General features: G+C 51.2%; 190 protein-coding genes and 3 tRNA genes (2 of these 193 running past the window's edge). 86 read left to right on the forward strand and 107 right to left on the reverse strand.

What is annotated here, in order from left to right; translation table 11 throughout:
- Positions 1-837, reverse strand: the beginning of a protein-coding gene (locus AB8516_RS05740; protein WP_369158908.1) for a hypothetical protein. It extends 2,595 nt beyond the left edge of the window; the window shows 837 of its 3,432 coding nt (coding positions 1-837); the start codon lies at positions 835-837; the stop codon falls past the left edge of the window.
- Between the two features lie 380 nt (positions 838-1,217).
- Positions 1,218-1,748: a TlpA family protein disulfide reductase gene (locus tag AB8516_RS05745; protein ID WP_369158910.1), complete on the reverse strand. Its 531-nt coding sequence runs from the start codon at positions 1,746-1,748 to the stop codon at positions 1,218-1,220.
- A 378-nt stretch (positions 1,749-2,126) separates the two neighbouring features.
- Between AB8516_RS05745 and AB8516_RS05750 the strand changes: the two genes are divergently transcribed.
- Positions 2,127-4,508 carry a methyl-accepting chemotaxis protein gene (locus AB8516_RS05750; protein WP_369158912.1) on the forward strand — a complete coding sequence of 794 codons (2,382 nt, stop codon included), beginning with the start codon at positions 2,127-2,129 and terminating at the stop codon, positions 4,506-4,508.
- A 31-nt stretch (positions 4,509-4,539) separates the two neighbouring features.
- On the opposite strand, the gene AB8516_RS05755 is transcribed toward AB8516_RS05750, so the two are convergent.
- Positions 4,540-4,728: a hypothetical protein gene (locus AB8516_RS05755; RefSeq protein ID WP_369158914.1), complete on the reverse strand. Its 189-nt coding sequence runs from the start codon at positions 4,726-4,728 to the stop codon at positions 4,540-4,542.
- 147 nt (positions 4,729-4,875) lie between these two features.
- Between AB8516_RS05755 and AB8516_RS05760 the strand changes: the two genes are divergently transcribed.
- Together AB8516_RS05760 and AB8516_RS05765 are read left to right on the forward strand one after the other, a co-directional pair.
- A complete protein-coding gene (locus AB8516_RS05760; protein ID WP_369158916.1) occupies positions 4,876-5,502 on the forward strand; it encodes a DsbA family protein in 627 nt (208 codons plus the stop codon).
- A 46-nt stretch (positions 5,503-5,548) separates the two neighbouring features.
- Positions 5,549-6,139, forward strand: coding sequence for a class I SAM-dependent methyltransferase (locus AB8516_RS05765; RefSeq protein ID WP_369158918.1), 591 nt, complete (start codon positions 5,549-5,551; stop codon positions 6,137-6,139).
- Between the two features lie 62 nt (positions 6,140-6,201).
- Here AB8516_RS05765 and tcdA read toward each other — a convergent pair whose 3' ends face one another.
- The 3 genes from tcdA to AB8516_RS05780 are packed head-to-tail and all read right to left on the reverse strand — an operon-like array spanning position 6,202 to position 11,059.
- Positions 6,202-6,996: a tRNA cyclic N6-threonylcarbamoyladenosine(37) synthase TcdA gene (tcdA, locus tag AB8516_RS05770; protein ID WP_369158920.1), complete on the reverse strand. Its 795-nt coding sequence runs from the start codon at positions 6,994-6,996 to the stop codon at positions 6,202-6,204.
- Positions 6,997-7,046: 50 nt separating this feature from the next.
- Positions 7,047-9,983, reverse strand: coding sequence for an EAL domain-containing protein (locus AB8516_RS05775; protein ID WP_369158922.1), 2,937 nt, complete (start codon positions 9,981-9,983; stop codon positions 7,047-7,049).
- 35 nt (positions 9,984-10,018) lie between these two features.
- The gene (locus AB8516_RS05780; RefSeq protein ID WP_369158924.1) at positions 10,019-11,059 is read right to left on the reverse strand and encodes an ABC transporter substrate-binding protein; all 1,041 of its coding nucleotides are present in this window, start codon (positions 11,057-11,059) and stop codon (positions 10,019-10,021) included.
- A 454-nt stretch (positions 11,060-11,513) separates the two neighbouring features.
- Between AB8516_RS05780 and AB8516_RS05785 the strand changes: the two genes are divergently transcribed.
- From AB8516_RS05785 to AB8516_RS05795, 3 genes are all read left to right on the forward strand, one after another.
- Positions 11,514-11,993 (forward strand): Spy/CpxP family protein refolding chaperone, encoded by a 480-nt coding sequence (locus tag AB8516_RS05785; protein ID WP_108295484.1) that lies wholly within the window; start codon positions 11,514-11,516, stop codon positions 11,991-11,993.
- A 125-nt stretch (positions 11,994-12,118) separates the two neighbouring features.
- Entirely contained in the window at positions 12,119-12,793 is a 675-nt protein-coding gene (locus AB8516_RS05790) for a response regulator transcription factor (protein ID WP_369158927.1), read from the forward strand.
- Complete coding sequence (locus AB8516_RS05795; RefSeq protein WP_369158929.1) at positions 12,790-14,121, forward strand: sensor histidine kinase; 1,332 nt, start codon at positions 12,790-12,792, stop codon at positions 14,119-14,121. The genes AB8516_RS05790 and AB8516_RS05795 overlap by 4 nt, the downstream gene beginning before the upstream one ends.
- 21 nt (positions 14,122-14,142) lie before the next feature.
- On the opposite strand, the gene AB8516_RS05800 is transcribed toward AB8516_RS05795, so the two are convergent.
- Entirely contained in the window at positions 14,143-15,504 is a 1,362-nt protein-coding gene (locus AB8516_RS05800) for a deoxyguanosinetriphosphate triphosphohydrolase (protein ID WP_369158931.1), read from the reverse strand.
- A gap of 249 nt (positions 15,505-15,753) precedes the next feature.
- The gene (locus AB8516_RS05805) at positions 15,754-16,641 is read right to left on the reverse strand and encodes a DMT family transporter (RefSeq protein WP_369158933.1); all 888 of its coding nucleotides are present in this window, start codon (positions 16,639-16,641) and stop codon (positions 15,754-15,756) included.
- A 248-nt stretch (positions 16,642-16,889) separates the two neighbouring features.
- Between AB8516_RS05805 and AB8516_RS05810 the strand changes: the two genes are divergently transcribed.
- The 3 genes from AB8516_RS05810 to AB8516_RS05820 all read left to right on the forward strand — a co-directional run bounded on the left by AB8516_RS05810 (position 16,890) and on the right by AB8516_RS05820 (position 21,797).
- Positions 16,890-17,537 (forward strand): DUF2959 domain-containing protein, encoded by a 648-nt coding sequence (locus AB8516_RS05810; RefSeq protein WP_369158935.1) that lies wholly within the window; start codon positions 16,890-16,892, stop codon positions 17,535-17,537.
- A gap of 38 nt (positions 17,538-17,575) precedes the next feature.
- Positions 17,576-19,099 (forward strand): inorganic phosphate transporter, encoded by a 1,524-nt coding sequence (locus AB8516_RS05815; protein WP_369158937.1) that lies wholly within the window; start codon positions 17,576-17,578, stop codon positions 19,097-19,099.
- A gap of 697 nt (positions 19,100-19,796) precedes the next feature.
- A complete protein-coding gene (locus tag AB8516_RS05820; protein ID WP_369158939.1) occupies positions 19,797-21,797 on the forward strand; it encodes an EAL domain-containing protein in 2,001 nt (666 codons plus the stop codon).
- Positions 21,798-21,857: 60 nt separating this feature from the next.
- On the opposite strand, the gene AB8516_RS05825 is transcribed toward AB8516_RS05820, so the two are convergent.
- Positions 21,858-22,382, reverse strand: a complete 525-nt coding sequence (locus AB8516_RS05825) for a hypothetical protein (RefSeq protein WP_369158941.1) — start codon at positions 22,380-22,382, stop codon at positions 21,858-21,860.
- Between the two features lie 108 nt (positions 22,383-22,490).
- Here AB8516_RS05825 and AB8516_RS05830 point away from each other — a divergent pair, with 108 nt between their 5' ends.
- The 4 genes from AB8516_RS05830 (at position 22,491) to AB8516_RS05845 (ending at position 28,362) form a co-directional block, all read left to right on the forward strand.
- Positions 22,491-23,297 carry an inositol monophosphatase gene (locus AB8516_RS05830; protein WP_369158944.1) on the forward strand — a complete coding sequence of 269 codons (807 nt, stop codon included), beginning with the start codon at positions 22,491-22,493 and terminating at the stop codon, positions 23,295-23,297.
- Positions 23,298-23,338: 41 nt separating this feature from the next.
- Positions 23,339-23,415: transfer RNA gene (locus AB8516_RS05835), tRNA-Asp, on the forward strand.
- Positions 23,416-23,861: 446 nt separating this feature from the next.
- Positions 23,862-26,690 (forward strand): DUF1800 family protein, encoded by a 2,829-nt coding sequence (locus AB8516_RS05840; RefSeq protein ID WP_369158946.1) that lies wholly within the window; start codon positions 23,862-23,864, stop codon positions 26,688-26,690.
- Positions 26,691-26,718: 28 nt separating this feature from the next.
- Positions 26,719-28,362 carry a DUF1501 domain-containing protein gene (locus AB8516_RS05845; RefSeq protein ID WP_369158948.1) on the forward strand — a complete coding sequence of 548 codons (1,644 nt, stop codon included), beginning with the start codon at positions 26,719-26,721 and terminating at the stop codon, positions 28,360-28,362.
- A gap of 6 nt (positions 28,363-28,368) precedes the next feature.
- On the opposite strand, the gene AB8516_RS05850 is transcribed toward AB8516_RS05845, so the two are convergent.
- Positions 28,369-29,442, reverse strand: a complete 1,074-nt coding sequence (locus AB8516_RS05850; protein ID WP_369158950.1) for a homoserine O-succinyltransferase — start codon at positions 29,440-29,442, stop codon at positions 28,369-28,371.
- 13 nt (positions 29,443-29,455) lie between these two features.
- Positions 29,456-30,322, reverse strand: a complete 867-nt coding sequence (locus AB8516_RS05855; RefSeq protein ID WP_108295425.1) for an ATPase — start codon at positions 30,320-30,322, stop codon at positions 29,456-29,458.
- Positions 30,323-30,632: 310 nt separating this feature from the next.
- Between AB8516_RS05855 and AB8516_RS05860 the strand changes: the two genes are divergently transcribed.
- The 3 genes from AB8516_RS05860 to AB8516_RS05870 all read left to right on the forward strand — a co-directional run bounded on the left by AB8516_RS05860 (position 30,633) and on the right by AB8516_RS05870 (position 34,793).
- Positions 30,633-31,424, forward strand: coding sequence for a response regulator (locus AB8516_RS05860; RefSeq protein ID WP_369158953.1), 792 nt, complete (start codon positions 30,633-30,635; stop codon positions 31,422-31,424).
- A gap of 403 nt (positions 31,425-31,827) precedes the next feature.
- Positions 31,828-32,886, forward strand: coding sequence for an HD domain-containing phosphohydrolase (locus AB8516_RS05865; RefSeq protein ID WP_369158955.1), 1,059 nt, complete (start codon positions 31,828-31,830; stop codon positions 32,884-32,886).
- Positions 32,883-34,793 (forward strand): response regulator, encoded by a 1,911-nt coding sequence (locus tag AB8516_RS05870; protein WP_369158957.1) that lies wholly within the window; start codon positions 32,883-32,885, stop codon positions 34,791-34,793. Before AB8516_RS05865 ends, AB8516_RS05870 begins: the two co-directional genes overlap by 4 nt.
- A gap of 27 nt (positions 34,794-34,820) precedes the next feature.
- Here the strand turns inward: AB8516_RS05870 and AB8516_RS05875 are convergent, their stop codons facing one another.
- From AB8516_RS05875 to AB8516_RS05885, 3 genes are all read right to left on the reverse strand, one after another.
- Positions 34,821-37,322 carry an ATP-binding protein gene (locus tag AB8516_RS05875; protein ID WP_369158959.1) on the reverse strand — a complete coding sequence of 834 codons (2,502 nt, stop codon included), beginning with the start codon at positions 37,320-37,322 and terminating at the stop codon, positions 34,821-34,823.
- Positions 37,323-37,984: 662 nt separating this feature from the next.
- Positions 37,985-38,455: an aminoacyl-tRNA deacylase gene (locus tag AB8516_RS05880; RefSeq protein WP_369158961.1), complete on the reverse strand. Its 471-nt coding sequence runs from the start codon at positions 38,453-38,455 to the stop codon at positions 37,985-37,987.
- A gap of 312 nt (positions 38,456-38,767) precedes the next feature.
- Entirely contained in the window at positions 38,768-41,062 is a 2,295-nt protein-coding gene (locus AB8516_RS05885; protein ID WP_369158963.1) for a toll/interleukin-1 receptor domain-containing protein, read from the reverse strand.
- Positions 41,063-41,427: 365 nt separating this feature from the next.
- Here AB8516_RS05885 and AB8516_RS05890 point away from each other — a divergent pair, with 365 nt between their 5' ends.
- Entirely contained in the window at positions 41,428-42,171 is a 744-nt protein-coding gene (locus AB8516_RS05890; RefSeq protein ID WP_369158965.1) for an N-acetyltransferase family protein, read from the forward strand.
- A gap of 145 nt (positions 42,172-42,316) precedes the next feature.
- Here the strand turns inward: AB8516_RS05890 and AB8516_RS05895 are convergent, their stop codons facing one another.
- The gene (locus AB8516_RS05895) at positions 42,317-43,222 is read right to left on the reverse strand and encodes an efflux RND transporter periplasmic adaptor subunit (protein ID WP_369158967.1); all 906 of its coding nucleotides are present in this window, start codon (positions 43,220-43,222) and stop codon (positions 42,317-42,319) included.
- A gap of 469 nt (positions 43,223-43,691) precedes the next feature.
- Here AB8516_RS05895 and AB8516_RS05900 point away from each other — a divergent pair, with 469 nt between their 5' ends.
- Positions 43,692-43,967, forward strand: coding sequence for a hypothetical protein (locus AB8516_RS05900; RefSeq protein ID WP_369158969.1), 276 nt, complete (start codon positions 43,692-43,694; stop codon positions 43,965-43,967).
- A complete protein-coding gene (locus AB8516_RS05905; protein ID WP_069128163.1) occupies positions 43,967-44,152 on the forward strand; it encodes a hypothetical protein in 186 nt (61 codons plus the stop codon). Before AB8516_RS05900 ends, AB8516_RS05905 begins: the two co-directional genes overlap by 1 nt.
- 31 nt (positions 44,153-44,183) lie before the next feature.
- Here AB8516_RS05905 and AB8516_RS05910 read toward each other — a convergent pair whose 3' ends face one another.
- Positions 44,184-44,579 (reverse strand): hypothetical protein, encoded by a 396-nt coding sequence (locus tag AB8516_RS05910; protein ID WP_108291529.1) that lies wholly within the window; start codon positions 44,577-44,579, stop codon positions 44,184-44,186.
- 460 nt (positions 44,580-45,039) lie between these two features.
- On the opposite strand from AB8516_RS05910, the gene AB8516_RS05915 reads away from it, so the two are divergent.
- The gene (locus AB8516_RS05915; protein ID WP_369158972.1) at positions 45,040-45,927 is read left to right on the forward strand and encodes an alpha/beta fold hydrolase; all 888 of its coding nucleotides are present in this window, start codon (positions 45,040-45,042) and stop codon (positions 45,925-45,927) included.
- A 107-nt stretch (positions 45,928-46,034) separates the two neighbouring features.
- Here the strand turns inward: AB8516_RS05915 and AB8516_RS05920 are convergent, their stop codons facing one another.
- Positions 46,035-46,943, reverse strand: a complete 909-nt coding sequence (locus AB8516_RS05920; RefSeq protein ID WP_369158974.1) for a bile acid:sodium symporter family protein — start codon at positions 46,941-46,943, stop codon at positions 46,035-46,037.
- A gap of 184 nt (positions 46,944-47,127) precedes the next feature.
- Positions 47,128-50,427 carry an EAL domain-containing protein gene (locus AB8516_RS05925; RefSeq protein ID WP_369158976.1) on the reverse strand — a complete coding sequence of 1,100 codons (3,300 nt, stop codon included), beginning with the start codon at positions 50,425-50,427 and terminating at the stop codon, positions 47,128-47,130.
- Between the two features lie 491 nt (positions 50,428-50,918).
- On the opposite strand from AB8516_RS05925, the gene AB8516_RS05930 reads away from it, so the two are divergent.
- Complete coding sequence (locus AB8516_RS05930) at positions 50,919-52,013, forward strand: hypothetical protein (protein ID WP_369158978.1); 1,095 nt, start codon at positions 50,919-50,921, stop codon at positions 52,011-52,013.
- 69 nt (positions 52,014-52,082) lie between these two features.
- Here AB8516_RS05930 and AB8516_RS05935 read toward each other — a convergent pair whose 3' ends face one another.
- Positions 52,083-52,928 carry an NmrA family transcriptional regulator gene (locus AB8516_RS05935; protein ID WP_369158980.1) on the reverse strand — a complete coding sequence of 282 codons (846 nt, stop codon included), beginning with the start codon at positions 52,926-52,928 and terminating at the stop codon, positions 52,083-52,085.
- Between the two features lie 170 nt (positions 52,929-53,098).
- On the opposite strand from AB8516_RS05935, the gene AB8516_RS05940 reads away from it, so the two are divergent.
- Positions 53,099-54,085 (forward strand): AraC family transcriptional regulator, encoded by a 987-nt coding sequence (locus tag AB8516_RS05940; protein ID WP_369158982.1) that lies wholly within the window; start codon positions 53,099-53,101, stop codon positions 54,083-54,085.
- Here the strand turns inward: AB8516_RS05940 and AB8516_RS05945 are convergent.
- The 3 genes from AB8516_RS05945 to AB8516_RS05955 form a co-directional block, all read right to left on the reverse strand.
- Positions 54,082-54,801, reverse strand: a complete 720-nt coding sequence (locus AB8516_RS05945) for a type 1 glutamine amidotransferase (RefSeq protein ID WP_369158984.1) — start codon at positions 54,799-54,801, stop codon at positions 54,082-54,084. The two genes, AB8516_RS05940 and AB8516_RS05945, sit on opposite strands and share 4 nt — an antisense overlap.
- 21 nt (positions 54,802-54,822) lie before the next feature.
- Positions 54,823-55,149 carry a quaternary ammonium compound efflux SMR transporter SugE gene (gene sugE, locus AB8516_RS05950; protein ID WP_369158986.1) on the reverse strand — a complete coding sequence of 109 codons (327 nt, stop codon included), beginning with the start codon at positions 55,147-55,149 and terminating at the stop codon, positions 54,823-54,825.
- Positions 55,150-55,268: 119 nt separating this feature from the next.
- Positions 55,269-55,631: an EthD domain-containing protein gene (locus tag AB8516_RS05955; RefSeq protein ID WP_369158988.1), complete on the reverse strand. Its 363-nt coding sequence runs from the start codon at positions 55,629-55,631 to the stop codon at positions 55,269-55,271.
- 126 nt (positions 55,632-55,757) lie between these two features.
- Here AB8516_RS05955 and tsaA point away from each other — a divergent pair, with 126 nt between their 5' ends.
- The 3 genes from tsaA to AB8516_RS05970 all read left to right on the forward strand — a co-directional run bounded on the left by tsaA (position 55,758) and on the right by AB8516_RS05970 (position 60,912).
- The gene (gene tsaA / locus AB8516_RS05960) at positions 55,758-56,210 is read left to right on the forward strand and encodes a tRNA (N6-threonylcarbamoyladenosine(37)-N6)-methyltransferase TrmO (RefSeq protein WP_369158990.1); all 453 of its coding nucleotides are present in this window, start codon (positions 55,758-55,760) and stop codon (positions 56,208-56,210) included.
- Positions 56,211-56,558: 348 nt separating this feature from the next.
- Positions 56,559-57,683 (forward strand): efflux RND transporter periplasmic adaptor subunit, encoded by a 1,125-nt coding sequence (locus tag AB8516_RS05965; protein ID WP_369158992.1) that lies wholly within the window; start codon positions 56,559-56,561, stop codon positions 57,681-57,683.
- A gap of 55 nt (positions 57,684-57,738) precedes the next feature.
- Complete coding sequence (locus AB8516_RS05970; RefSeq protein WP_369158995.1) at positions 57,739-60,912, forward strand: efflux RND transporter permease subunit; 3,174 nt, start codon at positions 57,739-57,741, stop codon at positions 60,910-60,912.
- Between the two features lie 113 nt (positions 60,913-61,025).
- Here the strand turns inward: AB8516_RS05970 and AB8516_RS05975 are convergent, their stop codons facing one another.
- Positions 61,026-61,766, reverse strand: coding sequence for an SDR family oxidoreductase (locus tag AB8516_RS05975; protein ID WP_369158997.1), 741 nt, complete (start codon positions 61,764-61,766; stop codon positions 61,026-61,028).
- A gap of 108 nt (positions 61,767-61,874) precedes the next feature.
- Between AB8516_RS05975 and AB8516_RS05980 the strand changes: the two genes are divergently transcribed.
- The gene (locus AB8516_RS05980; protein ID WP_369158999.1) at positions 61,875-62,486 is read left to right on the forward strand and encodes a TetR/AcrR family transcriptional regulator; all 612 of its coding nucleotides are present in this window, start codon (positions 61,875-61,877) and stop codon (positions 62,484-62,486) included.
- Positions 62,487-62,583: 97 nt separating this feature from the next.
- Here AB8516_RS05980 and AB8516_RS05985 read toward each other — a convergent pair whose 3' ends face one another.
- From AB8516_RS05985 to AB8516_RS06035, 11 genes are all read right to left on the reverse strand, one after another.
- On the reverse strand, positions 62,584-64,176 hold the full coding sequence (locus tag AB8516_RS05985) for a thioredoxin-like domain-containing protein (RefSeq protein ID WP_369159001.1): 1,593 nt from the start codon (positions 64,174-64,176) through the stop codon (positions 62,584-62,586).
- 136 nt (positions 64,177-64,312) lie between these two features.
- Positions 64,313-65,389, reverse strand: a complete 1,077-nt coding sequence (locus tag AB8516_RS05990; protein WP_369159003.1) for a 4Fe-4S binding protein — start codon at positions 65,387-65,389, stop codon at positions 64,313-64,315.
- 30 nt (positions 65,390-65,419) lie between these two features.
- On the reverse strand, positions 65,420-65,806 hold the full coding sequence (locus tag AB8516_RS05995; protein WP_369159005.1) for a c-type cytochrome: 387 nt from the start codon (positions 65,804-65,806) through the stop codon (positions 65,420-65,422).
- 41 nt (positions 65,807-65,847) lie between these two features.
- On the reverse strand, positions 65,848-66,621 hold the full coding sequence (locus AB8516_RS06000; RefSeq protein ID WP_369159007.1) for a molecular chaperone: 774 nt from the start codon (positions 66,619-66,621) through the stop codon (positions 65,848-65,850).
- A complete protein-coding gene (locus tag AB8516_RS06005; RefSeq protein ID WP_108291566.1) occupies positions 66,621-67,286 on the reverse strand; it encodes a 4Fe-4S dicluster domain-containing protein in 666 nt (221 codons plus the stop codon). The genes AB8516_RS06000 and AB8516_RS06005 overlap by 1 nt, the downstream gene beginning before the upstream one ends.
- A gap of 17 nt (positions 67,287-67,303) precedes the next feature.
- Positions 67,304-69,868 carry a molybdopterin-dependent oxidoreductase gene (locus AB8516_RS06010; protein ID WP_369159010.1) on the reverse strand — a complete coding sequence of 855 codons (2,565 nt, stop codon included), beginning with the start codon at positions 69,866-69,868 and terminating at the stop codon, positions 67,304-67,306.
- Positions 69,869-69,892: 24 nt separating this feature from the next.
- Entirely contained in the window at positions 69,893-70,687 is a 795-nt protein-coding gene (locus AB8516_RS06015) for a hypothetical protein (protein ID WP_369159012.1), read from the reverse strand.
- A 126-nt stretch (positions 70,688-70,813) separates the two neighbouring features.
- Positions 70,814-71,170: a hypothetical protein gene (locus AB8516_RS06020; RefSeq protein ID WP_369159014.1), complete on the reverse strand. Its 357-nt coding sequence runs from the start codon at positions 71,168-71,170 to the stop codon at positions 70,814-70,816.
- Complete coding sequence (locus tag AB8516_RS06025; protein ID WP_369159016.1) at positions 71,158-71,877, reverse strand: hypothetical protein; 720 nt, start codon at positions 71,875-71,877, stop codon at positions 71,158-71,160. Before AB8516_RS06025 ends, AB8516_RS06020 begins: the two co-directional genes overlap by 13 nt.
- 106 nt (positions 71,878-71,983) lie before the next feature.
- Positions 71,984-72,268: a hypothetical protein gene (locus tag AB8516_RS06030; RefSeq protein ID WP_108291572.1), complete on the reverse strand. Its 285-nt coding sequence runs from the start codon at positions 72,266-72,268 to the stop codon at positions 71,984-71,986.
- A 419-nt stretch (positions 72,269-72,687) separates the two neighbouring features.
- On the reverse strand, positions 72,688-73,446 hold the full coding sequence (locus AB8516_RS06035; RefSeq protein ID WP_369159018.1) for a hypothetical protein: 759 nt from the start codon (positions 73,444-73,446) through the stop codon (positions 72,688-72,690).
- Positions 73,447-73,644: 198 nt separating this feature from the next.
- Between AB8516_RS06035 and AB8516_RS06040 the strand changes: the two genes are divergently transcribed.
- The 5 genes from AB8516_RS06040 (at position 73,645) to AB8516_RS06060 (ending at position 79,573) form a co-directional block, all read left to right on the forward strand.
- Positions 73,645-75,504, forward strand: coding sequence for an ATP-binding protein (locus AB8516_RS06040; protein WP_369159020.1), 1,860 nt, complete (start codon positions 73,645-73,647; stop codon positions 75,502-75,504).
- Positions 75,501-76,868, forward strand: a complete 1,368-nt coding sequence (locus tag AB8516_RS06045) for a sigma-54-dependent transcriptional regulator (RefSeq protein WP_369159022.1) — start codon at positions 75,501-75,503, stop codon at positions 76,866-76,868. The genes AB8516_RS06040 and AB8516_RS06045 overlap by 4 nt, the downstream gene beginning before the upstream one ends.
- A gap of 222 nt (positions 76,869-77,090) precedes the next feature.
- A complete protein-coding gene (locus AB8516_RS06050; protein WP_369159024.1) occupies positions 77,091-77,516 on the forward strand; it encodes a thioredoxin family protein in 426 nt (141 codons plus the stop codon).
- A complete protein-coding gene (locus AB8516_RS06055; RefSeq protein WP_369159026.1) occupies positions 77,513-78,754 on the forward strand; it encodes a hypothetical protein in 1,242 nt (413 codons plus the stop codon). The genes AB8516_RS06050 and AB8516_RS06055 overlap by 4 nt, the downstream gene beginning before the upstream one ends.
- 42 nt (positions 78,755-78,796) lie before the next feature.
- The gene (locus AB8516_RS06060) at positions 78,797-79,573 is read left to right on the forward strand and encodes a TSUP family transporter (RefSeq protein ID WP_369159028.1); all 777 of its coding nucleotides are present in this window, start codon (positions 78,797-78,799) and stop codon (positions 79,571-79,573) included.
- A 140-nt stretch (positions 79,574-79,713) separates the two neighbouring features.
- Here AB8516_RS06060 and hrpB read toward each other — a convergent pair whose 3' ends face one another.
- The 3 genes from hrpB to AB8516_RS06075 form a co-directional block, all read right to left on the reverse strand.
- Positions 79,714-82,239, reverse strand: coding sequence for an ATP-dependent helicase HrpB (gene hrpB, locus AB8516_RS06065; protein ID WP_369159030.1), 2,526 nt, complete (start codon positions 82,237-82,239; stop codon positions 79,714-79,716).
- Positions 82,240-82,367: 128 nt separating this feature from the next.
- Positions 82,368-84,287, reverse strand: coding sequence for an ATP-binding protein (locus tag AB8516_RS06070; RefSeq protein ID WP_369159032.1), 1,920 nt, complete (start codon positions 84,285-84,287; stop codon positions 82,368-82,370).
- Positions 84,284-84,481 carry a nodulation protein E gene (locus AB8516_RS06075; RefSeq protein ID WP_108291588.1) on the reverse strand — a complete coding sequence of 66 codons (198 nt, stop codon included), beginning with the start codon at positions 84,479-84,481 and terminating at the stop codon, positions 84,284-84,286. The genes AB8516_RS06070 and AB8516_RS06075 overlap by 4 nt, the downstream gene beginning before the upstream one ends.
- A gap of 491 nt (positions 84,482-84,972) precedes the next feature.
- Between AB8516_RS06075 and AB8516_RS06080 the strand changes: the two genes are divergently transcribed.
- From AB8516_RS06080 to AB8516_RS06100, 5 genes are all read left to right on the forward strand, one after another.
- Positions 84,973-85,284 carry a hypothetical protein gene (locus AB8516_RS06080; protein WP_108291590.1) on the forward strand — a complete coding sequence of 104 codons (312 nt, stop codon included), beginning with the start codon at positions 84,973-84,975 and terminating at the stop codon, positions 85,282-85,284.
- Between the two features lie 408 nt (positions 85,285-85,692).
- On the forward strand, positions 85,693-86,310 hold the full coding sequence (locus AB8516_RS06085) for a TetR family transcriptional regulator C-terminal domain-containing protein (RefSeq protein WP_369159035.1): 618 nt from the start codon (positions 85,693-85,695) through the stop codon (positions 86,308-86,310).
- A 91-nt stretch (positions 86,311-86,401) separates the two neighbouring features.
- A complete protein-coding gene (locus AB8516_RS06090; RefSeq protein WP_369159037.1) occupies positions 86,402-88,684 on the forward strand; it encodes an RND family transporter in 2,283 nt (760 codons plus the stop codon).
- A complete protein-coding gene (locus AB8516_RS06095; protein ID WP_369159039.1) occupies positions 88,681-89,460 on the forward strand; it encodes an outer membrane lipoprotein-sorting protein in 780 nt (259 codons plus the stop codon). Before AB8516_RS06090 ends, AB8516_RS06095 begins: the two co-directional genes overlap by 4 nt.
- A gap of 30 nt (positions 89,461-89,490) precedes the next feature.
- Positions 89,491-90,705 (forward strand): hypothetical protein, encoded by a 1,215-nt coding sequence (locus tag AB8516_RS06100; protein WP_369159041.1) that lies wholly within the window; start codon positions 89,491-89,493, stop codon positions 90,703-90,705.
- Between the two features lie 35 nt (positions 90,706-90,740).
- On the opposite strand, the gene AB8516_RS06105 is transcribed toward AB8516_RS06100, so the two are convergent.
- The 3 genes from AB8516_RS06105 to AB8516_RS06115 form a co-directional block, all read right to left on the reverse strand.
- Positions 90,741-91,268 carry a hypothetical protein gene (locus AB8516_RS06105; protein ID WP_369159043.1) on the reverse strand — a complete coding sequence of 176 codons (528 nt, stop codon included), beginning with the start codon at positions 91,266-91,268 and terminating at the stop codon, positions 90,741-90,743.
- 152 nt (positions 91,269-91,420) lie between these two features.
- Positions 91,421-92,413 carry a TIR domain-containing protein gene (locus tag AB8516_RS06110; RefSeq protein ID WP_369159045.1) on the reverse strand — a complete coding sequence of 331 codons (993 nt, stop codon included), beginning with the start codon at positions 92,411-92,413 and terminating at the stop codon, positions 91,421-91,423.
- Positions 92,414-92,435: 22 nt separating this feature from the next.
- Positions 92,436-92,765, reverse strand: coding sequence for a zinc-ribbon domain-containing protein (locus AB8516_RS06115; protein WP_369159047.1), 330 nt, complete (start codon positions 92,763-92,765; stop codon positions 92,436-92,438).
- Here AB8516_RS06115 and AB8516_RS06120 point away from each other — a divergent pair.
- Positions 92,764-93,114, forward strand: a complete 351-nt coding sequence (locus AB8516_RS06120; RefSeq protein WP_369159049.1) for a hypothetical protein — start codon at positions 92,764-92,766, stop codon at positions 93,112-93,114. The two genes, AB8516_RS06115 and AB8516_RS06120, sit on opposite strands and share 2 nt — an antisense overlap.
- Here AB8516_RS06120 and AB8516_RS06125 read toward each other — a convergent pair.
- The 3 genes from AB8516_RS06125 to AB8516_RS06135 form a co-directional block, all read right to left on the reverse strand.
- Positions 93,103-95,547, reverse strand: a complete 2,445-nt coding sequence (locus AB8516_RS06125) for a putative bifunctional diguanylate cyclase/phosphodiesterase (protein WP_369159051.1) — start codon at positions 95,545-95,547, stop codon at positions 93,103-93,105. The genes AB8516_RS06120 and AB8516_RS06125 overlap by 12 nt on opposite strands.
- Positions 95,548-96,355: 808 nt before the next feature.
- On the reverse strand, positions 96,356-96,892 hold the full coding sequence (locus AB8516_RS06130; RefSeq protein ID WP_369159053.1) for a hypothetical protein: 537 nt from the start codon (positions 96,890-96,892) through the stop codon (positions 96,356-96,358).
- A 47-nt stretch (positions 96,893-96,939) separates the two neighbouring features.
- On the reverse strand, positions 96,940-98,751 hold the full coding sequence (locus AB8516_RS06135; RefSeq protein ID WP_369159055.1) for an RNB domain-containing ribonuclease: 1,812 nt from the start codon (positions 98,749-98,751) through the stop codon (positions 96,940-96,942).
- Positions 98,752-98,863: 112 nt separating this feature from the next.
- Here AB8516_RS06135 and AB8516_RS06140 point away from each other — a divergent pair, with 112 nt between their 5' ends.
- From AB8516_RS06140 to nadE, 9 genes are all read left to right on the forward strand, one after another.
- Positions 98,864-99,862, forward strand: a complete 999-nt coding sequence (locus AB8516_RS06140) for a folate-binding protein YgfZ (protein ID WP_369159057.1) — start codon at positions 98,864-98,866, stop codon at positions 99,860-99,862.
- Between the two features lie 84 nt (positions 99,863-99,946).
- Positions 99,947-100,786 carry an HDOD domain-containing protein gene (locus AB8516_RS06145; protein ID WP_369159059.1) on the forward strand — a complete coding sequence of 280 codons (840 nt, stop codon included), beginning with the start codon at positions 99,947-99,949 and terminating at the stop codon, positions 100,784-100,786.
- Positions 100,787-100,810: 24 nt separating this feature from the next.
- A complete protein-coding gene (locus AB8516_RS06150) occupies positions 100,811-101,689 on the forward strand; it encodes an ABC transporter ATP-binding protein (RefSeq protein ID WP_369159061.1) in 879 nt (292 codons plus the stop codon).
- 13 nt (positions 101,690-101,702) lie between these two features.
- Positions 101,703-102,701 (forward strand): ABC transporter permease, encoded by a 999-nt coding sequence (locus AB8516_RS06155; RefSeq protein WP_369159063.1) that lies wholly within the window; start codon positions 101,703-101,705, stop codon positions 102,699-102,701.
- 5 nt (positions 102,702-102,706) lie between these two features.
- Positions 102,707-103,183: a nucleoside deaminase gene (locus tag AB8516_RS06160; protein ID WP_369159065.1), complete on the forward strand. Its 477-nt coding sequence runs from the start codon at positions 102,707-102,709 to the stop codon at positions 103,181-103,183.
- A 75-nt stretch (positions 103,184-103,258) separates the two neighbouring features.
- Positions 103,259-105,193 carry an asparagine synthase (glutamine-hydrolyzing) gene (asnB, locus tag AB8516_RS06165; protein WP_369159067.1) on the forward strand — a complete coding sequence of 645 codons (1,935 nt, stop codon included), beginning with the start codon at positions 103,259-103,261 and terminating at the stop codon, positions 105,191-105,193.
- Between the two features lie 233 nt (positions 105,194-105,426).
- On the forward strand, positions 105,427-105,672 hold the full coding sequence (locus AB8516_RS06170; protein WP_108291784.1) for an acyl carrier protein: 246 nt from the start codon (positions 105,427-105,429) through the stop codon (positions 105,670-105,672).
- Between the two features lie 10 nt (positions 105,673-105,682).
- On the forward strand, positions 105,683-107,197 hold the full coding sequence (locus tag AB8516_RS06175; RefSeq protein ID WP_369159070.1) for a class I adenylate-forming enzyme family protein: 1,515 nt from the start codon (positions 105,683-105,685) through the stop codon (positions 107,195-107,197).
- A 124-nt stretch (positions 107,198-107,321) separates the two neighbouring features.
- Entirely contained in the window at positions 107,322-108,317 is a 996-nt protein-coding gene (gene nadE / locus AB8516_RS06180) for an NAD(+) synthase (protein WP_369159072.1), read from the forward strand.
- 219 nt (positions 108,318-108,536) lie between these two features.
- Here the strand turns inward: nadE and AB8516_RS06185 are convergent, their stop codons facing one another.
- The 7 genes from AB8516_RS06185 to AB8516_RS06215 form a co-directional block, all read right to left on the reverse strand.
- Positions 108,537-109,745 (reverse strand): putative bifunctional diguanylate cyclase/phosphodiesterase, encoded by a 1,209-nt coding sequence (locus AB8516_RS06185; RefSeq protein WP_369159074.1) that lies wholly within the window; start codon positions 109,743-109,745, stop codon positions 108,537-108,539.
- A gap of 10 nt (positions 109,746-109,755) precedes the next feature.
- Positions 109,756-110,793, reverse strand: a complete 1,038-nt coding sequence (locus AB8516_RS06190) for a PDC sensor domain-containing protein (RefSeq protein WP_369159076.1) — start codon at positions 110,791-110,793, stop codon at positions 109,756-109,758.
- A 212-nt stretch (positions 110,794-111,005) separates the two neighbouring features.
- Complete coding sequence (locus tag AB8516_RS06195) at positions 111,006-111,485, reverse strand: GFA family protein (protein ID WP_369159078.1); 480 nt, start codon at positions 111,483-111,485, stop codon at positions 111,006-111,008.
- A gap of 326 nt (positions 111,486-111,811) precedes the next feature.
- Complete coding sequence (locus AB8516_RS06200; protein ID WP_369159080.1) at positions 111,812-112,402, reverse strand: GNAT family N-acetyltransferase; 591 nt, start codon at positions 112,400-112,402, stop codon at positions 111,812-111,814.
- Between the two features lie 72 nt (positions 112,403-112,474).
- On the reverse strand, positions 112,475-113,368 hold the full coding sequence (locus AB8516_RS06205) for a polysaccharide deacetylase family protein (protein WP_369159082.1): 894 nt from the start codon (positions 113,366-113,368) through the stop codon (positions 112,475-112,477).
- A gap of 15 nt (positions 113,369-113,383) precedes the next feature.
- On the reverse strand, positions 113,384-114,688 hold the full coding sequence (yegQ, locus tag AB8516_RS06210) for a tRNA 5-hydroxyuridine modification protein YegQ (protein ID WP_369159084.1): 1,305 nt from the start codon (positions 114,686-114,688) through the stop codon (positions 113,384-113,386).
- 16 nt (positions 114,689-114,704) lie between these two features.
- Positions 114,705-115,820, reverse strand: coding sequence for a ChaN family lipoprotein (locus AB8516_RS06215; RefSeq protein ID WP_369159086.1), 1,116 nt, complete (start codon positions 115,818-115,820; stop codon positions 114,705-114,707).
- A gap of 26 nt (positions 115,821-115,846) precedes the next feature.
- On the opposite strand from AB8516_RS06215, the gene AB8516_RS06220 reads away from it, so the two are divergent.
- Entirely contained in the window at positions 115,847-118,030 is a 2,184-nt protein-coding gene (locus AB8516_RS06220; protein ID WP_369159088.1) for a M1 family metallopeptidase, read from the forward strand.
- A 369-nt stretch (positions 118,031-118,399) separates the two neighbouring features.
- Here AB8516_RS06220 and AB8516_RS06225 read toward each other — a convergent pair whose 3' ends face one another.
- Positions 118,400-119,338 carry a glycosyltransferase family 2 protein gene (locus AB8516_RS06225; RefSeq protein ID WP_369159090.1) on the reverse strand — a complete coding sequence of 313 codons (939 nt, stop codon included), beginning with the start codon at positions 119,336-119,338 and terminating at the stop codon, positions 118,400-118,402.
- Between the two features lie 230 nt (positions 119,339-119,568).
- Here AB8516_RS06225 and AB8516_RS06230 point away from each other — a divergent pair, with 230 nt between their 5' ends.
- Positions 119,569-120,435 carry an FAD-binding oxidoreductase gene (locus tag AB8516_RS06230; protein ID WP_369159092.1) on the forward strand — a complete coding sequence of 289 codons (867 nt, stop codon included), beginning with the start codon at positions 119,569-119,571 and terminating at the stop codon, positions 120,433-120,435.
- A gap of 29 nt (positions 120,436-120,464) precedes the next feature.
- Here the strand turns inward: AB8516_RS06230 and AB8516_RS06235 are convergent, their stop codons facing one another.
- From AB8516_RS06235 to AB8516_RS06300, 14 genes are all read right to left on the reverse strand, one after another.
- Positions 120,465-121,271, reverse strand: coding sequence for a class I SAM-dependent methyltransferase (locus tag AB8516_RS06235; RefSeq protein ID WP_369159094.1), 807 nt, complete (start codon positions 121,269-121,271; stop codon positions 120,465-120,467).
- Positions 121,272-121,334: 63 nt separating this feature from the next.
- Complete coding sequence (queC, locus tag AB8516_RS06240; protein ID WP_369159096.1) at positions 121,335-122,021, reverse strand: 7-cyano-7-deazaguanine synthase QueC; 687 nt, start codon at positions 122,019-122,021, stop codon at positions 121,335-121,337.
- The gene (queE, locus tag AB8516_RS06245; protein WP_369159098.1) at positions 122,018-122,659 is read right to left on the reverse strand and encodes a 7-carboxy-7-deazaguanine synthase QueE; all 642 of its coding nucleotides are present in this window, start codon (positions 122,657-122,659) and stop codon (positions 122,018-122,020) included. The genes queC and queE overlap by 4 nt, the downstream gene beginning before the upstream one ends.
- Before the next feature lie 33 nt (positions 122,660-122,692).
- Entirely contained in the window at positions 122,693-123,532 is an 840-nt protein-coding gene (gene ybgF / locus AB8516_RS06250; RefSeq protein WP_369159100.1) for a tol-pal system protein YbgF, read from the reverse strand.
- Positions 123,533-123,546: 14 nt separating this feature from the next.
- Entirely contained in the window at positions 123,547-124,092 is a 546-nt protein-coding gene (pal, locus tag AB8516_RS06255; protein ID WP_369159102.1) for a peptidoglycan-associated lipoprotein Pal, read from the reverse strand.
- Between the two features lie 26 nt (positions 124,093-124,118).
- On the reverse strand, positions 124,119-125,414 hold the full coding sequence (gene tolB, locus AB8516_RS06260) for a Tol-Pal system beta propeller repeat protein TolB (protein ID WP_108291788.1): 1,296 nt from the start codon (positions 125,412-125,414) through the stop codon (positions 124,119-124,121).
- A 9-nt stretch (positions 125,415-125,423) separates the two neighbouring features.
- The gene (tolA, locus tag AB8516_RS06265; RefSeq protein ID WP_369159105.1) at positions 125,424-126,305 is read right to left on the reverse strand and encodes a cell envelope integrity protein TolA; all 882 of its coding nucleotides are present in this window, start codon (positions 126,303-126,305) and stop codon (positions 125,424-125,426) included.
- Positions 126,306-126,307: 2 nt separating this feature from the next.
- Entirely contained in the window at positions 126,308-126,733 is a 426-nt protein-coding gene (gene tolR / locus AB8516_RS06270; RefSeq protein ID WP_369159107.1) for a protein TolR, read from the reverse strand.
- A gap of 14 nt (positions 126,734-126,747) precedes the next feature.
- The gene (tolQ, locus tag AB8516_RS06275; RefSeq protein ID WP_108291684.1) at positions 126,748-127,422 is read right to left on the reverse strand and encodes a protein TolQ; all 675 of its coding nucleotides are present in this window, start codon (positions 127,420-127,422) and stop codon (positions 126,748-126,750) included.
- Positions 127,412-127,834 (reverse strand): tol-pal system-associated acyl-CoA thioesterase, encoded by a 423-nt coding sequence (gene ybgC, locus AB8516_RS06280; RefSeq protein WP_108291686.1) that lies wholly within the window; start codon positions 127,832-127,834, stop codon positions 127,412-127,414. The genes tolQ and ybgC overlap by 11 nt, the downstream gene beginning before the upstream one ends.
- A gap of 290 nt (positions 127,835-128,124) precedes the next feature.
- Complete coding sequence (gene ruvB, locus AB8516_RS06285; protein ID WP_369159110.1) at positions 128,125-129,171, reverse strand: Holliday junction branch migration DNA helicase RuvB; 1,047 nt, start codon at positions 129,169-129,171, stop codon at positions 128,125-128,127.
- 60 nt (positions 129,172-129,231) lie between these two features.
- Positions 129,232-129,840, reverse strand: a complete 609-nt coding sequence (gene ruvA, locus AB8516_RS06290; protein ID WP_369159112.1) for a Holliday junction branch migration protein RuvA — start codon at positions 129,838-129,840, stop codon at positions 129,232-129,234.
- Positions 129,841-129,904: 64 nt separating this feature from the next.
- Positions 129,905-130,402 carry a crossover junction endodeoxyribonuclease RuvC gene (ruvC, locus tag AB8516_RS06295; protein ID WP_108340891.1) on the reverse strand — a complete coding sequence of 166 codons (498 nt, stop codon included), beginning with the start codon at positions 130,400-130,402 and terminating at the stop codon, positions 129,905-129,907.
- Positions 130,403-131,149: a YebC/PmpR family DNA-binding transcriptional regulator gene (locus AB8516_RS06300; protein ID WP_369159114.1), complete on the reverse strand. Its 747-nt coding sequence runs from the start codon at positions 131,147-131,149 to the stop codon at positions 130,403-130,405.
- 294 nt (positions 131,150-131,443) lie between these two features.
- Here AB8516_RS06300 and AB8516_RS06305 point away from each other — a divergent pair, with 294 nt between their 5' ends.
- The 7 genes from AB8516_RS06305 (at position 131,444) to AB8516_RS06335 (ending at position 140,229) form a co-directional block, all read left to right on the forward strand.
- Positions 131,444-132,874, forward strand: coding sequence for an HDOD domain-containing protein (locus AB8516_RS06305; RefSeq protein WP_369159116.1), 1,431 nt, complete (start codon positions 131,444-131,446; stop codon positions 132,872-132,874).
- A 190-nt stretch (positions 132,875-133,064) separates the two neighbouring features.
- Positions 133,065-133,664: a TatD family nuclease-associated radical SAM protein gene (locus AB8516_RS06310; RefSeq protein ID WP_369159118.1), complete on the forward strand. Its 600-nt coding sequence runs from the start codon at positions 133,065-133,067 to the stop codon at positions 133,662-133,664.
- Between the two features lie 14 nt (positions 133,665-133,678).
- The gene (locus AB8516_RS06315) at positions 133,679-134,596 is read left to right on the forward strand and encodes a TIGR01212 family radical SAM protein (protein ID WP_108291698.1); all 918 of its coding nucleotides are present in this window, start codon (positions 133,679-133,681) and stop codon (positions 134,594-134,596) included.
- A 16-nt stretch (positions 134,597-134,612) separates the two neighbouring features.
- Positions 134,613-135,608 carry a peptidase U32 family protein gene (locus tag AB8516_RS06320; RefSeq protein ID WP_369159120.1) on the forward strand — a complete coding sequence of 332 codons (996 nt, stop codon included), beginning with the start codon at positions 134,613-134,615 and terminating at the stop codon, positions 135,606-135,608.
- A gap of 2 nt (positions 135,609-135,610) precedes the next feature.
- The gene (locus tag AB8516_RS06325) at positions 135,611-136,510 is read left to right on the forward strand and encodes a U32 family peptidase (RefSeq protein WP_369159122.1); all 900 of its coding nucleotides are present in this window, start codon (positions 135,611-135,613) and stop codon (positions 136,508-136,510) included.
- 464 nt (positions 136,511-136,974) lie between these two features.
- The gene (locus tag AB8516_RS06330; RefSeq protein ID WP_369159124.1) at positions 136,975-139,152 is read left to right on the forward strand and encodes a TonB-dependent receptor plug domain-containing protein; all 2,178 of its coding nucleotides are present in this window, start codon (positions 136,975-136,977) and stop codon (positions 139,150-139,152) included.
- A 12-nt stretch (positions 139,153-139,164) separates the two neighbouring features.
- Entirely contained in the window at positions 139,165-140,229 is a 1,065-nt protein-coding gene (locus tag AB8516_RS06335; RefSeq protein WP_369159126.1) for an ABC transporter substrate-binding protein, read from the forward strand.
- Between the two features lie 372 nt (positions 140,230-140,601).
- Here the strand turns inward: AB8516_RS06335 and AB8516_RS06340 are convergent, their stop codons facing one another.
- A complete protein-coding gene (locus tag AB8516_RS06340; RefSeq protein ID WP_369163347.1) occupies positions 140,602-140,907 on the reverse strand; it encodes a hypothetical protein in 306 nt (101 codons plus the stop codon).
- Here AB8516_RS06340 and AB8516_RS06345 point away from each other — a divergent pair.
- Both AB8516_RS06345 and murI read left to right on the forward strand, forming a co-directional pair.
- Entirely contained in the window at positions 140,825-142,963 is a 2,139-nt protein-coding gene (locus AB8516_RS06345; RefSeq protein WP_369163237.1) for an ATP-binding protein, read from the forward strand. The two genes, AB8516_RS06340 and AB8516_RS06345, sit on opposite strands and share 83 nt — an antisense overlap.
- A complete protein-coding gene (murI, locus tag AB8516_RS06350) occupies positions 142,950-143,753 on the forward strand; it encodes a glutamate racemase (RefSeq protein ID WP_369159128.1) in 804 nt (267 codons plus the stop codon). The genes AB8516_RS06345 and murI overlap by 14 nt, the downstream gene beginning before the upstream one ends.
- A 370-nt stretch (positions 143,754-144,123) precedes the next feature.
- Here murI and AB8516_RS06355 read toward each other — a convergent pair whose 3' ends face one another.
- Entirely contained in the window at positions 144,124-144,618 is a 495-nt protein-coding gene (locus AB8516_RS06355; protein WP_369159130.1) for an SCP2 domain-containing protein, read from the reverse strand.
- Positions 144,619-144,759: 141 nt separating this feature from the next.
- On the opposite strand from AB8516_RS06355, the gene AB8516_RS06360 reads away from it, so the two are divergent.
- Complete coding sequence (locus AB8516_RS06360) at positions 144,760-145,641, forward strand: TauD/TfdA family dioxygenase (protein WP_369159132.1); 882 nt, start codon at positions 144,760-144,762, stop codon at positions 145,639-145,641.
- A gap of 6 nt (positions 145,642-145,647) precedes the next feature.
- Here the strand turns inward: AB8516_RS06360 and purF are convergent, their stop codons facing one another.
- From purF to gltX, 5 genes are all read right to left on the reverse strand, one after another.
- Positions 145,648-147,162, reverse strand: a complete 1,515-nt coding sequence (gene purF / locus AB8516_RS06365; RefSeq protein WP_369159134.1) for an amidophosphoribosyltransferase — start codon at positions 147,160-147,162, stop codon at positions 145,648-145,650.
- A gap of 16 nt (positions 147,163-147,178) precedes the next feature.
- Positions 147,179-147,667, reverse strand: coding sequence for a CvpA family protein (locus AB8516_RS06370; RefSeq protein WP_369159136.1), 489 nt, complete (start codon positions 147,665-147,667; stop codon positions 147,179-147,181).
- A gap of 99 nt (positions 147,668-147,766) precedes the next feature.
- Positions 147,767-147,842 (reverse strand) — tRNA-Ala (locus AB8516_RS06375).
- A gap of 231 nt (positions 147,843-148,073) precedes the next feature.
- Positions 148,074-149,768 (reverse strand): glutamine--tRNA ligase/YqeY domain fusion protein, encoded by a 1,695-nt coding sequence (locus tag AB8516_RS06380; RefSeq protein WP_369159138.1) that lies wholly within the window; start codon positions 149,766-149,768, stop codon positions 148,074-148,076.
- A 50-nt stretch (positions 149,769-149,818) separates the two neighbouring features.
- Entirely contained in the window at positions 149,819-151,231 is a 1,413-nt protein-coding gene (gene gltX / locus AB8516_RS06385; RefSeq protein ID WP_369159140.1) for a glutamate--tRNA ligase, read from the reverse strand.
- Positions 151,232-151,477: 246 nt separating this feature from the next.
- On the opposite strand from gltX, the gene AB8516_RS06390 reads away from it, so the two are divergent.
- A tRNA-Val gene (locus tag AB8516_RS06390) sits at positions 151,478-151,553 on the forward strand.
- A 28-nt stretch (positions 151,554-151,581) separates the two neighbouring features.
- Here the strand turns inward: AB8516_RS06390 and AB8516_RS06395 are convergent.
- From AB8516_RS06395 to AB8516_RS06420, 6 genes are all read right to left on the reverse strand, one after another.
- On the reverse strand, positions 151,582-152,328 hold the full coding sequence (locus tag AB8516_RS06395; protein WP_369159142.1) for an esterase/lipase family protein: 747 nt from the start codon (positions 152,326-152,328) through the stop codon (positions 151,582-151,584).
- Between the two features lie 20 nt (positions 152,329-152,348).
- On the reverse strand, positions 152,349-153,716 hold the full coding sequence (locus tag AB8516_RS06400) for a lysophospholipid acyltransferase family protein (protein ID WP_369159144.1): 1,368 nt from the start codon (positions 153,714-153,716) through the stop codon (positions 152,349-152,351).
- 196 nt (positions 153,717-153,912) lie between these two features.
- Positions 153,913-154,824 (reverse strand): OmpA family protein, encoded by a 912-nt coding sequence (locus AB8516_RS06405; protein WP_369159146.1) that lies wholly within the window; start codon positions 154,822-154,824, stop codon positions 153,913-153,915.
- A 158-nt stretch (positions 154,825-154,982) separates the two neighbouring features.
- Positions 154,983-155,540: a hemerythrin domain-containing protein gene (locus tag AB8516_RS06410; protein ID WP_369159148.1), complete on the reverse strand. Its 558-nt coding sequence runs from the start codon at positions 155,538-155,540 to the stop codon at positions 154,983-154,985.
- Positions 155,537-157,240 (reverse strand): TrkA family potassium uptake protein, encoded by a 1,704-nt coding sequence (locus tag AB8516_RS06415; RefSeq protein WP_369159150.1) that lies wholly within the window; start codon positions 157,238-157,240, stop codon positions 155,537-155,539. The genes AB8516_RS06410 and AB8516_RS06415 overlap by 4 nt, the downstream gene beginning before the upstream one ends.
- Before the next feature lie 28 nt (positions 157,241-157,268).
- On the reverse strand, positions 157,269-157,652 hold the full coding sequence (locus AB8516_RS06420) for a DUF6394 family protein (protein WP_369159152.1): 384 nt from the start codon (positions 157,650-157,652) through the stop codon (positions 157,269-157,271).
- Positions 157,653-157,970: 318 nt separating this feature from the next.
- Between AB8516_RS06420 and AB8516_RS06425 the strand changes: the two genes are divergently transcribed.
- The 5 genes from AB8516_RS06425 (at position 157,971) to AB8516_RS06445 (ending at position 164,912) form a co-directional block, all read left to right on the forward strand.
- Positions 157,971-158,939: a chemotaxis protein gene (locus AB8516_RS06425; RefSeq protein WP_369159154.1), complete on the forward strand. Its 969-nt coding sequence runs from the start codon at positions 157,971-157,973 to the stop codon at positions 158,937-158,939.
- A gap of 108 nt (positions 158,940-159,047) precedes the next feature.
- Entirely contained in the window at positions 159,048-159,242 is a 195-nt protein-coding gene (locus AB8516_RS06430) for a UTP--glucose-1-phosphate uridylyltransferase (protein ID WP_369159156.1), read from the forward strand.
- Entirely contained in the window at positions 159,232-162,192 is a 2,961-nt protein-coding gene (locus AB8516_RS06435) for an ATP-binding protein (protein ID WP_369159158.1), read from the forward strand. Before AB8516_RS06430 ends, AB8516_RS06435 begins: the two co-directional genes overlap by 11 nt.
- The gene (locus AB8516_RS06440; RefSeq protein ID WP_108291740.1) at positions 162,189-163,526 is read left to right on the forward strand and encodes a sigma-54 dependent transcriptional regulator; all 1,338 of its coding nucleotides are present in this window, start codon (positions 162,189-162,191) and stop codon (positions 163,524-163,526) included. The genes AB8516_RS06435 and AB8516_RS06440 overlap by 4 nt, the downstream gene beginning before the upstream one ends.
- A 399-nt stretch (positions 163,527-163,925) precedes the next feature.
- The gene (locus AB8516_RS06445; RefSeq protein ID WP_369159161.1) at positions 163,926-164,912 is read left to right on the forward strand and encodes an IS110 family transposase; all 987 of its coding nucleotides are present in this window, start codon (positions 163,926-163,928) and stop codon (positions 164,910-164,912) included.
- 63 nt (positions 164,913-164,975) lie between these two features.
- Here the strand turns inward: AB8516_RS06445 and AB8516_RS06450 are convergent, their stop codons facing one another.
- Both AB8516_RS06450 and AB8516_RS06455 read right to left on the reverse strand, forming a co-directional pair.
- Positions 164,976-166,364 (reverse strand): diguanylate cyclase domain-containing protein, encoded by a 1,389-nt coding sequence (locus tag AB8516_RS06450; protein ID WP_369159163.1) that lies wholly within the window; start codon positions 166,362-166,364, stop codon positions 164,976-164,978.
- A 115-nt stretch (positions 166,365-166,479) separates the two neighbouring features.
- Entirely contained in the window at positions 166,480-166,938 is a 459-nt protein-coding gene (locus AB8516_RS06455; protein WP_369159164.1) for a TerB family tellurite resistance protein, read from the reverse strand.
- Positions 166,939-167,493: 555 nt separating this feature from the next.
- Between AB8516_RS06455 and AB8516_RS06460 the strand changes: the two genes are divergently transcribed.
- From AB8516_RS06460 to AB8516_RS06485, 6 genes are all read left to right on the forward strand, one after another.
- Entirely contained in the window at positions 167,494-167,748 is a 255-nt protein-coding gene (locus AB8516_RS06460; RefSeq protein ID WP_108291746.1) for a DUF4212 domain-containing protein, read from the forward strand.
- Positions 167,749-167,764: 16 nt separating this feature from the next.
- The gene (locus AB8516_RS06465) at positions 167,765-169,549 is read left to right on the forward strand and encodes a sodium:solute symporter family protein (protein ID WP_369159167.1); all 1,785 of its coding nucleotides are present in this window, start codon (positions 167,765-167,767) and stop codon (positions 169,547-169,549) included.
- A 167-nt stretch (positions 169,550-169,716) separates the two neighbouring features.
- Complete coding sequence (locus tag AB8516_RS06470; protein ID WP_369159169.1) at positions 169,717-171,603, forward strand: putative nucleotidyltransferase substrate binding domain-containing protein; 1,887 nt, start codon at positions 169,717-169,719, stop codon at positions 171,601-171,603.
- A 2-nt stretch (positions 171,604-171,605) separates the two neighbouring features.
- On the forward strand, positions 171,606-172,298 hold the full coding sequence (locus AB8516_RS06475; protein ID WP_108291752.1) for an exonuclease domain-containing protein: 693 nt from the start codon (positions 171,606-171,608) through the stop codon (positions 172,296-172,298).
- Between the two features lie 154 nt (positions 172,299-172,452).
- Entirely contained in the window at positions 172,453-174,399 is a 1,947-nt protein-coding gene (acs, locus tag AB8516_RS06480) for an acetate--CoA ligase (protein WP_369159172.1), read from the forward strand.
- A 187-nt stretch (positions 174,400-174,586) separates the two neighbouring features.
- Positions 174,587-175,153, forward strand: coding sequence for a hypothetical protein (locus tag AB8516_RS06485; protein ID WP_369159174.1), 567 nt, complete (start codon positions 174,587-174,589; stop codon positions 175,151-175,153).
- A 12-nt stretch (positions 175,154-175,165) separates the two neighbouring features.
- Here AB8516_RS06485 and AB8516_RS06490 read toward each other — a convergent pair whose 3' ends face one another.
- The 3 genes from AB8516_RS06490 to AB8516_RS06500 all read right to left on the reverse strand — a co-directional run bounded on the left by AB8516_RS06490 (position 175,166) and on the right by AB8516_RS06500 (position 179,000).
- Positions 175,166-175,537, reverse strand: a complete 372-nt coding sequence (locus AB8516_RS06490; RefSeq protein ID WP_369159176.1) for a hypothetical protein — start codon at positions 175,535-175,537, stop codon at positions 175,166-175,168.
- A gap of 331 nt (positions 175,538-175,868) precedes the next feature.
- Positions 175,869-176,375, reverse strand: coding sequence for a protease complex subunit PrcB family protein (locus AB8516_RS06495; protein ID WP_369159178.1), 507 nt, complete (start codon positions 176,373-176,375; stop codon positions 175,869-175,871).
- A 63-nt stretch (positions 176,376-176,438) separates the two neighbouring features.
- Entirely contained in the window at positions 176,439-179,000 is a 2,562-nt protein-coding gene (locus tag AB8516_RS06500) for a S8 family peptidase (RefSeq protein ID WP_369159180.1), read from the reverse strand.
- A 281-nt stretch (positions 179,001-179,281) separates the two neighbouring features.
- On the opposite strand from AB8516_RS06500, the gene greB reads away from it, so the two are divergent.
- The gene (gene greB / locus AB8516_RS06505) at positions 179,282-179,782 is read left to right on the forward strand and encodes a transcription elongation factor GreB (protein ID WP_369159182.1); all 501 of its coding nucleotides are present in this window, start codon (positions 179,282-179,284) and stop codon (positions 179,780-179,782) included.
- A 58-nt stretch (positions 179,783-179,840) separates the two neighbouring features.
- On the opposite strand, the gene AB8516_RS06510 is transcribed toward greB, so the two are convergent.
- Positions 179,841-180,833 (reverse strand): serine/threonine protein kinase, encoded by a 993-nt coding sequence (locus tag AB8516_RS06510; protein ID WP_369159184.1) that lies wholly within the window; start codon positions 180,831-180,833, stop codon positions 179,841-179,843.
- Positions 180,834-181,036: 203 nt separating this feature from the next.
- On the opposite strand from AB8516_RS06510, the gene AB8516_RS06515 reads away from it, so the two are divergent.
- Complete coding sequence (locus tag AB8516_RS06515; RefSeq protein ID WP_369159186.1) at positions 181,037-181,714, forward strand: thiopurine S-methyltransferase; 678 nt, start codon at positions 181,037-181,039, stop codon at positions 181,712-181,714.
- Positions 181,715-181,721: 7 nt separating this feature from the next.
- On the opposite strand, the gene AB8516_RS06520 is transcribed toward AB8516_RS06515, so the two are convergent.
- The 3 genes from AB8516_RS06520 to arfB form a co-directional block, all read right to left on the reverse strand.
- Positions 181,722-182,261: a YaeQ family protein gene (locus AB8516_RS06520; protein WP_369159188.1), complete on the reverse strand. Its 540-nt coding sequence runs from the start codon at positions 182,259-182,261 to the stop codon at positions 181,722-181,724.
- Positions 182,262-182,301: 40 nt separating this feature from the next.
- Complete coding sequence (locus tag AB8516_RS06525; protein WP_369159190.1) at positions 182,302-183,600, reverse strand: citrate synthase; 1,299 nt, start codon at positions 183,598-183,600, stop codon at positions 182,302-182,304.
- A 213-nt stretch (positions 183,601-183,813) separates the two neighbouring features.
- Positions 183,814-184,230: an alternative ribosome rescue aminoacyl-tRNA hydrolase ArfB gene (gene arfB, locus AB8516_RS06530; protein WP_369159192.1), complete on the reverse strand. Its 417-nt coding sequence runs from the start codon at positions 184,228-184,230 to the stop codon at positions 183,814-183,816.
- Between the two features lie 263 nt (positions 184,231-184,493).
- Here arfB and AB8516_RS06535 point away from each other — a divergent pair, with 263 nt between their 5' ends.
- Together AB8516_RS06535 and AB8516_RS06540 are read left to right on the forward strand one after the other, a co-directional pair.
- The gene (locus tag AB8516_RS06535; RefSeq protein WP_369159194.1) at positions 184,494-185,624 is read left to right on the forward strand and encodes a PQQ-dependent sugar dehydrogenase; all 1,131 of its coding nucleotides are present in this window, start codon (positions 184,494-184,496) and stop codon (positions 185,622-185,624) included.
- A 512-nt stretch (positions 185,625-186,136) separates the two neighbouring features.
- The gene (locus AB8516_RS06540; protein WP_369159196.1) at positions 186,137-187,954 is read left to right on the forward strand and encodes an ATP-binding protein; all 1,818 of its coding nucleotides are present in this window, start codon (positions 186,137-186,139) and stop codon (positions 187,952-187,954) included.
- Between the two features lie 336 nt (positions 187,955-188,290).
- On the opposite strand, the gene AB8516_RS06545 is transcribed toward AB8516_RS06540, so the two are convergent.
- The 3 genes from AB8516_RS06545 to AB8516_RS06555 all read right to left on the reverse strand — a co-directional run bounded on the left by AB8516_RS06545 (position 188,291) and on the right by AB8516_RS06555 (position 191,669).
- Positions 188,291-188,764, reverse strand: coding sequence for a GNAT family N-acetyltransferase (locus AB8516_RS06545; protein ID WP_369159198.1), 474 nt, complete (start codon positions 188,762-188,764; stop codon positions 188,291-188,293).
- A gap of 73 nt (positions 188,765-188,837) precedes the next feature.
- Entirely contained in the window at positions 188,838-189,470 is a 633-nt protein-coding gene (locus tag AB8516_RS06550) for a YdbL family protein (protein ID WP_108292314.1), read from the reverse strand.
- A 111-nt stretch (positions 189,471-189,581) separates the two neighbouring features.
- Positions 189,582-191,669 carry a hypothetical protein gene (locus AB8516_RS06555; protein ID WP_369159201.1) on the reverse strand — a complete coding sequence of 696 codons (2,088 nt, stop codon included), beginning with the start codon at positions 191,667-191,669 and terminating at the stop codon, positions 189,582-189,584.
- 61 nt (positions 191,670-191,730) lie between these two features.
- Here AB8516_RS06555 and AB8516_RS06560 point away from each other — a divergent pair, with 61 nt between their 5' ends.
- From AB8516_RS06560 to AB8516_RS06570, 3 genes are all read left to right on the forward strand, one after another.
- On the forward strand, positions 191,731-191,925 hold the full coding sequence (locus AB8516_RS06560; RefSeq protein WP_369159203.1) for a hypothetical protein: 195 nt from the start codon (positions 191,731-191,733) through the stop codon (positions 191,923-191,925).
- 260 nt (positions 191,926-192,185) lie between these two features.
- Positions 192,186-193,727 carry an SPOR domain-containing protein gene (locus AB8516_RS06565; protein WP_369159205.1) on the forward strand — a complete coding sequence of 514 codons (1,542 nt, stop codon included), beginning with the start codon at positions 192,186-192,188 and terminating at the stop codon, positions 193,725-193,727.
- Positions 193,728-193,945: 218 nt separating this feature from the next.
- Positions 193,946-194,368 (forward strand): hypothetical protein, encoded by a 423-nt coding sequence (locus AB8516_RS06570; RefSeq protein ID WP_369159207.1) that lies wholly within the window; start codon positions 193,946-193,948, stop codon positions 194,366-194,368.
- A gap of 83 nt (positions 194,369-194,451) precedes the next feature.
- Here the strand turns inward: AB8516_RS06570 and AB8516_RS06575 are convergent, their stop codons facing one another.
- Together AB8516_RS06575 and AB8516_RS06580 are read right to left on the reverse strand one after the other, a co-directional pair.
- A complete protein-coding gene (locus AB8516_RS06575; RefSeq protein ID WP_369159209.1) occupies positions 194,452-194,769 on the reverse strand; it encodes a group II truncated hemoglobin in 318 nt (105 codons plus the stop codon).
- A gap of 240 nt (positions 194,770-195,009) precedes the next feature.
- On the reverse strand, positions 195,010-195,156 hold the full coding sequence (locus AB8516_RS06580; protein WP_108295314.1) for a hypothetical protein: 147 nt from the start codon (positions 195,154-195,156) through the stop codon (positions 195,010-195,012).
- A 212-nt stretch (positions 195,157-195,368) separates the two neighbouring features.
- On the opposite strand from AB8516_RS06580, the gene AB8516_RS06585 reads away from it, so the two are divergent.
- Entirely contained in the window at positions 195,369-196,337 is a 969-nt protein-coding gene (locus AB8516_RS06585; protein ID WP_369159211.1) for a YbgA family protein, read from the forward strand.
- A 145-nt stretch (positions 196,338-196,482) separates the two neighbouring features.
- Here the strand turns inward: AB8516_RS06585 and AB8516_RS06590 are convergent, their stop codons facing one another.
- A complete protein-coding gene (locus AB8516_RS06590) occupies positions 196,483-196,953 on the reverse strand; it encodes a Crp/Fnr family transcriptional regulator (RefSeq protein ID WP_108295316.1) in 471 nt (156 codons plus the stop codon).
- 267 nt (positions 196,954-197,220) lie between these two features.
- Here AB8516_RS06590 and AB8516_RS06595 point away from each other — a divergent pair, with 267 nt between their 5' ends.
- Positions 197,221-197,949, forward strand: coding sequence for a competence/damage-inducible protein A (locus AB8516_RS06595; RefSeq protein ID WP_369159214.1), 729 nt, complete (start codon positions 197,221-197,223; stop codon positions 197,947-197,949).
- A 31-nt stretch (positions 197,950-197,980) separates the two neighbouring features.
- Here AB8516_RS06595 and AB8516_RS06600 read toward each other — a convergent pair whose 3' ends face one another.
- Positions 197,981-198,499: a peroxiredoxin gene (locus AB8516_RS06600; protein ID WP_369159216.1), complete on the reverse strand. Its 519-nt coding sequence runs from the start codon at positions 198,497-198,499 to the stop codon at positions 197,981-197,983.
- A 272-nt stretch (positions 198,500-198,771) separates the two neighbouring features.
- Here AB8516_RS06600 and AB8516_RS06605 point away from each other — a divergent pair, with 272 nt between their 5' ends.
- Positions 198,772-199,710 (forward strand): NAD(P)H-binding protein, encoded by a 939-nt coding sequence (locus tag AB8516_RS06605; protein WP_369159218.1) that lies wholly within the window; start codon positions 198,772-198,774, stop codon positions 199,708-199,710.
- 26 nt (positions 199,711-199,736) lie between these two features.
- Here the strand turns inward: AB8516_RS06605 and nhaA are convergent, their stop codons facing one another.
- The 3 genes from nhaA to phaE form a co-directional block, all read right to left on the reverse strand.
- Positions 199,737-200,954, reverse strand: a complete 1,218-nt coding sequence (gene nhaA / locus AB8516_RS06610; RefSeq protein ID WP_369159220.1) for a Na+/H+ antiporter NhaA — start codon at positions 200,952-200,954, stop codon at positions 199,737-199,739.
- A 367-nt stretch (positions 200,955-201,321) separates the two neighbouring features.
- Positions 201,322-202,389, reverse strand: coding sequence for a class III poly(R)-hydroxyalkanoic acid synthase subunit PhaC (locus AB8516_RS06615; RefSeq protein ID WP_108295321.1), 1,068 nt, complete (start codon positions 202,387-202,389; stop codon positions 201,322-201,324).
- A gap of 107 nt (positions 202,390-202,496) precedes the next feature.
- On the reverse strand, positions 202,497-203,573 hold the full coding sequence (gene phaE / locus AB8516_RS06620; RefSeq protein WP_369159222.1) for a class III poly(R)-hydroxyalkanoic acid synthase subunit PhaE: 1,077 nt from the start codon (positions 203,571-203,573) through the stop codon (positions 202,497-202,499).
- Positions 203,574-203,872: 299 nt separating this feature from the next.
- On the opposite strand from phaE, the gene AB8516_RS06625 reads away from it, so the two are divergent.
- Complete coding sequence (locus AB8516_RS06625; RefSeq protein ID WP_108295323.1) at positions 203,873-205,057, forward strand: acetyl-CoA C-acetyltransferase; 1,185 nt, start codon at positions 203,873-203,875, stop codon at positions 205,055-205,057.
- A gap of 42 nt (positions 205,058-205,099) precedes the next feature.
- On the opposite strand, the gene AB8516_RS06630 is transcribed toward AB8516_RS06625, so the two are convergent.
- Complete coding sequence (locus tag AB8516_RS06630; protein WP_369159225.1) at positions 205,100-205,306, reverse strand: hypothetical protein; 207 nt, start codon at positions 205,304-205,306, stop codon at positions 205,100-205,102.
- On the opposite strand from AB8516_RS06630, the gene phaR reads away from it, so the two are divergent.
- The 4 genes from phaR (at position 205,290) to AB8516_RS06650 (ending at position 208,178) form a co-directional block, all read left to right on the forward strand.
- Entirely contained in the window at positions 205,290-205,745 is a 456-nt protein-coding gene (gene phaR, locus AB8516_RS06635; protein WP_108295325.1) for a polyhydroxyalkanoate synthesis repressor PhaR, read from the forward strand. The genes AB8516_RS06630 and phaR overlap by 17 nt on opposite strands.
- Positions 205,746-205,939: 194 nt before the next feature.
- Positions 205,940-206,311 carry a phasin family protein gene (locus AB8516_RS06640; RefSeq protein WP_369159228.1) on the forward strand — a complete coding sequence of 124 codons (372 nt, stop codon included), beginning with the start codon at positions 205,940-205,942 and terminating at the stop codon, positions 206,309-206,311.
- A gap of 248 nt (positions 206,312-206,559) precedes the next feature.
- On the forward strand, positions 206,560-207,309 hold the full coding sequence (gene phbB, locus AB8516_RS06645) for an acetoacetyl-CoA reductase (protein WP_069127487.1): 750 nt from the start codon (positions 206,560-206,562) through the stop codon (positions 207,307-207,309).
- 668 nt (positions 207,310-207,977) lie between these two features.
- Positions 207,978-208,178: a DUF2905 domain-containing protein gene (locus AB8516_RS06650; RefSeq protein ID WP_108295327.1), complete on the forward strand. Its 201-nt coding sequence runs from the start codon at positions 207,978-207,980 to the stop codon at positions 208,176-208,178.
- A gap of 42 nt (positions 208,179-208,220) precedes the next feature.
- On the opposite strand, the gene AB8516_RS06655 is transcribed toward AB8516_RS06650, so the two are convergent.
- The 7 genes from AB8516_RS06655 to AB8516_RS06685 form a co-directional block, all read right to left on the reverse strand.
- On the reverse strand, positions 208,221-208,919 hold the full coding sequence (locus tag AB8516_RS06655; RefSeq protein WP_369159230.1) for a hypothetical protein: 699 nt from the start codon (positions 208,917-208,919) through the stop codon (positions 208,221-208,223).
- Positions 208,920-209,004: 85 nt separating this feature from the next.
- Positions 209,005-211,140 (reverse strand): dihydrolipoyl dehydrogenase, encoded by a 2,136-nt coding sequence (gene lpdA, locus AB8516_RS06660; RefSeq protein WP_369159232.1) that lies wholly within the window; start codon positions 211,138-211,140, stop codon positions 209,005-209,007.
- Between the two features lie 385 nt (positions 211,141-211,525).
- The gene (locus tag AB8516_RS06665; RefSeq protein ID WP_369159234.1) at positions 211,526-213,010 is read right to left on the reverse strand and encodes a TolC family outer membrane protein; all 1,485 of its coding nucleotides are present in this window, start codon (positions 213,008-213,010) and stop codon (positions 211,526-211,528) included.
- A 329-nt stretch (positions 213,011-213,339) separates the two neighbouring features.
- A complete protein-coding gene (locus AB8516_RS06670) occupies positions 213,340-223,140 on the reverse strand; it encodes a retention module-containing protein (protein ID WP_369159236.1) in 9,801 nt (3,266 codons plus the stop codon).
- Positions 223,141-223,315: 175 nt separating this feature from the next.
- Positions 223,316-224,074: a LuxR C-terminal-related transcriptional regulator gene (locus AB8516_RS06675; protein ID WP_369159238.1), complete on the reverse strand. Its 759-nt coding sequence runs from the start codon at positions 224,072-224,074 to the stop codon at positions 223,316-223,318.
- 4 nt (positions 224,075-224,078) lie between these two features.
- Positions 224,079-225,371 (reverse strand): HlyD family type I secretion periplasmic adaptor subunit, encoded by a 1,293-nt coding sequence (locus AB8516_RS06680; protein ID WP_369159240.1) that lies wholly within the window; start codon positions 225,369-225,371, stop codon positions 224,079-224,081.
- A gap of 132 nt (positions 225,372-225,503) precedes the next feature.
- Positions 225,504-227,714 carry a type I secretion system permease/ATPase gene (locus tag AB8516_RS06685; protein ID WP_369159242.1) on the reverse strand — a complete coding sequence of 737 codons (2,211 nt, stop codon included), beginning with the start codon at positions 227,712-227,714 and terminating at the stop codon, positions 225,504-225,506.
- A 73-nt stretch (positions 227,715-227,787) separates the two neighbouring features.
- Here AB8516_RS06685 and AB8516_RS06690 point away from each other — a divergent pair, with 73 nt between their 5' ends.
- On the forward strand, positions 227,788-228,126 hold the full coding sequence (locus AB8516_RS06690) for a hypothetical protein (protein ID WP_369159244.1): 339 nt from the start codon (positions 227,788-227,790) through the stop codon (positions 228,124-228,126).
- A 79-nt stretch (positions 228,127-228,205) separates the two neighbouring features.
- Here AB8516_RS06690 and AB8516_RS06695 read toward each other — a convergent pair whose 3' ends face one another.
- Together AB8516_RS06695 and AB8516_RS06700 are read right to left on the reverse strand one after the other, a co-directional pair.
- Positions 228,206-230,164, reverse strand: coding sequence for an EAL domain-containing protein (locus AB8516_RS06695; protein ID WP_369159246.1), 1,959 nt, complete (start codon positions 230,162-230,164; stop codon positions 228,206-228,208).
- A gap of 95 nt (positions 230,165-230,259) precedes the next feature.
- Positions 230,260-230,686: the 3' portion of a transglutaminase-like cysteine peptidase gene (locus AB8516_RS06700; protein ID WP_369159248.1), read on the reverse strand. It continues 350 nt past the right edge of the window; only the last 427 of its 777 coding nucleotides appear in the window; its start codon lies off the right edge, out of view; its stop codon occupies positions 230,260-230,262.

A 230,686-nucleotide genomic window follows, 5' to 3' on the forward strand; every position in this document is an offset into this window, starting at 1 on the left:
TACGCCGAGTCGAATCTTATCGCTCTCCGCGGTTGAATTGTTGGGATTGGCCCCCTCCAGGTCGGCATAGATATAGAGATGATTCCAGACTGCATTCCAGTAGTTGTCGGTCGGATCATCGAAATCGCCATCACCCACCATAGCGCCGCTGACACCGTTCCAGGTCGGATTGCCATTACCGGAGGTCTTGAGCGAACCGTCCGGATTGACCACTGCCGAATCGGCAAGGGTATTCCACATCAGCAGTGAATTGCCCTCTGTCGCACTGATCAGCGTTGAGGTCTGAGGCACAACCTGCGGGCGGGTTTCACGGGGCTGAGCATCATGCCAATATTCAAGCACATACTTTTGGAAATCCCCATTCGCATCGAGATCGGGATCACGCAAAACAGTCTGGCGTCCCAAAGCATCCAGGCCTACCGAGGGATCTCCCTCCAGAAGGCGCGCGAAGGCCGTCTGCCCTTCGTCACTCTGCTGCGTCTTCACAACCTGGGCAAGGATAGAGTTGTAAGGAGGCAATACACAACAGTAGGCGAACTCAAACCCGGTACAGTGCATACCGAGTTCGTAGTTCATCATGATATTGAAACTGTTCTTTGGGCGCAGTGCCAAGCCGTTATCGCCGTCACCCTCACCTTCGGAATGTCTCTCTTCCTCTTCCTCGTCCTTCCTGCGCTCATCCTCTTCGCTACTGTATTTGTCTTCCTCGTGATTTTCCTCTTCTTCATCACTGCTCGCCCAGCCATTGTCCATGGTGAAAATCAGCATAAAGATAAACGAAATCGCGAGTGTTACGAAGCGATGGGATTTATTACGTCGTGATTGATTGAACTTCATAATCGAACCCCTCCATGAAGCTGTACGATTTTTATGTGGGACGAGTACTCCGGCGGCGTTATACGTCCACGATTAGCTCACATTGAATGTGATGATCCTCCTGTCCAATAGCTACCAAATAAATGAGCAACCAACAATAACCACTTGTATTAATTTGTTTTTTTATCCAGCACTCATTACTAATACATTGGCCGTTTTGGGCAGGTTGTCCCAAAATTAGCAAAACAAGATTAAAAGAAACTTAAAAAGTTGAGGATTTGGGAAAAGAAATACTAGGCTGGGTTTAAAGATGTGACCCAGTTCATGCTCTAAAATCTGACAGGACGGCGCTTACGCTTCGCTCAGTTGACAGTCCCCGATGCATATTCACCGCAGGCACCCTACTTCTGCATGACCTGGTGAACAATCGAAGTGGCTTCGTCACTATCCCACTCGATAGGACCAATCGCCTTATAACGCAAGCGCCCCTGTCCATCAACGAGAAAACTGCTCGGGAAGACCTTGACCTCCCAGGCGTTGGCTGCGACCCGGCTTGGATCAAGTAGAACGGGAAACGTAAGTTTCAGGCGTGCCGCCATTTTACTTACACGACGTTCGCTCTCCTCGACATTGATGGCCAGAATGACAAAATCGGACTGGTTCATCGCCTCTTTCAACCTGATCAGGGACGGCATCTCCTCAATACAGGGAGGGCACCAGGTTGTCCAGAAGTTGAGTAAAACCGTTTTGCCCTTGAGATCGCTGATTTTGACTTGATTGCCTTTTAAGTCTTGAAGCACCAGGGAGGGGGCAGGATGATTCGGCAATACAACCTCAAGCCAGCCACCATGCGTCAGGCCGCTTACTGAAAATGAAAACAGGATCAGCGCCTGTATGAGATTGATCAAATATGATCTTTTGAGCAGATTCATGGTGTTTTTTTCTTAAGTCAGTATCAATTGATCGCCCGCCTGATGCAGAGTATTACGGAATAGCATTCCTGCCGTTAACTTTAAATAATACATAAAAACTGGTCTCTAGCTTAATGATAAAAAAGTAGATTTTTAAACTTCACTCTATATCCGCATGAGAGTTTGGATGGGTCAAAATGTAACTAAAGTTTTACAAATCGAAGACGATATGTCTTGCAACCATGGAGTATATGGTTACGGCAAAGCAAAACAATAAGCTTATTTGCCGTAATGAATCGTCCACAGGCGGCTTGTGGGCAAGGTTATACGGCGTATACGAATTATAAAATACCAGCGCCAGGAATTGGGATATGGATCATCCATATCAGGGAAACGATCATGTCAGTTCTTCATAATATTTCGATTCGCACAAAGCAGTGGTTCGGTTTCGGGCTCATTCTCTGTGTGCTTGCAACCTCATCCATTATCACACTCATCAGTCTGGGTAATGTTGAACAAAGCGTGAACCAGGTGGTGCGCGAGAGTCAGCCACGTTTAATCCTGACGAAAGACCTCGCAAAAAGCCTGAAACAATCTACAGAATCCTTGGCTTTTTATCTTCTTACGAAGGATGAGTCCCAGCTACAGGACTTCTCAAGTCAAAGGGACCAAACGAAATATATACTTCAATCATTGATAACCAAGAGCATAGAGGCGGAGGATACCACTTCATCCCAACTACTCAAGCAGCTGGACGATAAACTGAAGCAGTATGAACAAACAGCTGCGGCGTTACTCAATCAGACAGCCACGCATGAAGGTAACTTTCCAGGTATTGCCTATGCCAACACGCACATTAATCCTATCAGCCGGGAACAGATGCAACTGACATCCCAAATGATTCTTTCCGAAATGGAAGAATACGCGGACGAAGAACGGAAACAGATCCTGCATCATCTTACCGAGCTGCGGTATGCCTGGAGCAATATCATGAACGGCATCCGCGGCTATCTCGCTTTTCGCAGTGATTCGAATATTAATGACTTGAACCTTTACCTGGACAGGACAAAAAAACTGGTCCGGCTAATCAGTGCAAAGAGTGATCAACTGACATTGGATCAAGCTGATTCCATTGAGCAATTTATGGATAACATGGTCCGTTTCGATGAACACTACAAGAGGCTTCTTGAGATACACGGGAGTAATCAATGGCGCAGTGATGCATGGCTCGTACGTAGCCAGATCACACCACTATTGATGACAACGGATCAACATCTCGAGCAGTTGGTTGCTCATCATGAGTCGACTATCTCACACACCAGCCAACGCCTGATCAAGGATGCCAGTTCAACCACAACACTTGTAATCAGTCTGTTGCTGTTTGGACTTGTGATCGGATTATCGATAAGTTGGCTGACCACGCGTCTTATCTACAATCCGATCCTGGACGCGGTCAAGACCATGCAAGACATCGCCAATGGCGATGGTGATCTGATGAAGCGATTGGAAAAGAAAGGTAATGATGAACTTGGACTGCTTGCTGAAAGCTTTAACCAGTTTGTTGACAAAATCCGCAAACTGATACAACAGACCGCGCAATCCACTGAGTCGGTAATCAATGCTGTTGCGCAAACATCAGACAATACCAGTCAGATCAGTCGTCGCATCCAACAGCAGGAAAATGAAACTGACCAGGTCGCTACGGCTATGACCCAAATGACTGCCTGCGTAGCCAACATAGCACAAAATGCAACTACCGCCGAAGAAGCCACCAAGGCAGCCACTGCTGAAGCACATACAGGCTGCAAAGTAATCAAGCAGACAGCAGATGCCGTGCAGGCGTTGGCGGATGAAGTGGAACTTGCAGAAAATTCGATTCTGGGTGTGGAGCAGGAGAGCGCTCGTATCGGATCGGTCCTGGATGTCATAAAAAGCATTGCCGAGCAGACCAACCTACTCGCCCTTAACGCCGCCATCGAAGCTGCAAGAGCGGGAGAGCAAGGGCGTGGTTTTGCTGTTGTAGCCGACGAAGTGCGTGGGCTTGCCAATCGCACGCATCAATCGACAGGCGAGATCGAGTCAATGATACAAGCGCTGCAGAGTGGCACACAGCGGGCAGTATCCGTGATGGCATCCGGCAGGGAGAAAGTGGACAGCAGAGTTCTGCAGGCAACAGAGGCACTTCATTCGCTGAGCGAGATAAATAAGGCTATCGAGACAATCAACGACATGAACACCCAGATCGCCACCGCGGCAGAGGAGCAGTGCTCGGTGGTGGAAGAGATCAACAAGAACATAATCAATATCAGCGAAAACGGCAAGCAGACCTCGCAACGGGCAAAAGATACCTCTGATACTGCCAATGACCTGGGGACATTAGCCTCCGATCTGCAAAGGATTGTCCAGCAGTTTAAATTTTCCGGCGATAGAGGGTTTGATTTCAGCTCTGCAAAATCGGCCCACCTGGCATGGAAAACAAGAGTACGTTCCTTTCTCGATGGCAAGCAATCCCTTTCCCATGAAGAAGCAGTCTCGCACCATGATTGCGCCCTCGGAAAATGGTACTACTCAGAAGCGCTTAATCGATATGGCGATGTTGCTGAAATACATGCGATAGAACAACCCCATCAGCAGTTACATTCACTGATAAGAGAAATTATCAAGCATATGGAAAGTGGGGATACTGACAGAGCGGAGGATCTTTATAGTGAAATCGAGCCTCTGTCAGGCGAAATCATTGGCCTATTGAATAGGGTCGAACGGAAAATAGCGGCCGGTTGACGGGGACCGTTCAAGGCATAGTGTTTCCCTGTCACTTCTTGCTGCTGCGACCACGCTTCTGCCACAGCAGTACACCGAGTGTGGTCGCGCCCAACGCAATACCGGCAGACAATATCATACGCGCCAACCACTCGGGCCAGGCGGGTTGCGGTGTCAGAAGTGCCGCGCTGCCGACGACTATCAACCAGAATGAGATTTTTCCAAGGAGTGCGGATTTCAAACTATTATCACCCTGACAGACGACAACCATAGCGTGGCCAAGCCTGATGGATCATGAAATGCCAATAATATATATCGGCAAATGTATTACCTGAATCGGATATACTCTTATATCACAACCGATATAGCTGCGAAACAAATCCTGAACATGGCTCACCTCTACTACATCCATGATCCAATGTGCAGTTGGTGCTGGGGATTTCGCCCGGTACTCGAGGTACTTATGTCACGGCTCCCCGACAACATCACAAGCAGCCGCCTGTTAGGCGGGCTGGCGGCGGATTCATCGCAACCGATGCCGGATGATCTGCGGATAAGGTTGCAGAGCACATGGCGGAAGATTGGGAAGCGTATACCGTCGACCCGCTTCAATTTTGATTTTTGGGTTCGGAATACGCCCAGAAGGTCCACCTACCCTGCCTGCCGCGCGGTCATCGCCGCCAGGTCGATTGATCCAGAAATGGAAGATAGCATGATAGTGGCTATTCAGCAGGCCTACTACCTGCAGGCAAGAAATCCTTCGGATGACACTACTCTCATCGAACTTGCGATGGAGATAGGTCTGAACGAACAGCAATTCTCCAAACTGTTGAACCATTCCTCCACACAGCAAAAGCTCGACTCTGAGATTGCACAGTCACTCCTTTTGGGTGTGCGCAGCTTCCCCTCGCTTGTGCTTCAGCATGAAGAGAGCTACTGGCCGGTGGCCATTGATTATTTGAATGCGGAGCCGATGCTGGAACTCATTCACAATCTCATTGATACTGATTTTTAACCCGGGGGATTGACTTGAAAACTCTCACGGGTAACACTCAGCCATCATGCTGACTAAAGATAATCTAGATAAACTCCGCAAAGATATCGTGTTCACAGAAGAGCTGTCCGGTGAGCGTCTGCAATTTCATTCCACCTGGGGCATCTTTTCACCACGCGAGATCGACGAAGGGACCAGGCTTCTGGTGGATCGTTTACGGATCGCTCCCACAGACGACTGCCTAGACCTGGGCTGTGGCTACGGTCCAATAGGCCTCTATATGGCCCGACGGGCTCCGCAGGGACAAACCCTGATGGTCGACAAGGATTTCATGGCGGTCAACTACAGCAATGACAATGCCGAACGTAACCGATTGACAAACGCCAAAGCCATCCTCAGCAACGCTTTTGATCACATAGATTCTAGCTTGCGCTTCAATGTCATCGCATCCAATATCCCTGCCAAAGTGGGCAAAGAGATGCTCAGTCTGATTTTGCATGATGCCAGGCAACGTCTCAAACCGGGCGGCAGACTCTATGTCGTAACCATCAATGGCCTAAGACAGTACATGAAACGCAATCTCAACGAGATTTTCGGTAACTATGAAAAGCTTAAACAAGGTAAAAGTTATACCGTAGCGTTGGCGGTCAACAAGTGATCCCTGTGATATTGAAACTGCCACACAGGCATCGTTAGTCAATAGTCTGCAAATGCAACACTCTATTCACTGGAAAGACGCTTCAATACATGAGATACCGCAACCAAACCAAAGCTGGCAGTGACGGTCACTACAGAACCATATCCACCACAGTTCAATGAACCTTCCATGTTCGTCGGCCTTTTCAGGCAAACTGCCCCATTGTCATCAGGATAGCGCTGCTGCTCTGTTGAGTAGACACAGGGTACATCGAATCGACGTTTGACATTGGTTGGAAAACCGTACTGCCTGCGAAGCAATTTGCGGCACTTGGAAAGCAGTGGGTCCTGTTCACTGCGGCTCAGGTCAGCCAGTTTGATCTTTGTAGGATCGCTTTGCCCCCCTGCACCACCTACCGTAATGATGGCGATCCTGTCTCTGCGGCAGCAGGTTATCAAAGCAGCCTTGATGCGATAGCTGTCGATGCAATCGATCACGTAATCAAACCCACCGGCAGTAAATGTTTGCAGTGACTCCAACTCGATAAATTGCTCCACAGCATTAACCCGACAGCTGGAGTTGATGGCCAAGACCCGCTCTGCGAGTGCCGATACCTTGGCTTTACCGAAATCACCCTCAACCGCATGCAGTTGGCGGTTAACATTCGATTCAGCTATATGATCCATATCATAGAGAGTAATCGCACCTATGCCACTGCGCGCAAGGGCTTCCACAACCCATGAGCCGACCCCACCCACGCCAACCACGGCGACATGAGAATGAGAAAAACGCTCCAATGCCCGACTGCCATAGAGACGCGCTATACCGCCAAATCGCCTTTCATTGTACAAATTAGACAATTCCTTGGATGTTTGCACCAGAAATGTATTTCATTAAAAATAAAAAAACACTAATTATATATAATTGATTATGAAATAGCTGCTTGATCTTTGTTTAGTTCCTTCATGAGTTCTGCGAAATGGGCACTTAACGCCTCCAACTCGTTAATTCTTTTCTGTGCATACTCTGTGTTCCCCATATTATTAATGCTGATTATTTTATATCCGAGTGCATGTATCTGCTCATGCAGCCTGTTGAGTTCAGTGTATTGTGGCAAACTGCCATACTGAATAAAACCAATACCATTGAACCAATAACTGAAGTTGCAGTGTTTGCTATCCAACTGGCTATGGTTTATTGCCTCATCACGATTCACATACCCAATCAGGTTGTCCACCCATCGTTGATGACTGGTTAGCGCCACTTCAATATCGACATGATGACTCTGAGTCACTCTGTTTTTAAGGCTCCGCCACAGTTGATTGCCTTGCCATTGCTTCAACCATGCTGGGATCTCATTTGCCGGCATCGGTCTGGCAATGCCATAACCCTGACCTAATCGACAACCCAATTGGAGTAGTGCAACGGCATGTTCCATGGATTCCACACCTTCCGCAATGACCGGATGCTGAAAAGCATGCGCAAGGCGAACCACGCTATCAACGATGGTTAGATCCTGAGGATCATCCAGCATGTCCCGCACAAAATTCTGATCTATTTTGAGTATATCGACAGGAAGACGATGAAAATAGGCGAGGGAAGAGTAACCCGTACCGAAATCATCCAAAGAGATCTTAACCCCCAACTCACGGCACTCCGACAGGGTGTGATAGATAACATTCGTATCATCTATAGAGGCGGTTTCGAGAATTTCCAGTTCAAGCATATCGGGAGTTACATCAGCATACTTTGCAAACCGCTCCCGAATATACTCGGTGAAACCGGGATACTGCAGATGGTGTGGACTTATATTTATACTGACCGGCAGCTGAAGCCCCATTTTTCGCCATTGACTCATCTGTTGCAATGCATGATCGAAAACCCATTGACCCAGCTCGATCTCCAAGTCTGTTTTAGTAATAATTGATAAAAAATCACCTGGCGGGGTAATGCCCGCTTCCGGATGCAGCCACCGGATCAAGGCCTCGACGCCTATAACGTCACAACTGTACATATCAACCTTTGGTTGAAAGTAAAGCGTGAATTCCTGCTTCGACAATGCGTTCCTGAGCAGCTTGATATTTTTACGATTGGCCTTTATCTTCTTGTCATGCAGTGGATCAAACAGATGGTAGCAGTTCTTGCCCGCCTCCTTTGCCCAATACATCGCCTGATCAGCGTGCCGTAGCAGGATGTCCGCGTCCACATCGTCCTCCGGGTATACGGTCAGGCCAATACTTGCACTGACTTCCAGAGCTGTATCATCCAAGTGTATGGGTTCTGCTATAACCTCCAATACCCTATCCAAAACCAAAATGCACTCATCCATACTCGTCAGATTAGTCAGTATCAATACGAACTCGTCTCCACCGATGCGCGATACCGTGTCCTCCTCACGCAATACACCTTCTAACCGACTTGCTATTTCAATCAATATCTTATCGCCTGAGTCATGGCCAAACCGGTCATTAATCGGCTTGAAACCATCGAGGTCCAGATAACAAACCCCCACACTGGTTGCGTTTCGTTTACTGTATGCAATCGCCTGGCGTAGCCTGTCGGTTTTCAGACGCCGATTGGGTAAGCCGGTCAATGGATCGTAATGTGCGATATGTTCAAGTTCCGCTTCAGCCTTTTTTCTGTCAGTTATATCGTGAATGATCGAATAGAGCACCTGCTTGCCATCCGAGATGAAGGGACCAGAGTGTACCTCGACATCCCTGACCTCCCCTGACGCCAGGGCGTGACGAAAAATGAAGTGGTTGCGTTCTTCTTTTCTAGCCCTGCTCATCTCCTGAGCAACTTCCTCTTCGCTGAGCGTATTGATGTCATTGATACTCATTTTCAGGAGCTGTTCAATGGTATAGCCGTAATACTCAGCTGCGGCCCTGTTCGCTGTGAGAATAGAGCCTGAGTCGGGGTCGATCGTAAGCATCACCGCCTTGTTAGCCTCGAATAACATTCTGGAGCGTTCTTCACTCATACGCAGCGCTTCAGACAAACCTTTCTCCCGTTCAAGCGCCTCCAGCAGATCATGATTACTTGCCTGCAGCGTCTGATTTGCCGTCTCAAGCTGTCGTGTACGCGCTTCTACTTTCTCTTCCAACTCAATACCTGAACGCCTGAGGGCATCGATCTGTCCTTTGATTGTACTTCCCATTTCCTGCAATGCACGGGAGAGAGTACCGATCTCATCTTCACTATGTATCTTAACCGGTTGTTCGAATCTGCCATTTGTTATGGATGCCGCATACTCGGACAGCTGCTTAACAGGCTCTACAAACTGTTTACGCATAAAGAAATTGAGAAGTATTGCGATAGCGATGAATGTAAGCAAAAAATTGAAAACAACCTGCCTGACTGCCTGCATGACCTTGTCGTCGATGACTTTGGTAGAAAAACCGAGCCGGATAACGCCTACTGTTTGAGCTTCGTCAATGATGGGTATGGAAACATCATAATAGCTCTTGCCATCGGACCGTTCGTGGATCTGCCACAAAGGCTGGTCGGCAGACAAGGTATTGACTGTCACAGTATCGTTATATTTCTGCCCGATCTGTGCATTATCACTGTGAAAAAGCACCAGGCCCGATTGGTCAGTAACGCTTGCATACTCAATGTGTGGATTTTTATCGACTACTTCCTTAAGCTTTCCATCCATCCCGGAGAGTGACTCGAGCGGCAATCCCAAAGCCAGCAGTTCATCAAGTACACTTTCAATGCTATGACCAATACCAAAACTACCCGTCAACAGAGCATCGGTATAATTTGTGCGAAAACTGTTTATATTCACTACAGAGCTGAGCAGTAACGAGAGCACGAGGGTACCGATAGTCACCAGCAGTATCTTCTGGTTAAGTCTCATTAACTACTGCCTCGGCAATGTGTTAAGCAGGATATTCATTTACGAATATTTTCTCCCGCCAATTGCAACAGGCCTACCGGTACAGCGATACCAAACTGTCTTGCCTTGCGCAGATCGACCGCATAACCATATCGTGCCGGCCATTGGGGAAAAATCCGCTTGATTGGCTTGCCTTCGAAAAGATCACGGATCATAACAGCTGCTTGTTGTCCCATACTGCGATGAGAGGGAAATACAACCGCCATTGCTCCCCACTCCTGCATAACATCGTTCTTGACGAGACCGATCAGCGGCTTACTTGAATATGCATGGACCATTTCTGCAAACTGGCGTCGGGCACCCAGCTGATCATTGGGTTTTATGAACAGATCCACTTGAGAATCGAGCTCCTTGATGAGAGGCAGCGCCATCTCTGCCATACGCCTGTCACCCTCCTCCCCCTTTACCAAAGGCACTCTGCGGAAAATCACTTCCAGATCCTTAAACTGGGGATCATCTTCCAGCATTGCTTTAATCCAGGCATTATAACTGTGGGACTGTGGCATATCGGCATAGATCAACCCGATGCGTTTCGCTTGGGGCATCAATTCCCGGATAAAGCGGAATCTTGATTTTACAGGTACAGGATAGCTGACACCGGTAAAATTACTCTTCGGTGGAATATCGAAACCATCTATCACACCTATACCCACCGGGTCGGTTGGAGAAGCGAATACAACCGATTGAGTTCCGCCGTACAGCACCTGCTTGGCGGCTACGGTTGCTGTGGTGCCGCCCATGTAATAAACATCATAGTCTTTGGCAGCTTCCGTTTTCAGGATCGCCGCACCCCTGTTGATGTCATTGCCCGCTGTATGAAAATAGAGCTGAAGGTTTTCTCCCTCTACATAGCCGTATTGCTCGAGGGATTCCAACATTGCGAGGCGGACATCCATATAGGGGCTGCCTTGCTGGGAATCAAGAATGAACAGGCGATAGAGCCTACCGGTTTGTGGAGCGGATAACAGTTCGCCAGCTCCAACCAGCAGCAGCAAAACAAGGCAGTAACGGGACAGAGTTGCTACTGATGATAACAAGTACACCTCCGGATGAACGCAGTCAAATAGAACCGGTGCTTCCTGCATCGATCAGGCAAATATCAAACAGGCCTTACCAAGATACCTGGGCTAGACACAGATGCCTCTACGGAAATCGCAACCCATTTCTGAGGCAACTGTATTGTAATGCCTAATAAGTATATTGTCGGCAAAATAGCGCCACTCTGAAATAGCCATGATCCAATAAGTGGCAGAAGCACTATACAATCCAAATATTAAACATTAATAAATCAATGTATCTTATTGTTTATTAAGATAAATAATAACAATCATTGGACTCGCTTTGAAGCATGGGCTTTTTCACAGCCCAGCTGCGGTTACATCTTGTTACAAGTGGATACACCCGTGAGAGGATCTTCTTTACCCGGCGGTGCACACTCGATCTCAAGGACAACCCGTCCGACAACACTATCGTTCATACAAGGAGATCATCATGGGAAAGACTCTAATTATCACACTTGTCGTATTGGTTGCGCTGCTGATCAGCGGTGTGGCAATTGCACGTTATAAAGGTTATTGCGCCGGACCTGAAGGGCGTATCGGTTGGATGACGGACCGTATCGGCAGGCAACTCGATCTCGACGACTCTCAGCAGCAATATCTTGCTCAACTCAAAGATCAGATAGTAGTCAGCGCAAATGAATTGAGGAGGGATAGATCGACCTATGTGGATCAAGCCATCGACCTGCTTGAAAGCTCAGAATTTGATCGCGAAAAGGCCCGCACTCTGCTGATGCAAAAACAGGCTCAACTGGCCAGTCTCAGTTCCGACGTCATAGATGCCTTCGCCGATTTCAGTAATAATCTCAATCAAAGCCAACGGGATAAACTACAATCGATGATCATGCATCACCGTGAACGTCGTCATTGCAAGTTCGCCTGCGGCGATAGTAAGCAATTGACACAGGAGTGAATAGCCATGCCCCCTCCTCTCACAGGGGGGGAGGCAGACTGAATCTTGATTGATCATCACACATAGCAGAATCCTGAAATCAATCTCAAATTTTTTAAACAATCAACCGAGTACTGGAATTAGTGATGCCCCGCATCTTGCTGATCGATGATGACCAGGCACTGGCCACACCGCTGAAAGAGTACTTCTCCCTGTATGACTTGGAGCTGGAAGCGGTTACGCTCCCATCCGAAGGCTTGAAACGCATTGAGCATTCAAATCCGGATCTGGTGATTCTCGACATCATGTTGCCGGAGATGGATGGTTTTGAAGTATGCCGCACCATCCGCAGACAGAGCAGCCTGCCCATTCTTATGCTTACCGCGCGGGGAGAAGTGATGGATCGGGTTGTCGGTCTGGAACTGGGGGCGGATGATTACCTGGCTAAACCGTTCGAACCCAGAGAGTTGGTTGCCAGAATACAGAACATCCTTAAACGCAGCCGGTCACAACCGAATGAGGAGCAAGAGATCGTGCTTGGCGCACTAAAACTCGATTTGGTGCGACAGGATGCCTTTATCGAGGAGCGAAGCCTGAATCTCACAACCCTCGAATATCGATTGCTGGCCTTGCTGGCGCAACATCCGGGCCGGGTATACAGCCGTGACGAAATACTGACTGCCGTAAAAGGGATAGAGGCCGATCTCTATACCCGTTCCGTTGATATCCTGGTAAGCCGTCTGCGGCAAAAACTAAAACCGCTTGACTATATCAAGACAGTATGGGGAACCGGATACCGCCTGGTGGGCCCTGAAACATGAACAGACGACATAGTCTCAGCGGCCGCCTGATCTTACTGTTTATCTGTGTCAGTATCCTGGTCGCGCTGACGGTGCGAACAGGATTCCGATACGGCATCCAGGGAGAGTTTCGTTCCCTGGCAGAACCCCATCTGTCGGAATATATCGAACACCTGGTAAAAGAGATCGGTTCCCCACCCGATCCCATAGCCGCGGAAAAACTGGCGGAACGCCTGCAAATCGATATTCAGATCCAGGCCAAGGGTCAGACCTGGTCCAACAACGGTGGCATCGTCAATACAGAGAGATTGGTGTTTCATTCCCACTCTCTCAGCACCGGCCGATTGGTCGAAATCAACCATGACGAGCATCGATTTATGCTGCGTCTGCAGGATAACGACAGTACCATTCTGCTGATGACCCGGAAGCGTCTGGATAATGGCTCCTTGGCACTGGTGATCGGAGTGACAATTATTACCGTATTGCTCCTCATTGCCCTCACCTACCATCTGGTAAAGCGTCTGTTTCAACCATTACAGGACATAGGCCGGAGTGTAGCCAGATTCGGCTCCGGTGAACTCGACCACCGTATCGCCATAAAACGCCGGGATGAGCTGGGAGATCTGGCCAACAGCATCAATACCATGGCGGACGATATCGAGGCGATGATGGAGGCAAAGCGTCAACTGCTATTGGCCATCAGCCATGAACTTCGCTCCCCGCTGACCCGTGCACGCCTGAATGCTGAATTGATACAGGCCGGTGAACCCCGCGACAGGATTATTGCAGATCTGCAGCTGCTGGAGCAGGAACTCGCTGAATTGTTGGAGACTGAACGCCTCGGCAGCAGGCATGCCAAACTCGATCTACAGCCGGTCAATCCCGGACAGATCATCGATTCCGTCATTCAGCAGTACTTCTCCACCGCAACCATTCGCTGTAAACATGAAAACGACAGTGTATCGATTCAATTGGACCCGGTACGTATTCGTCTGCTGATAAAAAATCTGCTGGAGAATGCGCTGAGACATACACCTGAATCCGGTGAACCGGTGCGGATCGACAGCCGGATTAGCGACCGGATTTGGCGAGTCAGTGTTAAGGACCAGGGTGAAGGTATCCCGAAGGAACACCTGCCACATCTCACAGAGCCCTTTTACCGGGTCGATAAGGCACGCCAAAGAGAGACCGGTGGGTATGGCCTGGGCCTCTATCTCTGTCGTGTCATCGCCGAGGCGCATCGAGGAGGCTTGCATATTGAGAGCGAACCGAACATGGGAACCCGGGTTCTCATCACCCTGCCTTTAGACGAGGCAATTACCGGATCACCATCAAAGCCCGGGGTATAAGATACAAGACAGCTATAAGTATCAACCCGGCAGTGAGATGCCTGTTACCTTCTTATACAGTGAAACCGCATAGGAATCAGTCATTCCGGAGACAAAATCGGTCAAACGCAACAAACGTGTGTAGTGATCCTTGGCCGGTTGACCATGGGGCCCGACGAACTGTTCCGGAATCAGTCGAATCATCATCTGGCTGCGCGGGCTGGCGCGCTCACCTTGGGCCGCCACATCATCAATGATAGGGATAAAACGCTCCAGCAGTTCACTGATTACCTGAAAACCGGCAGTCTCTATCTCGATCACTTCCGGAGCGATATAAATCTTTTCATGCGCAACCTCTATCAGACGGTCCATCTCGGCACGGTGTGGAATCTGGCTCATTAACGGCAGATCGAACTGGCCCGCCAGCATCGCCTCTTCATGATCGAGAAAGCAGTGCAGAATCTCACTGATCGCCTGGCTGATCACCTTGGCCCGTAAAAACTCGATCTTCTCTTTATCCCCCGTTATGCGGTTCAGGCGTTTATGTCGTGACGACGAATCAGGCAATACAGCACTGAACAGCTCCATCGCCTCGTGATAACTGAGATGTCCCAGGCGATAGCCATCTTCGATATCGATGACCCGATAACAGATATCGTCGGCCGCCTCCACCAGAAACGCCAGTGGATGTCGATGCCAGATAGCCAACACCGGATCCCGGCGCAACAACCCCACTGTCTCGGAGACCTCGCTGAAGAGGTCCTGGTCCTCCGCTGTGAAACCCGGTTTTTTCGCACCGACACCCTGGAAACGCCCGTTTCCGATACACGATTCGCGGGGATACTTGGTAAATGCCGCAAGTGTGGCGCAAGTCAGTTGCAGTCCTCCGTGATTATCCCTGTTCTGCAGCCGGGTCAAGACACGAAAGCCTTGCGAGTTACCCTCAAAATTGAGGAAGTCCTCGCGCTGGCTGCCCTGTAATACGGCAACACGCTGTTTACCGTATTCACCATTCTCCGCCCAGTGCCGGATTGCATCTTCACCGGAATGGCCGAACGGAGGATTACCGATATCATGGGCCAGACATGCAGCTGCACAGATATCGCCAAAATCCGAGGCCTCATTCTCTTTGAGCTTGTGGCGGGCGATGATCTGTTCCCCGACCAGGGTACCCAGTGACCGGCCAACACTGGAAGACTCGAGACTGTGGGTCAAACGGGTACGGACATAGTCGACTTTCGAGAGGGGAAAGATCTGCGTCTTATCCTGCATCCGCCTGAATGCCGAGGAAAAGACGATCCTGTCCAGATCACGCTGAAAATCAGTACGCGTGGAGCTGGCAGTCGAGTGATCGCTCGAACCCAGGCGTTTGTGAGAAAGTAATTGAGTCCAGTTCATCGACATGCGGCCATTCTAACCTAGTGTCCGTTGGGATACAGCCTTAAAGCAGCAAGCCGCGAATGAACACCAATCACCGCAAACGAACGCAAATGGATATCACTCCGGTTGAATCGTAAACATCTCATTCCTGCATGGGAATGCAGGCGATTACCTCTCAATCACTCATACTATTTCGTGCTAATTGTGCGGTGATTGGCGTTCATTCGCGGCTAACTCATACAAAGGCCTGGAACGCGAGTGTAGTGTCCTATACTAGGGCCGGGTCGGGTCACTCACCAGGGTGTCATCGATACGCTCACGAAAACCTATTGCCAGGAGGCCTGCCGCGGCGATCAGCAACGCCCCTGCAATGAACTGCCCGGTCAAGGTCTCCTGCCAGAAGAGATACCCATATCCGGCACCGAATAATACGGATGTGTAGGTCATGGGGCTTACCGTGGCCGCGGATGCGATGGCATAACCGCGAGTCAGCATCAACTGACCCAGGGTGCCCAATAGACCGATCAAGGCCAACCAGCCCCATTCGGCCGCGGTCGGCTGCCGCCAGCCCCAGAACATGGGGATCGATGAAATCAGGCTGCTTAGCAGCGCAAAATAGAATACCACTCGTACTGAGGGTTCACTGCGTCCAAGACGCCTGAGCGTCACTTTGGCCAGGGATGCAAAACCGCCTCCCAGCAAACCGATCAGTGCTATACGGTTGAACTCCCCTTCCGGATTAAGCACCAGAATCACGCCGATAAAACCGATGCCGATGGCCAGCAGTATCCTTTGACGCAGAGGTTCGCTGAGCCAGAACCAGGCGATAAGCGGCATAAAGAGCGGCGATGTCATCTTCAATAACATACCGTCCGCCAGCGGCAGGTTGGCCAAGGCATAGAAAAAACAGTACATCGCTGAAACACCGGCGACCGATCGCAACAGATGCAGGTGGATGATCTCGGTGCGTAAACTGACCCAGCCGTTACTCCAGACCAATGGCATCAACAAGGCCAGCCCGAACAGATTGCGCATAAAGACCGCCATATCACTGGGCAATGTTTGTGTCACATATTTTACAGACGCCCCCATCGAGGCGAACATTAATTCAGACAACAGTATGAACAGTGCTCCCAACAGGAGATTTTGCCTATACAGCACTGCCTTGATCCCCGCTGTTAACGACTCTGCTCTGCATACAAGCCAATCCAACCCATATCAACCATTGAGACACCTGAATCTTCGTATTGCCGATGCATCCCCCCTATTGTTATCTGCCCGGGATTCAGTAGTACAGGAGGATCTTGCCGGTTACCGGCAATAAATGTTGACATATCAAAATATCGCAATCGCCGATCACTCTATGGCAGAATTGAACAATCTAACAGATTATGCGGAGAATTGTTCACATGCTCTCAATACGCCTTTACACTTTATTAGGCCTGGTAACGCTTATTTCCGGTTGCTCGAGCGTCTACTACGACACCATGGAAAAGGTCGGCATTCACAAACGCGACATCATGGTCGACCGGGTGGAATCCGCACGTGACGCCCAGGCTGAGGCACAGGAGCAGTTTCAATCGGCACTGGATCAATTCGCTTCTGTCATCAATCTTGAGGAGAGTGATCTGAAGCGTGCCTACGATAGCCTCAATCATGAATTTGAAGCCAGTGAAGCGGCGGCGGCAGAGGTTACGGAACGCATCAGCAAGGTGGAATCGGTGGCCGAAGACCTGTTTGAAGAGTGGCAGGAAGAGTTGGACCTGTATGAGAACAAGAGTCTGAAAGCCACCAGCGCCAGGAAACTCAAACAGACCAAACAGCGCTATCAGACCATGCTCAGCTCAATGAAGAAGGCAGAACGGAGTATGCAGCCCGTAATCAATACTTTCCGTGATAATGTGCTGTTTCTGAAGCATAACCTCAATGCCCAGGCAATCGGATCCCTGCGCGGTGAATTCGGTAATCTCAAGGCCGATATCAATAACCTGATCAACCGAATGAACCAGTCGATCAAACAATCAGATGAATTTATTCGTGGTATGCAGAGCTCCTAGCGTTTGGAGAACCGCATAGACTTCAGACAAATCAACGCATGTCGTCAAAGGTACACAACGCTGCTGTCTACAGAGCGAATCACGCGCTCGCATTACTCTTTCTGATCGCCATCGGCGTCAGTTATTATTTCATTTACAGCACCATCGACAACAGCTTGATAATGATACTGGCCGCCATTCTCGGCGGTTATCTGGCCCTGAATATCGGCGCCAACGATGCAGGCAACAATATCGGGCCCTTGGTGGGTTCCGCAGTCATCGGCATGACCGGAGCGATGTTGTTCGCCGCACTGTTTGAAGCTGCCGGCGCATTTCTTTCAGGCGGCGAGGTGATCAGCACCATAAAGCAAGGCATAATAGATCCTAATCAACTGAGTGATGCGGAAACGATAACACGTGTTATGTTTTCCGCCATGATAGCCACAGTTGTTTGGCTTAATTTAGCCACGTTCACAGGCACGCCTGTTTCCACAACACATACCATCGTGGGTGGTGTCCTGGGAGCGGGAATAACCGTTGGCGGAGTTTCCGCCGTCAATTGGCACACCTTGGCCTCTATTACCGTCAGCTGGTTTTTATCACCGATACTGGGTGGAATCATCGCCGCACTCCTGTTGTACCTGATCAAGCGTACGATCACCTATCAGGAAAAGATGTCACGGGCCGCCGGAAAAGTGTTGCCGCTGCTGGTCGGTTTCATGGCCTGGAGTTTCACCACTTACCTGATGGTCAAAGGCGTCAAAGCGAGTTGGCGGGTCGATTTTTTTACGGCGCTGATATGTGGTTTTGCCATAGGCCTGGGTGTCTACATGGTGATAAAACCCCATATCGTGCAGCGTACCGACATACTTCCCAATACCAAATCCGCCGTCAACCGACTGTTCAATATCCCGCTATTGTTCGGTGCCGGTCTTCTGAGTTTCGCCCACGGATCAAATGATGTTGCAAACGCCATTGGTCCCGTTATTGCGATCAAAGAGGCGCTGATAGACAGCCAGACCGCACTGCCTGACCTCTCACTGTGGGAATTGTCGATCGGGGCGGTTGGCATACCCCTGGGATTGATTTTGTATGGAAGGCGCCTTATCGAGACGATTGGCAGCGAAATTACTGAACTCGATCAAGTGAGGGCATTCTGCATTGTCACTTCTGTCACTATTACAGTGTTGTTTGCAAGCCAGTTCGGCCTTCCCGTGAGCAGTACACATACCGCTGTCGGTGCAGTCTTCGGTATCGGCTTTTTACGCGAAATATTAAAGACAAATTATGCCATTCTCCTGGAAACCCTCAGGCAGCAGCACCAAAGCCGGGATAAAGCTCAGATTGAGGCCTTTATCCAACGATTCGATCGGGCAAGTTTCAGTGAAAAAGGTCGTCTTTTGGCGGAATTGGATTCAGACAAACAGTTAAAACTCAGTAAAAAGAAACGCTCCTCACTACAAAAACTCTACCGCTATGAAATCGTCAAACGTTCCACCTTCATACGCATCATTTTGGCGTGGATTATCACCCTCCCGATAGCAGGCCTCTTCGCCTCTTTGATCTATTTGCTGATCGATTGATCAGTTACCGCCTCAACCCCCCTATTTATCTCCAGTAATTTACTTGGTTATTATCGGGCAACAAGGGTCCCGTTTCGATACTATGATGTGATCAAAAATCCCATAAAACTCATTGATTTGTAAAAAAGTGGCAGACATAGTAAAAAGCGCGATATCCAGGCGGAACTAACCAAAGCCAAAAGGAATTATGTCTCCAACCAGCCGTCATTGCGCAAATTCAGTTTTATTGCGATCATGGCTCTATGATCGGCAAAGCAATACGCGCACAGCCTATCCTCAGAACCCGATAATCAAGGCTTGGCTCACAGGAAACTCATCCAGAGTCGCTCCGCAACTCTTCCATTTGGAACAGGGCAAAACTCATGTTTTGCCGGATGCAGTAAAACGTGAACTACGTCACATTCCCCTTCCTCACCTCATGGATGGATAAGTTGTATCAGCCTGGTTGTTTCCTAATATGAAAAGAGGTCAGCACCTGAGAGTTCATCTTGATATGCTGGCCCGCAGCCATCTGCTTGCAGTCATATTCATAGCCTTGGCAATCCTCTTAAATCTTTTGATCACAGCCTATTGGCAATTCAGTCTGGAGCCCAGATTAACTGCACAAACCAATACACTTGCACAAGCCCAGGCTGGAATCCTGGCTAGATTTTTGAGCAACAAAACACCATCCGACTCGCAGGAATTGGAGCAGGCAATGGATACAATACTCCAACTGCAAGACCCTGCAACGCAAAAGCCGATAGTGCAACGCATAGAGGTCAGCACCAGACTTGTAACTGCTGCCAAGGAATTCGATACGCTGGAACTGGCTCGAGGTTTGTCTAACTGCGAGAACTGTCTTGTTTCAGAAGTCGCACTGTTGAATGAACAGACAGGTAAACCGGTTGGCAGCGCCCGAATCCATGTCAATCGGAACTTTCTTACCGCATTGAAGGATGATTTCCGGGAAAAGCTCTGGTGGTCCGGTGTTATCGTAACTTTGATTGTGCTATCTGCTTGGTTATTGATCGAAAATTTCCTACGAAAATTACGTAAGAATGAGTCGAATCTGCAATCAATCATCGATGGCGTCGCAGACCCCCTGTATGTCTATACCACAGACAGAAAAATGGTTTTACACAACCAGGCTGCACATAAACTTGCTTTATCCAATCATGGCATGGATGAGGCGGAGTTTCAGAAATATATTCTTCCCCCGATATCATTGATACGTGATGTGATTACCAACAACAGACCGGTAAAAAGCATCCACAAAATACCGCAGGGTAGGAATAAACTGTTGCGCATGGAACTTCAGGCAAGCCCGTTATCAGATGGCAGCAATAACAACACGGGGATTATCATCACCTACAGGGACCTCACTGATCATCTGGTGTTGTTGGATGAATTGCAAAGTAATAAACATCAACTGCAACAACTTGCCGAAAAAGACACTCTGACGCAATTACCCAACAGGTTCATGTTCAATCGGCTGTTGGATCAGGCGGTCTCCCGAGCCGCCAGAACCCACTCCATGCTCGCCCTGCTGTTTCTTGACCTGGATCGTTTTAAAGAAGTGAATGACAGTCTGGGTCATGATGCAGGCGATACACTCCTCGAGATCGTTGCACAACGTTTGCTGAAGGCTGTCCGTAAGGGGGATGTGGTTTCCCGCATCAGTGGAGACGAATTTGTGATCCTGCTGGCGGATATCAAGCGTCCGGACGATGCCACATTAGTGGCTGATCATATCGTTGAATCCGTACGCCAGAGGGTAATCATTCAGGGTAACCGCCTCCACCCTTCCGTCAGCATCGGTATCAGCCTTTTTCCCAATGATGGCCGGACCGGCAAACTATTGTTGCAGAGCGCCGATACTGCCATGTACCGCGCGAAACGGGAATCACAGAACAGTTATCAACTATACGATCCCAGCATGACACTGATGATACAAGAACGGTTGAATACGATTACAGCACTACAAAGCGCGGTCAATGATGATGATTTCGTCTTGCTGTATCAACCGCAGTATGAGCTGCACACAAAAAAACTGATCGGTGTGGAAGCCTTGCTGCGCTGGAACAAAGAGGGCCGGGAACTGGTATCGCCCACCCATTTTTTGGAATTGGCTGAGGATGTGGGACTGGTATTCCCAATCGGACAGTGGGTATTGCGGAATGTCTGCAGACAAATACAGTCCTGGCGCAGCATGGATCTGATACCGCCGCCGATGGCGGTGAACATTTCCGCCAGTGAATTACTGCACAAGGATTTCGTCGACTCGATTCAGAAGATGCTCAATGAGACAAATTGCAAGGGAGAGTGGTTGACAATCGAAATTACAGAAAGCTCCTACTCCGGTCAAATCGAACTTGCCGCCGAAATCCTGCAGCAACTGAAGGAACTTGGAATTGCCATCGCGATCGATGATTTCGGTATCGAACACTCTTCCCTGGCACGTTTGAAGCAGTTGCCGATAGACAGATTGAAGTTAGACAAGATTTTTTTGCAGAACCTTACCACTGACTCGGCAAATCAGGCGATCATTCAAACCGTCCAGGATCTCGGGCATCGCTTGGGAATCGAAGTGCTTGCGGAAGGTGTCGAAACTCCCGAACAGGAAACCTATTTGATTCTATCAGATTATCGTATGGCTCAGGGTTTTCGCTATGGAAGACCGATGTCTGCGGATAACTGTGCAAAGCGGTTCCACTGAAAGGGAATCGATATCGGATAATTTATATGAGGCAATGGTTATAGCCGTTTTTCAACGACTTTAACTCTGACCCACGGCACGCTCCGAAACGGAAAGTGTTTCAGGCGGTGGCATGCGCTTGACGATGCCGTCAGGCACCTCTCCTCTCCCTGCCTGATAGATGGAGCCCGACTCCAGCACAAAGCAGATCATGACTGTGATCAGTGTCGGCACAACAGCGACACGCGTAATGGCGACCATCATGATATCGCCTTTCGAGCTGCCGCTGGTGGCAAGCATTGCCATTCCCAGTATGACGGCGCTGATGGTATATCCGATTATCAGGATACGGGTACGATTGGCGGAGAGTCGCCAATGGGCGGCGGCGAACCAGTCTCCAGGTGCTGTTTCCACGCTTGCACGATACCAGATAAAGCCGATGACGGAGAATGAAAGCAGCAACGGTATCAGAAATCCCAAGAAACCGATATCGAGCACGATTGCCGCGGGTGCCGCAATCAGATGACAACCCACCAGGTTCACCATGGACAGCTCATGAGGCGTCTTGGCCCGCTTGCGAACCGACTCTTCGACATCGAAAATCATTGTATGCTCTCTCCCGCACATCCGATCATCTTGTGATCGACTATGACACGATTATCCAACCTTGGCGTTGATATTACGCAAACCGGATATTGAAGGTAAACTAAAGCCATGACCATTGACATCGAGATATTAGGTGAATTGCTTGTTGAAAGCGCTCAATCGGAACTGATACCTCGATTCAATCGCTGCGAAGGCCGGATCAAGACAGACGGGAGCCTTGTAACCCAGGCGGATCTGGCAATGCAGCAGCGTATAATGACCCAGTTGAAACATCTCTACCCTGATATTCCGCTGTTGGGCGAGGAGATGCCGGCTGACCTGCAGGCAGCCGTATTAAGTGACGAAAACAGGGGTTTTTGGTGTCTTGACCCACTGGATGGCACTGCAAATTATCTATCCGGTATGCCCTGCTTTGCCGTATCTCTGGCCTATCTGGTCAATGGAGAAGTACAAATCGGAATCATCTACGACCCACTGAGGGATGAGCTTTTTCATGCCACAAAGGGTTCTGGAGCCTGGCTGAATCAGGACAGGCTGACAATCAACTGTGCGTTGGATCAATTGCAAGAGTGTGTGGCAATGATCGATTTCAAGCGACTCGCACCTGCACTTGCCAGTCAATTGGCAACCGATCCTCCCTACCGCTCCCAACGCAGTATAGGCAGTGTGGCCCTCGACTGGTGCTGGCTTGCGGCGGGACGTCTGCAACTCTATCTGCATGGCGGTGCCAGAATTTGGGACTATGCTGCTGGCACGCTTATCTTTCGCGAAGCCGGCGGCCACTTCTGGCTGGGCGAATCAACAGCCATGGCGCAGAGTCAGGTAAATCCCGAAATACAGCCGCAGATGGCGGTCGGTGCGGCCAACCAACAACTGTTTGAAGCCTGGCGCGCCTGGTTGCAAGGTTTTAGTTGACCTGAGCACGAAATACCTTAAACTATCGCGCTCTCGACTCTGGAGCGGTAGTTCAGTTGGTTAGAATACCGGCCTGTCACGCCGGGGGTCGCGGGTTCGAGTCCCGTCCGCTCCGCCATTTTTCAACACAAGACTCAATCGGTCCGATCGGTTGCAGACCCCAAAGACCCGCATACCTTACCCAGAGGGATCGTCTGAAAAACACTGAATTATCCCCGCTCTAGGGCCTGTGTAAAAAAATAGATTACATTTCAGGAAGATTATTCGCCTCACTGGACAGGCTTACTCCCTTATCAATACCGGGCAGGCGGAGTGTGTCTTCAACAGCCGGATAGCCCCAGCAGATTAATCTGTCTATCAGCCAGCGAAACAAACAGTGTCATATTTTTTGTGGCCTTCGCAGAACCACTCTCTACTCGCCATGGAGTCAGATAAAACAGAAAAATTTGAAGCACTACTCAAATTCCCTGGTCACAACCTCCTATTCTTGGCGCTAACGAACAATCAAGTACACGATTCCCGGTTGCCATTGCAACCGCTGCATATTCTACCAAGCAGAGAGAAATGGAAGTGTCGAAATCTGTCAAACTGTTACTGACTATTCTGTTAATCCTCATTCTGACAGGATGTCTAGATAAAAATAGCGCACCGGTGGCAGCTGACGACAGCACCATCCTCAATCAGGGCAGAAGCACAACTATCGATGTATTGCAGAACGACCGGGACAAGGATCATGATCCACTTGTCGTAGTCGCCGGCAAACCACCTTCTCATGGTACTTTAATCATCCAAGATGGCGGTCTGATCGTTTACCAGCATGACGGCTCAACAGCCGGATCAGACAGTTTCACCTATCTTACCTATGATGGCGCTGCCTATTCCGCACCTGCCCAGGTACAGGTAACGATTTTAGTTCCTCCCTATTCCACCGATGACAATACAACAGCCCCAACTACCAACCAACCACCGGTTGCGGTCGATGATCAGGCCGCGGTGCCAACAGGCGGTGCTGTTTCCCTCGATCTGCTGGTCAACGATTCTGACGCAGAGAATGACCCACTCAGCATCGAAACCCTGGGTACTCCCGGGAACGGTGAAGTGGCATTGGAACCTGATGGCACTGTCACCTATCGGCACGACGGTTCGAATACAACCGCTGACAGTTTCAGCTATATCATCAGTGACGGGGATGCCCTTTCCGCCAGCGCAGATGTCTCTATCACCATCACACACGTAAACCAACCGCCCGGTTTCACCCGCCAAGGTAACGATATCCATCTGCCCATCGACACACGCTACGAGTTATCCGTTGAAGCTGTGGATCCTGACGGCGATGAGTTGAGCTATTCGGTCTCCCATCTTCCTCATTGGTTACATTTCTCAACCGATACACATATCTTGTCCGGGCAGCCCTCTTGGGCCGACCTGGGAAATTCATACCCTGTAACGATCACTGTCAATGACGATGAAGTGAGTATTGAAAACCGATTCGTCATCACTGTCGTGGAAAGGTGGCCTGTCACAGACAGCATGGCCCATCGCCTATTGGTACAAGCCACTTTCGGCCCGACACTGAATGAAATCGAAAGCGTCAAGCAGCTGGGAGTGGCGGGTTGGATTGATCATCAGCTCTCCATGCGATCGGCATATACCAATTCTGGCGATGGCTGGCTGAGCCATCTGCAACGTACCCGCGAAATCGCACTACAGGCGGAACCCACCAACAATTGGCTCGCCACCGGTATTTTCAATGAATCGACCGGCGACCGATCAGCCTTGGATTATCAAATGGCCGCATGGTGGGAGAATACCCTGGGTTCACCTTCGATCCCGGGTAACGAGACCGGCTCAGATCAACTGCGTCAACGCGTTGCTTATGCACTGAGTCAGTTGCTGGTTACCTCCGACAGTGTACCGGTCCTGAAATCCCGCGGTGAAGCCTTGGCCGCCTACTATGATCTGTTGGCGGAGCATGCATTCGGTAACTACAGGACATTGCTGGGAGAAATTGCCCGAAGTCCGGCCATGGGTGTCTACCTATCGCACCAGGGTAACAGCAAGAGCAACCCCGCGACAGGTTCGCGACCCGATGAAAACTTCGCCCGTGAAGTCATCCAGTTATTCTCTATCGGACTTTATGAATTGAACCTGGACGGCAGTCCCAATCGGGACGGTGACAGTAGCAGTTATCCGGATCCCGGTCACAACCTGGCAGCCACATACACCCAATACGATATTGAAGAATTAGCCAAGGTAATGACAGGCTGGGATCTGGCAAGTAACAGCAGGTTTGGCAGAGTGAGCAGTAGAGATGGCGACTACACGCACCAGATGGTGTTTCATGCCGAGCAACATGAAAACGAGTCAGCCACTGGCGGAGACGGCTATGTCACTGTACTGGGACAGACATTCTCCCTCAATTCGGGGAATGATCAGAGTGGACTCGATAGTGCTTTGGATGTTCTGTTCAGCCACCCGAATGTTGCCCCCTATGTCAGCAGACACCTCATCCAGCGGCTTGTCACATCCAATCCATCCCCAGCCTACCTGGCCCGAGTGGCACAGGTTTTCGAGAATAACGGTAATGGCGTAAAAGGTGACCTTAAGGCGGTAGTGCGCGCCATCCTTCTAGACCCTGAAGCACGGGATGATCGTTACTTGATCGATCCATCCTTTGGCAAGGCAAAGGAGCCCCTGCTGGCGATAACCCAACTGCTTCGAGCTGTCCATACCTCGCCGTTAAACGGGTGGAGCAGCCAAAGCGGCGTGACAATGAACGGTGTCTATTGGTTCAGGGCACCCCAGACTATATTAGGACAAGGGCCACTGCGTTCCCCATCCGTGTTCAACTTTTACAGCCCCGGCCACATCCCGAGAGACAACCGCTTTATTGTGCATAATCTGGTGGCGCCGGAGCTGCAGATACAGACAGATCAAATGCTGATCGAATACAACAACCTGGTTTTCAGTCTGCTCAACAGTTTCGAAAAAAATCATATCATCCACTTTACGGGTGAAACCCTGGCGGCATTCGGCGCTTCATTCAACAGCCATTCAGAAAAGATATTATTAACCAGTTTCGATACCGAAATATCTCTCTTTGAACAAGCTCTCGAGGGGGACAATGACAGGGACTTTGCATCGATCAATGACACATCTACGGATATAGAGGGTGACACACCCAAGGCGAATGCCATTGACGCCCTGCTCGACCACCTCGATCTATTGTTGCTGGGTGGACAAATGTCCCCTGAGTTCAGATCCGCACTCAAGCATTATCTCGTGGCAAGTGCTGGCACCAACCACAGTAGACCATTCATGGAGGCGCGCTCTGTGATTCGTGATGCAATCACAATGATAGCCACCTCCAGCAGCTACATGATTCAAAAATAACCCGGTAATCCAAGGAAGCGATCAGGCTATGGTGATGCATCGAAGGGATTTTCTAAAACAAGCAACGGTTATGGGAGGTCTCGGTCTGTTAGCTCCCCTCGGCCAACTGTCATATACCAGCCCATGCCTGGCCGCTGCACCGGACTTTTCAGACTACAAGGCACTGGTCTGCATCTTTCTCTATGGCGGTAATGACACATTCAATATGTTGATTCCCTATGGCGGCGCGCCGGGAAAAGGCTATATGGAATATGCCTCCGCTCGAAGAGATCTGGCAGTCGCTGACAGAGACCTTGACCTCAGCTCAGTGACCACCGGCAACACAGATCTGAACCGGGGCAATCTAGGATCGGACAGTGCCAATCCCTACAATGTGAACCAAACTCAAAGCTCTGCTTATACACGAGGCCTCTATCCACTGACCGGTAAGGGCATCGATCTCGCTGTGAGTGGTGTAATGCCGGAACTGGCCCAATTGATTGTCGATAATCGGGTCAGTATCGTGGCAAATACCGGCACCCTGGTCGAACCCGTGAGCCGTGCAGATATTATCGCGGGTGGCGCTGAACTGCCAAAATTCCTTTTTGCACACGACCACCAGCAAAGAGAGCTGCAAACCGGGCGGGCCGATGATCTTGGACATATTGGCTGGGCAGGGCGAATCGCGGATGCCTGGAATGACATCAACGCCGGAAATCCGGTGGGTCTCAACCTGTCCTATTTCAACAATGATCGCATGATGGTCGGTCGAAACAGCTCCCCCCTGGTATTGAAGGCCAACAACCCACCCAACATTGGCCACCTGAGAACAGGAGTCAATCGTTACCGGGATGATCGTCGTGCACTTTTCAAGGCGCTTGCCGGTGTGCAAGGCAACACCAGCCGACTCGATTTCAACACTGCGAATACGGCGAGTACGGGGGACTATTTCAAAAGCCTCTACAATCGCCTGTTATTGAAATCACTCTCTACATTTGACTTTTTAAGCAGCAGTTGGCAGGCGATTCACATGGACTTTGCAACCCCCGATTCTTATGGCCGGGAGCTGTTTTCCATTCCCACCAATCAACAACTGGGCTTTACCAAAAATATCAGCGGAGAACTGATCAGGCAGCTTGCCTCAGTGACAAAGATGATCCATATGGGTGCCTCGGGCATCCTGGGACCAGGATACAACAGGCAGATTTTCCTTGTCCGATTGGGTGGATTTGACACACATGCCGGCCAGGCAGAACACCACCCCCTGCTTTTGCGGGAGCTGAGCCTTGCCCTGTGGAAATTTCAGATGGCGATGGAGGAGCTTGGTTATTCACAGCAGGTCACTACATTCACGATGTCCGATTTCGGCCGGACCCTGACAAATAACGGCGATGGCACCGATCATGCCTGGGCATCGAACCAGCTGGTAATGGGCGGTCTTGGTGATCATTCGCCAGGCAGTCTGGATGGTGGAAAGCTGTTCGGCACCCCTCCTGACCTGCGACTCGGCGGTAGCGATGATTACGGTGAAAAGGGGCGCTACATTCCCACTACCGCTCAGGATCAGGTGAATGCCGCCATTGCCCAATGGTTCGGTGTGGATGATTTCCTGATGCGGTCACTGTTCCCCAATCTGGTGAATTTCCAGACTGGGACCGATTACGAATCAGCCTATACCGGGCTTTTTGTCTAGGTCCGGTTAACCCTGTGTCAAACCGAGCGGATCATTGGGATCCACGCCTTCCATAAAGGGGATATTGCGGTCACGGTGGGTAATTTGATAGACCAAACCTATCCAGTTTCCGATAACCGCTTCAGCCGTATCATGCCAGGTATTATCCAGCGTATCGGTGACCAACGCCTCCGGAAAGGCCGGCATGGGTTGCTGTTTCGACATGGCCTGTTCGAGATGTTCACGATACTCGTTGAAAATCGCCTGATTACGCAGGGTGAAATAGTTGTCCGGAAAGGGTGGATAATCTTCGCGCATGCGGTTGAAATAGAGGGTAACCTCTCTTTTGTACTCCTTGAGAAGACTGATGGTGTCATATTCAGGATGCCCCTGAAAGTAGACAACCCTCAGGCCATCCTGACTGACAGCCAGATGGACCCCCCCCTCTTCACTCTCCACCAGGACCTTGAGTCCAGCCCGTTGGAATTGCTCCCGGGTAATCTGGTTGAAACGGGAGTGCGGCACATCGAAGCGGGTATTGACATCATTCACCAGAGGATGTTTCGGATCCATGACCCGGTGGCTGTAGACACCCCATAGCTTATCCCCCATATGGGTACGTTTCTGACCATGATGTGATTGAACAACAGCATGGGTCGCCAGACAGGAGCAGAGTACGGAGGTTACATTGTCATAGGCCCAGTCGACCACTTCGGTCAAGGGCTGCCAGAATGCCTCCTGGGCCAGATCCGGGTGTGTGACATTGGCGCCGGTGATGATCAGCGCATCCAGGCCATCCTGTTTGATCTGGCCGAAGGTCTCGTAGTAGGCCTCGATATGAGTCCTGGCCTTTTCACTACGCGGTAATTCATCAAGGGTGAATGGGTGGACGAAGAACTGCGCGATGGGATTGGCCTCTCCCACCAAGCGGAAAAATTGTCGTTCAGTCGCCTCAATCGCGCTGTCGGGCATCATATTCAACAGCCCGATATGCAGCTCGCGTATATGTTGATGTGTCGCCCTGTCCGGTGAGAGGACGTTCTGCCCCTCCTGTCGCAGGCGATTGAAGGTAGGCAGTTCAGTGTGTGCAACCAACGGCATGACGATCCCCCATTCAAAGCGCTACGGACTGAGTACTGGATTCCCTGTCGATGACCTCTTCCAGCAGCTGCAGAAAATCGGATTCACTGTTGACCATGGATAGCTCCTGAGTCGTCACTGTATAGCCGTAATCACGGGCGATTGCCTGATAACGCGGTATCCGGGCGCGAAACAGGCGCGGAAAAACCCAGCGCGTGAAATCAAACGGATCGATTAGCGAAACATATTCCAACTCATTGATTTGCATATATTCGGCCAGGTGGTCGTCAAGAAACGCCTCACGATAATAGAGTGGTTTTGGATGTGACACGGAGCGTGCGATCAGTGCCGTTTCATCCTCCTCGGAAGCCTTGATGTAGAGAATCAGCGAGTACTCGGCGAGAAACTCCAGCAGACCAGGTTCATCCAGTTCGCACAGGCTGCCACCCACATCATTGATGAAATGTGAATAGCCGTAGATCATGCGCGATTTACGTATGAAGCTTGGCACATCGTACATGGCGGCGATCTCGGCCTGGCGATGCAGACTCTGACGCCGCTTGAATTCGGTCAGCGGCATCCCTCCCAACTCCGGATTGCCCAGCATTCCGAGAAAGGTGGAGACCGGTTTAAGGTTATGGAAGGTGATATTGTTGCGGATGAATATAGAATCCGAGCGCAACAGATCACGCAGCAAAGGCACACTCATGGCCTGATCTTTGATGCTGTCGAGAATGGGTTCGTCCAGATAGCGGGTACCGATGCGGTAGTCTCCCGAATAGTGAAACCACTCCTTCCGTCTCAGTAGATTCGACAGGCGGGTCTTACCCACACCGGACATACCCAGCAGGGTCACACATTTCCGATCCCAGGCACGAAATTGTTCAACACTCAATCTCACGATATCTACGCTCCAATTCACTGAGAGGCCAATTCTACGGGCTAGGGCCTGTTAACACTAATCCAATCAGCCCTGCTGGGCTATTTTTTCGTCCGGCAAGGCAGAATGAACGAATGATAACGCCGCTGGGCGGAAAAATAGCCCCAGCCCTTTGGGTTGGGCAACAAAGGAAGTGCCCTTGGGGTGCGCCCAGAAGGAAGTGCCCTTGGGGTACGCCTGAAATAGCTCCAGCTACAATCGGACCGGCTTGCTTGCTATGATGACTTTGACACAACAATAAAGGCATCAGCCAGTATTTGATTACAAGCAGATGAATATCAAAGACCTCTCAGTCATCCTGGTGGAACCCTCGCAGACCCAGCGAAAACTCATCGCCAAGCAACTCGCAGCACTGGGAATCAGCCATATCGAATTATTCAGCAACGGTAGCGACACGCTGCAGGCCCTGCCTACAAGTAAACCGGACGTAGTTATCAGCAGCCTCTATTTGCCGGACATGACCGGGACCGACCTTGTATTTGAGATGCGTGACGATGAGGAACTCATGCAAACCGCATTTATGTTGATCTCCAGTGAAACCAGCCTTTCCTACCTGGATCCGATCCGCCAGGCCGGCGCCGTGGCAATACTGCCAAAGCCCTTCACCCACGACGACCTCTATCTGGCCATGCAGGCCACCCTGGACTATGTAGAGACGCCCGATCTGGAACTGCACGACATCGACACCGAAAACCTACGAATTCTGATAGTCGATGACAGCGGTATGTCCCGCAAACATATACGCCGCATTCTGGAGGCTATGGAGATTGAGAGCATTACCGAGGCAGGCAATGGCGCCGAAGCCGCCAGCCTGATCGACCAACATTATTACGACCTGGTCATTTCGGATTACAACATGCCTGAAATGAATGGTCAGGAATTGGTCGATCATATCCGTGATCAAAGCGGGCAACCCGGCCTCCCTATCCTCATGGTAACCAGTGAGTCCAATGAAAACCGACTGGCGGCAGTACAGAAATCCGGTGTTTCAGCAATTTGTGACAAACCCTTCACAACAGAGTCCATACAGAGTCTGCTACAGCAGATTCTGTTGGATCTATAAACTTAAACACTCGCATTAAGAGATAAATTCATTTAACATTTCAGGAAGTTAATTCACCCCACACATAGATATACCATAATGAATATCGTATGCAGCCATCCCACAACCTTAGATCAGCTGCCATAGAGCATATACAGCGGCATGGAAAGCGTGCCGAAACCGAAGTGGATACCTGATACTGTCCAATTGGCAATAGGGGTTGGCATGTCGACAAATCAAGGAAGAGTCAAGCATTGAACATCGATGCCGTTAATGAGCTAGGAAAGTGACCATCAGAAATACCCAACATTAGGTGTGGCGGCCGGGAATCGCGCCGAATCCGCCTGCAACCTCTACCGATGGTCACAGATGTGGTGTCGATGATCCTGGGACCAAAGCGAAAATCGGGCGAAACCTTGTCATTATGTCAAACGTACTTATCATTGATGATCAATCAATAACCAGAATGATTTTACAGGAATTGGTTGGTTCCATAGATAAGGATATCACTTCAACCTGCTTTGCCGACCCCACCCAGGCGCTCGAATGGGCAAAATCCCATGAAATCGATCTGGTTATCACGGATTACAAAATGCCGCAGATGGATGGCATTGAATTTATCAAGTGGATCAGGCGAATACCTCGCTGCAATGATGTTCCGGTGATGATCGTCACCTGTGTGGAGGATCAATCGATTCGCTATCTTGCACTGGAATCCGGTGCCAACGACTTTATCACCAAACCCATTGATCATACGGAGTGCCGCGCCCGTTGCCATAATATGCTCACCATGAGTCTGCAGCGAAAACTGATAAAGGACCGGGCGTTGTTGTTGGAGCGGGAGATCCGTAAAACCACTCAGGAGCTGCATGACCGGGAGCAGGAGACCTTGATGAGGCTGGCGAAGGCCGGGGAGTACCGGGATGAAGACACCGGGAACCATATCCTGCGCATATCCCGCTACTCAAAGCTGATTGCCCATCGCCTTGGTCTATCTCACGAACGATGTGATTTGATCGCCCAGTCCGCACCCATGCATGATATAGGCAAAATCGGCATACCTGACGCCATTCTTCTGAAACCAGGGCGATTAACCCTGGAAGAGTACAAAATCATGCAACGCCACACGCTTGTAGGCTATGAGATTCTTAAAGACAGCCTCTCAAAATATATTCAGATTGGAGCAGTTATTGCGCTCAATCACCACGAAAAATTCAATGGTGAGGGCTACCCACACGGCCTGAAGGGCGATAGCATTCCTCTGGAAGCTCGTATCGTGGCCATCGCCGATGTGTTTGACGCCCTGGTAACCGACAGGCCATACAAAAAGAGCTGGCCTATGGAGAAGGCGATTGAGTATATTAATGAGGAGCGAGGCAAACACTTCGATCCGGACTGTGCCGAAGCCTTTCTCAGTGAACTACAGGAGGTAGAATTGATTCACCATGCATTAAAAGCCGCCCCCAGAAGGACCGATGCGTGAGCATACCTGCGGAGAACCGCCTGCCATCCCCGGCTGATCCATCCATCACGGGACGCCGATACCACGGTACGGCTTTTATCATTAGCAGCATTGTGGTCTGCTATATGGTGAGTCAGTTTCTCTGGCTGGAACCGTCTGCAGACCAACTGGCAACCGTCACCCTGGCTGCTTATTACGCCATGATACGGATGATCCAGCTCATCACAATTCGTAAACCGTATCATCTCCCGCTGCATTTACATGGTCCGCTGGTCGTTTTCGATCAAATATACCTGGGTGTTATGACACTGTCCGGACTACCCGTCTACTTGACATTGCCACTGAGTGGACTATTGCTCTTTATGACGAGATCACTGGGTGTGAGTTATGTATTAATCGCCATACCCGTAACTTTTGCCATTGTGCTCTATTCACTGATCGGCTTTTCTGGTTTTCAGCTGAATGCGCCGACTGCCATCATCATATCACTGGCGATGGTTTTCACTGCCAGCCTCAATATACTGCTGCCACTATTCATCGCGGCAATACGCAAATCCAGCCCATCGGAAAAACGCAATTCACAGGAGAACGAATCTCAGGAATCTGAGCAAGCACCACAACAGAATACACGTTTTTTCTCTCCTATCATGGAGAAATCAGGGCCGCGTATCCTGATAATATCAAATAACGATAATCGGCTGACATCAATAACCGACCACTTCAACGACTGGGGCTATGACTACACAATCAGCAGGAATTGTGTTCAGGCGTTCAGGCACATGCTGTCACGTTATCAGCTCAATAAATTCGTTTCCTACACAACTGTGATAGTTGATCAGCAGGGGCTGGATCTCGACCCGATATCACTGGCGCAACTGATACAAAATGAACCCAGGCTGGCAGGTACAAGACTGATCTGCTACAAGGCTCCCTCTGTTCTTCATCAGCAATCACATCAGTTATACCAAGCGGGCTATGCCGCACTCCTCGAAAGCCCCCTGAATAAAGCCCGACTGTTCAGTGCGCTTCACGGGGAGCAACAGCAATACCTGGATTCCACCAACATTATCTGCCTCTCAGAACACAGAGCACACAAAAAGAGCAAACAAAAACAGGGAATTATCCTGCTTGCAGATTCCGCGTCTTCTGAAAGAACCACTCTCAGTAAAGCACTTATTCAGGCAGGCTATAAAGTGCATATGGTGGATGATGGCGATCAGGCACTTGATGCGCTTGAAGAAGAATCCGTTGACCTTGCGATTGTCAATATCAACCTCTCAATTATGAGCGGCACCCAAGTACTCAAACTCCATCGCTTTACCACACCCTATAAACAGTGGGTGCCATTTGTATTTTTGAGTAATGAAAACAATGCGGATACGTTACGGCTCTGCCGTTCAATCGGAGTACAGGCCTGCTTCTTCAAACCTGTGGTTGCGACCGATTTGCTGGAGATGATTTCTACATTGCTCACCCAGCATCAATCAATAGATACCGACCTCAACCACTACCACATATTACCTGAAGAGAACAATCTAACGCATTTTCAAAACGCCAGCCTGCTGGATCATATGACACTTTTACGTCTGGAACGGCTGGATAGCGGCATCACATTCATTAATGACTTGATCAAAATTTTTGAGGCGGAAGGGTCAGTAATACTACGCACCATGCGGCAAGCTGTGGATAGGAAACAATTTGGGCTATTTCTCGATCAAGCGCAAATACTACTGGACAGTGCCGGCCAACTTGGCGCATTTGCCCTGTATGAGCTGAACCGTAATGCGACCAGGTTACGAGCATATGAATTCGAATATAGAGGTTATGAAGTATTGGAAGAAATAGAAAAGACCTTCAACCTCACCTTACAAGCCTACTCCCATTATCTCTCTCAGCGTGCCGCAGCGCTGAAAAAGGACCGAATTTAGATTTTGCAACGTCGCTGCGGTATATAGCTAAGGTTGCCTCTTTTGAAGATAGTGGTTCAGTGCCTGACAGGTTACGGAATAGGTCGAGGATATTTTTGCCAACATCTTTACTCCGCGGCTATGTAAATCCGACTGTTCGATACCTGACACGGCAGAGCACACCGTCTTGAGAGAGAAGGCTCCCATACCCGAGGCATTGTCTGCGATGGCATGGGCACTATCCCGATATTGATTAAGATCCCCCTCCTCCAATGACTTTTGCATATTTATCAGCTGGGCATCACTGTCGCGTAAAAAGCTATCAGCCATACTCTGCAAAAAATTTGGGTCTTTACTCAGTTTTTCCAAATCCATCAGTGTCTTGTGATCGAGCACCTGAAGATGCCTCACCGAATTGGCCTCTCGTAGAGGCTGATCCATCAATGTACCCGGTGGAATGTCCATCATTTCTATACCCAATACACGATTCACCATTTCAAGCAGGTGAGATGAACGGACCGGTTTAGTCAAATAGGCGCTGACACCAATCTCATCACACTGTTTAACAGCTTCCGTCGTTGCATTCGCTGTAAGAATCATGAATGGCATCTGCGCTTCATCCACATGCATGGTGCGGTAGTGTTTTATGACATCAATACCACCGACATCTGGCATTTGCAGGTCCACTATCGCCAGATCATAGGGTTTTGTATCCAATAGCGCTATCGCCTCCTCTCCATTGGAAGCCACATCAACGGTATGACCCTGCATTTCCAATATTTTCTTTACAACCTTCTGGTTGATCAGATTATCTTCCGCCAACAATATACAAGAGTGTGTGGATTCTCTCGGAGGTAACCCCTTAAACACCATAGACCCGGCATCTACTCCTTGTCGTGTCTTGTGAAGTACATACATGAATGCATGGTGGAGCTTTTTATGAGTGACGGGAGGTGACACGATGGCGGAACATCCATCACTATCACCTGCCTTGATATCATCCCTTACACAGACTATAGAAAGTCTGTCCAGACTTTTTTCCGCCCTGATCGCGCTTATCAACTCATCAACAGCGAGACCTGTGTAGTTTTCGTCAATAATTGCCATATCAAACGGAGAGTCCATTTTCTCCGCATTCAATAACTCAAGAAAGCCATCGGCAACACTGGTGCACACTTTTGTTATCATCTGCCGTTCCTGCAGATAATCGAGTACATGGTTTTCATTTGACAGCAAATCAGTAAACAGAAGCACTTTGACTTCATCGAGACATATCTCATCATCTAACAGCTTCCCTGGCAGCGCGGGTAATACGAACCAGAAACGACTGCCTTCGCCAGGCCGGCTTTCAACTCCGATTTCCCCTCCCAACAGCTCAACCAACTGTTTTGTAATCGTTGTCCCAAGTCCGCTGCCGGTTTGTTGATGAATTGTTGTCTCATCACATTGAGAGAAACGGTCAAATATCCGCTGTTGCTGGGATTCCGAAATACCAATACCGGTATCGATCACCTCAAACAGCAGCCAGGAATCTTCTCCTTTAAGGTGCTCTCCCGCGGTTGGAGAGAGCCGCAGTGTTACACTCCCTTGTTCGGTAAACTTGATAGCATTATTTAGAAGATTGATCAGTATCTGTCGCACCAGTTGCGGATCTGTCCGAACCACAGGCGTTACGGCCATATCGATCCAACTGTTCAACTTAATCGATTTTGCATCCGCGCTAGGCTGCATCATCGCCAGGACATCCTGAATAAGTCGTAAGATGTCGTGATCTTTGAGTAACACTTCCACCTTACCTGCTTCGATTTTCGAAAAATCAAGAATATCCTCTATCAGATTCAACAATGTCTCAGCTGATGCCTGAATTGTGCGCATAATCTCCCGTTGCTCGATTCCCATTGGCGTGCTCGCCAACAAATCGGTCATCCCGACAACACCGTTCAGAGGAGTACGAATTTCATGACTCATATTCGCCAGAAAACGGCTCTTTGCCGTGCTGGCGGCTTCAGCCCGTAACTTTTCTTTTTCCAGGCGTCTCAACAGTAGTGTTACATACAGGGTGGTTATCAAAAGCCCGATTAACAGGCCGGTACTCATAAGCTTGTGCTGAAACCAGAATTCATTGTTCATTATCACAATGCTGAATCCGATCAGACTAAGCCCGCTGGTCAGGACGAGTGCAGTGGTACCAAAACGAAAACCATTGCCCAAACTGATCCAGAGATAGAAGACATAGAGCATTGCCGCATATTCTCCGCCTATCCACATTGACCAGGTGATCATCCCCACATCGAACAGCATGGTCATTTGACGGCGTAAAAGATAGCGCTTTGGATCGATGGTAATCGCAATGAGAATACAAATTGCGACGAAGAAATATAGCGAAGCAATATAACGAAGCTGATGAAAGAGGTCATCCGGTGGCGTGAAGAGTTGCAATGCGAAGCAATAGATTAGCATCAGTATTGCCATCACGACGCGCACAATCGACTGCTCCCACTCCCGGTCTGGGGCGGACTTCAGTCGATCAATGATTGTTTTGAGTTGCATGACTATTACTGCGTCCTGCTTAATTGTTCTTCAAGCCCCGTGACAGTTATTCATCACACCCCGAGAGAGAATCACGGGCATTAACCATATTTGCATCATGGTTGATTACGTTTTCGAGCTGAGTTCCGTAGTAACCATGCGATAATCAGTTAACATTACCATATCAATCTATCGCATAGGCGACAGATTCCCCGGCTATCGGGTATTAGGGTCTGTTAACACTGCAAATAGTATAGTTACTTAAGCGAGGAATAGTGTATGGGATTATAATTCAACGTTTACAGAACTAATGTTTACGACTTGCTCGAATATAACCCAATGCTGCGGGCCTTCCATGTCTGCTTTCGGTCCCCTGCACCCGCACCCCGTTCGACGGATCTTCTTGCAACGATAGTCAAAGCATCCGGAATAAGTTCCACCTTTATCTCTTCGAATTCGAAAAGCTACTGATATTGTCTGAGGAGTGCATTATCACATCGCTTTCTGTGAACCTACTGGAATGATGCTCAATTGTAAACCATCACCTGTACTGGTGGTTTATACAGATGAAAACTGATCTGCTTTGTTAAATAAACACCTAAGATATTTCGATATATCAAATTATCGATCGGTGATCAGGTAGATTCAATTGAGCGGCTCCCATCGGAGCCGCTGATTGTGTTTCAGTGATGGCGACTTATATCCACCGGTTCAGCATCACCCAGCAGGTGGGCGAACTGTTCACCTGAAACCTTGATCAAGTGTTCGTGATCACCCGACTCGAAATAGACCTCGGGTTGATTCAACAATGTTCTGTCAACCAGAGTGATCAGCTTGTACGCAGTACCGAGGGGTGGTATGGCGCCCCGTTCGCAGTCGGGAAAGAGCTGTATCAACTCATTCTCGGTGGCAAGGCCTACCTCTCTATCGAGCAAGCGATGCAGTTTTCCCAGGTGGACATGGTAATCGCAGGGCACAACCACCATCATGTACTCATCCCCCTCCTTGACGATGACTGCCTTGGCTAGATGGTCACTCTCCACATGGGCGGCGCCGGCACTCTCCATACTGGATTGGGTATGTTTATGGGCGATCAGCTCATAGGGTATGGCTTGTCCCTCCAAATAGGATCGGACGGTATTGGAAACACTCATGGCTTACCTCCAAATGGCTAGTCAGATGAAAGGCCACTTCGCATAGGGTTATTTACGGTATACCACAAAAAAATGACAGCGTTTTGAATCGATGAAGGACTCTATATCAATTTTAGCCGATCCTCAGCATTGTGTTGGGAACGAATTTGCAGGTACCGACAAATAATACGAGGTCATGGCGTCATCAGATCGTGCTGGATTAATTATTTCATTTGCATTGTTGGGTGACGATAAACATTGGTCACTGATTTTGTCGGCTACAGAGAATACAAGTGAGGTAATCGGATTAGTGTTATCAGGTCCTAGGGCATTTCAAAAATCCGAAAACGTTTGTTGATGAACTTCATCAACACCTGTACTAGCGATATATTCACTCCATTCGGCCCGGGTAAGATTTCTCCCGGCAACCTGCCTCGCCAGACTCAGGAGCTCAACATCGCTGAGTTGCGCATAACGATTGTTAATTCCTGAGCCTGCAGCAGGTTTCTCGAACATCCATAACCAAGGCGGACCATCTTCATCCAGTGTAACCAGCCAGTCTTTGTCTGGTGCGAAAATGATCTCTTCAGTCTCTATCTGCCTGCCAAAGAATGTGAAGGGCTGTTGTGCCGGATTACTCATGTCGAAATCCCATACCATCGGTTCCGCCGCCAACACCAAGAGAGCATTTCTGTTTTTGAAAAACCCCAGTGAAGATACCCCGCGTCCCTTGACATCAAATTCACGCATCATGCGCAGCTCCCTGTTGTCGCGTTTCGATTCGGCATAGTCGTTCAAATCCCAGATGCGCACCTTGGAATCGTATCGGCTTGCCGCGGCGATCCAGCGATCGTCACTGCTGAATGTAATATGATTCACCTCTTCCGGCAGTGTCAAATAGGCCCGATACGACTCATCTCCCAAGTGCCACAGTGTCACACCCCTGTCGTTGTCACCGCTATCGCCAACCTTCCATCCGACAACCGCAAGCCAATTCCCATGGGTACTGACATCCAGCATGGAGATGGCCCTGGACTGTAGAAAGTCTTTCTTATCGATGGCAATCCGCCATGCGTTATTGTCAAGGCGCCATAAGTCAATCTTGCTGCCGCTTACCGCCAGGCTGTTATCAGTATCGGCAGCGGCAAGCCATCGACTGTTCGCGCTGAAACGCAAAAGGCGTATACCGGCACTTCCTGCCAGCTTTTGTGACATACCGGCTCCACCTTCATCAAGGTTGCGCAGATCGATCAGATTCGGTGTGAGATCGCGATCGAGTATAGCCAACCAGTTTCCATCGTCGGTAAACACCATATCGTCCAAATCGCCCCAGTGTTCACCAATCTTTGATAGAGGCAATTCAGTACGGATGTTTTGTGTATCCATGAGGCGGACCGTATATTTGCCTTCAACTACGATCAACCAACGCCCATCCAGCGTGAGCGCTACTGGTTGAGCATCGACCTCCACTACCTCTTTGCTCTCCAGGTTCACGAGATATTGAGTTGGCTTGTTTTCATCGTCGGATTCAGCCTGCACCATAAACCAGTTGCCTACGGGTCCATAGGTACGCTGTACCTTGCCTTTTGACCAGGGAATCAAGTGATACGATTTGGATAGTCCATATGCATCAAGTTCGATAAAATGCAGTCCGTTGCTGCTTGCAAATACGATTGAATCACTGTCGACAGAAAATGATGAGTAATAGGAACCAGCCAGTCCTTTGGCCATCGGCCTTGCCATGTAAGTCGTTAGCAGTTTTGCCAAAGTCTTGCGCACTTCCTGTACCGTTTGTTCGCCTGCCCGCTGGGTAATACGCATACCCTCCGCCGCGAGAAGGATCGCTAACTGAGGATTGGCACTCACCAGATTTTCCGCTTCCGATGCCAGGTTAAGGGCAACAGTTCGGCGATGATTGACTTGGGCTTGTTCGAAATTATCTGCCGTTTTTGTACGTTGTATGAGGAAGAGCACTGCAAGAGACAGTACAATGAAGAGCCCGATCGAGCCGACTACAATGGTTCTTCGACGTATTCGCGTCGCGAACGTCCGGCTCTCTTCAATATATTCTTTTTGCAGTTCGGTTGAGGCCGGCTCTTTGCCTAAAATGGATTGTTTCAACCACTCCTCCGCCGAGATGAGATCATCGCCGCGAAGCACATAACTCGAATTCCGCTCCTTTATATCCCACTCGCGTGCGCGTATGTGTAAGCGTGTATGGCGGCGCACCCAATCATGGTCTGTCTCAATGGTTTCAATCAGTTTTTCCAGACCATCGGTATAGGCTTCACCTTGATCGAATGGCAGCCAATTCAGTTTTCTCAACTGTTGTGGTACCTGTGCGGGATCGACAGGACGGTAAACTATCGGAATCAATCGCTTATAGTTTGACAACGCATAGTTTATCTCTTTCTCACATTCAGCGGATGCTGCCGATTCAGGGCTGATCACAAAGATCACGGCCTGGGCTGAATCAATTGCCTGTTGGATTTCCGGACGCCATTCAACCGCATAAGGAATGCTGTCTTGATCGACCCAGACTTGATAATCTCTCTGTGTAAGGCTTTCTCGTAGTTTAACTACGAAATCCGTATCCACCCTGGAATATGAGATAAAGATATCATCCATCGCAAATAATCACTGTCCATCATAATTCATTGGAGTATGGCCGCATGCTAAGCAGTCAGATCATTCAATTATATCTGATTACATCTGACATACCGGGACATACTGGATCAGCAATACACGACAACATTGTTCCTGGTACTACGCAGCTCTTCGCTAAATATTGAATCAGATTCATACGCATAGGCTTTCACATGGCGTGCAGATCTTTGTAAAAGTTCCATAACTGCTTTTATAGAAGTAACTTTTGCGACTTACATTCAGCTTTCGATCTTGTATCTCATATTTTTAACCCCGCCACTATGTTGCACCGCACAATTTTCACCTATACTATGCACTATATGCAATTGCTCCGCGGAGGTATGGCGATGAGCAAACAACTGAAAATCGATGCAGAGTACTGCGAACGAATCATCCTGGATTCCGGTGATTGCGTCTGTCTGCGGATGGTCCGGCCTACCGATAAGGCGACAATGCAGCGCGCCTTTACTGAGCTTTCCGGACCTTCCCGCCATAAACGATTCTTCGGTGCAAAACAGTCCCTCACCAAGGAGGATCTGCGTTATTTCACCGAGACTGACGGCTGGGACCATTTTGCTCTGGGGGCGGTAGTCATCGGTGAAGACGGCCGTGAAGGGGATGGGCTGGGAGTGGCCCGTTACATCCGGTTGCAGGAAGACTACGAGTGCGCGGAAGTCGCCATTACCGTCATCGACCGAATGCAGGGCAAGGGAATCGGCCGCATGTTACTGGAACGCCTGACCACTGCTGCTATCGAGCGGGGCATTCTGAGATTTCGTTTCGAGTGTCTGGCCTATAACCAGGAGATGCAAAACCTGGTAAAGAAGGTCTGCCGTGTTGTTGAGACCCGTTCTGACGGTGAGATCATGATTGCCGAAACCGACCTTCCCCGCCAGGATCCGGAGACTACCCCGATCACTCAGGAGCAAGTGTTCCTTTTTTATGATCTATTTCGTGCCATGGCGATCCACTCTGTGGATCTACAGATGAGCCTGAACCGGGCGGCTGTTAATCGGACCATGAAGACAACTTTCATAGGCGCCGACCTACTGAAGCGGATCAAGCGCCCTGACCTCTTCATGTCGCGCTGAGACCCAGGTCGGGAAGAAAGCTGGTTAAGTATAAAAAGTAAGGCCATGTAAGCCCGGCATTGACCTGCGCCGATATCGTCCTGAGGATAGTCCTTAGAGACTTTCCGCTGATTAAGCGGTAGATGAAAGCGCCCGTACTGAAATTTTACTCGTCGAAAACCTGGAACCGGTCACCCGGTTTGATCTCGGGTGACACCACTCTTACCCATCCCTTCTGCGGACCATTGGAGCGCCCCAGGTAGACCACTGAAATCTCGTTTCCATCCGGACGCTTCAACCAGTATTGCTCGTAACGTTGCTGAAGCGCACGCTCGGGTATCAGCACGGCGCCGGAACGCATCGGAATATCAAGTGCCAGGTCGACCCTCAATCCCCCCCTGTATGCAGGCAGGCCGGTGGAGAGTTCGAGTTCAAGATGTATCTTGCGTGACTGCTCGTCGAATGCAGGTGATATCCTGATTATCCTGGCCGGCAATTCCTCTTTAAGTTCCGGCAGATAGACTATGAGTCCCGCCTCCGCTTGTGTCTGCAAGGCCTGATACTCCACCACACTGAGCGCAAATGGCGCCACCAGACGACTGTAATCGCCAATCTCGACCACCGGTTCTCCGGCGCTGACCCACTTGCCCGGTTCGACATGGCGCGCGATTACCCGCCAACCGGCCGGTGCCTCAATGCAAAGCCGCTCCTTGCGCTCTTTCAATATCTCGGCCGCAATAATTAACGCTTCGATCTGGGTTTGGGTCTTGTCCAGATTGCGCTGTGCCGTATCCATTTGGCTTTGGGTCGAGCTGTTTTTTTTCAACAATTTGCTGTAACGGGCCACCTCCTTTCGAAAATAGGCTTTATCAACCTTCAATGCCTTGCGTTCTGCTTCATTTGCACGCAATTCAAGATCCAGATAGGTATCATCAAGACAAGCAAACGGCACTCCCTCCTCGATACGGTCGCCAATATCAGCATTTACGGATATGATACGCCCCGCTTGTTCCGCGGAGAGGGTTAGCTTTGAGTGGGCCCGGGTAAAACCAGACTGTATCTCTCTTTGCACTGCGGCCTTCACCTGCACTAAATTTTCCGCTGCAAAGAGCCCGGAGACAGAAATCACTGAGATGAGTAAAGACAATAAAACGCGCAATCTCATAGTGCGGTACATCCTATAACTCAGGCATAGACTGAGACTGTATATGCAAGGCTAAAATATATGATGTTCGGATCGAGTTAACTGTAGTTACCCTGTTGATTAATGCAACGGGTATCAGGTCACTGATTTTTAATGGATATCCGATCATTATCACATTTTTGCCGATGGCTTGCGAATCTTATAGAAACCTTTCTGTTGGGTGTATGCAGTGTATGGCCAGAGAGGGGGAGAATGCCGCTACGGTTTTTCTTACGGAATGATATGCGGTTCACCTATTGATCCATGCCTATTCAACAATCCGCCACTCAATATGACTTGTGTATAAATGTGTGTATGTGTATAATTAAATCATTGTATCAGCGGAGTCTTCAATATCATGGCCACTGCCGAAAATCTGGTCCGCAAACAGATCATGCTGTCTACCGACAACATTGAAAAACTCGACAAACTGTCCAAGCAACGCGGCACTTCTGCTGCGGAGATCGTAAGACTGTCGATAGAATCCTATGATCCCGATTCAGCGGACATAGAGGAAAATGAATTGCTGGAACTAGTTTCCGAACGCTTGAAAGAAGCGATCAAGGAGACAGCCAGCACCAGGAGACGTCTCAATAAAGCGCTCAAAAAACTGGAATCACAGGAAACGAAATAGTGTCAGGTTTTAAAGAGATGCTGTTGGATGTACTGCGTCTGACAGACGAAGTAAAGCGCATGAATAAGGACATCGAACGGGTTGAATCGATCATGCTCGATGTAGACAAACGGGTGGTTCGCCTGGAAACCATCGTCGAGATTGCGAAGTCACAAGGCGGCCAACCAAAACTGCCAAAGAAGTAGCGAAAAGTGAAATCGTGGCGGCTTTAAAAGGCTATGCTGCAGTCTCCGGGGGCCGTTCGGTCATGGGATGCAATCTTGCTTCCGCCTCGATCCGCTTACCATTGCCCCACGCCCTTACCGCTTCCACAAACCAACCCTGACGCGTCGGATGCGGACGGATGATATCCTGTTCTACAACGAAACTGCCATCGCTGTAAAAACGGAGCTGCCCGAATTTCACACCCTTTTTGTCATGCCAGTCACCGACCAGTTCATATTCACTGCTTGATGGATCGCGCTCAAGCCGGTAGTTGGCTTCGATCGGTTTTTTCAAGTCAATATCCTTCTGATCAAACCCCAGCCTGGCAGTCTCTTCATACATTCGATCGATGATCTTATTGGCGAGTACTCTGATCTTGTAATAACGGATTGCGATTATCTCATCCATCACAGCCTCCACTTTGATTGTATTCAACTACCGGAACGATACAGTCGCGATATTGACTCAATTCTGTTTCATTAGGGTGACTATTTCCTGAGGGATTTTTTACAATCAACCAGATTCTCTTAGGCCTACGCAAGCAGTAAATAAAGACAAAAAACCGGGACATGCCGGCTAGAATGGATACACCGGATCACCTTCTGACACTATGAATCTGAGAGTGACAGGCTGGTCATTGAAGGTGAGGGAGTTTTTGTACGGCACAGTAGAGATCTGTGTATCATATCAACAATAAGCAGATCGACCACATAACCGGACCGGTATCTTATGATTAATCAGTCAAAGAATTGAAGTACATTAAATGATAAGTATGTAATCGACTCTCATCTTGATTTCACGCAGCTGTCATGCCTGATAATGATCATCACGCAATCCATACAGCAAAAATCGGGTCAAACACAAAACGATGGCTCATGAAACAAAACTGGTGAAGCTCCCGGACAACAGGCATCTGGCGTATGCCGAATATGGAGATCCTGAGGGGGTGCCGGCCATCTACTTACACGGCTTTCCCGGCTCCCGCCTTGAGGCTCGCCTGTTTGACCTGCCGGCGCGTCAACACGGACTGCGGGTAATAGCGCCGGACCGTAATGGTCTGGGGCTGTCGGACCCAAAACCCGGAAGACGGCTCATTGACTGGGCGGTGGATGTGGAGGATTTGGCCGATAACCTGAAGCTAGAGCGGTTCTTTCTGATAGGCATCTCAGGTGGCGGGCCCTACGCCCTGGCCTGTGCGCACAAATGTGCTGAACGCTTGGATGGGCTGACCCTGGTCTGTCCACTTGGCCCCCTGGATCAACCCGCTTTGCTCGAATCCATGCGCTGGCCCGCCAGGATCAATTTCAGGTCAATTCGAGACACCCCTTGGCTTTCGAATATCAGTTTCCGGATTACGATCGTACCGCTGACACAACTCTGGCCTCAGTGGATATATCAGATAATGCTTGGCATGGCAGTACCACCTGATGTTGCCGTCCTCAACCGCTCTACCGTACGCAAGGCGATAACCGCCTCTATCCGTGAAGCGGTACGTCAAGGGGCAGATGGAGTGCTGCAAGAGATGTCCCTGTATACCCAACCCTGGGGATTCGACCCGGCAGAGATCACCATACCGATACAACTCTGGCACGGTACAGCCGATAAAACAGTGCCTATTCTACATGGCCTCACACTTGCCGAAAGATTGCCTGAGTGTGAGATGCACATCGTGGATGGTGAAGGACACTTCTCCCTGCCGATTGACAGTATGGAAAAAATTCAACGGCAACTCATCGGCAACCGGTTCAATGTATAAAACAAGCGGAGGTCAATATACGGTAGTGGTCAGGTGTGACGTGTCGGAGGACAACATACTGGCACTCAAGTATCAAGGAGATACTATTTCTGAACATGCCGCATCCATCAGGGATTGCGACGCGACCAATAGCCCGCCAGCATCGAACCGGTAAGATTATGCCAGATGGAAAACAACGCGCCGGGTAAGGCCGCAGCTACAGAGAAATATTTTACTGCAAGCGCCACACCAAGACCTGAATTCTGCATGCCTACCTCGATCGCCAGAGTACGGCACACCCGCTCGTCCCAGCCCAATAATTTCGGTAACCAATACCCACCCACCAGACCGAGCAGGTTGTGCATAATAACCGCCAAAGCAATAGCCATACCCATATTGGCCAGGTTGCTCCGGTTGAGTGCCACAATAATCGCGATAATCACTACGATCGCCAACACCGAGAGCAAGGGAAAGATGTGCTTGAAAGCACCAAGCTTACGACCGAAAAGAGTGTTTACCAGTACACCCAATGTTACCGGTAACAGCACAATCTTGAAGATGGACCAGAGCATGCTGGTTACCGGTACAGGTACTTTCTGTCCCACATAGAGCCAGGTGAGAATCGGCGTGGCAATTATCGCGAGTAGTGTAGAGGCCGTTGTCAGGGTAATGGATAACGCAACATCTCCACGAGCCAGAAAACAGACAACATTGGATGCCGTGCCGCCGGGACAGGCCCCCACCAAAACCAGTCCTGCCATCAGGTAGGGCGGCAATCCCGATAATACAGCTATCAACCAGGCTGCAAAGGGCATCACCATATACTGCATCAAAACACCAAATCCGATAACAACGGGCTTTTTCAATATATCAGTGAAGTTCTTCCAGGTAAGGGTCATACCCATGCCGAACATCACCACGCCAAGCAGTGGCACGATCGCAGGTTTCATATCGACGAAGAGATCGGGCTCACCGTAGGCAACCAGAGAAAACAGCAATGCCCAGACAGGAAACAGTCGTGTGATATAATTAATCATTATCAATCAAAGCTGCCAAGAAGCAGGTATCAGGGAGAGCACCCCCCCTTTTCCACTCTTTTTCATTACTCTGAGTAATTTGTACAATCCTGCTCGATCTGTCTCGTAAATTTCAGTCGATTGCAAGTATACCGGAGTGCTTGAGAGTATTATGGAATATGTTCGGATGTTTGCTGATTCAAGTTTAGCGGACGACTGGAAGCCAACGGCGTGTACCACCACTCAAACGGTCAGGCTCCATTTCAAGGAGTTGCGCGAATTTCACGGTATCAATTGGTGGGCTGATGAGATACCCCTGAAAAAAGTCACAGCCCTGCCGCCTTAGAAACTGATACTGCGCATCGGTTTCAACACCTTCTGCAAGTACAATCAGGCCCAGGTTTTTTGCCATTGCGATGATGGTGGAGGTGATCTCCATATCCTCTCGTTTGTGTGGTATTTCATCGATAAAGGTTTTGTCGATTTTCAGTTCGTCCAATGGCATACGTTGCAGATGAGCAAGAGAGGAATAGCCGGTACCGAAGTCATCTATTGAGAGGTGAAACCCCATCCTGCGCAACTGATTCAATACCTCAAGTGATTCAGTCTCCCGCTCCATAATGGCGCTTTCCGTCACTTCGAACGAAAGCTGCCCAGTTAGATACCCGGTATCCTCTACTATTTGACCGACCTTCTCCACAAAATCTCCCTGACGCAGTTGGTGCACGGAGAGATTGACAGCCAGAGATAAAGGGGGATGCCCTTGCTCCAGCCACTTTTTACCCTGTGTACAGACTTCACGCAGCACCCATTCACCGATACGATTGATCAACCCCGTTTCTTCAGCAACAGGTATAAACAGCTCGGGCGAGATATCACCCAGCTCTGGGTCGCGCCAACGCAATAGCGCTTCGGCGCCTACGATGTTGCCACTCTCAAATTCGATCTGCGGCTGATAGGATATCGTCAGGCTATTCTCTGCAAGGGCGTGCCTCAGGTTGTTGTGGATCTCTATGCGCTGGCGAGCAGCCCGGGTCAACTCTTCAGAGAAATAACAGAAACGACCACGACCCTCCTTTTTCGCCTGATAGAGTGCGGAATCCGCATGCTGCAGAAGCGTTTCCGCAGTGACACCATGCTCGGGAAACAGACTGATACCGATACTGGTGCCAATCTGCAGCTCGAGTCCCTCCTGAAGTTGGCAGGGTTCACTCAAAGTCTGGATGATATCGGTGGCGAGTATGGCAGCATCCTCAAGATGATCGATCCCCTGCATCAATACCGCAAACTCGTCTCCACCGAGGCGCGTCACCAGATCACTTTCGCGCAAGCGGTGGTTGAGTCGACCCGCGACCAGTTGCAGCAATTCGTCACCAATCAGATGCCCATAACTGTCGTTAATATCCTTGAAACGCTCAAGGTCCATGACCAGGAGCGCCACCCGCTCCTGTTTGCGGTGGGCTGCCTTCAGGCCATATTCCAATTGGGACATGAGAAGGCGTCGGTTGGCCAGACGGGTCAACGGATCGTGATGGGCCAGATACTCCAGTTCGGCCTCAGTCTGCTTTAGTTGACTGATATCGGAAAAAACCCCCACGTAATATTTCAACTTGTCCTGATCGTCGTAGACACTGCTGATACTCAGTAACTCGGGAAAGATTTCTCCATTCTTTCGCCGATTCCAGATCTCACCCTGCCAATGGCCGTTGGATTGCAGTTCGCCCCACAGTTTTTTATAAAATTTCAGTTCGTGTTTACCCGATTTCAGAATATTTGGGCGCATTCCGAGGGTTTCCGATTCTGTGTAACCGGTTAATTTTGTAAATGCCTGATTCACCATACGGATGAATCCATCCCCATCGGTTACCATCACCCCTTCATGAGTATTCTCAAACAGTGTTGCGTAGAGGCGCAGGCGGGTCAGCTGTTTGTGGCGCTCGGTAATATCTTCGATTACCGCAATATAGTGAGTAACCTCCTGCTGGTTATCGATGACCGGTGTCAAAGTATAAGCGGCCTGATAATCGGTACCATCTATTCGGGTGTTGGAAATCTCACCGCGCCAGGTCCTGTTTGAGTTCAACGCTTGCCAAAATTCACTCAGAACCATTCTGTCCTGTAAATCAGGATCCACAATATCATCAATCGTGAGACCATTGATTTCACCATGCTGATAACCCGTCAGCTTATAAAATGCCGGATTTGCCCATAATATCGATGCATTGATGTCTATGATCGCTATAGCGTTGGGCGTCGCTTCCAACGCCTCCCTCAAGAGTAACAGTTTTTCTTCTTGCCGATTTACATTTGTCAGATCCCTCGCAACATCGAGGGAATAATCCGATTCCTCATGCCTTAGGTATTTCGAGTTCACTTCCACCGGCACGAGTCCACCATCCATTTTGCGATAGAAGGTGGTTGTGGTCAGGCTGCCCTGTATCTTCAGGTTTGCCTGTAATCGCCTCCAGCTGCTCTCATTCTCAATAGTATTACTGACCTCCCATGCCATCTTGTTACAGAGTTCATCCCGACTGTACTTCAGCATGTTGCAGGCTTTATCATTGACCTCGATGATACGCCCCGATTCGGACTCGATGATATAGATGGCATCGTCGATCTGTTCCATAAGATTCAACAGAAAGGCCTTTTGCTGGGCTTCACGCAAGTTACTCAGTGTTGTCTGCAGATCACGGCTGGTGCGGGCAAGGGTTTCGTGCAGATACTCCACATATCGTCCCTGCAGGGCCTTGACGATATCGTGACGCGTTATAAGGCCGCATAACTGACCATCTGTACGGACAACTGTGAGACGACGGATATGCCTGCCTTCCATCATTCGTGCGGCTTCCTGCATGGGTATGCTGGCATGGCAGGAAACCACCGGAGCTTGCATCACCTGGCCTACAGTTACCTCATCATTTTGATCCAGTGTCTGGGCCAAATGGACGATGTCACGCTCAGTCAATATGCCTTCCGGTTTTCCCTCTTCGCAGACTACCACGCAGCTGATATGGCGTTCAGCCATCAGGCGTACAGCCTTTACCAGTGTCTCAGTCGGATTCAGTGTCACAACATGACGTGTCATGGCGGATTCGACAGTTTTCAGTTCGACCAGATACTCCATCCCCATGTGGTGGAGAAAATCGGCTTCACTGACCAGCCCGACCAGACAGCCTTGAGAATCGACAACCAGCAGGTGCCGAAAGTGCTTTTCGGTCATGATGCGGTATGCATCATGGAAGTCAGTGTTCTCTTCGGCCGTAAGGGGGGTAAGACTCATCACATCGCCCATCGAGATATCATTGATGGACAGATTCTCTGCCATGAGTCTGATTGCATCCTGCTCCGTGAAGATACCGACGGGACGTCGATCCTTATCAATCGCCACAATACAACTGATCTGTTTTTCTTCCATTCGCAACAGGACTTCGCCAATGGGGGAATCGGCAGAGACAGTCTCGACCTCGGTGGTCTGAATTTGTTTCAGATTAAGGGCTGACATCATTTGTGGCAATTTACCCCAAGGCAGCGAGATCATTATGAATATTCCATTTCAAAAGATGCACCAAAACCCCTCAGCTTATTAAAGCGTAAGTAGCGGCTACACAAACAAATATTTGAACCATATCCAGACGAAATTCAATTGAATAACCCGGCGTTTCTGCTCTACCCAGAGACATGTATCTCTTCCCATATTGGATATCAGATGTAAAGTGTCCCCGTTGCAGGGTTCATTGTATGACAGGAGAGCAGAAATCAGCCACACCACCTTGGAACAGGATTTTAAATCTGGCAACTATAGGCAAAGTTGGTGATTATTTATATCAGCAGTCGAACAGCAAGCCTGACTGGTTGCATGACAAGTGCGTCTTATCCCCGCACCTGGTGCGTCTATACTACAACATAGAGCAGGAACCAAGTACAGGCAGATGTTCAAAGTACGATTTTGCACACCCTTCAATAAGCCAAATGCTTTATCGATCCACTGCTACAGGGTTGTGCCTCATTTTACTTATCGGCTGCGGTGGCGGTGGTGGTGGCAACGCCAGTAGTGGTGACGGCAACAGCGATAATGACACGACACCAGACATCAACAATCAGCCGACAAGCTTCAACTATCCTCCGGTAGGCCTGTCCAAGGTCGAGTTCATATTGCCCCTCGGCGGGATGATCGGCAATCATGTTACCCCGATCGATCACCAATACTATGTGGCGCCCGATTTCGGCGCTGCGGAAACCATACAGATCGATGTCTATTCACCTGCTGATGGCACCGTAAGCAGTCTGCAGCACATGGGAAACTTCAATAACGATGACTATCGATTGGTTGTCGATCATAGTGACACTGTGCAATCGATCTATATTCACGTCGATAATCTGTCGGAAAAATTGGCGGCTCATGCACCGATGAACGGCCAGTATGTCAATACCGACATCGCCGTATCAGCGGGTGAAATCCTGGGCAACTATGCTGGCTCGGTGGATTACAACCTGGTTGACTACGATATAACCCTTGCAGGATTCATCAATCCCGACAGTTACACAGCAGAGCCTTGGAAAATCCATACCCCTGATCCATTTGGTTATTTCAACGACACCATACGCCAGACCCTGGTTGCAAAATCCCTGCGCACCGCTGAACCGATTGGCGGGAAAATCGATCACGACATCGACGGCCACCTGGTCGGCAACTGGTTCCTTGAAAACACCAACGGTTATGCCGGTCTGGATTCCGGCAATTATTGGCTGGGACATCTATCATTTGCCTACGACTACATAGTCCCCAACCACATCATCGCCTCATTCGGAGATTATGCAGGGGAACAGAGGCAGTTCGGCGTGCTTGGCAACAGCCCGGACCCCGCTGAGGTCACCGTCTCAAATGGTCTGGTCATGTACGACCTGGTCAGCTATGAATACTACGAAGGCGATCTACCCTGGGACCGACTGAGTTTCACACCCGGCCTAACCATGGACAACTATGCGTTCATCGATGCCGTGGTACTCGTACAACTTATCGAAGCGAGACGGCTGAAGGTCGAGATTTTTTTATGGGCAAACCTCCTCCGATGTTACCGGTTTTACCGATGACGCAAAAAACTATGTCAGGTAGTTCCAGGATAACAGGCAGGCTCTGTCGCAGTATATGTAGGGTGATCTTTACGCCATCTCCTTCACCCTATCGACAGACCAGACCTCCGCATCGATTGTCATCTCAATATAACGCTTAAAGTCCGTTGCCGGACGTCCCAATGCCTCTTCAACCCCGGAGACCGTATTGCTGTTTCTGCCATCCAGGACAACCGTGAATAGTTCCCGCAACAGCCACTGCGTCTCCTCCGGAACACCCTGTTGTTCCAAACCCTCGATATAGTCATCCACTGGTATGCGGGTGTATTTCACCTGATGTCCCAGGGCATCGGAGAGTTCAGCCATGCATTGGGCAAAGGTCATCGCGCGGGGCCCGGAGACTTCAAAGACCCGGTTACGAAGCTTGGGCTCGGTCAATACCGCAACCGTAACGTCTGCAATGTCATCCGCGTCGACAAAGGGCTCAAGCGTATCGCCCGCAGGCAATAACAGATTACCAGTCAATATTCCGTCCAGCATAAAGCTCTCACTGAAATTCTGGAAAAACCAGCTGGATCTGACAATGTTCCATGGGAGGCCGCTTGACATGAGGATCTCTTCAGCCCGTTGCGCGCCGGCTTCTCCCCGCCCTGAGAGCAGCACGATATGTTCCAGACCGGTTTCGCGCGCGACCTCCACAAAGGCGCTGATGTCCGCCTCTGATTGTTGCACCGCAAGGTCGGGTTGATAGGCCACATAGGCGGCACAAGTCCCAGCCATGGCGGACCGCCACGTTTCAGGTCTCTTCCAGTCGAATGGCGGGTTTGTGGACCTGGATACACCCCGGGTGGCAAATCCCCGGGTCAGCAGTCGCTCATCGACCCGGCGGCCGACCTTACCATTTTGACCGATGATGAGAATAGGTGAAGGGATCATGTTATCAGTCTCCTGTGTCGAAAAAAGATTGGGTCAGTGCAAGCAAACAACTTACATGGATTTAGGCTAGGTAAGGAAATACAGACTCACAATCACACTTTGTCTATATTTATATGCAGATTGTCCATTTCTTTGGACAAAAAATCAGCGCCTATGGCAGACTGGCAATCATGAATCAACGAACCAATACAAGGATACCGGACCTCACCGATCCCCTCGGCGAGGCCCTGCATCTGCTTAGACTGAACGGCACCTTCTACTGCCGCTCCGAGCTGACGGCACCCTGGGGCATAGAGCTGCCCCCATTTGAAGGCCGTATGATGTTTCATGTGGTTACCGCAGGCGAATGCCGGCTGGAGGTTGAAGGCGAAGCACCCCATCAGCTTCGGCAAGGCAGTCTTGCGCTGGTCCCCCACGGTAATGGCCATGTCATCCGCAGTCAGCCTAGCGACAAGACGATGCCCCTTTTCGATATACCCGTTGAACGGGTCAGCGATCGCTACGAGATTATGCGTCACGGTGGCGATGGCGAACTGACCCACCTCACTTGTGGTGTGGTACGTTTCGACCATGTCGCCGGTCAACAGCTCATCGAACACCTACCGAAGGTTTTGATGATCGATAGCTGGGCCGACGAAGAGGAGAGCTGGCTTCACAGCACCCTGCGCTTCATCGCCCAGGAAGCCCGAGCGTTGCGACCGGGAGGAGAGACCGTCATCACTCACCTGGCCGATATCCTGATCATTCAGGTAATCCGATCCTGGCTGGACGCTTCGCCCGAAGCCAACCGTGGTTGGCTTGCCGCCTTGCGCGATAAACAGGTGGGAAAGGCACTCGCCGCGATCCATCGAGAACCCGACCGACACTGGACCGTCGCCTCGCTGGCCAAAGAGGTCGGCATGTCACGTTCGGGATTTTCCGCAAGATTCACCGACCTGGTGGGAGACTCGGCGATGCGCTATCTCACCCAGTGGCGCATGCAAATGGCCAGAGCGCAACTGCTGGAAAATACAGAACCGCTTTCGCTACTCGCCAAAAGGCTCGGCTATCAATCGGAAGCAGCCTTCTGCCGGGCATTCAAACGGGTATTTGGTGTATCACCGGGGAGTGTGCGCAACAGTGCGGACGTCGCGAATGAACCGGTCATGAATAGTTAGTCAAATTCGACTTGCCTCCCTGGGCGATCATTCCTGGTAATATACTCAAGCACATCCTCCATTAAGCTATTTATCGATCCGTATTGCGCTTGTGGCACGGACAGTATCTCCGTTGCCGTTTGAATATACTCACCTTCAACCAATTCATCACGGCAATTCTCAACAATTGCCTGAGCTGAAGCTGGGGTTGTTTCCAGATGAAACTGGAGTCCGATAACATGCTTTCCTATCTGGTACGCCTGATTTTTACAGGCCGCGCTTTCTGCGATTCGGGTCGCCCCCATGGGCAAATTGAATGTTTCTCCATGCCAGTGAAAAACATCTGTTTCTTCCGGAAAAAGAAATACTGACTGGCTGTTTGAATCTGCCGCACGGATTGGAATCCAGCCTATTTCCTTCACTGAATTTGAAAACACTTCTGCACCCAATGAACACGCGATCAGTTGCGCCCCCAGGCAAATACCCAATACAGGCTTACCGGACTCAATAACTTTTTTTATGAACTCCTTTTCTTCGACCAACCAGGGAAAGTTCTGATCATCATTGACACTCATCGGCCCACCCATAATCACGAGCAAGTCAATACTCTCAATCCCGGGTAATTCTTCTGATTCATATAACCTGGTACTGGTAATCTCATAGCCGGAGTGTTTTAACCAGTTTTCGATACTGCCTAGATCTTCAAATGGCACATGTTGTAAATAGTGGGCACGCATTAATGTTCCTTGCTTATATGGTTATACCTTGTATGGCGAGATCAATTTGAGCCCCACTATGCCCGATACGATGAGAAGCAATGAGACTATTCTCAGCATGTCTCTCGACTCGCCAAACATAACCATACCCAATACCGCCACGCCAACCGCACCAATTCCCGTCCAGACTGCATAGGCCGTACCCACTGGAATTGTTTTCATGGCTACCGACAGTAACCAAAAACTTATCGCCATTGCTGAGATTGTAAACAGTGAGGGGACAGGTTTTGTAAATCCTTCTGTATACTTGAGACCTATTGCCCATCCGCATTCAAACAATCCAGCTACAACCAGATATATCCACGCCATATTATCATCCCCATTACTATTTGTTTATACTCATAATGCCTTTTCGAAAAAAGAAACAAATCAATCAGAACCTGTTTTGACCGTTAAATCGTTATGTAGATTATTTTGTTCCTAAAAAATCAAAACTCATACTCCTCAACAATGAATGCTGTAGAGTTTGAATGATCGATGAAATTTCTCTCATCATCCAGCAATGCAGCTCCTAATTTTTGCCCTTCGGGTGAACTCATTCCTTCGATGAGCGCCTTTTCTGATTCAAACCACACTTCAGCAATGCCGTCATATTCAGGCATCATCCCTCTTGATGTTCTTAGAACTTCATTCAATGGTGTATCCAATGTGTGCGATTGCACATATTTTTTTGCGCCCATTGCATCAGTATTACTCATAAAGAATGGCCCATGCTTATTCATCCAATAATCCTTGAAATCTTCTCGCGTCATATCGGGATGCCGTGTTAAACACATAACAAATTTAATCATCTTTCTTCACTCCTCGGATAGGGTTCAGTGTGTTGCCCGGGCCTCGTTTTACTGTTAAAAATATGCGATGCGTTTTTTGATTCTGCACCACACTTATTAAGTGCCATCCATTTACTGTTCTGATCAATGACACACTTACGACTTCTGATCTTTATTCTGTCCATTTTCTCGATCTGTCCGGCAGGAAAAAACGCCTTCGCTGATACCTTGGACCATGTCCTCCCCCCTACCTATGAAGTATGGCCTATCGGTTGGGTCCGCAAGGTTGGAGGCACAACGGCGATCGAAGTGGATGAGGCTTACATACCGGCACTGCTGGGTCTTGACCAGTTCGACGCCATCTGGGTGCTCTACTGGTTCGATCGCAACGACACGCCCAGGCAGCGCAAGATTCTGCAGGTACATCCCAGAGGCGACCCGGACAACCCGTTGCGTGGCGTGTTCGCCACCCGGGCACCGGTCAGGCCTAACCTGATTGCTTTGAGCCGATGCCGCATCCTATCAATCCAGGGTAACCGGATCGAGATCGATGGTATCGACGCCTTTCCGGATACCCCGGTGCTCGACATCAAGCCATAATCGTAGAATATTCCGGACAAAACCAACAAATGTCATTGCGCGATCAAAGGGAAATCTGGTCTATTGCGGGGTGATGCTGTAAGGTATTGTCTGGCATAGTGACTTTCGTCATTGTAAATAGCCTGGATTGTTATTTTTTGATCCGCACCTATGCCATACCCTTATGCATTACTTTCACTAATCACATCTGAATAGTGTGATTATTGAATTATTTCATACTGGGTGGAACTTGACTCTGAAATCAAAGTCATCTCTCATGTCGCCGGTCAAATCCCGGGCAGACTTTAAGAGATTTATACTCACATTTATGTATTGGGCACCCAGTGAATCGCGCATGGATGTAACCTTATGTTAAAGAAACTGGTTTTCACGTTGATAGGTCTGGCTATCCTGATAGGCGTACCGACCCTTATCAAGTTGAAACAATTCGAAACCATGGGTGCGGCACAGATGGAGATGCCCCCCGAGACAGTAACCTCAGATCAGGTCCGCAGCCAGCGTTGGCCTAACACAGTGAGCGCAACCGGTTCGCTGGTCGCTGTTCAGGGGGTAATCGTCAGCGCCGAACTGGGCGGCAAGATCGAAGAGATTGCCTTTGAATCAGGTGATCGAGTCAAGCAGGACGATCTACTGGTTCGTATCGACGTCTCCGCTGAGCAGGCGCAGCTCCGCTCAGCTGAGGCCGCGGCCAAACTGGCGCGTATCAACCTGGATCGCAACCGGGATCTGCGCGCCAACAAGACCGTCTCTCAGGCCGATCTCGACACCGCCGAGGCCAACTTCAAGCAGGCCACCGCCCAGGTGGACAATGTGCGCGCCACCATTGCCAAAAAGACGCTGCGCGCCCCCTTTGCCGGTCAGCTGGGACTGCGCCAGGTCAATCTGGGACAGATTGTCGAGCAGGGCACGCCTGTTGTGACCTTGCAGACCATCGATCCGATCTATGTTGACTTCTCATTGCCTCAGCAGCAATTCTCCATCCTGGAACCCGGCACCGAGGTGCAGGTGACAACCGATGCGGCCCCCGAAAAGGCCTTCAGCGGCAGGATCATCGCCGTGAATCCCGAGATCGATCAGATGACACGCAGCGTGCGCGTCAGGGCAACCCTGTCCAATCAGAGCGAACTGCTGCGTCCCGGCATGTTTGCCAATGTGGAGGTGATGCTGTCGGATGATGAGGAAGTGCTCGCCATCCCCGCCACCGCGGTGCTCTATGCGCCCTACGGCGATACCGTATTTGTTATCGACCAGGTCGAGGATGAAAAGAGCGGTGAAAAACAGCTCGTGCTGCGTCAGCAGGTGATCCGCCTTGGCGCCACCCGGGGCGATTTCGTTGCCGTGGTGACGGGGCTCGAGGAGGAGGAAAAGGTGGTCACCAGCGGTGTCTTCAAACTGCGGCCGAAGATGGCGGTAATCGTCGACAACACCCTGGCACCCGAAGCGGAGATGGAGCCCACCCCCGAGAATGAGTAAATCCATCCAACGCTATGACGATGCGCTGTAAGAACTTTGAGCAAGGGACTTTGATATGGCAAGGATGAAAGCCTTTACCGATCTGTTCATCCAGCGGCCGGTGGTTGCGATCGTGCTCAATCTGTTGATTGTCATAGCCGGTTTTCAGGCCTGGAACAGTCTCAACATCCGGCAATATCCGCGTAGCGACAACGCCACTGTCAATATCTCCACCGTCTATGTGGGCGCCAGCGCGGAGCTGGTGCGCGGTTTCATTACCACGCCGCTGGAGCAGGCCATCGCTTCGGCCGACGGTATCGACTATATCGAATCGAAGAGCCTTCAGGGCTTCTCCATGATCAACGCCCGCCTGAAGCTCAACTACGAGCCTACCAAGGCCCTGGCGGAGATTACCGCCAAGGTGAACCAGGTGCGCAACGAGCTGCCTGCCGAGGCCCAGGTGCCGGCGATCTCAGTGCAGTCGGCCGATTCGGAATTCGCCGCAGCCTATATCAGCTTCGCTTCCGATATCCTTTCCCAGGCCGAGATCACCGACTACCTGATCCGTGTCATACAGCCGCGCCTGGCCGCCGTTGCGGGAGTTCAGCGGGCCGAGATATTCGGCGCCCGCACCTTCGCCATGCGCATCTGGCTGAAGCCGGACAAGATGGCCGCCTACCACGTCAGTCCGGCACAGGTGCGCCAGGCACTGGCCGCCAACAACTTTCTCGCCGCCGTCGGCAGCACAAAGGGTTCTCTTGTCCAGGTCACCCTGACGGCCAATACGGATCTTCACACGGTGGAGGAGTTCGAGCGCCTGGTGATCCGGCAGCAGGACGACGCTATCGTGCGCCTGAAGGATATCGCCGAGGTTACCCTCGGTGCCGAGGATTACGACACTACGGTCAGCTACCTGGGCCAGACAGCTGTCTTCATGGGCATCTTTCCCCTGCCCACCGCCAACACCATCGATGTCATCAAACGGGTGCGCACGGAGATCGATGCCATATCCCGCGACCTGCCGACCGGCCTCGAGGTGGAGCTCGGCTACGACGCCTCTGAATATATCGCCAATGCCATCACCGAGGTCACCAAGACCCTGGGCGACACCCTGATGATCGTCATCGTCGTCATCTTCCTCTTCATGGGCTCGATGCGTTCCGCCCTGGTGCCGATGTTCGCGATACCGGTTTCGCTGATCGGCAGCATCTTTCTGATGCAGATTTTCGGCTTCTCCCTCAACCTGCTCACCCTGCTGGCCATCGTACTCTCCGTCGGCCTGGTGGTGGACGACGCCATTGTCATGGTGGAAAACATCGAGCGCCATCTAAGGGAGGGTCGCAGCAAACGGGAGGCTGCCCTGCTCGGCGCACGCGAGCTGGTGGGACCGGTCATCGCCATGACCATCACCCTGGCGGCGGTCTATATACCTATCGCCATGCAGGGGGGGCTCACCGGCGCCCTGTTTCGCGAGTTCGCCCTTACCCTGGCCGGCACCGTCACCATCTCCGGCTTTGTCGCACTGACCCTTTCGCCGATGATGTCCTCCCACATGCTGCGCAGTGCCGCGGACGAGGAGAAGGGCTTTACCGGCTGGGTCAATCACCACTTCGATCGCATGCGACTGGCCTACGGCCGCCTGATCGATAACACCCTGGACGCTCGCCCCTTCGTCTATGTGATATGGCTCGCTGTCGCCGCGGCGGCCTTTCCCCTCTACAACATGTCGCCCAAGGAGCTGGCGCCCGGCGAGGATCAGAGTGTTATCTTCGGCGTGATCAACGCATCGGCCAACGCCACAGCCAATCAGAAGGAGTATTACGGCAAGGCCGTCGAGCAGGCTTTCCTGAGTACGGAGGAGGTGGATCTCACCTTTCAGATTCTGCTCGCCCCCTCCGTCGGCGCCCTCTACGATACCGACGGCTTCTCCGGCATGGTGGTCAAGCCATGGCACAATCCACGTGAGCGCACTGTCTTTGAGATCATACCCGAGATTCAGGCCAAGCTGTCGCAGATCCCGGGCTTCCAGATCTTCGCCACCACGCCACCCGCCCTACCTGGCGGCAGCAACTTCCCCGTCGAGTTCATCATCGCCTCCACCGGGGACGCCAAGCGGTTGCTCGACTTCGCCCAACAGATACAGGGCAAGGCTGCGGAAAGCGGCATGTTCCACTTTCCACCCCTGATCGACCTCAAATACGATCAGCCCCAGGCTCAGGTGGTATTGGACCGGGATAAGATCGGCGCCCTCGGGCTCGATCTGAATCAGGTCGGCAACGACATGGCTGCCGCCCTGGGTGGCGACTACGTCAACCGTTTCAATATCGCGGGGCGCAGTTATAAGGTGATTCCGCAGATCGAGCGCGCCCAGCGGCTCAATCCGGAGCAGCTTACCGAGATCTATATCAACGGCCCGCAAGGCGAACTGATCCCGCTGAGCAGCGTGGCACGCATCGAAAACAGCACGGTGCCCCGCTCCCTCAACCGCTTCCAGCAGCTCAACTCGGTAAAGCTCTCGGGCATGACCAATCGTACTCTCGACGAAGCCCTCACCGTGCTGGAAGATGCGGCGCGGGAGATCCTGCCACCCGGCTACACCATCGACTACACCGGTGAGTCGCGCCAGCTGCGCCATGAGGGCAACAAGTTCCTGCCCGCCTTTTCCCTGGCCATCGTGATGATCTTCATGGCGCTGGCGGTGCAGTTCAACTCATTCCGCGACCCGCTGATCATCCTCCTGGGATCAGTGCCGCTGGCGATGTTCGGTGCCCTGATCTTCACCTTCCTGAAGATGCCCAATCCCAACATGCCCTTCTGGACCAGCGGCTGGACCACCACCCTCAACATCTATGCCCAGGTGGGACTGGTGACCCTGGTCGGCCTGATCGCGAAAAACGGCATCCTCATCGTCGAGTTCGCCAACAAACTGCAGGAACAGGGATTATCAAAGATCGACGCCGTGCGCGAGGCGGCCATGACCCGTCTGCGCCCGGTATTGATGACGACCGTGGCGACGGTCGCCGGTCACTTTCCCCTGATCCTGGTAACCGGCGCCGGCGCCGCAGCACGCAACTCCATCGGCCTGGTACTGGTCGGCGGCATGGCCATCGGTACGCTATTCACCCTCTTCGTGCTGCCGTCGATCTATGTCCTGTTGGCAAAGGAGCACACTCACGAGGAACCTGAAGAGGCTGCCGGCATCGCGGTGTCCGCCAATGCCGAGCCGGCGTTGAACAGTGATCGAGCCTGATACGCAACCTCCCTTTGTTAGGGCCTGTTACCACTCATCCAATCGGCCCAAACTGAATTTGAAAGCGTCAAGCTCACCACGCAGGCATGCCCGGTTGTTCTTAAAATATCGCTTCAACCCTCCATTAGATCCGCTTCTACTATATTGCTGGCAAAGTCATGATAGACGGCACCGACCTGCTTGGCCATGGAATCCGGAAACGCATGAAATTCATCTAATTCCAGGGCATTGATGATCGCCTGGGGAACGAGCTCCGCCGGCTCTGCGATTTCACCCAGCCCGGCATGCGCGGCCATTTCCGTCGCTATCGGACCCGGGTGTACGCTGACCACCTGAGTACCCTGCTCCTTGAGAACGTCGCGCAGGCCCTGGGTCATGGAGTAGGATGCCGCCTTTGACGCCGAGTAGGTGGCGAAATCCGCAAAGTTCTTCATGGAAGCGACGGAGTTGAGCTGTACCAGCGCACCACCGCCGTTTACCTTCAAAATGGGTGCGAAGGCCTGTGCCATCCGCATCAATCCATATACATTCACTTCCATCTCGTCCTGCAGCGCAGCAACCGCGTTGCTGGCCATGGGATTTGCAATATTCAACATGCCCGCATTGTTGATTACTATCTCCACATCGCCGGCCAGGCTCGCGGCGGTGGTGATACTACCCGGATCGTTGAGGTCGATGCGCAATGCAACGACGCGTTCACCATAGGCATCGGTCAAGGGTTTGAGAGACTCGGGATTACGCGCCGCGGCGTATATCTTGCTCGCACCGGCAAGTAAAAACTCCTCCACTATGCTCTTGCCTATACCGCGGTTGGCGCCTGTTACCAGAACAATTCGACCTTTCACTGATTGCATGGGATAGCTCCTTTGGTTGATCAATATTGTGTACCGTTCGGTACATATTTGAATTATTATACCGATCGGTACATAATGTCAACATGAAACATGGTGAAGAGGCGAACGATGAGTGCAGGCAGGAAACGAACGTTTGATAAGTCGGATGCATTGGACAAAGCGATGCGTGTTTTCTGGGAACATGGCTATGCCGGCACATCCGTGAGTGATCTGACTGAGGTGCTGGGGATCAACAAACCCAGCCTCTATTCAGCCTTTGGCAACAAAGAGCAGCTGTTCGCGACAGCGCTGGAACACTACATGTCGCACTATGGTGCACCGCTCCTGGAACGACTCACACAACCCACAGACATACCCTTCGCAGACCGGGTTCGAGCCTATATGCTTGGCATTATCGACTTGATCAACAGCGATGATTCACCCAAAGGGTGTCTGTTTGTGAAAAGCTGTTGCGAGGCCGGTAGCTCCGCAATGCCTGATGACGTTTCCCTGTCATTGCAGGAAATGAGACAGGTTAACGCCCAGTTGCTGACTAAGGCAGTGCAAGCCGAGCAGAAAAGAGGCCTTCTGCTTCAAGCAGCCAAGCCAAGGGATATCGCTGAATATCTGCTGTCCGTGTTGTATGGCCTCTCTGTACTGGCAAGACAGGGTAAATCCCGCAAAGAACTTGTCAGGATCGTCAATGTAGCTATTACTGCACTGCCGATGTCTCAAGCGTGACTGTTGAATTTCGCCTCATTGGTATCCATGGGATAGCAATCACATACCACCCAGAGTATGTACTGGTAAAATCCTAATCCGGCACATACTGTCATTTTTACTGCTTTTTTATTTCCAGGACAGATACACTCTTGCCACCAAGTTCATGAACAACAATGCGGTTATTGTTTGTATCTGCAATAAACAATGTCTTGTCATGCAGTGCCAGGCCACCTGGCTCATTCAACTGAAACTGGCCGTTTACGGTACTGAGAAAACCCGGCCTGCCATCGCCTATTATCGATTTAATCACATCCTTCCCGAGATCAACGATTTTGATTTTATGATTATATGTGTCCGCCAGGATAACCGAATGTTCACCGGCCACTGCAATGCCCAACACGTGTTGTAGTTTCGCTTCGTGCAATGTTCCATCCACATCACCGAAATCGAACAACCCCCTGCCCACCAATGTCTCCACGACTTCGTCTTTCAGGTGAATGCGCCTAATCGCCGAGGCTTCTGAATCAGCAATATATAACCAGTCTCCGAAAAGACTCAAGCCACTTGGCTGGCTGAATGTGGCTTTTTCGATATCTCCATCAGCAATACCTTCACGTCCCGATCCCGCAAAATGAATGAGTTGTTTTGATGCGGTATTGTAAACCCAGATCTGGTGGCTGCCCGCCATTGCGATGAAGAGTCGATCATTCCTGAGCGCCAGCGCCCAAGGTGACGCCATACCAATCGATGTGGCCTTATAATAGCCTTCACGTTTTCTTTCCAGGACACCATTACCTGCAACGGTAGTCACTGTTTTATCTATCAGGTCAATGTATCGTATGGTGTGATTCCCCGTGTCGGCCACATAGATTCCATTGCTGTCAAAGACAAGACCTTGAGGCATGTTGAATCTTGCCCGGTTGAAACCGCCGTCCTCGTTTCCTGGCTCTTCCATCCCAATGACATGCTGTGTTTGTCCCTGATGATCTGTCACAAGAATCCGATTATGTAGCGTATCGCTTATCGCCAGATGGGTGTCGGAAACCGCAATCTTACCCGGTGCAGCCAAGGGGGTTGGTTTACTGTTTTCACGTTCCAGTCGTAAAGGGATTGGAGTGAGGTTAAGGATACTCTTGTGCTGTTCGAGCAGTTCAGTGATTTTGTTATCTATCGGCTGGTATTTTCCTTCACCTGTCACCCGTCCCAGCACTTCTCCGGCAGGATCGATAAATACCCGGGTGGGCCAAGCACGCATACCATAATAGCCTGCCAACAGAGAGTCGACATCGTTGACGACCGGATGGTCGACACCATACCTGATTACAATACTCCTGAGTGTATCGAGATTCTTTTCATTATCGAATTTCGGTGTGTGCACACCAATAACCAAAAGCTGATCCCCATACTTTTTTTCCAGCTTCTTCAAGTCAGCCAGCACATGGATGCAGTTGATACACCCGTAAGTCCAAAAGTCCAGAATAACGACCTTTCCCAGCATGTCGTCAAATGTCAGAGGCCTCTCAACGTTCAACCATGGCATGCCTGGCGCAAACTCCGCGCTGGTATCGACAAGATCTCTCTGAAATTCATCACTCTGCCCGTGATCCGCAGTCTCTGAAGAGCAGCCGTTAAAGCTCAAGAGCACTAATAGAAACAGCGACCATTGCAACCTGCGATATATTGATAACGGATTGCCACTGTCAATCATTTACTTTATTGCCCTGATAGCCATTCCTGACTACAAGTAGAGCATAGGGAGCCTGATATGTCTTTAGCTGCTTATAAGATGTTATGAATTCTTTATATTTTGAGAAGACCCCATAATTACCTGTAAAAACGGGGCCCTATTCCATGACTTGAAAAAGGTTATTATGATGGTTGACTTGAGCGCAAATTCTGCAATGTGTTTGCGATCGCGTGCCACTTTCTACCGGCATATGCGCCTGGTTGCCACAGCATGAACATTTTATCGGCGCTAAGATCAGATCCCGTTGATCCAACTGCGACCACTGAATGACCGATATGGCTTGTGCATTGCATATATCCTGACAGATGCCACAGCCGGTACATGCCTGCGGCTCCATTCGGTAAAACATCTGTTCACTGTTTTCAGTGAGTATTATTGCACCATGAGGACAGATCCTGATACAGGCATCGCAGCCATTGCATTTAAAGGCGTCAATTTGCGGCACATACGGCCAAATTGAAGACCCGCCTCTCTCCGGCAACAACTCTCCTGGTGCTGGAAATTCATCAGCTTCCGTTTCATACAGCTTGAATATGGCTGATGCGGCCTGAACGTTGCCATCGATCATTCCCCTTAAAAATCCTCTACGACTAAGCTTGGATGCCGCGTCATTTGCAACCAGGAGAGAACTGATACGCAGCCACTTATTGCCACTCAATAGGCGATAACCGATTGGTGCATTCAAATCATCGGAAAGTGCCGGATTGATCCGATCGACTCTTTCAAAGAACGTTTCCCCACTGTTGCGTTGACACTCTGAACAACTACCCGTTGCCACTAGCCACTCGGAATATCCCAGCCGATACAACTTAAGAATATCGTGTATGCCGATGAGATGGATACAGGGGATGGTGCCTTTCTGCCGGGTAAATCCCACCTCTTCACAGGCACACAACGCGATCTTCCCCTGTTTCCATTCACCAATAAGAATCTCATATTGAAATGAGATCGCCCCTTCAGGACAAACAGGCGCACACAAACCGCACCCGTCACACAGTGTGGTATCGAGTTGCAACGCATCATCATCCAAAGACCATGCACGCTGTGGACAGGCATCCACACATGATGAACAGCTCGCCACCTCTACCCTTGCATGGACACAACGCTCTGAAACCACATCCGGCAATCTCTCTTCTTGTCGGATACGATCGAACAGTTCTTTTAAGTGAACCATTAGCCTGATAAAGAGATGCAGCTTGACATTTTATTTTTTGAAGCTTCTTAGATAAGCGACAATGGCTTTAATATCTCCATCAGGAATATCGGCACGCCCAGGCATCGTCGGTGCACCGCCATACTTGGCTGATCCATTTTTTATTATATTGACCAGATCCGCATCAGTACCAGTTTGTCCATCGCCATCTGTATCATACAGGAACACACCCTCTACAAAACTACGTGGCTTCGGATTCATTGCCATTGCTGCCGGTCCATCACCCTGCCCGGACAATCCGTGGCAAGCCACACAACCGCCCGTACCCTCGTAGACACCCTTGCCTGCAGCAGCATCCGCAAGGGTACCTTGTGAGTTGAAAACCAACAGTGTTGCAAGGGATGATACAGCCACCCAATGTCTTTTATCCAATTTCATTCGATACTCTCCTAACGCATATTACTTGACCAGACCGGAACCTAGACTGCTGGGCCCATACCAGGCATGTAACAGAGAGAAACCTCTTCTTTTGGGGCATTGGGCTTCATTCTCTCTTCTATCTCTTCCCGTGACGGTCTGGGCTGATCGATCACGATTGCCAAAAGATCCCTCAACTCCTCGCAATAGGCGGCCGTCAATAAGCCCACAGCGGCAAAATATGGGGTTGCACACCGGCTTGCCACCCGATTGGAGAATTCACCCAACCAGCGCAACAGATGTTCGTCCATAAATCTTGCCGCATCCTTGAGATGCTTTTCGGACTCAGAAATCGAGAATAGGTGGGAAACAAACTGAAGCTGCAAAACCAGATCATCATCGGGCCTGATACGCCAGTTTTCCACCATAAGACCATAGATTTCATACCAGGCCCTTACCTGAAACATACTCTCTTGACAGGTAAGCTGTTCTTCATCCAGCCAGACCGATTCCAGCGGTGATGCCTGCAGGCTATGGTTCAGATAAATGTCAGCGTAATCTGCCGCCAATAGATCGAGGAAGTCATCATCGATTGTATCGGGCAATGACTCAACCACTCGCCCCATCAAGTCAATCGCATCGACGCCCTCTTCTGTGACCAGTTTCAATCCCATAGAGTACGGGAAGTTACAGTCACGTAAAGCCTCGAGAATCTTGCAGTCCGGCTCTTTCACATGGAGCAGTGCAAGCATCTCCAGGTCATCGGCAACCGCCTGATAGAAAGTCTGTAATAGTTTAACGCTCGACTTGTCGCGCAGGTCTAATGGTTTCCCCATCACTTGACCTTCCCTTTGCTGTGAGCGACAAAGCCGATTGAGGGCTTGGTCAACTCGATGTTCGACATGTTCTTTACCTGTCGGGATACCTTGTCGTTGGGACCAATCGCCACCGTCTCCAATGCGCCATTCCAGATCGATTCTATTGGACCAATATCCAAAACACGCATCATACAGGCCATGACACAGTAGGGTTTTCGACCCGCCTCGATCTCATCCACACACATGTTGCATTTCTTTACGATGTTATCGCTTGGATCAAATTGAGGCGCACCGAAGGGACAGGCAGCTTCACAACGCCGGCAGCCGATACATAGGGTGGAGTCGATATCGACAATGCCATCCTTCTTACGTTTGAAGAGCGCACCGGTGGGGCAAGTAGGCAGACAGGCAGGCGATTCACAGTGGTTGCAGGACATATTGACCTTATAGGCAAACACATCCGGGTACTTTCCACCCTCGATATATTGTACACGCCTGAATCTTGGTCCGGCTGCTAATCCATTTTTATCCTTACAGGCTATTTCACAGGCCCGACAGCCAATACAATCAACATTATTATGTATAAATCCCAACTGCATGTCGGGAACCACTGGCGTATAAGTTTGGCGCTTACGGCGTTTTACCGCTTCCTTTATCCTGGCCTTCTCTTTTTTAACAGACATAAGTCTCTCCTCCAAGATTAAAGGTCACGCCTGAAAACATGGGCACGAGAAGTTGCCAGTTTGTCCCAGCCAGGTCGATGTTCAAGATCCGTCTTTTTGATATCGCACAACACGGTGTTGTATGCGAATGCCCCCGCCGGACTAGGCTCATCCAATGTCAGCATGTCCGGATTACCTGCCCTGTCCACACCGTTTTCATCCAGGTCAATCCACACCCCCTCATGCAGCACAGCCACACCGGGCATGCATCGTTCCGTTACATAGACTGGTACCACAACCTTGCCGCGCTCGTTCCAAATCTCGACTGTGTCACCGGTTTTGATGCCCAGTTTTTTTGCATCGGAGGCATTCATAGTCACTTCCTGCTCATAGGTCTCGCGCAGCCAACTGCAGTTATTGAAAATAGAATGCGTCCGCCATCGTGGGTGAGGAGAAATAAGATGAAACGGATATTTAGCTGTCTTGGGACTGTTCAATGACTCCCACGGCTCGATCCACTTCGGTATGTAGGGGATTTCATAACCGTACATGGTCCGTTTCCAGTCGGTGATCTGCGCCAGCTGTGTGGCGAGAATTTCAATCTTGCCGGAGGGAGTCTGGAACGGTGTGCCGTTCTCTATTTGATCCCTGAACGCTACGTGTGGTTGGTCGAATGTAAACTTGTAGACGCCTCTCTGCTTGAACTCTTCCCAGGACATATCCACATGCTGATGATGCATGACCTTTTGTTCCCACCACTCTCTCAGGTAGGCCTCGTCCACATGGTCATTGACATGGAAATAGTCACGATTCGCCTTCGGATTGAATGCCTGACCGAAGACATCACCACCGATTCGATAGGCTAGTTCAGTGAAGACCTGGAAATCGGTCTTCGACTCACCCATAGGCTCGATGACTTTCGGGCGGTGAATGTAGTAATGGCCTTTGTACCAAGGCAACGCCACATCGTGCCGTTCGAAGTGGGTCGCAATGGGCAGTAGGATATCGGCATAGAGGCCGGAAGGCGTAATGGTCGAATCCATGCAAACCACAAGCTCCAGCTTGTTGATCGCCTCAATCTCTTTATTGATATTAGTCAGTTGATTGAACCAATCGGATCCCTGCCAAAAGATACCCTTGATATTGGGTATCTGGCCATCTGTATTGTCCTCCCTCTGCCAAAGGCCTATCTCTTCCCGTTTTACATTAGGGTAGTTGAGCACACAATGCGCCCAACGGTCCGATTTAATGGACTGAAACCAGATATTGGAATATTGATCATAGGGATAGGCCACCGCTTCGGCATGCCAGGCCTTGCCGACACCTTCGGCGCAACCGCCTAGATTACCGATATTACCGGTCATCGCCTGGAGTGCTGCCGCCATACGATTGTACTGTTCACCGTAGGCGTTTCTTCCCGGTGACCAGGATGCCTTCAGCGCGGCCGGCTTGGTCCTGGCGTACATATCCGCCAACTTGACAATATCCTTCGCCGGCACACCGCAGATCCTGGACGCCCACTCAGGGGTTTTTGCCTCACCGTCATATTTGCCCAGGATGTAATCTTTGAAATTTTCTTTACCCTTCGCCCATTCCGGCATTGTCCCCGCATCCATGCCTTGACAGAATTGATCGATGAAGGCTTGATCATGCAGGTTATTGGTAAAGATGTAGTGGGCCATGCCCGCCATCATTGCCGCATCGGTATTCGGACGGATGGGTATCCACCAGGCATCGTAGGCGGCGGCAGAGTCGGTATACTGCGGATCAACCAACACAAACTTACAACCGCGTTGTTTTGCCATGCGCATATACATGAAGGTGTTGCCACCGTGGAATGTATAGGCGGGATTCCAACCCCACATGATCATTAGTTTAGAGTGAGCAAAAGCATCGTCTTCATTCCCATCCTCGATGGTGCCGAAGGTCATACGAGAACTGAAGGTGGTACCTTGATAGGAGGGCACCGACCAGGAACTGGTGCGGCAGCCAAACATTCCGAGGAAGCGACCCAACAAGCCCTCAATCTGGTCAGACTTGTGTAACACCCCATATGAAGCGCCGGCATAACTCTGATCCACCAAGGCAGTGGGACCATAGGTATTTTTAAGGTGGACCATCTTGTTGGCCACAAAATCAAGGGCCTCATCCCATGAAATGCGCTTGAATTTTCCTTCACCCCGCTCGCCCACACGCATCATCGGGTAGAGCAGCCGTTCCGCCGAATAGAGCCGTTGGCGATAGGAGCGCCCCCGGAGGCAGGCCCTCAGTTGCGGCTCATCATTATCGTCCTTTCCGAAATAACCGCCGCGCTGATACCGTCCATCGTCAGTCGAAAGGCGCACGATGACATCCTTCCATTTATGCGCGACAAGCATATGGCGCGAACCGCAATTATGTGCGCAACTGGTCACCACCGTCTCGAGTTGATCGTCGGTCGGATAGGGTTCGTAAGCAAACGCCTTGGCCTCTTTTGCGGTCTTCAATTCCACCAAGCCTCCGGCAGCCAAAGTCGCACTGCCTGCCGCAGCAGACTTCAGAAATGACCGCCTGGAGAGATTCAAGCGCTCATGTAGATTCTTTTTCAGATTATCGATACTCATCAGTACCTCGTTGTCGGCAATTGACTATTTCGCAGCCTGCTGATTCTTAATGCGGAACCTGGGTTCCGATTCGGTCGGCCTATCTTTGGCCCACTCTGGGGTGGTGCTCGACATACCTTTCCAGGCATGTCGGGGATAGGGATAGGCAATGCGGTACCACTGCCGCCCGCCATGACAGCCATAGCATATGTCCGGATCCTTTTTGGCCGCGGCCTCGATGGCCTCAGCTTTCAAAAAATTGACCTGGTGCCGATTGGTGCGGATATTGGCGTGACAGAGCAAACAGTCGTTTTGAAAGAGCGCTCTCGACTCCGGCCAAGGCTTCGGCAAGCCCATCAATTTATAGGGGTTTCTCCCATGGCACATCAGACAAATCTCGGGATTCACCGACTTACGCAGAGTCTTTTCCCGATTCGAATGATCTGGGGGTATCGTTGCTTCTTCCCTTAAGTCGTTTCCCTGATGGCAGGTATTGCATTTCAAGTCCATCAGTTCCTTGGCCAGGGGTGTCACCAAGTGCCGACGATGAAAGGTATCCTGTTCACCCTCATAGGTCGATAAGGTTTGATACCAGGCCAATACCTCGGAAGCCTTAACACCGGCAGGTGACTGATAAAGCAGCTTCCTGCTTATAATCTCCTGATGGCAACTGAGACACTGCTCATCACCTGCATTATCAATATAGGGTTTCGTGTGGATGGGGTGCCAACTAGCTCGGTCATAGTCCTTGACTGTAATATCACGGGCAAAAACCTGACCGATGGTGAGTAGCGCCATCGACAGTAGCAACGGAATAAGGAGCCTGATACCCAAAGTCATTTCATCTCCCTCATCTGAAGCGATCAGATATTATTTCAATAGGGGAATCTACTTAAGAAGAGGGCGCTTCCCTGCGCCCCATGACGTCCTTGAATTACATCCTATTCACAAAACGGACGGAGCCGATTAGCGCCAGCCGCTCATGCCGGACATGCCGCCCATGCCGCCCATGCCGGACATGCCGCTCATACCGCCCATGCCGGACATGCCGCTCATGCCACCCATGCCACCCATGCCGGACATACCACTCATGCCGCCCATGCCGGACATACCGCTCATGCCACTAGCCGGGTAGAAGAAGATCTGTCCCTGTGGGGTGATCTTGAAATAGCCGGACATACCGCTCATGCCGGACATACCGCTCATGCCGCCCATGCCGGACATACCGCCCATGCCGGACATACCGCTCATGCCGCCCATACCGGACATGCCGCCCATGCCGGACATACCGCCCATGCCGGACATACCGCTCATGCCGCCCATACCGGCATGCCGCCCATACCGGACATGCCGCCCATGCCACCCATGCCGGACATGCCGCCCATGCCGCTCATTCCAGACATACCGCTGGGCACCCAAACCCACTGGCCGCCCATGCCTGACATCCCGGACATGCCACCCATGCCGCCCATACCGGACATGCCGCTCATGCCGCCCATGCCAGACATACCGCTCATGCCGCCCATGCCGCCCATGCCGGACATACCGCCCATGCCACCCATGCCGGACATGCCGCCCATACCACTCATGCCGCCCATGCCGGACATACCACTCATGCCGCCCATGCCGCTCATACCACTCATGCCGGACATACCGCTCATGCCACTAGCCGGATAGAAGAAGATCTGTCCCTGTGGGGTGATCTTGAAATAGCCGGACATGCCGGACATACCGCCCATGCCGCTCATACCGCCCATACCGGACATACCGCTCATGCCACCCATGCCGCCCATGCCGGACATACCGCTCATGCCACCCATGCCGCCCATACCGGACATACCGCTCATGCCACCCATGCCCGACATTCCGCCCATGCCAGACATGCCGCTCATGCCACCCATACCGGACATTCCGTCCATTCCTGACATGCCGTACATGCCTGCGGACGCCAATGGAGCGACAGTTAGTGCAACGGCCATCCCCATAGCTTTGATCACTCCTTTCAAACTCGGCATTCGAAACTTTTTCATAATTGTTTGCCTCACGTTGTAGTAAATATTTTCTCCCAATTCAGGGCCGTTAATCGGTCATCCGCCTGAACCAGCAGATAATCCTGACCCCCTATTTATGCCAACACTACTGATGCCATTGTCGAATATCGTATCTACCCTTCATGCCGGGTTGATTGAAAGGCGTGTGCCAATTTCCTTGGTTGTCAAGGAAGTAGAGACTTTTGGGATAGGGTTGTTGCACACCAGTCAAGGAAGATTGATACCAGACCTTGTCTCGCATCACCCATTCAATGACAGGCGCATCAACAGGCCGTTTGGAAGGCTCTACCCCAGCTATGGGATAGTCAGCCATGAGATGTGACGACAGTAGCATCAACGCACCACAGCCGGCAGACAGAAACAACCGCATTCCAACACCCTCCTCGATTTATCTTTTAGTATCAGTACGGGTTGGCATGTCTATGCAGGCAACAGCTGTGCCATTATGCTGTATCTACCTCTTTTCCTTTGTTTTACAATGATTTTTTCACCAGCACCTATACATACATGCCGGATGGGATATCGGATAGCCTGACGTTCTGTCAGGCTGATTGAAGTTGATACTTTGCCTGTCTCAGGGATGCGGCCGGAAGATTTTCATGGGCGCAGAATATAAGTCATATTTTTCATTTGGTTAGAAACAATATCCAACTGACTACCGCAATATTCAACGTTATTGCGCTTGACTGACATTTCGTCATACAAGGTATGACTGATGCTTGCATCCGTCGTATCACAGAGTGGAGGTCAATAGAGACCTCCACCCAAAGACCCGGGTCAAACGGTCAACTAAAAGATACGTATGACACCACCATCCGATACACGAATCGCCAGCTGATACTTCAATCGATATGGCTCGGAATCACCGACCACACTGACCAGATAGACACGATTAATCTTACGAATCCTACCAACCTGCAGGCCAGACTCCTGGGTGGTGTCTATCCATCGTTTTGTGAGTTCATGTACTTCCGACCACTCATCAAGAGGCAGTACGCCAGGGTCAAGTTGAAAATAGTCAATACGGCATTCAGCCATATTAGCCGTTGTATCCACTGTCATTGACTGGTTTGTGGATGGCAACTCCACTGGATGAAACAGCAGTGCCCCGCTTTCATCCCTTTCAATATGCCAGTATTCGAAGCCTTTTAAATTTGCCGGTAACGTCACGGAGCCACTCTCAACAGTTTGAGTTACCGTTTCTGCCGGCGCATCGCCCGTATCGCCCGGCCGCAGAATCAATGTGCCGTCACTGTCCCATTCAACCTGCCATCCGCGCTCCTGCAGCGCATTGCCAAATTGTCTGATCTTCGGCAATTCAGCTTCAGGTGACTGATTGTCAGTTGCCGGCTCTTTTGCAGGTTGGCGATAGATAACACTGCCATCCGCGGAGATGTACTCTTGCCACCCTTGAAGAAGCAGCGACTCACGCAGTGACTGAGAGAGGGTAACTCCCTGTTCTGCCAAGCCTGCTGTGGGTATTGACAGTGCAAGCCACAACAGATGAACGCTGATGCAACGATATCGACTGTTTCTGTTTTTTTTCACTTTCGGGACTCCTCCGATTTGTGTAATCCACTGAATCCAGGATTAATCAGCAAAACATGCGCCAAGAGTTCATTTGCGGGGCATGGATCCGCAAAAAAGGTCGATTCCTCACCTGCAACCTGACAAAATGTCAGGAAAAATGGCTGCTTTTGGCATTAAAATCTAAGCAGTTGACACTGAAAATCTGAACCGTCATAAATGATGAACTGGATAGCCAACAGCCTGAATCGGAAATTCATCCTTGGCACCACTTCCGGTCTTGCCATCAGCTCCCTGGTCTTTCTCCTACTCTATATTTCGCTCTACCAGTCTGAACTGGAGGGAGAACGCGCACACACAGCCAACCAGGTCAACAATCTGCTGCAGGTCTCATTGGAAAACGCCATGCTGAAGCGAGACCTGCCCGGTTTGAGCGAAATGGTAAAAAAACTGGGCAAGCAGGAGGGCATCGTATCCGTATTCATTACCAACCCTGGCGGCGAAATCAGATTCAGCAGCAGAGTGGGCGACTTTGGCAAACAATTGGCCAATCCCTACCGCACCACATCCCTTACAACCCAATTCCTCGAAGACAGCGATGGCCAGGAAATCCTGCGCAGCATCAATCCGGTACACAACAAAGCACCCTGTAAGGAGTGTCACGGACCTGCAGAGAAAAATCCCATCAATGGCATCCTGTACGTGGATTACGACGCCGTGCCGATCAGAAACAGGGTTCGTGACACCACCCTGATGCTGATGGGGGCTGGCGCGTTGATCGTCATTTTGAACCTGGTTGGAGGCTGGTGGTTCATCCATGCCTACATCCTCAGACCTGTGAACCATCTAACTCATGCAAGTCAAGAGTTGACCCACGGCAATCTAGAATCCCGCGTCTCAATGCGGGGTACCGATGAACTCTCAAGGTTGGGCGACACCTTCGATCTAATGGCGGAAAGATTGCAGGAGAAGCTCCTTGAACTGGAAGAACAGAAAGGTTTTTTACAGGCGCTTGTGGACGCCGTTCCTGACGGCATCAGAATTATCGACGATAAGTTCAAGATCGTATTGACCAACAAAGCCTATCGAGAGCAACACAAACTGCCGCAAACGACAGAAGTCGGAAGCAACTGCTACACTCTCACACATAAAACAACCAAGCCCTGCCCACCTACTCTGATCACATGTCCGGTTCATGAAATCCTGCAGCACCATAAGCCGATCAAAGTGGTGCATCAACACCATCGCTCCGATCAATCAACCTTTGAGGTTGAAATTTTCGCAGCACCCATGGAAATAAAGCGAGGCAGGCGTGAAACAACCCTGATCGTCGAGTCGATCAGGGATCTTGCAAAAGAGGTTAAATATTCCCAGGAACAGAAACTCTCTGAATTGGGACGTCTGGCAACCGGCGTGGCCCATGAGATCCATAACCCACTCGCATCTGTCAAGTTGGCCCTGGATGCCACGAAAAACGCGCTTATTGCCGATAATGACTATACGGAAGGTGTCATGCAGCATTTCGAACTTATCGACGACGAGATCAACACCTGTATCGAGATCACCGGAAAGTTGCTCAAACTAGGCTCACCTCCCCCTGAAAGCCTTGAGTTGGTCGATGTCAATAACGCCCTGCATGAGACACTAAGCCTATTACAATGGCAGGCCGACCAGTTGCATATTACTGTTGAAGAGAGATATAAAATCGATCTGCTTCGTACTCTGGCATCGGATAGTGAAATCAGAATGGTTGCGCTTAACCTGGCACAAAATGCGTTTCATGCGATGCCTGAAGGCGGGATATTGACCGTTTCCAGTTTTTCCGACGGTAAAAAGATTTTGCTGCAGTTTTCCGATACCGGCGCCGGTATCCGCGCCAAAGACCTGCCATATATATTCGATCCCTTTTTCAGTCGTCGCGCTGACGATGTTAAAGGGACCGGTCTTGGCCTTTCAATCAGTCTAGCCATCATAGAAAAATATGGTGGAACGATAAGAGTTGAGAGTGAATTTTCCGCTGGCAGCGTCTTTACTATCGAACTGCCGGATGCCGCGCATGAACTAGAGGTAAAGACATGACATCTAAAATAGTCGTCGTAGAGGATGACGACATACTCAGAAACCTCATCATACAACACCTCATTAAATTAGGATATGAGGCGGATGGTCTCAGTCGCTGGGACAACGTACTGGGTTATCTGGAAAAGTATGAGCCATCGCTAATCATCACAGATGCCCGTCTACCCGACGCCAACAGTCTTGAGTATATCGAAAATCTATCCATAAATTATCCTGTAATAATCCTCACCGCATTCGGTTCCGTTCGAGATGCCGTAGGCGCCATAAAAGCCGGAGCGATCGATTACATTCTGAAACCGGTCAGTCTCGATACACTTTCACTGACTGTCGAGAGAGCTCTTGATAATGCTGCACTACGGAAAGATCACCTGTTTTGCAAACGACAATTAGAGCAGAGCATCCAACGCAATTCATCGCTTGTCGGAAACAGCGAGGCACTGACAAAGGTCAGGCAATTAATCGGAGCTGTCGCTCCCAATGACATCACTGTACTGATTCAAGGTGAGAGCGGCTCGGGTAAAGAATTGGTAGCGCGTGCCATTCACGCACACAGCCATCGCAAAAAGCATAATTTCGTTGCAGTAGACTGCTGTACTCTGCAGGAAAATCTCTTTGAATCAGAATTGTTTGGCCATGAGAAAGGGGCATTTACCGGTGCGGACAAACAGAAAAAGGGATTGATTGAGGGAGCGGAGGGAGGAACACTGTTTTTAGATGAAATCGGCGAAATAAACAGCAGTGGCCAAGCAAAGCTTCTACGCGTTCTGGAAACCGGGCGATTCAGGAGACTGGGCAGCACAAAGGACTTGAACGCCAACGTCAGGATAGTGGCCGCCACAAACCGCGACCTGGAAACCATGTCGTCTGAGGGAGATTTTCGCTCCGACCTCTTCTTCAGGCTCAATGCTTTTAATATTATTGTACCGACATTGCGCGACAGGCGTGACGATATCCCCGAGCTGGCCAAGCACTTCCTGACAAATCATAATTTTTCCACCCGGGTCAACAAAACACTTTCATCATCGGCCATTCGCTCACTCGTCTCCTACGATTGGCCCGGTAATATCAGAGAGTTAAAGAATGTAATAGAACGAGCGATTATTCTCTCGGGTGACAGACAGGCGATCAAACCGGAACATTTTGCCTTCACCCGGGTACTGGGCAAGGGTGAGGGGGTTGTGACTCTCAATTTTGATCACGATCCCTCCTTGGAGGAACTGGAAGCTCACTACCTGTCGTATCAATTAAAGAAACATTCTGGTCGCCGTGGAAAAGTAGCGGAAGTCATGGGGATCAGCGAGCGAAGTATTTATCGCATGATTAAACGCTACTCTTTGGATGACATCAAATATAAAGCAATCTAACTGTGTCGCACACTTCTTGACCCAAACGAAAGGGCAAGGCGTTCTCCTGTGATCCCCGATCAGCCTGTCTGGACAAGCACCAAATAAACAGAGCTGATTTGAAAGCTTGTTGCTATTATGTAGGTCATGAACACAACCTGCTTACAATATCTTGCCAGGTGGCATCTGCCGCTTGCACGCGTTACCAGACCGGCTTTTATATTTGTCGCAGCAGTTTTACTGTTGCCCGCAATCTGCAGTGCCGACGCTCCTGATGGCTACCCATTCCTGCCATTCGATCAGGCCATGGCGCAAGCGAAAAGCGACACCAAGCCAATGTTCGTCTATTTTGGGCGCTACGGTTGCGGTTATTGCGAAAAAACCAATAAGGAAGCATTTATCGATCCAACCGTCAGAGCGCGCTACATAGCCAACTATGCCCTTGCCTACGTGGATGCAGAGAGTGGTCGCCGACTTCGACTTCACAGCGGGGAAAGGATCACCGAGCGTGAACTGGGAACCCGCTACAATGCCCTGGTCACCCCTGTGTTCTCTTTTCTTACTCCGGATGGAAAGCCCATCTACCGCATGATCGGTGTTCAGCGTATTGAGGACCTTATCGAGGCGGATAGAAGGATTCAATCGGCCCTGGTGAAGGAAGCGCAGTGAGAATCGCTAATTTCGTTGTTTTCACTCTCTGTTTCATGTTACCGACGGCGCTTACTGCCTCTCCCTGGAAATTCGAACGGGCAATCGACGTCTCGGGCTCCAACAACAGCAACACCGGCTACTTTCACCATATCGATTCCTCTGGTCGGCGCAATATCGCCGTCTCAGAGCAGATCATTGCTATCGCATGGGAAGATGATCGGGATGGCACCCCACGTATCTACCTGGCATACAAAAAGGCCGCCGACAGCATTTTCAACCATGAGACCCGACTCAGTGGTGGTGGTGAGGCATACGAACCTTCACTGGTCGCCATCAGTGGCGGCCGCTTCGTCATCGCCTGGGAGGAGGATGGGTATATTCATGCTCGAATGGCCTCGCTCGGCGGTACTCCTGTTCTAGGGCCAATCGTCAAAGTCGACAGCAATCCCTCGTCGCAGGTCAATCTGACCACCCATGGTGACGGGGCCTATGCTGTCTGGTCACAACGCCGCGGACGCTTCGGGCGGATTCATGCCACAGATTTGAGACCGAATGAAAAAGGCGTATTGGAAATCGGTATGGCCTGTCCCGTTGATGCCACACCTCCAACGGATGAGCAACTATACCCAGCAGCAGTGATCAGCGATGGTCGCCTGCTGGTGGCCTGGGAGGACCGTCGTCCAAAGCATACGATTATCATGGCTGCGGTCGATCATCCCGATAACCCATGCCGATTCAGTGCCGCAAATCGTATCAGTGAAAAACCTGAGATTCGCGGCCTGCCATACGGGTCGGGCCATGGGGTGTCGAGAGTCGCCTTGGGGCATTACGGCCATCGTGGCGCATTCGCAGCATGGGAAGACAAGCGTGACTTTCGCGACGGCTACGATATCTGGGGGGCCCCTTTTCTATCCGCAGAATCCCGTTTCGGCAGCAACGTAAAGCTCCAGGACGATTTTGGTGGACTGGCTAAACAGCGTCATGCTGCGGTCTCCGGACATCAGGATGGCACCTTGGTCGCTGCCTGGGATGATGAGCGGGAAGGCAATACCGACGTGGTGTTGAGCTGGCAAGATGATGGAGCGTGGAGTGATGACTGGTTGCTGCCTGTTGCATCCGGAGAAGGCCATCAGAGTAATCCAAGTATCGTGCTGGATACCAGGGGAGACCTCCACGTCATCTGGATTGAACGGCAAGATATCGGCGCGACCACTCGGCTGAAGTATGCGCGGGGCCGGCGCCACATAGATAAATAGTTACCCGCTTGCCCATCATGCCAGTAACAGTTGGACTATCCCTTGATTGAACTGGTACCGCTATCCTGGGAACTCATTTGGCTAGCCGCACCCGTTATCTTCCTGGCAGGACTGGTTCATGGCACTTTCGGTATCGGTTTCCCAATGGTCGCGACGCCATTGATAGCCCTGTTCACCGACGTGTTTACCGCCGTGCTGATTTGTGTGGTTCCCACCATGTCGGTCAACCTTACGACCATATGGCATGGCGGCAGAGCGCAATTGAGGAACGTCCGTCCTTATCTGCTGATAATACCTTTCGCGCTACTGGGCACGGTGACCGGCACTTTTTTGTTGCTTTGGCTTGATCCTCGTCCCTTTCTGCTGCTGCTCGCCGTGGCCGTATTGCTCTATCTGAATCAGGGTCGCCTGCAAAGCATCGAATTTTCCTGGGTAAGAAATCACACCCTGACCGCCTATATCGTGTTTGGCACAACAGCTGGACTGATGGCCGGCATGGTGAATGTGATGCTGCCGGTATTGATCATCCTATTCATGGAACTGCGTATCGCCACAGCGACCATGGTGGTTCTATTCAACCTGAACTTCTTCACCGGTAAACTGACCCAGAGTCTGATCTTTATGCAGCAGGACATTCCCGGTATCGGCGTCTTTCTGTTGAGTACATTGTTGCTCGCACCTTTTGCATTGACCTCGCTGTTTATCGGCATGCAGCTACGTAAACGCTTCACAGCAGAACGCTACGTGACCCTGTTACGGGGGTTGCTCTGGGTAATCGCAGGTATATTGATCGTACGTTTTATGGTTGCATATACCTGATGAATCAAACCCGAACAACAGATTACCCACTTATACGTTTGCATAATCACTGGTTTGTTGCCTGACATTATCAGATACGCGATATGTCCCAATGAACTGATTCTGCTTAGTCGACCGACAAATCCATCAGTATCTTTGATTCATGATTTTCTGGGTTTTGCCTTGGCGGTTGCTTTTGCATTAACCGGATCGTCAGGCCAGTGGTGTTTCGGATAGCGCCCCTTTAACTCCTTCTTCACATCCGGATAGGTCCTCTGCCAGAATCCAGCCAGATCATCGGTGATCTGCATGGGTCTTTGCGCCGGTGAGAGGAGGTGTAACATGACAGGCACCTTACCGCCCCCTATTCTGGGTGTATCCGCCAGACCGAACATCTCTTGCAACCTGACTGCAAGAACCGGCGGCCCTTCCACAGTGTAGTGAAGCGGAACCCTGGATCCACTTGGCACCTTCATGTGGCTTGGTGCCTCCTGGTCCAGTAGCTGTAGTTGCTGCCAATCAAGACTTGCCTTGAGTATCCCACTCAGGTCGAGTCGTTGCAGTTGTTGTTTGTTGTTGATCCCCGATAACCAGGGTTCCAACCAGTCACTGAGATGTGTCGATAACCATTCATCCGAAAGATCTGGCCAGCTGGAATCATTCAGCTGGCCACCCAGCCAACAGACCCGCATCTGCCATTGACGGAGCCGTTTACTCCAAGGCAATACAGCCAATCCCATCGATGTGAGCCCTTGCAGCATGGCACTGACAACCCTTTCCGGGTCAGGTTCGGTAAGTGGACGATGATCAAGGACCACTGCCCCGACCCGGGCTTCCTCAAAGGCCGTAACCCGTTGTTCCCGCTTATCCCAGATAACAGCCGAGGTTGTTTCGATTTCGAGATCGGGAAGATGGCGGATCTCCGCTTCAGTGATGGCAGCGGCCAGCCTGATCCACCCCTCAACTTTACCGGCATCCAGCTCGGCTACGACTAAGAAATCCTGTGTCGCCAAGGGATCCGAATCGTTCAGTAATGCACCGCGACCATTGGCCAGGCGAAAGCGGGCATGCCCTGTCCGCTGAGCAATCCGATCGGGATAGGCCAGCGCCAGAAGTTGTGCTGCAGACATTTCCATACTGTTCGTGTCCCTATCGAGACGCTGTATGCGCCTGTGCCAATCCCTGCTTACCCTGTCGACCCTTTTACATGCATGGGTGTCGATGCCGTTTGCACTGCCGCCGTGATCTCGATTGCGCCACGATGCGAGCAAGTGTAAACGCTGTTCCAGGTCCGCACCCGGATGGCTCTCCCGCTGGCGTTTTACGATATCCCGCTCACTCAGCAGAGCTGCCAGGTCACAGGCGAGCTGACGATCCCCCTCGACCACACTTGTCAGGATATGGGCCAATCGTGGATGCGCAGGCAACCTGGCCATCCGTTTTCCCGTTGCTGTGAGCAGACGCCGTCTATCCATGGCACCGAGACGCTGTAACAGATCACAGGCCTGGTTGTAAGCGGCCTGTGGTGGTGGATCATGCCAACGCAGATCGATGGGATCAGCCACACCCCAGGCAGCGAGTTCCATGGCCAGTGGAGCCAGATCGGCCTGCAGGATCTCCGCCGGATGGTAATCAGGCAATTGATCCTGATAGTGGGGTAACCACAAACGGTAACAATTACCAGGGCCGAGACGCCCCGCCCGTCCGGCCCGCTGGGCGGCTGCAGCCTTCGATACCGCCACGGTCTCCAGCCGGGTCAGCCCGATCCCGGGCAGAAAACGCGGCAGTCGCGACCAACCGCAATCGATGACCGCGCTCACGCCCTCAATGGTCAGGCTTGTCTCCGCAATCGATGTGGTGAGCACGATACGACGCCTCTTTCTCCTGTCTGGGAGCAACGCCAGATCCTGATCCGCCTTCGGCAGGTCGCCATACAGCGGCGCAATCAGGGGCGAATGTTCAGATTCGGCGAAGCGGCTCGCGATCAGCGTCTGCACCTGTCTGATTTCGGCGACACCGGGCAGAAACACGAGGATATCACCCTGTTCCTCATGCCATACCCTGGCAACGGCCTGCGACACCTGTTCGGCAATGGCTCTTTTCTCGGGCTTTATTCCAAGATAGTGATGGGTCACAGGGAATTGCCGACCTTCGGCGGAGATGATCGGTGATCCATCCATCAGCGCGGAGATACGATCCGAATCGAGGGTTGCCGACATTATCAGCAGCCGAAGATCCTCCCGCAGTCCCTGCCGGGCATCAAGGGCCAAGGCCAGAGCCAGATCGCTGTGCAGGTTGCGTTCATGGAACTCATCAAAGATCAGCAGGCCAACCCCTTTCAACTGAGGGTCCTGTTGCAAACGGCGTGTCAGGATGCCTTCGGTCACCACTTCGACACGGGTTTTCCGGGAGACCTTTCTTTCCAGGCGTATGGAGTACCCTACCCGTTCACCGACGGCCTCGCCCAATAAATGGGCCATGCGGGCTGCTGCTGTGCGGGCAGCCAATCGACGAGGCTCAAGCAACAGAATGGTTTGCCCGTTCAACCAGGCAGCCTGCAACAATCGGATTGGAACCAGGGTCGTCTTACCCGATCCGGGCGGGGCGCACAACACGGCTCTGCCGGTGCTTGCAAGCGCATCATCCAGTGCTGGCATGATTTGTGTGACGGGGAGTTCAGACACCATCGGCACCATGGTCGGGTGCGGCGCTACCGCACCGAAGGTTTCGTCTTTTGATCCGTACTATGAGGCCATAGGGTTAATGGTGCGGTAAGCCGCACCCTACACCTTAATGGAGCGTGGGGAAAAGCAGATTATCCCTGTTGCAGCGATATGGAATTGCTCTCTCTGTCACAATGTACATGCATATCGAAGTTCAGGTCATCCGCAAAATCCTGGGCAACGATCCATATCTGAGTCAGATCCTCACTCAAAGTCGGCAGTACCGTGAGTGAACTGCGCGTACGCTTCTCATCGAAGAAGGCAAAAGGCTCATCGAGAAACAGAAACTGGCTCCCCTGTATGGCCCTGTTGACCAGCTCCTGGGACAGCGCGAGACGTACCGCCAACATGATCTGACGCTGGGTACCGCTGGATATTTCTTCCAGGTCCATGAAGTCCCGCTTTTCACTGGAGAAGGCGCGCACACTCAGATCGTCGTCGATCTGCAGATGCTCATAACGGTTCTCGGTAAACAGGGGCAGGGTCTTGCTGACCAGACCGCGCAGCTTGTGGTTGAATTTATGGGAGACCTCCCTGGTCGCGCCCTGAATCAATTGATCCGCCACTGCGCAGACCTCCATGTGGCGCTGTTTGTCATCGATCTTCTGCTGCAGATCACCCTTGATCAGTTTCAGCTGCTCGAACTTATCCAAACGCTCCTGCTCCTGGTCAATGACTGAATCGAGCTGACCCAACCGGCGCCGGTCCGTTTCCACACCCTGCCGCAATTGGCCCTCTTCCAGCGCCACACCGTCTCTGACCTCGGCGATGGTGACGTTCCAGTCGCTCACCCGCTGACTCAGGCGCTCCCGTGCGGCACGATCGACAATCGCCGGCTCCGCCTCAGCCTCGTCTGGTTGTTCACTCTCTGTCTCTTCCGTGCTCTCCGTATCCCTATCTGCCTGGTTGGATTCAGCCTCCTCCACGAGTTCATTGCGGATAACCACACTGGAGAGGCTATCCAGGTTGCCCAAGGCATTCACCAACCCGTCGGCTGCCTCATCATAGGCTCTGGCGCTGCGTCTTTTGGAGGCGCGACGAACCCAGAAGATCAAAAACAACAGCACAAATCCGCCCGCACCATACAGCAGCCAGGGGATCATCGAATCTTGCCAGGCAGAGAAATTGTTGCTCAGTATCTCATTCAATTGCTGTGCAGAGGCCTGCTCGGGCAGTTTTGCCAGCAGATACCAGGCCGCGCCCGCAATCAATGCCGATAGCAGAGACAGAAACGCCAGAAAACCGGCGCGCGCGGCTGTACTCAGATCCGACTCCCGCCTCGGCACGGCATCCTGGTAGGTAATGGATGCATTCTCCAGCTGTTCGATAAGATCCATCGAATCTTCCATATGGCGGGTCACCTCATTGTGTTCGCCCTGTAACGCCGGCATCAGGGTGTGATCGATGTCGATCTCATCGATCTGAGTCTGCACACTGGTCTGTTCCGCTTTACGCTGTTCAACCTCATTCAGGGTGGAGCCCTTGTCCTCCTGGCAGGCCTCGTTGACATACTCCAGGGTTACCAATCCAGCCATGGTCTTTACCGCAAAGCTATGGGGATGGGGGGTCGTGATCTCGCGCTGCGCCAGATAGAAGGATTCAACGAACTCCTCAAACTCATAACCGACCAGCTCATAGACCTTGTCCGCAACCTGCTCCACACCTCGCGCGATCGGTTCCTCATTATTATCGGATGCCGTAAGGGTAAGTCTGGCGCTGTGGTTACCCGCATCATCGAGAAAACGATCCAGGCAATAGCGCTTGCCGTCCCTCGGGGTAAATTCGAGCTGCGCCGAACAGTGGGTTTCACCCCAGCGTATCACTTTGGTCAAATCATCCACATCCAGGGAGAAGGTCCTGCCGAAGAGCGCGAAACAGACGGTTTCACCAATCGTACTCTTGCCCGATTCATTGGGTCCGGATATTGCGATCAAGCCCTGCCCGGGGATATTCTCCAGATTCAGGTCGGTATACTTCAGGACATTATTCGCCTTGATGGAATTTATGATCATGACCAACCCTCATCCGCGAGCACACGCAGTTTGTTGATCACCATTTGCATGGCCTGATCGAATGTCTCCTCGTCAAACGCCTCCCCGGAGTTGAGACGACGTTCTTTTTCTGCCTTGCAGTAGTCGAGAAACTCCTGGGCAGACGCCCCCAGAGACAGATTCTCTTGCTGTGTTGCCTGATCTGACGAAGACATACAAAACTCCCCTTTTTTCTTGTGTACCGCCTGAACTGCTTGAACCAGTAAAATATTGATGCCAAACCGTATTGGCAACCCATCGATGAGTTGCCGTCGTTATCCCCATTAGATTGCGCATCCGGTCGTCAGCCCAGTATAGGGAGTTCTGATCAGCAGGTCATCACCGAAACAGCCCGTTGCCGGATCTGCAACAATTCGAAATATCTATCGGTAACAAACTGTTAAGGGACGATTGCATGGCTGACTTAAACAGTTTCCCTTTTCATGCCCTATAATATCAATAACTTATGCTATTGCTTTTTAGTAATTAAAAGCCTTGTGGCGGATAGCCGAAATGTGTCGGTTTTTTTTACGCTTACGAAGCATAACAACCCCAATGAAAATGTGTCAGACCCTATCTTACTGTTTTAAAAGAACATCTTAATGTTTGGCATTTTTTTTGTTTATGTAAAAATAACAACGTACAAATATTTGACCGGTAGACGACTGTGGATAGACGTATTGGTATCAGCGCGATTCCCTCTAACCCAAAAAGCTATCTCAACGAGCAACAACAGCTGGGATTGATACACCTGAGAGAGTATGGCTGGACAACCTTCTGCGTGAGGCGTCTCTCAGGAGAGAGTGCGACCACGATTCTCAGAAACAAACACAACAAAGTGCTGGGCATCCTGAACGAAGATGGCACGCTCAGAATTGCAAATCAATTGAAGGTTCGTGACTGCAGATACGAAGAGAACACCGACATCGAAAGCATGTTGGATTCAATCAAACAGCAAGTTAAGAAGCCTCCGCAGTAATAATCCCTGTACTTCAAGTACAAAGTACCCGAAACACCGTAATAATCATTGCCGCTAGCAAATGGTAATGCAGTGTGTGCTGTTGAACTGCTTCACGCCAGAACCCTCGCCAATGAACAGCTGCATGTGGCTTCGAATCGGCCTCGTTGATTGAAGTCCTAAAAGATATCGGCATATTCCATGTTACATCTTGTTACAACGCGTTACCGATCAGAGAGGATTAAACCATCAGCGGCGGCCAAAATTAGCTCTGACCATAAGCCATTCCGAGTGCTTTACCGATTGCAGATCAGTCCTTCAACAGGGTGTTTAGGGTTTTCGGCAGGTAACAGACCAGATGAAACCGATCAGCGGAAAAATGAAATTTGACAGACTTCGAATCAAGATACATACTGGTCGGTATGTTCCATGAACGGGATTCCCGCTGCCATGCTTGCCGATGCTGACGCTACCCGACGGTCACTGCTGGAAGCCGCCTATGAGGAGATTCATCGTTTCGGTTTCCAGGCTGCCAGTCTGAATGCCATCCTGGAACGAACCGGCGTCACCAAAGGCGCCCTCTATCACCATTTCAGCAGCAAACTGCAACTCGGTTACGCCGTACTGGACGAACATATCGCCGAGGAGTTGCAGAGACTCTGGTTCGAACCCCTGCAACAACCCGGACACCCGATCGACGTGTTGATGGGAACCATCATGAAGATGGGCGAGCACTACCAGTGCGAAGAGATCACCCTCGGCTGTCCGCTCAACAACCTGGCCCAGGAGATGTCGGCCATCGATGACGGTTTTCGTCAACGCATCGACTCGATCTACAAACGCTGGCAGGAGAGTATCGAAACGCTTCTTACCCGAGGACAGCAGGAACGCAGTATCTCCACCGCAATCGATCCGGCCGATACGGCTTTTTTCATTCTAGCCTCACTGGAGGGTTGTATGAGTATGGCGAAAAACGCCCAGAGCCACGATGAGCTGATGCGTTGCGGCAAGGCGCTCTCAAGCTATCTGAACAGCCTTCGCACATAAACCTGCAAAGTAAAACCAAACAACCATCGCAAGGAACGTGAAATGAATAAACAACCAATCAAAACCGACAAATCAGCAACAGGGAAATGACATGAAAGAATCCTTTTTCCGCTTCGTACTGAACAACAGGTTGCTGGTCATCTTTCTTGCCATCACGATCTCGCTGTTGATGGGCAGTGGTGTACAACACCTGGCATTCAGCAATGATTACCGCATGTTTTTCAGCGAAGAGAATCCGCAACTGAAGGCCTTCGAACAACTGCAGAATACCTACACGAAAAATGACAATGTACTGTTTGTCATCGCACCCAAGGATGGCAAGGTATTTACTCGTGAAACCCTCTCCGCCGTCGCGGAACTGACCAAGGAGTCCTGGCAGATCCCCTACTCCCTGCGGGTCGATTCCATCACCAACTTCCAGCATACCCATGCCGAAGGGGATGATCTGATCGTCGAGGATCTTGTCCTGGACCCCCAATCCCTGAGCGATGAAGAGCTGGCTGAGAAACAGCGGATCGCCACCGACGATCCCCTCCTGGTCAATCGTTTGATATCGCCCTCGGCCCACACCACCGGCGTCAATGTGACGGTACAGCTGCCGGGCAAAAAACTGACCGAGGTACCTGAAGTGGCGAACCGGGCCAGGGAGATGGCAAAAAACATCGAGGCGGCCTATCCCAACATCGACATCCATCTCACCGGCATGGTGATGATGAACAATGCTTTTCCGTCCGCCTCCCAGGATGACATGACGAGCCTCTACCCGATCATGTTCGCCGCGGTGATCCTGGTATTGGTAGTGATGCTGCGCTCCATTCCCGGTACCCTCTCGACCGTGATCATCATTATTCTGATGATCATCGCCACCATGGGCCTGACTGGCTGGCTCGGTATCAAGATGTCACCACCCACCACCACGGTACCGATCGTAATCATGACCCTGGCGATCGCCGATTGTGTGCACATTTTGGTTAACTTTCTCCATTTCATGCGAGACGGACAGAACAAGTACGAGGCTATGATGGAGAGTCTGCGCATTAACCTGCAGCCCATTTTCCTCACCACCCTGACCACTGCCATCGGTTTTCTCAGTCTCAATTTCAGCGAAGCGCCGCCGTTTCGTGATTTGGGCAACATGGCGGCCATGGGGGTAGTGCTGGCATTCTTTCTCTCCGTCACCTTCCTGCCTGCCATGATGATGCTGTTACCGGTCAGGGCCCTCAGCGGAGACACCCTGGGCAGCATTGCCATGGTACGCTTCTCTGACTTCGTCGTGCGTTACAAAAAACAGCTGCTATGGGGCATGGGCATGGTTGTGTTGCTGCTCATTTCGCAGATACCCAACAACCGGCTCGATGATCAGTTTGTAAAATATTTCGACGAGACCATCACCTTTCGGCAGGCAACCGATTACGCCACTGAAAATTTAACCGGTATCTATCTCATAGAGTATTCCCTGGAGAGTGGTGAGACCGGAGGCATCAGCGATCCACAGTTTCTGCAGAGAGTGGAGGAGTTCGCCAACTGGTATCGGCAACAGCCCCATGTACTGCACGTCAACAGCATTACCGATATCATGAAGCGGCTCAATCGCAATATGCACGCTGACGATGATGATTGGTACCGGCTGCCGGATCAACGGGACCTGTCGGCCCAATACCTGCTGTTGTATGAGTTTTCTCTCCCCTTCGGCCTCGATCTGAATAATCAGATCAATGTAAAAAAGTCGGCGACGCGTTTTACCGTCACCATGGAGAGTATCTCCACCACCCAGTTGTTGGAGATCGAAGAGCGCGCCCAGACGTGGCTGCAGGAGAATGCACCAGGCATGCGTATCGATGGCGCCAGTCCCACGATCATGTTCGCTCATATCGGCAATCGAAATATCATCTCCATGTTGAAAGGCACCACACTGGCACTGGTGATGATCTCGGTAATATTGATCTTCGCCCTGCGTTCGCTGCGAGTGGGCGGACTCAGTCTTATCCCCAATCTTGTGCCGATGGGAATGGCATTCGGATTATGGGGCATCTTTGTCGGCGAGGTTGGACTGGCTCTCTCGGTGGTAACCGGCATGACCCTTGGCATCGTGGTCGACGATACGGTGCACTTTCTCAGCAAATATCTGCGTGCCCGCCGTGAAAAGGATATGGACCGCGAAAACGCAGTTCGTTACGCATTCTCCACAGTGGGTACCGCTCTGTGGGTTACGACACTGGTATTGATGGTCGGCTTCGGCATCCTCGCCTTCTCCCACTTCGAACTGAATGCCGGCATGGGATTGCTGACCGCCATAACACTCGGCCTGGCGCTGGTTGCCGATTTCCTGTTCCTGCCCCCGCTGTTGATCTATTTCGGAGGAAAAAAATCATGAAGTCCACCCTTCTACCACTGCTGCTGGTTTTGACACCGGCACTGACTTTGGCAATGACTGCGGAAGAGCGCGGTCTGGAGATCGCCACGGAGATCGAAGATCGTGATACAGGCTTTCACGACTTCAAGGCCACCATGACGATGCTGTTGCGCAACAAGCATGGTGAGGAGAGCCTGCGCGACATGCGCAATCAGACATTGGAAGTAGAAAACGACGGTGACAAGACACTGGTGGTTTTCGATCAACCACGGGATGTGAAAGGCACCGCCCTGTTGAGCTTTTCCCACAAGGTCGGTGACGACGATCAGTGGCTCTACCTTCCGGCACTGAAAAGGGTCAAGCGCATCGCCTCACGCAACAAATCTGGACCGTTCATGGGCAGCGAGTTCGCCTATGAGGATATCTCATCCCAGGAGGTGGAGAAATACACCTACAAGTACATCGAGGAGACCGAGTATGAGGGTACGCCCTGCTTTCTGCTCGAACGTTATCCGGTGGATCCCAATTCCGGCTACACCCGCCAGCAGGTATGGGTCGACAAGGCACGTTACATTCCGCTCAAGATCGAGTACTACGATCGCAAGAATTCCCCATTGAAGACCCTGGTGTTTCGCGGCTATCAGCAATACCTGGATCAATATTGGCGCGCTGACGAGATGTTCATGGAAAATCACCAGACGGGAAAAAGCACCCTGCTGACATGGAAGGAATATAATTTTCGTACCGGCCTGAGTGACGGTGATTTCAATAAGAACAGTCTAAAACGTGCGCGATAGCGCTCCACCAAGATGAACAGGAGCAAGTTATTGATTTGCCTCTTCCACCGATGCAGGGTGCGGCTTGCCGCACCACTGCTTCGGTTAATGTTATTGATGCCCGGACTGTTGTCGGCAGGCGAATGGAGCGGCTTTGTCGAACTGCAGGCACGGCATTTCCCACAACAGGCGATGGACAGGAATCAATCCGATCAACTGCTGTCGATTGTCATCCAGCCTGAATACTATCAACGTTGGAATAATGACAGACAAAGCCTGCTGTTCATTCCCTTCCTGCGCTGGGACAGCGAAGACGACGAGCGCACCCATGGCGATATCCGGGAGCTGATCTGGACCTACGCCGGTGATGGCTGGGAGGCCAAAGCCGGTATCGGCAAGGTCTTCTGGGGGGTCACAGAGGCGCTGCACCTGGTGGATATCATCAACCAGACAGACTTGATAGAGAACCCTGACGGCGAACAGAAACTGGGACAGCCCATGTTCAAGCTCTCCCTGGAAAAGGATTGGGGCATCATCGACCTCTATGCCCTGCCCGGATTCCGAGAGCGCACCTTTCCCGGTGAAGCGGGTCGCCTGCGAACCCGTCCACGCGTCGATACAGACTTGGCCGAATACCAGTCCGACAGGGAGGAGAGACACATCGACCTGGCGCTGCGCTGGTCCCACTTCATCGGTGACTGGGATATCGGCATTGCCCACTTCGACGGCACCAGTCGAGATCCGTTGCTGACACCGGGGCTCAACAGCAGCGGTGAGATCATCTTGATCCCCTTCTATGAACAGATGCGGCAAACCAGTCTCGATCTGCAGGCCACTAAAGGCGATTGGCTGTGGAAACTGGAAGCCATCCACCGTGCCAGCGATAGCGGCAGTTACAATGCGGCCACCGGCGGCTTCGAATATACCCTGGTCGGTATTGCCGACAGTGATATGGATCTGGGCCTCCTGGGGGAGTATCTCTACGACGACAGACACGATGACGCCACCACCCCCTTCGAAAACGATCTGTTCGTCGGACTACGCCTCACCGCCAACGATGTGGACGGCAGCGAACTCCTGGCCGGCGTGATCAAGGATCTCGACGATGACGGTTGGATGTTCAACCTGGAGGCCAGCCGGCGCATCGGCAATCACTGGAAGACTTCTGCGCAGATACGGCTATGGTCGGATATTCCCATAGACGACCCGCTGTTCACATTTCATCGCGATGATTACTTTGAGCTGGCCATTACACGCTTTTTTTAGCGATGATAGATAGCCGCCGTATTGCGTAGCATGAATCAGTCCGGTAAGTTCTCGAGCACGACCCGGGCAATTTCTTGAGCAGCATCCAACTCGTCCTTTCTACTTAGACCCAGAAAGAGATCGACGCTGATAATGTATGAACCGTACAGCACCTCGATTTCGCCCAATGGCTGGGTGTTTCTAGCCTTGTCACCGAGACCATCGATCGATGGATGTTTACCACTAAAATCGTAACTCGCAGCTGCCTTGGATGCATCGCCCCAGGATTCTATATTGATATGGATATCATCGGAGCTGCAATTGAGGTACATGACATTGCCGAGCCTGTCTACCGAAGCTGAAGGTGCAGTGACCGATGCACCGACGATCTCCTCAGTGTTAGCGTGAGAGATCAGAGCGCATGGATCGAACGCTTGCTGTATAGGCTGTTGAGGATTCGCCGGCTGGGTAACATTGATCTGTTTATGCACAACCGATTGGTTGGCTTGCTCATCGCTGCACCCGGCAATCATGGACAACAGCAATCCAGTCACTATAAACATGTGGTGTCGCAATACGTACATTCACACCTCCCTCTATATTCCGCAAGTCTCTTAAGCAGTTCCATTTCGGGTGAAGGGACTATACAGCATGCCGTGGTAACCTGGTTAGGTAATGTTTAAGTTGTATGGAGTGAATTATTACCTTGACCTTTGGGAAAGATATCAGAGGCACACTACACTGGCTTACCGCACTGTATACAGAACTTGTGGCCTGGCATGATTTCATTGCCACAATAGATACAAAAACTCATCCCTTTCTGCTGTTTGACTGGTTCGCTGGGTGAAAACGTCTTATTCATCTCCTTGATCAGCAAATCAACACCGTTATGGAAAAAAGGTTCTTCAGGTATCGGGATAGCATTTCTATATGCCAGTGGCTTTAGGTCTTCCGGCAGATCATCCTCATCCGGCATGATGCCCTTTTTTACCAATACCGGGATCACCGGGATCTCCTTCTTCAAGGCAGTCTCTATCTCCACCCTGAGGTGATCGTTGGAGAGGTCCAGTCGACGTTCACCCTTCTTATTTTTGGCTTCCAACCATTTGTCCCCTATTATCGCCACCAGCATAGTGCATTGATCGATGGTCTTATTGATGTGCTTGCGAAAATCCACACCGCCAGGTATCGAGTCGACATCCCTGAAAATCGTTTCTTTACCGAACTCGTGCGTAAGTCTGTCACATATCCTACCGGTAATTTCCCGGCTATCCTCCCGTCGGTAAGAGATAAAGACAGTACAGGATTTTCCCGGGCTGCAGGTCTTATTTGATGGCTTGACGGATCGATTCGCCCTGTTTGGCGTCAATTTACGCGGAGAACCGCTTACCGGTTGCACATAGAGGTATTGCTTTGGTTTGATCAAAGAATTCAAAGATTTTTCTATACCCTTCAGGGTAAATGCTTCCTTGAAGGTCTCAGGCGATCGATCACCACACTCCAGGTCCAGCGTTTGTTCAGGATTCAGATCAACCCGTAGCGGCTCGCTTTTGTAGAGATCGATTTTAACCCCTATGTCATGGGAGCCACAGGGTACTTTAAATTGCTTTGTCTCTCCCGACTTGATCTTACCGACCACATTCTCATCAATGGTAATTGCGAATTGACGGATTTGATATGAGCTGGTTTTCTTTCTTTTTAGGGTAATAAAAGCGGCTGGCTTATTCATAACAGGAACCCTATCCGTTTACTCAGAACTCACCACTGATAATCATATAGAAGACAATAATACCGATACTGCCGTATAGCCACAGCTTACCGACATCCTTTTTCTCTTCGGTCTCCCCTTGTGCCAGATAGATGATACCCATGATCAGGCCGATGAACGGGATAATCAGTGAGCCGCCAAGAATGCCGTACTTCAACCCATCCGATACCGATTTCTGTTTACTGCCGACTTCGACCACAACACTATTTTGGCTGCCCGCAGCGCCCCCGGTCGTACCTGAGAGTTCATGTCTGCAGTTTCCGCAAAATCTCGCACTATCTGGGTTTTCAGTTCCACACTTCGGACAAAACATGGCTGATTCTCCTCTAACAGTGTCATTGTTATTGCAAATCCTGGACATCGATAACCTGATTGCTGCATGCAACCGTGCTGTATCAATCCATTGGCCAATGATAGCCTCGGTTAAGTCAATTGTAGCCCAATGCCTATACATTTCAGCGTTATACAGCGTATTTCAACAGTTAAAATTACCACTGGAAACAGGTATTTTTTACCCCAACTTGGAAAGGAGGATCGCAGTGTGTCTTCCTGAAGAGCGCAGACTGGACCTGACGACTGTCACTGCCCAGCAGGCTGTCAGCAAAGAATACAATGCCAGCTATACGACAAACCTCATTTCTTCAGTTTCACTATATGACTGAAGACATCATTTTAGCGCTGTTCTGCAACAATTCAGTGAAGGCCTCTGCACTGACAGGCCGACTGAACAGATAACCCTGGGCGTACTCACACTGCATATCACGCAATTGGCTAAGTTGATCCTCGATTTCCACACCTTCAGCCACAACTTCAAGCCCCAAACCGTGAGCCATCAGTATGGAAGCGTTGACCAGTTCGCAATCGGCCGGGTCTACCGTTAGATCGTTGATGAAACTCCGGTCCACTTTCAATACGTCGAAGGGGTATTTACGTAAATAGTTCAGTGACGAATAGCCAGTACCGAAGTCGTCCATCGCCAGGCTTATGCCATTGTCATGCAACCGGGACAGAGCATCTTCGATATCCTGCTGACCGCTCATCAGCACCCCTTCTGTGACCTCAAGCACCAGTGCATTTGCCTTTAGACCATTGCATTCCAGGAGGTCTTTTATGTAGTCGACCAAGGTAGTGTCGCGGAACTGCCTGGGAGATAGATTGATGGCAATTTTAAACTCGAAATCAAGCATTTCCCGCCAACGCAGGGCATTCTCGACAGCTTTTTGCAGTACATATCGACCTATGCCAAGAATCACACCGGTTTGTTCTGCGATCGGTATGAACTCATCGGGTGATACAATCCCCAATAGCGGGTTGTTCCAGCGCAACAATGCTTCAGCTGCGACTACCCGATTGCTCTTCAGTTCGACAACCGGTTGGTATACCACCGAGAACTCATGCCGTTCCTGAGCGCCGTGCAACTGTTCCTCGACTTCCAGCATTCGCGAAACATTCAGGTTCATTTCGTTGGTAAAAAAATTGAAGGTGTTTCGGCCCTGCTCCTTGGAGTGATACATCGCGGTATCGGCGTTACGCAGCAGTTCTGTCGGTGTAATACCGTCGCTGGGGTAGACTGCAATACCGATGCTGGTGGTCACCACCAGTTCCCGTTCATCCAGACTGAACGGGTGCCGAAACTGTGAAATCAGGCTGCTCGCCACCGTCCTGGCATCGGTCAGTTCCCCAAGATTGCGCAGCAGCACGACAAATTCGTCTCCACCCAGTCGGCAGACGCTGTCACCTTCACGCACCACAGACTGCAAACGCTCTGCAGCCTGCACCAGCAGCCGGTCGCCGGTTTCGTGTCCCAATGTATCGTTGACGCGCTTGAATCCGTCTAGATCCAGGAACAGAATGGCAACCTTGCTTATATCTCTGGATGCCTCTTTAAGCAACTGGGCCAAACGATCCATGGCGAGGAACCGATTCGGCAGCCCAGTCAGTCCATCGTAATGAGCCTGCCTGAGAATATGGGCTTCCTGGCGCTTTTTTTCTGAGATGTCCACATGGGTTCCGACCGTACGGACCGCATTCCCCTGCGCGTCGCGGACCAGAAATGCACGGGACAGGATATCCACCCAATGTCCGTCCTTATGCTGCATTTTGAACTCGATGTGAAAATTATCACGCCTGCCGTTGATGTAGTCATTCAACATTTCCCAGGAACGATCACGATCTTTTTCATCAATCAGACTCTCCCAGGTGGAGAATTCGTTGGGCAATTCATGGTCTTCATAGCCCAGCATACGTTTCCAGCGTGGTGAGTAATAGATTTCATTGTTCTGGAGATTCCAGTCGTAAACGCCATCGTTGGCGCCACGCATCGCCAGCTCGAAACGTTCCTCACTCTTGCGTAATGCGGATTCCGTAAGCCTCCGCACACCGATTTCCTTACTCAGCGCGCTGTTTTTATCCTGTAATTCCAGCGTACGCTTTTTTATGACGCTTTCACGATTCTTGACTTCCTCACCGAGCTCCTGGATCAGCTGACTGTTCTGTACCTGAAGGCTGATATTTTCCAACAGGTTTCGATTCACATTACGTGTAAACAATGTGGTCATAACCAGGTACACCAGGGTCGCAATAGCCAGAGCGTTATGCCCCGCATCCCCATAAGTGAACAGTGTGGCAATGAGTGTCAGCACCTGCGGGTAGACATAGACCACAAAGGCCGGCAGGTATACCGATAGGATAACGACAGCGGAAGCAACGATGCCGAACAGCAGCATGCTCAAGCCAATCGCGACTGTCAGATTGTTTGCGAGATAGATATAGGGAACAATCAGACTCCAAGCGGTACCCACCAGCAGGCAGCCAATCAGATAGGCACGCAGCCATTGCGCAGTCGTCCTTTTTTGCGGGTTGCGTTTGTGCAGCAGCCAAAGTGCGAGGCGAAAGGTGGCTGTAGCAAACAGGGCCAGAACCCATATTTCGACAATCGCCGAGTCAATCCGGGGCTTCAATATGAAGTAAAAGAGTAACGCAACTGAATAGACTGTTACGTTAGATATCGGTGCCTGCTGAAAGAGTATCCGGGTTTGCTCTTCGGCAATCAACGCCTTGACAGTTGCTTGCTGCCCGCTTTCGTTGTTCGACATGGTCCGTTTGGCCAAGGTGGTCACTAGCAGTTTGCCTAAATTGGTAGCGGCAGATTTTTCGTCGACTTTATGCGCCTAACGCCTGTATCCCTGCATTTGCAATCTCCTGAGCAATAGTATTGATTTAGCTCAACCTGGAATCTGTTTTTTTCCTCGTTTGCCTTGCAGGTATGCAGTGGATATGGATCGGTACCGGTTATATCTGCTTCAGCGAACCCATGCCACAAGTCCGTAGTTCAAGGACAATGCATATAACATTTATAAAAGTAAGGTTATTATGGATAGCAGCGGATACCACACTGGCCACTGAAGACGACTGCCATTCGGAAATCCCCTCACGGCTAGTATAGCACCACAGCTGTTTGGCCGGATCTGTACAAAGCGCTATTCCCATCGTAGCCGTAGCATCTGGTTTCTAAAGGCCTAATTCGATGCCCAAGTACAGGAATCTGACTCGTGCCATTCTGGTATGAATCTATTTAATTGATTAATGGCCTGAAACCGGATGTCTAATCATGTCTGTAGCAGGATCATATCCAAGGTTGTTTGAAACGATTCCGGTTGCTTCCTTCATCGTTTTCTTGATTGCTTCTTTTGAGCATCCCTTCATCGTCTTTATAGTGATCGATGGCATTGGTTCATCCTTCTTTAATAGGTAAGCCGTCAGGTGGACGCTGTTCTTGAATTATGTTCTGTAAAAAATATGGCATGGAACAACAAATAGATGCCTGAGCCCACCATTCCCTCACTGAGGATCTAATCCCATTTGCGTTAATTAGCGTTCATTCGCGGACTGACAAATGCCTGGCTAAGCCGCCAATACCAACTCGGCAATGTCACCCAACGCCTTCCGTATCTCATTGATGGAGGGCGGTTCCGAACGCGACAAATCGTCAAAGGCGCCTCGGCAGGTCATGCGCATGACATCGGGTTGTTTCTCTGAGCTGAGCCAGAGGTGGTAACCGTGTGTCACCATGGGCGAACCCGGGTCGCCAAATTCGACGTTGATATATCCCGACCGATGGTTGTATTGCCGCACAACCTCAGTCATCAAGCGCTGTACCTTTTTTATGATGAAGGTATCCGGTTCGATCCGCTGCGCCTTGTCGCTCAGGTTCTCAACTTCGAAATTGCAATTGGCGCGGTAACGATTAAAATCGCCAAGCGTTGTCGTCCTACCCCTCTGCAGGAAGGTGCGTGTGGTACCCGGCTCGATCGCTACCTCTTGCATCAGGACCAGTTTGCTGCCGACCGGTGGCAAGTTGTAGGGGTAAGCCAGGTTGTCACTGACCATGTAGGATTGGCTGCATGCCGACAGCAGCAAAAGAAGTACTATCCATCGCATAGCTATCCACCTCAGTTGAACAGGCTATTGAAAAAGCCGGCGTTCTGTCAGACCACCCGGAAATAGCAACTGAGATCGGGGATGTCGATCTCGCGGGGTTTGAGCCTGATGCGATCGTTCAATCCTGCTTCGCCGCGGATGCGTACCCTGGCCTCCATGGCAATGGACGGCAGCAGTACGGTGGCACGCTCTCCTTCCTTGGCCACGATCACCGCCTCGCCCTTCCATCCGGGATTATCGCGCAGATAGATCAGACGCCAGTGATCGTTTGACACCCGCTCGGTCTTGCGGTTCGCCATACTGCCCAGCTCGGACTGGGCGATACGCTCGGAGATTGCATGGATATCGAGTACCGTCCCGCCCTTGAGGTGGGCGCGCAGCTGCTGGTGGGCCAACAGATCAGAGTAGCGCCGTAAGGGACTGGTGGCGCGTGTATAGACCGCCAGTCCCAAGCCGGCATGGGGTTCCGCCTGGGTCTTGATCCGGGTTGGTTTGAAGTAACGGCGATAGGCATACATGCCTGCCAGATCTTCCGGTTGTTCAAGCTGATCCGGTGGCGCCTGGGTGGCGAATGGCACGGCTATCTCCCGGGATTGGCAGAAACCGGCGACCCCCTCCCCTGCCATCAGCATCAGATCGGTGATCATCTCCCGGCTCTGCAACCGGGGCAGTGGTTGGATCTCCACCTTATCCTCTCTCGCCTTGATCTTCACCTCCGGCAGTTGAATCGTCGCAGCACCCGCCTGCTGGCGCCTTTGCCGATAACGCTGACTCAGCGCCAACAATGCGGCAAAGGGTTCTTCCTGCAAGCGTTGGTCCGCAGCTGCGTAACTGATACGCTCGACCCTGATCCAACTCGGATGGATCTCCACATCCTCCACCTCGCCCGTTACCGAGAGGGTAAAACCAATCGACAGGGCGGGCGATTTCTCCTGCAGGCCTAGGCCCAGCCGATCGGTCACCTGGAGTGGCAACATGGGGATCACCCGGTCCGGAAGATAGAGGTTGGCTCCCCGGGCACGGGCGTCCAGATCCATTTCGCTGTCGGGTGCGACCAGGGCGGCGACGTCCGCCACATGGACCCAGATCCGCTCCCCATCCAGGCTGACGGCATCATCCGGGTCCTGATTGTCTTCGTCATCGATGGCATAGGCGGGGAGCCGCGTCAAATCGAGACGCTCCTCCTCCGGCAAGGGTGGGACTGCATAATCGGGAATGGTCTCGTCTACACCCATGCGACGCGGATAGGGACTTTCATTAGCTGGCCAGTAACCGGTCTTGATCAGCAAGCGGTGCGCGTTGACCGGCGTCTCCTGGATCTCCAGGGCCTGCAGGATACGGCTGTTCTCCCGCTTCTCCAGGGCCAGCGCCTCGACCTCGCCCAGGGTCTTGCGGTCCTCTTCGATGATCGTACCCGACCGCACGCGTTGCATGAAGCCCTCCCAGGCCTCCGCCTCGGCAGCCTTTTTGTTGCGCTCGGCAATCTCGGTCTCGACCGCGTCGGCTGAACGGGGGTGGATCGACGCCGGGCTCCCCTCGAAATAGATCCCCTCTGCCACCAGTTGCCAGCTGGCCCAGGCCATGGCGGGCGTGTAGTCGCCGAACACCAACTCACTCAGTTCCTTGATATCGGTCTCCGCGCCCTCCAGTAATTCCCAATTCTCCTCCACCTCACCGTTTTGCGGTGTCAACTGTTTGAGGTCGTTCAAGGGGCCGGGGTGCAGCAGAACTACATCTTTATCCCTGACCCGCTTGCTCTTACCCCCCTCCAGTTCAATCGTGATCTTATCCGTGACCTCGATGACCCGGGCCGGCCGAATCTTGTATAGAACCAGTGCGCCTGTCGTCAATCTGCTCATTAAGCTTTCCAAAAAAATAGTTAATTCCCGATTTACACAGGGAGTTTCGTCACCAGCGGGATCGGGTATGATACGCACTGTTGAATGTCAAACCCAGGAGCCGCTTCCTGCCATGAATAGAGAATGGTCTGAATTCCTTGCCACCCGAAGCACGCCCGGCAGCGATGGTGCCGACATCAACTGTGCCCTGAACGATCTCTCCCACTACGGCCTTATCCGGGTCGAGGGTGAAGATGCAGAGCAGTTCCTTCAGGGCCAGATGACCAACGACATGCGCGAGGTCACTGAGACTCACAGCAACCTGGCAGGTTGGTGTAACGCCAAGGGCCGCATGATAGCCAGCTTTCGCTGCTTTCGCCAAGGCGGGAGTTTCTATCTGCAGACCCCGGCCGATGCCATCCCCGCACTACTGCCACGACTTTCCATGTATGTGCTGCGATCCAAGGTCGAGATCAGCGATGTCAGTGACGAATGGGTACGGATCGGTCTGACCGGTGACTGCGCCGAGGCCCTGCTGCAGCCCTTTTTCAACGAGCTGCCCGAACAGGTCAATGGTGTGGAACAGCAGGACGGGATGATCCTGATACGCCTGCCGGGTACCACACCCCGCTTTGAAGTCATCGGGCCAAGCCCACAGGTAAAGGAGATCTGGCAGACCGCTGAAGGCCAGGCACAGCCTGCAACGAGAGGACTTTGGTCGCTGTATGAGATTCGTGCGGGCATCCCGACCCTCTATCCTCAAACCCGGGAGTCTTTCGTGCCGCAAATGGCCAATATGCAGTTGATCGACGGGGTCAGTTTCACCAAGGGATGCTACACCGGTCAAGAGGTGGTGGCGCGGATGCAATACCTGGGCAAACTTAAACGCCGGATGTATCTGGCCCATGTGGTTACACAGACCCCACCGCAACCTGGCGATGAGCTGTTTGCGGAAGAAAGCACATCGGGGCAGGGTGCGGGCAAGGTCGTGGATGCGCAGGCCAGCGGCGAAGGTTACGACCTTCTGGCTGTCATCGAAATCGCCAGTGCCGAGGAAAACCAGGTCAGGTTGGGTGAGAGCGGTCCCAGGCTGGAGATCCTCAACCTCCCTTACAGCTATTCTGAAGAGTAGGCTTCACACATCGCAACCATTCAGAATAACCCGGACTGACCGTTAACAAGGACGATAATCAATCGTTGGAAACCCAGGTAAAAAATGATCGACGAAAACCAGTTTCTGCAAAAGCTCAACGACGCCATCGACCATAACCGCATCACTCTTCCCACACTGCCGGAAGTGGCGCTGAAGGTCAGGGATGCAGTGGAGAGAGAGCAGAGTTCGGCCAACCAGATTGCCGACATCATCGCCTCTGACGCGGCCCTCTCGGCCCGGCTTCTGCAAGTCGCCAACAGCCCCCTTTACCGCGGCCGGGTGACCATCGACAATCTGCAGATGGCGGTTGCGAGGCTGGGGGTGCGCCTGGTACGCAGCCTGGTGATCAGCCTCATCATGCAGCAGATTTTCCAGGCCACCAGCGATCTGCTGGACGCCAAATTCAGACAGGTCTGGGAAGAGAGTGTGGAGATTGCCGCGCTCAGCCGTGTCCTTGCCGCCAATACGGACCACCTGGACAAGGAGCAGGCGATGCTGGCGGGCCTGATCCACAACATCGGCGCCCTGCCGATTCTCGCCTTTGCGGAGAGCCATGATGAGCTGCTTGAGGATGCCGAAGAACTGGATCGGATTATCGATGCCCTGAGCCCCCGGATCGGTCAACGCATACTCGAAATGTGGGACTTCCCCGAATCCCTGATCCGGGTACCGGCGAACTTTCTCAATCTCGATTACACCAGCGAAGGGGAAATGGACTATGTGGATATCGTGCTGGTGGCGCGGCTCGAATCGCAGATGAACGACAACGGCTCCATTGACGCAACGACCCTGTCGCAGATCCCGGCCTTCGTAAAGGTCGGTCTGGAACCCGAGGTCAATATCATCGAAATCGAGGGCGTTGCAGACGATATCCAGAATATCGAGGTCATGTTCATATCGTAACCTCACACCCCACAGGGTCCAAACATGATTGAGGCGGAAAACCTCTGCAAGCACTATGCGGGTATCAAAGCGGTGGACGGAGTCAGCTTCTCGATCCCCCGCGGTGTCTGCTTCGGTCTGCTTGGCCCCAATGGTGCGGGCAAGACCACCACCGTGGAGATGCTCGAGGGGATCAAGACCCCAACATCGGGCCAGATACGATACAAGGGCGAGCCCCTGGGCAAACGTTTCCGTAACGAGGCGGGGATCATGTTTCAGCACACCGCCCTACAGGAGTATATCCGTGTGGACGAGGTGCTGAAGATGTTTCAGCAGTTCTATACCAAGACTCGCCCTATCGATGAGTTGGTGGAGATCTGCGCTCTGGAAGAGTTCCTGTCGCGGGATACGCGCAAACTCTCAGGTGGTCAGAAGCAGCGGCTGCTGTTGGCCATCGCGCTGATAAACGATCCGGAAGTGGTATTCCTCGACGAACCCACCACCGGTCTCGATCCGCAGTCGCGGCGTAATCTCTGGCATCAGGTTCGCCGCATCAAGGCGGAAAACAAAACCCTGGTGCTGACCACACACTATATGGAAGAGGCGTTTGAACTCTGTGATGAGATCATCATCATGGATCATGGTACGATCATCGCCCAGGGCATTCCGAAAACCCTGCTGGCCAACCACTTCGACAAATCGGTGATCACCCTGCCACTCTCCGCCCTGCCCGAGGATTTTCAAGCCGATGAATGCTCCACACTCCACCCCCAGGATGGGCAGATGGAGATCCTCTCTAAGGATGTGGATACCACCATACACCACCTGGCAGCCCAGAAGATCTCTTTGCAGCAGTTACAGGTGCGTTCGCCGACCCTGGAAGATCTGTTCCTGGAACTGACCGGGCATCATCTGCGCACCTAGGATCGCTCTCACTATGTCGCTTCGTCGCTTTCTGGCTGCCCTGCAAGCACGCAACCTGGAGTTCCTGCGAGACCACACCGCACTCGGCTGGAACCTGATCATGCCGGTATTGATCGTGATGGGTTTCGCCTTTGCATTCACCACCGGACAGGAGGAACTCTACAAGGTTGGACTGTATGGGGATCCTGAACAGAATCAGAGCGTGGATGATTTCCTGAAGACCCGGTATGTGGATTTCATCCCGGTGGATGACCTGAGCAGGATGATCGACAAGGTGGACAGGCACCAGATAGATCTGTTGCTGGACCTGCAAAGCAACCGATATTGGGTCAACAGCACCTCGCCCAAGGGTTACCTGCTTGAGCAGCTGTTGTCGCCCTACGGGCTGCAGCGCGAGACGCTCAGCGGGTCGGAGATACGCTATGTGGATTGGGTCATTCCCGGTGTCCTGGGCATGAACATCATGTTCAGCGCCCTGTTCGGCGTAGGCTACGTCATTGTCAGGTATCGAAAAAATGGCGTCTTGAAACGGTTGCGGGCAACCCCGCTCAGCGCCTTCGAGTTTATATCGGCACAGATTGCATCGCGCCTGTTGATGATCGTAGCGGTCACCGTGCTGGTCTATGTGGGGACTGACCTGGTGGTGGATTTCCGCATGGTCGGTTCCTACTGGCTGCTCTTTCTGATCCTCATTCTCGGTGCGCTCAGCATGATCAGCGTCGGGCTGCTGGTGGCGGCCCGCATCACCAGCGAAGAAGCGGCAAACGGGCTGCTGAATCTGATGAGCTGGCCCATGATGTTGCTGTCGGGGGTCTGGTTCTCGCTGGAAGGCTCACATCCGTTTGTGCAGAACCTGGCACTGGCCCTGCCATTGACCCACATGGTGGATGCTGCCCGGGTGGTCATGATCGAGGGTGCAGGATTTATGGATGTGGCTTCCCAGCTGTTCATCCTCACGCTATTTACCTTATGCTTTGTCATCATAGGTTCAAAAACCTTTCGCTGGGAGTAGACAGGATGGATCATCAGGACGAGACATTCATGACCGAGGCGCTGAAGCTTGCGCAACGGGGCATCGAGCAGGGCGATGGCGGTCCCTTCGGCGCGGTGGTGGTCATGGATGGCCGGATTATCGGGCGTGGCTGGAATCAGGTAATCAAGCGCAACGATCCCACCGCGCATGCGGAAATAGTGGCGATACGCGAGGCCTGCTCTCATGCTGCGAGCTATCACCTGACCGGCAGTGTACTCTATACCACCTGTGAACCCTGCCCGATGTGCCTGAGCGCCGCCTACTGGGCCCATATAGATCGTCTGGTCTATGCCGCTGAGGCGGATGACGCCGCTGCCATCGGTTTTAACGACAGTTTCATACAGGCTGAATTGCACAAGCCGAGGGATGGAAGAGCCATGGCCACCCAACAACTTCTCAGGGAACGCAGTCTCGCCCTGTTCAGGCAGTGGCAGACGAGTGACAAGCGTGTCGACTATTGAGCGGTTCCCCCTTATCGCCCCGATTTTGCAAGGCCAGGACTTGGATTAAAACAACATAAAACAGTAACAAATACTATGTGCGGTATTGCAGGCATCTTAAATCTCAAAGACGGCATTCCACCCTCCAGAAGCGAACTCGAGGGCATGATACACACTGTCCATCACCGCGGCCCAGACGGTTACGGCTACTACTGTCATGACAGAGTGGGGCTGGCCCACGCCCGTCTCAGCATCATCGACCTGGCGGGGGGCGACCAGCCGATCCACAATGAGGATCAGTCAGTGCAGGTGGTCTTCAATGGGGAGATCTTCAACTACGTTGAACTGACCGCTCAGCTCAAGCAGCAGGGACACCGCTTCTACACCCACTCAGACACCGAAGTCATCGTCCACCTCTATGAAGAGTATGCAGAGAAGTTCGTCGACCATCTGAACGGGCAGTTCGCCATCGCCCTGTGGGACCGCACCAGGCAGAAACTGATACTCGCCAGGGACAGAACGGGGATTCGCCCGCTGTTCACCGTCGAAACCGGAGGCCGGCTCTATTTCGCCTCGGAGGTAAAGTCCCTGTTCGCTCACCCCGCTATTCCACGCCAGATCAATCTGACCGCTTTGCAGGAAGTGTTTACCTTCTGGACAACCCTGCCTCCTCACTCGCTCTTCGAGTCGGTGGAGGTTGTCCCCCCCGGTCACCTGATGGTGATCGAAAATGGCGTTAAGAGCCTCTCCAGATATTGGGATTGGACCTATCCCAACGAGCAGATCGATCAGCACAAATCCGTGGCGGAGTGGAGTGAGGAGCTGAAGGCGTTGATGATCGACTCGGTGCGGCTGCAGCTACGCTCCGATGTACCGGTGGGTGCCTACCTCAGTGGCGGCCTGGATTCCTCGGTGCTGACTTCCCTGATCAAGAACTTCACCGATACACCGCTCAGGACCTTCTCCATCGGATTCGAGGATGAAGAGTTCGACGAGAGCGGTTTTCAAAAAGACCTGGTCGACTATCTGGGCACCAATCATACCCATGTACTGTGCAAGCGCTCGGATATCGGGACCGCCTTTCCAAGGGTCATCTCCCATACCGAGTCTGCGATCGTCAGGACCGCGCCAACTCCGCTGATGCTCCTCTCCGGCGCGGTTCGCGAGGCCGGGTACAAGGTTGTCCTGACCGGCGAAGGGGCGGATGAGGTATTCGGCGGCTACGATATCTTCAAAGAGGCCAAGGTAAGGCGTTTCTGGAGCCATGCCCCGGATTCAGAGTGGCGCCCCCTGATCCTGCAGCGCCTCTACCCCTACCTGAAACATTCGCCCACCACCAGCGGGGCCTTTTCCAAACGTTTCTTTCAACAGGGCATGGAACATCTCGACAAGCCCTATTTTGCCCATATACCGCGTTGGGCCACGACCCAGCGCATCATGCAGTTCTTTTCCGATGAGGCACGGGCAGCCGTCAAACCGATAGCTTTTGACGCCATCAATCGCATTCTGCCGGCGGAGATCGACGCCTGGAAATCCCTCAACCGTGATCAGTACATCGAAGCCAATACCCTGTTATCCGGTTATCTGCTGAGCTCTCAGGGAGACCGAGTGGCGATGGCCAACTCCATCGAAGGCCGATACCCCTTCCTCGACCACCGGGTGATAGAGTTTGCGGCAACCCTCCCCAGCCGCTACAAGATCATGGGGTTGAATGAAAAATATATGCTCAAGCAGACGATGCAGGGACTGATACCGGAAAGCATCAGAAACCGCAGCAAACAACCCTATCGCGCACCGGACAGTCAATCCTTCTTCGACGGCGAGACCCCGCTGGAATATGTCGCCTACCTGTTGAGTGAGGAACGGATCCGGAAAGCGGGATACTATAATCCGAAAACCGTCAATCTGCTGTTGAAAAAATGCGCCCGGGGCAAGGCTCTGGGATTCGCCGACAACATGGCCTTTGTGGGTATCCTCTCCAGTATGCTGGTGGATGAGCTGTTCATTGAACAAGCGGCAATTGAAACCTGACAGGACGGTTAATACTCATTCACATCAAACCTGTTGTATAAATATATATCACTGAGGGACACAAAGACCTGACAGGATCTGTGTATAAATATGAGTGAAAAATTACCTGTTTCATTTAAACTGGCCACTTTACAATACTGACCCTTGGACTAAACAAGTTCACTGATCAGTCGACATACTGAATGGCGAGCATTAGTCTCAGTATCAAACTGTCAGAACATTTGGGAAATTTCATGTCAACAGAAGCAACAATCAGAAACTACATACTTGAAAATTACCTGTTCACCGAGGACCAATCCGCATTAGACAGCGCGGATTCCTTCCTGGACAAGGGCATCCTGGATTCAACCGGTATCTTGGAAGTCATCTATTTTCTGGAAGATGAATTCGGGATCAAGGTTGAAGATACCGAAATGGTGCCGGAGAATCTCGATTCCGTTAAAAACATCGTTGCATTTATCGGAAGAAAAAGGCAGTGAAGTGACCTCAATGCAGGCTACCCTGGTCAATCGCTTCAGAGAGAGTGTTGCAAAACATCCTGACTCGCTCGCCGTTGCCGACAGCACACAGCGGGTCTCTTACCAGGTGCTATCCGATCTCGTCGGAAAAGTCAGTCATTACCTGATGTCGTCGGGCTTGCAGAAGGGTGACCGGGTCGCCATGGTCGTCGCCAACTCGGCGGAATATGCCGCTATCTTCTACGGAATCTGGTCAGCAGGCGGAGTCACCGTCGCACTCAACACCCAGGCGAAAGCCAAGGATATCATCAACTGGGTAACGCACTCGGATGCCAAGTGGCTGTTCATGGACCTGCAACACCCGGAATACAAAGATGTATACGAGGCCGGCGGGGAGTTCACACTGATTGATGTGGGCAGCGATGACACCGGAGAGTCAGACAACATCACCGTGGATTGGCAACGGATAGTCGACTTGGAACCGGCCAATCCGAAAATGTTGCCGGGCCGGTCGGACCTGGCCTCGATCATCTATACCTCGGGCACCACCGGCAATCCCAAGGGCGTCACCCTCAGCCATGGCAACCTCTGCGCCAACATCGAATCCATCCTGGCCTATCTTGATCTAAGAGCCGAGGACAGCATTCTCAATGTGCTGCCCTTCTACTACTCCTATGGCAACTCCGTTCTGCACACCCACCTTGCGATTGGAGGGTCAATGATTCTGGAGAACAGCCTGCTCTATCCCCATCGCGTCATGGAGAAGATGTCAGAGGAGGCAGTGAGCGGTTTTTCCGGCGTACCCTCAACCTTCGCATTGCTGCTCAGCAGGGTCAACATCGGTGATTATGACCTATCAAAACTGCGCTATATCACGCAGGCCGGGGGACCCTTGGCGCCCGCGCTGGCTGACAGACTGAGTACTGCCCTGCCCCATACTGAGCTATTCATCATGTATGGGCTGACCGAGGCCAGTGCACGTCTCACCTACCTGCCTCCTGGTATGTTGGAGAAAAAGCGGGGCTCGATCGGCATCGCTATCCCAAATACAACTATTGAGGTCAGGAACAAAACAGGTGAGGTCACAGCGCCCGGTGAGACAGGTGAAATATGCGCCAGCGGTGAAAACATCATGCAGGGATATTGGAAGGACGAGGAGAGGACCGACCAAGTCCTCAAGGACGGCTGGCTGTATACCGGCGACCTGGCGCATACCGACGCCGACGGCTATCTCTATATCGACGGACGTTCATCCGATATGATCAAGAGCGGCGCCAACCGTATCAGCCCGAAGGAGATCGAAGAGGTGATCCAGGAGCTGGAGGAGGTGCACGAGGTGGCTGTGATCGGCAGTCCCGATGAGATGCTTGGGGAGATCATCAAGGCCTATGTCGTGCTGAAAAAGGGCAGCGAATTGAAACAGAGAAACATTCAGCGCCACTGTAAGAACAATCTGGCTATTTATAAAATCCCAAAGTTCATAGAGTTTATCGAAGAGCTGCCAAAAACGGCTTCAGGCAAGATAAAGAAGTTCCTGCTGAAATAGATGTCTTTTTAAAGCTTCGCCTGATCATGCCAAAGTGGGATAATATTTTGAATGCAAGTACATCCTAATCGGACGCCGCGAACCATAATTAATAATACCGAGCAGAATCTATCCGGAGAAAATAATGCCAACATTAGCAGAACGGTACGAAGCTGAAATCCTCGATTTCGACCGGGACAAAGAGGTCGAAAGAATCTGTGAATCCATGCGGGATATCATGCGTACCAGGCTGCGCCGTCGCGGCGTTGTGGTCGCGGTATCGGGGGGAATAGACAGTTCTGTCTCAGCGGCCCTGGCGGTCAAGGCCTTTGGCCCGAAAAAGGCCTTTTTCATTCAATTGCCGGAAATCGATTCGGCCCAGGATACACAATCCCGCGGCAGCCAGTTGATAGCGCACCTGGGCGTGGATCATGCCACCCACAACATCGCCGCGACCCTGGAGGCCATCGGTTGTTACCAGGCCCGTGACGAGGCGATTGTGAAAACATTCCCCGAGTATGCCGACGGCTGGAAAAACAAGATCGTCATTAAGGGGGGTCTGGACGGACAGGTCAACCACTTCTCGCTGGTGGTCCAGGACCCGCAGGGTCAGCAGTTCGAAAAACGCCTCGACCTCAGGGAGTACCTGCAGATTGTGGCCGCCACCAACTACAAACAGCGCATTCGAAAGACCATCGAGTACTACCATGCAGACAGGTTGAATTATGCGGTAATCGGCACACCCAACCGGCTCGAATACGACCAGGGCTTCTTCGTGAAAAATGGTGATGGTTCCGCTGACCTGAAACCGATCGCCCATCTTTACAAGACCCAGGTCTACGCACTGGCGGAACACCTCGGCCTGCCCGACTCAATCTGCAATGCGACCCCGACCACCGATACCTACAGCCTGCCCCAGGGACAGGATGAGTTCTACTTCGCCCTTCCCTATCAGGAGATGGACAAGGCGTTGTGGGCCCACAACATCGGCGCCCCCACCAACGAGTTGGCAGAGATGCTCGGCATCACGGAAGAGCAGGCGAAATTCGTTTACCAGGACATCGAAAACAAGCGCAAAACCACCCACTATCTGCATGCGAAGCCCTATTTGATCGAGGCAATGCCCGAGTTGGATTTATAGATCGCGAATCGCTGGGCATTGAAAATATGGCTCACAGCCTGCGCATTGTAATTTGAAGTTATATATCTCATAAAGTCTTCATCAATGATAATAGGCGTGGAGAACCGAGGTGATTTTCTCAACTTTCAGTATTTATTGTGATTATTAAAGTTGAAATGCTCGGCGTTAATACTGCTGTCCGGATGAATTCCAGACGTTCTAAACTTGCAATATTTACCGTCAAACCATCATATCTTTACTCTTAAGATATTTCTGCGGTGTATAATTAACCAAAAAGCTATGCAGGCTTTGCATGTTCATCGGCTTGGCGAAAAAAAATCCCTGAAAGAGATCACAGCCATACAATTCCAACAATACAACCTGTTCAAGTTCTTCCACGCCTTCTGCCAAGGTTGGAATATTGAGGCTTTTACCTATACCGATAATACTTTTGACCAGGGCAATGTCATGACTATCGGTCAGAATGTCATGGATAAAACTCTTGTCTATTTTAACCACGTCAATAGGCAGCCTTCGCAGTACACTCAATGAAGAGTAACCGGTTCCAAAATCATCGAGTGCAATTGTATAGCCATCATTCCTGATTTGTGTCAGCAGGGCTTGAATCTGGTCAAAATCTTCGATAAAGAGGCTTTCAGTAATTTCAACAACCAACCTGGATGGGGAAATGCCATACTCGGCCGACTTGCTATTCAAATAGCTGTGAAAATCGTTTCGTAGGAGCTGTTTCACTGAAACGTTTACTGAAACCCTTAGCGATTGCCATATTGACTGGATCTCTTTAAATTCTCGAAAAACCGTATCAATAACATAGTCCCCAATAGGATTTATCTGCCCGGTTGATTCTGCGACGGAAATAAATTTATGGGGCGGCACTACACCAAGCGTTGGGTGCACCCAGCGAATCAGTGCTTCGACACCAATCACATGCCCGCTTTCTGCGTCTATTTGAGGCTGGTATACCATGTACATTTCTTTGTATTCCAGGGCATTTTGCAAAGCTTCCTCAATCTGCGCACGCTCATTGCTGATCTCCTGTAGCCTGTCTGAATAGAAAACATAGTTTTCATGAGATCGCTTGGCTTCATACATGGCTAAATCGGCTTTGCGTAAGAGTTCATCCAATACATGGCCACTTTTATCGGAAACCGCTATACCGATGCTCCCATTGAGAGAGAACTCCAATGTATCGACTCTGATTTTCTTTTTTAACCTGAGAGAAATCGTTTCAACGAATTGGTGAAGTTTTTTTGTATCGAAGTAAGGCATCAGAAATATAAATTCATCCCCTCCCTGACGAATCATCATTGCGTCTTGCGGAGTGTAAGATAACAATCTCCTGGCCAGCACATTTAGGATTTTATCGCCTACGCTATGACCATACCGGTCATTTATGATCTTAAAATTGTCCAAGTCCAAATATAACACCGAATATCTATCACCTATTTTTTTTTTGCCATGAAGCGAAAAACATCTCAAGATAGTAACGATTCGGCAGCGAGGTCAGCTGATCGTGACATGCCTGGAATTCCAAAACCTTTTTTGACTCAGCCTGAATCTTGTCGATATATCGAACGATATAATAGAGAACCAGATTAAAAAGAAAAAACAGAAAGACGTATTTGAGAAATGTTGCTTTGAACTTTTCCACGATCGATAAGTACTTCCTAGAAACGGATGTAAATATTTCGAATTCGTTGTTATAGGCCGCCGAGTCGATTAACAATTGACCAATTATTGGATCGTAAAATTCGTATTGAACTATCTTCTCGCTCCGCATAAAAGTTTCAATATCCATACCCGACTGCCCAATAATATTCCTCTTGATTTCTTTTATCGCCTCTTCGGGATATGCAACATCATATAATTCCTCATTTCCTATAGGATATAGTGATGGATCGGAGTACTGTGTATAAAAGCCGTCATCGGAAGTGGCATTTTTCGTCACCACCACATACGTATCATCATCTGGATCCATCATCCTCCAAGGATTGAAATCCCCATCAATGGTTATTGCAGTTGATATTACACCTACCGGCCTGTCTTGCTTGTCACGAATCGCATAGCGGAGCGGAATAATCCATTCCCTAAGAGGCTGATAGTAATATGTCCTGCCAAGCGTCAGGTTGTCTCTTTCCAAGGTGTGCAAAAAGCTGTCCCTGGATTTTGGATTTTCGAGTATGTTGGGAAGATTATCGGGATTGAGGTTAGAGGAGGTAATGACCAGCTCACCATCCAGGGTGGCCAATCCATATGCGATAAAAACCGGATTATCCTGCAATATCTCATCCATGATCGTTTTGGATCTCTTTATATCGTCAAATAGTCCGATATCGATTAACCGGCGGCTGAGTATTTTCAACATTGCCGCCTGCAGGCGTAATTGATCGTGGGCCGATCTTGAAATCAACCTATGCAGATAGTTAAGCTCTCTCAGCTCTTCGTTTTTAACGTCTGACCATACGTATTGCCCCATGCTGGAGATAAGCACGACGGAGCAGCAGACAAGAAAGAGATAGAGCCGCCATAGCGAGCTTCGAAACATAATAAAAGACCCTAAATCGGGAATGAGTTTCCCGGCAACCAAAAATATACAAAATAGCTCAGTTGCTTTTTGATTTAGAATCCTTTTGACTAAATCAAAAGTTCAATCTAGTTCGCTCATCCTGTTATATAGCCGAATACCCATTATTTACAACTTCGGTTATCCCGTTGGTATTTGTGGTGGTTAATACGCTTTTTACGTCCTTTTTTTTTAATCGGCAATTCATCATAGGAGGGCAGTTCACCCGGATCCTGGTACCAGACCGCCCGGGAGGTGCAATAGATATTCTGTATCGGCTTGATTTGCGGATCACTGTCAAGAGTCCCTGCCGGCACCACAACTGTCTTCCCGCTTTGCGCCAGCCAGGGTAGGGAAGAACCGCACTTTTCACAAAAGCATGTGGCGAAGTGCCTGGCCTCCGCCAGTTCGTACCTGCCTACGAACTCCTCACCCTTCAGCCATTCAAAGTCATCCGGCGCTACCAAGAGGTTGGACGAAAAAGCGCTGCCTGTGAACTTTCGGCAGCGGGAACAATTGCAGTACTGAAATATCCCCAAATTGCCCGTGATGGCATAGCTGACCTCACCACATAGACAACTGCCGGTAACTCTGTTTTCTGGCATCACATATCCTCATCGGGTTGCGGATCTTTTGTATCTATATTAGCTGACAAAGCATAAGCGAAAACCCAGGGTGCCGCTTGCCGTACCGACTATTGACAGATATACGGTGCGGCAAGCCGCACCCTACAAGTCTGTTTAGGATGGATATTCGCTCTGTAATCGTCGTTTGATGTAGAGGAAGAGTGATTGTGGCGTAAACATGATTGCGCAACTTATCAGGACCGTATAGATGTGTCCCATCACTTCCTCAATGGAGATTAACTATACCAGCAGACCACCAAGATAGAAGATAAAAGCGAGGCGGCCATGCCATGAAATCCTTTTTATTACCGGGTACTTTCACGCTTTATTTCTTCTCTCTCATTCCATCCGCTCCTGGAAATAGAATACAACACATGCATTGATAGAGGATGGCCAGGCGTCAATGCCGGATGAATGAAGTCTCGGTTCGTATTGACCATACCAAGCCGCTTCATCACTTCTCTGGATCGTCTGTTCATCAATGTGGTAAAGGCCACTACCTCATCCAGATTCAATTCTTCAAAGGCAAAGCGCAATGCTGTGGTTCCAGCTTCGGTGGCAAAACCCCTGCCCCAATGCCCAAATGAGAGCCGCCATCCGATCTCGATACAGGGCGAACATGGCAAACGATGTTGTGGTTCGTTGAGACCGACAATGCCGATAAAGTCACTACGCCCTTTTAACTCGACAGCCCAAAAACCCCAGCCTCTCCGAGCGATCAAATCACGACATCTCCTTGCCAGATCATCGCTCTCAACCCGCGATAGGGGCTGAGGAAAGAATTCCATTACCCGGGGGTCCGCATTGATCCGTGCGAACGGCAGATAATCTTCATCTCGCCACTGGCGGAGCATCAGTCTGTCCGTTTCCAATACCGAGCTCTTCTCTGTGTTCATTAAGGTAGTTTATTTGATGGATAGAACTACCGTTGTGACAGGATTAGTAGATCAAAATCAATCCGAATGGATCTACCCTTCTGCAGATCCCTTCAACTCCACGCTCTGAGTTGCATAATATATGTCGCCACTCTGTTCCTGCGCCCACCCCACCTGGTGTATTGGCAGCAGGGGCAAATCCTTTTCCTCGATCAGTTGCCCCAGGGGTTGAATACCCCCCTGCATGCCTTTCCACATCACAATCAGTTTCTCCATCAACGGCAAATGGGACATACCCTCCATCTCCGCGTCACAGGCGTAGACATGACCATGGGGCAGGATATGTTGGCTCTCTGCATAGAGGTACTCATGCACATTCAGATTTGTGATTTCACCACCCTGGCCCAGCAACTCGCTCAGGGTCGGCAGTGTCGTTGATATCTGGGGACAGTTCGATTCCACACCCTGCAGGCGGGGATAGAAGATGGTCCTGCCCCTGACATCGCTCGCAAATCTAAAGCCCTTGTTCTGCTGTAGCGCCAGCAGGTGGGGATTGATCTGCCACCCCGCGGCTGCCATGCATGTCGGTTTTTCACCGAACACGTCTGTGTAGGCGTCGATTGCCCTGTCCAGTTCCTGCCGGGTCCAGGTTTCGTCCGCATGGGCGATCTCATCCAGCCAACGGGAGCGGTCATGACAGAGGATGCCTGTCTCATGGCCGGCCGCCAGCGTGGCGCGCATGACCTCCGCCGCCCTTCGGTGAATAACCGGTGGCGGCAGCGCTATGCCGTAGAGTCGTGAGGCGATATCGAGATCGCGATACCAGGGTTGCAGGATGCGACCGATGCGACGACCGCTTTTATCCGCGCCGGTGGCGAAAAAGAAACTGGCGCGAATCTTATATTCATCGAACAGCCTCAGCAGCGCGGGCATTCCCAACAGGGCGCCTTGCAGGGTGTTGACGCATACTCGAAGACCTACCCTCATAAATGGAATTTGTCGCTATACAGGATCAAGATAACGACACAACAAGGCGTTTTCCACCTTACGGGTAGGCAGTTCCACACGAACCCGATAACCACCGCCAGGCGCTTCCTGCATGGCATTGCCGTTTTGATCCTCCATACGCTCTAATACAAAACTGTGGTTTCCTCCAGGCGTCATCAGTTCCAGTCTGTCCCCCACGCGGATCTTGTTCTTCACATCCAGATCGATCAGGCCGGAGCCGTTGTCGACACCGGTCACTTCACCCACGAACTGCTGTCTTTCAGTCTGTGAACTGCCGTAGCGGTAGTTCTGCAGCTCCTGGGATTCATGACGCTGATAGAACCCATCGGTATAACCCCGGTTGGCCAGGCTCTCCAGGTCGGCCATCAGTTCGACCTGAAACGGGCGTCCGGCAACAGCATCGTCGATCGCCTTCCGGTAGACCTGGGTGGTGCGGGCGGTATAGTAGTGCGACTTGGTTCGGCCCTCGATTTTCAGGCAATCCACCCCGATACCCACCAAACGCGCCACATGCTCAACTGCGCGCAGGTCTCTTGAGTTCATGATGTAGGTGCCGTGCTCATCCTCGAACATCGGCATCGGTTCACCGGGCCTGCCTCTCTCCTCGATGTAGTAGACCTGGTCGGCCTCGCTGTGCCGGGCAACTCCCGCAGGGCCTGTGCCGGTGGTTGGCGGCTCCACCGCTTGTGACATCTTGTAATCCCAGCGGCAGCTGTTTGTACAGGTACCCTGATTGGCATCCCGATGGTTGAAGTAGCCCGACAGCAGACAACGGCCAGAGTAGGCAATACAGAGCGCACCGTGGATAAACACCTCCAGCTCCATATCGGGGACGGTCTGCCTGATCTCCTCCACCTCCTCCAGGGAAAGCTCCCGGGAGAGGATCACACGGCTCAGTCCCTGCCGCTGCCAGAATCGTACCGCTTCCGCGTTCACCGTGTTGGCCTGCACCGAAAGGTGGACCGGCATCTCCGGCCAGGCCTCCCTGACCATCAGGATCAATCCCGGATCGGACATGATCAGGGCATCCGGTCCCATGGCTATCACCGGTTCCAGATCCTTGATGAAGGTCTTCAGCTTGGCGTTGTGGGGCATCACGTTGCAGGCCAGGTAGAAATGGCGTCCCAGGCCGTGTGCATCGGCGATGCCGATCGCCAGATTGTCCTGCAGGAAGTCATTGTTCCTGACCCGCAGACTATAACGGGGCAAACCGGCATATACGGCATCGGCGCCATAGGCAAAGGCATAGCGGGCATTCTTCAGTGTGCCCGCGGGTGAAAGGAGTTCGGGTCGTTTCATATCTCAACTATAGAGCTCAACGCAGGGTAACCTGCATGGTCTCCACAATGGTACCAAGAAGCAGCCGCTCTCTCTCCACTTCCAACTCGACCTTTTCCCCAACCTCTCTATCCATCAGGGCGATACGGATATCGGTATAGCTCTTGATCGGCTGTCCATCGATGGATATTAACCGATCCAATTTCTCCACACCCGCTTCCCTGGCACCACTGCCCTCGATAAAATCCTTAATACTGGGGGGTGAACTTGTGGTATCGAGCAGAACACCGAGCTTTCCGGTAGGCGGCAGGGAGCGTCTCTCGGCCACAATCAAGTAGTCCGCTAACGCCTGATCCAACTCCGTGGCTGTATCGACATTAAGAATGGTTGCCTGGCTGGCGTCGATACGGCGCAACAACCGCTTGGGAATACCGTCGCCATACATCAGATGACCAACCCCCGCCAGAATAACCAGGTGGGATTCGGGATTCCGTTGCATCCACTCCGCCGCCCGTTGCGCCATTCCCTCGTCCCACAGCAGCTGAACCTCAAGGAAGTTTTCAAAACGCCTCCCCTCTTTATGGGGATGCGCATCGAAGACCGACTGCAATCGTTTGTGGTAATCCTCGTTATCCCTGTCTATCTCGGCGGGTAATCTCAGTTTCAATTCCTCGGGTAAACTCTCGATTCCTTCCCTTCCCACCTGCCGGGTGATCTCACTCTCCAGATTGAGGGCGATCAACGGGATGCCATGCTCCCTGGCATATTGGAAAATAGGCCGGTAGAGTCGATAATCGAAACGCCAGCGATCGAAGTACTCCGACTCCCGAATCAGGTCGGCTTCATCGATCTCCCCGGCGATATAGCGGTCGAGGACATCCTGGTAGGGCTGAAAAAAGAACTCCAGTCCGATTCCCAGGTCTGAGTGCTTTGCATGCAGCCCCTTGATGATCGCCAACTGATTCAGATGGTGTTGATACTGATCATGGGACTCGCCGACAAAGACCACACGTCGGTCCGCGACCTTCTCTATCAGGCTCGAAACATCGATCACTGCGGAGAGATCGATCACTGGGTCAGGCGGGGGTTCATGAGCCCGGGCACCTGTCATTGCACAGGCCAGGATAAAAAACAGCAAACGAAAATAGAGCACTACATTCTCCCATTACGATTGACTCAATGCGCCTTATGACCAATAAATCCACGATCCGTTACATCCTGCTGTGGCTGACGCTATTTTGCAAACCGGCTATCGCCGCCGCAACGATTCACCATCAGCTGCAGGTTTCCCTCACCCCGAACAGCCAGCAGCTGCAGGTGACAGATCGAATCTCTCTCGCCTCCCCGCAGGATGGTGGCGTTACGCAGCCTACCCTAGCCCATCAGGGCCGATTGAGATTCCTGCTTCATCGCGGTCTCAGCCCACGCAGCATGACGGCGGAAGTGGCCCTGAAAGAGATCGGACCGATCTCTGATAGCGCTCCTTTGATCGCATACCAGCTCAGCATGCCTGAAGATCAACGCCATTTCACCCTGGAGTATGGCGGGAAGATCGCACACCGGCTGACCACACAGAGAGAGAGCCCGGGACGGGCCAGCGAACGCCTGCGCGGCACCATATCGGAACAGGGTGTCTATCTGGATGCGGCTACCGGCTGGTACCCCTACTTTGCCGATACACTTCATACCTTCGAGCTACAGGTGGATCTCCCCCCATCCTGGCTGGCAGTGAGCCAGGGCAAGGGACCCGAGATAGGCGGAGAGGGGCAGAGACGCTTGATCCGCTGGCATGAAAACTCTCCCCAGGATGATATCTATCTGGTCGCCGCACCCTACCGGCTCTACCGCAAATCCTCGGACGGTATCGAAGCACAGGTCTATCTGCGCCAGCGGGATCCGGAGATTGCGGAGCGCTACATGCAGGCCACTGCGCGTTATCTGCGTCTCTATCAATCCCTGATCGGTCCCTATCCCTACGCCAAGTTCGCGCTGGTGGAGAACTTCTGGGAGAGCGGATACGGGATGCCCTCCTTCACCCTGTTGGGACCGCGCGTACTGCGCCTCCCCTTTATCCTGCACACCTCCTATCCCCATGAGATCCTTCACAACTGGTGGGGAAACAGCGTCTACATCGAATACCAAAGTGGTAACTGGGCAGAGGGATTGACCAGCTATCTGGCCGACCATCTGCTGGCCGAACAGCGGGGACGGGGTGCCAACCATCGGCGAACGGCACTGAAACGCTATAGCGATTTCGTGCGTAACGAGAATGACTTTCCGCTGACGGCGTTCAAGGCCCGCCATACAACCGCCAGTCAGGCGGTAGGCTATGACAAGAGCCTGATGTTGTTTCATATGCTGCGACGCCATCTTGGCGATCAGGCCTTCATCGAGGGTCTGCAGATCTTCTTCCGGGAGAACCGTTTTAAAACTGCCGGCTATACCGATCTGAAACAGGCCTTCGAAGAGGCCGTCGGGCACTCTCTGGATACTTTTTTCCAACAATGGACCGGGAGAAGCGGCGCCCCCCGGCTTGCGGTCAGTGATCTCGCTGTGGAGCGGGTGGCGGATGGTTTCCGCATCCACGGTACTTTGCAGCAGACCCAAGCCTCCGCCCCGTTTCCCCTGGAGATTCCCATGCTCACAGGCCTAACGGATGGAAGTGTTTTACAGACCAAGCTCTCCACCCATGAACGGGAGACTCCCTTCGTAATCGAACTGACTGGTGAACCGCAACAGCTAAAGATCGATCCCTGGTTCGACCTTTTCAGACAACTCGATCCCGCGGAAACCCCGGCGACCCTGAGTCGTCTGTTTGGCAGCGAACGGGTATTGATCATACTCCCGGCCAGTGCGGACAAGCGGATGCTGCAGGCCTATCGAGCATTGGCCCAACAGTGGAGCGACGGCTATGATGAGGCGGATATACGTCTCGACAGTGAGCTGCAGCAGCTGCCTCGGGATCGTCCCGTTTGGCTGCTCGGTCGGGAAAACCTGTTTCACCATGAGTTTGTAAAACAGCTCTCCAACCTGCCCTTTTCCCTGAATTCTGAGAATATCAAACTTGCTGATACCGAATATTCTACCGGCAATCACAGTTTTGTCCTTAGCCGGCGCAATCCGGGGAACGGCCAGACCCTGGCGTGGGTCGCCGGCAACTCTGACACGGCGGTCATGCGACTGGCGAGAAAACTGCCTCACTATGGAAAGTACAGCTATCTCGTATTCAAAGGAGATCAGGCACAGATAGCGTTCAAGGGGGAGTGGCCCATCACCCAATCACCGCTGCACTTCAACTTTGCCAAGGATGGGAGGATAGTCGAAATGGATGAACCCGGACCGCTTATTTCAATGCCGGAATGATTATGGGGCGTTGCTGTAGAGTCATTATCCGCCATTGCTGCCCAAGTATCGATTGCAGCCGGAGAACAGTTGTCCGGAAGCCGGCAGCTACCAAGTGACCCATGCCTCAGCCCGACCGGGCCATTCACTCCGTTCTTAACTCTGCGGATAAGGTATCATCCACAAGAGTTGACTCTTCCGAGATCGGGAGAGGGTTTCTTTCGATTGCAGTTATTTGGGAAATAAAACAATCCAACCGCCAGTGAACGCCAATCCCTTAATCTGAATCACGCGATCTTATCGAAGTCGATACGCTCAAGTTTGTTTACATCCACTGACTGGTCCATATCTTCAACGGCTGAGGCCGCATGTAAGAGTGCCAGGCGGCAGCTAATCTTCGTAGCAGAGTCCGCCGCCCAATAAGCCTACACCCATCCCTTTCGTCGCAGCCCAAAGCTTGCTCATCTTCGACTCTTCGAACAGCAGGATACGAAACAGGTCATGCAGACTGGCGAGAAAATCGTAGAGGACAAAGCCGGGAAAGGCGAACAGGTTTTCGCGCCAGATGCGGGTGCGGTTGCGATAGATGGTATAACGACGGGTGGCGGAGTGATTCCACGCCAGGAAGCGCCGGCCCAGGAAGCGGTGTTCCGACTGTGCCCCCAATTGATGGTAGAGCACCGCATCGGCCACCGCCACGATCCGGTAACCACCACGCAGGGCGCGCAGGCAGAAATCCACATCGAGATAATCGATGTCGAAGGATTCACGGATAAGGCCTATCTCACGAAACAGTGATGCCCTGATCAGACTACCGGAGCTGATCGCAATATACAGATGTTGGAGTATCGATTTGTTCGAGAAATCCTGAATGGTAAAGCGGGGACTACCGTAGGCGCCCCGTGGTGCGGTGACATAGCGTGCTTCCCTGGAGACCCCCTGCTCATCATATCGTGGCGCCAGAATTGCGACTTCCGGCGCTTGTCGCTGTGCCGTCTGCAATAAGGTCGATACCATGTCGGGTGCAGCATGGCTGTCATCATCCATCATCAGCAACCAGGTCGCACCCGCATCCAGGGCGGTACGGATTCCGATATTCTGCGCCATGCCAAGCCCAAGGTTTTGACCGTTTTGTATCAGTGTCACCCGATCGCCTGCCGACCTGACAATGGCCTGCAACAATTCCCTGGCGTCTGCATCGCTGCTGTTATCGACAATGATGACCTGCGATACCTGATCCAGATAGCTCCGCAGGGCGTTATCAAATTCGCCGCCGACATTGTAGGTGACAGTGACGGCAACAATATTTTCGGTATGGGTTAAAGACATGAGTCCATTCTCGCCGATCCGACCCCCACTCGTCACATATCATTTCATACTGTCTCAATCAATCCCCCGACCCTGCGGGTCCGGTTATTAAAACACCCGGTATCGCGGTGACGACAACTGGCTTACGTCTAATGCTGGAGCATCAATGGATTTCACTTTATAATGCAACGATGCTGCACTGAACAAACACTATAACTAGTTGTAATTAATAGTTTTTATGGGAATTTACCATGTCTGATAGCGCTGACGAGATCCACCTTGAGAGCAGTTGTGTCGCGACGCTCAAATCAACCACACGCATCACTCCCGAAACGACGGATGAGGTTCGCCAACTCGTTCTGAAGATCGACGAACCGTCATTCCGTTATACGGCCGGTCAGTCGATTGGCGTTTTGGTGCCCGGTCCGCACCAGTTCGGCAACGAGTTTCACCATCGCCGTTACTCGATAGCCAATCCGGTGGAGAGCGGCAACAGCCAGAGTATCGAACTGGAACTGCTGGTCAGACGCTGTTTCTATCTGGATGAGATCTCAGGGGAGCAGTACCCGGGGATCGCATCAAACTATCTCTGTGACGCTCGGGTCGGCGATAAGATCAAGATCACCGGCCCCTATCGCAGCCCGTTCAAGATACCCGCCGATACCTCGAGCAATCTGTTGATGATCGGAACCGGCACCGGTGTCGCCCCGTTTCGCGCCTTCGTGCGTCAGATCTACGCTCAACATGGGAGCTGGCAAGGCGATGTCAGGCTCTTCTACGGTGATCGTGGGGGCATGAATCTACTCTACATGAATGACCAGCAGAAAGACCTGACTCAGTTTTATGACGAACAGAGCTTCAAGGCATTCAGCGTTTTGACAGACCGTCCGCTCTCCGGCGCGGAAGAGGGTCTTCAGGACAGCCTTAAGAACAACGTCGAGGAGTGTGTTCGCTTACTCCGTGAACCCAATACCTATCTCTATCTTGCCGGGCAGGAGAAAGCTGCCCAGGTATTCGACAAAGTCATGGTGGACGCATTCGGTTCGGAAGAGGCCTGGAACAAAGAGAAATCCACTCTGGTGGAACAGGAGCGCTGGGCGGAGTTGCTCTATCACTGATAATAGGGTTGTATAAACCGGATCGATCTTCAAAGGTTCACCACGCCAAATAGCGTATCCGCATTCAGTTCAACAGTACCGTTGTTGGCAGAGTTGTGAATCTCTTTAAGATGATCCGCTTTAAATCGCTCAAGTTGCCGCTCGTCCAGTTGATCCAGAAGTGATTTGAAGCCTGCACTGTTAAGCAATGACCACCAATCGGCAATGCTGATCGGGTAACGAATCGGCTCATATATCACGTCAACAGCGTGATACTTTCTTGTGGCTGCCAACGCCTCGATCTGTTGCTTTGTCTTGAGTCTCTCTCTCAATCGCGAAGGTGGTTGCACTTTGTAATCGCGCTCAATTCGTTTGAGAAAGAGCTCGGCATGGGGATTGAAAGCCTCTTCTGTAAAGGATGAAAATATAAACATTCCACCAGGTTTTATCGTATTGCAGATCACCTGATAAGTCGCTTCCATATCGGGATAGAAAAACAGACCATACCCACAGGTGACGATATCGAAACTATCACTGCCATATGCGATAGTATCTGCATCGCATTGTCTGAAGGCGATATTGGTAATACCTTTATCTCTTGCCTTTGACTTGGCTATCTCCAGCATCCCCTGTGACAAGTCGATAGCCTCGATGCTTGCACTGCGGTGTTTGAGGGCAGTCTCGATTGCCACGGCACCTGTACCTGTGGAAAGGTCGAGAATATTCAATCGATCGGAAGCCGGAACCAAGCCAGCCATTTTCGACGCGGAAATGGCAAAGAATCTATTTTCATCATAGCGCTGCGCAACATCATTGAACGTTGCTTCAAGACTCTTCTTGTATTCGTCTCTATCCATAGCTGATGCTCCGTGTCTCACTGTCCATTTCAGTGACCAGCGCCTGTTAACCTTTCAGCGCAGTCACTTTGCATTGAGGTAGACGGTGGGATCGTCGATATCGGCATCCACAAAGCCCTTTGCGCGCAACCGGCAGGAGTCGCATACCCCACAGGCCATACCGGCCTCGGTAGCCTGATAACAGGATACCGTCAGGCTGTAGTCGACACCCAAATCCACACCCCGACGGATGATCTCCGCCTTGGAAAGATCGATCAACGGTGTGTGTATACGATAGCTGGCGCCCTCAACAGCCGCCTTGGTGGCCAGATTGGCGAGCCTTTGGAAGGCCTCGATGAATTGCGGTCGGCAGTCCGGATAACCGGAATAGTCAACCGCATTGACACCGATAAAGATATCCTGGGCCTCCAGCACCTCCGCCCACCCCAGGGCGAGGGAAAGAAACACGGTATTTCTCGCCGGCACATAGGTGACCGGAATACCGGTACCCATCTCCTCCGGCACCTGTATGGATTGGTCGGTCAGGGCGGAACCGCCGATGTCATCAAGACCGATATGCACAACTTTGTGATCTTCCGCTTCGAGAGACGCGGCAACCCGTGACGCGGCCACCAACTCTGCAGCATGGCGCTGACCATAAGCCATGCTGAGCGCATAGCAGGCATACCCGCGGCTACGGGCAATCGCCAGCACGGTTGCCGAATCCAATCCTCCGGAAAGCAGTACCACTGCGCGTCTACTCATGGTCATCTTCCAGGCTGATCGCCCCACAATAATTTATGCAACTGCAGCTGCAGTCGAGCCTGTACCCGATCTTCAATCATCCAATCGGCCAGCTGCGTGGGGTTCATCCGGTCCTGGACGGGAGAGAAGAGCACTTCGCACCTGTCCGTAATGCGGAACCGCTTCAGCTGTTCGCAACTCCACTCGTAGTCAGCCCTGTCGGTGATCACAAACTTGACCTGGTCATCCGCCCGCAAAAAGTCGATATTGGACATCCTGTTTCGCTGCATCTCCCCCGAGCCTGGCGTCTTGAGATCCATCACCCTGGCGACCCGCTCATCCACACTACCGATATCAAGTGCGCCACTGGTCTCGAGGGAGACCCGAAAACCGGCATCACAAAGGGCCCTGAGAAGAGAGAGGCACTCCGGTTGCGCCAGCGGTTCCCCACCGGTCACGCAGACATGCTCCACATCATAACCGGCAACCTGCTGCAGGATCTCATCGAGGGTGTACTTCTCACCGCCGCTGAAGGCATAGGGAGTATCACAGTAGTGACAACGCAACGGACAGCCGGTCAAACGTACGAAAACGGTGGGATAACCTGCACCCCTCCCCTCCCCCTGCAGGGAGAGGAAGATTTCGGTAATACGGAGTTGAGACATACTCTCAGGTATAGGGAGGGTCGAAATCCTCCCTCAATGCCCCTCTTTGGTCAGCCTTTGCAGGCGCTTTTGCGCCAGGCGCGATTCGGTGGTAGCAGGAAAATTGTCCATCAGCTGTTTCAGAATATTTCTGGTGCCGGCCCAGTTCTTCTTCTCGTATTGAATGTACCCTATCTTCAACATCGCACCTGGAACCTTGGGGCTGTCAGGATAATTTTCCATTATCTTCGTGAATTCACCCAGGGCGGTATCGAAGTCACGATTGACATAGCTGGCCTCCGCCAGCCAATACTGGGCATTGTCCTCGTATTCACCCCCGGGGAAGTCCCTGAGAAAACCGGAGAAGGCGGTGATCGATTCCCCATAGCGACCCTGCTTCAGCAGATTGAAGGCGGCCTGGTAGGCTTCCGACTCCTTTTTCGGATCGGGAGGGGTCACTCCGCCGATCGCTGCGTTCGCCGGTGTCTCAGGGGGCGGTTGCGGGGATACGGTGGCCGTTTGGCCGACAGCAACCGATGCCGGGGGCGGCGTCACCGGCGTGGTTACGGGCTGTGGTGTGGGTGACATGGCGCCCCCGGACTGGATTCGCGAGAGTCGCTGATCAATGTCCACATAGAGATCACGCTGGCGCCGACTCATGCCGTCCATATTGTATTTTTGTTCCTCAAGATCCCCACGAAGCTGCCGCACCTCCTGCCGCAACTGCTGCACCTGCAGTACCAGATCCGCGAGACTCTGGTTCTGCAGTATGCGCTCGATACGTTGCAGGCGTTGCTCCATCGTCAGCTTGGCCCCATTTACTGCAAATGCCGGACCTACGGAAAACAGCCCCATCAAGATGCAGAGCAAGACTCGTTTGATGATCAGCCTCATCACGCCCTCCCGTATCAGTAGATCAGTTCGACACGCCGGTTGAGTGCCCAGGACTCTTCATTGTGCTCGAAGGCCGCGGGCCTCTCTTCGCCGTAGCTCACCACAACCAACTGATTGTCCGATACACCTTGTGCCAACATCAGGCTACGCACTGAATTTGCACGATTTTCGCCCAGACCCAAATTGTACTCGCGTGTTCCTTTCTCATCCGCATGACCCTCCAGGCGGACAACAGCCTGTGGATTGGCCGCCAAATAGTCGGCGTGGGCCTGGATCACATCCAGGTATTCGGAACGCACTGTACTCTGATCAAAATCAAAATAGATCACCCGGGTGGCCAGCAGACTGTTGGGATTCTCCAAGGGATCCCCCTGCCATTCTCCTCCCTGGCTGGCGGCCGATGTTGAGGCTCCGCCACTATCATCGCCACTGCCATCGGCGCCTGTGGACTGCTCAGTGACTTCAGCACCGTCGCCTTCGCCGGTCGGCGTGGATGAACAGCCGGCTACCAGTAGCAGCGACAGCAAAATCGGAATCCAGAGGATTTGTACTTTCTTCATTTAATATCTCCTTAGCAGCGGTGCAATTAATTATTAAAAGGTGACCAGACCGGTTCACGCACATCGCCCTCCTGCAGGGCGAGGCGTTGTCGTACACGGCCATCGACCGAGACTGCTGCCAAAACACCACGATGACCCGCCTTGGATGCGTAAATTACCATGCTCCCATTGGGTGCGAAACTAGGCGATTCGTCCAGGCTCCCCTGACTGAGTACCTGCATCACACCGGACTCGAGATCCTGGACCGCAATACGATACTTACCCTCTTCACGGGTAACCAGGGTTAACAGCTTTCCGTCGGGTGAGAAGGAGGCACGGGCATTGTAGCTGTTTTGGAATGTCACCCGCTGGGCCTTGCCGCCATGCGCGGAGACCCGGTAGATCTGCGGTCTGCCTCCACGATCCGAGGTAAAGACGATACTGCGTCCGTCCGGCGACCAGGCAGGCTCGGTATCGATGGCGTAGTGGTTGGTGATGGTCTTGAGCTTGCGTGTGGTCAAATCGTAAACGTAAATATCGGGATTACCGCCTTTCGACAGGGTCATGGCCAGTTTACGCCCATCCGGCGACCAGGCGGGCGCTCCATTGATGCCCTTGAATGAGGTGATCTTCTTCCGCGTGCCGGTATAGACCCCCTGCACATAGATAGCGGACTGTCCCTCCTCAAAAGAGACGTAGGCGATCTTCCGACCGTCAGGGGACCAGGCGGGCGACATCAATGGTTCGGTGGAAGTAACGATGGTTTCTGAATTGAATCCATCCGCATCGGCGATATTCAGTTTGATTCGTGCCCCGCCATCGGTCTGCTTGGTTGAGGTTATGTAGGCCACCCGGGTGGCAAAGGCACCGGGCACACCGAGTAGCTTTTCATAGATCAGGTCAGCAATCCGGTGGGCGGTACTGCGCAGGTTCGGCGCCGTGGTGGGTATGCTGTAACCGGTGAGTTGCTCCCCCCGGAAGACGTCAAGTAGCTGAAACTGTATCTGGTAACCACCGGCACCGTGGGCCTGTACCTGGCCTATCACCAGATTTTCGATATCCAGGGCTCGCCAGTCCTTGAATTCCACTGCATCCACCGAGGCGGGTCTTGCCAGCATATCCTCCCGGGGCAGGGTCTTGAAACGACCGCTGCGTTGCAGGTCTGCGTTGATCACAGCGGCGATATCCTCAGGGGGCGCTCCTTTACCCTGCCAACTGAAAGGGACCACGGCGATCGGCAACGCCCCCTCGACACCTTCGGTAATTTCAATGGTCAGCTCGGCATAGAGCGCCGGCTGCCAACACAGTATCAAAATCAGGATAAGTAGATTTTTTTTCATCATAACCATTAGCTAGCTACTAGGTTTAAATTTCAATCTTAAAGTGCGGAAGGACTCGAACAAGGGTCCGCTCGGCACCTGCAGCGGCGCTGCTTTATAGACTGCGGTCTCCACGGAACGATCGAAGGCCGGGTTGCCGCTGCTGCTGACAATACTCACACCACCAGGCACCACATCCCCACCCGGTATCAGGCGCACCTGGACGATACACGAGAGCTCTTTTCCCGCCTGCCCCGGCTTCAGCCAGTTTCGTTCGATCTGCTGTTTGATCACGGCCACATAGCGATCGATCTCACGGCTATTCTGCTCTGCCGCCAGTTGCTCTTGCAAGGCGCGTTCACGCTCGGCCTGTGCTGCGGCTTCCGCTTTTCGCTTTGCCTCTGCCTTACGCCTGGCTTCCAACTCCGCTTTGCGTTTTTTTTCCAGCTCCGCCTTGCGCTTGGCTTCCGCCTCTGCCTTCCGTTTCGCCTCTGCCTTGCGCTTGGCCTCAACTACCGCCAAACGTTTTTCTTCCGCCTTGCGTTTGGCCTCTTTCGCCTCGCGTTCCTTCTTCAACTGTGCCTGACGTTTGCGTTCCGCCTCCTGCTTCTGCTGCTCCGCCTTTTGCTTGGCAATGCGTTTCTGCTCGAGTTGCTGGCGCTTCTTCTCTTCCGCCTGCTTGCGCTTCAGCGCCTCTTTGCGCTGTTTCTCCCGCTCTATCGCCTTCTCTTTCTCCTTGGCTTGATCGAGTTGCTTGGCATCGACGGTATGTGCCTGCACCACATTCGCATTGGGTGTCGCGGGTTTATGAATTTTCGACCAGTCGAAGCCGAACACCAGAAAGACCACGATCAGCACATGCAGCAGGACTGCCAGCATGACTGAAACGGGATTTCTTTTTATAACTGAGAACAAGGCTATGACTCCGGCGGCTCCGTGATTAAGCCGACACTGGGCGCCCCGCCGGCCTGTAACAGCACCATTGCCTCCACCACTCGTCCATAGGCCACTCCGGCATCACCGCGTACCATGATCGGGGTCTTCGGTTTGTGTTTGAGAACAACCTGCACCCTTTTGACCAGGTCGTCCGAATCAATCGGGCTATCCTTGTCCTGGCCGATATCGATAAACATCTCGCCTTCTCGATTGACCGTCACCACCAGCGGCTCATCCGCCTCATTCGGCAACGGTTCCGCATCGGCCTGGGGCAGCTCCACCTTGACGCCTTGGGTCAATAGCGGTGCGGTAATCATGAATATCACCAGCAGCACCAGCATGACGTCAATATAGGGGACTACATTGATCTCGGACATTGGGCGACGGCGATTTTTTTGACGACTCATTGCGATATGCCGGCTTAGGCAACAGCCTGGCGTTGAAGGATGGTGGCAAACTCTTCTACAAAGTCATCATAACGGTTATTCAGACGCTCCACATCGTTGGAATAGCGGTTGTAGGCAACAACCGCGGGTATCGCGGCAAACAGGCCAATAGCGGTTGCGATCAATGCTTCGGCAATGCCGGGGGCAACCAGCGCAAGGGTCGCCTGCTTGACGTTACCCAGTGCAGTGAACGAATTCATAATGCCCCAGACAGTCCCGAACAGTCCCACATAAGGGCTGGTGGAACCGATCGTGGCCAGAGTAGACAGATGATTTTCCAGGCGATCGACCTCACGGTTCAGAGAAACCCGCATGGAGCGTTGCGCACCATGTACCATAGCCATCGGGTCCTTGTGGCCCTTGGTGCGTAACCGCGCAAATTCACGAAACCCGGCACGGAAGATGGATGCCATGCCGGACTCTTCGTCGGTCTCCCTTTCGATCTGGCGATAGAGTTCCGCCAGGTCGCCTCCGGACCAGAAACGCCCCTCGAATTCATCGGCTGCGCGTACCGCACTCTTCAGGACACGCATGCGGTCGAAAATCATGCTCCACGAGCTGACGGATGCGAATACCAACAGGGCAATCACAAACTGAACCACCGGACTGGCATTGAGTATCAGATGGGTAATGGTCAGGTCAGTCGACATCCGGTATCTCCATCAGTAATTTCTTGGGTATGGGGGTGGGGCGCATTGTTTCCATATTCACACAAGCAATCTTTATGGTACCCCGGCACAACAGTTGTGAATCCGATGGTCGCACCACCTCTTGATAGAAGGTGAGACTGGCACGTCCCTTCTGAGACAATCTGGCAATGACCTCGAGGTTATCGTTAAAACGGGCTGGAGCATGGTAACCCAGTTCCACCTGTCGAACTGCGAAGATGATCCCGTCCTGTTGTAGCAACAGATCCTGCTCGAAACCGAGTGAACGCAACCACTCGGTGCGTGCCCGCTCCATGAATTTCAGATAATTGGCATAATAGACAACGCCACCGGTGTCAGTATCTTCGTAGTAGACCCTGATGGGCCAGACAAAAACCGGCGACTCGTCGTTCATACCTCTTTCCAGACCCGAATCACTGTTGCGCCAGCTTCATCTGGTGCAATTCATTTAAACGGTTAATCATACTTAGCTTCGTAAACCGATGGTAGTGAAATTAGTTAAACCCCTGCATGAATCCCAATCTATGAGTATGTGATTTGCAAGGAGTTCCCGTCATGCCGGGTTGAATCCGTCGGGCTTCGAGATCGATGGCGGCAAAGATCCTAACTCAATCACGATTTCACATTCTGTGCTGGCAGATTGCAGTTCACCGGATAAGCCTTATTCGGATGGGGCCTCGCCGACTACTTTTCGCGGAACAGATCGTCCTCGGTGGGTACATGTTCACCGGGTTTCGGCGACAATCCAAAGTGCAGATAGGCGGCCTGGGTCGCCACTCTGCCTCTTGGTGTGCGCATCAGAAACCCCTGCTGTATCAGATAGGGCTCAAGGACATCCTCGATGGTACCCTTCTCCTCACCAATCGCCGCGGCCAGATTGTCGACCCCGACAGGCCCGCCCTCAAACTTCTCGATGACTGCCAACAGTAAGCGCCGGTCCATGTTGTCAAAACCGTTGCCATCGACCTTGAGCATGCCCAGGGCGCTGTCGGCCACCGTTCTGTTGATATGGCCATCCTGTTTGACCTGGGCATAGTCGCGCACCCTTCTCAACAAACGGTTGGCAATCCTCGGTGTACCCCGGGAACGACGAGCGATCTCTCCAGCCCCGTCCGCATCCATACCGATATTTAGAATGTCGGCTGAACGGGTGACGATATGGGCCAGGTCGCTGCTGCTGTAGAACTCCAGCCGCTGAACGATGCCGAACCTGTCCCGCAAGGGGGAGGTCAGCAGACCGGCCCGGGTAGTGGCACCAACCAGGGTAAAGGGCGGCAGATCGAGCTTGATCGAGCGTGCGGCCGGCCCCTCGCCGATCATGATATCGAGTTGAAAATCCTCCATTGCCGGATAGAGTACCTCTTCAACCACCGGGCTGAGGCGATGGATCTCATCGACGAACAACACGTCATGGGGTTCAAGGTTGGTCAACAACGCCGCCAGATCTCCCGGCTTTTCGAGCACCGGGCCGGAGGTTTGTCGCAGATTGACCCCCATCTCATTGGCGATGATATGCGCCAGAGTGGTCTTGCCCAATCCGGGAGGACCGAAAATCAGGACATGATCCAATGCCTCGCCCCGCGCCTTTGCGGCGGGTATGAAGATCTCCATCTGCTCGCAGACTGCGGGCTGACCCACATAGTCGCATAAACGTTTGGGCCGGATGGCCCGGTCCAGGGCGGCGTCTTCGCCCGTGGCATCGCCGTTGATCAATCTGGGTTCACTAATCACTTATCTATCCGGTTCGGTCTTAGGACCTGTTAACACTAATACCAATACTCAAGCGCCCCACTATTTCTGCACCGCACTCTGCAGCGCAGCCCGTATCAAACCCTCGCTGTCCATCTCATCCTCCGCCACCGCCTTTACCATGCGGCCGGCCTCCTGCGGTTTATAGCCCAAGGCAACAAGTGCGGCCACGGCATCGGTTGTGGCACTGCCGCGATTTGCGGCCAAGCCACCCTGTGATGAACTGATGGCTGGCGTCAGATCGCCCAGTTTAGCCAATCTGTCACGCATCTCCACAATCAGCCGCTGTGCTGTCTTACGGCCGATTCCCGGCAACCGTACCAGGGACGCCACATCCTCCTCCTCCACGCAGCGGCCGAACTCATCAGCACTCATACCGGAGAGTATCGCCAATGCCATCTTGGCGCCGATACCGCTCACCTTCAGCAGACTGCGAAACAGGGTTCGTTCCGATTCCGTAGCAAACGCATACAGGACATGGGCATCCTCACGCACTGCCAGGTGGGTGAAGAGAGTGACCGCCTGGCCGGCTTCCGGCAGGGTGAAAAAGGTGGAGAGCGGAGCTTCAAGTTCATAGCCCACGCCATTGACATCGATCAGCATGTGGGGGGCCTGTTTGTGGACAAGCTCCCCTCTTAAACGGCCTATCATCCTGGGTTGTTATCCGGTTGACGATTCAAGCTGTGATTATGGCACGGATGGGACACGGGTATCCTCACTTTCCGCGGCCGGACTGGCGCATCAGTGTGGTATGGGTATGGGCATGGCTCAGGGCCACCGCCAGGGCGTCCGCGGCATCCGCCTGGGGTTTTTGCCGCAAACCCAGGATCATCTGCACCATATGCTGAATCTGCGCCTTGTCCGCGCGCCCCGTTCCCACTACCGCCTGTTTGATGCGGGTGGGCGTATACTCCGCCACACTCAGTCCGCAATACACCGCAGCGCAGATGGCAGCTCCCCTCGCCTGCCCCAGCTTGAGGGCTGAAGAGGGATTCTTGGCCACGAAAACCTGCTCGATGGCCATCACATCCGGTTGATGCTCCCGGATCAAGCCGCTGATTGTCGCAAATATCTCCCCAAGTCTGGGGGGAAGCGGTTCACCACTCAGTTTTATGACCCCATGGGACAAATAGACAGAATGCATGCCATCGGTATCGATCAGGCCGTAACCTGTCATGCGGGAGCCGGGATCGATGCCGATAATACGTAACATTCAGTTGATTGCATCCAAAATCTCATCCGAGATCTCGGCATTGGTATAGACATTCTGTACGTCGTCCAGGTCCTCCAGCATGTCAACCATGCGCAACAGTTTCTCGGCATCGTCCTGATCCAGGACTGCGCTGGTCGAGGCATTATAGGTGACCTCGTCAGTATCCGGGTTAAGGCCAGCGGTAACCAGGGTATCCTTGATCTGGGAGAACTCCTCTGGTGTGGAGATGACATCGACCGAGCCATCGTCGTTGGTGACCACATCTTCGGCACCTGCCTCCAAGGCCGCCTCCATGATGGCATCCTCGTCCACTCCCGGATTGTAACTGAGCATTCCCTGCTTGCTGAACAGATATGATACAGACCCATCGGTGCCCAGGTTGCCACCCAGCTTGCTGAAAGCGTGACGAACCTCGGATGCGGTACGGTTTCGGTTGTCTGTCATACAGTCGACCATGACCGCCGTACCCCCCGGCCCATAGCCTTCATAGCGGATCTCGTCATAGTTATCGCCGTCGGTGCCTCCCGCGCCACGCTTGATGGCGCGCTCAATGGTGTCCTTGGGCATATTCGCACCGAGACCCTTGTCAACGGCCAGCCGCAGACGCGGATTGGCATTGATTTCCCCCCCTCCCATGCGGGCAGCCACGGTAATCTCTCGTATCAGCTTGGTCCAAATCTTACCGCGTTTCTTGTCATTGGCGGCTTTCTTATGCTTGATATTGGCCCACTTACTGTGTCCTGCCATACAAACCTCTCAAAACTCTGCATTCAAATATGGCATTTTATCATCCACCCGATCTCGCAGAAACCGAGGAATGCAGACGGCTTAAGATTCACTGTGAATTGCCGATCTGTTAAGTACAATTTGAGGGCATAACAATCGAGCTCCATTCACCCATCCGGCTCGGCAACCGCCACCTTTGGGTGATCCATACAGGTAAAATCATTTGGCGCTAAAAACCGTTTCAAAGAGCAATCCCCAATGACCCAAACAGTCCAAGAATGGACCCGTGCACTTTCTTCAGAGCCGCTCCTTGTAATGCAAAGGACACTGACTCAGGTCAGGGATCTGCTGCGAAAATCGAGTGTCAACCACGGCAGACTATCCGAAGTCATCTCCCGCGATCCCGGTTTCAGCCTGTATGTAATGCGGCAGATCAACAGCCTGCCGAACCCGCCGAAAGAACCCATCACCAAGATTTCCCTCGCCATACCCTTATTAGGTATGGATGCGATCGAACAGGCAAGCCGGACCCTGCCTTCTCTTGAGGAAAAACTCAAAGGTCCGCCAAGACGCGGATTGATCGATTGCTACAGCCGCGCAGTCCACGCAGCAATCTATGCCAGCAATATCGCTGAAATGCAGAGATGGCAGGAAGTCGATTCACTCTATACCGCCGCATTGCTCCACGACATTGGAGAGATGGCATTGTGGGCCATAGCACCGGATGATATGCGCACCGTGCAAAGGAAAATCATCCAGCGAACACCACGCGAGAGAGCCGCCCAGGAGATCCTGGGTGTTACCCTGGAAGAGTTAAACGTTCAGTTGGGTCTGAAGTGGCAACTGCCTGAGCTGGTACACGAATCACAGGGGTTATCCAACAGCCACCTGCCAAAACCGCTTTCCGTGATGCTGGCTTCGATACTTGCCAGAGAGAGCAGTCTGGGCTGGCAGCATGAGAAATTGGATAATGACATCGAGTTGTTGGCGGAGTTTCTTGAGATATCACACGAGGAAGCGATTGCCTATCTGCACCGTCTGGCAGCGGAAGCAGCTCGCGATTTGCACAGGCTCACCCTGCCGTTGCCGGCGTTCCATCTCATTTCTGGTGGTCTGGCAGCCCACGAAACCGAGACAGCGAATGCTGCCGTTTCACCCGTGACAACCCGGCAGGCACCGGTTAACGCACCCGAATCCAGCTCCGATGCGAAATCGGCCCCACAACCGCAACACGCAACCAGCCCTGAACCCCCTCCCAGCGATGAGAAGAAAGCTGCCTCTCAACCTGCAACAAAGAAACGTGTCAATCCACTGCAGGCGCTACTCAATGACGCCTTGCAACAGATGCATGAGGAGCTCGGATTGAGCAGAACCATGTTTGCCATGCTCAGCCCGGACAAAAGCGCCCTCAGGGCCCGATTCGTGGTGGAGTCGGAACAGCAGCTCTCTCTGAAAGGCTTTGCATTGAATATGACAAAACCAAATTTATTCAAGGCCTTAATGAATAAACCACAAGCAATTTCACTAAACAGGGACAATGCTGAACAGTACCTGCCAATGATTCCCCAATCAGCCTTGGAGCAGATTAACAACAGTGGATTCGTCTCAATGTCGGTCTTTATTCAGGGCAAACCGGTGGGGCTCTTTTATGCCGACAACGGCATAAGCGGTCCTGGTGTGACACGCCGGCAATACGACAATTTCAAGGTTATTTGCCAGAAAACCGTGCAATCGATCAGTTCGTGACGGGATCGAATCTAGACCCATCCCCGGGCACGCATCCTCAGATGTCAAAAAAAGATTCTGTGATTGCCGACCACACCTTCCATTAACTATTCATATCCGATACCCCAACCCGATTGCTTTGATCAAAGTCATTGTTTCGGCCAATGCAAACGCTAGGATGACACTTCCTATTTCCAGACCAGAGTAGAAAGTGCAACAACAGATAAGTTATCAAATTGGAAACAACCTCTATCTCAGCATTACGGATCGCTGCACATTGGAGTGTGCGTTTTGTCCAAAAACCCATGGCGACATGATGGTCAAAGGTTATGATCTTACCTTCGATCACCGCCCAACAGCAGAAGAGATTATTACCTCGATCGTTGATCCGGCAGGCTACGATGAGGTGGTCTTTTGCGGCTATGGCGAACCAACACTGAGATTGAACCTGCTGCTTGAAGTGGCCAGACATATCAAACAGCATGGTGGTCGGGTGCGCGTAAATACTGATGGTTTATGCAATTTGATACACAAGCATGACACATTGCCGGAGCTCGGAGATTGTGTGGACGCAATCTCAATCTCACTAAATGCCCAGAACAGTGAGATCTATGACATTCACTGTAGACCGAACCTGCCTGGTTCCTATGAGGCAATGCTTGAATTCCTGCGTCGGGCTCCCGAATATATCGCCGATGTGACGGCAACCGCGATCGATGGGCTGGAGGGGGTCGACATTGCCGCGTGTGAAGAGATCGCAAAAGCAATGAATATAAAGTTTCGTACTCGCTTCCTGAACGAGGTCGGCTAGCCCGGGTGTATGCGATGACAACTCTTTCGGAGCAAGCATCCACATTCGGACAATACCTGTTGCAGCGCTATGGCGAACGTGTACACAAAATTGCTCTTGACGCTGCATTTACATGTCCCAACAGGGACGGCAGCAAGGGTAGCGGTGGATGCACCTTTTGCAATAATGTCTCGTTCAGTCCCAATGGGCGCCAGCCCAGGCCTATCAGTGAGCAACTGGCATCGGGCCGGCGCGTGATATTAAAACGAACCGGTGCCCGCAAGTATCTGGCCTATTTTCAGGCCTATACCAATACCTATGCTGAAATCGAAAAACTGACCGCACTTTATGACGCGGCTTTGGCGGATGAAGATGTCATCGGCCTCTCCATCGGTACCCGACCGGACTGCCTGCCTGATACGGTTATCGATCTGCTTGCCGGTTATCAGGACCAGGGAAAAGAGGTATGGCTGGAACTCGGTCTGCAGTCGGCATTTGACGAAACGCTCGCCAGGGTTAACCGTGGACACGGTTTTGCCGAGTATCAAGAAAGCGTATTACGCGCGCGAAACCGAGGTCTCAAAGTCTGCACCCACATGATCGCGGGACTGCCCGGAGAGACGGCCTACCATGCTACGGAAACATTGCAAAGGGTGCTGGAGCTGGGTACAGACGGCCTGAAACTCCACCCTTTGCATGTAGTAAAGGGGACTCAGCTGGCCAATGCCTGGCGTCGGGGTGAATATCGACCGCTCACCCTGGAGGCCTATGTTGATATTGCGGCCGATCTGGTGCAACAGACACCCTCGAATGTGGTCTGGCACCGTCTTACCGGCACCGCTTCGGAGACAATTCTGCTGGCTCCTCTCTGGTGTGCCAGAAAATGGCTTGTGCTGAACGCTATCACGACTGAACTGCAACGGCGACGCACGACGTGTCGACAGGTTGCCTGAACGAGTATGCACGATTATGGAACTTGTCTGTCCCGCAGGTAATCTGCCATCGCTTAAGGCTGCCGTTGACAATGGCGCTGACGCAGTCTACTTCGGACTGCGCAATGACACCAATGCGCGCCATTTTCCCGGATTGAATTTCAATGAAAAGCGCGCCCGGGAAGGTATTGCTTATGCAAAAGACCGTGGCAAACGCGTCTTCATGGCAATCAACACCTATCCACGCCCGGATGGCTGGGAGCGTTGGCGTCAAGCCGTGGACAGCGCCGCTTCGCTTTCGGTTGACGCCCTTATCTGCGCCGATATAGGTGTACTCGACTACGCCAGCCGGCAATGGCCGGAGCTCAATCTGCATCTCTCTGTTCAGGCTTCGAGCACCAACTATGAGGCGCTCGCCTTTTATCACGAATCATTTGGGATCAAACGCGCGGTGCTGCCCCGCGTTTTGTCACTCAGCCAGGTCAGGCAGGTGGTGGAAAACACTCCGGTCGAGATAGAAATATTTGGCTTCGGCAGTCTCTGTGTAATGGTGGAAGGACGCTGTATCCTCTCCTCCTATGTCACCGGTGAATCCCCGAATACCCACGGCGCCTGCTCACCCGCCCAGTTCGTTGAATACCGGGAAACCCCCCAGGGACTGGAATCGCGCTTGGGCGGCCTGTTGACAGATCGTTACGGGAAACATGAAACAGCCGGCTACCCAACGATCTGCAAGGGGCGGTTTGCGGTGGGCGACAATACCTTCTACGCCATCGAAGAACCTACCTCATTGAATACATTGGCACTGCTTCCAGAGCTGTATCGAGCCGGCATCAAGGCAATCAAGATCGAAGGCCGTCAACGCACTCCCGCGTATGTGGGCCAGGTCACCAAGGTTTGGCGCGAGGCGATAGACAACTGCCTGCACAATCCCGACAAGTTCCAAGCGACCTCAGATTGGAACAGTATTCTGGATCAGGTCTCAGAGGGGACCAGCACCACATTGGGCCCTTACTACCGACCTTGGCAATAATGATGAATACAGTACCTAAACTCTCTCTCGGCCCGGTACTTTACTATTGGTCACGGGATAAACTATTTGATTTCTATGCTCAAGCGGCAGATATGCCTGTGGATATCATCTATCTGGGTGAGACTGTCTGCTCTAAAAGACGCAGTCTTCGTACCAGTGACTGGCTTGATCTGGCCGCTAACCTGAGCCGGCAATGCAACAAGGAGATCGTGCTCTCATCGCTTGCCTTGATTGAGGCTGAATCAGAACTCAAGACGCTCAGGCGATTATGTGACAACGGAAGCTTCGTGATTGAGGCCAACGATATCGGCGCTATCCATATCATGAGTAAAAAGGGACTTCCCTTTGTGACCGGCCCCAGTGTCAATATATATAATTCGGCAACACTCAGTCTGTTGGCATCGAAAGGGCTGAAACGCTGGGTTCTTCCGATAGAACTCTCAAATCAGACACTGCAACAGATTCAAGCGAAACGACCGGATGGAATCGAAACTGAGGTCTTCTCCTATGGACGCATGCCATTGACCCTTTCGGCCAGATGTTTCACCGCACGCTCCCACAATCTTCCCAAAGATGACTGTCAATACAAATGTATCGATTATCCTGATGGGCGGTTGCTTTCCACCCAGGAAAAAGAACCTTTTCTGGCCCTCAACGGCATCCAGACCGTATCCGCGAAAACCTGTAATCTGCTTGACGAGATACCCTTACTCAAACAATTGCGGGTCGATGTATTAAGAATCAGCCCTCAATCCACATTTACAGCCAACATCGTGGATGCTTTCCATAAAGCCCTGCACCATGAAGAGGTGATGGATCTCAGTAGATTTATACCGCTTGGTGCATGTAACGGTTATTGGCATGGAACAAGCGGACAAAAAGAATTTAATTCCCCTGATTGAATCTGGCGTTCTTTCCTGCCGCCCACCGTACGAATACCTACCTAGGGCCTGTTAACACTAATCCAATGCGCCCTGTTGTGCCTTGCTGGGCACAAAAACAGCCCCAGCAGGTTGTATTGGATTAGTGTTAACAGGCCCTAGAATATCAATACCCTGAAAGCGGATATCCGGAATCCATATCCTACATCCGCACACGCCATGTATTGAGATATAACCCTAAGTCGTGTGTGGTGTATCATATTCAATGTTGACCATTGATTGCCGCCATTGCACAACCTGCACCAGGGCCTGTGAACACTCATCCGATTGGCTCTGCACCTGAAAAGGCGCCAATCAATGCATGGGGAGAGAGATTTGGCAACTCCATATGAAAGACGAGCTAAGTGAATGACTCACACAATCTCTTAATTGCTATGAAACCTCATACAGTACAGGGTTTGCACATGCGCCACTATAGATACCATATGAATCGACACATCCTGGCTGGGTTGTTACTAGTCGTATTTTCCAACCCTTCCGATAGCAATGACGACACCCTGGCTTTCACAGAAAGCTATTTTTATGATGATCTGCCGATCGTGCTTTCTGCATCGAGGCTTTCCCAGGCACAATCCGATACACCCACGGCCATGACAGTCATTGACAAAAAAATGATCCAAGCCAGCGCCGCGTTGAACCTGCCGGATCTTCTCAGACTGGTACCTGGTTTCACAGTTGGCTTCTTTTCCGGCACCAGTGCCACGGTTACCTATCATGGTCATGCGGATGAATATGCCAGAGACATGCAGGTCCTGATAGACGGAAGGTCGATATATGATCCATTGTTCGGAGGTATTCCATGGACAGAAATCTATCTGAGCCTGGATGAAATATTGCGCATCGAAGTGATTCGCGGGCCGAATGCCGCCGCATATGGATCCAACTCTTATGCCGGTGTGATTAATATTGTAACGGAGCACCCGGCTGATCTTCCCGGTACCATGCTTTCGGCAACAACCGGTTATGAAAGAACCCGTTATGTCGAAGCGGCCTTTGCCGACAGTGTCGGTAAACTGGATTACCGGATATCGACAAGCTACAAAGAGGGGGAAGGATTCGACAACCGCGACGACTCATCACGGGCAAAATGGCTGAAATTCGACAGTGACTATAACATCGATATCGATAACTCTATTCGTACCACTGTAGGCGTAGCATACGGTAATTACGATGAAGGGTTGCCAAGCCTGCTACAGCAGGAAAGGGAACTCGATAACCAGTATAACTATCAGTTTATCGAATGGAGTCGGGTATTATCTGAAAAAAACAAAATCAGCCTGCAATTTTATCACAACTACTACTCTGTCGATGACCTGAAAGCGACACCATCCCTGTCCGAACAAATAGAATCCCTCGATGATCTGCAGGGGTTTGACGAATCTGTAAGAGCGGATCTCTTTGCGGCCACGTTATCTGGCGGCCTGTATGATTTCGATGCCTTTTTGAACGCTTTGAACCTGACCGACTCGCCAATGCTGTTTTCATATATCGGTCTGAAATCTCACCGCTATGATCTGGAATTTGAGCATACTTCCGAACCGGTAAAGGATCTGCGCATTGCCTGGGGAATTGGTGCCAGACACGATCGTGGTGAAAGCTTTTGGCTGCTTCAGGAGGACGATCCTATCTCCAGAGACCTCTATAGGCTGTTCCTCAATGCTGAATGGTATGCCACCCCAACCACGGTTATCAATGCCGGAGCAATGCTCGAGAAGTTTGAGGGTAAAGATCATGTTTTTTCTCCAAGACTCGGGGTTAACTATCACCTGTCGAATTCAAGTACTATAAGAATAAGTGGCTCTAGGGCGTTCCGTATGCCGACTATCTATGAGGACAATGCCCACCTATCTTTGTATCTTGGTTCACGAGAGGATGAGTTCAATACCTGGATAATAAGCACGGAAAAACTTGATCCTCAACAGATAGAACGTGTTGAAGTCGGGTATTTCGGAAACTTTACAGATTATGGCATCAACTTTGACGTATGCCTGTTCCATGAAAAGTATTCCAGTATCATCGACCAATACATTCACTTTGACATCACCGATCCCGACCGGGGCATTACAGACCCAATCGCACTCGAGGTGCTGAATCAACTGAACAGATTGTATCAGCGGGGCGCATTTACCTATACCAACTTCGGGGAAGTGGAAATCAACGGAATCGAATTTGAAATCGACTTCCGCCCCACAAACAGGGATCTGATCTTCATGGGATTCAGTTATCTCGACATCAGCGGAAACGAACTGAAACGGATCAAAGACGGTATTGCAAGTTTTCGTGAAAATGCCGAGGAAAAGATCCCCAAAAGAACATTCAGCCTGATTGCCAGCCACAGTTTTGATGATGGTTTCACTGCAAGCGGCGCCTACTACTTTACTGACGAAATGGAGTGGCCTGGCGAGGGGGACGCTGTACCCAATTTCAGCCGTCTTGATCTGAAGCTGAACAAGCATTTCAACATTTCAGGACACAGCATCGACGTCTCTCTGATCCTGCAGAACCTGCATAATGAAAATTTGGACTTTTATCATAATGACCGTATCGATGCTGATAACGTATGGGAAAGACGCATCTACCTACAAGGAAAGGCTTCTTTCTAGCTTACTACTGAAATGCCACTACCTGACAGCAATAAATCAGCTGTTTACCCCTCACTAGGTGATACCATCCGTAGTGGCGCACCTGCTCCGGAAAGTGATTCCGTGCATTGCGCGGTCTGTATCAAAGAGTATTCCTATCTTATCCTCATCCTGGTTATCACCATGTTCGCAATGGCTGTTACCGCGCATGAAAAAGAGAGTAATATTCTGATCCTGCTGAGCGGTAACGATGATGTTTACCTTGATGTGGCTACAACAATCACCAATTCCACGATAAAGCTGTGCAGGAACCGGCAGCTTATGTGCCAGGATGCAAATTTTGAAATAAGCCAGATTTCCACTCTTGACAACAAGCTTGATCATAACGACAGGGTGATAGTAACTCTGGGACTCAAAGCTGCTGCTTACGCCAGGCAACACCTTAATGAACATATCGTATTTTCCGCGCTAATTCCGAAAGACAGTAAAATTCATTCTGACGATGGCAGTGACACTCCTGATCATTACTACTTATATCTGGATCAACCGCAGCACAGAAGCATGCTTTTAATCAATGCTCTGTCCGATGGCTTTAGAAACGTAGGGGTTGTAATCAGCAGTAATGATGAAACTGCAGAAAAAGCACTTATTCGGTCTGCATCGGAACTGGGACTGAATCTCAGTCTGGAGAAGATAGATGATGCCAATCAAATCGGTACTTCTCTCAACCGTTTGCTTTACAATGTCGACATCCTGCTGGCTGTCCCTGACACAAAAATACATAACAAATCCACTGTCTCCAACATTCTGATTTCCGCCTATAGAAAGCGTATTCCATTAATTGGGTTTTCATCTGCCTATGTCAAGGCCGGTGCGTTGGCTGCAGTCTATTCTTCACCTGAGGATGTCGCCTTTCATGTCAGGGACAATATCGCAAAAATATATTTGGGAGAAAAAATCAATAATCGGGAACAGTACGCAGAGTATTTTTCCATACTTTTTAATTCTGAAGTGGCAAGATCATTGGATTTTCCAACAAAATCTGTCAATGAACTTGAAGAGACAATGATCAATAGATTAATTGACTATCATGATTAAGATAAAATCACTCCGATTTCAGGCACTGATGATCAGCTTATTGCCAGCCTTCATCCTCGCCTTTATTTTGACAGTCTACTTGATCAGCACTCAGCTCGATAGGCTGGATGAATCATTCAACGAAAGGGGCGTGTCAATAGCCAACCAATCCGCATCCATAAGCGTTTACGGTATATTCACCCGTGATAAGTCTATATTGGAAATGAGCCTAAGACCTGTCTTCCTGCAAACAGATGTCTACAGTATCGATGTCTATGATGCTTCCGACACACTCCTGTCCAGCATGACAAAGCAATATAATGAGGACCCGAGTAATCTTGCCGAATTCTCCGCACCTGCGATCTACGTAATTGAAGACATCGATATTGTTGATTACCCTGACCAGGGCTTGAACAGCAGAGAGAACATCAATCGCAGTATGGGCAAGGTGGTTCTCTCCCTCAGCAAAACACGACTTATCGACAACAGAATAATCATTATACGCAACTCGATCATAATGCTGGTGATTGGTTTGATAATCACAGCATTCTTTTCATTGGCATTGAGCAGGTCTGTTATCAAGCCTATAGGCAGGTTGACCCAGGCTGTCTCTCGCATGAGGGATGGTGAACTGACTGCCCGCGTTCCTGAGGTATCGAAGGGTGAGATACGAAGCCTGGAAGAGGGCTTTAACGCCATGACCAGCCAGATACAAAGGTCACATGAAACGATGCAACAACAGATTGACCAGGCAACCTCGGAACTCACTGAAACCATGGAAGCACTGGAGATTCAAAATGTAGAACTCGATCTGGCAAAGAAGCGGGCATTGTCGGCCAGCAAGGCCAAATCTGAATTCCTTGCCAATATGAGCCATGAGATTCGAACTCCAATGAATGGTGTTCTTGGATTTACCAATTTACTGCTTAAGACAGATCTTTCAAGGCAGCAGCGCGACCTTGTCAATACAATCTCCAAGTCAGCCAGCAATCTCCTGGATATTATTAATGAGATACTCGATTACTCTAAACTTGAATATGGAAAACTCGAACCTGAAACCACACCATTTCAAGTACATGAGTGCTTTGAGGAGCCTACTGTATTACTATCACCATCCGCCCATGACAAAGGGCTTGAGCTGATTTTGCTCGTCTACTCTGATGTCCCCAACACACTCATTGGCGATGAGACGCGGATCCGACAAATATTAGTGAATTTGATAAGCAACGCCATCAAGTTTACCCATCAGGGAGATGTCATTATACGGGTGATGATCGATGATGAGTCCGAAAACAAATGCATACTGAAGTTCTCCGTTACTGATACCGGTATCGGGATAGAGAAGAAAACCCAGGAGACTCTGTTCGAATCATTTCAGCAGGCTGATTCATCGACCAGCAGAGTTTACGGAGGAACCGGCCTTGGATTAAGTATATGCAAAAAACTCGCACAATCGATGAACGGTGATATCGAGCTTATCAGCAATCCTGGGAAGGGCTCCAACTTTGTCGTAACCATACCTCTTGAAAAACCCATACTGAGTCAAGTACAGCCACATACTCACTTCATCAGCGGTAAACAGGCGCTGATATGCGATAACCACAAATTGTCATTCTTAGCCATAAAACACATCCTGGAGTCTTTTGATATTACAACCACAGTGGGTGAGTTTCCCGTGGTGCCAGACGACCGATACGACGTGATAGTAATGGGTTTCGAGAACAGTGAAATCCAATCCGGATATGCCGAAAGTGAAATTCGCCGGTTGCGCGCCATCTGCAGCAACCCGTTTCTGGTACTTTTGAGTGCATCCGAAAGAGTCATTATCGAGAAATTTCAGTCGATCAGCGATGACTTCTATCTGTCCAAGCCTTTCAGTATTGGAAAACTGGCAGACACCCTGGACAGGATCATTTCCGGTTCTCTACGCAGTACAAAATCTGTCGCAGAACAGAATATCCACCTATCCAATCCGAGTCTGGAGAATTACAATATACTTGTCGTCGATGATAATGATATCAATCTCAAACTTATCAGCACCCTCATGCGCAACAATGGCGCCAATGTCACGGAAGCCAGCGATGGTTTAAGCGCGATTTCAGAGACTCTGCTCAGGAACTTCGACCTGATTTTGATGGATATTCATATGCCGAAAATGAAGGGCACGAAAGCCGCAGAAGTTATTCGACATAATGAAGCAGACACTAGACATACACCGATCATTGCATTGACAGCTGATGTCGTTCCTGCCACCAGAAATCAAATAAAGGAATCCGGGATGGATGGCTATCTGCTAAAACCAATCGATGAACGACAGATGTGGTCTGTAATTAAGAATATTTTCAATCAAAACAAACAACATGAATATTATGAATCACAGACTGACAATGAGAATATTGCGTTTGACGAAAACGAGCTTGTTGTCATAGACAAGAGGAAAATTCTCGATATCACAGGCGGCGACCAGGCTCTGGCAAAGGAAATGTTCAGTCAGCTCTGCAGTGAATTGCCGCAACAACTTGAAGACATAGAAAAATATATCCACAAGCAGGACTGGACAAATTTGAAGGAGATTACCCATAAGATGCGCGGCTCAACATCGTCATGCGGTGTACCTGCGCTCGACTTTTCAGTACAAAAACTTGAACATGCAACCGCATCAAAGCAGGCAGCGCAGTTAATGGAAGAGTACAGATCAGTGGAATATGAGGTAAATCGACTGCTGCAAGCTCGGGAAACCAATGATGTCGTCTAGCCTGCCTATCGGTATTTTTGACTCCGGCATTGGTGGGCTCTCGGTGTTGCAGCACATACGCGACCTGTTGCCGAGTGAAGATCTCATCTATGTGTCAGACAGGGATAATCTCCCCTATGGCAGCAAGGAAAGTCGATTCATACTCGAACGCAGCAAGTACATCGTAGAGTTTCTGATTGAGCAAAAAGTTAAGGCGATCGTCATTGCCTGCAATACCGCTACTGCCGTTGCCGTTTCGCATTTACGAAACAGCTATCCACTCCCAATCATAGGCATGGAACCAGGAGTCAAGCCAGCGACAGCAAACAGCCAGAACGGTGTGATCGGTGTACTCGCTACAGAGGGAACACTGGTGAGTGGCAAATTTCAGAGCCTTGTCCAGCGGCATGCGAATGGTACCGATATATTCTATTGTCCCTGCCATGGATGGGTAGAGGCAATAGAAAATAACGGTGCAACTCACGGCAAAACCGTCGATCTTGTAGAACAGTCACTGATACCTGTCCTCGAAAAAGGTGTCGATACCCTGGTGTTAGGCTGCACACACTACCCCTTCGTGAAAGACACCATTGAAAAGGTGGCGGGTTCCTCGGTCACTATTATCGATACCGGCCGTGCGGTTGCTCGGCAGTTGCAACGCAGGTTGTCTGATGAAGAGATCCTCTCATCCAATCCGGATACGGGCCAACAGCGTTATTGGTGCAGCGGCTCACCTGAGAAGACCCAGAAGCTGATTGCAACACTCCAAGGCCAGCCCTGTATCGTCAATCGCTTGCCCCTGCCGGACTGAGTATACAGCTGGCAGCTACACTGTCGAATCGTTCGAAGTAAAAAATCACCTGATACCCACAGTATACAGCCACTGAATCGGTGACTTGATGGTATTGAGATGTATAAGAAAGCCGCGAATACCCGCGAATGCTTTTTTATCTCCGCAAATGAACGCGATAAACGCAATTACAATTATATTTACTGTACAACATAGTGTAACACAAACCCTAACCTACCGCTCCAAACAGGACAGTTAAAACGCTAAAAATAGCTTTCATTTGCGGTTTATTATCATTTGCGTCCATTTGCGGCTTGCCTTCATAACACCCACCGTGAGGGAGATGTAGGGCGAGAGCGGATAGTTGAGAATGCTGGATAACCGGGAAAAATTATGAGCGGGCAGACATATAGGGCAGATTCTCGTAAACCCGGATAAATCGTTCTATATAGGGACGGATATCGGCTGGCAACGGTAACTGCTCGAGTTCAATGGCTGACAGCATGTTCTTCAAATGAACACCCAGTCCTGTGTCGCCATCCATGACGAGATGCCTTTGGAAAAACAGGGTATCCGGATCCTCTTTGCCACTGATCAACAACAGATAATCGTATACGGACCCGGTTATGCTCAGATCCGCACTCCTACCGCCGGCTTCCGAAATCACGCCATTGGTCAACGTCAGATTGTAAGCAAGACCAAGATCACTCACCTTGATCTGCACAACCCGCCCCAGCAGAAAATCCAACTCCCCTTCCAGAAGCTCGTTACGAAACAGTCTGTTCAAAACTGAGCTCAGAATAACACCATGGGCCTTTTTGGGTATCAGCCGCAGCGGCAAGGATAGCGGCTTGGGCATTTTAGGGCGTTGCTTGACTGCATGCATGATTGTGCGCCTCAAAGATTAACTTTCCTGAACCCCTGTCTTCGGATGCTTAGCCGTTAAAAAACGCTAGTTTTTCCAGCCGGCTTAGGACCAATAATAATATCATACCAACACTCAACAAAATCTGCGAAAATTGCTGGTATGTCCAAACACAATCCATCACCATTCCTGCCCGACAACCACAATGCCTATGCGATCTGGCGGGATGCAAAGCTCGACAGTTACCCTGAAACAGTGGGAGAACTGATCGTCGAAATCCACGATCCGCGCCGGCTCTCAACAACCGAGCACGATAAAATCCTCTCCCTTTGCCGAAAGACCAATATGGCTATCTGGGCAGGCCTCTCGGGGCATGATTCGGATAAACACATTATCAGCGAACTTGGCCTGGCATTCGGTCTCAGCCATCTGGACCACAATATGTGCGCAGATGATGACGCCATCTCCTCGCTGACCGTACAATCGGATGCCTTACGAAACGGCTATATCCCCTATTCCGACCGTCCCATCGCCTGGCACACTGATGGCTATTACAACCTTCCTGAGCAACAGATCCATGCACTGCTGCTGCATTGCGTCAATCCCGCTGAACAAGGCGGTGAGAATGACCTGCTCGATCATGAGATCCTGTTTATTCAGATAATGGAGCGGAATCCCGACTATATCCGTGCCTTGATGAACCCTCAGGCCATGACCATCCCGGCCAATATCGTCGACGGCGAAGAACTCAGGCCTGCGCGTACGGGCCCGGTTTTTGCCGTTTACCCGGATGGCCATTTACATATGCGTTATACCGACAGAAGCCGCAGTATCGAGTGGCTGGACGATCCCTTGCTCAAAGAGGCGGTGGAATACATGAAATCACTGCTGCATAGCCCCTCGCCCTGGCAATTTCATGCGAAACTGCAGGCCGGGCAGGGTTTGATCTCTAATAACGTATTACATACCCGGAGCGGTTTCACTGATGGGGAACAGGCCCGCCTGCTCTACCGGGCGCGCTACTTCGACCGCATCCGGCAGTAATCCGCCTTACACATCGTTGTGAAGATCAAGGATACTCTTCTCAGCCGTCTCGTCCTTGCTCTTGGCGCCATCGTTGCGCAATAGCTCCAGCTGTTCCAGATAGGTTTCGCTGACATCACCGGTGACATAATCGCCATTGAAAACACTGGTGTCGAAGCGTTCGATATCGGTCTTGCCCTTTTTCTGTACCGCATCGATCAGGTCCTCGATATCCTGATAGATCATGCGGTCCGCACCGATAATACTCCTCACCTCTTCCACACTGCGATTGTGCGCCACCAACTCACTGGCGGCGGGCATGTCGATACCATAGACATTGGGATAGATCACCGGTGGTGCGGCTGAAGCAAAATAGACCTTTTTGGCGCCCGATTCCCGCGCCATCTGCACGATCTGCTGAGAGGTGGTCCCTCTGACCACGGAATCGTCGACCAGCAGGACATTCTTGTTCTTGAACTCGAGATCGATGGCATTGAGCTTTTGCCTGACAGATTTCTTGCGCACTGTCTGACCGGGCATGATGAAGGTACGCCCAATGTATCGGTTTTTGATAAAACCCTCTGTGTAACGAAGTTTCAGCTCGTTGGCCAGGGTCAGCGCCGCTGTCCGACTGGTATCCGGTATCGGAATCACCACATCGATATCATGATCCGGCCACTCCCTCATGATCTTTCTCGCCAGCTTCTTACCCATACGCGAGCGGGCTTTGTGAACGAACACATTGTCGATGATGGAGTCGGGGCGGGCGAAGTAGACAAACTCAAAGATACAGGGGGATTTTACCGTGTGGGCGGCACACATCTGGGAATGCAACTGCCCCTCTTTACTGATGAAAATAGCCTCGCCAGGTTCCAGGTCGCGAACCCGCTCAAATCCCAGGGTGTCGAAAGCGACACTCTCCGAGGCGATCATGTATTCCGTCCCCAGGTCGGTCTCCCGCTTGCCATAGACGATGGGGCGTATGGCGTGAGGATCACGAAATCCAAGCAACCCAACCCCCGGAATCATGGCTACTGCCGCATAGGCGCCCCGACAGCGGCGATGCACCCCTGCTACAGCCTTGAAGATGTCCTCCGGAGCGATCCGCAGCTTATTCTGCATCTGCAACTCATGGGCAAATACATTGAGTAATATCTCTGAATCGGATGAGGTATTGATATGACGCAGGTCTTCGACGAAGAGATCCCTGGTCAACTCAGTCGTGTTGGTCAGATTACCGTTGTGCGCCAGGGTAATGCCGTAGGGTGAATTGACATAGAACGGTTGAGCCTCCGCGGATGAAGAGCAGCCGGCTGTGGGATATCTGGCATGGCCGATGCCCATATTACCCTTCAAGCGCAGCATATGGCGCGTATGAAAAACATCTCTGGCAAGGCCGTTGGCCTTGCGCAAATAGAGTTTGCCCTTTTCACAGGTAACGATGCCGGCCGCATCCTGCCCACGATGCTGAAGCACCAAGAGCGCATCATAGAGTGACTGGTTAACGGGTGTCTTACCCACAATTCCCACAATACCGCACATGCTTCAGTTCTCCGGATCAGTAGTGGAAGTTTGCAGCAATATCACTAGGCAGATAGCTCTGCAGCCAAAGAGCTATATCCTTAAAATAGGGGATCAATTGTGATGACTGCCACCAGTTGTCATTCGGGAACGGGGTCAACCCTGCAAGCAGAATCAGCACGGCAACCACTACAGCGCCCCGTGCGACACCAAAGAATATCCCTATAAGACGGTCGGTACCTGTCAACCCCGTGGTACTCACCAAAACCTTCAAGAAATGGTTCGCCACCGCCCCGACTATCAGCACCAATATCAAAATTATACCGTAGGCCACGCCCAGTCTGATGGACTGCACGTCGATCCAGGGTTCCAGCTCCAGCGCCAGCGGACGGAAGAACAGCCAGGCAAGCGTAAATGCGGCGATCCAGGTGGCTAGAGAGATGGCTTCCTGTACAAAACCGCGGATCAGACTGATGATTGCCGAAAGCGCGATGATCGCGATGATCAGAATATCGATCCAGAGCATATAGCCAGCCTGTCGAGTGATCGCGTTGAGGAGGGTTCCATGGATATAAAGGGTGTGGATACCCAGGTCTGTTGAATCGGAGCCTGCTGTGCAAGAAATTGGTGGAGCCAGGCGGGATCGAACCGCCGACCTCAACACTGCCAGTGTTGCGCTCTCCCAGCTGAGCTATGGCCCCGGAAAGCCGCGAATATTAGGGGATTATGACACTTTTGTCCACTGCTTTTTTGTTGTCCCAGTGATCCTTAGACCGTATCAGGTAAAGAGATTATATAGCCGCGAATGGACGCTAATCACCGCGAATTGACGCAACTAACTTACAAAGTGTGTGTACCCTGTAAATTAGCTTGATTTTTGCGTTTATTTGCGGTGATTGGCGTCCATTTGCGGCATGAATCCTGACACCCCCTCACTCACCCGGCTTGTCGATCTTCGCCCAGGAGTCGCGCAGGGTGATGATGCGGTTGAAGACCGGCTCTTCTCTGGCGGCCTCTCGGCTGTCGAGTATGAAATAGCCTTCACGCTCAAATTGATACTGTTCGCCCGCGATCGCTGACCCCAATGCCGGTTCGAAATAACAGTCAGTCAGGGTGCGCAGGGAGTCGGGATTGAGATTATCCGTGAAACGGCCGCCTTCATCGACCCGTCCCGCGTCTGCCTTGCCGAACAGACGATCATAGAGTCTGACTTCACCCTTTATGCCATGCCTGGCGGATACCCAGTGGATAACACCCCTGACCTTCCGGCCTTCAGGATTTTTTCCCAAGGTTTCAGGATCGTAGCTACAGCGTAACTCAATGATTTCGCCCTGGTTATTCTTCACAACCTCTTCACATTTGATGACATAGGCATTGCGTAGACGCACCTCGCCCCCAGTCACCAGGCGCTTATATTTTTTATTCGCCTGCTCTCGAAAATCAGCCCGGTCGATGTAGACCTCTCGACAGAATTCGATTTCACGTACCCCCATGGTCTCATCCTTGGGGTGATTGGATGCCGTCAATGTCTCGCTCTTCTCATCTGGGAAGTTTTCGATCACTACCTTGAGCGGATGCAGCACCGCCATGCGTCGAGGCGCATGGGCATCGAGATCCTCGCGAATACAGTTTTCCAGCATGCCCATCTCAACCAGGCCGTCCGATTTGGTGATACCGATCCGCTGACAGAATTCCCGTATCGATACCGCGCTGTAGCCGCGACGCCGCATCCCGGCAATCGTCGGCATGCGCGGATCATCCCATCCCTCGACAAATCCCTCCTCCACCAATTGCGTGAGCATGCGTTTACTCAAAACTGTGTATTCCAGATTGAGGCGGGAGAATTCGATCTGTTGTGGATGGCTGGGAATGGAGATGTTGTCGAGCACCCAGTCATAGAGTGGCCGGTGATCCTCGAATTCCAGGGTACAGAGTGAGTGGGTGATTCCCTCCAGGGCATCCGAGACCGGATGAGTATAGTCGTACATCGGATAGATGCACCAGGCCTCACCGGTCTGATGATGGATCACACCATGGCGGATTCGATACAGGGTTGGATCACGCATGTTCATATTCGGTGAAGCCATATCGATCTTGGCCCGCAGTACACGTTCCCCATCGGCGAAGTCACCCGCCTTCATGCGGGCGAACAGATCCAGGTTCTCCTCCACGGAACGGGTGCGATAGGGGCTCTCCCGGCCAGGTTCAGTCAGGGTGCCGCGATAGGCTCGCATCTGCTCGCTGTCGAGATCGCAGACGAAGGCCTTGCCGGCCTGGATGAGCTCAACGGCAAAGTCGTAGAGCTGTTGAAAGTAGTCCGAGGCGTAGAAGAGACGATCATCCCAGTCATAACCGAGCCAACGGACGTCCGCCTGAATACTGTCGACGAACTCGATATTCTCCTTATGGGGATTAGTGTCGTCGAAACGCAGATTGCACAATCCCTGATAATCCCGGGCGATACCGAAATTAAGTACGATCGACTTGGCATGGCCGATATGCAGATAGCCGTTGGGCTCGGGGGGAAACCGGGTATGCACCCGCCCACCGTGTTTACCCGACTGCAGATCCTGATCGATGATCTGGCGGATGAAGTTGGTCGTTGTGCTGGGTTCCGATTTACTCATGTTGTTCGCTTCTTGACTTAGTTGTGACCCTGGGGTCTGTTAACACCGACTCAACCGGCATTGGCTTCACGTTGAACGATATATTCAAGGGCCTTGTCGATGCGCTTTAAACTGGCCTCTTTCCCCACCAGATAGAGGGTCACATCGATCCCCGGAGAGGCAGCGCGCCCCACCAGGGCCACACGCAAGGGCTGGGCCACCTTGCCCATCTTCACATCCAGTTCGGCAGAGACTTGATCCACCACGCTATGCAGTGTCTCCGCTGTCCAGTCACCCAGGCTGGCCAATACATCGCGCATGCGTTGCAGGGGTTCCCTGGCAGCGAGACGCAGGTGCTTTTTGGCTGCCTTCTCCTCATAGCTCTCGAAATCCCGGTAACAGAAGGCACTCATCTCAGCCATCTCAACCAGGGTATTCGCGCGCTCCTGATGGGCTTCGGCCACGGCCACCAGATCGGGCCCTTGCGAGGGATCGATCTCGAGATCCCCCATATGCGGACTCAACAGGTGGGCGATACGCTTCGGGTTCTCCTGCTTGATATAGTGCTGATTCAACCATAACAGCTTGTCTGTGTTGAAGCTGGAGGCCGCCTTGTTCACCGCATCAATATCAAACAGTTCGATCATCTCATCGACACTGAAGATCTCCTGATCCCCATGGGACCAGCCCAGGCGCACCAGGTAGTTGAGCAGCGCCTCTGGCAGAAAACCCGCTTCACGGTACTGCATCACGCTCACTGCGCCGTGCCGCTTCGACAATCTCGAACCATCATCGCCGAGGATCATCGGCACATGGCCATACTGGGGCGGATCCGCATCCAGAGCCCGCAATATGTTGATCTGCCTCGGTGTATTGTTGAGATGATCGTCACCACGTATGACATGGGTGATGCTCATATCGAGATCATCGACCACCACGGTCAGATTGTAGGTGGGTGATCCATCGGTGCGTCGGATGATCAGGTCATCCAGCTCCTCATTGTTAAAAGTAACCCTTCCCCTGATCAGGTCGTCCACCACGACGATACCCGATTCCGGATTTCGAAAGCGGATCACATGGGGCTCGTCCGGGCTCACATCACGGTGCCTGCAGTGGCCGTCGTAACGGGGTTTAAGCTTGTTCTGCATCGCCTCGTCCCGCAGCCGGTCGAGACGCTCATGACTGCAGTCACAACGATAGGCCAATCCACGCGCCAGCAGATCTTGAATCACCTCATCATAACGGTCGAAACGCTTGGTCTGGTAGAAGGGTCCTTCATCGTACTCCAGGCCGAGCCAGGTCATACCCTCGAGAATGGCATTTACCGACTCCATGGTCGAACGCTCCAGATCGGTATCTTCGATTCGCAACACGAACTTTCCACCGTGCTTGCGGGCATAGAGCCAGGAAAAAAGGGCGGTTCGGGCACCACCCACGTGGAGATAGCCGGTCGGGCTGGGAGCGAATCGGGTACGAACAGTCATGGTCAGGCAGGCAATCCGGTTACTGGCAAAACCGCGATTCTATCAGACCCGGAGTGATTCGGAAGCCGCAAATGGACGCAAATCACCGTGAGTTCACACAAATCCATGCCGGCATGGCAGAACCTGTTTGCGTTCATTTGCTGTGATTTGCGTTATTGGCGGCTATTCCTTAACTACCGGGCTTTGCGAGGACACTCGATTGACCCACTTCGAATAGCTCTTTAGAATGCCCCTCTCACTGTTTTCGGGCGCATAGCTCAGCTGGGAGAGCGCTGCAGTCACATTGCAGAGGTCACAGGTTCGATCCCTGTTGCGCCCACCATCTTCTCACGTCTCAATCCCCACCAGGGTCACTCCGTTGCAGCACCGTCTGTGGTTTGGACCTGATTCGACCTGTCGAACAGACCATGTTGCAGGAAATGCGACACCTGACGGATTACCTCATCATCATCCATGATGAAGGTATGTCCCACATTCACCAACAGAAAATCCCTCATTTCCGGCAGCTTGGTACGTTCCACCGCGACCTTGCCATCATCATCTCCGGGGATCTCGGGAAGAAACCAGGGTTCCCCCGCTTTGATGCCGGCAATGATACCTATCTCTCCGGCGATAGGTTTCAGGCTGTTTGGCAGGCTCTTCTCGTCCGTGCCCAACGCCTGACCCGCCGGTCCCATGATGTTCCGGTAGAAAAAACCATCCTTCATCTGATCGGCGACTTCACTGCCCCGATTGGGTGGCGCCAGCATCACAATCCGGCCGAGATTCTCTATATGATGATCCTGCAGATAGTATCTGACGAGGATCCCCCCCAGGGAGTGAGTGACAAAGTGGACCCTTTCCACTTGTTTTCCTTCACAATAGGCCAATCCTGCATCAATCGCCGGCGCGGACAACTCCTCAACGCTTTGAGTCAAACTGGGATAACTCTCATTCCATACATGGTAGTGTCGACTCAGCAACGACTCTTCAATGGCGCTGAGCGAAGATGAAGTACGTCCCATACCATGCAATAAAACAACGCACTCAGTCTGAACCGCCAGGGATTGCGATGATACGATCAACAACAACACTGTAAGTGGAAACGCATGCTTCATGAGGTCTCAGATCTGTTTTTTCAGTGATGAGAGAGGCGGTTGGCGATACGAACCATTCGGGCTAATTCCTGCTCCAACTCCTGACGCTTGTACTGCAGGTATGCCTTGAGATCCCGTCGGCGCAGGAAGAGCAGGAACACTCTGACATTTTCCCTTATTCGGCGCATCTCTCCTCTCACCATCAGGGCCACTACGCTGCTGACAACGAGGCTTAGAATATATGCGATCATCCATATCAAACCGAAATTATGGTAAACCAGATAACTCTGTATCAACCAGAAAAGCGTGAAAAAAACCAATCCTAACACCATTTTGGTCGTATCAGCCTGATTGGGTCCCTTGGCAAAACGGAGCGATAGGTGTTCGGTCAGTTTATAAGGGAGGTAGCTGTTGATGACGCCCCACATGACCACCGGCAAGACAATCAACAACATCCAGATCACGCGCAGCAGATAAAGCACAATCAACGTTGGTCTGTATTCGATATTCAGTTGGTAATCCTTCACTCCACAGTAACGGCAGACTTTTTCAAACTGCTTCAATTGGCTTATCAATGCCCTCACCCGATCGGGCTCGTATTTTCTCAACAAGCGTTGCGCATCTATCAGGCGTTGCTGGGCACGCAGACGTTGCTGCAGGTTGCGTTGCCGATATTTACCGTGACGAAAGGCGAAAAATCGCTCCAGTCTGGTGATCAGGTTGACCTCGTCCCAACTCTCGGCATTCAATGTTATGGCTTCCAATCCATTGCGAATGCGATCGGTCAATTCGATAACGCGTTGTTCATCCGTCTTCTGCTCCGAGAGTGTCAAGTCAATCGGTTTACCGAACTGGACCAGAACTGAACTGCGAAACTGGCCTTTTTCGGGAAATGTCAGACCGACGGGAATAACCGCCGGCTCACTGCCTGTAACCTGGATCGTTTCCAACGCCATACGCGCGGCCCCGGTCTTCAATGCCATCAACCGGGGCACGTCATGACTCTGGCCCTCCGGAAATATGATAAGGGTCTCCCCATTCGCCAATAGTTCATAACAGCGTCTGAATGTAGCGCTATTGTCACTGACGTCGACCCCCGGATCACCACGCCGGTAGATAGGGACGGCACCGATCAAGCCCAGGATAGGTTTGAGTATTGGATTATCAAACAGACCGCTTCGCGCCAGTGGCCGAATGGCTCTGGTTGTCGCTGCCTGCAGTACCACGGCATCCGCCAGGGCATTAACATGATTGGCACATAAGATAGCACCCTGTCCCGTTGGTAGATTTTCGCTGCCGACAACTTCAAATCGACGATAAAACACCCGAACCACAAGACGACAGAATGCCTGCCAGGTTTTTTCAAACCATGTCAGTTGAGCTGTGACAGGGGGTGATGTTGGCGCCATATCCATATACTAGGCCATGTTAAAACTAATCTTAAGTGACTACGAAATACGAGTCATAACTATGCCTTTCAACAGCCTTATTGTGTGGCGACACCTGTATAGTGTGGTAGCCACCCTTGCTATGACTTAATGTGGTCGTATAAAGCCCCGGGCAGTATAAATCAGCATTCACGAAACGAGCTGTTTGCTTTCGGGGCTATCGCTGGAGATTGATTTCGACCCGTCGGTTGGCTGCCCTGGCGCGCGCTGTCCGCTTTGCTATTTTAGGCCGGGACTCTCCGTAGTGTTGCTGGATCATCATCCCTTCTTTGACGCCTTTGCCGGAAAGGTAATTGTAGACGTTTGCCGCCCGCCTTGCCGAAAGACGCTTGTTGTATCGCGTCGATCCCTGGTCGTCCGCATGACCCTCGATAATGATGCGGTTGATCTTCTCATCGGCCAGAACATAAGCGGCCAACCGAGCGAGTTGTTGTTCTCCACGATTGTCGATGGCGTCGACATCCAGTGCGAAATGAACCGTCGAGTTCTTTAACTCAGTAAATCCCCCGCTATTCGGCAGTTGGCGAAGACAGCGCTTGAACTCACGATAGGGCTTTTGGAATTTGACCGGTGACAATTGCACCCTGACCTGTCTGCGGTTGTCGTCCCAATCAGGAAAGGAGAAACTGCCGATCTGACCCTTGGTCAATGAGGTCAGCAACCACCCGGCCTGCTTCCGTTTTAAGGCCATCGGCCGCATCCCTGTCTGTATCGCAACTGAAAGTTGCAGGGTGTCCGGTGGAGTATGCTCCCAAGCCGGCGAGAGCTCTCTGACAACCCCGTCAACCGGCTCTGGCACCGGTTGAAAGCTAGTGATGAAAAAGTGCAGATTCTCACCTGCAATTCGCCTGAATCGGGCCACACCGAACTGCGGCACCTCATGTTTTAGCTCACAGCTGTAATCCGACCCGGAAAACTCCCAGACAGACTCATGTATACCCGCCATGTAGAGCTGATCTTCCAGATCAGCGGCATTCAGACAACGAGGTATGACTAGAACCAGCAGTACCAGAAACCTCATGGGAATAATGGACAGGGAGGTGTATTGCCTGTAATCCGAAAACATCATAACTGAATCTAAATTTAACCACTCTTGAGAGCTTATCGGCCAGGCTATACCTATCCTTAGCCTACCCTGCCTGTCATTGCATTAGACCCTCAGGCTGGGGCCAGCAAGCGTATATATGATGTTTTATATAGATGTTGAGAGTAGTTGTGAATCAGATGCTATTCGTCTTCGTGCGCCTTCAGATAGTCGATGAGACTACGGAATCGATTGAAGTCTTGGCGGTGAAACAGGGGATCCTCGCCATGTGAAATCTGACCCTCGAGTTTTTGCCACTCCTTGTCGCTGAGGGCGTTCTCCACCAGAGGAAAGACCTCTTGTTCTTCAAGGTCGATATGCTGCCGCTGCAGGGCGACGAATTCCCTGCCCCTCGTCTCCACCTCCTCTCTCAACAGCACCTCACCCTGCATGGCCCCTTCCAGGGTTTTTCTGTATGTTCGAGCCAGCCCAATCAGGTCGCCATGCTCCTTGCATATTCGATCGTAGAGCGCCTTGTGCGCCTGCATCGATTTCTTGCGGAAGGCTATTTTATTGATCTGATCTTCGGTGGGGTGATGCGATTGTTCGGCGTAGTGCTCGATGTAATCCAGCATTTCGATCTTGAGATCGAAGTTCGCTTCACGACCGGCACTCAGTGCATCCAGTTCTCTGCTCAACAAATCGAGCAGACGAGCCAGATTGATATGGTCTTTGTGGAGTTTTTCCAGTAGTGGTCTCATATCACCTCTCTTTTTCTTAATCGACGCCAAACCCACCCCTCCGGCCTGGACTCACCCGTTAGAATATAGTTCAAGGCATTCTCATTTTGCAGGGTCCAGAGCATGCGGTTTTTGGCATAGTAAGATCCACAGAAGAGCAAATGATCGTCTTTTTGCACCTTGAGGTCCATTTCAGGCAGTAAAAAATAGTCATTGTGGCGATAGAGCATCAGCGGAATACAGGAAAGTTTACTGTTTCTATCCCGGGGATCCGTCATCAGATCCCCCAGAGTCAGCTGATTCCCGCGTTTGACGAAAGCACACACAGCATGTGAATCGCGCTCGGAAAATGCCACTTCCCACACCTCCGGCGCGTGATGCGTCACCAGGGCGGATATCCTGCTGATCAGCTGACAGGCCCACTCATCATCCTGATGTAACACAAGTTTAACGAACTGATGCTGCATCGGAGCGCCTAACAATACCCGAATACGGTTGGCAATAATATCGCTGGGCAGCATCACCATATCCGCCCCGACAGCCTCTATCACTGCATCATTGTGCTTGATATTCTGACGCAAGATGACGAACAAATCCCGGTTCAACTCCCTTGCGGTCATGATGATGGAGAGATTGTTGGCATCATTGTCGGTTCCCGCCACCAGGCCGACCGCCCGCTCGATCTCCGCTTGTTGAAGGGTGTCCGCCTCAGTGCCCCTGCCTTCAATGTAGGGTGAGGACGGAGTCCCCGTCATCTGGGGTTCCGCTTCCACAACGACAACCTCCAACCCCTCGCGCACAAGCTTTTCATAGACCGCCTTGCCAAAGCGGCCATAGCCGCAAATCACCCAGAGTCCTTTCGAGGGGGGATAGACAGGATCGTTGAGCATATCCCGTTGTCCCAATGAGAGCCAATCCTGCAACAGACTGAGGCACGGTGCCTGAATAGCGGTCGCCAAATGCAGCGCGAAAGCATCGAAAGGATCGATGATGAAATCGGTGCCGAAGGAGGCCATGTTTTTTTCCACATCATGGGAGTCGGCCCGACAGATCACCCCGATTTCGGGATGCAGCAGTTTCGCTGTTATGGCGATCATCAAATTGACTTCATTGGCGTTGGTCAGCGCCACCACCCCTTCACACAGCGGATGCTTAAGGCCGGCTTCCAGAAGATGGTCCGGCAGACTGGCATCGCCACACAGGCCAGGAACATACTCACGCAGATTCTCCAGCTTAAGCATATTGACACGGTCTTCGAGTATATCGATCACAACCGCGTGCTGGTTTCTGTCAGTCAATGCCTTGACCAATGCCTCACCGGTTTGACCATATCCACAAATCAGATAAAAAGACTCTCGCATTCTATTGATTTGCTTTGTAAATCTCCGCTCAGTTAAAGCGTTTTGAAAGGTTTCGTCCTTGAGCAGGGCCAATACAGTACCGATGGAGTAGAGCCACACCACCACGGTAAAGAAGATGGAAAAGCTGACCCATAGACGCTGTCCCGCAGTGAAGGCGTAGGGTATTTCGCCGAAACCGATGGTGCTGGACATGAAACTGACGAAGTAGAAGGCATGGAAGAAATCCATATACACAACATTACCGTCGGCATCCTTGCCCGGAATCAGCACCAGACCCAGCATGGCGATCGAATAGGTCATCACCAGGGTCAACAGCGGCGCCCGCATGCGCCTGAAGATAAGAAAAAAGATATTGTTCATGGGGTGAAACGACCGCGCCTGGATCTGTTTAACGGCGCAGCATGACAGTCTCGATGATCAACAATACAACGGAAACCACATTCGCCAACATTGCACCGCCGGAGAGTGAGACGATACTGGCCGTGGTGACCGTGGTAAGACCGCTCTCGGTGACGTGCACCGCCACCGTCCATACAAGGGCGGCGGCAAACAGCTGCAGTAAGGCAACCAGACTGGTTGCCAGTAGTACCGCCCCCATCTGGGTCCGATCACCGAACTTGAGTACAGTGGCGATCAGATTGACCACGATGACCGCGAACAGCTCGTAGACATGGTGATGATCCGGGTTGTCCAGTTCACCGACAAAAAAACCAAAATTCAGTGTCAGGGCAAGTACAATGAAAAAACCAAAAACCACCTTCTCCGGATTCACACCGATTCTCCTCTATTTACCCATCAAATGACTTATGATTCAGATCTTGGTGTAAAAGCTACTTTTTTTCCAGTCATTTAGACATACCCCACGAATTCAGCCGTGATCAATACAGCCAGCCATCATGGGTGTGGCATCCCCAATCTCCCTGATTTCGATGACACCTGTGCAACGGCTATGTTCTGCACCTATACAGGCCTCACCAGCTAAAGCTTTCTGATACCTGACCGCTACAAAATGCATGAGGAACAGAGCTTCAGCATTATCAAGTTCCGCTCCGACCACAGAAAACGCCCTCTATTTTAGAGTAACAGGACCATGTCAAATTTTATTAAATCTGTAGATGACCGCACGCGTCTGGCTGGCACCAACCGACTGGAGGTCCTTCTTTTCAGCCTGGGTAAAGATCTCAGAACCGGCCGCGAAGAGACCTACGGCGTCAATGTCTTCAAGGTTCGTGAAGTGATGCTGGTACCGGAAATCACCCATGCACCGGATATGCCCCCATCGGTGGAGGGCATGGTGAGTCTGCGGGGAAATATGATACCTGTGATCAATCTGCCTGATTTTTGCGGTATTCAGACAGAAGAGAGGCCGGGTATTCTAATCGTCACGGAATACAATAAAAATGTGCAGGGATTCCTGGTACATGCGGTGGATACCATCGAGCGCCTGGCCTGGGAAGACGTCAAGGTGCCGCCGACCATGATGGCGCAGCAGCATGGCGGACTGGTGACCGCAGTCACAGAGCTGAAGGATAAGCGATTGGTCATGATCATGGACGTGGAGATGGTCCTCAGCCAGACATCGGGATTTGGACAGAATTCCGAAATCTTCGAGGGCATTCAGGATATCGGCGATAGTGATATCACTCTGCTGTTCGCCGATGATTCTGCCGTTGCCCGCGACCAAATTATCCGCACCATGGAGCATATGGGCATCAAATATATCGGCACCACCAATGGCGCAGAAGCCTGGAGCAAGCTCAAAGAGATTGCCGAACGGGCATCCGCCACCGGTCATAAACCCAGTGATTTCATACAGATCATACTGACTGATGTTGAAATGCCGGAAATGGACGGTTATGTGCTTACCAAGAAGATCAAGGAGGATGCTCGCTTCAGCAATATTCCCATCATTATGCACTCTTCTCTTTCGGCAGATGCCAACATGGCATTGGGCAAGGGCGTAGGCGCCGATGCCTATGTCCCAAAATTTGAGCCCACCGAGCTTTCAGCCAAATTGCATGAAATGATCGAAAATATTCACGCCCAGAAAACCTCTTGACGGTCTCTATCGCCCGATACGGCTAGACCCTGGCAGCCAGCGACTGAAGCTGGCTGCTTTCCCTGCCGGGGGGTTGTTACCTAAGGTAACAACTGCTAGGCTCTGGGAATGCGAGAACAACCGCCACCCGACCGACTGATAGACCGCACCGTAGCCCTGGGTCTGCTGATCCTGTTGCTGTTTTCAACGCCCATTATGATCTGGTGGACTTCTCCGGGAAGTCCATGGTACCTCCCCTATATCATCTGGATGGCGGTTATCTGCTTCATTGCATGGATCAACCAGCGACACCATGAGCCATGATCTCTGGTTACTCTTCGGCATAGGCTTTCTCTACCTGGGATTGCTGTTTGTCATCGCCCATGCGGGAGACAGCGGTCGAATTCCCGAACGTCTGATACGCCACCCTTTGACCTATGTTCTCTCTCTCGGCGTCTACGCCACGACCTGGACCTTCTATGGCAGCGTCGGCTTCGCGAAGACCCAGGGCTATCTCTTTTTGACCATCTATCTGGGAGTGACACTGGCATTCGCCCTGACGCCAATCCTGTTTCAACCACTGCTTCGCCTTACCCGCGAATACCAGCTGACATCCCTGGCCGACCTGTTCGCTTTCCGCTATCGCAGTCAACTGGCGGGCATTCTGGTCACCCTGTTCATGCTGGTGGGCACCTTGCCCTATATCGCACTGCAGATCCGCGCAGTCACCGACTCCCTGCAGATGATCAGCCATACTGTGGCACCACGTATCCTGGCCTTGATCTTTTGTTCCACACTGGTGGTGTTCGCTATTCTGTTCGGCGCCAGGCACAGCACCAGTCGCGAAAAACACCGAGGCCTGGTGTTGGCGATTGCATTTGAATCGATAGTCAAGCTGGTGGCCTTACTCGTCATTGGCCTGGTAACGCTGTTTGGTGTATTCGATGGGTTTTCAGGTCTCGACAAATGGCTTGCCGCACATCCTGAGATGCTCGATCGCCTCTATCAGCCAGTCAGAGAGGGTCCCTGGTCGACCCTGTTGCTACTGGCCTTCGCAGCCGCCTTTCTGTTACCACGGCAATTTCATATGTTGTTCGCGGAGAACCTGGAACCCAAGGCATTGAAGACCGCCACCTGGGGCTTCCCTCTTTTTCTCCTGCTGATCAATCTACCGATCCCCCTGATTCTTTGGGGAGGAGAGGCTCTCGGTCTCAGCATGCCTCCCGACTATTTCGCCCTCGGCATCACCCTCGATCAAGGCCCCTCCTGGTTACCGTTTCTCGCCTTTATCGGCGGTATTTCGTCAGCCAGCGCGATGATGATCATCACCACGCTGGCGCTGTCGTCGATGACATTGAACCACATCCTGCTCCCCACCAATTTTCCCGATCCGCAGGTCAATCTCTATCGCTGGCTGCTGTTGGGCCGCAGACTGTTGATCGCCCTGATCATCATGGCAGGGTACGGATTCTATATTTTGCTGGAAAAGCATCAGGGACTGGTCCAGCTAGGCCTGATCTCCTTCGTCGCGGTCGCTCAGTTCCTTCCCGGCATCATCGGACTACTCTATTGGCGTCGCGCCACCCGTCTCGGTTTCATCCTGGGCCTGCTGGCCGGTATAGGAGTCTGGACGGGAACACTGTTGATCCCTCTGTTGGAGAGTTCAGGTTTGGTGCGGACCGAATTCGATATACCGGCCCTGCTGGCTACGTCCGGCATGGACAAGTGGGAATTCGCGACTTTCTGGACACTCACCGCCAACACCCTGTTGTTTATTTTAGGGTCTCTGCTGAGTAAGCAGAGTCTAGGCGAAAGAGAGGCTGCGCAGGCCTGTTGCAGCGAGTCATTGGTGCCTCTGGGGGGCATGGTCAACGCCGTTTCAACCGCCCAGTTCACCAAACAATTGTCGCAGATGCTGGGTAGCGAAGCCGCTCAACGGGAGGTGGAACAGGCGCTCAGAGATCTCAGCCTGCCGGTCAACGAGACACGTCCGGCGCAACTGCGTCGACTGCGTGAACGTATTGAGCGAAATCTGTCCGGTCTGCTGGGTCCGCAGCTGGCGCACATGATCATCAACCGAAGGCTGCAACTGGATATCCACACCCAGTCCGCGCTGGCTGATTCCATGCGTTTTATCGAAGATCAGCTGGAGCACTCACGTACGCGGCTGCGCGGACTCAGTGCCGATCTCGACAATCTGCGTCGTTATCACCGGCAGGTCCTGCTCGATCTGCCGCTGGGTGTCTGCACCATCGACCGGCTACGCACAGTGACCATTTGGAATCTGGCCATGGAAGTGATGACCGGCGTGCCCGCTCGGGATGCCATCGGCGTTTCGATTCACAGACTGCCTCCCCCATGGGGACATCTGCTGACAGGCTTCGCCTCCGCATCGGATGAGCACATTCACCATCTGGAAGTCACTCATCAAGGGAAGAGTCGCTGGTTCAATCTGCACAAGGCCGCCATTCCGGCGCCGCTGCCGGTGGATCACCCCGTGGAAGAGGCGCGCACCAGCCAGGTTATGCTGATGGAGGACCTTACCGACTTGGAGACACTGGAGGCTGAATTGGCCCACAGCGAACGTTTGGCCTCGATCGGCCGGCTGGCGGCGGGGGTGGCGCACGAGATTGGAAATCCGGTGACCGGCATTGCATCCCTGGCGCAAAACCTGCGTCACGAGGATGATCCGGAATTGGTGCGGGAAAGTATCGAAGAGATAATCAACCAGACCCAACGCATCACCACAATCGTAAAGACACTGATGAACTTCAGCCGCAGTGGCGGTATCGGCGGCGATATATGCGTCTTCTCAATACGGGAGGTGGCGGACGAAGCGATGCGTCTGGTGAAATTAACCCGTCACGGACGTCAGATCCATTGTGAAAACCTGTGCCCACCCGACCTGACGATCACTGCGGATCGCCAGGGCATCTCGCAGATCCTGGTCAACATCCTCACCAATGCCTGCGATGCCTCGCCACCCGACAGTCGAGTGGAACTGAGCGCCGATGAAATCGATGATCTGGTGAGAATCCAGGTGCAGGACCAGGGCGAAGGCATCGAGGAGCAGGATTTAGGTTATATATTCGAACCGTTTTTCACCACAAAGGCTCCAGGCGACGGCACCGGGCTCGGACTCGCCATCGCCTATAAAATTGTTTCGGACCACAAGGGCGCCATCAGCATCGACTCTGAAAAAGACAAGGGCACCCGGGTTATTATCGATCTTCCAAAGGCAGGCCTGAACGCCATCATCGCAGAGACATCATGAATCAGATACTCATCATCGAAGACGAGGAGGTCATCCGCCGAGCAGTCAAGCGTCTGCTCGAGCGCAACGGCTATCAAATCACGGAAGCGGGTTCGGTAGAAGAGGCGCAATCCAGCCCCCTCGCCTCCTTCGACCTGATCATCAGTGATGTCAGGTTGCCCGGCGCGCCCGGGACCCAAATCATCGAGGCCGCGGCACCGGTACCGGTTCTGATCATGACCAGCTATGCCAGTATCCGTTCTGCGGTGGATGCGATGAAACTGGGGGCCATCGATTATATCGCCAAACCCTTCGACCACGATGAGTTATTGATTGTGGTGGAGCGAATCATCAAACAAGATCGCCAGCTCCGTCAGCAGGAGTTTCTTAAATCGGAGGTGGATAAAAGCTATCCGGTACGGGGCATGGTCGGCGACTGCCCGGCAATGATCGATGTCTTTAAACGTATCGATAAGGTTGCACCCACTGATGCCACGGTATTGATTCTCGGGGAGTCGGGCACGGGAAAGGAACTGGTCGCACGTGCACTGCATGAAAAGAGCCAGCGCAGCCAATCACCCTTTATCGTTTTCAACTGTGCCGCTGTACCGGAGAACCAGGTGGAGATCGAGTTGTTCGGCCACCAGAATGAAGGCGAGACCCGGCGTGGCGGACTGCTTGCGAAGGCTCATGGCGGTACCCTGTTTATGGATGAGGTCGGCGAACTCTCCATGGCTGCGCAGGCTCGGCTGCTACGTGTATTGCAGGGTGATGACTATAGCGCTCAGCAGGAGACGTCGAACAGTGGCCCCAATATCCGGATTATTGCCGCCACCCACAGGGATATTCGTAAATTGGTCCAACAGCAGACTTTCAGAAGCGACCTCTATTTCCGCCTGCGTGTGGTTGAAATGACCCTGCCTCCGCTTCGGGAGCGGGGCAGCGATATCAAATCGCTGGCGAAATTTCTCCTGACCAAATACTGTCGCCAGCTCAACCGTCCATCATTGAGCCTCAGCAGGAGCGCCCTCGAAGCCATCAGGCGCTACCATTGGCCCGGCAATATCAGAGAACTGGCAAATACAATCGAGCGTGCGGTTATCCTCTGCGAGGGTGACCATATCACACCGCAGTTGCTGGCCATCGACCACCATATCACCACCAAACGCATGGACAGTAACAATCCCGCCGATAATCTATCCCTTGAAGAGTATTTTCGCCATTTTGTACTCGACAACCAGGATCATATGACCGAAACGGAGCTTGCCAAACAGCTGGGAATCAGCCGCAAAGCGCTATGGGAACGTCGACAGCGTTTCGGCATTCCCAGGGAGAAGAAGGGCAAGAAAACTTGAGGGATTTTAGCAAGCTGCAAATTTACGCAAATCACCGCTAACCTTCGCAAGTGGTATGTCAGGGCTGTGTCTATGGGAGACATCCTGCTGAGTTATGAACGCTTAGCGTAGGGGAGTTACGATTTCATTCTACAGATAAATTGCGATTATTTGCGGTGTTTGGCGTTCATTTGCGGCTAAACCAAGTGCCGTAGGGTGCGGCAAGCCGCACCCTTGTATCTCTTCTGATGAATTGTTTAGCTAGCAATTCATCACACGGTGATAAGACCTGCACCGCACCCTGAGACCACGAGTCTGTTTTGTAGATACAGGCTATCACCGATTCTCTATAAACTGAATGGTATCGGAGTCCCTCCGGCATTACGGAGAGAGGCTGCATGAACAAGGTGAGTGAAGAGAATGAAAGCGATAATTGGCATTGATGTGAGTAAAAATAAGCTGGATTGTCTGTGGTTACGCAGTATCGAACCACGCAAGGTCAAGTCGAAGGTCTTTCCTAATACACCAGCCGGCCATGACCACCTACTCGATTGGTCACAAAAACAGACTGGTCAGCCACTGAGTGGGTTACGCTTTGTCATGGAGGCGACTGGCATCTACCACGAGCGTCTAGCCTACGGTCTGCATGAGCAAGGTGGTGAAGTCGCGGTGCTTAACCCGGCCCAGGTGAGAGATTACGCCAAGGGTATCGCGGTGCACACCAAGACCGACAGAAAGGACTCGCTGGTGTTAGCCTTGTATGGCGCCAAAGAACCCCTGCATCTGTGGAGACCGGAACCGGCAGAGATACGTAAACTCAAAGAGTTACTGTCACGGCTGGAGGCATTGCAAGGCGATATCCAGCGTGAACGCAACCGCCTGGAGAAGGCCTTGTCAGGGATCAGTCATCTAGAGGTTGGGCACTCCATCTCGACCGTGCTCAAAGGCCTGGAGCAAGAACAAAAGCGTCTGGAAGCGATGATCGATGAGCATATCGACACCCACCCCCAGCTGAAAAACGACCAGCAGCTGCTAGAAAGTATCCCAGGCATTGGCCGGACCCTCAGTCGAATCATGATGAGTGTCTACTGTGCCCGGGATTTTGAGCATGCTAGTCAAATGGCCGCCTATCTGGGAGTGGTGCCCATCGAGCATCAATCCGGATCCAGCATCAACAAGCGACCACGACTGTCGAAAGCAGGCAGCGCGAGGATCAGGGCCAAACTCTACATGCCTGCTATCGTGGCCAGTCTACACAACCCGACGGCCAAGGCCTTATACGAGCGGTTGCTCGCGAGAGGAAAATGCAAAATGTCCGCATTAGGAGCCGTTATGCGCAAATTAGTACATCTGTGCTTTGGGGTACTCAAGCACCAGCAAGTTTACTCCCCACAAGCCGCTTTATAGCTACTTGTGGGAGTAAGGGAGAGATGGTATCTACGGTTGGAAGATGCGATCGCGAGTTAAGGATCAATGCTGTGACTTTATCAGCTTTATCCAGTTCGATGTCTGCAGCAGATGCCTTTGCTTTGACAGTGGATGGAATCCGTGACTGGTCTGGGCATGACGAAGCAACTCGTCACTGTTTTCACCGTGTTTCGGAAAGACTGACGATCCGATGGTCAGATCGAGTGTGATATTTCTGCCATTGACCTCAATTGGATTGGAGAGTCCGATACGCAACTTTTCCGAGATATGAATGACCGATTTTTCATCCTGGATATGGGGTAATAAGAGAGCGAATTCACTACCGTCAATGCGCGAAAGAATATCGCCCTTGCGGACTTGGCGCTTAAGTCTGGCTGTAATGGTCTTTAAACATTCATCACCAGCAGTGTGGCCGTAGCGCTCATTGACCTGTTTTAAGTCCACCAACACGACATGTAAAAGACACAGCGGCGTATTATCCTGTTTGGCCTGTGTCAGCGCAAAGCTGAGATAATCCTCGAAGAGCACCCGGCTGGGGAGTCCGGTCAGTTCATCATGGAACTCCTGATATTTGTTGAGTTCTTCGATCTTGTTGTATTGGGTGATATCACGCCCAACGCCATAGGTGCCAAAAAAGACACGTTTTTTACCCTGTTGCGTGTAGAGCCTTCTGGACTGCAGGGCCACCAGAAGGGTTTTCGGCTTCCTGCCCGGATTCTCACCATCGGGCTCTTTACAACGCAGTCTGAGCTCGACCTCCGGAAATCTGTCCGGTGCAGTACGCCGCTCTTCAAAGACATGGTGCATTCGATCGATCTGGTCGCCCTCAACCAATGAACTCCAATGCCTGCCTAAAATCTCCTGTTTTGAATATCCGGTCACTTTGGTGAAGACCGTATTCACCATGCGAAAGTTACCCTTGGTATCGAGTAGAAACTGCAGATTGGGAGCGACATCGAACATCATGCGGTGTAGATTGCTCTTGATCTCGATCTTACGTTTGACCCCCTGTCTCTGCTCCTCCTTGACCTTCTTTCTCAGACTCTCGTCTATCGCCTTGAGCAGATCGACCGGAGTCACCGGCTTGCGGATAAAGTTATCCGCCCCCTTTTTCAGCGATTTAATCGCATCATCCATGGAGGGATCACCGGATATGGTGATAATACGTGTCTTCAACCCACGCTTGTGAATGAAATCCATGACCTTATAGCCGTCCGCCACCGGCATGTGAAGGTCCAGCAACACCACATCGAAAGGCTTGGAAATCAAAAGACCTGCGGCCTTTGCCCCATCCTCGGCGGTGTGTACATCATACCCCCAACTGGCCACCATCATAGCCAGGCTATCCGCATGACGAGATTCATCATCTACAATCAGCAAGCGCCCCTTAAGTGATGATTTCGCTTTCTTCGGATCTTCTTTGTTTTGCATGAGTGTTGCTTCCATCAAACTACAGCTATAACTTCACACTTCTGACTATACCATGAACCATCGTATCCAATTAGGAAATGGAGTCATCAATGAGGGTCAAATAAGAAATACAATCTTAAGAAGAGTTCATAATCCTATGTTTTGCAGCGATAAAATCACTGTGAGATACGTGGATCAAATCGGCCAGCCTACGAATGACATGCTCTTCATAATGGTGTAGTGCCTGATCGGCGAAGGCTACCCGCCAGAATGCCTCCACCACTTTTACCTTCTGTTCTGCCGAATAGTGTTCATTGATCAGGCGTGTAAACTGAAAATAGTCGGTGGACTCCTGATGCTCCTGCCTGGCAAGCGCTATCAGCTGCTCTGCCGATACCCTGTTCAAGGCAAACTGTTTCTGTATCGCATTCAGAATGGCATGCCGCTCTTCAGGCGCATTTTCATAATCCGCCTCGGCAATTTCGATCAACAATACCACAACCGCCAACCTTGTCGAATGCTCCAACTGCTCTCTCTCTTCTTCAACACCTGGTATGAGATAGCTATCGAAAAAATCTTTGATTGCTTTGATCATCTGGTTTTTACCAAAAAAGTCCGCACTGCCTGGTCATATAGTCGACAACTTGCTGACCGTCGAGATCCACCATATTGAAAGCAGGCCGGCATTTCTCGTCAGGCGGGTTACGGATCGGTCTGAAATTATGTTATCACGGGAGAATGAAAGCATCCTCTGATCCAACCCGCTATCGATCTCCGAGTATGACCGGTGAGATCGGGCAACCGTTTTCCGCTCCTTCCCACAAGCATGGAAAAAAAAAGTTTCTTACCGATGGAAACGCGTAGCGATTCTTTCGGTTACATACCCTATACACCGACGTTACCTATCGTAACGAAGATGCTGCCATGCAGCATAAAGACTTGACGCTTAACTTATTGTTTTATTTGACAATATCCAGTTTATCGCCACAAAATAGTGCATTGTGTGATCGCTATCGGCGCGGTAACACAACATGGTGTTTGTTCACTTCAGGGATAGATCATCTCGCTTCACTCGATAACGACAGGAGTCACGGCAAGTGACAGACACGCTTAATGACAGAACTTATTTATATGGCGGAGTGATCATGACATGAATAAAACTGCTGAACAGTATTGGAAAGCCAATATTCGCTTAGTAAGCATCTTACTGACGATTTGGTTTATCTGCTCGTTCCTATTCGGCATCATCTTAGTGGAACCGCTGAATACCATTAAGATCGGTGGTGTCGGATTGGGATTCTGGTTTGCTCAGAACGGCTCGATCTATACCTTTCTGGTGCTGATCTACGTCTACGCTAAACGCATGAATGCTCTGGATGTCGAATTTGACGTCCATGAGGACTAATGGGGGAAACTGACTCATGGATCTGCAAACATTAACTTATATCGTAGTCGGCGCGACCTTCGCCCTCTACATCGGCATCGCCTTCTGGGCACGCGCGGGAACCACTGGTGAGTTCTATGCGGCTGGCCGGGGTGTACACCCCGTCGCCAACGGTATGGCGACCGCCGCTGACTGGATGTCCGCCGCTTCCTTTATCTCGATGGCAGGCCTGATCGCCTTTAATGGCTACGGCGCTTCCGTCTTCCTGATGGGTTGGACCGGTGGTTACGTGCTCCTGGCACTGCTGCTCGCTCCCTATCTGCGTAAGTTCGGCAAGTTCACCGTACCCGAGTTCATCGGTGATCGTTACTACTCGCGTACTGCGCGTATTGTCGCGGTCATCTGCCTGATCATCGCCTCGATCACTTATGTAATCGGACAGATGAAGGGTATCGGCGTCGCCTTCTCTCGTTTTCTCGAGACCGAATACGACACCGGCCTCTACATCGGCATGGGCATAGTCTTCATCTACGCCGTAATGGGCGGCATGAAGGGTATCACCTATACCCAGATCGCCCAGTACTGTGTGTTGATCTTCGCCTACACCGTACCGGCGATCTTCATCTCCCTGAACATTACCGGCAACCCGATCCCGCAGTTGGGAATCGGCAGCTCCATGGCCGATGGTTCAGGCACCTACATGATGGATCGTCTCGATCAGGTGGTGACCGATCTGGGCTTTAACCAGTACACGACTCAGGTCATGGGCAGCAAGCTGAACATGTTTGTCTATACCCTCTCCCTGATGATCGGTACTGCGGGTCTGCCCCACGTTATCATCCGATTCTTCACTGTACCCAAGGTTAAGGATGCTCGTTCCTCAGCCGGCTGGGCGCTGGTCTTCATCGCCATTCTCTACACCACAGCACCTGCTGTCGGTTCCATGGCCCGTTTGAACCTGATGAACACCATCCAGACCGGTGAAGTCGGAAGCGCCGAAGGCAACATTGAAATCGCCAAGGTGCCTCAATGGATGCTCAACTGGCAGAAGACCGGTCTGTTGCAGTGGGAAGACAAGAACGGCGACGGACGTATCCAGTACTACAACGAGAAGAACAAGGAGTTCGCAGCCAAGGCCGAGAGCTACGGTTGGAAGGGTAACGAGATGACCAAGGTCGACCGTGACATCATGGTATTGGCCAATCCTGAAATCGCCAATCTGCCCAACTGGGTTGTTGCACTGGTGGTCGCAGGTGGTCTTGCTGCCGCCCTCTCCACCGCTGCCGGTCTGTTGCTGGCGATCTCCTCCTCTATCTCTCATGACCTCCTGAAGGGCGTCTTCATGCCCGACATTTCAGAGAAGAATGAGTTGTTGGCGGGTCGTATCGCCATGGCGGGTGCAATCGGCCTGGCCGGTTACTTCGGTCTCCACCCACCGGATTTCGCAGCCGGCACCGTGGCCATCGCCTTCGGTCTGGCGGCAAGCTCCATCTTCCCTGTACTGATGATGGGTATCTTCTATAAGAAGATGAACCGTGCAGGTGCGATCTGGGGCATGATCTCCGGTATCGGCGTCACCATGCTGTATGTGTTCCAGCACAAGGGCATCATGTTCATTCCGGGTACCTCGTTCCTCGGTGATCTGGGTCCGAACTGGTTCCTCGGCATTTCGCCAAACGCCTTTGGCGCCATCGGTGCGATAGTGAATTTCGCGGTCGCCATCGCTGTCTCCAAGGTCACGACTCCGCCGCCGGAACACATCCAGCACCTGGTGGAAGATATCCGTGTACCTAAAGGCGCAGGTGCTGCCACCGATCACTAATCAAAAACTCTAAAGCAGTAACTAAGTGCCCCGCTTCGGCGGGGCCTTTTTAACTGCAACGTATACACATTGTGTAGTGACTATCCACCAGCCTGGTACCAGAGGGTTGTTGAATAGTTACAAAATGAACATTTTTCACCATACTACTGGGATTCAATTCCAGCCGTATGCGAGCCACTCCTATGGAAATCGAACTGGTCGAGATTCGCGATTTTCTGGCACAACGCCCTCCCTTCGATGCCCTGCCCGAAGAGCAACTCAATCAACTTCCCAAATCCCTCGAAATTCGCTATCTGCGCCGCGGGAGCCTGTTCCCACCCGCTGACACGACCCAGGGGTTCATCTATATCCTGCGCAGTGGCGCCATCGAACTTCGTGATGATGAGGATAACCTGGTGGAGAAGCTGGCTGAGGGTGGCCTCTACACCACCGATTGCCAGTTGATCGATTTCAGCAGGGCGAGCCACGGCCTGGCGGTCGAGGATAGCCTGATCTATCAATTGCCGTGCTACGTATTGAAAACGTTGCGCAAGACGGAGCCGGCCTTCGACCGCCATTTCGCAGAATCGATCAGGGATCGGCTGAAACAGGCCGTTAGAACCCTGCAGGACTACGGAGACGAGAAGAATTGCGTCGCGGAGATGACTGTGGAGGTCTCCGATCTGATCAAGAAGACACCGGTCACCATCGATATCAACAGCACCATCCGTCAGGCGGCGGAGTTGATGAGTGACAAAAATGTCTCTTCAGTGATGATCCTGAAAGGAACGCAACTGGCAGGCGTCATCACCGACAGGGATCTGCGCAAACGCTGTATTGCGGCAGGTGTCTCCGTCGATCAGCCGGTCAGCCAGATCATGACCACCAACCTGGAGACCATCCAGGAAGGCACCATGGCAATCCAGGCATTGATGACCATGACGCGGCTCCATGTGCATCATCTTCCTGTAAAAAGGGGAGATGAGGTTGTCGGCATGTTGACCGCAACCGATCTGGCGCGGCACCAATCCACGAATTCGGCCTACCTGGCCAGTGACATCCGCAAGGCCGCCACTGTGGAAGACCTGGCTCACGTTAGCGAACGGCTGCCTGACCTTCAGTTCCATCTCGCCAATTCCAATGCCTCCGCACTACACATCGGCGAAGCCATATCCTCTATCACCGATTCATTGACTGCACGCCTGATCGAGATGGCCGAGGCCGAACTAGGACCGCCACCGGTACGTTACGTCTGGTTGTGTGGAGGTTCTCAGGCACGTGGTGAACAGACATCTCACTCCGATCAGGACAATGCCATGCTGATATCGGATGAGATGAAAGCTGAGCACGCGGACTATTTTGAGCGCCTGTCTAATCGGGTCTCCGACGGTCTGAATGCATGCGGTTTCATCTACTGCCCCGGTGATGCCATGGCGACGAATCCGAAATGGCGGCAGACACTGCAGATCTGGCGAAAGTATTTCAATGCCTGGATCAACAAACCCGAACCGATGGCGTTGATGCTGTCGAGTATCTTTTTCGACCTGCGCCCCATCTATGGCGAAGTAGAGCTCTTCAACGAATTGCAAAGCGATATTCTCAGCAAAACCCGCGGTAACGGCATCTTCACCGCCTACATGGCGGCAAATGCCCTGCATCACCGACCACCGCTCGGTTTCTTCCGCACCTTCGTTCTGATCCATGACGGTAAACATGATGACACCTTCGACATCAAGCACCGGGGCATCGTACCCATCACCGATATCGCCCGCGTATTCGCGCTTGATCAGGGACTCACACCCGTGAATACCACAGAGAGGCTGGAGGCTGCGGCGGAAACGACTGTCCTCAGCCGAGACATGGGAGAGAACCTGGTCGATGCATTGGAGTTTATTGCCAGTATCCGCATCTATCACCAGGCCGAGCAGATCCGCAAAGGGCTAAAACCGGACAACTACCTGTCACCGGAGGAGCTTTCAGATCTGGAACGCAGGCACTTGAAAGACGCCTTCAGGGTAATCCAGGAGATGCAGGACGCCATGGAAAACCGCTACCAGGGTGGACGTTTCGTATAGTTATGTTTTCAAGATTTCTCAGCTTGGACTCTCTGCGAAAAAGGGCTTTGGCAAAAGCTGAACCGGGGATTCTGCATGACTATCTCTCTACCCCGCTGACCTCAAAAACCACCCAATGCCAGCAACTGTCGATCGTTTCCCTGGATCTTGAAACCACTGGCCTCGATCCGAACAAAGACAAGATCCTCAGCTTTGGCCTGGTCGAGATGAATCACATGACCATCAAACTCGAGACTGCACGTCACCAGTTGATCACGATCGACGAGGAGATCCCGGAGGAGTCGGCGGTCATCCATCAGATTACCGATGACCAGGCAGCCACGGGTGTTTCGATCCAAGATGCCTTGCAGGAACTCCTGCAACACATGGCCGGCAAAGTCATGCTGGTGCACTATTCCGCGATTGAGCAGAAATTCATCAGCGCCGCCTGTGAAAAATTGTTCGGTGCGCCCTTTGTCATCCCGATTATCGATACCCTGGTATTGGCGCAACGCATCTTTGAACACCGCAATCACACCATCCAACCGGGAGATCTGCGTCTATTCAACCTGCGCCCGCGTTATAATTTACCCAATTACAAGGCACACAACGCATTAAGTGACGCTGTCGCCACTGCTGAGTTGTTTTTAGCCATGGCATCTGAGATGGTGCCACAACCTAGCCAATGTCAACTAAAGCGTTTCCTTACACGTTGACTGGCAATAGAATGGTGAGAATTCTGGAGAAAAAACCGTTTTCATATATCGGTTAATATTTTTTAGGAATAATCTAGCATGCTCTTAACAAAGTAACGGCATACACAGACACAGCTGCTGTTGAGAATGAAAAACCACCGTTGAGGAGAATTCAATGTCAGAAAACAAGACCTACCCCGTACCTGCCGATTTCGCAGCACAGGCAAATATCAACGATGCCCAGTACCAGGAAATGTATCGGCAGTCGATCTCTGATCCGGAAGGCTTTTGGGGGGAACAAGCCGAACAATACGTCACCTGGTTTAAAAAATGGGATAAAGTTGTCGATTGGAGTTTCGGTGAAGGCGATCTGCACATCGAGTGGTTCAAAGGCGCCACACTGAATGTCGCCTACAACTGTCTCGACCGTCACCTGGAGAACCGTGGTGATCAGGTAGCCATCATCTGGGAGGGCGACAACCCGGATGAGGATCGTAAAATCACCTACCGTGAACTTCACGAAGAAGTCTGTAAGTTTGCCAATGTGTTGAAATCGCGTGGTGTGAAAAAAGGAGACCGGGTCTCTCTCTATCTGCCGATGATTCCTGAGGCCGCTGTCGCCATGCTCGCCTGTACGCGTATCGGCGCTGTTCACTCCATCGTATTTGGCGGCTTCTCACCGGATGCATTGCGCGACCGCATTCTCGATTCGGATTGCCAGGTGGTGATCACCGCAGACCAGTCGATGCGCGGTGGCAAGAGGGTACCTCTGAAAGCCAATGCCGACAAGGCCATCGCCCAATGCCCGAATGTTCATACCTGCTTGGTAGTAAAACGTGGCGGTGACCCGGTGGAGTGGAATGATGACCGGGATGTCTGGTACCACGAATCCATGTCAGGTGCATCATCCGACTGTCCGGCAGAAGAGATGGCGGCGGACGACCCGCTCTTTATACTCTATACCTCCGGATCAACCGGCAAACCCAAGGGCGTGCTCCACACCACGGGCGGCTATCTGCTACAGGCGGCGATGACCCACAAACTGGTGTTCGACTACAAGGACGGCGAGGTCTACTGGTGTACTGCCGATGTAGGCTGGGTCACCGGCCACACCTACATTGTATATGGCCCGCTAACCAACGGTGCCATCAGTGTGATGTTCGAAGGGATCCCGACTTATCCCGATATCTCACGCTTCTGGCAGGTCTGCGACAAACACAATGTCGCCACTTTCTATACCGCACCCACCGCGATACGTTCTCTGATGAGTGCGGGCGAGGAGCCGGTGAAAAAGACCAGCCGCAGCACTCTGCGTCTTCTCGGCACCGTGGGTGAACCGATTAATCCGGAGGCCTGGGAGTGGTACTACCGGGTAGTCGGTGATGAGCGTTGTCCAATCGTCGATACCTGGTGGCAGACCGAAACCGGCGCCCACATGTTGACACCGCTGCCAGGCGCCACACCGTTGAAGCCCGGCTCGGCGACCCGTCCCTTCTTTGGAGTGGACCCGGTATTACTCGATGATCAAGGTGTAGAGATCGATGGCAATCCAGCCGAGGGCAATCTGGCCATCAAACACCCCTGGCCCTCGATGATGCGCACAGTTTATGGCGATCACAAACGATTCTTTGAAACCTATTTCGCCATGTATCCCGGCTACTATTTCACCGGTGACGGCGCTCGTCGTGACGAAGATGGCTACTACTGGATAACCGGCCGTGTAGATGACGTACTGAATGTTTCAGGTCATCGCCTGGGTACCGCTGAGATCGAATCCGCCCTGGTGCTGCACGACCAGGTTGCAGAGGCGGCAGTGGTCGGGTATCCCCATGATTTGACCGGACAGGGCATCTACGCTTACGTCACCCTGATGGCAGGGACCGAAGGAAGCGATGAGCTGAAGGCTGAGCTGGTAAAACTGGTACGTACCGAAATCGGTCCGATTGCCAAGGTCAACCTTATTCAATGGGCGCCTGGTCTGCCCAAGACCCGTTCCGGCAAGATCATGCGCCGTATTCTACGCAAGATTGCCGCCAACGAGTTGGAAAACCTGGGAGATACCTCCACCCTGGCTGATCCTACTGTGGTTGACAACCTGATCGACAACAGGGAAAACAGGTAGCATCCCGCTGTTTGGTGTCTGGCGGACGGTTTTTTTACTGTTCGATGGATTCCAGCCCCTAACCTAGAATCCCCATCGGTATTGAAAGATACCGATGGGGTAGCGGGGAATGACATTGTGTCAGCGATCGACAACTGTAAAGTTGCTGCTGCTTTAAATACCGATATCAAATAACGTCAATGACTTCATGAATTTCAAAATACCCTCTTTTTATAAACGCTTCTTGGTATTCTTCATTGTTATCGGTCCGATATTCTGGCTGGTCTTTACGGAAGACGGACAGCGACGCACGGATATCGTACTGCTGACCTTATGGGGCGAGGATGAGATCGCATTGAATTTAGAAGCGCTGGATAATCAAATCAGCGAAGAGGATTTAAAACAGGTATTTCCCGACATAACCTGGTCATGCAAAGATGAATTAAGTGGTTTCGGCAATCGTCTATGTGCCTCACGCATCGGCATTTACAACGATATCCCGGCCCACTACGTAACCATTTTTTTCCACGACAGCTGGATCAATGGCGTAAAGATCGGCTATCGCGGCAACTATCATGAACTATTGAAACAACAGCTTTGGCAACAACTCGGCGCACCGGCCAACAGAAATCCCCAGATTCCCATCATACAGGGAATGGAATCGGTGATTCACTGGGTCACTAAGTCAGGCAATGTCATTCTGAAGGAGTCATTGAAAGAGGATGACGAAGCTGCCCTGTTCTGGCTCTCTTTCTCCATCATTCCACCAAGCTGACCTGGATGCAGGTCAGAAACCGTACAGCGACTCTTGCAAGAAACGTTTGAAATAGCGCATGATTTGCCGCGGGATGGCCCGCTCGGCATACAGGCGAAGCTCATGAATCTCGTCTGTTATCCGCTGATCATTGTATAGCTGTGCACGTTCTATGGCCTGATGCACAGCCTTTTCCAAAACAATCCCGTCACGGTGTTTCATCACACCGTAAATCGCCATGAGTGCAATTTGCTCTTCCAGCCCCATTTCGCATTGATTGTCGAGAATCGTCAGCATAATGGTGGTAACACAATCCACCTGAAGCGGATCCAGAGAGATGGCTTCAGCCCACACGGCGGCAGGATGTGGTGCATCAAATGAAGTCATTGCATCTTCTACTAACACGGTACGAATACCCCTATGACAGGTTGTTCACCGAAAAGCCTATATCTATATGCTAGTCCTATTGGAAATTTTTACTCGGTATTTTTTCACACCGCAGTCAAAATATTACAAATAGTCACTGTTACGTAAACCGCTGCCCATCACTCTCTTATAAACAGTGTTTGGTGAAAAGCACATGGAGGGATATTGATGAAAGATCCAGAGACAACATGGTTAATGAATTTATATGGTTAAGGAAATCCACGATCGGCCGGGCATGGAGCAGGATAGGGGACAGCTTGTAATATAAATTTTTACGACTCGATTTACACCGATGTTATTTGGGCAAGTACTATTTGAGATTCAGGTGATGTCTGACCACGCCCTCTTGATCGATGATTTCCAAACGTGAGTAGTTGCCCCTGGCAATCTTCAAGTAGAGACAAGGATAGGTCAATGCCTGAATCTGCACGGATCCGGGTTTAGGCTGCAGCCACTCCAAGGCAACCCTTGCCGTATCGGATGAGATCTCAAGATGGTCGGAAATGAGACGAAGGGCATACCCACCACTGGGTTGCTGTCCCATATTGACCCTGACTATCCAGAATTGCTCCGGACCCAAGCTGGTATCCGCATTTTTTTGCGGTGTATCGACGCCAATTCTGGCACTGTCCGCCTGTTTCGCTACAGCATCGGATACCAACTGCAGACCCGCTGTCTGGTTGACACTGCAGACATACCCCTGTTTCAGCACACTGACGGATGAAGAGGCCATTGTATTACACCCTGAAGAAACCAGCAGTATCAGTCCCAAACCGACCAATCTCTTCCAATCGTATTGCATCTTGTATCGTAACATCCTGGCATTCTCCAGTTTTTACTGAGCTGGAATCAGGCATCGTTGCCAACTCCAGCGGCTCATTTACTCTGCATCCAGCCGTCTCAACAACAGTGTCCGGGTTTGATTTCCAAGGGACTGTGAGCTCGGAGACTGGTATTCATACGAGGTCGTAAAATCCCGTTCGATTATATCGTTCGATTCAACGGTGATTATGCTGGGTTGTGAAGCGGTTGCATAGGCGCCGCAAGACTCGCCGGCATCGCATATGATACCGTCCATATCCATGTCGGAACCGGCAAAGATCAGGTAGTCGCCCGATGCCACATCGCCGAAACTGTAGTTAACGTTCTCACCAACCGCATCAACCTGGAATTGCTGCATGACCTCATCGGTATCGTTATTCACCAGTAGTACATAGTGAATGCCTGCATCACCGGAAATCGATGCATCGAGCACCTGCATAATGATTTCCACAGACGAGCTTGCACTTCCGGCGTTGATCTGAATAGTCCCCGAATAGGTACCCGCAGCCAGTCCGGATCGATCGTTGACGACACTGTAACTGCCATAACCGGAAGCATCGACCTGGTTGGCCTGTAGCGTCAACCAACTGATATCTTCTGAAATCTGAACGCTTCCCAGATCCCCTCCGATCTGTTCGATGAAGAGGGTGGCGCTCTGCAGATTATGGGAGAAGTTCAAGCTCTGAGGGTTGACGCTCAATGCCGGATCCACAGGCACCCCTCCCCCGCCCCTTTGTTGCGCGGCGTCCACGGCTCTGAAGGCATCGATCAAACCATGACCATAGAGATCGTCTCTTCCCGCATCACCAAGATCGCTGGTCATTTCTCCCCCGGCGAGCATGGCATCGAACTCTGCGGGTGTCATAGCGGGGTATGCCGCCTTCATCAGCGCCGCCACACCGGCAATATGGGGTGCCGCCATGGAGGTGCCGTTATAGAACACCAACTGATAGCTGAGCGTATCGGATGAATCGTCTCCTCCTGCACTCAATACGCCATCGGGCCTCGAATCGCCATTGAGATCCAATCGCAGATCACCACCCGGCGCCGCCACATCGATCATCGAACCATAGTTGGAATAGAATGCGAGATTGCGATTGATGTCCACAGCACTCACTGAAACCACGCCAGGATTTGAAGCGGGATAGGAGAGCTGGGAGGTGTTCTCGTTTCCCGCCGCGGCAATCATGATCACACCCTCGGCACGGGCCGCCGCCACTGCTTCCCGTGTTGTCTGGCTGTCGGCATTCCCACCAAGACTCATGTTGATAATGTCAGCCCGATTTACTGGTGTTGTGCCGGATGCATTCGACAGCCCGGCCGCATAACGTATCCCCTCCGCAAGATCCAGCGTGTTGCCCCCGTTCTTACCCAGCACGCGGATCGGCATGATCCTGCTATCCCAAGCAACACCGGCGGCACCCCGGCTGTCGTTGGTGCGCGCAGCAATCGTACCTGCCACATGGGTGCCGTGAAAGGATGAGGAGGCGCCTTCCTGGACCGCATCCCCCTCATCATTGGGATTGCTATCGATGCCGTCACCGTCGCCGGCACTCTCCGCATCTGAGATAAAATCGTATCCTGCCACCAGTTGGCCACTCATTTCCGGGTGATCGAGCAGTACGCCTGTATCAATGACCGCCACGACAACGCTGTTGTCCCCGGTTGTGATATCCCAGGCCTGTGGCAGGTTGATTTGCGGATAGTGCCACTGCAGGCTGTAGTATTCATCATTCGGCGTGGCTGAGGGGTGAACGATGTAATTGGGTTCCGCATAATCGACGTCAGAGCGTTTTTTTAATGCCTTGATAGCGAGCAGCGTATCGAGCTTCTGCCGTTGCTGATCGGACATCTGTGATTCCGCCACAGCTCTGGAGGCCACCACGCCAGCCTGCTCTTTCAGTTTCAGTCGCTGCACACCGCCGCCGTAGTTTTCAGTATCGAACCGGAACTGCGCTAACAGAGGGTCCTCAATACGGGCCTGAACCGACAGTTCATTAAAGCGGACCAAAACATCCTGCGGCAAAAATTCATCAGATAGCCTGAGTGCACCGGTCGGCAGCTGGGCTTGCGGCGTCAATCCAACAGAGAGCAAATAATTGGATGCACCGGTTACGGCATAGACATTCACATAGTACTGGCCATCCGCAGGAATCAGCAGTGATTCGAACTTGGTGACCCCCAATGAAGCATCGATCAATTGACCATTGATATCATAAAGGAACAGATCCAGATCCTCATCATTCGCCAGGTCGGCGATATTCAGCAACAATGTCTGACCCGCCTGCATATCGATGAGGAAGTAATCATCCGGATCACCGCTATTGAATGAATGGCCGGGAAAACCTTCGCGAGGCTGATTGACATATCCGCCGATATTGACCGGGTTGGGTACCGACTGGGCTGCAGTCAATGGATGGTTGGGGATTGGGGTGGTCACCACATCGTTGACATCACTGTCTGTGACAACGAAAGATGGAATGATCAGGCTGCCGCTGACGGTTACCCTTTGTACATCCCCATTGTCCCCACCGCCTCCTCCACCGCCACCGCAAGCCGCAATAAAGGACGTCACTACCAGGGAGAGGCCTAAAATAGTGAGTTTATCCAATCGAATCATTATTCCCGCTCCCGTAATATCCATGCAATCCAGATAGACAACAGACTATCGATTGTAGATGATGCCCCATCCATGTCAAAGAAGGCAGTCACTGATTGACGAATCCTGAAGCCCCCGAATGATCTGAGCGTGAGCACCCCAATAGCGCTCAACACTGATTGACTCTCTTTAGGGCCTGATAACCCGCCCTAGCGTTAACTGGCGACGGTGGCTATGCTCATATAGAACTTTGACCTAACATCACTTACAAGTTTCAAATCGCACCCTGGCCGGGTTGAAAGATGGGACGATACAGACCACCTGCTCCAGCAAAATCCCCCTACATTACACAAACCGGGTATGACCTCCTTAAACAGGAAGAACAGGCCCTATGGATTCGTCGACGCAAAGTCACCCAGGCACTGGCGGCAGCGGCTGCGGAGGGAGACCGTTCCGAGAATGCGGAATATATCTACCGCAAAAAGGAGTTGCGAGAGATCGATTGGCGTATCCGATATCTGCAGAAAAGAGTGCCGATCCTGAAAGTCGTCAATCAGCTGCCAAGCGATCAACGACAGGTCTTTTTTTCCGCCTGGGTGAGTTTGGAATGCGAAGATGGAACCGAACAGAGTTATCGGATTGTTGGGCCCGATGAGATCGGTATACAAGCCGATTACATCAGCCTGGACTCACCCCTTGCACAGGCCCTGATGGGACGAAGCCTTGACGACCAGGTCATAGTCGAAACACCGAACGGTACCAAACAGTACTGGATTGTCGATATCCGCTACGATAAGAGTTGAGCGTTAAATGACGAAAACACGACGACAGGCAATGACAAATTCACGCCTTTGGCTGAGCTCACCAGGCAATGGGAGGCTCATCCATTTTTGCCAGCTGCTCACGTAGCGTCAAAATATGCTCCTCCCAGAACGCCATGGTATCGAACCATGGAAAAGCCTTGGGGAAAGCGGGATCGTACCAGCGCCTGGCCAGCCATCCTGCGTAGTGGACCAGCCTCATAGTGCGTAATGCCTCCATCAAATGGAGCTCTGCGGGATTGAAATCGTAAAACTGGCTGTACCCTTCCAGCAAATCAGCTGCCCGCTCGCTCATGTAGGCGCGATCGCCGGACAGAAACATCCATAGATCCTGTATCGCGGGCCCCATTCTGGCATCATCGAAATCGACAATTCGCGGTCCTTCATCACGCCACAGGATATTGCCTGGATGACAATCGCCATGTAATCGTATGGTTTTGAAGGGCCCGGCTCTGGCATAGCAGCCCTCTATCCGCTCGTTCAGGTCGGCAAGCAGGGTTTCATAGGCGGTCACCAGGTGGGCGGGAATAAAGTCGTTTTCCAGCAGAAACGAACTCGGTTGGTGCAGAAAACTATCCAGGTCGATACTTGGCCGATGCTCAAAGCCGCAGGTTGAGCCCCGCAGATGGATCCTGGCTATAAACCTGCCCAGTTGAAGCAGATGGTTGGGATCATCCAGTTCCGGTGCGCGTCCTCCTTTACAGGGATAGAGGGTAAAACGGTTACCCTGATGATACAGGAGGGTGTTCCCGTCTTTATCAATGATGGGTGCGATGACCGGAATCTCCTGCTCTGCCAGTTCAATGGTAAACCGGTGCTCCTCCAGGATTGCCTGATCGCTCCAACGATTTGGGCGATAGAACTTGGCAACCAACGGCGCCCCCTCATCCAGGCCGATTTGATAAACCCTGTTTTCATAACTGTTGAGCGCAAGCATCTGACCGCTGCAACTGACGCCTGTCGATTCTACGGCATCGAGTAACACATCGGGTGTCAGGTTGGCAAACGCTTGCTCTTGTGAATCCACTTTCATCTTCTGATCGATACTCTTTTTGACTCTTCACCGTTATGATTGACAGCTGATCTACTGGTTTTGTCGCATTTCCTGTTGATATTTATCGATCAATCGACTGTTGCTCTCTGCAAAGCCAGGTTCATATGAACCATCGAGCGTAGTAATATCTTTGCCTACCGCCGATCGGATTAGTGTTAACAGGCCCTAAGACAGGCAGCATCATGAATTCAACTGACGACAGGTTCAAGGCGCCAAACGATAACTGGCTGCAGCGCTGGCAGGATAATAACATCGGTTGGCATCATACCGAGTTTAATCAGCATTTGCTCAACCATTGGCATGCGCTCTATCTACCTCAAGGATCGCTGGTCCTGGCCCCTTTATGCGGCAAAAGCAGGGATATGGCCTGGTTGGCCAGCCAGGGATACCGGATACGCGGGATCGAGTTGAGCCCGCTGGCGGTTGAGGCATTCTTCGAAGAGCATGCGCTTGACCCCCGCATTGAAACCAGAAGCAGCTTTGAATGCTGGTGTGATGGACCCTACGAAATATATTGCGGTGACATTTTCGACCTGGAGACACTGGACAACAGCGATGTGGATGCTGTTTATGACCGTGCCTCCCTGGTTGCCCTGAATCCGCAGCAGCGCACCCGGTATGCCCAAATGCTGCAGCGGACGCTGCCAAAGCAATCAAAGGTATTACTGATTACCATGGAGTACCCCCAGGGGGAGATGGAAGGCCCTCCGTTCAGTGTTTCCGATGATGAAGTAAGAGCGTTATTTTCAGAGCGCTTCTCCATCCAGCATCTGCACAGCCTGAATATTCTGCAGGATACAGAGCGTTACCGGGACCGGGGTGTCAGCCATATGCTGGAGCATGTCTATCTCTTGAAGTAACCGGATCTCAGGGGAACCACTCCTGAACATCGATGGTTACAGTCTGCTGATCGTCTGATAGCCAAACCTGGTTGTCCTGTACCGTGGCATGCAGGGACATATTGCGTTGAGCAAGCGATTCCAACCGCGTATCACCGACAACGGCCAGCATGGCTATTCGTAAATTGGAGAATCGGCGCACCATATCCTGCTGCTGCGACCACCAAACAGCGGCGCTTTTTTCTGCATACAGATAGACAATCACCTGTTTCGCCAAACCGCATGCGCGCCGCAGGCGCTTTTCGTCCAGCTGCCCCAGTTCGACCCACAACTCAATCTCGTCGCTCAGGCTCTTCTGCCATAGATCAGGCTCATCATCGGTAGACAACCCTTTGGTGAATGAGAGCGCCTCATCGGCATTCAATAAAAATGCAAGCAAGCGCACCATAAGCCGCTTGTCCGTTTCCGAAGGATGTCTTGCCAGAGTCAGATTATAGGTCTGATAATGTCCCCGCTCCATATCGGACACCTCAACCTCCGCTTTAAACACAGTTGCCTTCAGTGCCAATATATACGACCTTTGCTCTGCCTGTTCATTTTTAGGACCACTATGATCGCCTGTTGAGAGGAACGAAATCACGACGGGGCTGTCCCGTATAGACCTGGCGAGGACGGCCTATTCTTTGCAATGGATCGCTCATCATCTCCATCCAGTGAGACACCCAGCCGACCGTTCGTGCGATTGCGAACATCACGGTAAACATATTGTTGGGAATATTCAATGCGCGATAGATGATCCCGGAATAGAAATCCACATTGGGATAGAGTTTGCGTTTCACGAAGTATTCATCTTCCAGGGCAATCTCCTCCAGCTTAAGCGCCAATTCAAACAGGGGGTTGTTACTGTCTGCCAGTTCATTGAGCACTTTTTTACACATTTCCCGCAGGATACTGGCGCGTGGATCGTAGTTTTTGTAGACTCGATGACCAAACCCCATCAACCGGAACGGATCATTTTTATCTTTTGCCTTGGCAATATATTTGTCGATATTGGAGACATCACCTATCTCTGTCAGCATTTCCAAAACCGCTTCGTTGGCACCGCCGTGAGCAGGCCCCCACAATGATGCGATGCCTGCAGCGATACAGGCGAATGGATTGGCCAGAGAACTACCGGCCAGACGAACGGTTGAAGTACTGGCATTCTGTTCATGATCGGCATGCAGAATGAACAGCAGATTCATCGCCTCTACGGCAATTGGGTTGGGATGGTAGGATTCACAGGGTGTTGCGAACATCATGTGCAGCAGATTGCCGCAATATGAGAGCTCATTATCCGGGTAGATAATCGGCTCACCCACGTTGTGCTTATAGCTGGCGGCGGCAATTGTCGGTATTTTTGCAATCAGTCGATGAGCGGAAACTTCACGATGCCGGGGGCTGTTGATATCCAGGGAGTCGTGGTAAAAAGCCGAAAGCGATCCTACAACTCCGACCATGATAGCCATGGGATGGGCATCATAGTGAAAACCACCAAAAAAATCCTTCAGCCGTTCGTTCAGCATTGTGTGGTGGGTGATGATGTCATCGAATTCATGAAGTTGGGTCCTGTTCGGCAACTCGCCATACAACAGAAGAAAGACCACTTCCAGGTAGTCAGCCTCTTTCGCCAATTGTTCGATGGGATAACCGCGATACTCCAGCACCCCGGCTTCTCCATCGATATAGGTGATACTGCTTTGGCAACTGGCCGTTGACATAAACCCCGGATCATAGGTCAACAGCCCCTGGTCACGATAGAGCCTTGTCACATCGACGGCCGGCGGACCAACGACCGGTTGTATAACATCTAGGTCTATACCTTCTTGCTCCCTATCTTTTTGTATTAATTGATATTTAGCTGTCATTGTTATTCTCCCGATTTGTTACGGGCATTACCTTGCCTATCTCGGCAATGCACAACATATAGCATGGCAAAGGATCACATTATTAGACAGGTGGGATTTATTGATGTTCTGCGACAGGCGGGTACGAAAAGATTTCCACCTGGTTACTTCTTGTACCAGGCAATTGCAAAAACAACTGTCTGAAGTTATGAGTGGATGGGTCAATGAGATAATCTATTCTTCCACCCTGCGTCGTAGTGCCTTCTGCCTGCCACGCCTGGTTTTGCTATCCAGTCTGCGCCTGTTGGATGCCTTTGTCGGTTTCGTCGGAATGCGCTTTTTAGGTTTCGCCAAAACCCGTGCGATCAACCGTTGCAGTCGATCCAGGGCATCCTGGCGATTTCTTTCCTGATCCCGATACCGCTGCGCCTTGATGATGACAACCCCATCCTTATTGATGCGCTTGTCACTGAGTTTCAACAACCTTTGGCGATAACGCTCAGGCAAGGAGGAGGCAGTTATATCAAACCGCAAATGGATGGCGGATGCGACTTTGTTGACATTTTGTCCACCTGAACCTTGTGAACGAACAGCGCTTATTTCAATCTCACTGTCAGGAATCGTAACGTTTCTGGATATTGCAAGTGTCATGGGATCAGTTGGATAAATGAATAATTCATATAAATATTAATATTGTCGCCTGATTACCGAGCCAGAATCTATTCGGGTTATCCTGCTAATATCAATAGGGCCTATCTATTAGGCCCCGCATGAAATTACACCTATGACATCCATGTTTTTTTCAAACTATACTCGTGTGATACTCACCTGAGTCAATTATCGGACAACGGTTTGCATCAGAAGATCAGGATCAATCTCTTTATCAAATGGTCTTGGGAAAACTGAGGATCTCAATGAAAGACTATCACAAATATATAATCTTACTGGCGGCACTGCTTGTACAGTTATCGACTGTAGCATCGGCTGAAACCATCGCCACTGAGAAACATCGTCTTGGTTACGAGACAGTCGTCGAAGGTCTTTCCAATCCCTGGTCGCTCGCTTTTCTACCTGGCGGCGGCATGCTGATCAGCGAACGCAGCGGAACCCTGCGCATCGTCAACACGCTAGGAAAACTTGAGACAAAGCCCATTGAGGGACTCCCCGATATCAACCAACATGGACAGGGAGGTCTCCTTGATGTTGTGCTGCATCCAAAATTCAAGGACAACCATTGGGTCTACTTCTCCTATGCCGAGCGGGATGGAAAATCCTACGGAACAACGGTAGCCCGCGGCAAACTGGAAGGCCGTCGCCTTCAACAAGTAGAAACCATATTTCGTATGGCACGTAAAACCGCATCCCGTCACCATTTCGGATCGCGCCTGGTATTTGATCCGCAGGGTTATTTATATATCACTCTGGGTGACCGGGGAGATCGCGAACAGGCACAGGACCTGAACGATCATGCTGGCTCTGTCATACGACTCAATGACGACGGGAGCATCCCGCTTCAGAATCCGTTGTTTGAAAACGGCAGTGGCTTACCGGAAATCTACAGCTATGGTCATAGAAACATCCAGGGCGCGGCGTTGCACCCGAATAATGGCAAACTGTGGACACATGAGCACGGGCCACAAGGGGGGGACGAGATAAACATACCCGATCCTGGAGCCAATCACGGCTGGCCTGTCATCACCTATGGGGTAAATTATGTCACTGGGACTAAGATCGGCGAAGGTACAACAAAGGCCGGCATGGTTCAGCCGATCCACTACTGGGTTCCATCCATCGCCCCATCCGGAATGGCCTTTTACACCGGCGACATCTTCAAAAACTGGAAGGGTAACCTGTTCGTCGGCTCACTAAAATTTCAGCAACTGGTGAGACTTGAACTTGATGGCGAGAAGGTGATCCATGAGGAGCGTCTACTCACCGGAAAATTAGGTAGGATTCGCGATATACGACAGGGCCCGGATGGGCTTATCTATCTGTTGACTGATTCACATGATGGAAAACTGATTCGATTATTTCCCACACCATAGACCACACCAAGACTTACTGTTTTACCCGGTTATTAGCTATATATAGCTGTTCTCAAAGGTAAAACAGTGAATTAAACTGGTACATTTATTACACAAGATGCCTGATCCTGCATTTTATGTAACATCTCCTCTCAACTGGATAGAACTGAGTAGATAGTGTATGTTCCCGTTTTACTATAGTCCTCCTGCCATCCCACTTCTTGCACGCACACTAGATCGTAATGCTCGGATCAAGTCACGATTCTGAATATAGCCCCAATACAAGGCAGGAACTCCATCAAGGCGTTGTCAGGCTGATCTTCATCACCCTTTTTACAACCTACATATTTATCCTGAAATCAACGTTGGCACCTGACAACGTTGGAAATCCCCAACTGTATGCGTCAGCCGGTTACACCCTCTTTTCCATCGCCATCCTGCTCAGTTTTATTCCATGGCCGTTTCCCTCAAGGCTGAGGCGGTTGTCTACCCTGTTCGGTGACAATGCCATCGTCTTTTACGGTCTCTACACCATGGGTGAATACGGTACGCCCCTGTTCGCCATCATGTTGCTTATCACTGTAGGCTACGGTGTCAGATTTGGGCTGCCCTACCTGTATGCAGCTACAGCACTCTCTAACATCGGCTTTCTCATAGCCATTAGAACCGCCGAATTTTGGCTGAATCTGAAGTTCCTCAGTTACAGCCTGCTGGCAACCAATATCATTATTCCCGTATTCGTTGCCTATCTCTTGAGAAATCTCCTGATTGCGAAAAAGCAGGCGCAGGCCGCCAATGAGGCTAAATCGCAATTTATCGCAAACATGAGCCATGAAATCCGCACCCCTTTGACAGGCATCATAGGAGTCAGCGAACTGATGCTCCGCCAGCCTCAGTCCAAGGGCACCAAAAAAAACATCTCGATTATCGAAAGTGCATCCAAACACCTTTTGTCTATCCTGAATGATATTTTGGATTTCTCGAAGATTGAAGCAGGTCATCTAAGGATTAACAATATACCGTTTGACCTGCATGCACTGATCATCTTCGTACGTAACAGTTATTTGGCAAGCGCTCATGGGAAATCATTGAAATTCAACATGGAAGTTTCAGCTGATATCCCGAGACATGTCATCGGAGACCAGACCAGATTACGGCAAGTTCTAATGAATCTGGTAAGCAATGCAATCAGGTTCACTAACACGGGGGAGATCGCTCTTAAAATCAGTGAAATATCCGGACAGGACAATAAACACCTGTTTCATTTCGAAGTCTCTGATACCGGAGTGGGCATCAGTCAAGATCAACTCAATGTGATTTTTGACAGATTCACACAACTCGATAACTCGGATGCAAGGGTGACTGGCGGTACCGGGCTCGGAATGGCGATAGCCTATGACCTGGTTGATCTGATGGGCAGTAAATTGTCGGTCGAGAGCCAACCAGGTGCAGGTAGCCGTTTTTTCTTTGATCTGGCTTTGCAGGAGGTTAATGAAGAAGAGTTCGAAGTAAAAGAAAAAGTTACTGCAACCATTATTACCAACAGCGTGGAACTTTCAGAAATTGCAGGCCAACACCTCTCTGATAAGCAGATAGATTTCAGCCTGATGCATGAGCATTCTGAGATCGTTGAGTTTATCACCGATCACCAGAGCAAGACGCCATTGCCGGTAGTCATATTCGATGAGTCCTGTTTACTGCACGATACTATGGGTGATTACTATCAGCTGCTTGTCAATCCTGTTATAAGTCATTCAACAATCCTTGTTCGTGACGATCGCAAATCCATGGGTGAGCTTTTCAAGATACATAACGCCGCCATTGTTGTTGATGACATCAATCACCCCAGGCAATTATATAACGCAATCAACTATGTAAATTGCCTGAAAGCGGATAGCGCCTCAAGTTTCGCATCGATTGGTAACGTGACGCCTGCCAACAGAAATTTGCGGCTACTCATAGCAGAAGACAGCTCCATCAACCGTTACCTCATTGATGAAACATTGAAACGTGCAGGCTATGACGTGTATATGCATGAAAGTGGTGAAAGCGCACTGGATCAGCTGTTAAAAGACTCTGTAGACATGGCCATCCTTGATATGCAAATGCCTGTTGTCACTGGCATTGATATCGTAAAACAAGTACGAAAAAGCAACGCTGTCAATCGAACTGTGCCAATCATTATATTAACCGCCAATAAGACTCACGAAGCACGTAAAAAATCCATCGATGCAGGCGCGAATGCCTTCCTTACCAAACCGATAGACACAGCCCAGTTCATGCAGACCATTCAGGACCTGCTGGCCGAGACCGGCAGACATGATGAAGTGCCTTCTATTCAGTCCAGCTGACGATCGAAGCAATTACTTATACTAGGACTGATAATTGTGAATACCTAGCGCGGTTTCAATAACGATCAATACTGGGCAGTGCGAAGGCTCTATAACTACTGATCAAATACACTCATTTCGCTTTCAATAATAAACTTCATTTTTTTGTGGCTGGCTTTTCTAAGGTACCACTGGAAAAAATGGACGTATCAACAGCTTTTCACCAGACACCGTAGCTAACACGTCTGTCCTGCTGAAAAAATCCGTGAAATAAAGAAATCCTGTTGTTTAATCATCACTTCGTCATCAGGACATTGCTCGCTCAGAGAGCGTATGGCTAAAGAGTGAATATGGGCCCTAAACAATCATCCTTTTCAAACCCCTTGCCATGACAACCCCAGTCTCGACACCGCTGTAATATCGCGTATCTGTTTCAATCACTGAGTAACCCAGCGCCTCATAGAACTGTATAGCACCTTTGTTTTGCTCTCTTACCTGAACAAACACATTAAAAGCACCGGAGGTTAAAGCCACCTTCTCCAGCCATCGCACAATATCGCTGCCAATTTTCATGCGCCGGTAATTACGCTTAACCGCAAGCAGATCCAGATTGGCCTGATGTTCGTAGTAGGTCATAATCCCAAAACCCACCAAGGTGGAGCCTGATCTGGCCACCACTACATTTTTACTTCTGTGTCGTATGAGTTCGGTGATTTTTTTTGGTGTGTACCTCCAGCCCAGACCATACTCGATTTCGTTCTTGGACAATACACCGATTTCGACAGCATCGGAAAGGCTGGCAAACTCTATTTGAGTTCTCTCTTCTAACACGGCTATTAGGACCTCTTAGGGCCTGTTATCACCCGTATCAATGTGTTTATAAGCATTCAAACTCTCTTCTGTTTTATTTTTGCCGCCATTTTCCCTTCCCGTCCTGGTACCAATACCCTTTAGGCGCCTCTTCCACCCACACCCGGGAAAACGTGTCACGGATATTTTTTTCCCACTGCGGCTGCCCATTGGCACGTGCGATCTCGGCGTACAGGGCCTTACGGTCGCCATTTTCATCCGCGACCATTTTCTTCACCTTATTGCGTTCACGTAGCGGTATCAGTTTCAGATCCCGTACGGCCACCAGTCCGTTATTGGTGAATCCCAGTGCGCCTGCCCGGTAATGGGCCGCCAATCCGCTCTGCCGGCTCGACATCGATGCGCGCAGTTTGCGAATTGCCGGGGAGTCTATATCGATATCAGGTGTGGCCGCCTGTGCGGTTGGCACCATGAAATCGAGAATCCCACCCAGGGTATTGGAGAATGTGGATTGGAGTATCTCCTGCAGCGACTGTTGATCATCCTTCTTCGATTCCTCTTTGGGTACGCTCTTCTGCTGGTCAGACTTCGCCTCTTCACCCAGTACGTCGCGTACAATGGTGCGCGCGGCCTCTTCCGCGGCAGCCGCCGGAAAATAGATATTGATCGTGACACAGGCCACCAGGCCCAGGGCCATGAAGGGATAACCAATAAAGCGCTTCAACATTGTTACATTCCTTAATTCGTTAAATCGGCTGTTAATGTTTTCAAATCATGAGTATGACTATAATTGACACGGAGAAAAGCTCAACATCCATCCCACATAGCCCGATTGCCGCTACCTGACTTCCATTCCTTCGACACGGATACTCTTCAGGCGTTCCAACAGCGTCTTCCAGGCCACCTGGCGATTTCTCGCAATCACGTCGATCCTCGGCAGGCCGGACCCTTTGACGATGTAATAACCGCCATCCGGGTGTTTCATCCCGTCCAGCTCCGCCACATTGCCGCTCAGTTTAGCCTGCAACTCTATACGGTCATATCGAAATTCCTTGAAAAACCCGAGAAATGTACTCGACAGGCCACTGCCTACACCATTGCCCAAGGCAGTCAGGTTATCCACCGCCCGCTGACTGATTCGATGAGGTGTCCGGTCTTTTTCAGGCGTGTTAAAGCGCGCATTAAAGGCGATGGGTTCCCAACTGGCAAGACGCAGATCCGCAATCTCACCCTCGAGGCCACCTTCTATATGTCCAAAGGAGAAGGTTTGTGTAATCCGGGCAAGATCCAGCCCCCGCAAATGCATATTCGCCGAAAGCTCCGGAACCCTTCCGAGGGGCTCCTCGATAAGTAGTTCATCCACGCTGATCTTGCCACCAAACACATCAACGACCAGTTCCCCATCCATCTCCAGCCTTTTCTGATGATAGCGAACATTTGGAATCGTACCCTGCAGCGTCCCCTCCATGGGTGGCCACTCAAAGGCCTCGGCGAGTGCTCCAAGTGAGATATCCCTGAATTGAGCACTGGTGGTCCACCTGGGAGCATCGCCTAGCAGATCCAGGAGATGAAGTTTATCGATATGGAGGAAGCCGAGCATCAACGGGATCTCCACAGGCGCTTCCAACGCCACCTCTCCCTGTTGCGCATGGGCGTGAATATCCAGCGCGCCAAAATCGATACGATAGAGCTGACCGCCTTCTATCCTTATGTGTGATTTTGCGGGGTTTTTCTCTCTACCCCATGCCAGGCTGCCATTGATGTCATACAATGCGAACAAGCCTCGCCTGTCATCCAGGTTTACATCCTTGAGGTCGGCATGCAGTGTTTGCAGCTGTCCATTCTTGAGCCCAATCCGCGAGTGCAGAATTCCGCCTGCCTCTACATCATCCGCCATGGTGCCGATCAGCATCGGCTGGAGAAAGACGCGGTACAGGCTATCGACATTGTCACTTTGCAGATCTATATCCGCCTCCAATATTGCCATTTTCGACGTATCGATCTCAATCCTGCCCCGTAATTCCATTACCCGGGGTACCTTGACCATCGCCTCACCGACCTGCACGACTTGCGCTACGGGTTTCCAACGCCCCTGCAGTTGGAGCGACAATGGCTCCTCGAGTACTTCCACATAGAATGGATCCGCATAAAACTGGCCGCCGGTGAGTATGAAACCGCTACTCCCCACCCAGTCATTCCCCTTTCGTTTGGCTTTGATATCCAGTCGGAACCGTCCGTCTTCAGCAACGTGAAGTCCTTCGGCATCTGCATATGAAAATTTGTATACCTGGATGTCCATATCAATGTGCTCAGGCCGGGACTGATTGCCTGCAACCTGTGCAGTGATTTGTACGCGACCTGACAGGTCGGAATCCGATGGCAGAAACTTGGCTGCAAACTCTTTGCGCAAGGCGTCGAGTTTCAGATCTTTACCCTTGAATGCAATCTCCCAACTGCCTTCCTTCAGCTCGAGTTCGACACTGATCCTGCCACTCGCCAACTTGAATCCGTGAGCCTTGAGCTTTAGCTGCTCGCTGTCGATAAACTCCCCGCTCACACGAAGTTCCTGTGGTCCATAGGGGGAAGCACTGATACTCAATCGACCGTCATGACAGTGATAGGTATGCTGGACAGTTTGAAGAGGACAGTCCAGACGAATACCTTCGATTTTCCCAGGCAGAGCATCATGTCTCAAAGAGGCGGCCGTCATGTGAACGGTCAATTGTTGGCCGCTCTCCAGGTTAAGGTCTAAATTGACCTCTTCCATGACCCAGCCCGTCGCACTCAACCTCTGGATCGACAAATCCATATTCAAACCGGCCTCTATGCGCAACGATGTGCTGCTCAACAAAACCAGCCCGACAAACCCTATTAAGATTGCGTGAAATTGACCCATGGAAATCGCGATGTCTGCAGTAAACTCCATATTACACCTCATTCCATCACTTTATTTATTATTGAATGGGAGTTGATTGGAGAATAGTCAGATGTTCACCCCGAAGAATGTTGCAGTTGTTTTAATCCTCGTTTTCATCGTCAGCCTGGCATCCTGGTCAAAACTGCGTTTCGTTGACGAGAGTGATCATGAAGAACAGCGCTGGCGTATCGAGGATTATCCCGGATTCACGGAAAAGAAGTCTCCCACAACAGGCTATAAGGACATTAAACACCCCAGTCAATAGACTTTGTTAAATCCTGAGAGCCTATCTAGTTGAATTATCTACTCTTGATTTGTTTTGTCACTCCCTCTTCCTACCCAGTAAAGCCTAATTAATTTTCTTTTAATTCATATAATTACATGGCTTTCTATAGCTTTATTCGGATCCCCCTAAGAAATCAAATTATCCTTATATATTATAATATGCTAATTTAACGTTTCTTAAGGATTCTTGTTCGTATTGGACCATTGCGCGACCTGCGCAGAGAAAAAGGGGTAATTTTCATGGCCAAAAGATCTCAAGCAACCAAACAATCCGTCACCACCGACAAAGCTAAAGATACCGAACAGAAAGAGAACCTGATTGATTTAGAGGATAGAGCTCCCACTGCAGCATTACCGAATGAGCTCAACAACAAGATTGGTAAAATCGACTCTGACCTGGATGACCTCAGAAGTCAATTGAGCAAGACCAATCGCAGTGTAAAGACCAGCCTCTCACACCTGAGCGACAAGGGTAGCGATTTGACGACCAAGGTCTCCGAGACCTACCAGCAACTTGGTTCACTCGACGATGCCTACAAATCCCTGTCTGAGAAGTCCGCCACCATCAGCAAGGATATCAAGACCGTCTCAAAGCAGATCAATCAGGTCAGTGAAAAGTCGGACAGCGATATTGGATTGCTAAGCGATGGCTACCAGTCCCTGCTGGCCCGTACCGATGAGCTGGCGAAAAAATCGAAGCAGACCACTCAGACGCTGAATAAGAGCATCAAAGACAACGCCAAAATGCTGCAAGAGCTCGAAAGTGCACTGGTGGCTGAAATTGACAGCCTGGCCAAGCACAGCAAAGAGCGGGATCAAGACCTGGCTGACAAGAGTGATGAAATCAGCAATGACCTGACTAAGGCGCAGGATGAAATCAAATCCAACCAGGCCCGCCTGCTGAAATTGCAGGCAGTGGATCAGGCATTAGAGAAACGAGTGACCGAGGTAGAGGGTACAGCAGGGGATCTGACCAAGAAGAGCAGAGAGCTCTCGAGATCAACAACTATATTGAATAAACGCAGCTCTGAGCTTTCTGATGCGATAGATGATCTTCGGGCCCGTACGGAAGAGCATAGTGAGCAAATCACCGATCTTCAGGAGCGTGTTGAAAAAGGCGCCAGGGCATTGGTATCCCTGATAATGTTGGAAAAGCGCCATTTCCGCATCCTGGGGGGGATGATTGTACTGCTCGTTCTCGGCCTGCTCGTCTTCATGGGCACTGAATATGCCAACTGGCACTCTGAGGCACAAACCAACACAGCACTGCAATCGGATATTGTCGCGACCAATACCCATCTTGCCGCGACCGATTCTCAGCTGAGCCATCTCAGTACTCAGACAGCCGAAACGGATAGCGCCATACAGAGTGAAATATCCGATATTAACGACCGACTGATTACAATTGGCGATCAGGTGGACACCCTAGATGGGCGTGTCACCAATATGCGCCCGCATCAGACATTCGGTAGTGACAACACCATTCACGGTTTCGCATGGATCGCCAAGCAGCCAGGCACTAACCATACTATTCATATTGCCACACTGAGTGACAAGCAAGAGATCTACAAACTGGCGGAGCGTTATCACAGTCACCTGAAAAAAGACCTTGCGTACTTGCCTGTGAAGAGCAATAACAGACAACAATATGCGATGATTTACGGTAACTTTTCCACTGCTGCCGATGCCGAGTCAGCGCTGAACAGACTGCCAAGGATGATTCAAAGGCATCGTCCTTCAGTCCATTCGATGGGTCAGGTCCAGTCATTCATAGCGGAATAAACGGCTCAAGAACCTGGGGTGAGGCGGGTTCAAATCGGACCCCCTCACCCATCTTTTTAATACCTGAGTTCTACTATCACGCCGCTCAGTACCAGCGGTATCATTGATTATCAATCTGTCGCCTTAGTAGAAATCTATAACAATATCCGTCTACTGAGGATTGTCATTGCACCCTTGTAAACCCTGCCTGTACCCTCATGCCGATTTGAGGACCTGCAATGAGTTTGGATCGTGGCACAAAAATCTACGCAGCCGTTCTCGCCAGCATATGCTTCGGTATACTACTGGCGTGGCTGCTGACACTGGACTTTCGCCTAGGTGAGATCGATGACATGTTGCAACGGGACCCCCTGATATCGTCCTACCCCTACCCCTTCAGGGCGATGCAGATCAGGGGCACGACTGCAATTATCTCCTCCCCCAGGTCGAGCGCTATGCCTGCTGTAAAGTTTATCGGCCTCATAAAGCCGAGCCTGAAAAACCTGAGCGATCAAGATCCCAAGCTTATCGCGGCACAGAAGGAGCTTGCGGCAGTCCAGTCCAAAGTGCGCAAACTTGTAGTTGACCGGGAAGATATCGATAGGGTCGAATGGCGCATTGACAAGGAGTGGTTTGCAGAGAAGGGAATCTGGTTGGATTAAGCTTTAGGATGCGTGTGTAAGACGATTTATTAATATCTATGTTATACCTGACTTCAACAGCTTGCTTTTGAGCGCTCGTCTTGTCACTGGGTCTTGCCGGAAGAGATAATCCTGAAGGGCGTATCCCGCACCTCTTCATCCCGGTTACGCATGAAATCAGCCGTTCTGAAGAATGCCTGGTTGAGCTCTTCCTGCAGCTTTGCATCCAGATCCATCGCCGACAGCGCCTCACGCATACAATAAATCCACTGATCTCGTTCCTCGATACCGATACTGAAAGGAAGATGCCTGGCACGCAGCCTGGGATGACCATACTTCTCTACATAGAGATCGGGGCCACCCAACCAGCCGGATAGAAAGAGGAACAGCTTTTCACGTGATATATTAGGGCCTGTTAACACTAATCCAATTGGCCCTGTTGCGCCTGAAAAAGCGCCACTCAAGGCGTGAGGAGAGAGGTTTGGTGATTCCAAATGAACGACGAGCAACGCCGAGTGGCGCTTTTTCAGGCGCAACCCGAAGGGCTGGGGCTATTTTTCCGCCCAGCGGCGTTATCACTCGCTCATGTAGCATAACTACACCTCGCTCATTCTGCCTTGCTGGACAAAAAAATAGTCCCAGCAGGGCTGATTGGATTAGTGTTAACAGGCCCTAAGGCTCTTGGCATGCAGATCACGTATCTTTTTTGCCTCCTGTTGCCGGTCCATCAGATTATAAAACCTATCCACCAGTTCCCTGACTGCCGCTTCGCCGCCGATTCTCTCATAGGGCGTTTGATCTTGACTCATCGACTCTAACCTTAAAAAAACTGCATTTATTAGTGGTGTATCCAATAAAAAGATAGGATATAAATAGAGTCTACCCGGGCACGCTGAGAGAATTCAAGAATCTCCACGGACAATAGCTACGCGACAGTTGAACAGAGCAGACTGGAAAACGCCACTCGATAGCCTGTCTTGATGCCAATCATGCGGATTAAAGCCAGAGAACAACACCTGAAATGAGCGAAACCAGCCTGTATGCAGAGCGGCCAGCAATCGGTGTCAGCGCCTGCCTGCTTGGGCACAATGTTCGCTATGATGGAGGGCATAAGCGGGATAGATACATCGTCGAAAAACTGGGAAAACATATGGAGTTTCTACCCATCTGCCCGGAAGCCGCAATCGGGCTCGGCGTCCCTCGTCCCACCATACATCTGGTCGGTGATATTCAGCACCCTCGCCTTGTCGGAGTCTCCGATCCCAACCGGGATGTCACTGACAAGATGAAACAATTTGCCCTCAAACAGGCTCAAGAACTGAACCACATCAGTGGTTATATATTGAAAAAGAACTCTCCCAGCTGTGGTATGGAGAGGGTGAAGGTGTACACTGATACCGGACAGCAATGCATAAGGAAAGGTACTGGTGTTTTTGCCGGAGTACTGATGCAACAACATCCTCTGCTTCCGATTGAGGAGGAGGGCCGTCTCAACGACAGCGTACTGAAAGAAAATTTCGTCAATCGTGTCTACGTCTATCACCGCTGGAGAAAGCTACTGTCTACACAGTTGACGCCCGCAAGCCTGATCACTTTCCACACTGAGCATAAATATCTGGTTATGGCTCACTCTCAGGCAGCCTATCAACGTCTTGGCAAACTCGTTGCCAATCTGCCTGAAAAGAGATTCGCTACGATTACCGATGATTATATTCAAGAGTTGATGAATACGCTGAAGCGTCGTGTCACCAGAAAAAGACACGTCAATGTACTGCAACATATCATGGGCTATCTGAAAGAGTGTATCAGTCGCGATGACAAAGCTGAATTATCGGCCAGCATCGAGTCCTACCGACGGGGCGAAACACCTCTCATCGTACCGATCACCTTGCTCAGGCACTACTTCAGGCTCCATCCTGACAGTTACATGTCAAAACAGGTCTATCTTCAGCCACACCCGGATTCCTTGGGACTCAGAAATAGCATTTGAAACAACCCGGAGTATCTGAATGTAATCATGATGGTCCGATGCATTCCCAGAATATGTTCCCGGCACATTTCCCATTAAACGGACTGAATTTCAATGAGAGTTCTTTTACAGGACTTCTCCGGATCCTGGAATGACCGATGCCATTTCAGGTTAGTTCACCAGACTCGACCTCTTGCACAAACAGCCTTGAATCCGCCTCTCTCAGACGTCTGCATACTTCGCGGCCCAGGTTCATATAGATCAATGTATACTGATCTGAATCCGTATTATAAAGTTCTGCCAATTGTGCTGCCGTCACCTGTATCGCGCTGCTGTCCACCAGCGCCACAACCTCTGCACTGCGTGGCTTGCAATCCATCAGCGCCATTTCGCCGAAGCAGTCCCCCTCACGCAGTTCTCTCAGTTTGTAGCAGTTTCCATTCCAGTAACGATAGACTGCCACCTCTCCCTGTTCGATGATATATATGGAATTATCCAGATCACCTTCACGGAAAAAATAACCACCTTTAATCACCTCAACACTCTTAGCCTTGTCGAGTATCGAATTGAGTGTTGCTTCACTTACACCACCAAATATCGGCATCTCCTGCAGGATTCGCAATTTATCAGGCAACATTCTTTACCCTCCCGCATCCGTTGTCATGTCCTCGTAAGAAAGGATTAGCACACAATAGCCAACTGATCTACGTAATCTGAACATCGTTAGTATGATGATAAAGAGTAGTCGATATAGTGGGTGTCGGTTCAAAACAGCGACTAATAAACTAAAATCAATAAAAAAATGCGCTGTAACCACCGGTTATTGATTGATGCTTCTTGACTCGGTCCACTGCTTTTGCAATTTAGTATTCAGCCAGACAGCCTCCAGGTAGGGAACGACACCATGAATGACACATTTGGTCTTGTTATTATCGGAGATGAAATACTTATTGGTAGTAGAGAGGACAGTCATCTCGCTCATTTCAAGCAACTGCTAGAGCATAAAGGTCTGCGCTTAAGCCGATGCTGGTTGCTGCCGGATGAGGAAACCAGCCTGATCGATCATTTGAGTTTTTCCATGGCCCAGGCTGATCCTGTATTCGTCTGTGGTGGTATCGGTGCCACGCCGGATGATCTGACCCGGGCCTGTGCCGCCGCAGCTGCCGATGTCCCACTGGCACTTCACCCTGAGGCAGTCGCGTTGATTGAGGAGCGCTATGGAATGGAAGCCCGTCCAAACCGCATACAGATGGCGAATCTACCGCACGGTGCAAAGCTCATCCCCAATCCCTACAACCAGATCCCGGGCTTTTCTCTCAATCAGCACTATTTTTTACCTGGGTTTCCGCAGATGGCCTGGCCAATGGCCGAGTGGATATTGGATGAATACTATCCCGCAACAAATCTCACACTGAATGAACGCTCACTGCAAGTCCTCGACACACCTGAGAGTGCGCTTGTTGACATTATGAAGTGTTTCAACGAGCGTTTTCCCGGAATCAAACTCTTCAGCCTTCCAGTACTCGGTGAAAATGGATACGTTGAACTCGGTATTCGCGGCAGGGGCGATTTAGGGCAGGCTTTTACGGGCCTGCAAGAGAGCTTGCGGGCCAAGCAGATCCCTTTTCGCTGACAGGGTGTAATGCAACTTCACCATCAAACGCTCATATTAACGAGGCCAAGGCTTGGGTTACCTCGTCACTATGAACTTTTGGATCAACCTTACGGAATATTTTGGCGATACAACCGGTTGGATCAATAATTACCGTATGACGCTTGGCCAGTTTTACTGGTCCCAGTTTAAAGAGTGCGCCATAGCTGGCAGCAACTTCTCCTGTGTCGTCCGACAGCAGAGGGAAAGCGATATTGAATTTATCTGAAAACCGCAAATGGCTTGCCACGCCATCCGTACTGATCCCCAGTAAAGCGACACCCATTTGATTCAACCGGGCCAACTCATCTTGAAATGCACAGGCCTCCTTGCTGCAGCCGGGTGTATCATCTTTAGGGTAGAAATAGAGTACCAACCAGCGTCCGCGATAATCATCCAGGCCATGCAATTTTCCACTCTGATCGGACAAACTGAAGCCCGGTGCGGGTTGATCTACCCTGGCCTGGCAGATTGCCCGACTGAGCGAGAATACACCCACTGCAAATGGCAGCTGTGAATACCGAGTGAACATGATGGCAGCTCTCTAGGTTCAATCAGAGATCGAAATCAGATCAATTACCTTAATTAATTTACGGCATATCAGACAGCATTTTTATGCAGTGGATTGCTACAAACTATATATACTTCACTGCCTGTAAAAACAGATCATACGTGATCCCTCTCATCGATTCGAGTTATTTGCCTCGGGTGTTGTTTGTCCACTTCATAATAATTTACACTGCATGAACAAATCTCTATTAAAATGAATAGATCACACAGCCGAAAAAATCAGGGAGCGGCATCATGAAGGTTGCACTACTGGGCGGCACTGGTTTTGTCGGACACTACCTGACAGAGAAATTACTGCAACATGGTCATATGCCCAGGCTGTTGGTCAGAGAGGGCTCGCCACATTTTTCCAAGCAAACTCAGCCTTTTGAGTGGGTACGCGGTGACATCGAGGACAACAAGACACTCCGTCGTCTGCTCACCGGGGTTGATGCCGTAATCTACAATATCGGGATTCTCAGAGAAAATCCCTCGAAGGGAATAACATTCGAAAAGCTCCAATATGAGTGGGTTGTCAAGACAGCCGAGCTGGCGAACGATCAGCAGGTGAAACGTTTTATACTGATGAGCGCCAATGGCGTCGAACTCGGATTGACACCCTATCAGAAGACAAAATTGGCAGCGGAAAAGCATCTTCCCGGCAGCGGTCTTGATTGGACTGTTTTTCGTCCTTCCGTAATCTTCGGGAATCCTTACGGAAAATTGGAATTCGTCACTATGCTGAAGCGGGACATCATAGACTCTCCCCTGCCCGCGCCACTTTTTTATGAAGGCCTGCTACCGTCCAATCCCGGCGGTTTTCAGCTGTCTCCAGTGCATGTCGAGGATGTCGCCGAGTGCTTTGTGTCATGCCTAGATAAGCCTGAGACTTTCAGCGATATCTATACCCTGGGAGGTCCACAGAACCTGACCTGGAAAGAGATACTGACCATCATTGCCGACACCCTCGGAAGAAGGAAACTTATGTTGCCAGTACCTGCTTTTGCACCCACCTTGGCGGCAACAGCACTCGATAGATTTCCATGGTTTCCAATCAGTCGCGACCAGATTCGCATGCTATTGAAAGGGAATATCTGCAGTGGCGAGAGAATCTTCAATCTCTGTGATATACAGCCTCATAGTTTTGACAAAGAGACCCTGAACTATATCGCTGCCCAACCCGGTGAAGGATAGATAGAGCGAAATCAGGGTTGATCACTCTATGAAGAGGCTTCGCGGTTTGACGGATTGAATATTTTCAATATCAGATAACCGATGACCGCCGAGAGACCGGAACCGAGCAATATGCCGAGCCGGTCACCCATGATAATGCTGCTTGTTCCACCCTGTTCAAATGCCAGCGAAGCGATAAAGAGGCTCATGGTGAAACCGATTCCGCACAAAATTGTGGTGGCATAAAAACCCGACCAGCTGGCCCCGTTCGGCAGTTTGGCAAAGCCAAGCACGATGGCAACACCGCAAAACAGCATGATACCAATCTGCTTGCCAACAAAGAGTCCTGCCGCAATGCCCAAGGGTATGGGTTCCAACAGAGCATCAAAGGTCAAACCTGACAAAGAAACACCTGCATTGGCAAATGCAAACAGGGGTACAATCAATATTGCCACCCATTGATGCAGCCCATGCTCCACCTCACGGAGAGGTGAGCGATCGCTGTTTTTGGGATCTTTGATAGGAATCATGAGTCCGAGAATCACACCGGCCAGGGTGGCATGTACACCCGATTTCAATACCGCCACCCAGAGAATCACACCGACCATCACATAGGCTGAGACCCGGGTCACATGCAGCATATTCAGGACAAAGAGGACGACGATCGCCGCCACGGCGATAATCAGACTGGCAAGCGAGAGGTCTGCAGTGTAAAAAATAGCGATGATGATAATTGCACCCAGGTCATCAAAAATCGCCAGCGCCATTAAAAAGACCCGAAGTGAGACAGGTACACGTTTCCCCAATAGAGATATGATTCCAAGAGCGAAGGCTATATCCGTAGCTGCGGGTATTGCCCAGCCATTCAACGCTACCGGATCACTCTGATTCAGCCAGAAATAGATAGCAGCCGGGACCAGCATGCCGCCGATAGCACCCAATCCGGGTAGAATGATCTGATCGAGACGGGAGAGTTCACCTTCAAGAAACTCGCGCTTCACTTCGAGTCCGATCAACATGAAGAATACGGCCATCAAACCGTCGTTGATCCATAACAACAGCGGTTTTGCAAGTTGCAGCTCACCGATGCGAATCTCAACCGGTGTATCCAGTAACGCATCATAGAACCAACTCAAAGGCGAGTTCTCGAGTATCATCGCCAAGATAGCGGCGAATATCAGAAGGATTCCGCTGGAGGAATCCTGGCGCATGAAATCCTGCAGCCACTTGGATATTTCCGATGAATACTCTCTCTCTTTTTCCATATACCGTCGCTTCCCCTAAGATGTAGATTCTTGCAAAATCCTGATTTCAGCTTGTGAAAAACAAGGTTGTCAAGCAAACAGACAATATATCTCTCACGATTAAATTATCAGCCGCATGACGCGATACCAAGTCAACATCCGCTGATTCATCCATTTATATTATCACTACTCCAGCTTAAAATGATCTACATCTCATAGGTGTTTATGTCGCTTTGAGTGGTGATAGTTTTCAATAGCAACGAATGATGCGTCCCGCTGAACCAAGCACACTTCACACATTCACTGTCATGCAAAAAAAAGGGGTGCCTGGCGGCACCCCTAAGAAACCGGTAGAGACTACCGGCGGAGGATCATACTGTTGCGACTGTCAGGAACGCTCATCCAGCCACTTGCCGATTGCCGGCGGCACCTGCTTTTGCGCCTTTCCACTGACATAGATACCGATGTGGCCACCCGGGAAGGAGAGCTCGGTGTAGTCCTTGCTGCCGGTCAGGTTGCGCAGTGCACGGGAGGAATCGGGCGGCACCAGGTGGTCCTGTTCGGCATAGATATTGAGTACGGGACAGGTAACATTCTTCAAATCTATCGGGCGGTCACCGATTGTCACACCGCCCTCAAGAAAACCGTTCTTCTGATAAAAATCCTTCACGAATTGCCTGAAAGTCTCGCCCGCCTGATCCGGGCTGTCGAAGATCCATTTCTCCATGCGCAGGAAGTTCTTCAGCTTATCCTCGTCCTCCAACACATCCACCATACTCAGATATTTCTGACCGGTGAGGCTGAAAGGCTTGAGTGAGAGAAAAGTCCAGTTCAGGAGTTCACCCGGCACATTGCCCAGGGTGTCGATCAAAAGATCCACATCCATTTCCTGAACCCACGCGGAGAGCATATTGTCAGGGGTCTGAAAATCGACCGGTGTGACCATGGTGATCAGATTTTTGACTTTGTCTGGATGCAGTGAGGTGTAACAGAGGCTGAAAGCGCCACCCTGACAGATCCCCAGAATATTGATCTTATCGAGTTTATGGCGCTTGCGGATCACATCCACACAGCGGTCCAAATAACCGTTGATATAGTCATCCATGGTCATCGCCCGATCCGCCTCATCGGGATATCCCCAATCTATCAGGTAGACATCCTGTCCCGCCGCAAGGAGATTGCGCACGGTCGAACGATTCTCCTGAATATCCGTCATATAGGGGCGGTTAACCAATGCATAGACAATCAATGTCGGTACGGAGCTCTGTACTACATCGGCGGGCGACTCATAGCGATAGAGCCGTAATTTATCTTCCCGGTAGACCTCTACTTTGGGTGTAACACCCGTATCGATCTTCTCGGAATTCAAAAGATTCTCGACCCCTTTACCCAGCTTGCGGCTGTAGTCATACATCTCTTCGGCCAGCTGATCGGGGCGTATGTTAAATGGTTGCACGTCTAATCTCCTCAAGTCCTAGATCTGCTCGCTACAGCATTTCAGCAAACAGGCCATTTGTTCATTTCACACGGGTGAATCCACTAACGCATGTCACTGCAGTCAGCCTAGCTTTTCTTGGCAGCCGCCTTCTTTTTCGCAACAGCCTTTTTCTTCGGCGTGGAGCTCCTCTTGGCCGGCGCCGCACGCGTTTGTTGCTTGTCAGAGGCACGACTACGCAGTTCGAGCATCTGCTCTTTCAACAGTTCGATCTCGGCATGCATTGCCTTACTTTCACGGCGTGATTCCTGGAGTCTGTCCTGCAGGGTTCGCAGCTCTCTGCGGGTTGGCATATTCATACCACCCAGTGCCTCATCCACCAGCTGTCCAAGCTTATGCTTCAGCGCCATCAGGCTGTTGACCAGGCGACCGTGAATCTTGGCGTATTCAGGCGTCATCACCTGTTCACCATAGACCTCCTCACTGCTTCCAACCCAGAGATCATAGAGTCCACGCGCGCTATCCACCTGATTGCCTTCATCGATCAACGCCTCGATCTTCTCTTTCAATCTATTGGCCGAAAGCAGGCCCAGGTTGGAAAAGAATCCCATGTACTCACCCAGGCAACGCTGGTATTCAACCACTCGCTGTGTCAGTTGCTTATACTGTCTCTCCTCTTCACGGGTGTAGCCGAGACCGGGAGCGCTGAGAAAGCGGTCCAGATCACCCGTATGAGGCATATTGCGCAGTAGGTCACCGGGCATCAGTGACAGTGAGGAGATCATGCGCTGCCAGTTGTCCATCGGCATTTCCCAGAACGCCATCATCTTATGCAGCGCATCGTCACCCGCAGACTCGGTATTCCCGAAAATGCCATCCATGTTTCCGCTAAACAGCTTCTGCAGGTCGGCGACCGTACGATTGGCCGCATCCATCCAGTCATTACTCTGACCGGCATTCTTGTAATAGCCCTCTGCCATTCGGAAATAACTTTGGGTCTGTTCCATCATCTTGCTCATGAAATCACGGGTCATATCATTAGCCCCGGGTGACAGGCCCTGCCACCAATGCTCCATGGCGCTCTCCAGAGGCGATTTTGCCGGCTGCTTCATGCCCATTGCCTGACGGCTCATATCGGTCCAGGTTTCCCAGTATTTCTGCTGGGTCTTCATCCAGTCCTCGTTCCAGAATGCAGATTCACTCATGGTCTAGTCCCGTGTTTGCGACGCAGTGTCGATTAATATCATTGATTGAATGTGTCGAAGTAAGGCCCGGTTGAATCCAGATAGCCGAACGGCCATCCCAGACATAAAAAAACCTAAACTCAACACTCATGCCTAAATAAGCTAGCAATAAAATTTGTGCGCTGCAACATTTTTTGCTACAACTTAGGCAGCATTCAGCATTCAGATACCCAGAAAGCTGATGTGAAACGCCATTCGGTGTCCGTTTTGAGCGTTATGACGGACCATTCAATAAACATAAAACATGAGGATTACCCAACGTGAGTGAGAATATCGTCATCGTCGGCGCAGCCCGAAGCGCCATCGGTTCGTTTGGTGGCAGCCTGGCTGGTATTCCTGGCCATCAGCTGGGAGCATCTATCATCAAGGGCCTGCTAGAGCGTACCGGTGTCGGGCCGGAACAGGTAGATGAAGTGATTCTTGGCCAGGTCCTGACCGCAGGAACCGGACAGAATCCCGCCCGTCAGGCGGCCATTGCAGCCGGATTACCCGTTGAAACATCATCCCTGACCATCAATAAAGTCTGTGGCAGCGGCCTAAAAGCTGTACATTTAGCTATGCAGGCCGTGGCTTGCGGTGATGCCGAAATCGTCATTGCCGGGGGTCAGGAAAACATGAGCATGGCGCCGCATCTACTGCCCAATTCACGCAATGGCAGTAAAATGGGCGATTGGAAAATGATCGACAGCATGATCGTCGATGGCCTTTGGGATGCATTCAATAACTATCACATGGGCACCACAGCCGAGAATATCGCAGGTAAATTCAATCTCAGCCGTGAAGATCAGGATGCCTTTGCCGCCGCATCGCAACAGAAGGCGGAGGCGGCACTGAATGAGCGTGTATTCGCTGATGAGATCATTCCTATCGAAATCCCACAACGACGAGGGGATCCCATCGTCTTTGATCGTGATGAGTTTCCGCGTCCGGGCACAACGGCCGAGTCCCTCGGCAAACTGCGCCCTGCCTTTTCCAAGGAAGGAAGCGTCACTGCAGGTAACGCCTCGGGAATCAACGATGGGGCTGCTGCTGTCATGGTGATGACCGAGTCCAAGGCAAAAGCGCTGGGGCTCACACCGATGGTACGGGTCGTCGCCTTTGCATCGGCCGGTGTTGATCCCTCAATCATGGGCACCGGCCCCATTCCCGCCTCTACCAAGTGTCTGGACAAGGCAGGGTGGAAGGTCGATGACCTTGATAGGATCGAGGCAAACGAAGCCTTTGCGGCCCAGGCCATGTGTGTAAATCAGGAGATGGGCTGGGATAGCTCGAAGGTGAACGTCCACGGAGGTGCCATTGCCTTGGGACACCCGATTGGGGCATCCGGCTGCCGTGTGTTGGTCACCCTGTTGCATGAGATGAAACGCAGCGGCTCCCAGAAAGGCCTCGCAACCTTATGTATCGGGGGCGGCCAGGGTGTCGCCATGGCGGTCGAAAAAGTCTGAAGCAAGCCTGAAAATGCTGGTTACTGCTGAAAAAAGCGGTTTTTACCTGCAGATGGGTTGGGTATGGCGGGACCATGCCCACCCCATCATCAGTTCCGGCACCCCAGTCCCGATAGCCTGAAAAAGTGGATTTGCCGCTGATTTCCACACTTTCAGTACCTCATTTAATATTCTCAGTGCCTTGTTTGAGGTAAACTGGTCGTCAACGATATCCAGGAACAGTTGCAGGGTCATGTCTGAGCGCATCATAAAGAAATATCCCAACCGTCGGTTGTACGATACTGAACAAAGCAAATACATCACATTGACGCAGCTCCGCCAACTGATCATCAGCGGTGAATCGATCAAAGTCGTGGATTCCACCTCCGAGGAGGACATAACACGCAATATCCTGCTACAGATAATCCTGGAGACGGAATCTGGCGGTCAGCCCCTATTCACCGCCAACATGCTTTCCCAGATCATCCGTTTCTATGGCGGCACCCTGCAAGGGATTTTCGGCAACTATTTGGAGCAGAGCCTTGGGCTCTTTACAGCGCAGCAGGAGCAGCTAAAAAAGAATCTGGGCGAAGACCCGTTTACTGCGATGACAAATCTGGCCCAGAGCAATATGAAAATGTGGACCGATTTGCAGAAAGATTTTTTGACAGCCGCAGGTTTTCCCAACACAAAAAAAGAAGATTCCTAGTATCCCCCCCTTAAATCACACCATAACTTCTTGATATTAATAGTATTAATCAAGATCCTCATAAGCATACCCAAGAAATCGCATGAAAAACAGAAAATTTGTGCGGTGCACAAATTTCTCTTGACAGCCGCTTTCCAGTGGACTATGCTGCACTGCAACAATGCTGCAATGCACAACCAACAGGAGCGTATATCATGGCTAAAGCGAAAGAGAACATCGAGATGATTAGTGATTTCAACACTGCCGGTTACGAGAGTTTCCGTCAACTGAGCGACATCAGCCTGAAGGCTTGGAATCAGGTTATGGAAGCTCAGATGAACACCCTGAACACCCTCATGAACACCAGCATGGAACAACTGAAGCTTGTTTCCGAAGCCAAAGACTACCAAGAGGTCGTCCGTGGTCAGATGGATCTTTCCCGTAAACTGGGTGAAGACCTGATGAGCAAGACCCGCGAGGCTGTCGAGCTGAGCCAGAAGACCGGCGAAGAGGTCCGCGGCTGGTATGAGAGCAACCTGGCAACCGCAAACGAAAAGATCAGCAAAGTCGCTGAGAAGGCCGCTTAATCGCGCCATTGCTTGATTGACCTATCGATAACCGGCGGCCCTGCCGCCGGTTTTTCATTAACCTGAATCTGTAGCTTGATCGGTGATGAAGCATGCAGGCACCTGATTCGACTACAGGGATAATGTTGCAGGAAGAACGGCTTAATCAGATTGAATTGGGTATTTTTTGCCAGAGCGGTCAATTAGTTTAATAACGCTAACTGGTCACTCTAGAGATTTAGGCTACCAGACATTGAGGAAGTATAAGAATGAGCTGTAAAGATAAACTCGCTGTAGTCACTGGTGGTATGGGCGGTATCGGTACCGCGATCTGTTTACGTCTCGCCCGGGAAGGGGCAAAAGTCGTCGCCACCTGCCATCCATCGGAAGTGGACCAGGTGGATAGCTGGGTAGAGAAACAGAAGGATCAGGGCGCGGAAGTTGATGTTATTGCTGGAGATGTTTCCACCTCTGAGGGCGGGTCCGCTTTGATGAGTGAGATTGTCGAAAAATACGGTTCGGTGGATATCCTGGTCAACTGTGCCGGTATCACCCGGGATTCGACCATGAAAAAGATGACCTCTGAGCAGTGGGATGCAGTCATCGATACCAATTTGAGCAGTGCCTTCTATGTTACCAGTCCAGTCTGGAACGGCATGATCGAACGTGGATTCGGCCGGGTCATCAATATCTCTTCGGTGAACGGTCAGAGGGGACAATTCGGTCAAGCCAACTACTCTGCAGCCAAGGCGGGTATGCATGGTTTTACCATGGCACTGGCCTACGAAGGTGCAGCAAAGGGTGTGACGATCAATACAATTTCACCAGGCTATATCGAAACCGCGATGACCGCAGCAATGCGGGATGACGTTCGCGACGCCATAATCAGTGGTATACCCATGCGGCGCATGGGGCAGCCAGAGGAGATTGCTCATGCCGTGGCCTTCCTGGCAGACGACTCGAGTACCTATATAACTGGCGCCAATCTGCCTGTCAATGGTGGCCTGTTTATCCATTAATCATATCACTTCTCCCTCAAGTGATCTTTCCTACCCGGCATCCCCTGCCGGGTTTTTTTTTAGAAACAGGTAACAGTGCATCCGACAGTTTTAATCGGAAGCGGTAACCCGCCGGAATATCGGAGAAATCAGGTGGAAGGATTGGTCTCGTCTGAATCGTTAGCCGTTTTTGACGCTTAGCATTAACGACCGGCACACCAAGTTGCTCGTCATGCCATGAGGGAAGTCCGGTTTCAAGTGATCGGATGACATCAAAATAGGTCCAAGCGTGCTCAAAACCCGATATCGTAGGGATCACTATCAAATGGATCAGGCCATGCAGGATCTTCAGGCCATGTATTCAGCTGTTCTCGTAGTTTCAACATGCCGCTACTCCGCGATTAACCTCTTACTAAAATATATGCAATAAAACTGCCAACATAGTAACCCTTTGATTTATTGCTTGCTTATACGAAATTGCTGAAAATTTTCTAAGTGCTTTGTAAAGAAAATCGACGGTGATGCCATTAAAAAAATCGTAGATTCGTTAATATTCAACAAAATTTCGCTATCTTATTGATTGAAATACAATCCGATTTTGATCAGACCTGTCAAACTAACCGACACCTTATGTGGCTACAAGATGTTGGATTTCTGGAATAAAACGAGCGAAGGATCGGTGAGTGGCTATGCAAAAGTTCCTGTTTGGATTGGCGATAACCGCACTCTTGTTGGGTCTGCTTTGGCCATGGATCGATAAAATCCCTTTTGGACGATTACCGGGTGATATTGTGGTGGAGCGGGAAAACTTTCGTTTTCACCTCCCCTTAACCAGCATGCTGCTGGTAAGCGCACTGATCACTCTCATTTTATGGCTGATTCGCCGCTAGGGTTTTTCACGCCCAATTGCCTGTCAACAGCAAAATCTCTGACTATTCACAGGCACTGAAGTAGTCAGAGTCATCGACCAATGCATCACGACATTGCGCGCTCGCATAGGTGAATCCGCCTGGAACACTGTGCATGTCCTGCTGCTCCATTGAGATCAGCTGGCTCGCTGCATTACAGGCCTCTCTTGATGCGCATTGATTATCACCACCACATACCCTGTTTCGCAGTTTTTCACAGGGTGTCTCATGCCCGGGCGAACGTCTATCGCAGGCCTGAAAAAAGGTCTCATTTCCCAATGCTTCAAGGCAGTGTGTGGAGCTTTCAAGAATAACGCCTGACCAACTGCTGCTCAGCTCACTACGCTCCATCGCAAACAGTTGGCGTGCGGGATCGCATGCGGGACTGGAATCGCACTCATTGTGCATACCGCAAACTTTTTTCACCAGCTGCATGCATGCAGCATTCAGGCGATCTCGCTCCTGTTCCCGCTGAGCATCGATAATGACTCGGTCTTTGACGACAACACCATCGCGTACAATGATTACTGCCCCGTTGTCGAGTTTGTGTACTCCATCCCATAGTGGGGTGGTCTCTCCCCCTGCGGTACGGGACACCTTATTGGTATCCGAATCGATGGAAATATGGCTGCCATCCTGTAGTTGACCTTGCCACGATGAGGTATCGGCAAATACCGCAAGAGGCAATATGCAAAATACTGTGATGATGTGGCGCAACTGCATGCTACTCACCCTTCGCAATTCATCTATTTCAGCATCAGAATATCATAATTTTTCCCTTAAGCTGAGTGGTTCGAGCAATCCCCCATTAGCCCCTTCGCCAGGCATGGTATTGCTCCACCCATGACAAAACCTTTTCCGGCTTATGGGCGCGTTTCCAGGCTCCGGCGGCATATTTGTTGGCCTCGAACAGCGTCGGGTAGATATGAATCGTGCCGAGTATCTTGTTCAAGCCAAAGCCGTGCTTCATGGCTGCAGTGAATTCTCCGATCAATTCACCTGCATTCTCGCCCACGATAGTTGCCCCAAGCACCCGGTCCTTACCGGGTGGCGTCAGTACCTTCACCATACCGTGGGTCTCACCTTCCGCAATCGCCCGATCCAATTCGGAAAGATCGAATTTCGTTACCTCGTACTCGATACCCTCCTGATTCGCCTCTTGTTCATTGAGCCCCACCCGCGCCACCTCCGGATCGGTAAAGGTCGCAAACGGGATCACCGAGTAGTCCACCTTAAAGCGACGAAATATCCCAAACAGGCTGTTCACCGCCGCGTACCAAGCCTGATGGCCGGCGGTATGGGTGAACTGGTATGGACCCGCCACATCGCCACAGGCATAGATAGTTGGAATGGATGTCTGGAGGTACTCATCGGTCTCAATGGTACCATTCGGGTTGAGTGCCACATTCAACTCCTCAAGGCCGAATCCGCTGGTGTTGGGTTTCCGGCCAACGGCAACCAGCACCTGATCGAACGGCACTTTTTTCTGTTTGTCATTGTGTTCACAGATCAGCAGATTTTCACCCTCCTCTTTGACGAATTCCACCGCCTTGTGCCCAACCAGCAGGTTGATGCCTTCCTCCTTGAATTGTTGCGTCACCAGGTCCACAACATCGTCATCCTCTCGTATCATCAACCTGGGCATCATTTCGACAATGGTGACTCTGCTGCCGAATCGGGCAAAGGCCTGAGACAACTCACATCCTATCGGACCGCCACCCAATACCAGCAGTCTTTCAGGAAGTTCGCGCAATTGCCAAAGATTGTCCGAAGTAAGGTAATCGAATTGATCAATGCCGGTTATCGGCGGCACGAAGGGGCCGGCACCTGTGGCAACAATGATATGAGGGGTTCGAATTTCTATGCCGTTGACCTCCACGCTGTAGGGTGATGTGATACGCGCCTCACCCTCGATGACCTCCACTCCGAGCCCCGTATAGCGTTCCACGGAGTCGTGAGGCTCAACCTCCTTGACGACTCTTTGCACCCGTTCCATGATGTTACTGAAGTTGTACTTGACATCAATGGCATCAAAGCCCCACTCCTGAGCCCTGCGACTCTGGCTCAGGATGCGCGCGCTACGGATCAGTGCCTTGGAAGGCACGCAACCTGTATTCAGGCAGTCACCCCCCATCTTATGTTTTTCGATCAGCGTCACCTGCGATTTCACAGCCGCGGCAATATATGCCGAGACCAGTCCCGCGGAACCGCCCCCGATCACCACCAGGTTTTGATCAAATGCATCCGGTCGTTCCCAATCTTTCAAAGCCTTGCGTTGTTTTAACAGTGTGACTAACTTTTTTGCCAGTAACGGAAAGAGCCCCAGCAATACAAAGGATCCGATCAAAGCCGGTGAGAGAATTCCGGATGCTGAATCGAGAGTGGCGAGCTGTGTACCCGCATTTACATAGACCACTGTTCCAGCCAACATACCGACCTGGCTGACCCAATAGAAGGTCCAGGTACGGATAGGCGTCAAACCCATCAACAGATTGATCACGAAAAAAGGAAAAATCGGTACCAACCTCAGGGTGAAGAGATAGAAGGCGCCATCCTTCCGCATGCCCTCATTGATCGCCTTTAAACGGTCACCATAACGATTCTGCACCGTATCCTTAAGCAGAAAACGGGCAATCAGAAAAGCAAGTGTGGCACCGATAGTGGAGGCAAATGAAACCAATACCAAGCCCCACAACAAGCCGAAAACCGCACCTATTGCCAAAGTCATGACAGCCGCACCGGGAAGTGACAGCGCAGTGACCGCCACATAAACGATAAAGAAAACCACCGTGGCCAGTAATGGGTGTGAATCCTTCCACGAGATGATCCCATCTCGTTGGGATTTCAGATAGTCGAGCGTCAGGACCTTGTCCAGATCGAACAGAAAAAAGGCGAACACCAGCAGTGCCACTATGAGCAGGACGATCAGTTTACGGGGATTCATGGGCTTGTACCTTGCTAAACAATATGCGTTTTTTTTGATCTACGCTCTATCCTAGCAGATGGATTCAAAAGGGTTTGTACAGGAATTCAACAATCCTACAACGAGTGATTACGAAAAATCGCGTATCCCCAGGAGTAAAGCAGTCCATTCCAAACCGCAGTGGGGAAGTGATTCGGTTGAAAGCCCAAACTTACAATGCTGAGAAATGAATAGATGAATCAAGGAAGCTCAGAGCAAATCTGATCGAGTCAAAATGTGAACGATTTTTCCTTGATCAAGGTGTCAATTGCATATGAATGTCGGCCGTTTACCATGGCCGATAAAATAGAGGTGGCTTTTTTCAGCTGCGAGGCAACCGTCCATGACTTATTCAGAGCTTTTTTGGTTATGGTAGTGAAACCGGTTGTTCCAGGACTGATTTCAACGGAGCCACTTCATCCGAAACAGTGCTTTTATTGGCCACATCACTATAAGCCTGGTGGAGCTTTTCACCATCTTCTGCGGTCTCTGGTAAGGTTATGCCGAGATGTGCCTTCAATTTATTGATACCTACAATCAGGCGATATTGGGAGAATATGTGATCGTACCAGGTCTTGGCTTTTTCTCTTTTTGCCTCATACAACTCATTCTCAGAGTCCAGCAAATCGAGCAATGAGCGTTTACCGAGGTTAAACTGCCAGGCATAGGCATCACGGGTCTTTTCACTGGCAAGCACATGTTCCTGTTGAAACACCAGTTGCTTTTGAGTGACATCATAGGCTGACCACGACAACCGGACACTTTCCACAACCTGGCGATAGGTGTTGTTGCGGATCTCTTTTGCTTCGTTGACCAAATGGGCATTTTGCCTGTTACGCGCCCGATCCTTACCGCCGGCAAACAGATTGTAACGCATCCGAAGCATTGCCGTGACATCGTCATCACGCCCTTCCACGCCATCCAGGTCATCACCGTACCTTGCCCCGAGTTCTAGATCCAGGCGCGGATAGTGAGCACTTTTGGATGCCTTGTACTGAGCCACAGCAGCAGTCACATCAGCATTTGCTGATTTCAATGTCGGATGATTTTCAAGTGCAAGCTGTATGGCAGCATCCTGAGTTTGCGGCAGAATCTCATTCACTGCAGCTATGGGTTTGAGAGCTTTCGGCAGCAACCCCACCACGCGTAGAAAGTTTGTCTCTGCGTCTTTGAGATTCACTTCGTCCGATAACATATTTGCCGAGGCAGAAGCACGTCGGCCTGTAATCTGTGCCAGGTCAGAGGTTCTGCCAACACCGGAATTGCTTCTAAGCTCCACCTGATCGTAGATTCTTGCATGGGCCTGCAGATTTTCCGATGAAAGCGCCATGAGATCCCGATGCAGAAGTACTTGTATATAGGTATCTACAGCTTTAAGTCCAAGTTTTTCACTGGCGCTCTCAAGCACTCTTTGCTGTGCTTCAACCCTGGCATTCTGACGATCTACCTCACTTTGAGTGGCAAATCCGTCAAACAACATCTGATTCAGCGTCAAACTGGCTTCTTTACGAGTCAGAGAGCGATAGTCATCACCGCTGGCCCGGGTCGTATTATTGTCTGTCCGCTCATACCCCGCTGCTGCGTTCAAGTCGATAGACGGCATATAGCCAGATTTTGCTTGATCCAATTCTTCAAGACGGGATAGATGCTGGTTGGACTCAACCAGCACTTCAGGATTGGTTATGATTGCATGCTCCACCGCTGTACGCAGATCCAAAGCATATGCAGGACTAAAAAGAATAAAAAACAGAGCTGTAATACTAGACTTCACTAACAAGTTGCCAACCATATATACGTTAAATTTACAATCACTTTTAATTATTGTGAACCAGTCAGCATTCAATATCGGCATATTAGCAGCTAACTTAAACGCTAGATTAAGAGTATTTCCATTGCGTGAAGCATAGTGCCGGTTTCGCTACCGTCCTTCTTCAACAATCAATCCCATTCGACCGTCAAATACCAAACCTTGTCTGCGCGAATTAGCTTACTATGAAGCATTTTTTATTTAAATACAATTAGTTACAATAATATACACAATCTACATACACGAATATCAATTATCAAGCTGCCCGCTGTAAAACTATGTGAATTTTGAATTGCACACCCTACTACCCTCACCACAAAAAAAGGGCCCGCTTGGGGCCCTTAACTGTATACATTCGATTCAGCTGCGACGAGTCAAACAATCGTCACATTCACCTGATCTTCTATCAACAGGGTCACGCTATCATCCGTATTGAGATACTCGGTAAAGGTGTGACCATTTTGGGTGACTGTATTTCCGGACTCGTGCCAATCGCTCGTCAGTTCCACACTGTCAGAGGTATCACCCAGAATCTCCAGCAAATTATCATTGTCAGTCATTGTCAACACATCAGATACACTCAGATTCATGATGTCGTGATTACCTACTGTGAGATCTATCCTCTCAATGTTTCTGATATTGGATATGCTACTGAAGTCAAGGTCATTGTTATCAGGTGCAATGAGTGTGTCGAAACCGGCATTCCCAGTGATGAGACTATCTGCAGAATCGAAGATCAGCGTGTCATTTCCACTGCCGCCGCGTAATTGGTCACTCCCGGACCCACCGTCAAGAACATCATCACCGCCACGACCTCGCAAGGTATCATTCCCTTCATATCCAGATAGATACTCATCTGCAGCAGTACCCCTCAGGATATCAGCGAGAGCCGATCCATCGATACTTTGGTAACCGCCGACAGTTATGGTCAGCGTCGCACTGGAAACATCGCCATCCTCATCCGTAATCGAATAGCTGAACGATTCAGTAATCGTTTCTCCGGGAGCCAAATCATCTTTGGTCTCTCGGTTCAATTGGAATGAATAGATACCACTGGAGTTAACCGTCAGATTGCCATATGGGCTTGATGTGTCACCCCAGATGACATTGGATGTAGATCCATCACCACCTGTTATGTTTGACACGCTTCCGGTAACCACAGGAAGAGGGTCAGTGGAAACGATACTACCCATGATCTCAAACGGGTTCACTGCCTGTTCGTCTGTTCGAATTGTGGATACGATCTGACCATTGGTATCCATGAATCCATCAACTCTGACCTCATACTCCTGACCGCCAATGGAAATCGTCACCGCTTGAGCGGGCAGCGTTATGATATCTCTTGGATCGGCACCGTTATTTGGTGTCTCATTATGATCCATCAAGACATCGAACTGTACTGTAGTCGGGATACCATTAACCACCACATCCATTTCAATGGTGAGAGTGACCTGATCCAGTGTGGATGAGTTGCTATATATAGGCCAGTTATTATGCGAAAAATCCGCTAGCTTGAACGATTCCCCAATCAGCACACTTTCACCACCCCCAGTATATACTGGGTTGTCTACCAAACTATATCCTGATTGAGATCCACCACTTGGGACACTGCCCCATAACAGATTGTCAATAAATCCGTCTGTATCCGTATCTTGCTCGGTTACATCTCCCGTGCCATTGATGAACACAGGATTGGTCCAACCAGCAGCGAGATTCTGTATTCCCAGTGAGTCAACTCCGATATACATATTGGCGGAAATATTACCTGCTTTTGGAGCATCATCTTCAAGCTGAATAGTAAGTGGTGCAGACACACTATCCGTACCATCATCTACAGTAACATCCACAACGAAAGAAATAACATCTTCCTGGCCGACAACCGGGTGATCCACCCTATCGGATAATGTAACAGTATAATTTCCAGCCTGATCTATGGATATGCGTAAAACTTCTGAACCAACAGCAGAACCTATGAGCATATCAGTCCCGTCACCCGTCCAGGTTATGGGCTGACCATAAGATGTCATAATGACTCCAGGCTCTGCCAATGATACGGTCAAGGTATCTCCTTCAGGATCACTTATAGACATACTACCGCTATCAGTGACACTATCTGTTGTATCAGTTGGTGTGCCTGTGTTATCAGGCATACCGTAAACCAGACCCTCTTCTGAAACTGCAGCTGTTGCAGGAGTTATTTCAGGCAGATCATTCACTTCATTAACAGTGACCGTCACCGTGGCGGTATCAGTGCCACCGTTACCATCGTCGATGGTGTAGGTGAAGGTGTCGGTGCCATTGAAGTCTGGGTCCGGCGTGTAAACAGGGTTACCTGATACCGAATCGATTGTGACGGAACCATTGGTACCTTGAGTTACCGCTGTCACGGTCAGGCTGTCGCCATCCGGATCGCTGTCGTTCGGTAAAACATCGACAGTGACAGAAACATCCTCATCCGTATCTATAGCGTCATCCACAGCCACAGGGGCGTCATTCACGGCACCTACAGTCACGGTGACGGTCGCGGTATCGGTCCCGCCATTGCCATCGTCGATGGTATAGGTGAAGGTATCGGTACCGTTGAAGTCCGCATTCGGGGTATAGACCGGGTTACCTGAAACAGGGTCAATCGTAACACTACCGTTGGTGCCCTGAGTCACGGCAATGACTGTCAGAGTGTCACCGTCTGGGTCACTGTCGTTTGGTAAGACATCCACCGTCACTGGGGTGTCTTCGTTAGTGCCGACCGCATCATCGGTAGCGATCGGCGCGTCATTCACGGCACCCACTGTTACGGTCACAGTGGCGGTATCAGTGCCGCCATTGCCATCATCGATGGTGTAGGTGAAGTTATCCGTGCCATTAAAGTCAGCATCCGGCGTATAGACCGGGTTGCCACTCACCGGATCAATGGCAACCGAGCCATTGGTGCCCTGAGTCACAGCAGTGACCGTCAGGGTATCACCGTCTGGATCGCTGTCATTCGGCAAGACATCCACTGTAACAGGTGTATCTTCGTTGGTGCCTACCGCATCGTCGGTAGCGATCGGTGCGTCATTCACGGCACCCACAGTTACGGTGACTGTGGCAGTGTCAGTGCCGCCATTGCCATCGTCGATGGTGTAGGTAAAAGTGTCGGTGCCGTTGAAGTCTGGGTTCGGTGTGTAAACAGGATTGCCTGATACCGGATCGATGGCAACCGAGCCATTGGTACCTTGAGTGACCGCTGTCACGGTCAGCGTATCGCCATCTGGATCACTGTCATTGGGCAGTACATTGACCGTGACTGGAACATCTTCATCCGTTCCAATGCTGTCATCCACAGCAACTGGCGCATCATTCACCGCACCTACAGTCACGGTAACGGTCGCGGTATCGGTTCCACCGTTGCCATCGTCGATGGTGTAGGTGAAGGTATCGGTGCCGTTGAAGTCCGCATTTGGGGTATAGACCGGGTTACCTGATACCGGATCGATGGCAACCGAGCCATTGGTGCCCTGAGTCACAGTAGTGACCGTCAGGGTGTCACCGTCCGGATCGCTGTCATTCGGCAGTACATCCACCGTAACAGGTGTATCTTCGTTGGTGCCTACCGTATCGTCGGTGGCGACCGGTGCATCATTCACGGCCCCAACTGTTACGGTGACAGTGGCAGTATCGGTCCCACCATTGCCGTCATCAATCGTGTAGGTAAAAGTGTCGGTGCCATTGAAATCTGGATTCGGGGTGTAGACCGGGTTACCTGATACCGGATCGATAGTAACAGAACCGTTTGTCCCTTGGGTCACAGCAGTGACCGTCAGGGTATCACCGTCTGGGTCGCTGTCATTGGGCAGTACATTGACCGTGACTGGAACATCTTCATCCGTTCCAATGCTGTCATCCACAGCAACTGGCGCATCATTCACCGCACCTACAGTCACGGTGACGGTCGCGGTATCAGTTCCACCGTTGCCATCTTCGATGGTGTAGGTGAAGGTATCGGTGCCGTTGAAGTCTGGGTTCGGCGTGTAAACAGGATTGCCTGATACCGGATCGATTGTGACGGAACCATTGGTACCTTGAGTTACCGCTGTCACGGTCAGCGTATCGCCATCTGGATCGCTGTCATTCGGTAAGACATCGACAGTGACAGAAACATCCTCATCCGTATCTATAGCGTCATCCACAGCCACAGGGGCGTCATTCACGGCACCCACAGTTACGGTGACTGTGGCAGTGTCAGTGCCACCATTGCCGTCATCAATCGTGTAGGTAAAGGTATCGGTACCGTTGAAGTCCGCATTCGGGGTGTAGACCGGATTGCCACTCACCGGATCGATTGTGACGGAACCGTTTGTACCTTGGGTCACAGCAGTGACCGTCAGGGTGTCACCGTCCGGATCGCTGTCATTGGGCAACACATCCACCGTCACCGGGGTATCTTCGTTAGTGCCGACTGCATCATCGGTAGCGATCGGTGCATCGTTCACGGCACCCACTGTCACTGTAACGGTCGCAGTATCGGTCCCACCGTTGCCATCGTCGATGGTGTAGGTAAAGGTATCGGTGCCGTTGAAATCTGCATTCGGCGTGTAAACAGGGTTACCTGATACCGGATCGATGGCAACTGTGCCATTGGTTCCTTGAGTCACAGCAGTAACAGTGAGGGTGTCACCGTCCGGATCGCTATCATTCGGCAATACATCAACGGTGACTGGGGTGTCTTCATTGGTACCGACGGCATCATCGGTGGCGATCGGTGCATCGTTCACCGCAGCCACAGTCACGGTGACGGTCGCGGTATCGGTCCCACCGTTGCCATCGTCGATGGTGTAGGTAAAGGTATCGGTGCCGTTGAAATCTGCATTCGGCGTATAAACCGGGTTGCCACTCACTGGATCAATCGCAACACTACCGTTGGTGCCCTGAGTCACAGCAGTAACAGTGAGGGTGTCACCGTCCGGATCGCTGTCATTCGGTAAGACATCGACCGTAACAGAAACATCCTCATCCGTATCTATAGCGTCATCCACAGCCACAGGGGCGTCATTCACGGCACCTACAGTCACGGTGACGGTCGCGGTATCGGTCCCGCCATTGCCATCATCAATCGTGTAGGTAAAAGTGTCGGTGCCATTGAAATCTGGGTCAGGGGTATAAACAGGGTTTCCTGATACCGGATCGATAGTTACGGAACCGTTTGTGCCTTGAGTCACAGCAGTGACCGTCAGGGTGTCGCCGTCCGGATCGCTGTCGTTTGGTAAGACATCTACCGTGACAGGCGTATCTTCGTTGGTGCCTACCGTATCGTCGGTGGCGATCGGTGCATCATTCACCGCACCTACAGTTACGGTGACAGTGGCGGTATCGGTCCCGCCATTGCCATCGTCGATGGTGTAGGTAAAAGTATCGGTGCCGTTGAAGTCTGCATTCGGCGTATAAACCGGGTTACCACTCACCGGATCAATCGCAACACTACCGTTGGTGCCCTGGGTCACAGCAGTCACGGTCAGGGTATCACCATCCGGATCACTGTCATTCGGCAGTACATCAACGGTGACCGGGATGTCTTCGTTAGTGCCGACCGCATCATCGGTAGCGATCGGTGCGTCATTCACCGCACCTACAGTCACTGTAACGGTCGCGGTATCGGTACCACCATTGCCGTCATCAATCGTGTAGGTAAAAGTGTCGGTGCCGTTGAAGTCCGCATTCGGGGTGTAGACCGGATTGCCACTCACCGGATCGATTGTGACGGAACCGTTTGTACCTTGAGTGACCGCGGTGACCGTCAGGGTATCACCGTCTGGATCGCTGTCATTCGGCAGCACATCAACGGTGACTGGGGTGTCTTCATTGGTACCGACCGCATCATCAGTGGCGATCGGTGCGTCATTCACCGCACCTACAGTCACGGTGACGGTCGCGGTATCGGTCCCGCCATTGCCATCATCAATCGTGTAGGTAAAAGTGTCGGTGCCATTAAAGTCCGCATCCGGGGTATAGACCGGGTTACCTGAAACAGGATCGATGGCAACCGAGCCATTGGTACCTTGAGTGACCGCTGTCACGGTCAGGGTATCACCGTCTGGATCGCTGTCATTCGGCAGTACATTGACCGTGACTGGAACATCTTCATCCGTTCCAATGCTGTCATCCACAGCCACAGGAGCGTCATTGACTGCACCCACAGTTACGGTGACGGTCGCGGTATCAGTCCCGCCATTGCCATCATCAATGGTGTAGGTGAAGGTATCGGTACCATTAAAGTCCGCATTCGGTGTATAAACCGGATTGCCACTCACCGGATCAATGGCAACACTACCGTTGGTGCCCTGAGTCACAGCGGTGACTGTCAGAGTGTCACCGTCTGGGTCGCTGTCATTCGGCAGTACATTGACTGTGACTGGAACATCTTCATCCGTTCCAATAGTGTCATCCACAGCCACAGGAGCGTCATTAACGGCACCCACAGTTACGGTGACTGTGGCAGTGTCAGTGCCACCGTTGCCATCATCGATGGTGTAGGTAAAGGTATCGGTGCCGTTGAAGTCCGCATTCGGGGTGTAGACCGGATTGCCACTCACCGGATCGATTGTGACGGAACCGTTTGTACCTTGGGTCACAGCAGTGACCGTCAGGGTATCACCGTCTGGATCGCTGTCATTCGGCAGCACATCAACGGTGACTGGGGTGTCTTCATTGGTACCGACCGCATCATCAGTGGCGATCGGTGCGTCATTCACCGCACCTACAGTCACGGTGACGGTCGCGGTATCGGTCCCGCCATTGCCATCATCAATCGTGTAGGTAAAAGTGTCGGTGCCATTGAAATCTGGGTCAGGGGTATAAACAGGGTTTCCTGATACCGGATCGATAGTTACGGAACCGTTTGTGCCTTGAGTCACAGCAGTGACAGTCAGGGTGTCACCGTCCGGATCACTGTCATTCGGTAAGACATTGACCGTAACAGGAACATCCTCATCCGTTCCAATGCTGTCATCCACAGCAACTGGCGCATCATTCACCGCACCTACAGTCACGGTGACGGTCGCGGTATCAGTTCCACCGTTGCCATCGTCGATGGTGTAGGTGAAGGTATCGGTGCCGTTGAAGTCTGGGTTCGGGGTGTAGACCGGGTTACCAGATACCGGATCGATTGTGACGGAACCATTGGTACCTTGAGTGACCGATGTCACGGTCAGGGTATCACCGTCTGGATCGCTGTCATTCGGTAAGACATTGACCGTAACAGGAACATCCTCATCCGTACCTATAACGTCATCCACAGCGACTGGTGCATCATTCACCGCACCCACAGTTACGGTGACAGTCGCGGTATCGGTTCCACCATTCCCATCGTCGATGGTATAGGTAAAGGTATCCGTGCCGATAAAATTCGTGTTTGGTGTATAAACCGGGTTACCACTGATTGGATCCATGGCAACCGAACCATTTGAGCCCTGGGTTATGGCGATAACTGCCAGCGCATCACCATCTGGATCACTGTCGTTTGGCAAGACATCTACCGTCACCGGGGTGTCTTCGTTAGTACCCACCGCATCATCAGTGGCAATCGGTGCATCATTCACGGCACCCACAGTTACGGTCACAGTGGCAGTGTCAGTCCCACCGTTGCCATCGTCGATGGTGTAGGTAAAGGTATCGGTGCCGTTAAAGTCCGCATTCGGCGTATAGACCGGATTGCCACTCACCGGATCGATGGCAACACTTCCATTGGTGCCCTGAGTCACGGCAGTGACCGTCAGAGTATCACCATCCGGGTCGCTGTCATTCGGCAGTACGTCAACGGTGATCGGGGTATCCTCGTTAGTCCCCACGGCGTCGTCGATTGCGACAGGCGCATCGTTTACACCACCTACAGTAACAGTCACCGTCGCTGTATCAGTGCCACCATTGCCATCTGTAATTGTGTAGGAAAAAGTATCGGTTCCTGTAAAAGCCGGGGCTGGAGTATAAACAGGATTACCGGTAACCGGATCAATAGTGACTGATCCGTTAGTCCCTTGGGTGACCGAGGTGATGCTCAGCGCATCTCCTTCTGGATCTGAATCGTTCGTAAGTACATCAATAGTGATCGGAGTATTCTCACTTGTACTCGCGCTATCGCCAATGGCAACAGGCCCATCATTTACACCTGCCACTGCAATCATTACTGTGGCTGTATCAAACCCCCCATTTCCGTCACTGACTGTATATGTAAAAGAATCTGTCCCAGTAAAACCGACATTAGGTGTATATTGAAATGAGCCATTCGAATTTTGGACCAGAGTACCATTGGATGGCTGCGTGTTGCCGGTAACTAAGAGCCGATCTCCCTCTGGATCTGAATCATTCCCAAGCACAAAAATACCTACCGGGGTATTCTCCTGAGTTGCGACTATGTCATTTTCAGCATCGGGTGGATCATTAACGGGGATAACGTGAATTATGGAGACTGCGGTATCGCTATTGCCATCACCGTCATTCACTGTAATGTTGATGATACGATCAACAGTTTGTGGATAGTCACTGGTATTAACAAAATGAATTGCTTGAAGGGCTTGTTCATAATCCGCAAGACTTGCTGTGCCCGTTAATGTTACTGAGATTTCATCAACTGTTGCTGTAATGCCATTCGGCAGACCACGCACAATCAAGTGATCAAATGACTGATGATTGGTTAATACTATGGTTGCACTCTCAATATTTGCATCATCGACATCCGTAATAACGACATCTTCGTCCACAATCGATACTGCTGATCCATCCTCAATGAAGGTTGTTTCATAACCGCTTCCAGCCGCACTGCTGTCATCAGCATCCAGATCAATTACCGCAACATCGTTTACACCAATGACTTCAATACGGGCAACCGCAATATCACTATTGAGCTCTCCGTCATTTACCGTAACTTGTATCAGACGAGTCTCAGCAGACGGATTTTGGCTTGTATTCTCAAAGGTAATAGCTTGTATGGCGCTCTGATAGTCTGCCAAAGAAGCTTCACCACTGATTGTGATGGTATGGCCATCGATCACTGCTGACAGGCCCGCCGGCATATTACCAACTGCCAGAACATCGCCCGATTGGGGATTGGTCAGTGTTACTGTTGCACTCTGTAATGTCTCATTATCAACATCCGATACTGAAGCATCAAAATCTGCAATCGAGATTGCAGCATCACCTTCGGTGAAGGTTGTCAGGTAATCATAACCACTGTCAGTCGAATCATTACTATCGAGGTCTACAACTGGGGGATCATTGACTGCTTGAACTGTGATAGTTGTGACAGCCGTGTTACTGTCGAACTCACCATCATTGACTGTCACTTCTATAATTCGAGGTGTTTCGTCAGGGTTTTCTGTGGTATTGATAAACCCAATATCGCGTATCGCCTGGGCATACACTTGCGGTGTTGCAGTTCCACTCAACAATACAGTGATGACTCCGGGCACACTGCTGTCCACCTCAACATTCAAACCGGTAATCGCTGAAACATCCAACTGATCACCAAACTGAGCATTCGTCAATACGATTCTCGCACTTTCCAGTATCGTGCCATCCGGATTGGAGACCTGGATATCCGCATCTGCGATGGGCAAAGGATCGCCATTCTCCGTAAAGTGGCTGAGATAGCCGACACCTACCTGTGAATTGTCGTCACCATCCAGGTCAATGGTGGGCAGAAGGTTAATAATCGTTGACGACTCTTCGGATTGGGCAAAACTGATTGCCAATCCTTCAGTTTCAAATCCGCTCTCGGGTGTTGTCTGAGCACCTGTCCGTTCAATGGTGACAAAACTTGATCCTTCGTTGCCTGTTGGGGATTCACCAGGACCGGCAGCCGGTGCTTCTTGAATGGCTGTTGGGTCTTCACCCAACAAGATTGCCTGTTGAATTGCATCGATTGACGCTGCATATTCAGATCCATCCTCGGGAGTGGTTGTCTGGTAGACGTCGGCATCGAGCAGGCCCTGTGAATTACGGCCCAAGGTCAAATTGCCACCGTCATTGAAAACAATCTCGATACTCCCGAGCTCACCTGTCGCGATCTGCTCATCGGCAAAGACAAGGTCGCCAACCTGGAGAATTCTGGTAACGCCATCACTGCCGGTTGCCTTCACTTCACCAATTACCTGGCGAACGAAACCAATAACCTGTCCGGTTGTCTGGGTTGCTTGAGTAGCCATCTTTGCCTCTACGATTCAGATCAATTTAGTTTGCTATGAGGATCAGGCAGACACACCTGGTCACCCTATCAGGGATAATTTTCGTTAAAAAACACCAGCTCGCCTATTGTACCTTGGTACAATATGTATCTTTTTGATTTAATTGATAATATTTTGAGAATTATGGAAACCGTGATCAACTGTTGATCAACAGGCCAAGCTGGAGGCGATCTTTAGTCGATGTTTTCCTAAAAATAGAGCTGAGATGGGCTTTGACAGTTCTTTCAGTGATGTCGAGTTTTTTGGCAATCACCTTGTTACTATCTCCGGAACCTACAAGTTGCGCTATCTCACGCTCACGATCAGTTAGCTTTGACAGTTTTGATTCTATATCCGATTCCCTTGCCTGATCTTCACCCTTGGGCGGACTCACCGAGCTTAACCTGCTCATCAGTTTGAATAACAGGCTTCGTCCCACCCATACTTCCCCCATCCGCACCAACTCAACAGCTTTGACCAGAAGCGCCTTGGAGATATAGCGATTGCAGTACCCTTTGACACCATGTGAGATCAGGTAGAGCCCTTCCACATCATTTGGTGTGGCTGAGAGAATAATAAAGGCGACATCTGTAAATCGCTGGCAGAGCGACTGTGGAATTTCCCGGTAGTCCTTGTTGAACAGCTCCAGATCAACGAGTACTACACCGGTCTGGTAAGTATTCAGCTTGCTGATCAGCATTTCGCGGGATGATACGGCCGTCAATTCTCCCACCTCACTCAGTGATTCTTGCCAGCGTTTCGCGATACCTTCATCCGAGCTGCAAAGCAGGATCTTATTGGTGATGGGAATGACCTTTTGTTGTAAATCGCCGCTCACATCAGCATTGCGATTTTCATTCCCATCTGAACCAATACCTGAAATCTCGTCAGTATTAGGATTGATCGATAACTGCATCACCTTATCGTTCTCTCAGTGCCCTGCCTTTCGCGCGCAATAATGGTTTAAAAAGATATTCGAGAACACTCTTTTTCCCGGTAAGAATATCGACCTCTGCCTGCATTCCGGGGATGATCGGCAATGCCTTCTCTTGGGTACCCAGGTCTGTTTTATCGGTTCTTACCCGTACAAGATAAAAACTCTCCTGTTCGTGCTCCTCCTTGATAGTATCGGCACTGATATGCTCAACTTTACCCGTAAGCGCTCCATAGATGGCAAAGTCATAGGCTGTCAGTTTTACAATCGCTTTCTGGCCTGGGTGTAAAAATGCAATGTCTTTTGGACCAACCTTCGCCTCAACGAGCAAGGAATCGTCCAATGGCACAATTTCCATCAATTCCATACCAGGCTGTATGACGCCACCCAGGGTGTTGATCATGACCTGTTTGACCGTACCCTTCACAGGTGAACGGACTGCGGTACGGGTTACCCTGTCTTCCAGCGCTACGCTGGTCTCCTTAAGCTTAGAGAGTTCCGCAAGTACATCATTCAGTTCAGCGTGCGCTTCATTTTTGAAACGAATTAAAATCTCAGAGACCTTCTGTTCTGCCTCTTCGAGGCGGGATTTCATACGAGGGATAGTTAATTTAGTTGTCTCGAGTTCCCCTTCCAGTTCGCTGACCTCCCTTTCAAGCCGCAGGATTTCAACTTCAGAAATGGCACCTGCTTCCAGGAGCGGTTTTGACAAGTCCAACTCTTTGGTTACTAATGACAGGTTCCGTTTCAATCTTACACTTTTTACCTCAAGTCCTTTTATCTCCTGGCTAATCTGTTCAACCTGCTTGGACAGAATTGAACGGTTGGTCTGCAACTCTTTCTGCCGTGAATTGAACAGACCCTGTTCCTGATCTACCAAAGTTGGATACTTTTCAGCCATACCCGACGGCGCCTCGAATGCCATACTGTCGGTCTCCGCCTGTAGCCTGGCAGCTTTGGCTTTCAGCGCCCAGAACTGTAATTGTGTTTCCCTCAAGGAAGAGGAGAATCGTGTGTCATCTATCTGTAGTAGAACCTGCCCCTGCTCAACAGTATCTCCATCCTGTACGTATAATGCAGAAAGTATTCCCCCCTCTAGATTCTGAATAACCTGTATTTGACTGGAGGGTATTACCTTACCAACTCCCCTTGTCACCTCGTCCAACTCGGCCCAACTTGCCCAAACAATGGCCAGAATGACTATCAAAAACACCACCCACAGAATAGTCCGCCCACCCCGGGGGGCCTGCATCAACAGTGCGGCAGTCTTATCATCCATGAAATCGTTGTCGCCATTACCTGGTTTTTCAGACTTAAACGACAAAGGATCTGCCTGTCTTTCGACTTCTATTGTTTGAGACTCAGTGTCCATCATTCAATTCAAGTGTCTCAGCATCTGAACTTACGCCATTCATTTAGATACCTCTGCCGGCTTGGCGGAATTGTCACCCCGGCTCTGTTTCAAGGCCTCAAGCACTTGTGCTTTAGGACCGTCGGCAATCACCCTGCCCCCATCGATAACGATCAGTCGATCCACCAGTTCGAGCAATGATGAACGATGGGTCACCAGAATCAAGGTCTTATCCTCTGCATATTTGGAAAGCTGGCGTTTCAGGATCGCTTCGGTGCTGTTGTCCATTGAATTGCTGGGCTCATCCAACATCAGTACAGGAGGATCGAGTAAAAGAGCTCGTGCTATGGCTATGGCTTGACGCTGTCCTCCTGAAAGATGTTCGCCACGCTCTCCCACTTGCATATCAAAACCATGTGGGTGCTGATTGACAAAATCCATCACACCGGCAATTTGTGCCACTTGTAGAATATCGTTGTCATCCGCGTAGGGCGCCCCTAGAACAATATTGTCCCTGACACTGCCATAAAAGAGCATGATGTCCTGAGGCACGTAACCGATGCTGCGCCGGAGATCTGCAGGATCTACCTGTCTTAGATCAGCCCCATCAATACGCACTGCGCCGGAATCAGGATCGTAAAGCCCCTGCATAAGCTTTTCGATTGTGGTCTTCCCGGAACCCACCTTACCGATAATGGCGACCTTCTCACCGGACGAAATCGACATGGAGACATTTCTCAATGTCGCCTTTTCCTCACCAGGATAGGCGAATGTGACATCATCCAGTTCAATATCACCCTGGAATTGCTCACGGCTGAGAAATGATTTTCCTTCCGGTCGTTCAACTGGCAGTTCCATCACACTGTTGAGACTTCCGAGCGCAGTCTTCGCCTGGTAGTAACGCACAGCAAGATTAGCCACCTGAGCCATTGGAGCCAAGGCTCGTCCCACCAAAATGACTCCGGCTATCAAGGCCCCCATACTGAGTTCTCCTTCAGCAATCAGATAGACCCCGAGGACCACAATTCCCACCTGTGACATCTGTTGAAAGAAAGTTGCCACATTGGAAACCGAAGCAGACAGCAAACGTGAACGAACCCCCCACTGTGCGATGTGACCAGTCAGCTGTTCCCACTTTCGCTGCACTTCACTCTCGGCACCAAGATGCTTAATGGTTTCGACTGCGGTCAAGGATTCGATCAATGTCGCTCCCTTTTGTGCCGATGCACGATACGTGGCTTCAACCGATCGCCTGAGTGGAGACTGGATCAGTATCCCATAAAGAATCACGATTGGAATACAGACTACAGGCACATATACCAATGGCCCGCCAATAAACCAAATAACCAGGATAAACAATAAAACAAAGGGCAGATCGACCAGGGTCACAACTGTCGCCGACGTAATGAAATCCCGGATACTCTCAAATTCACGCAGATTGTTGGCGAATGCACCAACAGAAGGTGGACGCGCCGCCATTTTAATACCGAGAACGCGCTCGAACAGCATGGAAGAAAGCAATATATCCGACTTTTTACCGGCAACGTCAATAAAGTAACCACGGAGGCTCCGCATAATCACATCAAATGAATAGACTATGAAGATACCAATCGCCAACACCCATAGAGTCTCAATTGCATTATTCGGCACCACCCGGTCATAGACGTTCATGATAAATAGTGGACTTGCCAAGGCGAACAAATTGATAAGTAGTGACGAGACAAGCACGTCTCTGTAGATTCGCCATGATTTTACCAGTGTTCCCCAAAACCAATGGCGGGTGTTTAGTCTCAAAACCTCGGGAGTCCGGTCATCAAAGCGATGTTCCAAGCGGATAAAGATTGCATACCCCGAGTACTGTTGCTCAAGGTCATCGATGGCTATTTGATGTGTACCCTCCCCACTCTCAGGTTGCATAATGGTCAATTGATTGCCATCTGCACTACGCTCCATCAAGACACAACTCTGCCTGTTCTTGAGCAACAATACGGCGGGGAGCACCAGGGAATTGATTTTTTGTATGGAACGCCGAACAATCCTTGCACTGAGTTGAGCACGTTCAGCCGCACGCAGAAAAAGTTCAGGTGTCAGGCGATGATTCTCCAGCGGCAATCCGGCACGCAAGGCATCATGTGAGTGAACACGTCCATAATAGCGGGTTAGAAAAACCAGACAATCCAGTAGCGGATCATCAAATGCAGATCCATCTGTGGGGTGTTTCCACTCCTCTATCACATCCTGTTGCTGTTGTTGTGCTTTAATATCTGACATGGATTGTATCGTGACACTTGCTTTTCAATAGATGACTACCAGGATCTAAAGAATTACTTGTCGAGGAATCTCTATGTTGTATGCGAAACGTGATAATGATGGCAATATCATCAATCTCTCGGACACCCCTTCTTCTGGCGCCGATGAGGAGGTAAGTGCCACAGATGACGAGGTTATCGGATTTATATTCAACAACAGTTCCACCACTCTTTCGAAAAAGTTACTCTCTGAGACCGATGCAGGGATGATCCGCATCGTCGAGGATCTGATCGAGTTGCTTATTCAGAAAAACCTGATTATGTTCACTGATCTGCCTAATGCCGCCCAGCAAAAAATCTTGATGCGAAACCAGATTCGATCAGTATTTCAACCCGGTGATCCACTTCTCGTCGACGATGACGAACTCCTTTAATTCCTTAGCGTCACATGAAGTAAATTCTTTAATTTTCCTAGTGTTGCAGAACAGAGAGAGTAATACCTGGTAGCGGCGACTACACTGGCTTGCCTAAAAAGTAGCCCTGCCCACCCACTAGATTGAGTCGTTGCAGAATTTCCCAAGTCTGTTCCGCCTCCACGTTCTCTCCAACCACTTTTATCTCTAGTCCGTGCGCAATATAGACCAACGCCTCAATAAAAAACTGGTTCTCGGCACTTGCCTGGAGTTCCCTGAGATAACTGCCATCGATCTTCAGAAAATCAACTTTTATTGTCTTTAAATAGCCAAATGCACTTTGGCTGCGGCCAAAATGATCAAGGGAAAAGGCCGCTCCATAGCGTTTGATCAATTGAATAAACCGGCTGACGTCATCCAGCTGCGCCACAGCACCATATTCCGGCATCTCAAAGATCAAGCGTTGTGAAAGCTCCGAATTATCACCCAGCTGCCGTTCAAGCCAGGCAAAAAATGAACTGTTTTTCAAACATATAGGAGAGATATTAATGGCATAATGGGTATTGTCGTCAACCTCTTCCCGCAAACGTTCAAGAATTTTCACGATTACCATCTTATCGATCTCAGACGTCAAGCCGAGTCTATCCGCATGTGGAATAAACAGGCCTGCAGACAAGAGTTGAGCTTCACCCTGCTCATTCTCCTCCCTGATTCGCACATAGACCTCCTGGTGGAGGATTGTATTGTCACAACAAGCAAATACCGGCTGGAATTGCAGGACAAATTTATCGGATGCCAATGCGCTTTTTATCGTTGTATGCCAATCGGTCGCCCCCTTGATCCTGGCGTTATCCAATTCACCGGGCATATAGAGATGCCATGAATTTGGCCCCTCGCTTTGCGCGGTCCGAAGTGACATATCCGCTTGCGAGAACAATTCCGAAAGATCCTGAGAGCCGTTGAAAGCGGCCAATCCGATATGCCCCACATCCTGAGTGAGCGCATGGCTGGTATCGGCAAGTCCGGACAGCGCGCTTGACAAGGCCTGGCCCAGTTTGGCTGCCTCGACCACGTCCATGTCTTCGACAAACAGCGCAAAATCACCGCCATTCAAGTGTGCCAGATAACTTTTGTTTAGCGACTTGCTTACCGACCGCAGCACCTCTGCGGTCTGTATCAGCAGTTCATCACCGGCCTGATAACCGTGATTCTCATTTATCTCCTTGAGATTCTTGAGTTCTACCAGTGCCAGTAAACCACTGGAGCACTCCTCTGGCGATGCCAGAAGATTTTTGATGGTGTTGTTGAAAAAACGTTTATTGGTAAGATTGGTAACCGGATTGCGGGATGCCTGGCGGTGCAGGCCCTCGGTCAACCGTTCCAGCCTTTCGATCATCCCCTTGACCTTTGTGGACATCCGATTCATTGCCAGGACGATGCGGCGTAGGTCTAAGGTCCTGGGTAGCCTCTCAATTATCGGAAACTCCCGATTGACGATGGCATTCGCCTGCTGTTCCACCTCTCTCAACGGCTTGAGCACCAATTGCAGTGAGAGTAAACCCAAAAGCAGGACCACCAGTGCACTGACCAGAAACCACCTGAAGATTTCGACACTATTCTGCCACAATTGTCGATGGGCAAAACCGGGATGACTCTGCACGACCACTTTTCCGGCCTGTACCCAACCTGACATTACGATAGCCTCACCTATCGGCGTGCTGAGTGGAAATTGCTCTATAAACCACGAAGGCACGCCTTCAAGTGTGACTGCCAGTTTGCGTTCAACCAGTGGCGCCCCTTGCATATCCTGTACTACGACAAGACGGTAGTATCCCCGATCGAAGATCGCATCGGTCATGGATGTGACCGTGGCAAGATCCTTTTCGGCCATATGCTTTGAAATCGACAAACCCAGAGATGTTGCCGTGTCCTGTGCGTGGGACTCCAATTGTGATTCAAGATAGGCACGTGTGTTTTGCACACTGATGTAGAAGGTACCGGCGAAGACCAGAACCAGCAGTACAGTGATCAAAATTATCAATTGTCGCGACAACGTCATGAGCTTTTCACCCTATACCCATCGATGATGACAGCATCGATGGCCTATTGGAACCATAAATTCGTAATCAACCATGTATGTTGCATTTTTTCCCATCAACGCTTCGCCTCCTGCAGCATTCTTTGTTTTAGCTCCTGCCAAAGGCTAAGTCGGGTTGAAGAACCGACCTTCTTTCCCCTGCCCAGGCTTTTTGCCAACCATAAACCATCGGCATTAAAGCTATATACCGGTGTGAGATCGAGGCGGTTACTGGCTGACAGCAACTGAGGATTGAGATTATCCAACACCTTGGGTATGGAGGAGGGCTCAGGATAGTAGGTCAGCACCATGTGGGATTGATTCAACTTGACCGATTTCACATACATAATGCGCAACTTCTCTTCCGCGACGCCCATCTCCTTCAAGGTGAAATACTTGGCGATGGAGTAATCCTCACAGTCCCCTCCCTTTCGCACCAGCAGTTCCAATGGGGTTGCCCAATAATCTTCCTTGCCCCACAGGTCGGCATCGGACTGGTAGGGG

The sequence above is a fragment of the Candidatus Thiodiazotropha sp. LNASS1 genome (genome assembly GCF_964212655.1).
Taxonomy (GTDB): domain Bacteria; phylum Pseudomonadota; class Gammaproteobacteria; order Chromatiales; family Chromatiaceae; genus Thiodiazotropha.

Bases quoted from the DNA above. Each gene is read 5' to 3' on its own strand.
- AB8516_RS05745 (WP_369158910.1), bottom strand. From the start codon at position 1,748: ATGAATCTGCTCAAAAGATCATATTTGATCAATCTCATACAGGCGCTG.
- AB8516_RS05750 (WP_369158912.1), top strand. From the start codon at position 2,127: ATGTCAGTTCTTCATAATATTTCGATTCGCACAAAGCAGTGGTTCGGT.
- AB8516_RS05760 (WP_369158916.1), top strand. From the start codon at position 4,876: ATGGCTCACCTCTACTACATCCATGATCCAATGTGCAGTTGGTGCTGG.
- AB8516_RS05765 (WP_369158918.1), top strand. From the start codon at position 5,549: ATGCTGACTAAAGATAATCTAGATAAACTCCGCAAAGATATCGTGTTC.
- AB8516_RS05775 (WP_369158922.1), bottom strand. From the start codon at position 9,983: ATGAGACTTAACCAGAAGATACTGCTGGTGACTATCGGTACCCTCGTG.
- AB8516_RS05785 (WP_108295484.1), top strand. From the start codon at position 11,514: ATGGGAAAGACTCTAATTATCACACTTGTCGTATTGGTTGCGCTGCTG.
- AB8516_RS05790 (WP_369158927.1), top strand. From the start codon at position 12,119: ATGCCCCGCATCTTGCTGATCGATGATGACCAGGCACTGGCCACACCG.
- AB8516_RS05795 (WP_369158929.1), top strand. From the start codon at position 12,790: ATGAACAGACGACATAGTCTCAGCGGCCGCCTGATCTTACTGTTTATC.
- AB8516_RS05800 (WP_369158931.1), bottom strand. From the start codon at position 15,504: ATGTCGATGAACTGGACTCAATTACTTTCTCACAAACGCCTGGGTTCG.
- AB8516_RS05810 (WP_369158935.1), top strand. From the start codon at position 16,890: ATGCTCTCAATACGCCTTTACACTTTATTAGGCCTGGTAACGCTTATT.
- AB8516_RS05815 (WP_369158937.1), top strand. From the start codon at position 17,576: ATGTCGTCAAAGGTACACAACGCTGCTGTCTACAGAGCGAATCACGCG.
- AB8516_RS05820 (WP_369158939.1), top strand. From the start codon at position 19,797: ATGGATACAATACTCCAACTGCAAGACCCTGCAACGCAAAAGCCGATA.
- AB8516_RS05825 (WP_369158941.1), bottom strand. From the start codon at position 22,382: ATGATTTTCGATGTCGAAGAGTCGGTTCGCAAGCGGGCCAAGACGCCT.
- AB8516_RS05830 (WP_369158944.1), top strand. From the start codon at position 22,491: ATGACCATTGACATCGAGATATTAGGTGAATTGCTTGTTGAAAGCGCT.
- AB8516_RS05840 (WP_369158946.1), top strand. From the start codon at position 23,862: ATGGAAGTGTCGAAATCTGTCAAACTGTTACTGACTATTCTGTTAATC.
- AB8516_RS05845 (WP_369158948.1), top strand. From the start codon at position 26,719: ATGGTGATGCATCGAAGGGATTTTCTAAAACAAGCAACGGTTATGGGA.
- AB8516_RS05850 (WP_369158950.1), bottom strand. From the start codon at position 29,442: ATGCCGTTGGTTGCACACACTGAACTGCCTACCTTCAATCGCCTGCGA.
- AB8516_RS05860 (WP_369158953.1), top strand. From the start codon at position 30,633: ATGAATATCAAAGACCTCTCAGTCATCCTGGTGGAACCCTCGCAGACC.
- AB8516_RS05865 (WP_369158955.1), top strand. From the start codon at position 31,828: ATGTCAAACGTACTTATCATTGATGATCAATCAATAACCAGAATGATT.
- AB8516_RS05875 (WP_369158959.1), bottom strand. From the start codon at position 37,322: ATGCAACTCAAAACAATCATTGATCGACTGAAGTCCGCCCCAGACCGG.
- AB8516_RS05880 (WP_369158961.1), bottom strand. From the start codon at position 38,455: ATGAGTGTTTCCAATACCGTCCGATCCTATTTGGAGGGACAAGCCATA.
- AB8516_RS05885 (WP_369158963.1), bottom strand. From the start codon at position 41,062: ATGGATGATATCTTTATCTCATATTCCAGGGTGGATACGGATTTCGTA.
- AB8516_RS05890 (WP_369158965.1), top strand. From the start codon at position 41,428: ATGAGCAAACAACTGAAAATCGATGCAGAGTACTGCGAACGAATCATC.
- AB8516_RS05900 (WP_369158969.1), top strand. From the start codon at position 43,692: ATGGCCACTGCCGAAAATCTGGTCCGCAAACAGATCATGCTGTCTACC.
- AB8516_RS05910 (WP_108291529.1), bottom strand. From the start codon at position 44,579: ATGGATGAGATAATCGCAATCCGTTATTACAAGATCAGAGTACTCGCC.
- AB8516_RS05915 (WP_369158972.1), top strand. From the start codon at position 45,040: ATGGCTCATGAAACAAAACTGGTGAAGCTCCCGGACAACAGGCATCTG.
- AB8516_RS05920 (WP_369158974.1), bottom strand. From the start codon at position 46,943: ATGATTAATTATATCACACGACTGTTTCCTGTCTGGGCATTGCTGTTT.
- AB8516_RS05925 (WP_369158976.1), bottom strand. From the start codon at position 50,427: ATGATGTCAGCCCTTAATCTGAAACAAATTCAGACCACCGAGGTCGAG.
- AB8516_RS05935 (WP_369158980.1), bottom strand. From the start codon at position 52,928: ATGATCCCTTCACCTATTCTCATCATCGGTCAAAATGGTAAGGTCGGC.
- AB8516_RS05940 (WP_369158982.1), top strand. From the start codon at position 53,099: ATGAATCAACGAACCAATACAAGGATACCGGACCTCACCGATCCCCTC.
- AB8516_RS05945 (WP_369158984.1), bottom strand. From the start codon at position 54,801: ATGCGTGCCCACTATTTACAACATGTGCCATTTGAAGATCTAGGCAGT.
- sugE (WP_369158986.1), bottom strand. From the start codon at position 55,149: ATGGCGTGGATATATCTGGTTGTAGCTGGATTGTTTGAATGCGGATGG.
- AB8516_RS05955 (WP_369158988.1), bottom strand. From the start codon at position 55,631: ATGATTAAATTTGTTATGTGTTTAACACGGCATCCCGATATGACGCGA.
- tsaA (WP_369158990.1), top strand. From the start codon at position 55,758: ATGACACACTTACGACTTCTGATCTTTATTCTGTCCATTTTCTCGATC.
- AB8516_RS05965 (WP_369158992.1), top strand. From the start codon at position 56,559: ATGTTAAAGAAACTGGTTTTCACGTTGATAGGTCTGGCTATCCTGATA.
- AB8516_RS05970 (WP_369158995.1), top strand. From the start codon at position 57,739: ATGGCAAGGATGAAAGCCTTTACCGATCTGTTCATCCAGCGGCCGGTG.
- AB8516_RS05975 (WP_369158997.1), bottom strand. From the start codon at position 61,766: ATGCAATCAGTGAAAGGTCGAATTGTTCTGGTAACAGGCGCCAACCGC.
- AB8516_RS05980 (WP_369158999.1), top strand. From the start codon at position 61,875: ATGAGTGCAGGCAGGAAACGAACGTTTGATAAGTCGGATGCATTGGAC.
- AB8516_RS05985 (WP_369159001.1), bottom strand. From the start codon at position 64,176: ATGATTGACAGTGGCAATCCGTTATCAATATATCGCAGGTTGCAATGG.
- AB8516_RS05990 (WP_369159003.1), bottom strand. From the start codon at position 65,389: ATGGTTCACTTAAAAGAACTGTTCGATCGTATCCGACAAGAAGAGAGA.
- AB8516_RS05995 (WP_369159005.1), bottom strand. From the start codon at position 65,806: ATGAAATTGGATAAAAGACATTGGGTGGCTGTATCATCCCTTGCAACA.
- AB8516_RS06000 (WP_369159007.1), bottom strand. From the start codon at position 66,621: ATGGGGAAACCATTAGACCTGCGCGACAAGTCGAGCGTTAAACTATTA.
- AB8516_RS06005 (WP_108291566.1), bottom strand. From the start codon at position 67,286: ATGTCTGTTAAAAAAGAGAAGGCCAGGATAAAGGAAGCGGTAAAACGC.
- AB8516_RS06010 (WP_369159010.1), bottom strand. From the start codon at position 69,868: ATGAGTATCGATAATCTGAAAAAGAATCTACATGAGCGCTTGAATCTC.
- AB8516_RS06015 (WP_369159012.1), bottom strand. From the start codon at position 70,687: ATGACTTTGGGTATCAGGCTCCTTATTCCGTTGCTACTGTCGATGGCG.
- AB8516_RS06020 (WP_369159014.1), bottom strand. From the start codon at position 71,170: ATGGGCGGCATGAGCGGTATGTCCGGCATGGGCGGTATGTCCGGCATG.
- AB8516_RS06025 (WP_369159016.1), bottom strand. From the start codon at position 71,877: ATGAAAAAGTTTCGAATGCCGAGTTTGAAAGGAGTGATCAAAGCTATG.
- AB8516_RS06030 (WP_108291572.1), bottom strand. From the start codon at position 72,268: ATGCGGTTGTTTCTGTCTGCCGGCTGTGGTGCGTTGATGCTACTGTCG.
- AB8516_RS06040 (WP_369159020.1), top strand. From the start codon at position 73,645: ATGATGAACTGGATAGCCAACAGCCTGAATCGGAAATTCATCCTTGGC.
- AB8516_RS06045 (WP_369159022.1), top strand. From the start codon at position 75,501: ATGACATCTAAAATAGTCGTCGTAGAGGATGACGACATACTCAGAAAC.
- hrpB (WP_369159030.1), bottom strand. From the start codon at position 82,239: ATGGTGTCTGAACTCCCCGTCACACAAATCATGCCAGCACTGGATGAT.
- AB8516_RS06070 (WP_369159032.1), bottom strand. From the start codon at position 84,287: ATGATCATAAATTCCATCAAGGCGAATAATGTCCTGAAGTATACCGAC.
- AB8516_RS06075 (WP_108291588.1), bottom strand. From the start codon at position 84,481: ATGTCTTCGTCAGATCAGGCAACACAGCAAGAGAATCTGTCTCTGGGG.
- AB8516_RS06085 (WP_369159035.1), top strand. From the start codon at position 85,693: ATGAACGGGATTCCCGCTGCCATGCTTGCCGATGCTGACGCTACCCGA.
- AB8516_RS06090 (WP_369159037.1), top strand. From the start codon at position 86,402: ATGAAAGAATCCTTTTTCCGCTTCGTACTGAACAACAGGTTGCTGGTC.
- AB8516_RS06095 (WP_369159039.1), top strand. From the start codon at position 88,681: ATGAAGTCCACCCTTCTACCACTGCTGCTGGTTTTGACACCGGCACTG.
- AB8516_RS06105 (WP_369159043.1), bottom strand. From the start codon at position 91,268: ATGTACGTATTGCGACACCACATGTTTATAGTGACTGGATTGCTGTTG.
- AB8516_RS06110 (WP_369159045.1), bottom strand. From the start codon at position 92,413: ATGAATAAGCCAGCCGCTTTTATTACCCTAAAAAGAAAGAAAACCAGC.
- AB8516_RS06120 (WP_369159049.1), top strand. From the start codon at position 92,764: ATGGCTGATTCTCCTCTAACAGTGTCATTGTTATTGCAAATCCTGGAC.
- AB8516_RS06115 (WP_369159047.1), bottom strand. From the start codon at position 92,765: ATGTTTTGTCCGAAGTGTGGAACTGAAAACCCAGATAGTGCGAGATTT.
- AB8516_RS06125 (WP_369159051.1), bottom strand. From the start codon at position 95,547: ATGTCGAACAACGAAAGCGGGCAGCAAGCAACTGTCAAGGCGTTGATT.
- AB8516_RS06130 (WP_369159053.1), bottom strand. From the start codon at position 96,892: ATGCGATGGATAGTACTTCTTTTGCTGCTGTCGGCATGCAGCCAATCC.
- AB8516_RS06135 (WP_369159055.1), bottom strand. From the start codon at position 98,751: ATGAGCAGATTGACGACAGGCGCACTGGTTCTATACAAGATTCGGCCG.
- AB8516_RS06140 (WP_369159057.1), top strand. From the start codon at position 98,864: ATGAATAGAGAATGGTCTGAATTCCTTGCCACCCGAAGCACGCCCGGC.
- AB8516_RS06145 (WP_369159059.1), top strand. From the start codon at position 99,947: ATGATCGACGAAAACCAGTTTCTGCAAAAGCTCAACGACGCCATCGAC.
- AB8516_RS06150 (WP_369159061.1), top strand. From the start codon at position 100,811: ATGATTGAGGCGGAAAACCTCTGCAAGCACTATGCGGGTATCAAAGCG.
- AB8516_RS06155 (WP_369159063.1), top strand. From the start codon at position 101,703: ATGTCGCTTCGTCGCTTTCTGGCTGCCCTGCAAGCACGCAACCTGGAG.
- AB8516_RS06160 (WP_369159065.1), top strand. From the start codon at position 102,707: ATGGATCATCAGGACGAGACATTCATGACCGAGGCGCTGAAGCTTGCG.
- asnB (WP_369159067.1), top strand. From the start codon at position 103,259: ATGTGCGGTATTGCAGGCATCTTAAATCTCAAAGACGGCATTCCACCC.
- AB8516_RS06170 (WP_108291784.1), top strand. From the start codon at position 105,427: ATGTCAACAGAAGCAACAATCAGAAACTACATACTTGAAAATTACCTG.
- AB8516_RS06175 (WP_369159070.1), top strand. From the start codon at position 105,683: ATGCAGGCTACCCTGGTCAATCGCTTCAGAGAGAGTGTTGCAAAACAT.
- nadE (WP_369159072.1), top strand. From the start codon at position 107,322: ATGCCAACATTAGCAGAACGGTACGAAGCTGAAATCCTCGATTTCGAC.
- AB8516_RS06190 (WP_369159076.1), bottom strand. From the start codon at position 110,793: ATGGGGCAATACGTATGGTCAGACGTTAAAAACGAAGAGCTGAGAGAG.
- AB8516_RS06195 (WP_369159078.1), bottom strand. From the start codon at position 111,485: ATGCCAGAAAACAGAGTTACCGGCAGTTGTCTATGTGGTGAGGTCAGC.
- AB8516_RS06200 (WP_369159080.1), bottom strand. From the start codon at position 112,402: ATGAACACAGAGAAGAGCTCGGTATTGGAAACGGACAGACTGATGCTC.
- AB8516_RS06205 (WP_369159082.1), bottom strand. From the start codon at position 113,368: ATGAGGGTAGGTCTTCGAGTATGCGTCAACACCCTGCAAGGCGCCCTG.
- yegQ (WP_369159084.1), bottom strand. From the start codon at position 114,688: ATGAAACGACCCGAACTCCTTTCACCCGCGGGCACACTGAAGAATGCC.
- AB8516_RS06220 (WP_369159088.1), top strand. From the start codon at position 115,847: ATGCGCCTTATGACCAATAAATCCACGATCCGTTACATCCTGCTGTGG.
- AB8516_RS06225 (WP_369159090.1), bottom strand. From the start codon at position 119,338: ATGTCTTTAACCCATACCGAAAATATTGTTGCCGTCACTGTCACCTAC.
- AB8516_RS06230 (WP_369159092.1), top strand. From the start codon at position 119,569: ATGTCTGATAGCGCTGACGAGATCCACCTTGAGAGCAGTTGTGTCGCG.
- AB8516_RS06235 (WP_369159094.1), bottom strand. From the start codon at position 121,271: ATGGATAGAGACGAATACAAGAAGAGTCTTGAAGCAACGTTCAATGAT.
- queC (WP_369159096.1), bottom strand. From the start codon at position 122,021: ATGACCATGAGTAGACGCGCAGTGGTACTGCTTTCCGGAGGATTGGAT.
- queE (WP_369159098.1), bottom strand. From the start codon at position 122,659: ATGTCTCAACTCCGTATTACCGAAATCTTCCTCTCCCTGCAGGGGGAG.
- ybgF (WP_369159100.1), bottom strand. From the start codon at position 123,532: ATGAGGCTGATCATCAAACGAGTCTTGCTCTGCATCTTGATGGGGCTG.
- pal (WP_369159102.1), bottom strand. From the start codon at position 124,092: ATGAAGAAAGTACAAATCCTCTGGATTCCGATTTTGCTGTCGCTGCTA.
- tolB (WP_108291788.1), bottom strand. From the start codon at position 125,414: ATGATGAAAAAAAATCTACTTATCCTGATTTTGATACTGTGTTGGCAG.
- tolR (WP_369159107.1), bottom strand. From the start codon at position 126,733: ATGAGTCGTCAAAAAAATCGCCGTCGCCCAATGTCCGAGATCAATGTA.
- tolQ (WP_108291684.1), bottom strand. From the start codon at position 127,422: ATGTCGACTGACCTGACCATTACCCATCTGATACTCAATGCCAGTCCG.
- ybgC (WP_108291686.1), bottom strand. From the start codon at position 127,834: ATGAACGACGAGTCGCCGGTTTTTGTCTGGCCCATCAGGGTCTACTAC.
- ruvA (WP_369159112.1), bottom strand. From the start codon at position 129,840: ATGATAGGCCGTTTAAGAGGGGAGCTTGTCCACAAACAGGCCCCCCAC.
- ruvC (WP_108340891.1), bottom strand. From the start codon at position 130,402: ATGTTACGTATTATCGGCATCGATCCCGGCTCCCGCATGACAGGTTAC.
- AB8516_RS06300 (WP_369159114.1), bottom strand. From the start codon at position 131,149: ATGGCAGGACACAGTAAGTGGGCCAATATCAAGCATAAGAAAGCCGCC.
- AB8516_RS06305 (WP_369159116.1), top strand. From the start codon at position 131,444: ATGCAAAGGACACTGACTCAGGTCAGGGATCTGCTGCGAAAATCGAGT.
- AB8516_RS06315 (WP_108291698.1), top strand. From the start codon at position 133,679: ATGACAACTCTTTCGGAGCAAGCATCCACATTCGGACAATACCTGTTG.
- AB8516_RS06320 (WP_369159120.1), top strand. From the start codon at position 134,613: ATGGAACTTGTCTGTCCCGCAGGTAATCTGCCATCGCTTAAGGCTGCC.
- AB8516_RS06325 (WP_369159122.1), top strand. From the start codon at position 135,611: ATGAATACAGTACCTAAACTCTCTCTCGGCCCGGTACTTTACTATTGG.
- AB8516_RS06330 (WP_369159124.1), top strand. From the start codon at position 136,975: ATGAATCGACACATCCTGGCTGGGTTGTTACTAGTCGTATTTTCCAAC.
- AB8516_RS06335 (WP_369159126.1), top strand. From the start codon at position 139,165: ATGCCACTACCTGACAGCAATAAATCAGCTGTTTACCCCTCACTAGGT.
- AB8516_RS06345 (WP_369163237.1), top strand. From the start codon at position 140,825: ATGAGGGATGGTGAACTGACTGCCCGCGTTCCTGAGGTATCGAAGGGT.
- AB8516_RS06340 (WP_369163347.1), bottom strand. From the start codon at position 140,907: ATGGCGTTAAAGCCCTCTTCCAGGCTTCGTATCTCACCCTTCGATACC.
- murI (WP_369159128.1), top strand. From the start codon at position 142,950: ATGATGTCGTCTAGCCTGCCTATCGGTATTTTTGACTCCGGCATTGGT.
- AB8516_RS06355 (WP_369159130.1), bottom strand. From the start codon at position 144,618: ATGCATGCAGTCAAGCAACGCCCTAAAATGCCCAAGCCGCTATCCTTG.
- AB8516_RS06360 (WP_369159132.1), top strand. From the start codon at position 144,760: ATGTCCAAACACAATCCATCACCATTCCTGCCCGACAACCACAATGCC.
- purF (WP_369159134.1), bottom strand. From the start codon at position 147,162: ATGTGCGGTATTGTGGGAATTGTGGGTAAGACACCCGTTAACCAGTCA.
- AB8516_RS06370 (WP_369159136.1), bottom strand. From the start codon at position 147,667: ATGCTCTGGATCGATATTCTGATCATCGCGATCATCGCGCTTTCGGCA.
- AB8516_RS06380 (WP_369159138.1), bottom strand. From the start codon at position 149,768: ATGAGTAAATCGGAACCCAGCACAACGACCAACTTCATCCGCCAGATC.
- gltX (WP_369159140.1), bottom strand. From the start codon at position 151,231: ATGACTGTTCGTACCCGATTCGCTCCCAGCCCGACCGGCTATCTCCAC.
- AB8516_RS06395 (WP_369159142.1), bottom strand. From the start codon at position 152,328: ATGAAGCATGCGTTTCCACTTACAGTGTTGTTGTTGATCGTATCATCG.
- AB8516_RS06400 (WP_369159144.1), bottom strand. From the start codon at position 153,716: ATGGCGCCAACATCACCCCCTGTCACAGCTCAACTGACATGGTTTGAA.
- AB8516_RS06405 (WP_369159146.1), bottom strand. From the start codon at position 154,824: ATGATGTTTTCGGATTACAGGCAATACACCTCCCTGTCCATTATTCCC.
- AB8516_RS06410 (WP_369159148.1), bottom strand. From the start codon at position 155,540: ATGAGACCACTACTGGAAAAACTCCACAAAGACCATATCAATCTGGCT.
- AB8516_RS06415 (WP_369159150.1), bottom strand. From the start codon at position 157,240: ATGAACAATATCTTTTTTCTTATCTTCAGGCGCATGCGGGCGCCGCTG.
- AB8516_RS06425 (WP_369159154.1), top strand. From the start codon at position 157,971: ATGTCAAATTTTATTAAATCTGTAGATGACCGCACGCGTCTGGCTGGC.
- AB8516_RS06430 (WP_369159156.1), top strand. From the start codon at position 159,048: ATGCGAGAACAACCGCCACCCGACCGACTGATAGACCGCACCGTAGCC.
- AB8516_RS06435 (WP_369159158.1), top strand. From the start codon at position 159,232: ATGAGCCATGATCTCTGGTTACTCTTCGGCATAGGCTTTCTCTACCTG.
- AB8516_RS06440 (WP_108291740.1), top strand. From the start codon at position 162,189: ATGAATCAGATACTCATCATCGAAGACGAGGAGGTCATCCGCCGAGCA.
- AB8516_RS06445 (WP_369159161.1), top strand. From the start codon at position 163,926: ATGAAAGCGATAATTGGCATTGATGTGAGTAAAAATAAGCTGGATTGT.
- AB8516_RS06450 (WP_369159163.1), bottom strand. From the start codon at position 166,364: ATGCAAAACAAAGAAGATCCGAAGAAAGCGAAATCATCACTTAAGGGG.
- AB8516_RS06455 (WP_369159164.1), bottom strand. From the start codon at position 166,938: ATGATCAAAGCAATCAAAGATTTTTTCGATAGCTATCTCATACCAGGT.
- AB8516_RS06460 (WP_108291746.1), top strand. From the start codon at position 167,494: ATGAATAAAACTGCTGAACAGTATTGGAAAGCCAATATTCGCTTAGTA.
- AB8516_RS06465 (WP_369159167.1), top strand. From the start codon at position 167,765: ATGGATCTGCAAACATTAACTTATATCGTAGTCGGCGCGACCTTCGCC.
- AB8516_RS06470 (WP_369159169.1), top strand. From the start codon at position 169,717: ATGCGAGCCACTCCTATGGAAATCGAACTGGTCGAGATTCGCGATTTT.
- AB8516_RS06475 (WP_108291752.1), top strand. From the start codon at position 171,606: ATGTTTTCAAGATTTCTCAGCTTGGACTCTCTGCGAAAAAGGGCTTTG.
- acs (WP_369159172.1), top strand. From the start codon at position 172,453: ATGTCAGAAAACAAGACCTACCCCGTACCTGCCGATTTCGCAGCACAG.
- AB8516_RS06485 (WP_369159174.1), top strand. From the start codon at position 174,587: ATGAATTTCAAAATACCCTCTTTTTATAAACGCTTCTTGGTATTCTTC.
- AB8516_RS06495 (WP_369159178.1), bottom strand. From the start codon at position 176,375: ATGTTACGATACAAGATGCAATACGATTGGAAGAGATTGGTCGGTTTG.
- AB8516_RS06500 (WP_369159180.1), bottom strand. From the start codon at position 179,000: ATGATTCGATTGGATAAACTCACTATTTTAGGCCTCTCCCTGGTAGTG.
- greB (WP_369159182.1), top strand. From the start codon at position 179,282: ATGGGACGATACAGACCACCTGCTCCAGCAAAATCCCCCTACATTACA.
- AB8516_RS06510 (WP_369159184.1), bottom strand. From the start codon at position 180,833: ATGAAAGTGGATTCACAAGAGCAAGCGTTTGCCAACCTGACACCCGAT.
- AB8516_RS06515 (WP_369159186.1), top strand. From the start codon at position 181,037: ATGAATTCAACTGACGACAGGTTCAAGGCGCCAAACGATAACTGGCTG.
- AB8516_RS06525 (WP_369159190.1), bottom strand. From the start codon at position 183,600: ATGACAGCTAAATATCAATTAATACAAAAAGATAGGGAGCAAGAAGGT.
- arfB (WP_369159192.1), bottom strand. From the start codon at position 184,230: ATGACACTTGCAATATCCAGAAACGTTACGATTCCTGACAGTGAGATT.
- AB8516_RS06535 (WP_369159194.1), top strand. From the start codon at position 184,494: ATGAAAGACTATCACAAATATATAATCTTACTGGCGGCACTGCTTGTA.
- AB8516_RS06540 (WP_369159196.1), top strand. From the start codon at position 186,137: ATGGGTGAATACGGTACGCCCCTGTTCGCCATCATGTTGCTTATCACT.
- AB8516_RS06550 (WP_108292314.1), bottom strand. From the start codon at position 189,470: ATGTTGAAGCGCTTTATTGGTTATCCCTTCATGGCCCTGGGCCTGGTG.
- AB8516_RS06555 (WP_369159201.1), bottom strand. From the start codon at position 191,669: ATGGAGTTTACTGCAGACATCGCGATTTCCATGGGTCAATTTCACGCA.
- AB8516_RS06560 (WP_369159203.1), top strand. From the start codon at position 191,731: ATGTTCACCCCGAAGAATGTTGCAGTTGTTTTAATCCTCGTTTTCATC.
- AB8516_RS06565 (WP_369159205.1), top strand. From the start codon at position 192,186: ATGGCCAAAAGATCTCAAGCAACCAAACAATCCGTCACCACCGACAAA.
- AB8516_RS06570 (WP_369159207.1), top strand. From the start codon at position 193,946: ATGAGTTTGGATCGTGGCACAAAAATCTACGCAGCCGTTCTCGCCAGC.
- AB8516_RS06580 (WP_108295314.1), bottom strand. From the start codon at position 195,156: ATGAGTCAAGATCAAACGCCCTATGAGAGAATCGGCGGCGAAGCGGCA.
- AB8516_RS06585 (WP_369159211.1), top strand. From the start codon at position 195,369: ATGAGCGAAACCAGCCTGTATGCAGAGCGGCCAGCAATCGGTGTCAGC.
- AB8516_RS06590 (WP_108295316.1), bottom strand. From the start codon at position 196,953: ATGTTGCCTGATAAATTGCGAATCCTGCAGGAGATGCCGATATTTGGT.
- AB8516_RS06595 (WP_369159214.1), top strand. From the start codon at position 197,221: ATGAATGACACATTTGGTCTTGTTATTATCGGAGATGAAATACTTATT.
- AB8516_RS06600 (WP_369159216.1), bottom strand. From the start codon at position 198,499: ATGTTCACTCGGTATTCACAGCTGCCATTTGCAGTGGGTGTATTCTCG.
- AB8516_RS06605 (WP_369159218.1), top strand. From the start codon at position 198,772: ATGAAGGTTGCACTACTGGGCGGCACTGGTTTTGTCGGACACTACCTG.
- nhaA (WP_369159220.1), bottom strand. From the start codon at position 200,954: ATGGAAAAAGAGAGAGAGTATTCATCGGAAATATCCAAGTGGCTGCAG.
- phaE (WP_369159222.1), bottom strand. From the start codon at position 203,573: ATGAGTGAATCTGCATTCTGGAACGAGGACTGGATGAAGACCCAGCAG.
- phaR (WP_108295325.1), top strand. From the start codon at position 205,290: ATGTCTGAGCGCATCATAAAGAAATATCCCAACCGTCGGTTGTACGAT.
- AB8516_RS06630 (WP_369159225.1), bottom strand. From the start codon at position 205,306: ATGATGCGCTCAGACATGACCCTGCAACTGTTCCTGGATATCGTTGAC.
- AB8516_RS06640 (WP_369159228.1), top strand. From the start codon at position 205,940: ATGGCTAAAGCGAAAGAGAACATCGAGATGATTAGTGATTTCAACACT.
- phbB (WP_069127487.1), top strand. From the start codon at position 206,560: ATGAGCTGTAAAGATAAACTCGCTGTAGTCACTGGTGGTATGGGCGGT.
- AB8516_RS06650 (WP_108295327.1), top strand. From the start codon at position 207,978: ATGCAAAAGTTCCTGTTTGGATTGGCGATAACCGCACTCTTGTTGGGT.
- AB8516_RS06655 (WP_369159230.1), bottom strand. From the start codon at position 208,919: ATGCAGTTGCGCCACATCATCACAGTATTTTGCATATTGCCTCTTGCG.
- lpdA (WP_369159232.1), bottom strand. From the start codon at position 211,140: ATGAATCCCCGTAAACTGATCGTCCTGCTCATAGTGGCACTGCTGGTG.
- AB8516_RS06665 (WP_369159234.1), bottom strand. From the start codon at position 213,010: ATGCCGATATTGAATGCTGACTGGTTCACAATAATTAAAAGTGATTGT.
- AB8516_RS06670 (WP_369159236.1), bottom strand. From the start codon at position 223,140: ATGGCTACTCAAGCAACCCAGACAACCGGACAGGTTATTGGTTTCGTT.
- AB8516_RS06675 (WP_369159238.1), bottom strand. From the start codon at position 224,074: ATGCAGTTATCGATCAATCCTAATACTGACGAGATTTCAGGTATTGGT.
- AB8516_RS06680 (WP_369159240.1), bottom strand. From the start codon at position 225,371: ATGGATGATAAGACTGCCGCACTGTTGATGCAGGCCCCCCGGGGTGGG.
- AB8516_RS06685 (WP_369159242.1), bottom strand. From the start codon at position 227,714: ATGTCAGATATTAAAGCACAACAACAGCAACAGGATGTGATAGAGGAG.
- AB8516_RS06690 (WP_369159244.1), top strand. From the start codon at position 227,788: ATGTTGTATGCGAAACGTGATAATGATGGCAATATCATCAATCTCTCG.
- AB8516_RS06695 (WP_369159246.1), bottom strand. From the start codon at position 230,164: ATGACGTTGTCGCGACAATTGATAATTTTGATCACTGTACTGCTGGTT.